The organism is Sporofaciens sp. SGI.106 (assembly GCF_050314255.1).
Lineage (GTDB): Bacteria > Bacillota > Clostridia > Lachnospirales > Lachnospiraceae > Claveliimonas.
The window spans coordinates 57672-272525 of record NZ_JBNPMZ010000002.1 but is presented as its reverse complement, the minus strand read 5'-3'; the positions used below and the strand labels follow the sequence as shown (position 1 = coordinate 272525).

At 42.0% G+C, this 214854-nt stretch carries 206 protein-coding genes, 10 tRNA genes, 1 other RNA gene, 5 pseudogenes and 1 CRISPR repeat array (1 of these 223 cut by a window edge); of the genes and pseudogenes, 185 read left to right on the top strand and 37 right to left on the bottom strand.

Annotated features, from left to right (window positions below):
- Positions 1-43 precede the first annotated feature (43 nt).
- The 26 genes and pseudogenes from ACQRCC_RS03095 (at position 44) to ACQRCC_RS02970 (ending at position 22450) form a co-directional block, all read left to right on the top strand.
- A tRNA-Asp gene (locus tag ACQRCC_RS03095) sits at positions 44-117 on the top strand.
- A gap of 6 nt (positions 118-123) precedes the next feature.
- Positions 124-196: transfer RNA gene (locus ACQRCC_RS03090), tRNA-Val, on the top strand.
- Between the two features lie 14 nt (positions 197-210).
- Positions 211-292, top strand: a tRNA-Tyr gene (locus tag ACQRCC_RS03085).
- Positions 293-309: 17 nt separating this feature from the next.
- Positions 310-382, top strand: a tRNA-Thr gene (locus ACQRCC_RS03080).
- 20 nt (positions 383-402) lie between these two features.
- Positions 403-476 (top strand) — tRNA-Met (locus ACQRCC_RS03075).
- Positions 477-480: 4 nt separating this feature from the next.
- Positions 481-553, top strand: a tRNA-Phe gene (locus tag ACQRCC_RS03070).
- A gap of 44 nt (positions 554-597) precedes the next feature.
- A tRNA-Lys gene (locus ACQRCC_RS03065) sits at positions 598-670 on the top strand.
- Positions 671-1034: 364 nt separating this feature from the next.
- Positions 1035-3608 (top strand): cation-translocating P-type ATPase, encoded by a 2574-nt coding sequence (locus ACQRCC_RS03060; protein WP_427849333.1) that lies wholly within the window; start codon positions 1035-1037, stop codon positions 3606-3608.
- Positions 3609-3630: 22 nt separating this feature from the next.
- On the top strand, positions 3631-4791 hold the full coding sequence (locus ACQRCC_RS03055) for an AI-2E family transporter (RefSeq protein ID WP_427849332.1): 1161 nt from the start codon (positions 3631-3633) through the stop codon (positions 4789-4791).
- A 22-nt stretch (positions 4792-4813) separates the two neighbouring features.
- The gene (bcp, locus tag ACQRCC_RS03050; protein ID WP_427849331.1) at positions 4814-5266 is read left to right on the top strand and encodes a thioredoxin-dependent thiol peroxidase; all 453 of its coding nucleotides are present in this window, start codon (positions 4814-4816) and stop codon (positions 5264-5266) included.
- Positions 5266-6018, top strand: coding sequence for a peroxide stress protein YaaA (gene yaaA / locus ACQRCC_RS03045; RefSeq protein WP_427849330.1), 753 nt, complete (start codon positions 5266-5268; stop codon positions 6016-6018). Before bcp ends, yaaA begins: the two co-directional genes overlap by 1 nt.
- 57 nt (positions 6019-6075) lie before the next feature.
- Complete coding sequence (locus ACQRCC_RS03040) at positions 6076-6696, top strand: nucleoside recognition protein (RefSeq protein ID WP_427849329.1); 621 nt, start codon at positions 6076-6078, stop codon at positions 6694-6696.
- Between the two features lie 157 nt (positions 6697-6853).
- On the top strand, positions 6854-8107 hold the full coding sequence (locus tag ACQRCC_RS03035) for an ATP-binding protein (protein ID WP_427849328.1): 1254 nt from the start codon (positions 6854-6856) through the stop codon (positions 8105-8107).
- 52 nt (positions 8108-8159) lie between these two features.
- Positions 8160-8489, top strand: a pseudogene (locus ACQRCC_RS03030) (nucleoside recognition protein); the annotation flags it as partial.
- 147 nt (positions 8490-8636) lie between these two features.
- On the top strand, positions 8637-9656 hold the full coding sequence (locus ACQRCC_RS03025; protein WP_427849327.1) for a virulence RhuM family protein: 1020 nt from the start codon (positions 8637-8639) through the stop codon (positions 9654-9656).
- A gap of 31 nt (positions 9657-9687) precedes the next feature.
- Positions 9688-10017, top strand: a pseudogene (locus ACQRCC_RS03020) (nucleoside recognition protein); the annotation flags it as partial.
- 99 nt (positions 10018-10116) lie between these two features.
- Positions 10117-12255: a CRISPR-associated helicase Cas3' gene (cas3, locus tag ACQRCC_RS03015; protein WP_427849326.1), complete on the top strand. Its 2139-nt coding sequence runs from the start codon at positions 10117-10119 to the stop codon at positions 12253-12255.
- A gap of 238 nt (positions 12256-12493) precedes the next feature.
- A complete protein-coding gene (locus tag ACQRCC_RS03010; protein ID WP_427849325.1) occupies positions 12494-12961 on the top strand; it encodes a DUF3990 domain-containing protein in 468 nt (155 codons plus the stop codon).
- Positions 12945-13385, top strand: a complete 441-nt coding sequence (locus ACQRCC_RS03005; protein ID WP_427849324.1) for a hypothetical protein — start codon at positions 12945-12947, stop codon at positions 13383-13385. Before ACQRCC_RS03010 ends, ACQRCC_RS03005 begins: the two co-directional genes overlap by 17 nt.
- Positions 13386-13404: 19 nt before the next feature.
- Complete coding sequence (gene cas5c / locus ACQRCC_RS03000) at positions 13405-14067, top strand: type I-C CRISPR-associated protein Cas5c (protein ID WP_427849323.1); 663 nt, start codon at positions 13405-13407, stop codon at positions 14065-14067.
- On the top strand, positions 14064-15794 hold the full coding sequence (gene cas8c / locus ACQRCC_RS02995; RefSeq protein WP_427849322.1) for a type I-C CRISPR-associated protein Cas8c/Csd1: 1731 nt from the start codon (positions 14064-14066) through the stop codon (positions 15792-15794). The genes cas5c and cas8c overlap by 4 nt, the downstream gene beginning before the upstream one ends.
- Entirely contained in the window at positions 15795-16685 is an 891-nt protein-coding gene (cas7c, locus tag ACQRCC_RS02990; RefSeq protein ID WP_427849321.1) for a type I-C CRISPR-associated protein Cas7/Csd2, read from the top strand. It abuts the gene before it with no gap.
- Entirely contained in the window at positions 16685-17347 is a 663-nt protein-coding gene (cas4, locus tag ACQRCC_RS02985) for a CRISPR-associated protein Cas4 (protein WP_427849320.1), read from the top strand. Before cas7c ends, cas4 begins: the two co-directional genes overlap by 1 nt.
- Positions 17344-18375, top strand: coding sequence for a type I-C CRISPR-associated endonuclease Cas1c (gene cas1c, locus ACQRCC_RS02980; RefSeq protein WP_427849319.1), 1032 nt, complete (start codon positions 17344-17346; stop codon positions 18373-18375). The genes cas4 and cas1c overlap by 4 nt, the downstream gene beginning before the upstream one ends.
- Positions 18376-18386: 11 nt before the next feature.
- Positions 18387-18677: a CRISPR-associated endonuclease Cas2 gene (gene cas2 / locus ACQRCC_RS02975; RefSeq protein WP_427849318.1), complete on the top strand. Its 291-nt coding sequence runs from the start codon at positions 18387-18389 to the stop codon at positions 18675-18677.
- Between the two features lie 180 nt (positions 18678-18857).
- Positions 18858-22134: a CRISPR direct-repeat array (repeat unit 32 nt; unit sequence GTCGCTCCCCTCGCGGGAGCGTGGATTGAAAT).
- Positions 22135-22204: 70 nt separating this feature from the next.
- Positions 22205-22450, top strand: coding sequence for a hypothetical protein (locus ACQRCC_RS02970; protein ID WP_427849317.1), 246 nt, complete (start codon positions 22205-22207; stop codon positions 22448-22450).
- Between the two features lie 236 nt (positions 22451-22686).
- Here the strand turns inward: ACQRCC_RS02970 and ACQRCC_RS02965 are convergent, their stop codons facing one another.
- Together ACQRCC_RS02965 and ACQRCC_RS02960 are read right to left on the bottom strand one after the other, a co-directional pair.
- The gene (locus ACQRCC_RS02965) at positions 22687-24078 is read right to left on the bottom strand and encodes an amidohydrolase (protein ID WP_427849316.1); all 1392 of its coding nucleotides are present in this window, start codon (positions 24076-24078) and stop codon (positions 22687-22689) included.
- Between the two features lie 41 nt (positions 24079-24119).
- Complete coding sequence (locus ACQRCC_RS02960) at positions 24120-25466, bottom strand: hypothetical protein (RefSeq protein WP_427849315.1); 1347 nt, start codon at positions 25464-25466, stop codon at positions 24120-24122.
- 387 nt (positions 25467-25853) lie between these two features.
- On the opposite strand from ACQRCC_RS02960, the gene ACQRCC_RS02955 reads away from it, so the two are divergent.
- From ACQRCC_RS02955 to ACQRCC_RS02925, 7 genes and pseudogenes are all read left to right on the top strand, one after another.
- Entirely contained in the window at positions 25854-26279 is a 426-nt protein-coding gene (locus ACQRCC_RS02955) for a MarR family winged helix-turn-helix transcriptional regulator (RefSeq protein WP_427849314.1), read from the top strand.
- A gap of 70 nt (positions 26280-26349) precedes the next feature.
- Positions 26350-27705, top strand: a complete 1356-nt coding sequence (locus ACQRCC_RS02950) for an MATE family efflux transporter (RefSeq protein WP_427849313.1) — start codon at positions 26350-26352, stop codon at positions 27703-27705.
- A 40-nt stretch (positions 27706-27745) separates the two neighbouring features.
- Positions 27746-28507, top strand: a complete 762-nt coding sequence (locus ACQRCC_RS02945; protein ID WP_427849342.1) for an HD domain-containing protein — start codon at positions 27746-27748, stop codon at positions 28505-28507.
- Between the two features lie 167 nt (positions 28508-28674).
- Entirely contained in the window at positions 28675-29208 is a 534-nt protein-coding gene (locus ACQRCC_RS02940; protein WP_427849312.1) for a helix-turn-helix domain-containing protein, read from the top strand.
- Between the two features lie 15 nt (positions 29209-29223).
- Positions 29224-30297: pseudogene (locus ACQRCC_RS02935) on the top strand (ABC transporter ATP-binding protein); the annotation flags it as partial.
- Between the two features lie 505 nt (positions 30298-30802).
- Positions 30803-31639 (top strand): ABC transporter permease, encoded by an 837-nt coding sequence (locus tag ACQRCC_RS02930; RefSeq protein ID WP_427849311.1) that lies wholly within the window; start codon positions 30803-30805, stop codon positions 31637-31639.
- 5 nt (positions 31640-31644) lie between these two features.
- Positions 31645-33537 (top strand): extracellular solute-binding protein, encoded by a 1893-nt coding sequence (locus ACQRCC_RS02925; RefSeq protein ID WP_427849310.1) that lies wholly within the window; start codon positions 31645-31647, stop codon positions 33535-33537.
- 73 nt (positions 33538-33610) lie between these two features.
- Here ACQRCC_RS02925 and brnQ read toward each other — a convergent pair whose 3' ends face one another.
- Positions 33611-34927, bottom strand: coding sequence for a branched-chain amino acid transport system II carrier protein (brnQ, locus tag ACQRCC_RS02920; RefSeq protein WP_427849309.1), 1317 nt, complete (start codon positions 34925-34927; stop codon positions 33611-33613).
- Between the two features lie 250 nt (positions 34928-35177).
- Between brnQ and ACQRCC_RS02915 the strand changes: the two genes are divergently transcribed.
- The gene (locus ACQRCC_RS02915) at positions 35178-35879 is read left to right on the top strand and encodes a helix-turn-helix domain-containing protein (RefSeq protein ID WP_427849308.1); all 702 of its coding nucleotides are present in this window, start codon (positions 35178-35180) and stop codon (positions 35877-35879) included.
- A gap of 54 nt (positions 35880-35933) precedes the next feature.
- Entirely contained in the window at positions 35934-36449 is a 516-nt protein-coding gene (locus ACQRCC_RS02910; protein ID WP_427849307.1) for a spore maturation protein, read from the top strand.
- A gap of 73 nt (positions 36450-36522) precedes the next feature.
- Here ACQRCC_RS02910 and ACQRCC_RS02905 read toward each other — a convergent pair whose 3' ends face one another.
- Entirely contained in the window at positions 36523-38241 is a 1719-nt protein-coding gene (locus ACQRCC_RS02905; protein ID WP_427849306.1) for a DUF885 domain-containing protein, read from the bottom strand.
- Positions 38242-38305: 64 nt separating this feature from the next.
- On the opposite strand from ACQRCC_RS02905, the gene ACQRCC_RS02900 reads away from it, so the two are divergent.
- From ACQRCC_RS02900 to ACQRCC_RS02840, 13 genes and pseudogenes are all read left to right on the top strand, one after another.
- Complete coding sequence (locus ACQRCC_RS02900; protein ID WP_427849305.1) at positions 38306-38539, top strand: hypothetical protein; 234 nt, start codon at positions 38306-38308, stop codon at positions 38537-38539.
- 52 nt (positions 38540-38591) lie between these two features.
- The gene (locus ACQRCC_RS02895) at positions 38592-38879 is read left to right on the top strand and encodes a hypothetical protein (RefSeq protein WP_427849304.1); all 288 of its coding nucleotides are present in this window, start codon (positions 38592-38594) and stop codon (positions 38877-38879) included.
- A 155-nt stretch (positions 38880-39034) separates the two neighbouring features.
- Positions 39035-40957: a methionine--tRNA ligase gene (metG, locus tag ACQRCC_RS02890; protein WP_427849303.1), complete on the top strand. Its 1923-nt coding sequence runs from the start codon at positions 39035-39037 to the stop codon at positions 40955-40957.
- A gap of 269 nt (positions 40958-41226) precedes the next feature.
- Positions 41227-41991 (top strand): TatD family hydrolase, encoded by a 765-nt coding sequence (locus ACQRCC_RS02885; protein WP_427849302.1) that lies wholly within the window; start codon positions 41227-41229, stop codon positions 41989-41991.
- A 57-nt stretch (positions 41992-42048) separates the two neighbouring features.
- Positions 42049-42924 (top strand): 16S rRNA (adenine(1518)-N(6)/adenine(1519)-N(6))-dimethyltransferase RsmA, encoded by an 876-nt coding sequence (gene rsmA, locus ACQRCC_RS02880; RefSeq protein WP_427849301.1) that lies wholly within the window; start codon positions 42049-42051, stop codon positions 42922-42924.
- Between the two features lie 70 nt (positions 42925-42994).
- Complete coding sequence (locus tag ACQRCC_RS02875) at positions 42995-44368, top strand: citrate/2-methylcitrate synthase (protein ID WP_427849300.1); 1374 nt, start codon at positions 42995-42997, stop codon at positions 44366-44368.
- A gap of 51 nt (positions 44369-44419) precedes the next feature.
- On the top strand, positions 44420-45361 hold the full coding sequence (locus ACQRCC_RS02870; protein ID WP_427849299.1) for an alpha/beta fold hydrolase: 942 nt from the start codon (positions 44420-44422) through the stop codon (positions 45359-45361).
- A gap of 120 nt (positions 45362-45481) precedes the next feature.
- The gene (locus tag ACQRCC_RS02865; protein WP_427849298.1) at positions 45482-45670 is read left to right on the top strand and encodes a hypothetical protein; all 189 of its coding nucleotides are present in this window, start codon (positions 45482-45484) and stop codon (positions 45668-45670) included.
- 126 nt (positions 45671-45796) lie between these two features.
- Positions 45797-46402 carry a transposase gene (locus ACQRCC_RS02860; RefSeq protein ID WP_427849341.1) on the top strand — a complete coding sequence of 202 codons (606 nt, stop codon included), beginning with the start codon at positions 45797-45799 and terminating at the stop codon, positions 46400-46402.
- On the top strand, positions 46387-46623 hold the full coding sequence (locus ACQRCC_RS02855; RefSeq protein ID WP_427849297.1) for a magnesium chelatase domain-containing protein: 237 nt from the start codon (positions 46387-46389) through the stop codon (positions 46621-46623). Before ACQRCC_RS02860 ends, ACQRCC_RS02855 begins: the two co-directional genes overlap by 16 nt.
- Positions 46583-46711 (top strand): annotated as a pseudogene (locus tag ACQRCC_RS02850) (capsular polysaccharide biosynthesis protein CapF); the annotation flags it as partial. The gene ACQRCC_RS02855 and the pseudogene ACQRCC_RS02850, both read left to right, overlap by 41 nt.
- A gap of 270 nt (positions 46712-46981) precedes the next feature.
- Positions 46982-47143 carry a type II toxin-antitoxin system HicA family toxin gene (locus ACQRCC_RS02845; RefSeq protein WP_427849296.1) on the top strand — a complete coding sequence of 54 codons (162 nt, stop codon included), beginning with the start codon at positions 46982-46984 and terminating at the stop codon, positions 47141-47143.
- An 89-nt stretch (positions 47144-47232) separates the two neighbouring features.
- Positions 47233-47667 (top strand): type II toxin-antitoxin system HicB family antitoxin, encoded by a 435-nt coding sequence (locus tag ACQRCC_RS02840; protein ID WP_427849295.1) that lies wholly within the window; start codon positions 47233-47235, stop codon positions 47665-47667.
- A gap of 94 nt (positions 47668-47761) precedes the next feature.
- On the opposite strand, the gene ACQRCC_RS02835 is transcribed toward ACQRCC_RS02840, so the two are convergent.
- Positions 47762-48463 (bottom strand): hypothetical protein, encoded by a 702-nt coding sequence (locus ACQRCC_RS02835; RefSeq protein ID WP_427849294.1) that lies wholly within the window; start codon positions 48461-48463, stop codon positions 47762-47764.
- 104 nt (positions 48464-48567) lie between these two features.
- Positions 48568-48912: a helix-turn-helix domain-containing protein gene (locus ACQRCC_RS02830; RefSeq protein WP_427849293.1), complete on the bottom strand. Its 345-nt coding sequence runs from the start codon at positions 48910-48912 to the stop codon at positions 48568-48570.
- A 364-nt stretch (positions 48913-49276) separates the two neighbouring features.
- Between ACQRCC_RS02830 and ACQRCC_RS02825 the strand changes: the two genes are divergently transcribed.
- Both ACQRCC_RS02825 and ACQRCC_RS02820 read left to right on the top strand, forming a co-directional pair.
- Complete coding sequence (locus ACQRCC_RS02825; protein WP_427849292.1) at positions 49277-49996, top strand: hypothetical protein; 720 nt, start codon at positions 49277-49279, stop codon at positions 49994-49996.
- 143 nt (positions 49997-50139) lie between these two features.
- Positions 50140-51435, top strand: a complete 1296-nt coding sequence (locus tag ACQRCC_RS02820) for a cupin domain-containing protein (RefSeq protein WP_427849291.1) — start codon at positions 50140-50142, stop codon at positions 51433-51435.
- A gap of 149 nt (positions 51436-51584) precedes the next feature.
- Here ACQRCC_RS02820 and ACQRCC_RS02815 read toward each other — a convergent pair whose 3' ends face one another.
- Complete coding sequence (locus ACQRCC_RS02815) at positions 51585-51956, bottom strand: hypothetical protein (RefSeq protein ID WP_427849290.1); 372 nt, start codon at positions 51954-51956, stop codon at positions 51585-51587.
- Positions 51957-52192: 236 nt separating this feature from the next.
- Between ACQRCC_RS02815 and ACQRCC_RS02810 the strand changes: the two genes are divergently transcribed.
- The 13 genes from ACQRCC_RS02810 to ACQRCC_RS02750 all read left to right on the top strand — a co-directional run bounded on the left by ACQRCC_RS02810 (position 52193) and on the right by ACQRCC_RS02750 (position 70184).
- Complete coding sequence (locus ACQRCC_RS02810; RefSeq protein WP_427849289.1) at positions 52193-52711, top strand: cysteine hydrolase family protein; 519 nt, start codon at positions 52193-52195, stop codon at positions 52709-52711.
- 23 nt (positions 52712-52734) lie between these two features.
- A complete protein-coding gene (gene rsmI / locus ACQRCC_RS02805) occupies positions 52735-53571 on the top strand; it encodes a 16S rRNA (cytidine(1402)-2'-O)-methyltransferase (protein ID WP_427849288.1) in 837 nt (278 codons plus the stop codon).
- Between the two features lie 141 nt (positions 53572-53712).
- Complete coding sequence (locus tag ACQRCC_RS02800) at positions 53713-54825, top strand: ABC transporter ATP-binding protein (protein WP_427849287.1); 1113 nt, start codon at positions 53713-53715, stop codon at positions 54823-54825.
- Positions 54826-54900: 75 nt separating this feature from the next.
- Positions 54901-55371, top strand: coding sequence for a sigma-70 family RNA polymerase sigma factor (locus ACQRCC_RS02795; RefSeq protein ID WP_427849286.1), 471 nt, complete (start codon positions 54901-54903; stop codon positions 55369-55371).
- Between the two features lie 51 nt (positions 55372-55422).
- Positions 55423-55620: a hypothetical protein gene (locus ACQRCC_RS02790; RefSeq protein ID WP_427849285.1), complete on the top strand. Its 198-nt coding sequence runs from the start codon at positions 55423-55425 to the stop codon at positions 55618-55620.
- A 16-nt stretch (positions 55621-55636) separates the two neighbouring features.
- Positions 55637-56731 carry a PucR family transcriptional regulator gene (locus ACQRCC_RS02785; RefSeq protein WP_427849284.1) on the top strand — a complete coding sequence of 365 codons (1095 nt, stop codon included), beginning with the start codon at positions 55637-55639 and terminating at the stop codon, positions 56729-56731.
- A 70-nt stretch (positions 56732-56801) separates the two neighbouring features.
- Positions 56802-59081: a hydratase gene (locus tag ACQRCC_RS02780; protein ID WP_427849283.1), complete on the top strand. Its 2280-nt coding sequence runs from the start codon at positions 56802-56804 to the stop codon at positions 59079-59081.
- A 141-nt stretch (positions 59082-59222) separates the two neighbouring features.
- On the top strand, positions 59223-61061 hold the full coding sequence (locus ACQRCC_RS02775; protein WP_427849282.1) for a beta-propeller domain-containing protein: 1839 nt from the start codon (positions 59223-59225) through the stop codon (positions 61059-61061).
- 778 nt (positions 61062-61839) lie between these two features.
- Complete coding sequence (locus ACQRCC_RS02770; RefSeq protein ID WP_427849340.1) at positions 61840-64902, top strand: hypothetical protein; 3063 nt, start codon at positions 61840-61842, stop codon at positions 64900-64902.
- Between the two features lie 140 nt (positions 64903-65042).
- The gene (gene glgB, locus ACQRCC_RS02765; protein ID WP_427849281.1) at positions 65043-66968 is read left to right on the top strand and encodes a 1,4-alpha-glucan branching protein GlgB; all 1926 of its coding nucleotides are present in this window, start codon (positions 65043-65045) and stop codon (positions 66966-66968) included.
- A gap of 77 nt (positions 66969-67045) precedes the next feature.
- Positions 67046-67612, top strand: coding sequence for an HD domain-containing protein (locus ACQRCC_RS02760; RefSeq protein WP_427849280.1), 567 nt, complete (start codon positions 67046-67048; stop codon positions 67610-67612).
- 14 nt (positions 67613-67626) lie between these two features.
- Positions 67627-68808: an anti-sigma factor antagonist gene (locus ACQRCC_RS02755; RefSeq protein WP_427849279.1), complete on the top strand. Its 1182-nt coding sequence runs from the start codon at positions 67627-67629 to the stop codon at positions 68806-68808.
- An 11-nt stretch (positions 68809-68819) separates the two neighbouring features.
- Positions 68820-70184, top strand: a complete 1365-nt coding sequence (locus tag ACQRCC_RS02750) for a GGDEF domain-containing protein (RefSeq protein WP_427849278.1) — start codon at positions 68820-68822, stop codon at positions 70182-70184.
- 72 nt (positions 70185-70256) lie between these two features.
- On the opposite strand, the gene ptsP is transcribed toward ACQRCC_RS02750, so the two are convergent.
- The 4 genes from ptsP to ACQRCC_RS02730 are packed head-to-tail and all read right to left on the bottom strand — an operon-like array spanning position 70257 to position 75227.
- Positions 70257-71864 (bottom strand): phosphoenolpyruvate--protein phosphotransferase, encoded by a 1608-nt coding sequence (gene ptsP, locus ACQRCC_RS02745; RefSeq protein WP_427849277.1) that lies wholly within the window; start codon positions 71862-71864, stop codon positions 70257-70259.
- 15 nt (positions 71865-71879) lie between these two features.
- Entirely contained in the window at positions 71880-72137 is a 258-nt protein-coding gene (locus tag ACQRCC_RS02740) for an HPr family phosphocarrier protein (protein WP_427849276.1), read from the bottom strand.
- 43 nt (positions 72138-72180) lie between these two features.
- Positions 72181-73029 (bottom strand): PRD domain-containing protein, encoded by an 849-nt coding sequence (locus ACQRCC_RS02735; protein ID WP_427849275.1) that lies wholly within the window; start codon positions 73027-73029, stop codon positions 72181-72183.
- A 29-nt stretch (positions 73030-73058) separates the two neighbouring features.
- Positions 73059-75227 carry a glucose PTS transporter subunit IIA gene (locus tag ACQRCC_RS02730; protein WP_427849274.1) on the bottom strand — a complete coding sequence of 723 codons (2169 nt, stop codon included), beginning with the start codon at positions 75225-75227 and terminating at the stop codon, positions 73059-73061.
- A 284-nt stretch (positions 75228-75511) separates the two neighbouring features.
- Between ACQRCC_RS02730 and ACQRCC_RS02725 the strand changes: the two genes are divergently transcribed.
- The 3 genes from ACQRCC_RS02725 to ACQRCC_RS02715 all read left to right on the top strand — a co-directional run bounded on the left by ACQRCC_RS02725 (position 75512) and on the right by ACQRCC_RS02715 (position 76868).
- Positions 75512-76588 (top strand): DUF3810 domain-containing protein, encoded by a 1077-nt coding sequence (locus tag ACQRCC_RS02725; protein WP_427849273.1) that lies wholly within the window; start codon positions 75512-75514, stop codon positions 76586-76588.
- Between the two features lie 85 nt (positions 76589-76673).
- Positions 76674-76745 (top strand) — tRNA-Glu (locus ACQRCC_RS02720).
- A 52-nt stretch (positions 76746-76797) separates the two neighbouring features.
- A tRNA-Cys gene (locus ACQRCC_RS02715) sits at positions 76798-76868 on the top strand.
- Between the two features lie 430 nt (positions 76869-77298).
- Here ACQRCC_RS02715 and moaC read toward each other — a convergent pair.
- From moaC to ACQRCC_RS02700, 3 genes are all read right to left on the bottom strand, one after another.
- On the bottom strand, positions 77299-77778 hold the full coding sequence (moaC, locus tag ACQRCC_RS02710; protein ID WP_427849272.1) for a cyclic pyranopterin monophosphate synthase MoaC: 480 nt from the start codon (positions 77776-77778) through the stop codon (positions 77299-77301).
- Between the two features lie 37 nt (positions 77779-77815).
- Positions 77816-78355, bottom strand: a complete 540-nt coding sequence (locus tag ACQRCC_RS02705; protein WP_427849271.1) for a flavodoxin family protein — start codon at positions 78353-78355, stop codon at positions 77816-77818.
- Positions 78356-78505: 150 nt separating this feature from the next.
- Positions 78506-79129 (bottom strand): ECF transporter S component, encoded by a 624-nt coding sequence (locus ACQRCC_RS02700; protein ID WP_427849270.1) that lies wholly within the window; start codon positions 79127-79129, stop codon positions 78506-78508.
- Positions 79130-79324: 195 nt separating this feature from the next.
- On the opposite strand from ACQRCC_RS02700, the gene coaBC reads away from it, so the two are divergent.
- From coaBC to ACQRCC_RS02670, 6 genes are all read left to right on the top strand, one after another.
- Positions 79325-80521, top strand: a complete 1197-nt coding sequence (gene coaBC / locus ACQRCC_RS02695) for a bifunctional phosphopantothenoylcysteine decarboxylase/phosphopantothenate--cysteine ligase CoaBC (RefSeq protein ID WP_427849339.1) — start codon at positions 79325-79327, stop codon at positions 80519-80521.
- Positions 80522-80748: 227 nt separating this feature from the next.
- Positions 80749-81882 carry a PucR family transcriptional regulator gene (locus tag ACQRCC_RS02690; protein WP_427849269.1) on the top strand — a complete coding sequence of 378 codons (1134 nt, stop codon included), beginning with the start codon at positions 80749-80751 and terminating at the stop codon, positions 81880-81882.
- A gap of 94 nt (positions 81883-81976) precedes the next feature.
- Positions 81977-82615, top strand: a complete 639-nt coding sequence (locus ACQRCC_RS02685; RefSeq protein ID WP_427849268.1) for a lactate utilization protein — start codon at positions 81977-81979, stop codon at positions 82613-82615.
- Positions 82616-82644: 29 nt separating this feature from the next.
- Positions 82645-83610 (top strand): carbohydrate kinase family protein, encoded by a 966-nt coding sequence (locus ACQRCC_RS02680; protein WP_427849267.1) that lies wholly within the window; start codon positions 82645-82647, stop codon positions 83608-83610.
- 40 nt (positions 83611-83650) lie between these two features.
- Positions 83651-83721, top strand: a tRNA-Cys gene (locus tag ACQRCC_RS02675).
- 309 nt (positions 83722-84030) lie between these two features.
- Complete coding sequence (locus ACQRCC_RS02670) at positions 84031-85959, top strand: DUF5107 domain-containing protein (RefSeq protein WP_427849266.1); 1929 nt, start codon at positions 84031-84033, stop codon at positions 85957-85959.
- Between the two features lie 79 nt (positions 85960-86038).
- Here the strand turns inward: ACQRCC_RS02670 and ACQRCC_RS02665 are convergent, their stop codons facing one another.
- The 3 genes from ACQRCC_RS02665 to ACQRCC_RS02655 are packed head-to-tail and all read right to left on the bottom strand — an operon-like array spanning position 86039 to position 88028.
- Positions 86039-86785 (bottom strand): J domain-containing protein, encoded by a 747-nt coding sequence (locus tag ACQRCC_RS02665; RefSeq protein WP_427849265.1) that lies wholly within the window; start codon positions 86783-86785, stop codon positions 86039-86041.
- Between the two features lies 1 nt (position 86786).
- Positions 86787-87623, bottom strand: coding sequence for a DUF5685 family protein (locus tag ACQRCC_RS02660; RefSeq protein ID WP_427849264.1), 837 nt, complete (start codon positions 87621-87623; stop codon positions 86787-86789).
- 9 nt (positions 87624-87632) lie between these two features.
- Entirely contained in the window at positions 87633-88028 is a 396-nt protein-coding gene (locus ACQRCC_RS02655) for a hypothetical protein (protein ID WP_427849263.1), read from the bottom strand.
- 261 nt (positions 88029-88289) lie between these two features.
- Here ACQRCC_RS02655 and ACQRCC_RS02650 point away from each other — a divergent pair, with 261 nt between their 5' ends.
- The 7 genes from ACQRCC_RS02650 (at position 88290) to ACQRCC_RS02620 (ending at position 93174) form a co-directional block, all read left to right on the top strand.
- A complete protein-coding gene (locus ACQRCC_RS02650) occupies positions 88290-89588 on the top strand; it encodes a serine dehydratase subunit alpha family protein (protein ID WP_427849262.1) in 1299 nt (432 codons plus the stop codon).
- 23 nt (positions 89589-89611) lie between these two features.
- Positions 89612-90442, top strand: coding sequence for a class B sortase (srtB, locus tag ACQRCC_RS02645; protein WP_427849261.1), 831 nt, complete (start codon positions 89612-89614; stop codon positions 90440-90442).
- Between the two features lie 15 nt (positions 90443-90457).
- The gene (locus ACQRCC_RS02640; RefSeq protein WP_427849260.1) at positions 90458-90646 is read left to right on the top strand and encodes a DUF951 domain-containing protein; all 189 of its coding nucleotides are present in this window, start codon (positions 90458-90460) and stop codon (positions 90644-90646) included.
- Between the two features lie 139 nt (positions 90647-90785).
- The gene (gene rpsF, locus ACQRCC_RS02635; RefSeq protein WP_427849259.1) at positions 90786-91073 is read left to right on the top strand and encodes a 30S ribosomal protein S6; all 288 of its coding nucleotides are present in this window, start codon (positions 90786-90788) and stop codon (positions 91071-91073) included.
- A gap of 18 nt (positions 91074-91091) precedes the next feature.
- Positions 91092-91535 (top strand): single-stranded DNA-binding protein, encoded by a 444-nt coding sequence (locus tag ACQRCC_RS02630; RefSeq protein ID WP_427849258.1) that lies wholly within the window; start codon positions 91092-91094, stop codon positions 91533-91535.
- Positions 91536-91668: 133 nt separating this feature from the next.
- On the top strand, positions 91669-91935 hold the full coding sequence (rpsR, locus tag ACQRCC_RS02625; RefSeq protein WP_016221384.1) for a 30S ribosomal protein S18: 267 nt from the start codon (positions 91669-91671) through the stop codon (positions 91933-91935).
- Between the two features lie 66 nt (positions 91936-92001).
- A complete protein-coding gene (locus tag ACQRCC_RS02620) occupies positions 92002-93174 on the top strand; it encodes an aspartate aminotransferase family protein (RefSeq protein ID WP_427849257.1) in 1173 nt (390 codons plus the stop codon).
- Here the strand turns inward: ACQRCC_RS02620 and ACQRCC_RS02615 are convergent.
- Positions 93171-94082 (bottom strand): helix-turn-helix domain-containing protein, encoded by a 912-nt coding sequence (locus ACQRCC_RS02615; RefSeq protein WP_427849256.1) that lies wholly within the window; start codon positions 94080-94082, stop codon positions 93171-93173. The genes ACQRCC_RS02620 and ACQRCC_RS02615 overlap by 4 nt on opposite strands.
- Positions 94083-94288: 206 nt before the next feature.
- Between ACQRCC_RS02615 and ACQRCC_RS02610 the strand changes: the two genes are divergently transcribed.
- The 9 genes from ACQRCC_RS02610 to dnaB all read left to right on the top strand — a co-directional run bounded on the left by ACQRCC_RS02610 (position 94289) and on the right by dnaB (position 104725).
- On the top strand, positions 94289-95602 hold the full coding sequence (locus ACQRCC_RS02610) for an ABC transporter substrate-binding protein (RefSeq protein WP_427849255.1): 1314 nt from the start codon (positions 94289-94291) through the stop codon (positions 95600-95602).
- A 78-nt stretch (positions 95603-95680) separates the two neighbouring features.
- The gene (locus ACQRCC_RS02605; protein ID WP_427849254.1) at positions 95681-96586 is read left to right on the top strand and encodes a carbohydrate ABC transporter permease; all 906 of its coding nucleotides are present in this window, start codon (positions 95681-95683) and stop codon (positions 96584-96586) included.
- Between the two features lie 14 nt (positions 96587-96600).
- Complete coding sequence (locus tag ACQRCC_RS02600; RefSeq protein WP_427849253.1) at positions 96601-97479, top strand: carbohydrate ABC transporter permease; 879 nt, start codon at positions 96601-96603, stop codon at positions 97477-97479.
- Positions 97480-97526: 47 nt separating this feature from the next.
- Positions 97527-98453: a nucleotidyltransferase family protein gene (locus tag ACQRCC_RS02595; RefSeq protein WP_427849252.1), complete on the top strand. Its 927-nt coding sequence runs from the start codon at positions 97527-97529 to the stop codon at positions 98451-98453.
- Positions 98453-99568 (top strand): phosphotransferase enzyme family protein, encoded by a 1116-nt coding sequence (locus tag ACQRCC_RS02590; protein ID WP_427849251.1) that lies wholly within the window; start codon positions 98453-98455, stop codon positions 99566-99568. Before ACQRCC_RS02595 ends, ACQRCC_RS02590 begins: the two co-directional genes overlap by 1 nt.
- 20 nt (positions 99569-99588) lie before the next feature.
- The gene (galE, locus tag ACQRCC_RS02585; protein ID WP_427849250.1) at positions 99589-100605 is read left to right on the top strand and encodes a UDP-glucose 4-epimerase GalE; all 1017 of its coding nucleotides are present in this window, start codon (positions 99589-99591) and stop codon (positions 100603-100605) included.
- A 263-nt stretch (positions 100606-100868) separates the two neighbouring features.
- On the top strand, positions 100869-102923 hold the full coding sequence (locus ACQRCC_RS02580) for a DHH family phosphoesterase (protein ID WP_427849249.1): 2055 nt from the start codon (positions 100869-100871) through the stop codon (positions 102921-102923).
- 1 nt (position 102924) lies between these two features.
- Positions 102925-103374, top strand: coding sequence for a 50S ribosomal protein L9 (gene rplI / locus ACQRCC_RS02575; RefSeq protein WP_427849248.1), 450 nt, complete (start codon positions 102925-102927; stop codon positions 103372-103374).
- A gap of 13 nt (positions 103375-103387) precedes the next feature.
- The gene (gene dnaB / locus ACQRCC_RS02570) at positions 103388-104725 is read left to right on the top strand and encodes a replicative DNA helicase (RefSeq protein WP_427849247.1); all 1338 of its coding nucleotides are present in this window, start codon (positions 103388-103390) and stop codon (positions 104723-104725) included.
- 4 nt (positions 104726-104729) lie between these two features.
- On the opposite strand, the gene ACQRCC_RS02565 is transcribed toward dnaB, so the two are convergent.
- Positions 104730-105086 carry a hypothetical protein gene (locus ACQRCC_RS02565; RefSeq protein WP_427849246.1) on the bottom strand — a complete coding sequence of 119 codons (357 nt, stop codon included), beginning with the start codon at positions 105084-105086 and terminating at the stop codon, positions 104730-104732.
- 252 nt (positions 105087-105338) lie between these two features.
- On the bottom strand, positions 105339-105509 hold the full coding sequence (locus ACQRCC_RS02560) for a DUF362 domain-containing protein (RefSeq protein ID WP_427849245.1): 171 nt from the start codon (positions 105507-105509) through the stop codon (positions 105339-105341).
- Between the two features lie 231 nt (positions 105510-105740).
- Between ACQRCC_RS02560 and ACQRCC_RS02555 the strand changes: the two genes are divergently transcribed.
- The gene (locus ACQRCC_RS02555; protein WP_427849244.1) at positions 105741-107003 is read left to right on the top strand and encodes a substrate-binding domain-containing protein; all 1263 of its coding nucleotides are present in this window, start codon (positions 105741-105743) and stop codon (positions 107001-107003) included.
- Between the two features lie 365 nt (positions 107004-107368).
- Here the strand turns inward: ACQRCC_RS02555 and ACQRCC_RS02550 are convergent, their stop codons facing one another.
- The 3 genes from ACQRCC_RS02550 to ACQRCC_RS02540 form a co-directional block, all read right to left on the bottom strand.
- Positions 107369-108775 (bottom strand): HAMP domain-containing sensor histidine kinase, encoded by a 1407-nt coding sequence (locus ACQRCC_RS02550; protein ID WP_427849338.1) that lies wholly within the window; start codon positions 108773-108775, stop codon positions 107369-107371.
- A gap of 64 nt (positions 108776-108839) precedes the next feature.
- Positions 108840-109541 (bottom strand): response regulator, encoded by a 702-nt coding sequence (locus ACQRCC_RS02545; RefSeq protein WP_427849243.1) that lies wholly within the window; start codon positions 109539-109541, stop codon positions 108840-108842.
- Between the two features lie 17 nt (positions 109542-109558).
- On the bottom strand, positions 109559-111934 hold the full coding sequence (locus ACQRCC_RS02540) for an endonuclease MutS2 (protein ID WP_427849242.1): 2376 nt from the start codon (positions 111932-111934) through the stop codon (positions 109559-109561).
- 117 nt (positions 111935-112051) lie between these two features.
- On the opposite strand from ACQRCC_RS02540, the gene ACQRCC_RS02535 reads away from it, so the two are divergent.
- From ACQRCC_RS02535 to rlmD, 3 genes are all read left to right on the top strand, one after another.
- Positions 112052-113323 carry a S1C family serine protease gene (locus ACQRCC_RS02535; RefSeq protein ID WP_427849241.1) on the top strand — a complete coding sequence of 424 codons (1272 nt, stop codon included), beginning with the start codon at positions 112052-112054 and terminating at the stop codon, positions 113321-113323.
- 33 nt (positions 113324-113356) lie between these two features.
- On the top strand, positions 113357-114313 hold the full coding sequence (locus ACQRCC_RS02530; protein WP_427849240.1) for a 3'-5' exoribonuclease YhaM family protein: 957 nt from the start codon (positions 113357-113359) through the stop codon (positions 114311-114313).
- 82 nt (positions 114314-114395) lie between these two features.
- Positions 114396-115793 carry a 23S rRNA (uracil(1939)-C(5))-methyltransferase RlmD gene (gene rlmD / locus ACQRCC_RS02525; protein WP_427849239.1) on the top strand — a complete coding sequence of 466 codons (1398 nt, stop codon included), beginning with the start codon at positions 114396-114398 and terminating at the stop codon, positions 115791-115793.
- A gap of 138 nt (positions 115794-115931) precedes the next feature.
- On the opposite strand, the gene ACQRCC_RS02520 is transcribed toward rlmD, so the two are convergent.
- The 3 genes from ACQRCC_RS02520 to ACQRCC_RS02510 form a co-directional block, all read right to left on the bottom strand.
- Positions 115932-117206 (bottom strand): tyrosine-type recombinase/integrase, encoded by a 1275-nt coding sequence (locus ACQRCC_RS02520; RefSeq protein WP_427849238.1) that lies wholly within the window; start codon positions 117204-117206, stop codon positions 115932-115934.
- Between the two features lie 324 nt (positions 117207-117530).
- Positions 117531-118010: a hypothetical protein gene (locus tag ACQRCC_RS02515; RefSeq protein WP_427849237.1), complete on the bottom strand. Its 480-nt coding sequence runs from the start codon at positions 118008-118010 to the stop codon at positions 117531-117533.
- Positions 118011-118050: 40 nt separating this feature from the next.
- Entirely contained in the window at positions 118051-118440 is a 390-nt protein-coding gene (locus ACQRCC_RS02510) for a helix-turn-helix domain-containing protein (protein WP_279207955.1), read from the bottom strand.
- A gap of 541 nt (positions 118441-118981) precedes the next feature.
- Here ACQRCC_RS02510 and ACQRCC_RS02505 point away from each other — a divergent pair.
- From ACQRCC_RS02505 to ACQRCC_RS02240, 54 genes are all read left to right on the top strand, one after another.
- Positions 118982-119179 carry a hypothetical protein gene (locus ACQRCC_RS02505; protein WP_427849236.1) on the top strand — a complete coding sequence of 66 codons (198 nt, stop codon included), beginning with the start codon at positions 118982-118984 and terminating at the stop codon, positions 119177-119179.
- 162 nt (positions 119180-119341) lie between these two features.
- An RNA gene (locus ACQRCC_RS02500) (hammerhead ribozyme type II) lies at positions 119342-119411 on the top strand.
- Positions 119412-119678: 267 nt separating this feature from the next.
- A complete protein-coding gene (locus tag ACQRCC_RS02495) occupies positions 119679-119897 on the top strand; it encodes a hypothetical protein (protein WP_279207952.1) in 219 nt (72 codons plus the stop codon).
- Complete coding sequence (locus tag ACQRCC_RS02490) at positions 119890-120096, top strand: hypothetical protein (RefSeq protein ID WP_279207951.1); 207 nt, start codon at positions 119890-119892, stop codon at positions 120094-120096. The genes ACQRCC_RS02495 and ACQRCC_RS02490 overlap by 8 nt, the downstream gene beginning before the upstream one ends.
- A gap of 48 nt (positions 120097-120144) precedes the next feature.
- Positions 120145-120564, top strand: coding sequence for a helix-turn-helix domain-containing protein (locus ACQRCC_RS02485; protein WP_427849235.1), 420 nt, complete (start codon positions 120145-120147; stop codon positions 120562-120564).
- Positions 120561-120740 carry a hypothetical protein gene (locus ACQRCC_RS02480; protein ID WP_427849234.1) on the top strand — a complete coding sequence of 60 codons (180 nt, stop codon included), beginning with the start codon at positions 120561-120563 and terminating at the stop codon, positions 120738-120740. Before ACQRCC_RS02485 ends, ACQRCC_RS02480 begins: the two co-directional genes overlap by 4 nt.
- Before the next feature lie 2 nt (positions 120741-120742).
- Entirely contained in the window at positions 120743-121588 is an 846-nt protein-coding gene (locus tag ACQRCC_RS02475; RefSeq protein ID WP_427849233.1) for a pentapeptide repeat-containing protein, read from the top strand.
- A gap of 18 nt (positions 121589-121606) precedes the next feature.
- Positions 121607-121915 carry a hypothetical protein gene (locus ACQRCC_RS02470; protein WP_427849232.1) on the top strand — a complete coding sequence of 103 codons (309 nt, stop codon included), beginning with the start codon at positions 121607-121609 and terminating at the stop codon, positions 121913-121915.
- Positions 121916-121923: 8 nt separating this feature from the next.
- The gene (locus ACQRCC_RS02465; protein WP_427849231.1) at positions 121924-122343 is read left to right on the top strand and encodes an HNH endonuclease; all 420 of its coding nucleotides are present in this window, start codon (positions 121924-121926) and stop codon (positions 122341-122343) included.
- A gap of 35 nt (positions 122344-122378) precedes the next feature.
- Complete coding sequence (locus tag ACQRCC_RS02460) at positions 122379-123698, top strand: SNF2-related protein (protein ID WP_427849230.1); 1320 nt, start codon at positions 122379-122381, stop codon at positions 123696-123698.
- Between the two features lie 213 nt (positions 123699-123911).
- Positions 123912-124289 (top strand): VRR-NUC domain-containing protein, encoded by a 378-nt coding sequence (locus ACQRCC_RS02455; protein WP_427849229.1) that lies wholly within the window; start codon positions 123912-123914, stop codon positions 124287-124289.
- 4 nt (positions 124290-124293) lie between these two features.
- Positions 124294-124950, top strand: a complete 657-nt coding sequence (locus ACQRCC_RS02450; protein WP_427849228.1) for a hypothetical protein — start codon at positions 124294-124296, stop codon at positions 124948-124950.
- Position 124951: 1 nt separating this feature from the next.
- On the top strand, positions 124952-125128 hold the full coding sequence (locus ACQRCC_RS02445) for a hypothetical protein (protein ID WP_427849227.1): 177 nt from the start codon (positions 124952-124954) through the stop codon (positions 125126-125128).
- Positions 125129-125131: 3 nt separating this feature from the next.
- A complete protein-coding gene (locus tag ACQRCC_RS02440) occupies positions 125132-126319 on the top strand; it encodes a hypothetical protein (RefSeq protein WP_427849226.1) in 1188 nt (395 codons plus the stop codon).
- A complete protein-coding gene (locus ACQRCC_RS02435; RefSeq protein WP_427849225.1) occupies positions 126319-126456 on the top strand; it encodes a hypothetical protein in 138 nt (45 codons plus the stop codon). Before ACQRCC_RS02440 ends, ACQRCC_RS02435 begins: the two co-directional genes overlap by 1 nt.
- Before the next feature lie 25 nt (positions 126457-126481).
- A complete protein-coding gene (locus ACQRCC_RS02430; RefSeq protein ID WP_427849224.1) occupies positions 126482-126946 on the top strand; it encodes a DUF669 domain-containing protein in 465 nt (154 codons plus the stop codon).
- A gap of 25 nt (positions 126947-126971) precedes the next feature.
- Positions 126972-128906 carry a hypothetical protein gene (locus ACQRCC_RS02425; RefSeq protein ID WP_427849223.1) on the top strand — a complete coding sequence of 645 codons (1935 nt, stop codon included), beginning with the start codon at positions 126972-126974 and terminating at the stop codon, positions 128904-128906.
- 22 nt (positions 128907-128928) lie between these two features.
- Positions 128929-129453 (top strand): hypothetical protein, encoded by a 525-nt coding sequence (locus ACQRCC_RS02420; RefSeq protein WP_427849222.1) that lies wholly within the window; start codon positions 128929-128931, stop codon positions 129451-129453.
- A 14-nt stretch (positions 129454-129467) separates the two neighbouring features.
- Positions 129468-131366 carry a DNA primase family protein gene (locus ACQRCC_RS02415; RefSeq protein ID WP_427849221.1) on the top strand — a complete coding sequence of 633 codons (1899 nt, stop codon included), beginning with the start codon at positions 129468-129470 and terminating at the stop codon, positions 131364-131366.
- Positions 131367-131673: 307 nt separating this feature from the next.
- Positions 131674-131874 carry a hypothetical protein gene (locus ACQRCC_RS02410; protein ID WP_427849220.1) on the top strand — a complete coding sequence of 67 codons (201 nt, stop codon included), beginning with the start codon at positions 131674-131676 and terminating at the stop codon, positions 131872-131874.
- Complete coding sequence (locus tag ACQRCC_RS02405; protein ID WP_427849219.1) at positions 131871-132062, top strand: hypothetical protein; 192 nt, start codon at positions 131871-131873, stop codon at positions 132060-132062. Before ACQRCC_RS02410 ends, ACQRCC_RS02405 begins: the two co-directional genes overlap by 4 nt.
- Positions 132063-132354: 292 nt before the next feature.
- Complete coding sequence (locus ACQRCC_RS02400) at positions 132355-132807, top strand: hypothetical protein (protein WP_427849218.1); 453 nt, start codon at positions 132355-132357, stop codon at positions 132805-132807.
- 233 nt (positions 132808-133040) lie between these two features.
- Positions 133041-133544: a terminase small subunit gene (locus ACQRCC_RS02395; protein ID WP_279207924.1), complete on the top strand. Its 504-nt coding sequence runs from the start codon at positions 133041-133043 to the stop codon at positions 133542-133544.
- Positions 133545-133555: 11 nt separating this feature from the next.
- Positions 133556-134893 (top strand): PBSX family phage terminase large subunit, encoded by a 1338-nt coding sequence (locus ACQRCC_RS02390; protein ID WP_427849217.1) that lies wholly within the window; start codon positions 133556-133558, stop codon positions 134891-134893.
- Positions 134881-135246, top strand: coding sequence for a hypothetical protein (locus tag ACQRCC_RS02385; RefSeq protein WP_427849216.1), 366 nt, complete (start codon positions 134881-134883; stop codon positions 135244-135246). The genes ACQRCC_RS02390 and ACQRCC_RS02385 overlap by 13 nt, the downstream gene beginning before the upstream one ends.
- Positions 135215-136678 carry a phage portal protein gene (locus ACQRCC_RS02380; protein ID WP_427849215.1) on the top strand — a complete coding sequence of 488 codons (1464 nt, stop codon included), beginning with the start codon at positions 135215-135217 and terminating at the stop codon, positions 136676-136678. Before ACQRCC_RS02385 ends, ACQRCC_RS02380 begins: the two co-directional genes overlap by 32 nt.
- Entirely contained in the window at positions 136671-138365 is a 1695-nt protein-coding gene (locus ACQRCC_RS02375) for a phage minor head protein (RefSeq protein WP_427849214.1), read from the top strand. The genes ACQRCC_RS02380 and ACQRCC_RS02375 overlap by 8 nt, the downstream gene beginning before the upstream one ends.
- A gap of 15 nt (positions 138366-138380) precedes the next feature.
- Entirely contained in the window at positions 138381-138551 is a 171-nt protein-coding gene (locus ACQRCC_RS02370; protein WP_427849213.1) for a hypothetical protein, read from the top strand.
- Positions 138552-138775: 224 nt separating this feature from the next.
- Entirely contained in the window at positions 138776-139441 is a 666-nt protein-coding gene (locus ACQRCC_RS02365; protein WP_427849212.1) for a phage scaffolding protein, read from the top strand.
- A 29-nt stretch (positions 139442-139470) separates the two neighbouring features.
- Positions 139471-140478 carry a hypothetical protein gene (locus tag ACQRCC_RS02360; protein WP_427849211.1) on the top strand — a complete coding sequence of 336 codons (1008 nt, stop codon included), beginning with the start codon at positions 139471-139473 and terminating at the stop codon, positions 140476-140478.
- Positions 140479-140496: 18 nt separating this feature from the next.
- Complete coding sequence (locus ACQRCC_RS02355; protein ID WP_427849210.1) at positions 140497-141024, top strand: hypothetical protein; 528 nt, start codon at positions 140497-140499, stop codon at positions 141022-141024.
- 4 nt (positions 141025-141028) lie between these two features.
- Positions 141029-141445 (top strand): hypothetical protein, encoded by a 417-nt coding sequence (locus tag ACQRCC_RS02350; protein WP_427849209.1) that lies wholly within the window; start codon positions 141029-141031, stop codon positions 141443-141445.
- A gap of 1 nt (position 141446) precedes the next feature.
- Positions 141447-141872: a hypothetical protein gene (locus ACQRCC_RS02345; RefSeq protein ID WP_427849208.1), complete on the top strand. Its 426-nt coding sequence runs from the start codon at positions 141447-141449 to the stop codon at positions 141870-141872.
- 3 nt (positions 141873-141875) lie between these two features.
- The gene (locus tag ACQRCC_RS02340) at positions 141876-142259 is read left to right on the top strand and encodes a hypothetical protein (RefSeq protein WP_427849207.1); all 384 of its coding nucleotides are present in this window, start codon (positions 141876-141878) and stop codon (positions 142257-142259) included.
- A 2-nt stretch (positions 142260-142261) separates the two neighbouring features.
- Positions 142262-142864, top strand: coding sequence for a hypothetical protein (locus ACQRCC_RS02335; protein ID WP_427849206.1), 603 nt, complete (start codon positions 142262-142264; stop codon positions 142862-142864).
- Between the two features lie 16 nt (positions 142865-142880).
- Positions 142881-143144 carry a hypothetical protein gene (locus tag ACQRCC_RS02330; protein WP_427849205.1) on the top strand — a complete coding sequence of 88 codons (264 nt, stop codon included), beginning with the start codon at positions 142881-142883 and terminating at the stop codon, positions 143142-143144.
- A 21-nt stretch (positions 143145-143165) separates the two neighbouring features.
- A complete protein-coding gene (locus tag ACQRCC_RS02325; protein WP_427849204.1) occupies positions 143166-143681 on the top strand; it encodes a hypothetical protein in 516 nt (171 codons plus the stop codon).
- Between the two features lie 14 nt (positions 143682-143695).
- The gene (locus ACQRCC_RS02320) at positions 143696-143962 is read left to right on the top strand and encodes a hypothetical protein (protein WP_427849203.1); all 267 of its coding nucleotides are present in this window, start codon (positions 143696-143698) and stop codon (positions 143960-143962) included.
- 21 nt (positions 143963-143983) lie between these two features.
- Positions 143984-146470, top strand: a complete 2487-nt coding sequence (locus tag ACQRCC_RS02315; RefSeq protein WP_427849202.1) for a phage tail protein — start codon at positions 143984-143986, stop codon at positions 146468-146470.
- Between the two features lie 3 nt (positions 146471-146473).
- The gene (locus ACQRCC_RS02310; RefSeq protein ID WP_427849201.1) at positions 146474-147184 is read left to right on the top strand and encodes a mtfA protein; all 711 of its coding nucleotides are present in this window, start codon (positions 146474-146476) and stop codon (positions 147182-147184) included.
- The gene (locus tag ACQRCC_RS02305; protein WP_427849200.1) at positions 147184-148605 is read left to right on the top strand and encodes a phage tail spike protein; all 1422 of its coding nucleotides are present in this window, start codon (positions 147184-147186) and stop codon (positions 148603-148605) included. The genes ACQRCC_RS02310 and ACQRCC_RS02305 overlap by 1 nt, the downstream gene beginning before the upstream one ends.
- Before the next feature lie 15 nt (positions 148606-148620).
- On the top strand, positions 148621-149427 hold the full coding sequence (locus ACQRCC_RS02300; RefSeq protein ID WP_427849199.1) for a hypothetical protein: 807 nt from the start codon (positions 148621-148623) through the stop codon (positions 149425-149427).
- 17 nt (positions 149428-149444) lie between these two features.
- Positions 149445-149945 carry a hypothetical protein gene (locus ACQRCC_RS02295; RefSeq protein ID WP_427849198.1) on the top strand — a complete coding sequence of 167 codons (501 nt, stop codon included), beginning with the start codon at positions 149445-149447 and terminating at the stop codon, positions 149943-149945.
- A 15-nt stretch (positions 149946-149960) separates the two neighbouring features.
- Complete coding sequence (locus ACQRCC_RS02290; RefSeq protein ID WP_427849197.1) at positions 149961-150437, top strand: hypothetical protein; 477 nt, start codon at positions 149961-149963, stop codon at positions 150435-150437.
- A gap of 9 nt (positions 150438-150446) precedes the next feature.
- Positions 150447-152807, top strand: a complete 2361-nt coding sequence (locus ACQRCC_RS02285) for a hypothetical protein (protein ID WP_427849196.1) — start codon at positions 150447-150449, stop codon at positions 152805-152807.
- A 391-nt stretch (positions 152808-153198) separates the two neighbouring features.
- Positions 153199-154332, top strand: a complete 1134-nt coding sequence (locus ACQRCC_RS02280; RefSeq protein WP_427849195.1) for an RNA-directed DNA polymerase — start codon at positions 153199-153201, stop codon at positions 154330-154332.
- Positions 154329-154595 (top strand): hypothetical protein, encoded by a 267-nt coding sequence (locus tag ACQRCC_RS02275; protein ID WP_427849194.1) that lies wholly within the window; start codon positions 154329-154331, stop codon positions 154593-154595. Before ACQRCC_RS02280 ends, ACQRCC_RS02275 begins: the two co-directional genes overlap by 4 nt.
- Positions 154596-154613: 18 nt before the next feature.
- Positions 154614-154736: a CD1375 family protein gene (locus ACQRCC_RS02270; RefSeq protein WP_427849193.1), complete on the top strand. Its 123-nt coding sequence runs from the start codon at positions 154614-154616 to the stop codon at positions 154734-154736.
- 50 nt (positions 154737-154786) lie between these two features.
- Positions 154787-154912 carry a CD1375 family protein gene (locus ACQRCC_RS02265; protein WP_330686357.1) on the top strand — a complete coding sequence of 42 codons (126 nt, stop codon included), beginning with the start codon at positions 154787-154789 and terminating at the stop codon, positions 154910-154912.
- Between the two features lie 113 nt (positions 154913-155025).
- Positions 155026-155451 carry a phage holin family protein gene (locus ACQRCC_RS02260; RefSeq protein WP_427849192.1) on the top strand — a complete coding sequence of 142 codons (426 nt, stop codon included), beginning with the start codon at positions 155026-155028 and terminating at the stop codon, positions 155449-155451.
- Entirely contained in the window at positions 155452-156963 is a 1512-nt protein-coding gene (locus tag ACQRCC_RS02255) for a GH25 family lysozyme (RefSeq protein WP_427849191.1), read from the top strand.
- A 144-nt stretch (positions 156964-157107) separates the two neighbouring features.
- A complete protein-coding gene (locus ACQRCC_RS02250) occupies positions 157108-157449 on the top strand; it encodes a hypothetical protein (RefSeq protein WP_427849190.1) in 342 nt (113 codons plus the stop codon).
- Positions 157450-157649: 200 nt separating this feature from the next.
- Positions 157650-157859 (top strand): helix-turn-helix domain-containing protein, encoded by a 210-nt coding sequence (locus ACQRCC_RS02245; RefSeq protein WP_167513754.1) that lies wholly within the window; start codon positions 157650-157652, stop codon positions 157857-157859.
- A 200-nt stretch (positions 157860-158059) separates the two neighbouring features.
- Complete coding sequence (locus tag ACQRCC_RS02240; protein ID WP_427849189.1) at positions 158060-159670, top strand: DNA primase family protein; 1611 nt, start codon at positions 158060-158062, stop codon at positions 159668-159670.
- A gap of 1943 nt (positions 159671-161613) precedes the next feature.
- Here the strand turns inward: ACQRCC_RS02240 and ACQRCC_RS02235 are convergent.
- Positions 161614-161742 carry a hypothetical protein gene (locus ACQRCC_RS02235; protein WP_427849188.1) on the bottom strand — a complete coding sequence of 43 codons (129 nt, stop codon included), beginning with the start codon at positions 161740-161742 and terminating at the stop codon, positions 161614-161616.
- A gap of 325 nt (positions 161743-162067) precedes the next feature.
- Entirely contained in the window at positions 162068-162463 is a 396-nt protein-coding gene (locus ACQRCC_RS02230; protein ID WP_427849187.1) for a hypothetical protein, read from the bottom strand.
- Positions 162464-163353: 890 nt separating this feature from the next.
- On the opposite strand from ACQRCC_RS02230, the gene ACQRCC_RS02225 reads away from it, so the two are divergent.
- From ACQRCC_RS02225 to ACQRCC_RS02145, 17 genes are all read left to right on the top strand, one after another.
- On the top strand, positions 163354-163965 hold the full coding sequence (locus tag ACQRCC_RS02225; RefSeq protein WP_427849186.1) for a ParA family protein: 612 nt from the start codon (positions 163354-163356) through the stop codon (positions 163963-163965).
- 74 nt (positions 163966-164039) lie between these two features.
- Complete coding sequence (locus ACQRCC_RS02220) at positions 164040-164300, top strand: plasmid mobilization protein (protein ID WP_427849185.1); 261 nt, start codon at positions 164040-164042, stop codon at positions 164298-164300.
- A gap of 156 nt (positions 164301-164456) precedes the next feature.
- Positions 164457-166238, top strand: a complete 1782-nt coding sequence (locus ACQRCC_RS02215; RefSeq protein WP_427849184.1) for a type I restriction-modification system subunit M — start codon at positions 164457-164459, stop codon at positions 166236-166238.
- A gap of 2 nt (positions 166239-166240) precedes the next feature.
- A complete protein-coding gene (locus ACQRCC_RS02210; protein ID WP_427849183.1) occupies positions 166241-167542 on the top strand; it encodes a restriction endonuclease subunit S in 1302 nt (433 codons plus the stop codon).
- Positions 167543-167545: 3 nt separating this feature from the next.
- On the top strand, positions 167546-170569 hold the full coding sequence (locus tag ACQRCC_RS02205; protein ID WP_427849182.1) for a type I restriction endonuclease subunit R: 3024 nt from the start codon (positions 167546-167548) through the stop codon (positions 170567-170569).
- Positions 170570-170766: 197 nt separating this feature from the next.
- Entirely contained in the window at positions 170767-171177 is a 411-nt protein-coding gene (locus tag ACQRCC_RS02200) for a hypothetical protein (RefSeq protein WP_427849181.1), read from the top strand.
- A 388-nt stretch (positions 171178-171565) separates the two neighbouring features.
- Positions 171566-172333 (top strand): hypothetical protein, encoded by a 768-nt coding sequence (locus ACQRCC_RS02195; RefSeq protein ID WP_427849180.1) that lies wholly within the window; start codon positions 171566-171568, stop codon positions 172331-172333.
- Positions 172315-173655, top strand: coding sequence for a relaxase/mobilization nuclease domain-containing protein (locus ACQRCC_RS02190; protein WP_427849179.1), 1341 nt, complete (start codon positions 172315-172317; stop codon positions 173653-173655). The genes ACQRCC_RS02195 and ACQRCC_RS02190 overlap by 19 nt, the downstream gene beginning before the upstream one ends.
- A 71-nt stretch (positions 173656-173726) precedes the next feature.
- Complete coding sequence (locus ACQRCC_RS02185) at positions 173727-174206, top strand: DUF4190 domain-containing protein (protein ID WP_427849178.1); 480 nt, start codon at positions 173727-173729, stop codon at positions 174204-174206.
- A 191-nt stretch (positions 174207-174397) separates the two neighbouring features.
- Entirely contained in the window at positions 174398-175099 is a 702-nt protein-coding gene (locus tag ACQRCC_RS02180; RefSeq protein WP_427849177.1) for a recombinase family protein, read from the top strand.
- Between the two features lie 375 nt (positions 175100-175474).
- Positions 175475-177226, top strand: a complete 1752-nt coding sequence (locus ACQRCC_RS02175) for a recombinase family protein (RefSeq protein WP_427849176.1) — start codon at positions 175475-175477, stop codon at positions 177224-177226.
- A gap of 164 nt (positions 177227-177390) precedes the next feature.
- Positions 177391-177945, top strand: a complete 555-nt coding sequence (locus ACQRCC_RS02170; RefSeq protein WP_427849175.1) for a terminase gpP N-terminus-related DNA-binding protein — start codon at positions 177391-177393, stop codon at positions 177943-177945.
- A gap of 106 nt (positions 177946-178051) precedes the next feature.
- Positions 178052-178324, top strand: a complete 273-nt coding sequence (locus ACQRCC_RS02165) for a type II toxin-antitoxin system RelB/DinJ family antitoxin (RefSeq protein ID WP_427849174.1) — start codon at positions 178052-178054, stop codon at positions 178322-178324.
- Complete coding sequence (locus ACQRCC_RS02160; RefSeq protein WP_300839986.1) at positions 178321-178602, top strand: type II toxin-antitoxin system YafQ family toxin; 282 nt, start codon at positions 178321-178323, stop codon at positions 178600-178602. The genes ACQRCC_RS02165 and ACQRCC_RS02160 overlap by 4 nt, the downstream gene beginning before the upstream one ends.
- 28 nt (positions 178603-178630) lie before the next feature.
- Positions 178631-178909 (top strand): hypothetical protein, encoded by a 279-nt coding sequence (locus tag ACQRCC_RS02155; protein ID WP_427849173.1) that lies wholly within the window; start codon positions 178631-178633, stop codon positions 178907-178909.
- A 775-nt stretch (positions 178910-179684) separates the two neighbouring features.
- Positions 179685-180641, top strand: coding sequence for a phosphatase PAP2 family protein (locus ACQRCC_RS02150; protein ID WP_427849172.1), 957 nt, complete (start codon positions 179685-179687; stop codon positions 180639-180641).
- The gene (locus tag ACQRCC_RS02145; RefSeq protein WP_427849171.1) at positions 180631-181281 is read left to right on the top strand and encodes a lysoplasmalogenase family protein; all 651 of its coding nucleotides are present in this window, start codon (positions 180631-180633) and stop codon (positions 181279-181281) included. The genes ACQRCC_RS02150 and ACQRCC_RS02145 overlap by 11 nt, the downstream gene beginning before the upstream one ends.
- Before the next feature lie 54 nt (positions 181282-181335).
- Here ACQRCC_RS02145 and ACQRCC_RS02140 read toward each other — a convergent pair.
- A pseudogene (locus ACQRCC_RS02140) lies at positions 181336-182048 on the bottom strand (DegV family protein).
- 182 nt (positions 182049-182230) lie between these two features.
- On the opposite strand from ACQRCC_RS02140, the gene ACQRCC_RS02135 reads away from it, so the two are divergent.
- On the top strand, positions 182231-182581 hold the full coding sequence (locus tag ACQRCC_RS02135) for an arsenate reductase family protein (protein WP_427849170.1): 351 nt from the start codon (positions 182231-182233) through the stop codon (positions 182579-182581).
- Positions 182582-182645: 64 nt separating this feature from the next.
- Here ACQRCC_RS02135 and upp read toward each other — a convergent pair whose 3' ends face one another.
- Positions 182646-183284: a uracil phosphoribosyltransferase gene (gene upp, locus ACQRCC_RS02130; protein ID WP_427849169.1), complete on the bottom strand. Its 639-nt coding sequence runs from the start codon at positions 183282-183284 to the stop codon at positions 182646-182648.
- A gap of 156 nt (positions 183285-183440) precedes the next feature.
- Here upp and rbr point away from each other — a divergent pair, with 156 nt between their 5' ends.
- The 10 genes from rbr (at position 183441) to ACQRCC_RS02080 (ending at position 194361) form a co-directional block, all read left to right on the top strand.
- Entirely contained in the window at positions 183441-183992 is a 552-nt protein-coding gene (rbr, locus tag ACQRCC_RS02125; RefSeq protein ID WP_427849168.1) for a rubrerythrin, read from the top strand.
- 123 nt (positions 183993-184115) lie between these two features.
- On the top strand, positions 184116-185039 hold the full coding sequence (locus ACQRCC_RS02120; RefSeq protein WP_427849167.1) for a radical SAM protein: 924 nt from the start codon (positions 184116-184118) through the stop codon (positions 185037-185039).
- A 24-nt stretch (positions 185040-185063) separates the two neighbouring features.
- Positions 185064-185666: an HD domain-containing protein gene (locus ACQRCC_RS02115; RefSeq protein WP_427849166.1), complete on the top strand. Its 603-nt coding sequence runs from the start codon at positions 185064-185066 to the stop codon at positions 185664-185666.
- A gap of 65 nt (positions 185667-185731) precedes the next feature.
- The gene (locus ACQRCC_RS02110; protein ID WP_427849165.1) at positions 185732-186736 is read left to right on the top strand and encodes a tyrosine-type recombinase/integrase; all 1005 of its coding nucleotides are present in this window, start codon (positions 185732-185734) and stop codon (positions 186734-186736) included.
- A gap of 81 nt (positions 186737-186817) precedes the next feature.
- Positions 186818-188119 carry an FAD-dependent oxidoreductase gene (locus ACQRCC_RS02105; protein WP_427849164.1) on the top strand — a complete coding sequence of 434 codons (1302 nt, stop codon included), beginning with the start codon at positions 186818-186820 and terminating at the stop codon, positions 188117-188119.
- Between the two features lie 141 nt (positions 188120-188260).
- Complete coding sequence (locus tag ACQRCC_RS02100) at positions 188261-190237, top strand: hypothetical protein (RefSeq protein ID WP_427849163.1); 1977 nt, start codon at positions 188261-188263, stop codon at positions 190235-190237.
- A gap of 69 nt (positions 190238-190306) precedes the next feature.
- Positions 190307-190540: a hypothetical protein gene (locus tag ACQRCC_RS02095; protein WP_427849162.1), complete on the top strand. Its 234-nt coding sequence runs from the start codon at positions 190307-190309 to the stop codon at positions 190538-190540.
- Positions 190541-190625: 85 nt separating this feature from the next.
- Positions 190626-191516, top strand: coding sequence for a leucine-rich repeat protein (locus tag ACQRCC_RS02090; protein ID WP_427849161.1), 891 nt, complete (start codon positions 190626-190628; stop codon positions 191514-191516).
- Positions 191517-191534: 18 nt separating this feature from the next.
- Positions 191535-192839: a vWA domain-containing protein gene (locus ACQRCC_RS02085; RefSeq protein ID WP_427849160.1), complete on the top strand. Its 1305-nt coding sequence runs from the start codon at positions 191535-191537 to the stop codon at positions 192837-192839.
- A 25-nt stretch (positions 192840-192864) separates the two neighbouring features.
- The gene (locus ACQRCC_RS02080) at positions 192865-194361 is read left to right on the top strand and encodes an AAA family ATPase (protein ID WP_427849159.1); all 1497 of its coding nucleotides are present in this window, start codon (positions 192865-192867) and stop codon (positions 194359-194361) included.
- On the opposite strand, the gene ACQRCC_RS02075 is transcribed toward ACQRCC_RS02080, so the two are convergent.
- Positions 194351-195190: a putative manganese transporter gene (locus ACQRCC_RS02075; protein WP_427849158.1), complete on the bottom strand. Its 840-nt coding sequence runs from the start codon at positions 195188-195190 to the stop codon at positions 194351-194353. The two genes, ACQRCC_RS02080 and ACQRCC_RS02075, sit on opposite strands and share 11 nt — an antisense overlap.
- A 120-nt stretch (positions 195191-195310) precedes the next feature.
- On the opposite strand from ACQRCC_RS02075, the gene ACQRCC_RS02070 reads away from it, so the two are divergent.
- The 6 genes from ACQRCC_RS02070 (at position 195311) to ACQRCC_RS02045 (ending at position 203625) form a co-directional block, all read left to right on the top strand.
- Positions 195311-196741 carry an alanine/glycine:cation symporter family protein gene (locus ACQRCC_RS02070; protein WP_427849157.1) on the top strand — a complete coding sequence of 477 codons (1431 nt, stop codon included), beginning with the start codon at positions 195311-195313 and terminating at the stop codon, positions 196739-196741.
- Positions 196742-196758: 17 nt separating this feature from the next.
- On the top strand, positions 196759-197907 hold the full coding sequence (gene fliB, locus ACQRCC_RS02065) for a flagellin lysine-N-methylase (protein ID WP_427849156.1): 1149 nt from the start codon (positions 196759-196761) through the stop codon (positions 197905-197907).
- Between the two features lie 298 nt (positions 197908-198205).
- Positions 198206-199369: a CobW family GTP-binding protein gene (locus ACQRCC_RS02060; RefSeq protein WP_427849155.1), complete on the top strand. Its 1164-nt coding sequence runs from the start codon at positions 198206-198208 to the stop codon at positions 199367-199369.
- Between the two features lie 45 nt (positions 199370-199414).
- On the top strand, positions 199415-200374 hold the full coding sequence (locus ACQRCC_RS02055) for a GTP-binding protein (RefSeq protein ID WP_427849154.1): 960 nt from the start codon (positions 199415-199417) through the stop codon (positions 200372-200374).
- A 12-nt stretch (positions 200375-200386) separates the two neighbouring features.
- The gene (locus tag ACQRCC_RS02050; RefSeq protein ID WP_427849153.1) at positions 200387-201166 is read left to right on the top strand and encodes a ZIP family metal transporter; all 780 of its coding nucleotides are present in this window, start codon (positions 200387-200389) and stop codon (positions 201164-201166) included.
- Between the two features lie 23 nt (positions 201167-201189).
- Positions 201190-203625, top strand: a complete 2436-nt coding sequence (locus ACQRCC_RS02045) for a cation-translocating P-type ATPase (RefSeq protein ID WP_427849152.1) — start codon at positions 201190-201192, stop codon at positions 203623-203625.
- A gap of 63 nt (positions 203626-203688) precedes the next feature.
- Here ACQRCC_RS02045 and ACQRCC_RS02040 read toward each other — a convergent pair whose 3' ends face one another.
- The 6 genes from ACQRCC_RS02040 to malQ all read right to left on the bottom strand — a co-directional run bounded on the left by ACQRCC_RS02040 (position 203689) and on the right by malQ (position 210814).
- A complete protein-coding gene (locus ACQRCC_RS02040) occupies positions 203689-204507 on the bottom strand; it encodes a Cof-type HAD-IIB family hydrolase (RefSeq protein ID WP_427849151.1) in 819 nt (272 codons plus the stop codon).
- 3 nt (positions 204508-204510) lie between these two features.
- On the bottom strand, positions 204511-205884 hold the full coding sequence (locus ACQRCC_RS02035; protein WP_427849150.1) for a UDP-N-acetylmuramoyl-tripeptide--D-alanyl-D-alanine ligase: 1374 nt from the start codon (positions 205882-205884) through the stop codon (positions 204511-204513).
- 12 nt (positions 205885-205896) lie between these two features.
- Complete coding sequence (locus ACQRCC_RS02030) at positions 205897-206958, bottom strand: D-alanine--D-alanine ligase family protein (RefSeq protein ID WP_427849149.1); 1062 nt, start codon at positions 206956-206958, stop codon at positions 205897-205899.
- Positions 206959-206977: 19 nt separating this feature from the next.
- On the bottom strand, positions 206978-208432 hold the full coding sequence (locus ACQRCC_RS02025) for a nicotinate phosphoribosyltransferase (protein ID WP_427849148.1): 1455 nt from the start codon (positions 208430-208432) through the stop codon (positions 206978-206980).
- A gap of 140 nt (positions 208433-208572) precedes the next feature.
- Positions 208573-209307, bottom strand: coding sequence for a lysophospholipid acyltransferase family protein (locus tag ACQRCC_RS02020; RefSeq protein ID WP_427849147.1), 735 nt, complete (start codon positions 209305-209307; stop codon positions 208573-208575).
- Positions 209308-209323: 16 nt separating this feature from the next.
- Positions 209324-210814, bottom strand: coding sequence for a 4-alpha-glucanotransferase (malQ, locus tag ACQRCC_RS02015; RefSeq protein ID WP_427849146.1), 1491 nt, complete (start codon positions 210812-210814; stop codon positions 209324-209326).
- Between the two features lie 71 nt (positions 210815-210885).
- On the opposite strand from malQ, the gene ACQRCC_RS02010 reads away from it, so the two are divergent.
- The 5 genes from ACQRCC_RS02010 to spoIIR form a co-directional block, all read left to right on the top strand.
- Positions 210886-211332 carry a protease complex subunit PrcB family protein gene (locus ACQRCC_RS02010; protein ID WP_427849145.1) on the top strand — a complete coding sequence of 149 codons (447 nt, stop codon included), beginning with the start codon at positions 210886-210888 and terminating at the stop codon, positions 211330-211332.
- Positions 211333-211345: 13 nt separating this feature from the next.
- Positions 211346-212905 carry a DUF3794 and LysM peptidoglycan-binding domain-containing protein gene (locus ACQRCC_RS02005; RefSeq protein WP_427849144.1) on the top strand — a complete coding sequence of 520 codons (1560 nt, stop codon included), beginning with the start codon at positions 211346-211348 and terminating at the stop codon, positions 212903-212905.
- A 36-nt stretch (positions 212906-212941) separates the two neighbouring features.
- On the top strand, positions 212942-213829 hold the full coding sequence (ispE, locus tag ACQRCC_RS02000) for a 4-(cytidine 5'-diphospho)-2-C-methyl-D-erythritol kinase (RefSeq protein ID WP_427849337.1): 888 nt from the start codon (positions 212942-212944) through the stop codon (positions 213827-213829).
- On the top strand, positions 213829-214509 hold the full coding sequence (locus tag ACQRCC_RS01995) for a GntR family transcriptional regulator (protein ID WP_427849143.1): 681 nt from the start codon (positions 213829-213831) through the stop codon (positions 214507-214509). Before ispE ends, ACQRCC_RS01995 begins: the two co-directional genes overlap by 1 nt.
- Before the next feature lie 73 nt (positions 214510-214582).
- On the top strand, positions 214583-214854 hold the beginning of the coding sequence (gene spoIIR / locus ACQRCC_RS01990; RefSeq protein WP_427849142.1) for a stage II sporulation protein R. Its footprint extends 388 nt past the window's final position; 272 of the gene's 660 nt are visible here — the first part of the coding sequence; its start codon is at positions 214583-214585; the stop codon falls past the right edge of the window.

Here is a 214854-nt window from a genome sequence, read left to right as displayed (position 1 = left end):
ATATTTTATGTGTGCAGTTTTGAAGGTACATTGAAACAAATATGGCCCAGTGGCTCAGTTGGTTAGAGCGCCGCCCTGTCACGGCGGAGGTCGAGAGTTCGAGTCTCTTCTGGGTCGTTATATGGGATCTTAGCTCAGCTGGGAGAGCATCTGCCTTACAAGCAGAGGGTCACAGGTTCGAGCCCTGTAGGTCCCATATACCTTTAGTATGGATGGATTCCCGAGTGGCCAAAGGGGGCAGACTGTAAATCTGTTGGCGACGCCTTCGAAGGTTCGAATCCTTCTCCATCCATTAGCCAGTAGGCTTAGGCCGATGTGGCTCAATTGGCAGAGCAGCTGATTTGTAATCAGCAGGTTATCGGTTCGAGTCCGATCATCGGCTTCAAATTTTATAAATATTATCGCGGGGTGGAGCAGTCTGGAAGCTCGTCGGGCTCATAACCCGAAGGTCGTAGGTTCAAATCCTGCCCCCGCAATTTTGCCCAGATAGCTCAGTCGGTAGAGCAGAGGACTGAAAATCCTCGTGTCGCTGGTTCGATTCCGGCTCTGGGCATTTTCCATGTAATGAAGAATTTTATTATGGAATTAATTAAATAGGGGCGTGTAGCTCAGTCGGTAGAGCACTTGACTTTTAATCAAGTTGTCCGGGGTTCGAATCCCCGCACGCTCACTAGATAAAAGAAGCGGAAACCTGGGATATATAAGGGTTTCCGCTATTTTTTGGTTTTTTATTGACATATTGTAAAAAGTTGGATATATTATTTTTAAGGTAAAAGGGAGTAACTGGCGTCTGTAAACAGTAGAAATTGATATATGTCATGATACTGTGAAAGGCGTTTGCGATGTCGTCAGTACGATGAGTAATCATCCGTATCGTAATGAAATGGTGAGACTTTTATTGCATGATTAATAGAATTATGCAATGAAGGTCTCTTTTTTAGTAGTTTGAAATTTTCGGTATTGTCTGTGTGTACAGCTGAAATTGAGGGAATGCTAAAAGGAGAGACTTTTGTTGCAGGAAAGTGAGGAGTTGTATGCTAAGCAGTGAGCAGGCAAAAAAGAATCAGGAACAGTATGGATTGAATGAACTCGTAGAGGGAAAGAAGAAAAGTATTGCACAGATTTTTTTGGAGCAGTATAAGGATTTCCTGGTTATCATTCTGATTGCAGCGGCAATTATTTCAGGTTTTTTGGGAGATGTGGAAAGTGCGGCAGTAATTCTGATCGTTATTACGATTAATGCGATTCTGGGGACAGTACAGACGGTGAAAGCAGAACAATCGTTGAATAGTCTGAAGCAATTATCTGCGCCGGAAGCAAAGGTTATGCGTGATGGAGTTTTAATGCAGATTCCTTCCAGAGAGGTTACGATTGGCGATGAAGTAATTCTGGAGGCGGGTGACTGTGTTCCCGCTGATGGAAAATTGATAGAATGTGCCAGTCTGAAGGTGGATGAAAGTGCTCTGACGGGAGAAAGTCTGGCAGTGGAAAAATCATTGGATGAGGTGCCGGAAGGAGCAGCTCTGGGAGATCAGACGAATCGGGTCTTTTCCGGAAGTTTTGTTACTTATGGGCGTGCTTCATTTGAAGTAACTGAAATCGGAATGGGAACAGAGGTTGGAAAGATTGCAAGTCTTCTTAAAAATACTTCCGAAAAACGTACGCCTTTGCAGGTGAATCTGGATGACTTTGGAAAGAAGCTTTCGATTCTCATTTTGATCTTCTGTGGTATTTTATTTGGAATCAGTGTATTTAGAGGTGATTCTCCGGGAAATGCATTTCTTTTTGCAGTAGCATTGGCAGTGGCAGCTATACCGGAGGCATTGAGTTCTATTGTTACAATTGTTCTTTCTTTTGGAACCCAGAAGATGGCGAAGGAACATGCAATTATTCGGAAACTGCAGGCTGTTGAAGGTCTTGGAAGTGTATCTATTATTTGTTCAGACAAGACAGGAACACTTACGCAAAATAAGATGACGGTAGAGGATTATTACGTAGATGAAAGACGAATTCCTGCCAGTGAAATTTCGCTGGAGAGCATGGACGAAAAGGATAATCAGGGACGGCTTTTACTTTACAGTATCCTTTGCAATGATTCTACCAATACAGATGGAAAAGAAATCGGTGATCCGACGGAGACTGCGTTGATTAATCTGGGAACCAGACTTGGATATGAGGCGTTGGAGGTTCGAAATAAGTATGAGCGACAGGCTGAGATTCCATTTGACAGTGACAGAAAACTCATGTCTACAGCCCACTGGATTGATGGCGAATATACTTTGGTTGTTAAAGGAGCTGTAGATGTACTTCTGAAGCGCTTGACTCATATTCAGGTGGAAGATGAAATTCGGGAAATTACAGAGGAAGACAGAAAGAAGATTGAAACTCAGAATATGGAATTTTCCCGGGAGGGACTTCGTGTGCTTGGGTTTGCATATCGTACATTTTCAAAAGAGGAGTGTGCAGCAAATGGAGATGAAGCAAGAGAGATTACTCTGGATGATGAAAATAATCTGACATTCCTTGGATTGATTTCCATGATGGATCCGCCGCGGGAGGAATCCAGAGCAGCGGTTATGGAGTGTATTAAGGCTGGTATTAAGCCGATCATGATCACCGGAGATCACAAGATTACGGCTGCAGCCATTGCAAAAAGAATTGGGATTCTGAAGGATGAATCGGAGGCCTGTGAAGGCGCTGTTATTGAAAATATGTCGGATGAAGAGCTTCAGGATTTTGTAGAAGGAATATCTGTATATGCAAGGGTTTCACCGGAGCACAAGATCCGTATTGTCCGTGCATGGCAGGAGAAAGGCAATATTGTTGCGATGACAGGAGACGGCGTAAATGATGCACCGGCTCTGAAACAGGCAGATATCGGTGTGGCAATGGGAATTACGGGAACTGAAGTTTCAAAAGATGCATCATCAATGGTTTTGACAGATGATAATTTTGCGACTATTATAAAAGCAGTAGAAAACGGAAGAAACATTTACCGCAATATTAAAAATTCAATTCAGTTCCTGTTATCAGGAAATTTTGGTGCGATTTTGATGGTATTGTATGCATCAGTTGCAGGGCTTCCGGTTCCGTTTGCTCCGGTACATTTACTGTTTATCAATCTTCTGACAGACAGTCTTCCGGCTATTGCACTTGGACTGGAGCCACACAATAAACAGGTGATGGAAGAAAAGCCCCGTCCGATGAATGAGTCTATTTTAACAAAAGATTATCTGATTCGTATAGGAGCAGAAGGACTGTGTATTAGTATTATGACGCTTCTGGGATTCCTCTATGGGCTTAAAAATGGCGGAAGTGCTCTGGCAGCTACAATGGCTTTTGGAACGCTGTGCACCAGTCGTCTGGTACATGGTTATAATTGTAAATCTAACCGCCCTGTTTTATTTACGAAGAAATTTTTTAATAACATATATCTTACCGGAGCCTTCCTGCTGGGATTGGCGTTAATTACGGCTGTATTGACGATTCCGGGACTCCAGGGAGTATTTAAGGTGGTTACATTATCTTTTGGACAGTTAATGATGGTATATGGCCTGGCTTTATTGAATCTTCCGGTTATACAGCTTATGAAGAAGCTGAAAAAATAACAGGCAAGTGAGGAGAAATTAAATGGAATTAAGTAAAGAAAATGTCAGGAAAATCAGAGGGATTATTTTATTTGCTGCGCTGGTTGTAGCATGTCTCTGGAAATATGATTTAGTGATTTCTGTGTTGAGTTATGCGTTTGGAGTTATCTTTCCTTTTGTACTCGGAGGAGCAATGGCATTTGTATTAAATGTACCTATGAATTTTATCGAGCGCCATTTATTTCCGGAAGAGAAAAAAGAAAAAAATAAATCCATGAAGAAGATTGCAAGGCCGGTCAGCCTGATTATCGTATTAATTCTGGTTGTGAGTGTCATTTCACTGGTAATGTTTGTCTTGATTCCTCAGCTGGGAAGAACATTTTCCAGCCTGGGAGAGAGTATTCAGGCATTTATTCCTAAGGTGCAGATGTGGGCAACAGATTTATTTCATAATAATAAAGAAATTGTGGCTATGGTCAATAATCTGGAATTTGACTGGAATAAAGTGATGCAGTTCGCTGTTAATTTCTTTAAGAAAGGTGCCGGAAGTGTACTGGATTCTACCATTCTCGTTGCAAGAAGCATTGTGAGCGGAATGGCGACCTTCTTTATCGCTTTCGTATTTGCATGTTATATATTGCTGCAGAAGAAAAAACTGAATCTGCAGGTGAAAAAAGTATTATTTGCATTCGTTCCAAAGGGAAAGGCAGAGGCGATACTGGAAGTATGTACGCTTACTTATAATACATTTTCAAGTTTTCTGACGGGACAGTGTGTGGAAGCCATTATTTTAGGAAGTATGTTTGTGGTTGTGATGGCGATTCTGAGACTGCCGTATGCGCTTCTGATAGGTATACTGATTGCATTCACTGCATTGATCCCTATATTTGGAGCATTTATCGGATGTGCGGTTGGAACGTTCCTTATTTTTATAGAATCACCTTTCCAGGCGTTGATATTTATCATTGTGTTCCTGGTGCTGCAGCAGATAGAGGGAAACCTGATTTATCCGCGTGTGGTTGGCGGTTCGGTGGGACTTCCGTCCATATGGGTACTGGCAGCAGTAAGTATCGGCGGTAATTTAATGGGTATTGTCGGAATGCTGGTATTCATACCTCTGGTATCCGTGCTTTATGCCCTGTTTCGTGAGGTAGTATATATCAAATTAATGCAGCAGAAAATTGATCCAAATGAAATCAAATAGTATTACAAAGGAGGAGTACACGATGTTAGAAGTTGGTACAAAAGCACCGGCATTTGAGCTGCCGGATCAAAATGGAGAGATGCATACATTAGAGGAATACAAAGGGAAGAAAGTAATCTTATATTTTTACCCGAAGGACAGTACACCGGGATGTACGAAGCAGGCCTGCGGTTTTGCCGAACGCTATCCGCAGTTTTTGGAAAAAGGTGCAGTGGTCATCGGAATCAGCAAAGATTCTGTAAAATCCCACAAAAATTTTGAGACAAAATATGAGCTGCCGTTTACGATTCTTTCCGATCCGGAACGCCAGGCAATCGAGGCATATGATGTCTGGAAGGAAAAGAAAAATTACGGAAAAGTATCAATGGGAGTTGTCCGCACGACCTATCTGATTGATGAAAATGGAATCATTATTAAGGCTATGGATAAAGTGAAGGCAGCAGACAATCCGCAGCAGATGCTGGAGGAATTATAATGAGAATTATTCTTTCACCTGCCAAGAAAATGAATGAAAACACCGACGATCTTGCACCACAGGGATTGCCGGTGTTTCTGGAAAGAACAGAAGAGATTATGCACTGGATACAGCGTCTGTCCTATGAAGATGCGAAAAAAATGTGGGCATGCAATGATAAGATTGCGCAGCAAAACTATGAGCGATTTGTAAAAATGGATCTGTATCATCGGCTGACCCCGGCAATTTTATCTTATGAGGGGATCGCATATCAGTATATGAGTCCTTCGGTTTTTGAAAACGGAGAGTTCTCCTATGTACAGGATCATTTGCGGATATTATCTGCATTTTACGGAGTCCTCAAACCTATGGATGGTGTGACGCCTTATCGCCTGGAGATGCAGGCGAAGGCAAAAATTGCCGGGAAGAAGGATCTTTATGCATACTGGGGAGACCTCCTGTATCGGGAAGTAATGGATGACAGCCGGGTGATTATTAATCTGGCTTCCAAAGAATATTCCAAATGCATTGAAAAATATTTGACTGCGGAAGATACTTTTATCACTTGCATTTTCGGAGAATTTGCAGGGGAAAAGGTCGTGCAGAAGGGTGTCTATGCCAAGATGGCAAGAGGAGAAATGGTTCGCTACATGGCAGAGCATAATATTGAGAACCCGGAAGAGATGAAAAATTTCGACAGGCTGGGATATCGGTTCCGGGAAGAAATCTCAAATGAGAAAGAGTACATATTTATCAAAGAAAAGCATACTTAAAAATGATTCCGTAAAATATACTGTTCCTAAGGAAAGTATTTTCAGGAAAAAATCGGTATGTTAAATTATTTGTGGGCAGGAATGATTATCATTGGCGTAATATATGCGGCATTTACAGGAAGACTCCCAGATGTTACCAATGCGGCACTGGACTCTTCGAAAGAGGCTATTACCCTTTGTATTACTATGATGGGGGTAATGTCCTTCTGGGTGGGGCTTATGGAGATCGCTACTGAGGCAGGAATCATCCGGTATTTGTCAAGGAAGCTGAGACCGGTGATTCGGTTCCTGTTTCCGGAGCTTCCGGCAAAACATCCGGCAGAAGAACATATTACCACTAACATAATTGCTAACATCCTTGGCCTTGGCTGGGCTGCGACCCCCGCGGGCTTAAGAGCCATGGAAGAGCTTGGCAAGCTTGAAGAAGACAGGCGGCGAGGGCGCCTTCCGGGGCCGGTAAGGGCAATAGGCGTGGCGAGCAATGAGATGTGTACATTTTTGATTATCAATATTTCATCTTTGCAGTTGATTCCGGTGAACGTGATCGCCTACCGGAGCCAGTACGGCAGCGTGAACCCTGCGGGAATTGTGGGAGCCGGGATCGTGGCCACAGCGGTGAGCACGGGAGTGGCGGTCTTGTTCTGTAAGATGATGGATAGAGGGAAGCGGAGAGCGTGAGGGCTCTCCGTTTTGTTGTATGCCGGCATTTTTAATCTTACTACATAAAAATGTGCAATACACATAAAATAGGAATGAATATTGAAACAAATAAGGAAAAATGGTAGAATATCATTACTAAAAAGTGTGCATATACAAGAAAAAAGGGAGTGGATTAATGGAGATTAAGAGAGATGCTTATTTGAAACAGCTGATCGAACGGAAAGATAACGGAATGATAAAAGTAATTACAGGTATCCGCAGATGTGGTAAGTCTTTCCTGTTGTTTACCATATTTAAGAGATACTTGCTCGAAAATGGCATTGATGCAGACCACATTATTGAGATTGCATTGGATGGCATTGAAAATGAAGAGTTAAGGAATCCCAAGGTGTGTTATCGATATATCAAGGATGTCATGAAGGATGACCATAGATATTATCTGCTTCTGGATGAAGTTCAGTTTATGCCGCGATTTGAAGAAGTATTGAACAGTTTGCAGCGTATGAACAATATTGATGTATATGTGACTGGAAGTAATTCCAAATTCCTTTCTAGCGATATTGTAACAGAGTTCCGAGGAAGGGGGGATGAAATCAGGATTTATCCCTTATCTTTTGCAGAATTCTATTCTGTCTATGATGGTGATTATGATGATGCGTGGAATGATTATATGATTTATGGAGGACTTCCGCAGATTGTAGGACTCAAGAGTGAGCGTCAGAAAGCAGATTATTTGAAAAATATCTTTACAAACGTATATCTTAAAGACGTTGTAGAAAGAAACAAGATTCAATGTGTGGATGAAATCGGTATTTTAGTGGATATTCTTGCTTCAGCCATTGGCGCACCGACTAATCCAACAAGGATTTCCAATACTTTTACCAGTGAACGCCAGATGACTTATACCAACAAGACAATCTCTAATCACATCGATTATCTGGCGGAGGCTTTTTTGATTTCTAAGGTATGTCGCTATGATATTAAGGGGAGAAAATATATTGGAGCTAACCTGAAATATTATTTTACTGATTTGGGACTGAGAAATGCACGATTAAATTTCAGACAGCAAGAACCTACGCACATTATGGAGAATATCGTATATAACGAGTTGCTCATCCGTGGTTATAACGTTGATGTGGGCATTGTTGATGTGTTTGCTAAAGATAATGAGGGAAAGCGTATCCGTAAACAATTTGAAGTTGATTTTGTGGTAAATCAGGGAAGTCAGAGATATTATATTCAGGTGGCCTATGATATGACTTCGGAAGAAAAACAGAAACAGGAGTTTAATTCCTTTCGAAATATCCCGGATTCCTTTAAAAAGATAGTCATTGTAAACGGAACAGGGAAACCATGGCGTAACGATGAAGGATATGTCATCATGGGAATGAAGTATTTCCTTTTAAATGCCTATAGTCTGGAATTCTGAAGGAAAATAAGTTGTATCGGAAAGAGAATTTTTTAGTCCTATCTTGACACCAGCTAACGTCCTCGGCCTGGGCTGGGCCACGACCCCCGCGGGCTTAAGAGCCATGGAAGAGCTTGGCAAGCTTGAAGAAGACAGGCGGCGCGGGCGCCTTCCGGGGCCGGTGAGGGAGAGAGGCGTGGCGAGCAATGAGATGTGTACATTTTTGATTATCAATATTTCATCTTTGCAGTTGATACCGGTCAATGTGATCGCTTACCGGAGCCAGTACGGCAGCGTGAACCCTGCGGGAATTGTGGGAGCCGGGATCGTGGCCACGGCGGTGAGCACGGGAGTGGCGGTAGTGTTTTGTAAGATAATGGATAGAGGGAAGCGGAGAGCGTGAGGGCTCTCCGTTTTGTTGCATATTCAGCAAGCATTCTATAATACTCTATAGTAGAAATTTAAGAAAAGCCCTCCAAATAATGAATAGAACACTTGTTCTAAAAGGGCGGAAATGGTACAATAGAATAAGTCGAAAGGAGATAAAGTAATGGACGAAAAAAAACTTATGATTCGCAGCAGTACAGCAGAATTTTTAATCTTTGAGAAACAGAATCATGCTAATGGTATTGAAGTTCGATACGAAGACGGAACATTATGGTTAACACAAAAAATGCTTTGTTTACTTTTTGATGTTGAAAAATCAACACTTAGTGAGCATTTGTCTAATATATATGCAAGTGGAGAGCTGGAAGAAGAGTCAACTGTTCGGAAATTCCGAACAGTTCAGCAGGAAGGAAAACGACAGGTAAATCGAGAATTAATTCATTATAATTTAGATGCAGTTATTTCTGTGGGATATAGAGTGAATTCTATTCGGGCAACACAGTTTCGTCGATGGGCAACACAGGTGTTAGCGCAATATGCGAAAACAGGGTATGTAATTGATAGAGAGCGAATGGAAAATGGAGCTTTTTTGGACGAAGACTATTTTGAGAGGCTCCTGGAAGAAATTAGAGAAATTAGGCTCAGTGAACGGAGGTTTTATCAGAAAATAACAGATATATATGCCACAAGTATTGATTATGATAAAGGGTCCCCAGTTACAAAGCAGTTTTTTGCAAAAGTGCAAAATAAAATGCACTATGCTGTAACGGGAAATACCGCAGCTGAAATTATTTTTACTAGAGCTAATAGTCAGAAAGAATATATGGGATTGACATCATGGGCAAAATCACCGGATGGAAAAATCATGAAATCCGATGTATCAATAGCAAAGAATTATCTTTCGAAAAATGAAATAGAAGATCTGGGAAGAATTGTGAATGCATTTTTGGATTTGGCAGAGAGTGCAGCAAAACGACGAATCCCGATGACTATGGAAGATTGGGCAAAACGTATAGACAGATTTCTTCTTGCAGATGACAGAAATATATTAGAAGATGCAGGAAAAATATCAATGGCAATTGCTAAGGATCATGCGGAAACAGAATTTGAAAAATATCGTATTATTCAGGATCAGATTTTTGAAAGTGATTTTGATAAGCTAATGTTGGAAAGAAATAAATAAAATAGAAATATTTAGTCCTATCTTGACACCAGCTAACGTCCTTGGCCTTGGCTGGGTTGCGACCCCCGCGGGCTTAAGAGCCATGGAAGAGCTTGGGAAGCTTGAGGAAGACAGGAGACGCGGGCGGCTTTCGGGGCCGGTGAGGGCAAGAGGCGTGGCAAGTAATGAGATGTGTACATTTTTGATTATTAATATTTCATCTTTGCAGTTGATTCCGGTAAACGTGATTGCTTACCGGAGCCAGTACGGCAGCGTGAATCCTGCGGGAATCGTGGGAGCCGGGATCGTTGCTACGGCGGTGAGCACGGGAGTGGCGGTAGTGTTTTGTAAGATGATGGATAGAGGGAAGCGGAGAGCGTGAGAGCTCTCCGTTTTTTGTCGATTATGTTTGGTTTGATAATGTATTATGGTATGATTAATTCATACGAATATAAAAAATAATTTTGAAATAGGAGAAGAAATGAAATATTTAGCACATACTAATGAAAATGGAGAAGAACAGACATTGTTGGAACATCTAAGAAATACGGCAGACCTTTCTGGAAAATTTGCTAATAGTTTTGGTGCGTACGAATGGGGATATAATTGCGGGCTTTTACATGATATTGGAAAGTATTCTTTAAAATTTCAGGAAAGACTCCATGGCAATAATGAAATGGTAGATCATTCTACAGCCGGGGCAAAATGGTGCTGGGATCAGAAAGGAGCACATCAGTTTTTGAGTTATTGTATTGCAGGTCATCACGCGGGTTTGCCTGATACGGGTGGTGCCAGTGATACGAGTGCACAAGGAACAATGATGGGGAGGCTTAAAAAGAGACTGGAAGATTATCAGAGGTTTTCGGAAGAAATAGAAATACCAGAATTAAAGACTTTGCCTTTCCAACCGGTTGAAGGAGAAAATCTGGATTTCTTTGCAAGTATGTTGATAAGAATGATCTATTCCTGTCTTGTTGATGCGGATTATCTTGATACAGAACGATTCATGGATGGGGAAAGTATCAGAAATAATGGAGAGCCAATAGAAAGATTATATGAAAAGCTGGAATCACATATTTCCGGATGGCTTGATAATGATGATTTAAATACAATAAACGGGAGAAGAACAGAAATTCTAAAGCATTGTATAGAGATGGGGAAAGAAAAAAAAGGGATTTTCCGATTTACAGTTCCTACCGGAGGTGGGAAAACGGTTTCTTCCCTTGCATTTGCTTTAAAACATGCGAAAGAACATCATATGGAGCGAATCATATATGTGATTCCATATACAAGTATTATTGAACAAAATGCAAAGATATTTGCCGATATACTGGGACAGGATAATGTATTGGAATGCCATAGTTCCGTTGAGTATGAATTGAACGAGGAATTGAAACCGGCGCAGCTTGCAGCAGAAAACTGGGATAAGCCGGTTATAGTAACTACGAGTGTGCAGTTTTTTGAGTCCTTATTTTCAAATAAGCCATCAAAGTGCAGAAAATTACATAACATGACTAACAGTGTTATTATTTTTGATGAAGCACAAATGATTCCTAATGATTATTTGAAACCATGTGTAAGTGCACTGGAACAATTATTGCGTTATTATGGCAGCAGTATTGTACTATGTACAGCAACACAGCCTGCATTAAAAAGGCTATTATCGCCGGACATAAAAATTACTGAATTGTGTGCGCGAATGGATGAACAATTTTCTTTTTTCAAACGCGTTTCTATCAAAAACCTTAACAAGATTACGCAAATCGAATTAATTCAAAGATTGCAGCAGGAGAATCAAGCGCTCTGTATACTAAATACAAAAAAGCGTGCCCAAAATATTTATCAGAGTATAAAGGGAGAAGGAGTCTATCATTTGTCAACATCTATGTATCCTGTCCATAGAAAGAGAGTGTTGAATGTAATCAGAGAAAGGTTGCAGAAGCAGGAAAAATGTATTGTAGTATCTACCAGTCTTGTGGAAGCTGGGGTGGATTTGGATTTCCAAACGGTATACAGACAGCTGGCAGGAGCCGATTCTATCATACAGGCAGCGGGCAGATGTAACCGGGAAGGAAAAAGAATCGGGACAGAATGTTTTACGTATATTTTTAAACTGGATTCGCAGGAATATGTGCAAGGGCAAAGACAGCAAATGGAAGTGACGGAAAGTCTGCTTGAAGAGAATAAAAATCTGGAAGAATTGAATACGATAGAACAGTATTTCGAAATGTTGTATCATTTCCGCGGAGATAGTCTGGACAAAAAAGAAATATTGAAAAAGTTTAGAAAAGGAAATTTTCAGTTTGCCAGTGTCGCCAGAGAATTCAAGCTGATTGAGGAAAATACAAAAACTATTCTTATTCCAAAGGAAGAGGCAGCTCAGAAATTATTAGCACAAGTAAGAATAAAAGGATTCACGAAACAGTTAGTGAGGCAAATGGGGCATTATTGTGTCAATGTCTATGAAAACGATTTTAAAAAGATGTATGCTGCAGGAATGTTGAGTGAAATAACAGGGGATTCCAAGACGGATTATTATGTGTTGAATTCTCTGGAAAAATATACAGATGAGATGGGACTTACTCTGGATATTGAATATGGCGAGGCGATTTTATTTTGAGAAAGAGGGAAGTACATTGTGCACTTCCCTTTTCCCTTAATACTTAATGATAATTTAAAATATTTCAATCCACAATTGGAGAATCCAAAAGACTATTTCAATATATCATATGATACTAAAAAATAAAAGAAGATAAAAGATATTAAATGGTACAAGAAGTATTGACAATATTATGAATATTGTTATATTATAATGATAATTAAAAATGAAAAAATAAAATTCAATGAAAGGAGATATTATGGTTTTATATCATGGAAGCAAAGAGGTAGTAGAATATCCGGAAATAAGGAAAGCTGTGTTTAATAAGGACTTCTATTTTGGATTTTATTGCACCGAATATAAAATTCAGGCAGAACGTTGGGCAACCAGATATGGGCATAAGGGGTATGTAAACAAGTATGAATATGTACCAAATGCGGAATTGAAATATTTAAAATTTGATATGATGACGGAAGAATGGTTGGATTTTATTGTCGCATGTAGATTGGGAAAACCACATACATTTGACATTGTAGAGGGACCGATGGCAGATGATGCAATTTTTAATTATGTGCAAAATTTTATTGATAAAAAAATCTCGCGGGCGGCATTTTGGGAATTGGCAAAATTTAATCATCCGACCCATCAGATTAGTTTTCATACGATTTCAGCTTTAAACACATTAACGTTTCTTGGAAGTGAGGAAGTATATGGGCACAAAGAATAATAGTAAATTGTTTTATACTTGCAGTTTGATTGAATATTTAGGAAGAATACAGAAAAAAAGGAGAGGAGAAATACTTGACGAACTGGGGTATAAAACTTTAGAGAGAATTTATGAGTATTCTGATGTCTTACACTGTGAACCAATAGAAAAAGTGGCGTCTGAATTTATAGATGAATGTAAAATGACATCAGGGTCTTTTGACAATGTCGGAGAATGCAGATATCGAATACCGGATTATTGGACGATAGGAGAAGTCTATGAAAGGCTGATTGAGGACAGCTATTCAGATGAAGATATAGTAGAAGGAATCTGGAACGTATATCATTCATGGATGGATGAGGAAATATCTGATTACAATACAGACTTTTACTTTCAGCCACGTGATTATATTGCAGCATGTTATAGAAAAGGGGAGATTTTGTAGTAAAAGGAGATGAATGTCTATGTCGAAAGGTGTAAAAGTGAAAGTATGGGGGGACTATGCGTTATTCAGCAGACCGGAAATGAAAGTGGAAAGATGTTCTTATGATGTTATGACACCATCGGCAGCCAGAGGAATTCTGGAAGCTGTCTACTGGCATCCCGGAATGAAATGGGTTATTGATAGAATTTATGTAAATAAACCAATACAATTTACAAGTGTCAGAAGAAATGAAGTAAAAAGCAAGATATCAGCTAATAATGTATTACCGGTATATAATGGAACCCCTAAAAGGCTTTATCTTAGCAGTAAAGCGGAAATTGTACAGAGATCTTCCATGTTGCTTCGAAATGTTGAATATGTTATAGAAGCCCATTTTGAGATGACGGAGAAGGCAAATATCAGTGATAATCCTGGAAAATTTAAGGACATTATTATGCGGAGATTAAGAAAAGGGGAGTGTTTCCATACGCCATATTTTGGATGCAGAGAATTTCCGGTAAGATTCTGTTTGTGCGAAGATGAGGAAATCCATACAGCTTATGCGGATGAAGATGAACGGGATTTAGGGTTTATGTTGTATGATCTGGATTATTCGGATCCGGAGAATATCCAGCCTATGTTTTTTAGGGCAATTATGAAAAAAGGAATTATCGATTTGAAAGACTGTGAGGTGGTTCGATGATTCTACAGGCATTGGTGGAGTATTATGAAACGCTACTGGAAAATAACAAAGTTGCAAATCAAGGCTGGTGTCAGGCGAAAGTCTCTTATGCTTTAAATCTGGATGTGAATGGTAGAATAAAAGGGGTGATAACCCTAAAGCAGGAAACGGAAAGAGGAAAATCGAAGATATGGGTACCGGCATACAGAACGGTTCCGCAAACAGTTTCTCGCTCGTCAGGTGTGTTGGCAAATTTCCTTTGTGATAATTCGAAATATATTTTGGGAGTCGACGAATCGGGAAATGGGAAAAGAGTACAGGAGTGTTTTGAGGCTTCCAAAGAGAAACATTTAAAAATATTGAACTCGGTGAGCGGAGAGATGGCTGAAGCGGTAAGAAATTTCTACTGCACATGGAATCCGGAGGAAGCAAAAGAGCATGAGAAGCTGAAAGAGATTTGGGAAGATATTACAGATGGAAGCAATCTGATTTTTGTAATGAATGAAAAAGAAGCGCAAGACGATGGGGCGATACATGCGGCATGGGAAAATTTTTTGAATCAGGAAGAAGGAAAAGCATCGGGGACATGCCTTGTTACAGGAAGAAAAGATGAAATTGCAAGAATCCATTCGACGATAAAAGGTGTACAAGGAGCACAATCCAGTGGCGCGGCATTAGTATCGTTTAATGCACCTGCATTTGAATCTTATGGAAAAGAGCAAAGTTATAATGCACCGGTAGGAAAATATGCCGCGTTTGCTTATACGACAGCGTTAAATTACCTTTTGGCACAAAGAGATTATGTTTTTCAGTTCGGTGATACGACGGTTGTCTTTTGGGCAGAAGACGGAGAGGAAATATATCAGGATCTTTTAAGTGGATTCTTGGAGCCTCGGGAGGATAATCAGGAAACCATAAAAAATATTTTCAAAAATTTTAAGGAACAAAGAGCGATTGATATTAATGGTATCAAAGTGAATGTCGATCAGAAATTCTATATTTTAGGTCTGGCGCCGAATGCAGCCAGACTGGCAGTTCGATTTTTTTATGAGGACAGTTTCGGAAAGATTCTGGATAACCTTCAATTGCATTATGAAAGAATGGAATTGGTGAAACCATCCTGGGAAAAACGGGAATATTTGGGCGTGGGAAGTATGCTAAATGAGACTGTTAATCAGAAATCCAAAGACAAGAAGCCGATGCCAAATCTTCCGGGGGCGGTTTTAAGAGCAATTTTAGAAAATGGAAGATATCCGGAAATCCTTTATAACAATATATTGATAAGGATACGAGCAGAACAAGGGCGGATAACATGGGGACGAGCTGCAATTATAAAGGCTTATTTAATTCAGAATAAGTCATTAGAAAGGGAGGAGAATTTTGTGGGATTAAATCAGGAAACAAATGATACGGCATATGTTTTGGGGCGAATTTTTTCAATACTCGAATACATACAGAAGGATGCCAACCCGGAAATTAATGCAACGATAAAGGACAGATATTTCAATTCAGCTTGCGCAAATCCAGCTTCAGTCTTTCCGATTTTGATGAAGTTAAAGAACAGCCATCTTCGGAAAATAGGAAGACAAAAAGAATGGAGAAGGGCATATTTTGAAGGAGTACTGGCAGAGTTGTTGGGAAAAGTTACAGAGTTTCCTAAGAGCTTTACATTAGAAGAACAGGGGCGTTTTATTTTAGGATATTATCACCAAGTACAGAAACTATATGAGAAGAAGGAGGAAGAATAAATGAGTGAGGTAATTAAAAACAGATATGAATTTGTGATTTTATTTGATGTAGAAAATGGAAATCCAAACGGAGATCCCGATGCGGGAAATATGCCGAGAATTGACCCAGAGACAGGATACGGGCTGGTTACGGATGTGTGTCTGAAACGTAAAATAAGAAACTATATTGAGACAGTGAAAGAGGACGAACAGGGGTATGATATATATATTAAGGAAGATGTTCCGCTTAACAGAAGCGATAACAGAGCAATTGAATATATTGGGTTAAAAGAAGTAAATTCAAAAGATTTGAAGAAAAAAGATCTAGGTGCAGATTTAAAAATCAGGGATTTTATGTGTCGAAATTTTTATGATATCCGAACATTTGGGGCGGTCATGACTACATTTGTGACAGCGCATTTAAATTGTGGACAGGTAAGAGGGCCGGTACAGATTGGATTTGCCAGAAGTATTGATCCGATTGTAAGTCAGGAAGTAACAATAACCAGAGTGGCGATTACTACTGAAAAAGATGCTGGGAATAAAAGTACAGAAATGGGACGCAAAAATATTGTTCCATATGCTTTGTATCGGGCAGAAGGATATATTTCGGCAAATCTGGCCAGAAAAGTGACAGGATTTTCTGAAGATGATCTGGAACTTTTGTGGGACGCTATTATAAATATGTTTGAGAACGACCATTCTGCAGCGAGAGGAAAAATGGCTGTACGTGAATTAATTGTGTTTAAGCATAGTAAGGAACTGGGAGATTGTCCGGCATATAAATTGTTTGACGCTGTCGACGTAAAAAAGAGAGAAGAAGTTGTATATCCGAGAAAATATCAGGATTATACGATTAATATATGTGAAGATATGATACCAGATACAGTGGAATTAATAAGGAAAATATAATGGAATATAGAGAAGATGAATATTTGATGATTTCAGGGATTCAACATTTCAGCTTTTGCAGAAGACAATGGGCATTGATTCATATTGAACAACAATGGGCGGAAAATGAACATACAGTGATTGGAGAATTAATGCATAAAAAAGCGCATGATCCATATTTGACGGAAAAGAGAAAGGATGTGCTTATTACAAGAGCACTTCCGGTTTCTTCACGTTTACTTGGAATAAGTGGAGAATGTGATGTGGTAGAATTTCACAAAAAAGAACAAGGGGTAAAGCTGTATGGGCATAGAGGCTTTTTTGAACTATATCCGATAGAATATAAAAAGGGGAAGCCCAAAGAGTCTGAAGAAGACATTCTACAATTAACAGCACAAGCCTTGTGTTTGGAGGAAATGTTTTCTACGGATATTTCAGAAGGTGCGCTTTTTTATGGAGAAACAAGAAGAAGAGAGATTATTCAATTTACTAATGAATTAAGGGAACATGTGAAAGATATGGTGAAAGAAATGCATCAATATTATGCAGATCAGTACACTCCAAAAGTGAAATATAGTAAACGATGTCATTCTTGTTCATTAAAGGATATATGTATGCCTAAAATGGGAAAAGCTACTTCGGTTAATGAGTATATTGAGCAGACATTGGGGGATTTGCAGTGAAAAAATTGTTGAATACATTGTATATTACATCAGAAGATAGTTATTTGTCTCTTGACGGGGAAAATATAGTTGTTTCAGAGAACGGGTGCGAGAAAGGAAGAATTCCACTTCATAATCTGGAAGGAATTGTTACGTTCGGATATAGAGGGACAAGTCCGGCACTGATGGGAGCATGTGCAGACAGAAATATTTCTTTATGTTATTTGTCGCCTCAGGGGAAATTTTTAGCAAGGGTAAGTGGAAAAGTCAAAGGAAATGTGATTTTAAGAGAACAGCAATATAGGAGTTTTCTGAATGATGAAACCAGCTTGAATGTTGCAAAGAATTGTATTATTGGAAAAATCTATAATGCAAGATGGGTGTTGGAGAGAGCAACACGGGACCATAGTCTGCAGGTAGATGTTGAGAAAATGAAAGAGGCATCAGAAAATCTGAAGAATTCATTAAATTATGTGAAGGATTGTCAGTCTAAGGAACAGTTACGGGGATTTGAAGGTCAGGCGGCTCAAATATATTTTGGAGTTTTTGACGAATTGATTCTTCAACAGAAAAAAGACTTTTTCTTTCAAGGAAGAACAAAGCGCCCGCCAACGGATAATGTTAATGCATTACTTTCGTTTGTGTATACGTTATTGACTAACACCATTACTTCTGCATTGGAAACAGTTGGTCTGGATCCATATGTGGGATGTTTTCATACTGAGCGCCCAGGACGAGTTTCATTGTCATTGGATTTAATTGAGGAATTGCGCCCGGTTCTTGCAGACCGGTTTGTAGTGTCTTTGATTAATAAGAAAATGATTTCAGGAAAAGGATTTAAGAAAAAAGAAAATGGTGCAGTTTTGATGAATGATGAAACCAGAAAAACTGTGTTAGTGGAATGGCAGAATAAAAAACGTGAAATTCTTACACATCCTTTTTTGAAGGAAAAGGTTGAGTGGGGAATGATTCCTTATGTCCAGTCTATGCTGTTGGCCAGATATTTAAGAGGAGACTTAGATGCTTATCCGCCTTTTTTATGGAAGTGAGGCTATATTTTATGTTAGTACTAATTACATATGATGTAAATACAGAAACATCCGCGGGAAAAGCCCGGTTAAGAAAAGTTGCAAAACAATGTGTAAATTATGGAAGACGTGTACAGAATTCTGTATTTGAGTGTGTGCTTGATAATGCGCAATGCGTAAAGTTAAAATCAGTACTGTCGGATATTATTGACACAGAAGTAGATAGTTTGAGGTTTTATTATTTGGGGAACAAATATAAAACAAAAGTTGAAAGTATAGGTGTAGAACGTGGAATTGCGGTAGAGGATGTATTGGTTTTGTAGCTTATAGTTAGTGCGGATCATAAGTAAACAAGAAAATGCTGGTCGATTCGCACTTGAAAATTGATGTAAAAAAATATTGAGTAAGTATGAAAATCTGTAATTGGAAAAAAATAATTACAGATTATGGCAAAATTGACAAGATTTTTTCAAAAGATTATTCAGAATATATTCAATTTTGCTGTCGCTCCCCTCGCGGGAGCGTGGATTGAAATATCTTGGCTACCAGGCTTGGATCCAGCTGAGCTTGTCGCTCCCCTCGCGGGAGCGTGGATTGAAATTGCATCCGTGATAGTCAGAGACGTATCCTCATTGTCGCTCCCCTCGCGGGAGCGTGGATTGAAATTGCCTCTGCGCTGAATACATTGCAAAGAGAAAACGTCGCTCCCCTCGCGGGAGCGTGGATTGAAATAGATCAATCCGATTGAGAGAATAATTGTCGTTGAGGTCGCTCCCCTCGCGGGAGCGTGGATTGAAATCCTTAATAAGCTGCAGATCTGTATCATATAAATCGTCGCTCCCCTCGCGGGAGCGTGGATTGAAATTCTCCAACATATGAACCCCATCCAGAGCCTTGTAGTCGCTCCCCTCGCGGGAGCGTGGATTGAAATTGCTTGACCTACTGTACCAATCACAGTGTCTTTTGGTCGCTCCCCTCGCGGGAGCGTGGATTGAAATAATAATCTGGTCTGGAACATAACTAAACGCATTGGTCGCTCCCCTCGCGGGAGCGTGGATTGAAATATCCTCTGCAAGTGCATAATTTTCCATGACTTCAGTCGCTCCCCTCGCGGGAGCGTGGATTGAAATGCGCAGAAATTGTTTACGGAATCGGAATCATGGGTCGCTCCCCTCGCGGGAGCGTGGATTGAAATCGTAATTACTATTCAATCATATTCTGGGTCACTGTCGCTCCCCTCGCGGGAGCGTGGATTGAAATATTAACAATACTAGTCCCATTAATCTGCACGTCGGGTCGCTCCCCTCGCGGGAGCGTGGATTGAAATAATGTTTCCCTGGTTGAGCTGTCCGTATACTGGATTGTCGCTCCCCTCGCGGGAGCGTGGATTGAAATTTTAATGGCTATCAATTTCCTCTGTGTGCCCGTTGGTCGCTCCCCTCGCGGGAGCGTGGATTGAAATAGCTAACTCTCCTAAAAGATATTTCGCACCTGCTGTCGCTCCCCTCGCGGGAGCGTGGATTGAAATCTCGATACATCCGGGATAACTCCCTCTGCAAGGTCGTCGCTCCCCTCGCGGGAGCGTGGATTGAAATTCAGGGACATCATAACAATGCCCCCAATCCATAAGAGTCGCTCCCCTCGCGGGAGCGTGGATTGAAATATTTTGCATTTTCTTTTCCTTTGTCCTCTCTGCAGTCGCTCCCCTCGCGGGAGCGTGGATTGAAATGTTACTGATGCGGAATTTGGTTCGTACTGCACCCTGTCGCTCCCCTCGCGGGAGCGTGGATTGAAATCCCCACTTTGGCTTTAACACGCTGTATCTCACCAGTCGCTCCCCTCGCGGGAGCGTGGATTGAAATGCTGTATCTGCCTGTCACCCTCGTCTGAGACGTCCGTCGCTCCCCTCGCGGGAGCGTGGATTGAAATTTCAAAATCCGGATTTGGTGCCGCCGGAACGTCTGTCGCTCCCCTCGCGGGAGCGTGGATTGAAATATCGGAAAGCTGTCGTTGCTGGCCAGAATTCCCTGTCGCTCCCCTCGCGGGAGCGTGGATTGAAATGACCTCAATCTTGTATTCATCCTGCCTGGCACTCAGTCGCTCCCCTCGCGGGAGCGTGGATTGAAATACAGGGGATTTTTGAAAAAGCTCAGAAAGGATCCAGTCGCTCCCCTCGCGGGAGCGTGGATTGAAATTTATATTTCCACATTAAAAAAAGTCCAACTGGCCGTCGCTCCCCTCGCGGGAGCGTGGATTGAAATTGGCTAGATGTTTCTGGCGAATTTGCGTTTATCGTCGCTCCCCTCGCGGGAGCGTGGATTGAAATCCCTTCCAGTCGGCTGCAGTTCAATGAGTGATATCGTCGCTCCCCTCGCGGGAGCGTGGATTGAAATTCCTATCATAGTACATATCTTTTCCTGCCGGAATGTCGCTCCCCTCGCGGGAGCGTGGATTGAAATAATGGAATAGCGCTCTTGCAAGCCCTATGGATGGTCGCTCCCCTCGCGGGAGCGTGGATTGAAATCTCCCCAGTCTGTGCTTAACAGGGCCGTTCCGAACGTCGCTCCCCTCGCGGGAGCGTGGATTGAAATTACTACTATTCCACAATTACTTAAAACAGTAGAGTCGCTCCCCTCGCGGGAGCGTGGATTGAAATTCTCTGTCTTGGATTTTCATTGTATCCATATACGTCGCTCCCCTCGCGGGAGCGTGGATTGAAATTCGTCAGTGTAAGCGATCCGGCGCTTCGGAAACAGTCGCTCCCCTCGCGGGAGCGTGGATTGAAATTCAAGCAGATGATAATAGTGTTCATCCGCAAATTCGTCGCTCCCCTCGCGGGAGCGTGGATTGAAATTTCTGAGTTTCTTCCGCTCGTGCTTTACGTTTTCGTCGCTCCCCTCGCGGGAGCGTGGATTGAAATAGTATCTGGCAGAAATGACGGATGTGTATATCCGTCGCTCCCCTCGCGGGAGCGTGGATTGAAATTGAGTCGCAAATAAAAGTATATTATTCCGGAGAAGGTCGCTCCCCTCGCGGGAGCGTGGATTGAAATTTTAATCTCATCAGAAATAATATCAACAACAATAGTCGCTCCCCTCGCGGGAGCGTGGATTGAAATCTGCTGCATATCTCGGATTTTATCTGCTCCAAGCCGTCGCTCCCCTCGCGGGAGCGTGGATTGAAATTCTCCGTACCCGTCCGCAAATGTTCCGCGACACGGTCGCTCCCCTCGCGGGAGCGTGGATTGAAATCGGATTCTACCAAGGATGCGATTGACCAGGCAGTGTCGCTCCCCTCGCGGGAGCGTGGATTGAAATATTAGACATTCCTAAGGATTGTCAGATTTTGGAGTCGCTCCCCTCGCGGGAGCGTGGATTGAAATTTACCTTTTCCAAAAGGGCGGCAGACGAATCGACGTCGCTCCCCTCGCGGGAGCGTGGATTGAAATCCTACATATAGATAATGCCATCTGCTCTGTAAGAGAGTCGCTCCCCTCGCGGGAGCGTGGATTGAAATCATATAATCACCTCCTGTAAGATGAATATATCACGTCGCTCCCCTCGCGGGAGCGTGGATTGAAATGATCTACCGCATATTATATCGAAAAAGGAGAAACGTCGCTCCCCTCGCGGGAGCGTGGATTGAAATGATCTACCGCATATTATATCGAAAAAGGAGAAACGTCGCTCCCCTCGCGGGAGCGTGGATTGAAATTCAGATCTGCAGCCAGATCCGCGTAATACTTTGCGTCGCTCCCCTCGCGGGAGCGTGGATTGAAATAGATGTTGGATTGACGCCTTATCATGCAAGACAAATTAAGTTTTCTGCTCAGGTTCGGACGGAATTAGAGATGTTGCTTATTATTGCTGAGAAGCTGACGGGTGCTTATGAAAAAGTAAAATCAAATATGAAACTGAAAGATTTTGCAAAGGCAAATATCAAATGTGGGAAGAAAAAATACGATAATAGTACATCTTTCTATACAGATTATTTTGGAGGCAATCCAGAGTTGTTGGTACGGTGTATTAAAGAGTATAAGAAATATAATGGATCACATGGGAAGGATGAACATTATCTGGCAGAATTATTAAAATGACAGTATTACCCTGATTATAGATACAATCATCCGTTATTCACGGATAACATGAAAATTTGCAGTGATTCCAAGTTTATCCGGAGGATGTGGAAGAATAATAACGAAAAACTCCTACTCAAACCATTGCAATGAATTGGTTGAGTAGGAGTTTTTTAGGAAGTTCAGAGAGCTATTCCAAAACGTCAGGTGAGAATTAGACAAGCTTCAGAGCGTCTCTCCTGCAGTGAAAACGAAAGTTATGTTGTCTCAGCCTCGAGAAGATCCGGTGTGATCTCCGGTGGAATCGGACAATGGTAAGGCTGGTTTCCCGTCTTATCCCTCAACTGCTTCCATGCCGTCTCGATAATCTCAGGGTTGTCACAGATATCAATGGCTGTTGCCGCAATAATCTGGCCAGCATACAGCATACCCCTGTGGGCGAAATCGCTCTTACCACATGCGACAGCCTGCCAGCTGTGTGCTGCGGTTCCAATTGGCCAAGTGCTTGTGCCACACTGCGAGACTGGACATACCCAGCTCACATCACCTACATCAGATGACCCCGCAAGAGGCATGTTCCCCGCTTTGTTCCAAGGCATGGGTTTTATATTGAATGCATTTTCGATGATGGTGTCCGCAGCTTTCTGCGTTTTTACGATTTCAAGGGCAAAAGCCATATCCTCTGCACCTTCAACAGGGTTAGGAATTTCGCACATATTATTGTACATAACCTCATCCAGAGCCGGAATCAACACAGTATTGCTGGTTCCTTTCAGGAATTTAATCGTCACCTTTGTATCGGTCATCAAGGCAGCGCCTCTTGCAATATTATTGACCCGTTCATATAGATCAGCAAGCTCCGGAGCAAAAGGTGCTCTGATCTGATAAAGTGCAGATGCTTGAGCCTGGACAATATTTGGTGAGATTCCACCTGTATCAGTGATGGCGTAATGGATTCTTGCAGTGGATGGTATATGTTCTCTAAGGAACTGTACTCCAATATTCATCAGTTCAAGCGCATCAAGAGCGCTTCTTCCTGCTTCTGGTGCCGCAGCTGCATGAGATGCCTTGCCTGTAAAGCTGTAACGGATGGAATCATTTGCAAGAACTGGTCCGGGAGGCATCATATTAAGGTCGTTGGGATGCCAGCTTAATGCCACATCCAGCTGATTGAAACAGCCCTCTCTAGCCATAAAGGTTTTTCCGCTGCCACCCTCTTCTGCAGGACAGCCGAAATACACTACAGTTCCGCTCTTACCTTCTGTTTCAAGATAATGCTTGAAACCTACAGCGCCCATGAGTGCGCCAACACCAAGGAGGTTATGGCCACAACCATGTCCATTTCCGTTTCCTTCAGCAGATTCCTTTTCTGCAACTCCAGCTTTTTGACTTAGTCCTGGAAGCGCGTCATATTCTCCAAGAAAACCAATCACAGGTTTACCGCTTCCCCACTGGGCACAAAACGCTGTTTTGAGCCCCGCCAGACCTACGGTCACTGAAAAACCTTCATTCTCTAAAAAAGCTACATAATCCTGTACGGACTGCTTTTCCTGAAATCGAATCTCAGCATTTTCCCAAATCTTGTCGCTAAGAGAATAGAAGTCTGATGCTCTTTCCTCCAGGTAATGAACTACTCTGCTCTTATCCATTTGTATTGCTCCTTTTAATAATTATAATACTTTGTTAAAGTTTATGTTCCGTTTTTTCTTCGTTTTCCTGCAAAACATACTATGAGTACAGCGCCAAGCAGGAGAAGTGTGCAGCAGATCAATCCGGTAGTGCGAAGTAACAGGGAGACGCCCGGATTGGGGATACCGGCTGCATATGGCTCAAGAAGATTCTGATGAATCCTCATTTCTCCTAGCATATAGATTGTGAAAAACAATATAAGTTGCTCTATTATGCTGCCCGTAGTCTGTAATCTGATTCTCACAAGTGCTCGTTCCTCTCTTACATAGCGTTCATCTTTCATGTATCTTGCACTTACTTCTGATACAACAATATTGGCGAAAATCCCGCAAAGCACAATTCCGGTCAAGTTGACAACCTGTGACGGAAGTGTCAACAAGAAAGAGAGCACAGCTGAAAGAAGGATGCACACATTGTTTAATCTTGAACCTGAGAGATGCTTTGCCATCATCTTACGCACCATGTCTGACACTATACCGCTCACAGCGATGGCAAGATATACCAGCATTGCCATAGTAGTGTTGCTTACTGATGTATGGTAGACCAGACTGTAAAGCAACACAAAGCTTTTCATTGCACCCACCCAGTACGTCTGAAAGGAATAATCCATATAGTGGCGACGTCTATACATTTCCACGTCTATAAAAAAAATCACCGCAATCGGTGTCAGCCACATCAGTACTGATACACCTGACTGCTGATATTGACGAAGGATTAGAAGACTAAGGAGTGCCAGAATACCGAAAATGAAAAATGCAGGGCTCTTCTTGCTGGTATCGAAGGCTTTTCGTCCGTCAAAAAGCGCATCTCCATCTAAGCGGAGGACGATCCAAAGTGCACTGGATATATAAAGCAGAAACAGAAGTGGAACTATAGGCAGGTTGCTTTTCCCAAGGCCAAGAGCCAAAATCATGATTAGCAGATAGAGGATCATTCCTATACTCTTTCCCTTTTTTAAGGAAGCATCACGTTCCGCGAGGATAGAAAAGACTGGAATAAACATGGCACGTACAGGAGAAAGTCCTACACCAATGAGCAACGAGCTCACAATAAGAAGAGGCCGGTATAGATATGACAATACCATTAACAACGCTCCTGAAAGGGCCATAACCATTCCGCTTTTCATGATTCTGTAAGGGTTAGATATCTTGCCGAACCCGCGTAATGCAATCAGGCAGGCTCGCTCTATGGAATAGAGGATTACAACAGGAACGAAGAAGTTCACTGTTGCTATTTTCCCACTCAGCAAAGAGGAAAAAATCGTAAATGGCAGTAGCATATAGCTTTCTGATAAACTGGATAATACACCCAGACCCAGCTTGGAGATAGGTTTCTTTCTGATTTGCATGTTATCGTACCTCCTCTTTGAAAGCTCTGAATACGGTCGACAGGACACATTTCGGCTATCATTATCTCTTGTGGAACCGCCATAAATAAATCCTCTTTTAATATAGTCATAATATCATTATGCGGACTTCAAATGCAAGTATTTATTACAATTTGTTGCACCAGCACATATATAAAAACCGCCGTTCTTGGCGGTTTGGTAAATAGCAAGGCGAGAGGGGTGTTTTTAACACAAGCCGTTGCAAATAACGGCTTTCCAGGTGAAATAAAGCTGGTAAAAATAATAGTATGCGATTGACATTAATATAATAGCATGCTATTATATGGGATAAGATGTGAATCCTGATTTTTAGGGGAAATAAGAAATATGCACCAGGGGGTGAAATTTGTGAATGTAAATAATACTGCAGGAGGAATGATTAAGATGATCAATGAAGCATTGGAGAGAGATGCCAACAACAACCTCCGGTCATCTGGAACTACGATGTCTCAGATAACGGTTTTACTCATGTTAAATGAAAATGCGGATGGTACCCTTACACTCAAGGAAATTGAGCATTCTCTTCATTGTGCTCAATCAACGGCTCATGGGTTGATAACGAGGCTTGAAGAAAAGGGATTTGTTATCAGTAACGGAGATCCGGATGACAAACGGATTCGCGTAGTCAATATTACAGAAAAGGGAATCGGATGCTGCAGGGATGCCGAGGAGCAGATGATGCAGACAGAGAAGAGAATCCTGCAGTCCCTGAGTAAAGAAGAACAAAAGCAATTTCTGACCTATTTATCTAAAGTAAAAAACACACTCATTTGATTACATCCTCACAGTAATGTGGGGAAATCAATTGAGTAAAATAATCGCATGCTATTAAAAGGAGATAATCATGAATAAAAATGTAAATGAAAATAAAACAGATGGCTCCGAGGTATTCCGTTTGGCGCCCGTTCCCAGGGCCGTTTTACAAAATGCTATTCCGGCAATGCTTGCTATGTTAATGGTACTTGTCTATAATCTTGCAGATACGTTTTTTATCGGGCAAACCCATGATGCATTACAGGTCTCGGCAGTATCACTTGCAACTCCGGTATTTTTATTTTTTATGGCGGTGGGAACAATTTTTGGTATTGGCGGCACATCCGTCATTTCCCGCGCTCTTGGGGAAGGGCGCAGGGATTATGCAAAGAAAGTCTGTGCTTTCTGTATGTGGGCATGTGTTGTGATCGGGATCCTGATGTCTATTGGGTTTCTTGTGTTTATGGAACCACTTTTGAAGCTTATTGGTGCAAGCGCGGATACATGGGAGATGACGAAATCATATCTGACAATCGTATCATTTTGCGGTCCGTTTGTGTTAATAGCCAATTGCTTTAACAATGTTATTCGGGCAGAAGGGCAGTCAACGAAAGCGATGATGGGGCAGTTGATTGGTAATGCTTTCAACGTAATTCTTGATCCGGTTTTTATTCTGTTCTTACATTGGAATATCGTGGGTGCTGCTGTTGCAACAGTAATCGGAAATGTAATCGGAGCGGGGTATTATATTGGCTATTTCCTGAAAGGAAATTCTGCCCTTAGCATAAATATCAGGGATGTGACACCGAAGGAGAAGGTAATGACCAGCGTTCTTGCCATTGGTGTTCCGGCTTCTCTTGGATCCATTTTTATGAGTGTTTCTCAAATTGTGGTGAATGCAAGGCTGGCGTCCTATGATGACATGGCTCTTGCCGGTTATGGAGTTGCGGCGAAGGTTACTATGATAACCGGAATGATTTGTATAGGGCTTGGGCAGGGGGTGCAGCCCCTCCTCGGATACTGTGTTGGGGCAAAACTCACGGACCGTTTTCATAAAGTGATGCGCTTTTCCGCCATTCTTGGTCTGCTGCTCAGTACGATAATGACGGGATTATGCTATTTATTTACAAATCAGATTGTTGGCGTATTTGTGACTAATCCGGATGCATTTTCTTATGGAATAAGGTTTGTGCGGATTCTGCTGACTACGAGCTTTTTATTTGGAATATATTATGTGCTTTTGAATGCCATACAGGCAATGGGAGCCGGAACAGAGGCGCTGATCATGAACCTCAGCAGGCAGGGGCTCATATTCATCCCTGCGCTGTTTATTCTTGAGGCTATCATCGGGATCCATGGAATTGTGTGGGCACAACCTGTAGCAGATGTGCTTTCTATGTTATTGGTGATTGTTTTGTATAGACAATGTATGAAAAAAATGCTATAACTGAATAAATATAACTGGAGAATAACGGGTAAAAATAATGATGAACATAGAATTTGCACGGAAGGAATTTCAGGACTATCTGGCTTCCTTTGATCGAGAAAATGAAAAGATTAAATTGAAAATAATCCACACAGAAGGAGTGGTTCACTGTGCCGCAGAGATTGCCAGGCGTATGAATTTATCGGAGGAAGATAAATGTCTGGCGGAGTTGATTGCGCTGCTTCACGATATTGGACGGTTTGAGCAGATCAAGCAGTTTGACAGCTTCGAGCCAACAACTATGGATCATGCGTCCTACGGGGTGGAAATTCTCTTTGGTGAGAGGAAGATGATTCGAAGATTTGTGAAGGAGGATACTTGGGATGAGGTGATCCGCACAGCGATTGCTCACCACAGTGACTATGAATTGCCGGATATCCGGGATGAACAGACTCTTCTTCATGCAAAGCTGATCCGGGATGCAGACAAGCTGGATAATTGCCGTGTGAAGCTGGAGGAGTCCATAGAGGTATTGCTTGGCATGGATGCACAATCTGTTGGAAGTCAGGAAATCACGGAGAAGGTGTGGGAATATTGCCTGAACCATAAGTGTATTAAATCAGCGGATAGAAGAAACAAAATTGATTACTGGGTATCTTATATTGTTTACTTTTTCGACATTAATTTCCCGGAGACATTTTCGATTATCCGGGAAGAGAATTACCTGGACAGGATTATTGATCGGATTCCTTACACGAATCCGGATACGGTTCAGAAGATGGAAAAACTTCGGAAGATGATAAATGAATATATGAGGAGTTAACGGACAGTGATAACGGGGACAGGTTCCTCGGCTCAATGAGTCGAGGAACCTGTCCCCAAATTATTTTGTTTGTCGAACTATTGCAATATATGTAGTTTTATGTATAATAGAAAATGTTAGGTAATTTTTAAAAAAAAGTATAGTATTACAAAACGGGAGGTGAAATTTTGGACATCGGAAAGAAGCTTAAGGAGCTCAGGCTTCAGAACGATCTGACGCTTGGAGACCTGGCTTCAAGAAGTGAACTAACAAAAGGATTTCTTTCACAGGTGGAAAGAAATCTTACTGCCCCGAGCATTGCTACTCTGGAGGATATTCTGGAGGCACTGGGAACCAATTTATCTGAGTTTTTCCGTGAAGAGGAGGAGAAGCAGATCGTATTTTCCACACAGGATTTCTTCGAGGATAAACAGGATGATTATACGATTGAGTGGGTGATTCCCAATGCGCAGAAGAATGAAATGGAGCCGATTCTGCTTACACTTGCGCCCCATAAGAAGAGTCAGGAGATGCTGGCCCATCACGGAGAGGAGTTCGGGTATGTTTTGAAGGGGACTGTGACGCTGGTACTGGGAAATAAAAAGTACAAATTAAAGGCACAGGAAACCTTTTATTTAGATGGAACGAAAAGCCACTACTTATATAACCATGGAAGTAGTGAGGCTAAGGTGTTGTGGGTTACAACACCGCCGATGTTCTAGGAAGGAGAAGGTGAGATGGAGGAAAAGAAACTGATAGAGTTTCGCAATATTGTAAAAAGTTTTGATGGACAGATTGTCTTAAAGGGTGTGAACCTGGACATTTATGAAAATGAGTTCGTGACCCTGCTTGGACCAAGTGGATGCGGAAAAACAACACTGCTTCGGATTCTGGGCGGATTCCTGGATGCAGATGAGGGAAAGGTGATTTTTGACGGTGAAGAAATCAGTCAGAAGCCGCCTTATGAGAGAGAATTGAATACGGTATTTCAGAAATATGCATTATTTCCTCATTTGAGTGTATATGAAAATATTGCTTTTGGATTGAAAATTAAGAAGATGAGTAAAGACATCATTGACCAGAAGGTTATGAAGATGCTGAAGCTGATCGGTCTGGAAGGTTATGAGGATAAGAATACAACCCTGCTTTCCGGTGGACAGCAGCAGCGTGTGGCCATTGCAAGAGCGCTTGTAAATGAGCCTAAGGTTCTGCTTCTGGATGAGCCGCTTGCGGCACTGGATCTGAAGCTCCGTAAGGAGATGCAGTATGAGTTGAAGAGAATTCAGCAGGAGGTCGGAATCACCTTTATTTTTGTAACTCATGATCAGGAAGAGGCTCTGACGATGTCGGACAAGATCGTGGTTATGAAAAATGGAGAGATTCAGCAGATCGGTACACCACAGGAGATTTATAATGAGCCGTCAAATCGCTTTGTTGCCAACTTTATCGGGGAAAGTAATATTCTTCCCGGAACGATGCTGGAGGATTACAAGGTTCGTTTCGATGACATCACCTTTGATTGTGTAGATTATGGTTTCAAAGAAAACGAAAAAGTTGACGTTGTTATCAGACCTGAGGATATAGACATCGTAGATGTAAAAGATGGTAAGATGACGGGCGAGGTCTTAAGCGTTCTGTTTAAGGGCGTTCACTATGAGATTATTGTTGAGACAGTACCCGGAACCAGTGTTACGGTTAATATGCGCGTGATCCATAATCATGATGTGACCAGCGAGGATGGCAGGGAGAAGATCAGCGCAAATAACTTCTATGTGGATCTGGAGGATGTGAAGGACCTGGATGATAAGGAAATCATTGCCCGTTCCAATGCTCAGGCCTGGGATCCGGAGAATGATGAATATATCTCTATTGCCAAGATTGAATATGATCTTCAGGAAGAAGAGGGACAGTATCCGGTAAAATTCTCTACTTCTAATGGCACCAGTATTGAGAGAACCATTTTCGTGGTAAATCAGCCATTTGTTAAGAATGAGAAGGCAAATGAAGCGATTATGGCGTTTAACTTTATTAAAACGGTAGACGAGATCGTTGAATCTCAGGCACTGGATACAGATATTAAGACCTGGGCAAATGCACAGGGCTGGAAGTTGAGCAATGAGGATGAAAGTATCGATATCAGTGTAGATTATGATTTTGAGCCGTCAGAGGTGAAGGAGGGAATTTACAAGATTACCTTCTCCACAACCGGACGGGAATTTAAGATTCATACCACTGATTATACGGAGGAAGGCCAGGAGGTCGGACTGACATTCTTCCCGGAAGATATTCATGTAATGTCAAGGTTAGATTACTAGCATGAAAAGATTTTCACAATTAGCAGTCCCGTACATTGTCTGGGCAACCTTGATGCTGATTCTTCCCATGGCTCTGATTGCGCTGTATTCTGTGGCAGAGCCGGGAAACAGTATTATTTCTTTTACCCTTACAATGGACCATTACGTCAAATTTTTTACCGACCCTGACTTTTTGATTATACTTTGGCGTTCTCTTTTGATTGCAATTAAAACAACGATTATCTGCCTGCTTCTGGGATATCCGGTGGCGTATTTTATCGCAAGAAGCAGTGAAAAAATGCAGAACATCCTGGTTCTGTGTATTACACTGCCTACATGGATCAACATGCTGGTAAGAACCTATGCATGGATCGGTCTTCTCAGCGAAGGTGGATTATTTCAGAGAATTCTGAGTTTTATCGGACTTGGAAATACAGAACTGCTCTATACGGAAGGGGCAGTGCTTCTTGGAATGGTATATAACTTTGTGCCATTCATGATTTTACAGATTAATACGTCCCTGTGTAAGATGGATCACTCCCTTCTTGAGGCGAGTGCGGATCTGGGAGCAAATCCGGTGCAGACCTTTATGCGGGTTACACTGCCTCTGTCTCTGCCGGGCGTTATTAACGGAATTACACTGGTATTCCTGCCGGCGGTCAGTTCCTTCTTTATCCCGAAGCTTCTGGGCGGCGGACAGTACTTCCTGATCGGTAACCTGATTGAGAATCAGTTCATTACGGTGGGAGAATGGAACTTCGGAAGTGCCATCTCCATGATTATGGCAGTGATCATGATGCTGCTTATGATGCTGGTTCGTAAGGTGGAAATCAGAAATCAGGGCGGAAAGGAGGAATAATCATTATGAAGAAAAGCAAACGTACCTTTGGAAAGATTTTAATGGCTTTGATGATTATTTTCTTCTATCTGCCGATTATTTACATGATTATATTTTCCTTTAACAGTGGAAAATCGCTGACAGCGTTTACAGGATTTTCACTGCGCTGGTATCAGCATATGATGGAATCCGGTGATATGATGGAGGCCCTGTATACTACGTTCAGTGTTGCCATTCTTGCGACAGCTATTTCTACGGTAGTGGGAACGATTACAGCGATTGGTCTCAGTAAATCCAAAAAGATTGTCCGCAATCTGATGGACCAGGTGAATAATCTTCCGTTGATGAATCCGGAGATTGTGACGGCAATCGGCTTTATGCTTTTGTTTATCACATTCAAGGTTGAAAAAGGATATGTGACCATGCTCCTGGCCCATATCGCATTCTGTATTCCTTATGTGATATTGTCGGTTATGCCGAAGATCCGTTCGCTGGATCCCAATCTTGCGGATGCGGCTATGGACTTGGGAGCAACACCCTGGCAGGCTCTGATCAAGGTCATTGTTCCGCAGATCACACCGGGAATTATTTCCGGAGCACTGATTGCATTTACCATGTCCGTGGATGATTTTATTATTTCCTATTTTGTAACGGGACGTGGTGTAAAGAACTTAAGTATCGTGGTATACACCATGAGTAAGCGTGTAAATCCGAGTATTAATGCGGTTTCCACTCTGGTGGTAGTCATTATTACCATCGCACTGATTCTTGTAAATGTCGTTCCGATGCTTCGAACGAATAAGTTAATGAAAACCGAGGCCGGAAAGAAGCGAATCCTGATTCCGGCAGCAGGGGCTCTGGCTCTGATTCTTGTTGCAGTGAGTGTGTTCCGTTTCGGAGGAATCAGTTCTTCCCGTCCGTTTGAGGGTGAGACTCTTCATATTTATAACTGGGGAGAATATACGGGTGAAAATATTATTAAAGACTTTGAAGAAGAAACGGGAGCTACCGTTGTTATGGAGAACTTCGATTCCAACGAGCAGATGTATATCAAGGTGGCAAATGGAGAATCCTACGATCTTCTTGTCCCGAGTGATTATATGATCCAGCGTCTGATCGAAGAAGATTATCTGCAGAAGTTGGATAAATCCAAGCTGGATTGTATGGACAAACTTGTTGATGAAGTGAAAGGCCTTCCGTATGATCCGAATAATGACTATTCTGTTCCGTATTTCTGGGGAACCGTTGGAATTGTATATGATAAGAATAAGGTAGATATCGAAGATCTGGAAATGGAAGGATTTAACATTTTCCTGGATGAAAAATACAAAGGTGACATTTACCTGTATGATTCTGAAAGAGATTCATTCATGATGGCGTTAAAGGCTTTGGGATACTCCATGAATACGGAAAGTGAAGCGGAGATTAATGAGGCTTATGAGTGGCTGGTGAAATGTGTACAGACCATGAAAACGGAGATTGTGACGGATGAGATCATTGACAACATGGCACAGGGAAGAAAGGCGTTGGGACTGATTTATTCCGGTGATGCAGCCTATGTCATGGCTGAAAATGAAGATATGGGATTCTATCTTCCAAACGAAGGAACCAATCTGTGGTCCGATGCGATGGTAATTCCGAAGAATGCGAAGAATCCGGAGCTTGCACATGCATTTATCAACTATGCAACCGATTACGACGGGGCATATGATAACTCCAGTTATGTTGGATATACTTCGGCAAACCGGGAGGTTATGGAAGAACTTTATGGTGAAGGCGGAGATTACGAGGGAATTGAGGCCTATATGCCGAGAATGGGTTATGATAAAGATGAGGTATTTGTTTACAACGAAGATACCAGAAAGATCATCAGTAATCTGTGGAGTAAAGTAAAGATTGCCGCAAGTAATGCGGAATAAAATAGGGGACGGTTCTCCGTCCGGTTAATCCCGGACAGAGAACCGTCCCCTATTTTGAAAAATATGAGAAAAGTTAAGCGCGTATCCCCACGTTTCCAAGGAAAACGGGTGATAGCAGATGTTTGCGTTCTGCAATCATAAGTCCCAGAAGTCCGCACAGCAGTGCCGGAGTAATCCACTGGAATCCATACTGATATAATGGAAGGCTGGCGATGTCAAATGGAATATGAATGTACTCTGATAAAGTAGTCAGAGTGCTGACCGCAATCACGCTCAGGGCGGAGAGCCGGTAAATGATGCGGTGAGAAATCCATTTGTTCATCATTCCAAGGACGACCAGGAGAATCAGTACCGGATAGATCATATTTAATATCGGGGCGGCGAGTTTCAGGATACGGCTGATTCCAAAGTTGGAAATCAGGAAGCTGACTCCCGCGAATAAAAATACGAAGGTCCGGTAGCTGATTCTGTTTCCGGTCTGCTTTTCAAAGAAGGAGGCGGAGGAGGACAATAATCCAATAGCTGGTGTCATGCATGCAGCACAGACCAGGATGCCAAGGAGGATCATTCCCTTCTCGCCGAGTAATGCTTTGGTAATTGCAATCAGAAGCGCCACACGGTCTGTCTCCGGTCCGTAGATTCCGGATACGGTAGCACCCAGATAGGCAAGCCCGCCATATACAATGAACAGTATTGCGGCGGCAATGATACCGGAGCGGGAAATCATATGGAACTGCTGTTCCTTTGTGGTGTAGCTCTTCTGAGCCAGAGTTATCAGGATGGAGGATGAAAGAATCATGGCTGCCATCACATCCATGGTCTGATAACCGGCACCAATGCCTGCCTCTGCGGCAGACTGGACAGATGCCGCAATGTCAATTGTTCCAAGCGGCATAAAGATTCCTTTAATAATTAAAATAATCAGTGCTCCGAGAATCAGAGGAGCGAATACGGTTCCAATAATGTCGATTACTTTGGACTGCTTCAGGCAGAACAGGATGACAACTGCAAAAAAGATCACGGAAAAAACCGGCGCATTTATTTTCGGAAAAAATGGTGCAACGGAAAATTCATATGCAGTTGCTGCGGTTCTCGGAATAGCAATCAAAGGTCCGAGACAGATTGCATTCAGGGAAAGGATCAGCATGGACGGAAGCTTTCCAAGCTTTTCTGTGACACCTGCCGCGCCCTTTCCGATTTTAGCTACAACGAGCAGGGCCAGGAGGCTGAGTCCGATATCCACTGCCATGAAGCACAGAAATGCCAGGAACCAGTTCCTTCCTGCAATCAATCCGAGATAAGGCGGAAAAATCAGGTTGCCGGCACCGAAGAACATGGCAAAAATAGCAAATCCAATTACAAATGTATCTTTAAAAGATTTATGATTCATCTCAAAGCTCCTCTAAACATATAATGATACCTGCGGATTGTTTTGCGCTTTGCACTCACGCAATCCTGGCATTATTATATTGTTAAAAAAAGAACAAAGCAAATAGAGAAAAGTGTCTTGACAGGAAACTTTTTTCGTGTTTATGTATTTAAAGTAGACTTTTTCCTGAAATAATCGAAAAAAACAGGGGAAGAGCTGAATTTAAAATATTTTTCATGGAAAAAGTGATTTTTACGAAACGGAGAAGACTATGAGAATCGAAGAATGTGTGGGGAAAAATATTAAAAAATACCGTCTTGCTTACAAGATGACGCTGGAGGAGCTGGCAAATGAAATCCACAAGAGCAAATCGACGGTTTCCAAGTATGAGAAGGGACTAATTTCCCTCGATATTGCTACTCTGGATGAAATCGCAGGTGTGCTTAAGGTGTCGGCAGCTCAGCTTCTTGCAGTGACAGACGAGAAGGAAGAGGCGGGATATCGGCGGGGAGAATTCCTGGACCGGCAGTATATGTATTCCTATGATGGCCGGAGCAGACGCGTCTTAAAGAGCGTGATTGAACGTTATCGGATCGAGGATTCCGAACAGACGGGAATACAGATGTTCTACGATGTAAGGGACGAAGAAAATCCCGGGGACTGCAAGACACTCTATGCCGGGCTGGGAAGAAAATATGATTTTATAGAAAGCTATACCATGCAGAATCAGAACAACCCGACGGAGCAGATATTGATCTGCTGCATTAACAGCCTGAACCGAACCAGCCGGAAAATGGGAATGTTAACAGGTCTGTCCTATAAAACCATGCTCCCGGTAGCGATAAAAATCATGATATCCTCCGGACCGGTCAAAGAAAATGAAGAGCTGGTGAAAGCACTTCTGCTTACGAAGGAGGATATGAAGACTTCAAAGAAATATAACCTTTTTACCATCGATCAGTTTATGGAATAAGATAGGGGACGGGTTCATATAATCTCTGTGAATGGAGAATCGGGAAGTGCCGGTATGAACCTGTTTTTATTCATCTCAGATATGATTATACCCATGACAATATTCGGAATCGTGTGTTACGGCGTGATGGCAAAGGTAGAAGTGTATGATGTATTTATCAAGGGAGCAAAGAGCGGATTTTTCACGGTGATTAAGATCATGCCCACCCTGGTCGCATTGATGATTGCGGTCGGGATTCTCAGGGCGTCCGGTTTTTTGGAAATGCTGTCGGAACTTCTGGGAAAAGTGACGCAGTACATAGGTTTCCCTGGGGAGCTGGTGCCGCTTACAGTTGTAAAGATGTTTTCCTCATCGGCAGCGACAGGGCTTCTTCTGGATCTATATAAAGAATTCGGGACAGATTCCTATATTGGCAGGATTGCATCAATCAGCATGGCGTGCACGGAGACGATATTCTACACTATGAGTGTGTATTTTATGACGGCGAAGGTGTCGAAGACCAGGTATACTTTGGCGGGGGCGCTGCTTGCAACAATGGGAGGACTTGTGGCAAGTGTATTGGGGACGTAGCAAAATGCATTTTGCTACGTCCCCAATTAACACTTGCCCTGTACCCAATCGCATTTTGCCCTGTACCCATCTGTCATTTCCCCAGGACATGTTTTCTCAACACATCGAAGGAGGCGGGCCCGGTATCCAGCACTGCCTTATGAAATCGCTTCTGTGTGAACTTATCTCCCCATTCTTTCATGGCTTCTTTTTTCAAATCCAGAATCTCCACATACCCGATATAGTATTTTAAATAATTTGCCGGATCTGCGATGATCAGATCGTAGATGCTTTCGATGGTATATTGATCGGTGATTCCGTATTCCCGGAAGAAGGCGACGGTATCGACAAGGGTCCACCCGTCATAGTGTATCCCGATGTCTGCAAGTGCGTATAGTCCGAGGATGACGGAGGAGTTACGCTGGGTTAGAAGTGCCTGAGCCCTGGGAAGGGTGGTGTAGTAGTGGCTTAACATTTCACTGTAGGTGGCCCACCCTTCCGTGTAGCCCCCGAAGTTCAGGATACTTCTTATGGGGTCGGGCTCGGTGGAGGCATAGTAGACGGTCTGATAGAGGTGCCCCGGATAGCCCTCGTGGGCGAGGGTTGTATAGAGTTCGAGGTCGTCGGGCAGATGACTCTGGTTGATATAGATGATATTATTTTTGATATTGTCTATTGGCGGAATCATGTAAAACGCAGGGCTGAGAAAGTTTTCCATTTCCTGTGATACGTATTTTATTTCTACATTTACGTCTGGCGGGGTGGGAAAGTCGTCGGACATTTTCTGTTTTAATTTGCTTAAAATGGCCGTGGGGTTGGAGTCTTCCAGAGTGAACGGGACTGTTTCGACGGAATCCTGCAGGATTTCCTGCATGGCGGTCAGATCCTCAGACATCTGCTGTTTTATCAGTTCCTGAAGTTCCGTAATATTCCTGGAGGATCCGGTCTCTGAACGGACCAGGTATTCATAGTAGGAAGAGCCGTCCGGGTAATGACAAAGCCCGTGTGTGTTATTTCCGCTGGTGCGCAGTGAATAAAGTGTGTTGGCAAGTTTTTGATATGCAGGGTAAATAAAATTGTTTACAGAAGAAGCGTTTTTGGAAATATAGTTTTCTTTTGTGGTTTGATTCAGACCGGGGATCTGATCCAGGCGGCTTGCAAATGTAGTGAGGAGATAATTGGAATCTCCCATGTTCAGGAAGGTGTTGCATTCTTTGATAATACTGTCAGCTGTGTAGGAAGACATGAATAGTCCTGCTGAGGATTTGGACTGTTCGAATTCTATGAGGGAATCGAAGTATTCGGGGACACAGGCCAGCAATTCCAGATATGTATCGATATCTTCTGTGGTATAAAATGTATATTCCGAGAGCAGAACCGGTAGCTGGGCCTGAATACCGGTAAGAGGGCTTAAGGGTTCTTCATAGAGAGCGTAGGGAGCACCCATGAGAGCGGTTTTAAGATAGTCTTCCAGGACATCATAGGTGAGCTGATTTTTTTCTGAGAGATTATCATAATTAAAACGATGCAGTGCGGCGAGGCAATTTTCCAGTGCGGCGCAGGAGGAAGCGGTGTCGGCAGTATAGGAACCCAGAGAGACGGACATGGAGCGGATGCCATATTGATCCGGGTCTTTTAAGGTATAGTGAAGAGTAAGAGCATTTCCGGAAATCTCCTGGCAGAAAAGCTCCTGAGTGAATTTGTTGAATTTTCTGTTTGCCTGACTGGCGAAGATACGGTCGGAACAGCCGCACATGGCCAAAAGGACGAGTAGAAAAGAGAGAATACACAGGATGGATATTTTTTTGCGCATATTGCCTTCCTAAAGAATTTCATCTATATTATTTATGAAATGAATAAAGGAGGTATGCAGGAAAATGAATTGGCAGAAGAATCCAATGGCACTGATGCAGATAAAAAATATGCTGGACCGATTTAAGGCAAACCATCCCAAGTTTCCTAAATTTTTGAAAGCGGCAGCAGAAAAAACGGGCACGGACAGCGTGATCGAGATTACGGTGACCACTGCCGCCGGGGAGACAATAAGCGGAAATATCCGGGTCACGGAAGAAGACATGGAGCTGATTCGTCAGATCAAAGAGATGGCTTGACAATAAGCGTATTATTGTGCTACCATTTTCCATATGAAATATGAAAAACGCAGTGACGAAAAGAGTAGGTCGGCGGAAGTTTTACAGAGAAATCCCGTTGCACAGGGTGCAGATGCTGAGAGGGATGAACGGAAACAGACTGAAGATGGCTTCTGAGCAGCGTGGGGGAACCGGATTCTTGCAGATTAATGGCAACCCTGCGATGGGTACCGCCCATTACAGCGGAGAGGTGTCGGGAGCACCTTATGAGGTTCTGTCTGTGAAGGCAGGGCGAAGAGAAGTGGTAACACGGGATAACTCGTCTTCTTTGATTCTTAGGAATTGGAGAAGACTTTTTTAATGTGACGAGGAATTCCTCGTTACATTAAAAACGCACTTCGTGCGATGGTGCGCAGCTCGCGGAAATGAAGTTGCTGCATTGCAGCCCGCTCGCGCGCGAAGATTGCGCAGACGCGCAATCTTATGTCTAAATAAGAATAAAAAGGAGCAGATATTATGTGTGAAAAATGCAGTAAACCAAAATATTATATTACAACGGCGATCGCTTACACATCCGGCAAACCGCATATCGGAAATACTTATGAGATTGTGCTGGCAGATGCGATTGCGCGTTACAAGAGAAGTCAGGGATATGACGTTTTCTTCCAGACAGGAACGGATGAGCATGGTCAGAAGATCGAGCTGAAGGCAGCGGAAGCAGGCGTTACACCGAAGGAATTCGTAGACGGTGTGGCAGGCGAGATCAAGAACATCTGGGATCTGATGAACACTTCCTATGACAAATTCATCCGTACCACTGACGATTACCATGAGAAGCAGGTACAGAAGATTTTCAAGAAATTATACGATCAGGGAGACATTTACAAAGGATCTTATGAAGGCCTTTACTGTACTCCGTGTGAGTCATTCTGGACAGAGTCACAGCTGGTTGACGGCAAATGTCCGGACTGTGGACGCGAGGTAAAACCGGCGAAGGAAGAGGCATATTTCTTTAAAATGAGTAAATATGCAGATCGCCTGATTGAGCATATCAACACCCATCCGGAGTTCATTCAGCCGGTATCCAGAAAAAATGAGATGATGAACAATTTCCTGCTTCCGGGACTGCAGGATCTGTGTGTGTCCAGAACCTCTTTTAAATGGGGAATCCCGGTTGATTTTGATGACAAACATGTGGTATATGTGTGGCTGGATGCGCTGACCAACTATATTACCGGAATTGGTTATGATGCGGACGGAGAGAGCACCGAGCAGTACAAGAAAAACTGGCCTGCTGACCTGCATTTAATAGGTAAGGATATCATTCGTTTCCATACGATCTACTGGCCGATTTTCCTGATGGCACTGGGCGAGCCTCTGCCGAAGCAGGTATTTGGTCATCCGTGGCTCCTGCAGGGAGACGGCAAGATGAGTAAGTCAAAAGGAAATGTGCTGTATGCGGATGAGCTGGTAGATTTCTTCGGTGTGGATGCGGTTCGTTATTTTGTACTTCATGAAATGCCGTTTGACAACGACGGAGTGATTTCCTGGGAGCTGATGGTAGAGCGTCTGAATTCCGACCTTGCAAATACACTGGGCAATCTGGTAAACAGAACGATTTCCATGACAAATAAATACTTTGGCGGTGCAGTAACCGACAAGGGCGTGGCTGAAGACGTGGATGCTGATCTGAAGGCGGTAGTGGAAAATACCCCGAAGGCCGTAGATGCCAAGATGGATGACCTGCGTGTGGCAGATGCAATCACAGAGATCTTCGCACTGTTCAAACGCTGCAACAAATATATTGATGAGACCATGCCGTGGGCTCTTGCAAAAGACGAGGCAAAGAAAGACCGTCTGGAGACCGTGCTTTATAATCTGATTGAGAGCATCAAGGCCGGCGCAAGACTTCTGGAATCCTTCATGCCGGAGACGTCCGAAAAGATTCTGGCACAGCTTGGCGATGGAAAGGTAACAGAGACACCGGAGATCCTGTTCCAGAGACTGGATATCAATGAGGTCATGAAGAAGGTAGAAGAGCTTCATCCGCCGGTAGCAGAGGAGCCTGAGGCACCGGCAGAAGAGGAAAATGTAATCGACATCGAAGCAAAGCCGGAGATTACATTCGAAGATTTTGGCAAAATGCAGTTCCAGGTAGGCGAGATCATTGCCTGCGAGCCGGTAAAGAAATCCAACAAGCTTCTGTGTTCACAGGTGAAGATCGGAAGCCAGGTGAAGCAGATCGTTTCCGGAATTAAGAAACATTACAGTGCAGAAGAGATGGTAGGCAAGAAGGTTATGGTTCTGGTGAATCTGAAACCGGCCAAGCTTGCAGGCGTACTGTCCGAGGGAATGCTGCTGTGTGCAGAGGATGCGGAAGGCAATCTGGCACTGATGACATCGGAAAAAGAGATGCCGGCGGGAGCAGAGATCTGCTAGCAAAGAGCAGAGAACTGCTAACCAGAGGCAGAGTACTGTTAACTAATGAGGACAGAGCGCTGTCAGTAATATGTTGTGACATGCTTCCTTTCGGGGAGACAAGGGGAAAACTTGTTTGCCCGGGAGGGGGCATTTTTTTGAAATTTTTCACAGCCTTCACAGAAATTTAATTTTCATCAGGTAGGATTCTTAATAAAAGTGTGTTATAATTGGTCTAATTTACACATTTAGGAAAGTAAAGAATTGAAGAAACAGGAGCTGTACGAGTTATGATATTTGAGACACATGCTCATTATGATGACAAACAATTTGATCCGGACCGGCGGGAGCTTCTTTCGTCCATGGCAGAGGGCGGAGTCGGTACCATCGTGAACGTCAGTGCCACTTATGAATCCTGTGAGAGGGTCGTGAACATGGTGCAGGACTATCCATTCATGTACGCCGCGGTGGGAGTTCATCCCGATGAAGTGGGAGCGCTGAATGAGGATACATTTGCAAAGATGAAAGAGCTCTTTAGGCAGCCGAAGGTTGTGGCGGTCGGAGAGATCGGGCTTGATTATTACTGGGACAATGAGTCCCATGATTTACAGAAGAAATGGTTCGCAAAGCAGCTTGATCTGGCGAGGGAGCTGGATCTTCCGGTACTGATCCACAGCAGGGATGCGGCAGCGGATACCATGGAGATGATGAAGCAGTACGGTCAGGGACTGGAAGGTGTGATCCACTGCTACTCTTATTCAAAAGAGATGGCAAGAGAATATGTGGATATGGGATATTACATCGGAGTCGGCGGTGTGGTGACATTTAAAAATGGACGGAAGCTCAAGGAAACGGTGGAGGAAATTCCGCTTACTTCCATCCTGTTGGAAACTGATTGCCCTTATCTGTCACCGGAGCCCAACCGGGGCAAGCGGAATTCTTCCCTGAATCTGATCTATGTGGCGGAAGAGATCGCGCGGATCAAGGGTGTGACCTGTGAAGAGGTGATTGCACAGACGGAGGCAAATGCCCGGAAGATGTACCGCATTCCGTAAATGGACAGATAAATATAAGAAATATTTAAGTTTACAAAACAAGAAGGAGACTTGGATATGGCAGAGCCAACGCTGGGGAATCCCCAGAATACCATTGAGATTTTAAAAAAATATAATTTTTCATTTCAGAAGAAATTCGGGCAGAATTTCCTGATCGATACCCATGTGCTGGACAAGATCATCCGGGCGGCGGAAATAACGAAAGATGATTTTGTGCTGGAGATTGGGCCGGGAATCGGAACCATGACCCAGTACCTGGCGCAGGCAGCAGGCAAGGTGGCAGCAGTGGAGATCGATAAGGCATTGATACCGATTCTCTCCGAGACGCTGGCGACTTATGATAATGTAACGATCATTAATGAAGATGTGCTGAAGCTGGACATTCCAAAGCTTGTCCGGGAAGAAAATGGCGGAAAGCCTATTAAAGTAGTGGCAAATCTTCCATACTATATAACGACGCCCATCATTATGGGATTATTTGAAAATCATGTGCCTATGGAAAGTATCACCGTAATGGTGCAGAAAGAAGTAGCGGACCGGATGCAGGTGGGACCGGGCACGAAGGACTACGGCGCACTGTCCCTGGCAGTTCAGTATTATGCCAGCCCTTATATCGTGGCAAATGTGCCGCCCAACTGCTTCATGCCAAGGCCGAAGGTGGGGTCTGCGGTCATCCGTCTGACCACCCATGAGAAACCGCCGGTAGAGGTGGAAGATGAGAAACTGATGTTCCGGATCATCCGGGCCTCATTTAATCAGAGAAGAAAGACGCTTGCAAATGGACTGAATAACTCGGTGGAGCTTGATATTCCGAAGGATGTTATCATAAAAAGCATTGATGAGCTGGGAAAAGGCCCAAGTATCCGCGGAGAGGCTCTGACGCTGGAAGAATTTGCAGCATTAACAAATATGATCTGCCGGAATCTGAAATAAAGCGGCAGACAAATGATAAAAGAAACAGTAGTGAAAATTTAGCAAAATGAAAATGGAAAGGGGAATGTCTATGGCAAGAACATCTGTACAGAAAGCATTATTTGAAATCACACCGGAGATTCAGGAGCTGGCGGCTCTCTGCGAAAAAAACAATGCAATTGACAAAGAATTGTATACCCAGTATGAGGTTATGCGGGGGCTGCGAGACGTTAATGGAAAAGGAGTGCTGGCCGGCCTTACAAATATTTCCGACGTATGCGCGAAGAAGATCGTAAACGGCGAAGAGGTACCGTGTGAAGGAAATCTTTACTACAGAGGTTACAATATCAAAGACCTGGTGGGTGGATTCCTGAAAGAGGATCATTTTGGATTTGAGGAAATCACGTATCTCCTGTTATTTGGCGAGCTGCCGACTGCGAAGCAGTTAGAGGATTTTCACGAAATGCTGGTGGAGAGAAGAACACTGCCGCCGAATTTCGTGCGTGATGTCATTATGAAAGCGCCAAGCCGTGATATGATGAACAGCCTGTCGCGCTCGATCCTGAATCTGTATTCCTATGATGCCAAGGCAGATGATACCTCCATTCCAAACGTACTCAGACAGTGTCTGAACCTGATCAGTCAGTTCCCGATGCTGATGGTGTACGGATACCATGCATATAATTACCGCCGGGGAGATGATTTATTTATCTATGCACCGGATCCGGAATTATCTACCGCAGAAAATATCCTGATGATGCTGAGAGAAGACCGGAAGTACAGCAAGCTGGAGGCAAAAATTCTGGATATGGCGCTGGTACTTCACATGGACCACGGCGGTGGAAATAACTCCACATTTACTACCCACGTAGTTACATCATCCGGAACGGATACTTATTCTACGATTGCGGCAGCCATGGCTTCCTTAAAGGGACCGAAGCATGGCGGTGCAAATATTAAGGTAACCCAGATGTTCGAAGACATGAAAATGAATGTAGAAAACTGGGAGGACGAAGAAGAGGTTCGTCAGTATCTGTGCGACCTGCTGGATAAGAAAGCATTTGACCAGAAAGGACTGATCTACGGAATGGGTCATGCCATCTACTCGGTATCCGACCCGCGTGCGGATATTTTCAAAGGATTTGTAAAGCAGCTTGCAAAAGAAAAAGGCTGTGAGAAGGAGTATGGACTTTATGAAACGGTCGAGCGGCTGGCTCCGGAAGTCATCGCGGAGAAGCGGCGCATTTACAAAGGAGTAAATGCAAACGTAGACTTCTACAGCGGATTGGTATACAGCATGCTGGATCTTCCGCCTGCATTGTACACTCCGATTTTCGCTACGGCACGAATTGTTGGATGGAGCGCACACCGTCTGGAAGAGCTTAAAAATGTAGATAAAATCATCCGTCCGGCATATAAGCCGCTGGCTCCATACCGGGAGTATGTGCGGATGGAAGACAGATAAGACAGAGTTCATCTTGAAAGATAGAACCCGGGAAACAAAGGGGAAATACGAATGAAGAAAGAATTTAATTATCCGTCCAGAGACGGAGTGACGCAGATTCACGGAATCATGTGGATGCCGGAAGGTGAAGTAAAAGCGGTGCTCCAGATTTGTCACGGAATGGTAGAATACATTGATCGCTATGATGAATTTGCAAGATTTCTTGCAGAACAGGGCTATTGCGTGGTAGGACACGACCATCTGGGCCATGGAAAATCCATTCAGAGTGAAGAATACTATGGATATTTCCATGAGACGAAGGGAAATCAATACGTCATCGGAGATATTCACAGATTGCGGCAAATGGCCATGAAAAAATATCCGGAAGTGCCCTATTTCATGCTGGGACACAGCATGGGATCCTACCTTCTGCGCCAGTACCTAACCATGTATGGAAATGGACTTGCCGGAGCCATCATCATGGGAACCGGATATATGGGTCCGGTCATCCTTGGTGCCGGAAAATGCGTGTGCCGGGCAATTGCGGCGGTGAAGGGCTGGAAATACCGCAGCGCCCTGATTAATAACATCGGATTCGGAGGATTCAACCGGAAATTCGAACCCTGTGACAGCCCCAACACATGGGTGACATCCGACGAAGCAATCCGGAGCAAATATGAAAATGACCCGTTGTGCGGCTTTACCTTCACGGTAAATGGCTATTACCAGATGTTTACCGGAATGCAGGTTCTGACAAAGCGAAAAAATATGGAAAAAGTGCCAAAAGACCTGCCTGTATTTTTCGTATCCGGAGAGGATGATCCGGTGGGCAACTTCGGAAAAAGCGTCCGTAAAATATGCCGGAAATACATAGACAGCGGGATGAAAGATGTGTCCATCAAACTGTATCCGGGAGACCGGCATGAGATATTGAATGAGACCGACCGGCAGCAGGTGTATGAAGATCTGTACCGGTGGATGGAGAAAAAGAGGAAAGAGAGCTTGTTGTCATAAGGCAACAGGCTCTCTTTCTGTCTTTTCCGATTATAAGGTAAAGCTGAGTTTTCGTAGAGCATCTTACTCTGAGAATAGACGCTCCTCATAGGGTTATACTATGAATAGGAGGTTCAGAATATGAGAGCGGTTGGAAACAAAACATGTTTAAGTGATTCTTTTGAGTCACAAAAGAAAGCTGCACGTGCAGTTGCTAATGGACTTCTTACTAACGAGGTCAGAGGTGGACGGAAGATGGAAGTAAAAAAAAGTGATGTTCATAAGGCTAGGTGTCGAGGAAGTGCATTTGCTAAAAAATATGGAATTTAAGAATAAGTGATGGAGATTGATTGAAGCTTCTCAAAAAAGAAGCTTCGTTTTGAATAAAATCATTGATGATAGTGTTATAAAAGCAAAAATCATGAGAAGGAGTAAGCGTGATAGGAGGGGTGGAAAATAGCTAGAAAACAAAGAATATGGTATCCGGGGGCAATTTACCACTTGATGGAAAGAGGAATCAGAAGGCAGGAAATTTTTCGAGAAGATATGGATTATCAGGTATTCATTGCCATAATGAAAAGTGCACTTGAAAAGAATGGATGTATGGTACATGCCTATTGTATGATGACAAATCACTTTCATATACTGCTTGAGACTAGTGAGAGAGAAATAGGGAAATTTATGAAACAACTTGCAAGCAGTTATGCAATTTATTTTAATCGTAAATATTTATATACAGGGCATTTGTTTGAAGGCAGATATAAGGCATGTCTTGTGGAAGATGATGCGTATTTTTTACAGACGAGCCGCTATATTCATTTGAATCCGGTGAAGGCAAAGATGGTGGAACATCCCGAGGATTACCCCTGGAGTTCGTATCGGACATTGTTAGGGTTTAGTGATGATAGGATCACACAGATAAGTCGTACACATGCGTATTTTGGGCAGAATCCGATCATGCGTTATCGGCAGTTTGTAGAAGATATAGGACACAAATATGTAGTACAGGAAAACGAAATAAAGAAAAGCATGGGGGAGGATGATTTATGGCTACCGTGGTAAAAAGTTTTGCGATACAGGGGATAGACGGATATCCGGTTGATATTGAGATCAAAACGCTGGAAGGACAGCCGATGATAACCATCATAGGGCTTGGCGATCTTTCCGTAAAGGAAGCGGCAGAAAGGATTCAGGCATCTATTGATGAGAGTGGGTATGTGAAGTACCGAGGGTCAGGCACTAGAAACTTTGCACACAGTAGATTGCGGTCAGGTCAGCACTAATATCTCAAAACCGGGCATCACCAAAGGCCAGCACTGGCACAACAGCAAGTGGGAGCACTTTATTGTTGTGCATGGTCATGGCTTGATGGATACATTTTTTGAAAAAGTTTGAAATTCAGGGCTTCCATCAATGCATACCTGCCGTATTCCAAAGTCCCCTATAAAGAATCCGAAGTCTCAGCCAATGCAGATCGGTGTGAGCTGATTAAACTTGAAATAGCAAAAAATAGCGAGTTCAGATAAATTGTTAATGGTAGTATTATAAAATGAAAAAAGATAAATACGCCCTTAACACGCATAATACATTGACTTATACGCATTGAAGGCGTATAATAGAAAAATGCACGGAGGTGAGCACGTGAAGCGTCGCGAACTGATAAAAAAACTTGAAAGTGTTGGATTTGTTTTTAAGGAACATGGTGGAAATCATGATACATATAAACGTGGAAGTGATATTGAGCAAGTTGCGAGACATACAGAAATCAATGAGATTACGGCAAAACGAATTCTGAAAAAATGAGGATTGAAATAATCCCCGGATTTCAAGAATTATTTATCAGTGTTTTGATATTATATATTATTAAATGGCAAGAAAGGGGGAAAACAATTATGAAAGGAGCGTATCCAATACTGATAAAAAAGTGTGGCGATGATTATCTTGTGTATATTCCAGATATGGACATTTATACAGAGGGAAAAAGTGTGGCTGATGCTATGGAAATGGCGAGAGATGCTATAGGGTTAAAGGGAATGGATTATATTGATCAAGCCGTAGAAATTCCAATTCCTTCACTTAGCGAAGAAGCATTACGGAAAGCCCAGGCGGATGCAGATGAAGATTTTGATTATTCAGATGGACTTTTTACTCTTGTAGATGTTGATTTTGATGAATATATAAAGAAAATAAGAAATAAAGCTGTGAAAAAAAATTGTACTATTCCGTATTGGATGAGCGTTGAGGCTGACAAAGCCGGAATTAACTATTCAAGGGTATTGCAAGATGCAATAATGAATTTAATTGGAAAAGGCGCAAAGAGAGTATAATCCACAATCATAAAGGCACCCTTCGGAAGGGACAGGACGTATCTCCCTACTCCGTTTTTGAAAACTGAGTGGGGAGATACGTCCTGCGTGTTCATTACCACATGCAAGTTTCTACATGAACATCTTCTTTCTTTTGCATTACTATCTCTGTAATATCTGTATAATCATCGTTAGTTCTTACCAGAATCCAATTATCAAAGTATTCATATATTTTTCTATACTTATCATACAAACTATAAAGTGAAGGGATACCATCTTCGCTTATCGCATCGAGGATTATTTCTGAATCATAGTCATTTTCATTCATAAAGGTCTTAAAATCCAGATTGGATTCCCGATATTCTTTAAAAATGAAACTGGCAACATCACCATTGAGTTTCTTCAAATAATCAAATTCATAACACCTGTCATCAACATTATTATTAATTAGTTCCAATGGTATCTTAATTCTAAATGGACCAGGCACAACATAATACCATTTATGGTCTAAATCGTAAAAATATCCATAATCAACAAAAGCAATTTTGCTAAAAATCATTCGTTCTGTGGTATCTACCCAAAACGCTCTTCCTATAGGTGCATGTGATTCGAACCAGTTGAATCCACCATTCTCGCTTCCTACTCTTCCAATTAATTGAGTCTGACCAAGTCCAAATAGATATTCAACATCTTTCGGATTCTGATACCACTCAAGCAATCTTGCCCCAACCATACAATAATATCCACCATTTCCACTCCATCCGTACTGAACCTGACCATCCGGAAGTCTTCTTGCAATAATACTTATATCTCCCATTTATATTTCTCCCTTCACAAATATCCGTATATATGATACGTATATACGTATATTATCATAAAAAAAAGTATACATCAAGTTAATTTGACATATACTATGTAGTTTTAATCACATTTATCTTTTAAAGCTTCCAGATAACCAAATAATCTATTTTTTTGTCGTACATCCAATCCACGAAACGATTTTAATAAAAAAACTTCCTCATTATTCAGTGCAATCCTATAATCAATCGTATTTTCCAACTTACTGATTTCATTCTCTGACAATAGCTCATACGGAGTAATTTGCAAAACTTCGCATATTTTTAATATTTTATCTGCAGAAGGATTTGTTTTTTTTCTTTTCCAATCACTTATTGTACTTTGAGAAATATCCGTTCTTTCGGCAAACTCTTTTTGACTCATACCTCTTTCGTTTAAAAGAGTAAATATTTTTTGACTGACTAACATAATCACACCACCTTTACAACATAGGTTTTGTTACTGTTAAAAAACAACTTTTCTTTTAATATATTATATCTTTTTTTGATATTTCGTAAATATACTTTAGGATAAAAAAGCGGGAATCCTCGGTAATTCAATTGCCGAGATGAAAGCTCTATAGTGCCAGAGGGACGTCGTGAAAGGCGAAAGATTCAATTTTGTAAAATTGCAGACGGTCTCTCTGGCATGTTTTGTATAAAAATCTGGGCTATAAAAATCTGGTTTCTTTTTTAAGAATAACTATGGCGGGCATAGGTGTTTTGTGATATAATGTATAAATTATTAATGAAGGTGATAAGTAGCTATTAGTTTAGAAAGGGGGAAATGGAACATGAAGATTTTGATTGATGATGTAAAATTGAACCTCCTTTTGGAACAGAAAAAGCAGTTTATTGGGAAAACGATTGTTTGGGATAGCGTTCTGTCTTCGGCTTCATTGCTGATTTCGGTAATAATGTCCTCCTATAAGGACATTTTGGGAATACCTGGGGTAGTATTTAAGACTCTGTTTGTTATCCTGGGTCTATTCTTTACAGGGAAAAGCATTGTCGATATTGTGAAAACTTCAAAAAATCGGTATAACTTTGAAGACTTATTGAGGGATATTAATAAATTGAATGAGATTGCTCACAATCATTCGATTGTGGTTATTAAAGACTCATTCCAAAAGTTTCCGAACAGATTCCTTGTTTATGAGGATAATAGGTGGGATTGCGAGTTCTTCTTGAACTATAAGGAAAACCCAAATAACGAAGAGTTTATCAGAAGTCATATTTCGAATGAACTTAAGATTGATCCAGGTGATATACAATTGAAGTATGTTGGTCAAAAGATACATGAAAAGTATTCGGAAAGCGCAAAAGAAGCCAAGATATATAGCCACAAGTTTTATTTGGCAACTATCAAAGAATTTCCGGATTTTATGAAGCAAGAGTCATTCGAAAGTGATGGAAGAGAATATCATTGGAGAAGTATGCCAGAGTTAGAGCAGAATCCAGATGTTCAGAAGAAAAATATCGATGTAGTGAACTTTGTGAAAGAATTGTTTTAGGGAAAAATTTTTATGAAGGCATAAGGACAGTGTCCTTATGCCTTTTTTCATTCTTATTTCCGCAATAGGAAATCCATTCTGTTAAAGTATATTTTTGTGTGTTTGCGCAAAAAATACATGCAAACAGAAAGGAGTATAACAGTATGAATAGAGAGTTCTCAAAGAGAATGCAAGAAAAATTAGATGAATTAAAAAATTCAAATGAGCCCCAGCCGATTCGAAGTGATGGCGCCGGTGCATTGGATTTAGGTCCCAGAAATCCGGAACGCGCAAGGCAGCTTCCGGATACTTTGGTACCCCCTGCTACTGATTTTGGATTAATCCCCAATTTAAAATTTTCATTTGCAGATGCACATATGACTTTAAAGTCCGGCGGATGGTCTCGCGAAATAACAAGCAGAGAATTACCGGTTGATGAAACTTTAGCCATTGTAAATATGAATCTTTCCCCCGGTGTCAGAGAAATGCACAGTCATCTTCAATCCGAATGGGGCTATGTTTTGCAAGGTGGTGCAAGGGTTACTGCTGTTGATGAAAAAGGTAGAACATTTATTGCCGATTGTAAACCTGGGGAAGGATGGATTTTTCCGGCTAATATACCTCATTCTATACAAGGTTTACATGAAGGCTGTGAATTTTTAATGTTATTCGATAAAGGAAGCTATTCCGAGGATAATACTTTTTCAATCTCAGAACTGTTTTCACACATTCCACGAGATGTGCTGTCTGCGAATTTTGGATGTGATGAATCAGAGTTTGATGTAATTCCTGAAAAAGAAGTTTATATTGTTGATGGTGGTGATCCGGGTACCATTGAGTCGCAAAGAGTTGTCTCTCCCTATGGAGATGTTCCTAATACCTATAAACATGAACTTATCAATGTAAAACCAATTATTTCCGATGGCGGAAGTATCAGAATCTTAGATCATAAAAACTTTCCTGCCTGCTCAACTACTTCTGCAGCTTTAGTTGAAATTGAACCTGGCGGCATGAGAGAAATTCACTGGCATTCAAATGCAGATGAACTTCAATACTATATTCAGGGAAAAGCCAGAATGACTGTTTTTAAGCCTGGACCAAAAGCCAGAACATTTAATTATCAGGCCGGTGATGTTGGATATGTTCCTGTTGGTAATTTTCATTATGTACAAAACATTGGTAATGAAAAAGATATCTTTTTAGAGATTTTTAAAAGTAACCACTTTGCTGATATTTCATTAGCTCAATGGATTGCAATGACTCCAAAAGAAGTCGTTAAGTCTGTTCTTAATCTTTCTGATGAATTTTTAGACCATGTGAAGAAAGAAAGTAATCCGGTTGTAAAATATCCCGGATTTGAAATGCCACCTGCAAAAGGAACCCCACAAAATGTACAATATTTTAAAAATTTTGATTATAAAGTAAATGATATGCCTTGTAAGGCTGCAAAAGAACATTAGAAGCGACGTGTTTCATGACAAAAAACAGTACACAAATGGATTCATCACAGTGAAATTAACGGGACAGGTTCCTCAACTCATTGAGTCGAGGAACCTGTCCCTGTTGACTCGTTATCTGATTTTTCTTTTGTTATATATTGCAGCACCGGTTATTCCACAGATGCTTCTATGCATAAAACGGACTCATCCGGAAGAGTGATTGCCGGAGCGTCCAGTGATACTATCTGAAAACCGTCATGCAGTGTGAGTGTTTGGGTTTCGTTGTCCCAATTCCACAGATCGCCCTCAGCAGGTTCAGGTAAGATTTCAGACGTAAAGTCGAGGCTTTGGTAGTTCGGGGTATTTGGTTGAATATCAGCTTCTACGATACAGGTTCCGGCATCGTCATATGAGCCCAGGATAATATAATAGGTTCCCGTTTCCGGCACCAGATATTTGAACTTTTCGCCATATGATGAGCCGTAATTATCTTCATCAAAAGTTTTGAGATGTTGGAATGTACCATCTATTTCTTTGTACATGTCCAAAAAGGTATCAATATTATCTCCAGCATTTTTGCCGTAATAATTAAAGCATAAAATATTGTTTTCAGAGGCAGCCAGCTCTGAAATATATGATAATAAAATTATACCATGTGGGTGAGAGACTGTCGATGAAAAATAGTGGGTATCAAAATAAATCAGAAATTAATAAGGTCATGCTTGAGCGGACTCGTGTCAGAGGGTATAATAATGTTATTTGAAGGAGATGGAAGGCTATGAAAGTTTTAATTGTTGTTGATATGCAGAAGGATTTTATTGATGGTGCTCTTGGAACGGGAGAGGCCGTTGAAATCGTCGGAGCAGTGAAGGAAAAAATTGAAGATTATAAAACGGAAGGTAATACGGTTATTTTTACAAGGGATACGCATAACTCAGAGTATCTGAATACTCAGGAAGGCAGGAATCTGCCGGTAGAACACTGTATTCAGGGAACGGATGGCTGGGAGATTTCTGCGGAGCTTCCGGTAGGAGACTCAAAAGTTATTAATAAACCTGCTTTTGGATCCATTGAGCTGGCTCACTATATCAGGAGTCTTAAGAATGTTGAGGAAATTGAACTGGCAGGGCTTTGTACGGATATTTGTGTAATTTCAAATGCGATGATATTAAAGGCTGCTTATCCGGAAATTCCAATTACTGTGGATGCCTCATGCTGCGCGGGAGTGACGCCTGACAGTCATAAAAATGCGTTAAATGCAATGAAAATGTGTCAGATAAGGATTGTAAATGAATAGAAGAATGACATGGAGGAGTTAACATGGCGGGGACACTGTTTTTGTGTGCAACACCAATTGGAAATCTGGAGGATATGACGTTTCGGGCGGTCAGAATTTTAAAAGAGGTGGATATGATTGCAGCGGAGGATACCCGAAACAGCATTAAGCTTCTGAACCATTTTGAGATTCGGACGCCCATGACCAGTTACCATGAATATAATAAGATCGAAAAGGGTCATAAGCTTGTGGATATGCTGCTCGACGGTAAGGATATCGCATTGATTACGGATGCGGGAACGCCCGGAATATCTGATCCGGGTGAGGAACTGGTCAGAATGTGCTATGAGGCAGGGGTAACGGTAACTTCGGTTCCGGGAGCGGCCGCCTGCATTACAGCTCTTATTCTCTCGGGACTTTCTACGAGAAGATTTGCTTTTGAAGCATTTCTGCCTTCGGATAAGAAGGAGAGAAGGGAAGTGCTGGACCAGCTGGCAGGGGAGACACGGACGATGGTTATATATGAAGCTCCCCATCGGCTTCTAAAAACGCTGAGGGAACTTTTGGAGAATCTGGGAAACCGAAAAGTCACTGTCTGCCGGGAGCTTACGAAGAAGCACGAGACTGCATTTGCAACGACACTGGAAGATGCCTGCATATATTATGATGAAAATGAACCGAAGGGTGAATGCGTGCTTGTGATAGAAGGAAAAAGCCGACAGGAGATCCGGGAGGAGGCTCGCGCCCAGTGGGAGGAGATGACGGTTGAGGAGCATATGGAGTATTACAAGAAGCAGGGAATCAGCCGGAAAGAGGCTATGAAAATGGTAGCAAAGGACCGGGGTGTAGGGAAGCGGGATATCTATAAAGCACTGCTTTAGTCAACTTGTACAGGAAAACAAAAAAAGATTGTTCAACTTTGGCATAGCCGAAGTTGGACTTTTTTTATATACTTACACCATAGCAATTAGACAAAAGGAAATATGCCGGTATGGCAAAGTTGATTTGGGAGGATTTTTCAAATGGCAAGTTTATCTTTAAAACACATTAACAAAACATATCCAAATGGATTCGAAGCAGTTAAAGATTTCAACCTGGAAATCGAAGACAAAGAATTTATCATTTTCGTAGGACCTTCAGGATGTGGTAAATCTACAACACTTCGTATGGTTGCAGGTCTGGAAGATATTACTTCAGGAGAACTGAAGATTGGTGATAAGGTAGTAAACGATGTTGAGCCTAAGGACAGAGATATCGCGATGGTATTCCAGAACTACGCTCTGTATCCGCATATGACAGTATATGATAACATGGCTTTCGGTCTTAAATTAAGAAAAGTTCCGAAGGATGAGATTGATAAAATGGTTCGTGAAGCAGCAAGAATCCTTGACCTGGAAGCTCTGCTTGATCGTAAACCGAAGGCTCTTTCCGGTGGACAGAGACAGCGTGTTGCTATGGGACGTGCTATCGTTCGTAATCCTAAGGTATTCCTTATGGATGAGCCTCTTTCCAACTTGGATGCTAAACTTCGTGGACAGATGCGTATTGAGATCTCCAAGTTACATCAGAGACTTGGTACAACAATCATCTACGTAACACATGACCAGACAGAGGCTATGACTCTTGGTACAAGAATCGTTGTTATGAGCGCTGGTGTTGTTCAGCAGGTAGATACTCCTCAGACACTGTATGATCGTCCGTGCAACCTGTTCGTAGCAGGATTTATCGGATCTCCTCAGATGAACTTTGTTGATGCTACATGTAAAGTAGTAGGAGACAAAGTATACCTGGTAGCAGGACCTTCAGAGATTGAGCTTCCGGCAGCTAAGGCTAAGAAGCTTATCGATGGCGGATATGCAGGAAAGACTGTTGTACTTGGAATTCGTCCGGAAGATGTACATGATGAGCCTGAGTTCATCGCTAAATCTCCTAACACAGTTATCGAAGCTACTATCCGTGTATACGAGATGTTAGGTGCAGAAGTATTCCTGTACTTCGATTATGAAGGAGCTAACATGACTGCAAGAGTTGAGCCTAGCACAAAAGCTAGAACAGGCGATACTGTTAAATTTGCACTGGATGCTGAGAAGATTCATGTATTTGATAAAGAAACAGAACTTACAATTACAAACTAGTGTATAATTGAGACAAAAGGCGGTGCAGCATATGCTGTAGCGCCTTTTTTGGTAAAAGGAATTGATGAAGGTTATATGAGTTACATCAAATTATTTGAGGAATGGCTTTGGAAAAGGTGGAAAATGGCGGAAGAGAGTATACTGCGTGATTTCGGAATGGAAGAAACAAAGATACAGGATCTCAGAGAATACGATTGGGGAATCTTTAAAACAGAACGATGCTATAGAGAGCGGGAAATATTGACCAATTTATTATTACATCTGGAAATGGCAAAGTCTGAACTTCTGCATGTTCCCAGATATATAGAAGTAGATATGCTGGAAAGATTGAGGATTAGGGAGTTATTTGAATTATTGGTCAAAACAGGCATAGACCGGAAAACAATCGGTATTATCTGGTTGAGGATACAGGGGTATACGACAACGGAAATTGCGGAACGTCTGACGCTCACTGCCAAAGCTGTTTATCGTAGAGAAGAACGATTAAGAGAAAAAATAAAAAAATTTTTAAAAAACGAGGGGAAAATATCGGATTTCGTCGGCTAGTATGTAGAGACGGCGGATTTTAATGTGAGGAGGGCAAGAAAGGAATAAAGAATGAAGGGAAAAAGGAAACGAACGGTAAAAAAATGGACGATGGCTGGATCAGTAGTACTTACAGCAGGAATTATATGGGAAATTCGAAGAAGAAAAATTGAACGGGAAATTGAGGAGTTTGACCGCGCAATGCGGGAATTTAAATCGGCACAAAAAAACAACACACCCAGCGAAAAATATGATATACTGGGTGCCTAGGGAAGGATGTGATTATTTGCTGTCTAATCAGGTGATTCAAAAGGTAATACAGGATATGAAAGCTATTTCCGGTCTGGATTGTTCCATCTGGAATGCGAAGGCTGAGTGTCTTGCCATGACCAGTATTATGCCAAAGGGAGTGGGCAAGAAAATAGCTTCATTTATGGAAAGGGCTGTCCGCCAGGATATATCGGAGCATATAGGGAAGGACGAGGGTCTTTTCCTGGTTGCGGAGGACGAAACTCCGGTGTATGCGATTTTTTTGCAGGGGAACAGTGCGGATATCGGAATGGCAGGCAGATTCGGAGTCAGCCAGATTAAAGGTCTTATGCAGGCATATAGGGAACGGATGGATAAGAATCGATTTATGCAGAATCTGATTTTGGATAATATGCTGCTGGTAGATATTTATAATCAGGCAAAGAAAATGCGGATTCCGGTAGAGCAGAGGAGAGTCGTATTTCTGGTGGAGCCTAAGGGTGAAGAAGATAATCTGGTGCTGGAGATGATGAGAGGGCTGTATGCGAATGGAACCAAAGACTTCGTTACGGCAGTAGATGAGACTCATGTAATTCTGGTAAAAGCACTGGAAAGTACGGAAGGATATGCAGAGGTGGATCGGATGGCGAAGACCATGATCGATACGCTGAGTATGGAAGCTATGGTGGCTGTGAGAGTATCCTACGGAACGATTGTGGAGGAACTGAAAGAAGTGTCCCGGTCTTATAAAGAGGCTTCTATGGCATTGGAAGTGGGCAGGGTATTTTACGTGGAGCGCAAACTTCTGGCATATAATGAACTTGGTATCGGAAGATTGATTCATCAACTTCCGGGATCCCTGTGTGAGATGTTCCTTCATGAAGTATTTACAGGGGAGGATGCGACCAGATTTGACGATGAAGAACTGGCAACGGTATATACATTTTTTGAAAACAATCTGAATATTTCTGAAACGGCAAGACAGCTTTTTGTGCACCGCAATACACTGGTATACAGACTTGAGAAGATTCAGAAGAAGACAGGGCTGGATGTCCGGAAATTTGATGATGCTCTGACGTTCAAGATTGCAATGATGGTGGAGGATCATTTGCGGCATATTCGTGGAAAATAAGAAAAATAATCAACTATTGTAGAATGACGGGTTTTTTGGTAAAATAACAGAATCAAAGGAGGAGATGACAATGGTGAAATTGTATAACAATGGTGTTTATCTTTTGAATGGCACAGAGATTGTAGAAGACGTAAGAGAAGTAGAAAGTAAAACAGGAAAAGCAGTTTCCAAAGAAGAGGCAGCCAGAGAAACAATGGCATATAACATTCTGGCAGACCATAATACCTCCGGTAATATGGAACGTCTTCAGATTAAGTTTGATAAATTGACTTCCCACGATATTACTTTCGTTGGAATTATCCAGACAGCACGTGCGTCAGGACTTGAGAAATTTCCGGTACCTTACGTGCTGACCAACTGCCACAATTCCCTGTGTGCGGTAGGTGGAACGATTAATGAGGATGACCATATGTTTGGTCTTACCTGCGCGAAAAAATATGGCGGTGTTTATGTTCCGCCTCATCAGGCAGTTATTCATCAGTATGCCCGTGAGATGCTGGCAGGCGGCGGTAAGATGATTCTGGGATCCGACAGTCATACCCGTTATGGTGCACTTGGAACTATGGCAATGGGTGAGGGCGGACCGGAGCTGGTTAAGCAGCTTCTGAATAAGACCTATGATATTAAGATGCCGGGTGTTGTAGGTATCTATCTTGACGGAGAGCCGATGAAGGGTGTTGGTCCTCAGGACGTAGCGCTGGCAATTATCGGTGCGACATTTTCTAATGGCTATGTAAATAATAAAGTGATGGAGTTTGTGGGACCGGGTGTGGCTAAGCTGAGTGCAGACTTCCGTATCGGAATTGATGTTATGACGACAGAGACAACCTGTCTGTCCTCTATCTGGAAGACGGATGAAAAGATTAAAGAGTTCTATGAGATTCACGGAAGAGTCGAAGACTATAAAGAGCTGAATCCGGGATCTGTTGCTTACTATGATGGCATGGTTTACGTGAACTTAAGTGAGATTAAGCCGATGATCGCAATGCCGTTCCACCCGTCTAATGTATACACGATTGATGAAGTAAATGCGAATCTGAAGGACGTGCTTCATGATGTAGAGCAGAAGGCTCTGGTAAGTCTGGACGGAGCAGTAGATTATTCATTGCAGAATAAGATTGTAAACGGAAAACTTTATGTAGATCAGGGAATTATTGCAGGATGTGCCGGTGGTGGATTTGAGAATATCTGTGCGGCAGCAGACATTATCAAAGGTCATTACATAGGTGCTGATGAATTTACGTTCAGCGTATATCCGGCAAGTACTCCGGTATATATGGAACTGGTGAAGAACGGAGCAGTGGCAGATCTGATGGAAGCAGGTACGATCGTGAAGACAGCATTCTGCGGTCCGTGCTTTGGTGCGGGGGATACACCGGCGAACAATGCATTCTCCATTCGTCACTCTACCAGAAACTTCCCGAACCGTGAAGGTTCCAAGCTCCAGAGCGGACAGATTGCTTCTGTTGCATTGATGGATGCGCGTTCCATTGCAGCAACTGCAGCAAACAAGGGCTTCCTGACCCCGGCGACAGCAATGGATGTAGAGTACAAGGGTCAGAAATATCATTTTGATAAAAATATTTACGCAAACCGTGTATTTGACAGTCATGGAGTGGCAGATCCGTCTGTGGAAATTAAATTTGGTCCGAACATTAAGGACTGGCCGGCTATGTCTGCATTGCCGGAAAATCTGGTTCTGAAAGTAGTTTCTGAGATTCATGATCCGGTAACGACTACAGATGAATTGATCCCGTCCGGTGAGACATCTTCTTATCGTTCTAATCCGCTGGGACTGGCAGAATTCGCTCTGTCAAGAAAGGATCCGGCATATGTGGGACGTGCAAAAGAGGTGCAGGCAGCGCAGAAAGCAATTGAGGCCGGAAAGTGTCCGCTGGATGCACTGGAGGAACTGAAGCCGGTTATGGCGAAGATTCAGGAGTCTTATCCGGAAGCCGGAAGGGGCAATATTGGAGTAGGAAGCACTATTTTTGCAGTGAAACCGGGTGATGGATCTGCGAGAGAGCAGGCAGCATCCTGCCAGAAGGTTCTTGGAGGATGGGCAAATATTGCCAACGAATATGCTACCAAGAGATATCGTTCTAATCTGATCAACTGGGGTATGCTTCCGTTTATTACAAAGGAAGATCACGAGCATCTGAGCTTTAAGAACGGTGATTATATTTTTGTTCCGGATGTGCGAAAAGCAGTAGAGGAGAAGCAGGAGGTAATCCGTGCTTATGTTGTAGGGGAAGACCTCAAAGAGGTGGAATTTACTTTGGGCGATCTGACCGACGTAGAACGCGAGATTATCCTGAAAGGATGCCTGATTAATTACTATAGAGGATAAAACATCTTTGATGAAATATAGATAAAGTTGACAACGGGATACAGCAGGAAAATGGCAGCTGTATCCCGTTTTTTCTACAGGAGAATCCGGGCGCTGGAGAAAATGAGCGTGATCCTGGAAGGATAGAAAGGGGAGTGTTGTATGGATAAAAGAGAACATGAGATGCTGGAAGAAAACAAAAAGAAACGATTTTGGAATCATAGAAATATTGCAGTTGCTGCTGTGGCCTGCTGTCTTCTGGTATGCGGTGCAGTTTATGGGGTAAATAAGGCAGGACGGGACAGGGAAGCTTCCAGTGATACGGCAGCCCGGACGCAGAATGCAAAGTCGGGAAATACTGCCGGTGCAGGAACACAGGCTTCGACCGGCAAAGAAACATGGAAGACAGCAGAGGATTATGAAGATATTTATGAGTATGCCCGGGCGTACCTGAATCAGATGGAAAATGCCGGCGCATATGCCAGAGGAGAAATTGCTCTGTATGATGCAGGCGCGGAGAGCACTGCGGTAATGGAGGACAGTGCTTCCGGTGAAAGTAAAAACTATTCTGAGACAAATGTGCGCCAGGAAGGCGTTGATGAAGCAGATGTTGTGAAGACGGATGGACGATACCTTTATGTGCTTCAGGATGGAGGAGAGGCCGTAGCGATTGTGGATACCAAAGGCGGGCAGATGAAAGAGGTGTCCGCTGTTGAAGCCGGAGATGGCGGGCGGATCTGCGAACTGTATGTAACTGACAGCAAGATGATAATGATTCTCCGTTCGGGAGCGAATGAAAATTCTGTGAAGGCACGGACATATGATGTGAGTGACGCCGGCAATCCGCAGGAATTGGGTGAGGTTTCCCAGAGTGGAAATTATCAGTCTTCCAGAGTGTCTGATGGATATCTGTACATATTCAGCCAATATTATATGGGGACAGATATTAATGTAAAAGAAGCTGATACATTTGTTCCGATGGTAAATGGGGATCTTCTTCCGGCTCCGAGTATTTATCTTCCAATTACGGATTTTGCAAATATTTATGAAGTGGTAATATCCGTGGATCTGGCGGATCCGGATAGTATTTGCGATAGCAAGGCAATATTTACCAAAGGAGGAGAACTCTATGTAAGCAACAAAAATATTTACTGGTACGAGACGGAGTGGACCGGAAATAACTGGTATACGGGAGATGTAGTCAATAATGTGGAGACGGTTATCCGAAGACTTTCCTATCACAAGGGTGAGATTGCAGGGGCGGCTTCGGGAAGAGTAGATGGAAGTATTAACGATTCCTTTTCTATCGATGAATACCAGGATTACCTCCGCCTGGTGGTGACAACAAACGATGAGAATGCTGTCTATGTGCTGAATGACAGTCTGGAAATGGTGGGTTCCATCAAAGGACTGGCGGAAGATGAGAGGGTGTATTCGGCACGGCTTCTCGGTGATACCGGATATTTTGTGACCTACAGAGAGACGGATCCGCTGTTTACCGTGGATTTCTCTGATCCGGAGAAGCCGGAAATCATTGGAAAGCTTAAGATACCGGGATTTTCCGAATATCTGCATTTCTTCGGAGAAGATAAATTGCTGGGAATTGGTATGGATGTGGACGAAGAGACGCAGGTTACCGGGGGAGTGAAGCTCAGTATGTTTGACATCAGTGATCCGGCTAACGTGAAGGAAGAAGCCGTATGTGTGCTGGACAATGTATACTATACCGCGGTGTTCTATGACTACAAGGCAGTGCTGGTGGATAAGGAAAAGAATATCATCGGATTTCCGGCGGAAGAGAACAGCACAGAGAATTACTATGTTTATTCTTATGATGAGAAAAAAGGCTTCGACTGCCGTATGAAAGAGCAGATTAATGGCAGCGGATACCAGGCGGCCAGAGGAGTCTACATCGGTGAATTGTTGTATGTTGTGAAGGGAAATATTATCGAGGTATACCAGATTGGAGATTATCAAAAAGTGGATGACATTATTTTGTAGAATTCTAAAAAGACAGAATATTTTCACAAAATAATACAATTATAAAATAAATAGAAAATAAATGCAAAATAGTATTGACAAATAAAGACTTGGGTGTTATTATTAAATCAATCCAAAGGAAAACCAAAAAAAGTCCTGACGAGAAAGGGATTTTGAAAAAACGGATTTCAGATATATTTCATATGTCGGTGAGATATATCAAAGCTGGAAATGAAAAGAGAGGAAGGAGGCTTAAACCGTTGGACAACGCAATATGTACAATTCAATACGTAAGTGGTATGGCAGATAATAGTTCCTACAGAATAAGCCTTAACCATAGATAATAAATCCGGTAAGAGAATAAAATTAAGAGAAATTCGGAGTGGATGGATAACCGGTATCATGATTCAGAATCTGCAATACGTATTGGATTAGTAAAAGAAAAAAGATACCACAGTAGTTCAGAGATATTAGATGATGCGTGAAGAAGCATTGGATTATGGATTGAGCGAAAAACTGGCAAAGGAACAGGAATCGAAATTATATCCTCCGATTAAAAAATATAAAAAATATTATAAAATTTAATATAAGGCGGCCATTATAATCAAAGTAGTTATAATGGTCGTTTTTCAAGTGTAAAAACATGAATCTATTTCACCAGATTGATGCTATTATTTTGACAATGGCTACAGCATATGTTAAACTTAATAAGAATCAGACTTGCATGCTTATAAAGTATGAATAAGATATTGAGGTGAGAATATTGGATAAATATGAATATCGGGTTAAAACAGAACAAATGCTTGAGTATATGGAGAAAAAGCAGTACAAAAAGGCAATGGAAATTGCGGATACTATTGACTGGCGCAGAGTAAAGAATGCGTCCATGCTTAATAGCGTCAGCGAAATATATGAATATAATGGGGAGAATCAGAAGAGCAGGGATGTGTTATTCCTGGCGTATGACCGTGCGCCGGAGAGCAGAAAGATCGTGTATCGTCTGGGAACGCTTGCTTTGAAGATTAATGATACGGAAGAAGCTACAGATTGCTATGAGGAATTTATCAAGCTGGCACCGAAGGATCCGAATCAGTATATTTTGAAATACAAGATTCTGCGTGCACGCCGTGCACCGATTGCAGAGCAGATCCATGCTCTGGAGGAGTTTAAGAAAGCTGAATATGTGGAGAAATGGGCATACGAGCTTGCGAGTCTTTATCATGAGGCCGGTATGAGTGCCGAGTGCCTGGAAGAGTGTGATGATCTTATTCTGTGGTTTAGTGAGGGTCAGTATGTATATAAGGCAATGGAGCTTAAGATGCAGTACAAGCCGCTGACACCGCTGCAGCAGGAGAAATATAACAATCGGTTTAAAGATGAGGAGTTCATGAGGAAACAGGAGGCTTTGGAAGAATCCGTGGAAGAGGAAACGAATGATTCCGAAGAGACAGAGGAGGTTTCTGTAGAGCAGCAGGAAGCAGAAGAGGCTGCTGAGGCTGAAGAAAAGCCGGTAAAGAAAAACTCTGCAAAAGAGGCACTTGAGAAGGTGCTTCGGCGAAGTGATGCACAGACAAATAAGCTGGATGTACAGGCTATTATTGAGGAAGCCCTTCCGGTTGAGAAGGAAGAGAGCGAAGACGAGGCGGAGACAGAAGAGGCAGAAGAGACAGAAACAGATGTGGAGAAACCGGAGACAGAAGAGGCAGAAGCTGAACCGGAAGAGGAAAAGAAGGTAAGAGAAGAATCCCCGATTCGAAAGACAGTGAAGGGAGCAACCCTGGCAGAGGCATTAAAGAATGGAGTTGCACTTGCAAATGGACTGGATATTGAAGAAAAGGCAAGCAGGAAACGGGATGAAGAACTTCGGATTACCGGACAGATGAAGATAGATGAGATTCTGCAGGAATGGGAAGCAAAGCAGAGGGAGAATGCTGAGGCAATTAAAACCCAGAAGCAGAAGGACGAGGAACGTCTTGCGCAGAAGAGACGTGAGGCAGAGAAGAGACGTGAAGAGGAAGCCCGCCGTATTGAAGAGCAGCAAAGAGCAGCGGAAGAAGCCCGCCGTATTGCTGAGCAGAAGGCGGCAGAGGAAGCCCGCCGTATTGCGATCAGAAAGGCAGAAGAGGAACGGCTTCTGGCAGAGCAGAGGGCAGAAGAAGAGCGCAGACTTGCGGCAGAAAAGGCTGAAGAAGAAGAAAGACTGCTGGAGAGGATGGCTGCCGGAAAAATTACGAAAGAACTGGAAGAAGCAATTCGCAGGAAGCCGGAAGCAGAGGAAGAGCCTGATGATGAAGACGACTATGAAGTAGTGGAAGAAGTCGAAGAGATTGAAAAAGAGACCGAGGAAGATTTCGATGACGAGGATGACTACGAGGTAGTGGAGGAAGTCGAAGAGGTCGAAGAAGAGACCGAGGAAGACTTCGATGATGAAGATGACTACGAGGTAGTGGAAGAAGTCAAAAAGGACGAAAAAATCGAAAAGGTCGAGAAAAAGATTGAAGACGACGATGAAGATGACTATGAATTAGTGGAAGAGATCGAAGAGGTTGAAAAAGAACCGGACGATGAAGATGACTATGAATTAGTGGAAGAAATTGAGAAAGTCGAAAAGAAAGATAAAAGCGACGATGTCCTTGGTATGACGGCAGATTTACTGCAGTTAATGAAAGAGATGGAACAGAGTGATTCCGGTCGTAAGAATGAGGCGCCTGTGGATATTCATCTGGATGAGGATGATTTTGATCTGGATGATGACGATGATTTCGATGATTATGACGAGGACGACTACGATGAAGGCGATTTTGACGACGAGGATGATGAGGACGACTACGACGAAGACGATTTTGAAGACTACGACGATGATGATGACGAGGATGACGACGACGAGGATGACGACGACGAGGATGACGACGATGACTATGACGAAATAGAGTTTGAGGAAGAGGAAGTCGAGGAAAAAGAAGAACTTGTTATCGAAGAGCCTACAGAAGAAGAAATTCAAAAGAGAATTAAAAAGGGCAAAGCAGGTGTGCCTTTTGATACAGGATTTGTAGTTACCGGACGTTATGATTTGAGTGCGACCAGTGAGATTGGACTGAAAGCAGGTCTTACAGAAGAACAGAAGAAACTATTTTCTTACTTTGTACCGGTCAGAGGTATGAGTGAGCAGATTGTAGAGGTTCTGGATAACGACAGAAGAGAGAAGAGGGAAGGCACATCCCGTACTGGAAATATTCTGGTTATCGGACAGAAAGGTTCCGGAAAGACGGTTCTTGCAGTTGATATTGTCAAGGCAATCCAGCGGCAGAGAAATTTAAGACAGGGTAAGGTGGCGATTGTTACCGGCGAGTCTCTGAATAAGAAAGAGCTTACGAATATTATCAAGAAGCTTCGCGGAGGAGCGATTATTATTGAGAAGGCAGGAAAGCTGAATTCCAGAACCGTGAAGGAACTGAATTATCTGATGGAAAAGAAGACAGGAGAGCTTCTGTTTGTACTTGAGGATCAGAGAAAGCCATTGGAAAAATTATTTATCGCCAATCCGGAATTTAAAAAGAAATTTACCTCCAGGCTGGAACTTCCGGTATTTATCAATGATGAGCTGGTTACATTTGGTCAGACCTATGCAAAAGAGAATGGATATAAGCTGGATGAGATGGGAATTCTTGCTCTGTACAGCAGAATTGATATTATGCAGAGAGAGGATCATGCAGTGACGGTTGCTGAGGTTAAAGAGATCATGGATGCTGCAATTCAACATTCTCAGAAAGCAAATGTGAAGCATCTTGCAAGACGTATGTTCGGAAAGAGCACCGACAGTTCAGATCGTATTATTCTGAAAGAAGAAGATTTTAGAATTTAAGCAAAATAGGAATTCCTGAGGGATTTCCTGTTACGTAAAAAGAAGAGTTTTGACAAAATTTGATTGTCAAAACTCTTTCTTTTTATACTTTATTACAGTATAATTAAAGTATCATATTTTTAAGCCGAGAGGGTGAGGTTATGGAAGAGAAAAAAGAGTTGAAAGCGTATGAAATCGGGGAACTGGATCATTATCTTTTTGGACAGGGAAATCACTATGAAATTTATAAAAAGCTGGGTGCCCATCGAGTAAATGATGGAGAACAGGAAGGAATTTATTTTGCAGTCTGGGCTCCACATGCGAAGTCTGTGTCTGTAGTAGGTGACTTTAATAACTGGGATCAGAATGCAAATTATATGGATAGAGGAGAGCCTCTTGGAATTTATACATGCTTTATTCCCGGACTGCCGGATGGAACAATTTATAAATACTGTATTGAGACTCACTGGGGAGAACGGAGGTTAAAGGCAGATCCGTTTGCAAACTATGCAGAACTCCGGCCGGGTACAGCTTCCAGAGTCTTTGATATTTCAGAAATCAAATGGACAGATGAAGAGTGGATGACTAAGAGAAAGGCATGGAAGTACACAGAGGAGCCGATGTCTGTATACGAGGCACATATCGGTTCCTGGAGACGTCATCCGGTGGAAGAAGGAGAGGACAGTGCGAAAGGATTCTATAACTATCGGGAATTTGCAAAAGAAGCAGCAAAATATATAAAGAAGATGGGTTATACCCATGTTGAGCTGATTGGTATTGCAGAGCATCCGTATGACGGTTCCTGGGGGTATCAGGTAACCGGATATTTTGCACCGACATCCCGGTATGGTACTCCGGAAGATTTTGCATGGATGATTAATCATTTCCATAAGAATAAAATTGGTGTTATCCTTGACTGGGTTCCGGCACATTTTCCGAGAGATGCGCACGGTCTTGCTGATTTTGACGGTACTCCTACATATGAGTATGCGGATCCGAGAAAGGGAGAGCATCCGGATTGGGGAACAAAGATATTTGATTATGGCAAGAATGAAGTGCAGAATTTCCTGATTTCCAATGCCCTGTACTGGGTAGAGAAGTTCCATGTGGATGGACTGCGTGTGGATGCGGTGGCTTCCATGCTTTATCTGGATTATGGAAAACAGGCAGGACAGTGGGTAGCAAATCAGTACGGCGGTCATGAGAATCTGGAAGCGATTGCGTTCTTTAAACATTTGAATTCTGTGGTTCTGGGAAGAAATCCGGGAGCACTTATGATTGCAGAGGAATCTACGGCATGGCCGAAGGTTACCGGTGATCCGGAAGATGGCGGTCTTGGATTCAGCCTGAAATGGAATATGGGATGGATGCATGATTTTACAGAGTATATGAAGAAGGATCCGTATTTCAGACAGTGGTCTCACTACAATATGACTTTTGCCATGAGTTATGCATACAGTGAGAAATATATTCTGGTGCTGTCACATGATGAGGTAGTGCACCTGAAATGTTCCATGCTGAATAAGATGCCTGGTCTGGGATGGGACAAGTTTGCGAATCTGAAAGTAGGATATGCATTTATGATGGGACATTCCGGCAAGAAGCTGCTCTTTATGGGACAGGAATTTGCTCAGCTCAGAGAGTGGAGTGAGGAAAGAGAGCTTGACTGGGATCTGTTAGAGAAGGACGAGCATAAGCAGATGCAGACCTGGGTAAAAGATTTGCTGCATCTTTATAAGCGCAATAAAGCCATGTATCAGGTTGATAATTCATGGGATGGTTTTGAGTGGGTGAATGCTGACGATAAGGAAAGAAGTATTTACAGCTTCATAAGACACTCTAAAGATGGTAAGAAGAATCTGCTGTTTGTGTGCAACTTTACACCGGTGGCAAGAGATGATTACAGAGTAGGTGTTCCGCGAAGGAAACAGTACAAATTAGTTATGAACAGCGACGATCCAAAGTATGGTGGAAACGGCGAGAAACGGCCGCTTGTTTATAAAGCCGTTAAGAAAGAATGTGATGGAAGGAAATTCTCATTTGAATATAAACTGCCGCCATACGGAGTTGCGATATTTGAATTTTAAATAATCTGACTGACGGATTAGAAAAAACGGGGGCGGGATATCCTGTCTCCGTTTTCAAATAAGAGGAGATGCGAGTAATGGATGTATTGGAGCAGGCGATTGTTTTTGCGGTAGAAGTTCATAAAGGAATGGTGAGGAAGGGGGAGCGAAGCCCTTATATTCTTCATCCGATGGAGGTTGCTTCTATTGCGAGTACCATGACAAAGGATAAGGAAATAATGGCGGCAGCAGCTCTGCATGATGTTGTGGAAGATGCAGGTGTGCTTTTAGATGTCTTGAAAGAGCGTTTTGGAGACAGAGTGGCAGAACTGGTTGAATCTGAATCGGAGGATAAGCGCAATGACCGGCCGCCGGAGGATACATGGCAGCTTAGAAAACAGGAATCTCTGAATGTTCTGAAGGAGTCGAAGGATATGGGAGTGAAGATTCTCTGGCTTTCGGATAAGCTGGCTAATATGCGTTCTTTTTATCGGAATTATTTAAAGAATGGAAATGCACTTTGGAAGGATTTTAATCAGAAGGATCCCCGGAAGCAGGAATGGTATTATCGTTCTGTTTCGGAAGCGGTATCGGAATTGAAGGAGTTTCCGGCATGGGAAGAATTTAATTACCTGATAGATAAGGTGTTTGAAGATAATCAGTAAGGAGGAATGATCATATGGAAATGATCAAAGGTATGTATGAAAATGACTGTTTGAAAATTGCTATGGCAGGGCATATTGATTCCGGTAATGCACAGGAAGCGGAGATGGAGATTAAGAAGCTCTGTGAGGAGTATCCGACAAATCAGATTGTGTTGGACGCCGAGGAACTGAAATATATTTCCAGCGCCGGCCTCAGAGTGGTATTGCGTCTCAGGAAAAAAGCCCCGGATCTGAAGATTATTAATGTTGTGCCGGAAGTGTATGAGGTGCTGGATATGACCGGATTTACGGAGATGATTACTGTTGAAAAGGCTTACCGCCGCCTGTCTGTAGATGGCTGTGAGGTGATTGGACAGGGAGCAAATGGAAAGGTTTACCGTCTGGATCCGGATACGATTATAAAAGTATATTATAACCCGGACAGTTTGCCGGACATTCATCGTGAGCGTGAATTGGCAAGAAAGGCTTTTGTGCTGGGAATTCCTACTGCAATCCCATATGACGTGGTGCGTGTCGGGGAAGGTTATGGCTCTGTATTTGAATTGCTGAATGCCACATCATTTTCCAAACTGATTGCGGCACATCCGGAGGATCTGGATCACTACATTGAATTGTATGTTGAGCTTCTTAAGCAGATACACGGAACAGAGGTTAAGCCTGAAGATATGCCGGATATGCGGGAGGTTGCACTTGGATGGGCCCGCTTTACGCAGGAATATCTGCCGGAGGAACAGGGAAAGAAGCTGGTAGATCTGGTTGAGGCAGTGCCAAAAAGAATGACGATGATTCATGGTGATTATCATACGAAAAATATTATGATGCAGAATGGGGAGACTCTGCTGATCGATATGGATACTCTGGCGTTCGGACATCCGGTATTTGAACTGGCATCCATGTATCTTGCATATGTGGGATTTGCGGAGCAGGATCATAGTGTTATTCCGTCTTTCCTTGGAATTCCTTATGAAGCTGCAGGTGAGATATGGAAGAAATCTCTGCGGTTATATCTTGAAACGGACGATGAAGCGGTCATCCGGGAAGTGGAAGAGAAGAGTATGATCGTTGGATATACGAGACTTATGCGCAGAACTATCCGCAGAAATGGGTTTGAAACAGAAGAGGGACGAAGCCGTATTGAATTATGTAAGCAGCATCTTATGGAACTGCTTGATAGGGTAGATTCCCTTGATTTCTAAAGGAGTGACGGATGGGAAAAGAGAACCAGAGTAAGGGAAGTGTAACCGGATTCCGAATCCGGACACTGAATTATCTGATGATCCTGGTTGCGCTTGTGCTTTACATTTTTATCATTTATGGCATTTTTCAGATATCAGAAAAGTATAAAGTGCTTGTATCGACTACAGAGGATTATATTGAATGCCAGCAGAATGCGGCTATGGTTAAGGAAGGCTCTGATATACTGACGGAAGAAGTATGGCTCTACGTGGCTACGGGAGATCTGAGCCATGCAGAGGCATATTTTAAAGAGGCAAATGAAGACAGGCGCAGAGAAAAGGCGTTGGAAGCATTGGAGGAGAAGCATTCCGATGATGAGACCCATGATTATCTGAAAAAGGCTCTTGAAGATTCCAATAACCTGATGGAGAGGGAAATCTATGCGATGCGGCTGGTTTCTGAAGCGAATGATTATCCTGAGAGTGAACTTCCTAAAGAGGTTCAGGAGATGAAGCTGTTGCAGGAAGACCAGTCTCTGGATGCGGAGGAAAAACAGAAGAAGGCGTCGGAGATCGTCTTTGGTGCCGGGTATCAGGATGCCAAAGAGCTGATTATGACGAATATCGAGTTTAGTGTATCCAGCATCCTTAAGTCAACCAGAGCAGCTCAGGAGAGCAGTCTGAAAAAAATGGAGCAGGAACTTCAGATTCAGCGTGTACAGATAACGATTTTATTTATTATGAACGTCATCATTTTCATCATTATTGCAATCCTGATTATTAAGCCTCTTCAGGTTTATATCAGATGCATCAGGGACAATAAGACCCTGGAAATAGTCGGCTCATATGAATTTAAATATCTGGCTCTGACTTATAATAATATCTATGAGATTAATGCGGCAAATGAGGCCATGCTTCGACAGAAGGCAGAGCATGACGCATTGACAGGTGTTATGAATCGTGGTTCTTTTGATCAGGCCTGTTCAGCGCTGAAGTCTGCAGCTGTACCGATTGTGCTCTTGTTAATTGATGTGGATAAATTTAAGCAGATAAATGATGGATATGGACATGAGCAGGGAGATCAGGTGTTGAAGAAAGTGGCGGAGATTCTGAATCATACCTTCCGGACCAGTGATTTCGTGGCAAGAATCGGTGGAGATGAATTTGCAGTTATTATGCCTGACACGGATGAGAGTGTGAAGTCTGTTATCCGGCGAAAGGTAGAAAATATGAATTATGAGCTCAGGCATCTGGAGAGACTTCCGAAGGTGTCCTTGAGCGTCGGAGTCGCATTTTCTGCAAGAGGCTTTGATGATAATCTTTATAAAAAAGCAGATGAGGCTTTGTATACCGTAAAGGAAAACGGACGTTGCGGATGTGCGTTTTACGGAGAATAGTGTAGGGTAGGGGACGGTTCTCTGTCCTGGTTCCGTTTACCGAGCCAGGACAGAGAACCGTCCCCTACCCTATTATCCAATTATGATTTTACGGATCGGAAGTATAAATGAAGGTGATACGGAAAGTTCATCGATACCCATGTCGATGAAGGTCTGTGTCAGAGTCATATCTGCTCCCAGTTCACCGCAAATACCAACCCAGCAGCCGTGTTTGTGTCCGTTGTCGATGGTCATCTGGATCATCTGCAGGACTGCCGGATGATGGGAATCATAGATGTTGTCCAGCTTCATATTCTGCCTGTCGATCGCCAGTGTGTACTGGGTCAGGTCGTTGGTTCCAATGCTGAAGAAATCTACTTCTTTCGCAAGGGATTCGCTGATCATAACAGCAGCCGGTGTCTCGATCATCACACCCTGTTCTACATTGCCGTATGCAATGCCTTTTTCGTCCAGTTCCTGTTTGATCTCCTCTACAAGTGCTTTTGCCTGTAAAACCTCATTGACCGAAATGATCATGGGATACATGATGGAAATATCACCATATGCGCTGGCGCGAAGGAGAGCGCGAAGCTGGGTGCGGAAGATATCCTTGCGGTCCAGGCATATGCGGATGGCGCGGTAGCCCATTGCCGGATTCTCTTCGTGATCAAGGTTAAAATAATCCGCCTGTTTGTCGGCTCCGATGTCCAGTGTGCGGACGATGACTTTCTTTCCTGCCATATTTTCGGCAACAGTCTTGTATGCCTGGAACTGAGTTTCTTCGTCCGGATAATCTTCGGATTCCAGATAAAGGAATTCGCTTCGGAATAATCCGATGCCCGCTGCATCATTGGCAAGAACAGCAGCTACATCCTTTACGCTTCCGATATTGGCGTACAGTTTGATCTTACGTCCGTCAGGAGTGATGTCCTCTTTACCTTTTAATTCCTGAAGAAGTTCTTTTGCCTTTTTGTCCTCTTCCTGTTTTGCGGTCATGGCCAGAAGTGTTTCTTCATCAGGTTCAATATAAAGTGTTCCGCTGTATCCGTCTACAATGGCCATTTTGTGATTCCAGTCTTCCTGAATTTCCACACCGATCAGTGCCGGGATATTCATGGTTCTTGCCAGAATTGCAGTATGTGAGTTTGAGGAACCATATCGGGTAACGAAAGCCAGGAGTTTCTCTTTGTCCATCTGAACTGTTTCACTTGGTGCCAGATCATCGGCAACAATGATGACAGGTTCTTCACCGATGGTACTTCCGTTTTCACGACCGCTTAAGATGTTGACAAGTCGTTCGGAAATGTCCTTTACATCTGCAGCTCTTGCGCTGAAATAGTCATCATTCATGTCTGCAAACATTTTTGCAAAATTATCTCCGGTAGTTGCAACAGCAAATTCTGCATTTACCTGCTGGGTTTCAATGATATTTTTAATGGAATCTACGTAATCATCATCCTCCAGCATCATCGCATGAACTTCGAATACGGCAGCATTCATTTCGCCTACTTCCTGTACAGCTTTTTCGTACAGTACATTCAGCTGTTCGATAGCAGTTTTTGTAGCTGTTTCATAGCGCCGGATTTCTGCGTCTGTATCCTGTATTTTAGTGCGGGTAACCGCCTGCTCGGCCTTCTGATAGAACAGAATGCGGCCGATGGCGATACCTTTGAAAATAGATTTCCCGGTATATGTATTCATATTTACACCTCGAAATTACAGATTTTCTTTGAAGAAAGTTTCCAGGGAAGCTGCAGCAGTCTCTTCGTCAGCACCTTCAACCTCTACGGTAACAGTCTCTCCGCATTTTACACCCAGACTCATCAGAATCATCAGTTTTCTGGCATCAGCCTTTTTATCACCTTTTACGATAGTAACAGAAGATGCGTAATTTTTAACTTCTTTTACAAGCATTCCTGCCGGTCTTGCGTGGATACCTACTGGGTCTGTGATTGTGTATTCAAATGATTTCATAGTAATAATCTCCTTTTTATATATTTTTTTATTATGATTTTTGTTATTCTTCGGTCTGTGAATCCAGCTCATCATTTGCAACACGTTCAATGTGCATGGCCAGATAGCCGATTTCAACTTCGTTCAGCTGACATTTCAGACTGCGGCCCACCTGATCGCAGATATCTTTTGCAGTCTGAAATGCCTGTGGGAATTTGACTCCCATATAATCATTCATATTCAGTTTTAGTTTTTCGCCTGACAATGCACGTGCCACCATATTTCGCACATGATTCATAAGACGGTTATAGGACAGCGTCATAACATCAATGGGCCTGCCGATTTCCTTCTCTACCAGAGAGATGCATTCCCGGACTGCCTGAGCTATCTGCATAGCCTGTGATACCTTTTCATCCCGGATTGCAGAATGAATATGAAGGGCAATATAGCCGATTTCATCATCATCTATTTCAATTCCGAAATGTTCTTTGAGGATAGGCCGGATGCACTGTGCTGTTTTAAATTCCATGTGGAACAGAATCCGGATATCATCCGTAAGCGGATTGCTGATCGGCTCGTGATTCCGGATTCGCTTAACAGCAAATTCAATGTGGTCTGCCATGGGGAAAAGCACGTTTCGGTCGATATCATTAAATACCCTTTCCGCTTCGCTTAGAACTTCATTTGCTATTTCCAGATACAGCGGATCAATGGAAGCGGCAAGCTCCTTTGCATCTCCGCGTTCTGTCGATTCCTGCAGGGAATAGATGGAATCACCTTCCCGGCATTCTGTAATTTCACCGGTTTTCCTTCCAAAACCGATACCTTTTCCCAAAATCAGATATTCCTGATCCGTTTCTTCATGAATTCCGATAATGGAATTATGATTGAGTACTTTTTTAATCCTATACATAATTTTCCCCACAAATTTCGAAAGTATTCTTATTCGTAAAAATCTACTGCAAACAGCGCTTCTCCAGCATGGATTGCACCGTCATTCAAAAGGCGGATCTTCTGATTGTCTTCCAGTTCTGTACACAGAATTGGTGATACAAGAGAAGGAGCGTTGGCTTTGAGGAATTCAAGATCCAATTCCATAAGCGGCTCACCTTTCTTTACTTTCTGTCCGTTCTCTACAAATACTTTGAAACCTTCTCCGTTTAATTTTACCGTATCAATTCCCATGTGAAGCAGAAGGCTGATTCCGGAGTCTGTCAGGAAACCGATGGCGTGTTTTGTCTCGAATACAAAGCATACTTCTCCATCTTCCGGTGCTCTTACAATCGCATCTTCCGGTGTTACTGCCGCACCGTCACCCATCATTCTTCCTGCAAATGCTTCATCCGGAGCGGTGGACAGATCGGCTGCAAGACCGGTCACAGGGCTGGAGATAACGACTGTTTTTACCACGGATGTTTCTGTGCTGTCTGAAGTTTCCCCATTTCCTGCAGTGTCAGCAGCTTTAGCGGAGGTATTGCCTTTGTCTGCTGCGTTATTGGAAACGATCTCATCCGGAGCAGTTTCCAGATAGTCTTCCAGGTTGGATTTGATTACGGTTACCCGTGGTCCGTAAATAATCTGTACACCGTTTCCTTTGTGTACAACACCGGATGCTCCTGTGGATTTCAGCAGTGCATCGTCTACCAGAGAGGCATCGTATACAGTACAGCGAAGTCTGGTTGCGCAGCAATCTACATCGGAGATGTTTTTCTTACCGCCAAGTCCGCGGCATATGGAAGAGGAAAGTTCGTCCTCTTCTGAAACTGCGTTACCTGCGGCAGCTCCTTTTTTCCGGGCTTCTACATCACTTCTTCTATATAATTTTACCTCTTCACTGTCGTCACGTCCAGGGGTTTTCAGATCCAGTTTCTTGATTAAGAAGCTAAACAGGAAGTAATATACAAAGAAGTAACCAATACCTACAATAACGATCCAGATCCAGCTTGTCTTTGCATTGCCCTGAAGGATTCCAAAGAGGAACAGGTCAATGAGTCCGCCGGAGAAGGTCATGCCGACACCTACGTTACATATATGCATCAGCATGTATGCAAGGCCGGCGAATACACAGTGGATTCCGTAAAGCAGCGGTGCCACGAACAGGAAGGTAAATTCAAGAGGTTCTGTGATACCGGTCAGCATGGAGGTCAGTGCTGCGGAGAACAGAAGACCTTCTACTGCTTTTTTCTTTTCAGGTTTTGCTGTTTTGTACATGGCAAGTGCAGCGCCCGGAAGACCGAAGATCATCAGCGGGAATTTACCGGACATGAATCTGGTTGCTGATACTGCAAAATGCTCTACTGTCGGGTCAGAAAGCTGTGCAAAGAAGATGTTCTGAGCACCTTCTACCAGTACGCCGTTTACTTCCATTGTTCCGCCCAGAGCTGTCTGCCAGAACGGAAGATAGAATACGTGGTGAAGTCCGAACGGAATCAGCAGACGCTCCATCAGACCGTATACCCATGTTCCTGCATAACCGGATTCCAGAACTACGTTTCCTACTGCATAAATTCCGGTCTGGATTACAGGCCAGATAAAGTACATCAGAATACCGACTCCTGTGTAAACCAGTGCGGAGACGATTGGAACAAATCGGGTACCTCCGAAGAAAGAAAGCACCTGTGGCAGTTCGATCTTATAGAATCGATTGTGCAGTGCCGCAACACCCAGACCTACGATAATACCGCCGAATACACCCATCTGAAGGGAGGTGATACCACAAACGGAAGTGGTAGCACCGCTCAGCATCTGTTCGGTACCGCCGTTAATCGTGATCAGTGCACTGATGGATGCATGCATGATGAAGAATGCGATGGCAGCAGAAAGGGCTGCAACCTCTTTTTCCTTCTTTGCCATTCCGATAGCTACGCCCATTGCAAAGATTATGGGCAGGTTGGCAAATACGATATTACCCGCTTCTTTCATTACATAGAAAATATCATAAACAATCGTTCCCGGTCCGATTGCATCGATGAGACCATAGGTTTCGAGCATGGTCTCGTTTGTGAAAGAGCCACCGAATCCCAGCAGCAGTCCGGCTACCGGAAGGATGGCGATTGGAAGCATAAACGATCTTCCTACGCGCTGGAGCACGCCAAAAATTTTGTCTTTCATTGTTCTTTTTCCTTTCCTCTCTTTTCTTTTTTTAGATGCGGATATTTATAAGGCTATTTTAACCAAAAAAAGAGACACTAACCCACATAAATATCCAAAATACTTATGCATAGTTAATGCCTCGTTCGTTCACAACAAGTAACATACTACATCATATTTCAAATATTAGAATGAAAAAAGAAATTTGTCAAGAGAAAAAAATATTTTCGGTTGTTCCCGAATCGGGGGCACGCTATAATGAGGATGACAATGATAAAGTGAGTCTTGAATTTAAAGGAGTCCGGATGAAGATAGAATCTAAAAAATGGATGTATGCAGGCGGTATTATGCTAAGTGTGTCGTTTGCAGTGTTATTCGTGTCGCGCAGGCTTGAGGGAACGGCACAGTGGTATTCCGTACATATTTACCCGGTAATTGTTTCCTTAATAGGAAGAATGGCTGGATATGTGCCGGTTTCTGTATCGGAGCTGGGATTGTATGCGCTGATTTTGATTATCACAGTGCTGTTGATCCATTTGATAGCAGGTTTGATAAAGGGGAAAAAGGGAAAAAAAGAAATTTTACATTTTCTGGCAGGTCTCTTCTTTACGGTGTCGTTGTTGTTTTTGATATATACACTGAACTGTGGAATCAATTATCACAGAGAATCATTTTCGGAGAGTGCAGGACTTGTGACAGAGTCTTATACAGTGGAAGATCTGAAGCGGGTCTGCATCATCCTGACGGAGGATGTGAATGACTATGCAGATAAGGTTGACAGAGATGAGTCCGGTGTTATGAAACTGGACGGCAGTGAGAGAGAATCGGCGGTGGAGGCAATGCTGCTTCTGGGGGAGACTTACCCGGAGCTTCAGGGATATTATCCGAAGCCGAAGGGATTGATCAATCCATGGATACTGTCAGTTCAGAATTTGAGCGGTGTGTATTCTCCATTTACTGTGGAGGCGAATTATAATAGTGGGATGACGGATTACAATATTCCGTTCACAGCCTGCCATGAACTGTCTCACCTTCGGGGATTTATGCAGGAGCAGGAGGCGAATTTTATTGGATATCTGGCATGTATGGAATCCGGGAAGGCGGAATTCAATTACAGCGGGAGTTTGCTGGGATGGATATATTGTATGAATGTACTTCGGAAGGTGGATCTGGAGGCATGGAAAGAGGTGCGACAGATGCTGGCACCGGAAGCAGAAGTGGATCTTCGGGCGAACAGTGAATACTGGGCGAGGTATGACGGCAAGGTGGCGGAAGTTGCAGATATGGTAAATGACAGTTATCTTAAGGTAAATGGGCAGTCGGACGGCGTGAAAAGTTATGATCGAATGGTGGATTTAATGGTAACGTATTATAAAGAATAATTATTAAAAAAGTGCTTGCAAAATGAAGTGGATTATGATATTATAAATCTCGGTCACTGCGGAGGTTGTGACTGGGATTTCATATGGCTCCATGGTCAAGCGGTCAAGACATCGCCCTTTCACGGCGGTAACCCGGGTTCGATTCCCGGTGGAGTCATTTGCACGTAAGTGATTATAAGACGGTCACTAAGTGCTCATTACTATAGTGAGGCGCCATAGCCAAGTGGTAAGGCAAAGGTCTGCAACACCTCTATCACCAGTTCAAATCTGGTTGGCGCCTTAAAAAATCGCAATTCCTGGAATACAGGGATTGCGATTTTTTGTTGCCATGCATACGCTAAAAGGTTCAGTGAACCTTATTTGTGTGTTTTGCAGCATGTGTTTCTAAAGCCTGGGTGGAGGGGTATAGAAACTGAAATGTAATTTTCTATGTGGAAATATTTTGAATTGCGTGAGAAATTCATTATCATTGATTTTCACACGTAGTATTTCGTCTGCACTACGTGGGAGAAGTTTCATAATTAATTTAAACACGTAATATTTCACGTATTCTACGTGGGGAATTTGCAATATTATAATTTTCACACGTAGGGTCATTGTTTTTTTACGTGGTAAAATGAGAAAACTTGATTTTGCCATGTAGTCACGACTTAAAAATACGTGTCAAATATTCGTTTTTCTTCTTAACACGGTAATATGGATTTAGAAAGCTATCTTTTTTTGTTGTATATCTCTCCGCTTTTGCCGCCGGTTTTGTGGCACAGATATATTTCGCCGATTTCCATGGATTTGTCGAGTGCCTTGCACATATCATATACAGTAAGGAGAGCGACACTGACACCTGTCAGAGCTTCCATTTCCACTCCGGTTTTTCCGGTGACTTTTACGGTACAGTAACAGTAGATGGCGCTTTCCTCCGGATTCATCTCAAATTGCACCCGGCAGTTTGTGATCGGAAGAATGTGGCACATGGGAATTAACTCAGAAGTCCGCTTTGCTCCCATGATTCCCGCGGTGGTTGCCACGCCGAGCACATCCCCTTTTCCTACGGTTCCCGATTCGATTGCATGATATACTGCCTGATTAACGGTGATTTTACCGGCAGCAGTGGCTTCTCTTTCAGTGTCGCTTTTTTCGGATACATCGACCATCAATGCCTTTCCATTTTCATCAAAATGTGTCAGATTCATAAATTTCGTCCTTTTCATTTTTATTGGGCAACTTCTGTTACCCTATGCTTTTTCCTAATTCCATTGCCCTTTCCGGATAATCTGTGTCGGCCAGCATTTCTTTGGAAGAGCAGCCATAGGCATAGATTTCACCGACGGAAGTCCAGTGAAGATATCGGAGCATTGTTTCATAATGTGCCTTGATTCCGTCCATTGCCCACTCATCAGTATCACTGCCGGCTGTCAGAAGAATGGCTTTCTTTTTCTGCTCTCTTAATGTATTATTGACTGCAAAAAAACGATCAATGATGATTTTTAACTGCGATGTCATTGCAAAATAATATAGTGGAGATACGAACACGATAAGATCAGCTTCATATACGTCCTTAAGGATGTCTGCCGCATCATCCTGTAAAACACATTTATTTCCATGATTTTTGCAATACATACATCCCATACAGGGGGAAAGCTTTTTGTCCTGCAGCCAGATTTTTTTAATAACATGTCTGTCCTGGTGTATTCCTTTAATAAAAGATTCGGTTAAAGCGTTTGTGGTTCCGTTTTTGTGCGGACTTCCGCATAATATTAATATTTTCATAATGGTTACGCTCCCTTGTAAATCATTGGTAGTTGTTAATATTTCTTTTTATTATATGAAAAAGTTTATGTGTTTTCAAGTTGTTGTGAAGCATATAAAAACAGCCGCATCCCGATATTGTCAGGAATACGACTGCAAATCATTCATATTTTAAACCCGTTTCATGAATTTCAATAATACCTTGCCGAGTGCAAGAACCAGAACTGCTGCTGCAACTGCTTCCGGAATTCCGGATGCGGTAACAGTTCCCATGATCAGTCCCCATACTGCAGTGATTGCAACTTCTTTTGCCTGAGCATACTGCTGTGCAAATAATATGTAGATGCTTCCCATTACGAAAATGGTGTTCGTCATGGAGCCTGCAAATCCTGTGACTACCAGAGCAATGGTCTGGTTGACGTTGAATTTCTTAAGCAGAATCCAGAGCCATCCGGCAACTACGCCGATCATAATACGGCATCCGATTGAGATCCACAATGCCTTTACAACACCTGTGAGACCGGTAGTGCTCATAAATGGTGAGAAAGCAAAGGATAACAATGTTGGTGCCATTGTGTTACTTACAAGAGAGCAGATTCCAAATACGCATCCTAAGATTGCGCCGGCCGCAGGGCCAAGCAGAACTGCACCGATGATTACCGGGATGTGAACTGTTGTCGCCTTAATGATCGGGAGCTGAATCATGCCAAGCGGTGTGTTCGCCAGAACAATGATAATAGCTGCCATAAGTGCAACACTGACCATCCATCTTGTGTCTTTCTTTGTTTTTTCCATATTCAATTTCCTCCTTGTTATCATTCCCGCCCTGTGCGGGATATAATACAATTACCGCGTAAGTATAACACTTTTTTTTTGAAAGAACAATTGTGGCGGATGCTTTTTTTTAAAAACAATGCATGTTATAATGTCCCTAAAAGGCGGAGCCGGGTCATGAGACACCCGGTGCATGGAAAGAATGAGGTAAAAATGATGTTAAAGGGAAAAACCATTATTCTTGGTGTAACGGGAGGAATTGCGGCATATAAAAGTGCAGCACTTACCAGCCTTCTGGTGAAGGCGGGAGCAACGGTTCAGGTGATTATGACGGAGAATGCACAGCAGTTTATTGCACCCCTGACATTTGAAGCGTTGACGAATCAGAGGTGCCTTACGGATACATTTGACAGGAATCATGAATACAGTACGGAACATGTGGCTCTTGCAAAACGGGCGGATGCTGTGATCGTAGCACCGGCCACAGCTAATGTGATTGCAAAGCTGGCGCACGGCCTGGCGGATGATATGCTGACAACGACCATACTTGCGTGCAATTGTCCGAAGATGATCGCACCGGCAATGAATACCAGAATGTATGAGAATCTGATTACTCAGGACAATATAGAGATTATAAAAAAATATGGTATGGAAATCATAGAGCCGGTGAGCGGCAGGCTGGCCTGCGGTGACACCGGAGCAGGAAAAATGGCAGAGCCGGAAGTGATTTTCCAGTATGCGCTGAAAGCCTGTGCGTATGAGAAGGATATGGAGGGACTTAAGGTTCTGGTGACGGCCGGGCCTACACAGGAAAATATTGATCCGGTCCGCTATATTACGAATCATTCTACCGGAAAGATGGGATACAGTATTGCAAAAATCTGTGCGCTTCGGGGAGCAGATGTAACTCTGGTCAGCGGAAGAACGGCACTGGAGCCGCCTCTCTTTGTAAATGTGGTTCCGATTGTGACGGCGAAGGATATGTATGAGGCGGTTACAGAAAAAAGTGAAGAGATGGACATTATCATCAAGGCGGCAGCAGTTGCGGATTACCGGCCACGGACGGTGAGTGATGAGAAGATTAAGAAAAAAGATGACGATATGTCGATTGAAATGGAGCGGACAGACGACATTCTCGGTTATCTTGGGGCTCATAAAAGGGAAGGGCAGTTCCTCTGCGGTTTTTCTATGGAAACACAGAATATGCTGGAGAATTCTAAGGCGAAGCTAAAGAAAAAGAATGTGGATATGATCGTGGCCAACAATCTGAAAGTGAAGGGAGCCGGATTTGGAACAGATACGAATATCGTCACCTTGATTACAGAAGAGGAAATAAAAGAGCTGGACATCCTGTCTAAAGATAAAGTGGCCGAGAAGCTGTTAGATGAAATCTTAATAAGGAAAAATAAATAGAAACAAAAAAATGTCTGTTGAAAGATTCAACGGACATTTTTTGTCTTTTATCTAGAGGTTAATTGAACACATAAATCGGGGTGTTTTTATCTTTTGTTGTGTTCCTAATACAATATAACACTTAGAAGTGATGTTGAAAATAGTCGATAAAGCCATTTTTTTAGAAGAAAAATGTGCGGTAAGCACAAATTGTGGTATGATAGTAAGAAAAAAGAGCGGAGGATAACATGGCTGTTGCACTGGAAGAGTTGTATCGGGAAATTGAACCGAAGTTTTATGTGAGGCTAAGAACGAAAAGTTGTTTTCATAAAATTATTGAATGGACTCATATTGTTGAAGATTTTGAATTTATTGAGCTTTTGCATGGAAATGAACTGATATTTAATACAGGAATTAACTATCATTCTGATGAGTGGCTAATGGAGTATATTACGCTGCTAAATAATGCCGGAGCCGGAGGACTTGTGATTGCACTTCATAACGGAGTGAAAATGCCTCAGGAAATCATAGATTATTGTGATCAGATTAAATTTCCGTTATTTGAGGCGGCCTGGGAAACGCCATATATGATTATTATGCGTCTGTTTGCGGAGATTCTTTTGAAAAATGAGCAGAGAGAGACGAATCTGATTACAGCTTTTCGAAATGCAATTTCCCATCCGGATAATCCTGCGTTATATCAGGATGTGCTGGAGAAAGAAGGATTTGGAAAGAATGGAACCTATACGATAATTGTTTTAAGCTGTAATTCTTATTGGGACGGGCAGGAAAACTGGAAATTAAAGGAGATTGAGCAGAAGCTTCATTACGCCAGAAGGCAGTATGCGGTGTATGAAGAGAAAGGAAGGCTGGTGATTCTGGCGGCGGGGCAGAAAATGGATTTTCTCCGCCATAAATTCGGCATGCTTTGTGAGGAAGACCCAAATGTCTATGTGGGAATCGGAACAAAAATCCGTCAGCTTAAGGATATCCACAGGTCGTATGAATCTGCCATGACAGCATACCGGCTTACCCGAACGGCGATTGCGTCCAATATTTTATTTTACGATGAACTGGGAGTATATAAAGTGATTTCCAACCTGAAGCGTCCCGAGACCGGTGATGAATTTGTGACGGAAGTTTTGGGAAATCTCATGGCATATGACCGCAAAAATAATACGGACTACATGAGCATTTTACAGGCATTTTTTGAAAATGAATGCAGCGTTATTCATACGGCACAGGCCATTTATTGTCATAAGAATACGCTTACCTATAAGATAAATAAGATACGGGAACTGTTAAATTGCGATATTATGAGCAATGAGAACCGAACCCGTATTATGCTGGCACTTTATTTTATTAAAATGAGAAAGCAATAATTGTGGTGGAAATTCTTTTGTGATAAAATGTTTGTAAAAATGACGGGCAGCGTGAAAGATTAGTCTGGATGCATGCCCTGTTGGAGGGATGAAGATGGATGTAAATAGAAATAAGCGGAATCAGATGCTCGCAGAGAAGCTGATTAAAGCGCTGGAATCCAGAAATATGGAAGGTTATTATGCACAGACAAAGGAGGAGGCGCTTGAGAAAGCGCTTGAGCTGATTCAGGAGGGCAGTAAAATCGGATGGGGCGGTTCCATGTCTATTCAGGAAATCGGATTGAAGGATGCGGTATGTTCCGGCAATTATGAAGTGTTTAACCGGGATATCTGTGCGAATCCGGAAGAGAAACGAAAAACAGAACTGGCAATTTTTGATTCGGATTATTTTCTGTGCAGCTGTAATGCCATTACGGAGGATGGTGTAATCGTCAATATTGATGGCATGGGCAATCGGGTGGCAGCAATCACCTGGGGACCTAAGAATGTTTTAATGATCGTGGGTATGAATAAGGTGGTAAGAGAGACGCGGGATGCAGTATCCCGGGCACGTGGTGAGGCAGCAACTATCAATGCCCAGAGATTTAACCTGGATACCCCATGCAGTAAGACAGGAGCATGCTTTGACTGTAAATCACCGGATACGATCTGCTGTCAGTTTCTTCTGACCCGTTTTTCCAAGGTGAAGGGACGCATCAAAGTGATTCTGGTAAATGATGAACTTGGATTTTAGAATAACAATCAGACTGTGAGGAATGAAAGATGGATAAATGTTATGATGTAGTTGCAATGGGAGAGCTGCTGATTGATTTTGCGATGGCAGGCGAGAGTGGTCAGGGCAATCAGATGTTTGAGGCATGTCCGGGCGGCGCTCCGTGTAACGTTCTGGCTATGCTGAATAAATTGGGGAAAAAGACGGCTTTCATCGGAAAGGTGGGAGATGACCAGTTTGGAAAGGAATTAAAGGCAACCATTGAAGAAATCGGAATCGATGCGAAAGGACTCTGTATGGATGACAGGATTCATACAACGCTTGCTTTTGTACATACCTTTCCGGATGGCGATCGTGATTTTTCATTCTACAGACAGCCGGGAGCCGACATGATGCTGAACGAGGACGAGGTTGATTATGATATGATCCGCCAGGCGAAACTATTTCATTTCGGAACATTGTCCATGACAGATGAACCGGTGAGAAGTGCGACGAAGAAAGCGCTTCAGGCAGCAAAGGAAGCAGGATGTTTGATTTCCTTTGATCCGAACTTAAGACCACCGCTCTGGAGTTCCATGGAGCTTGCAAAAGAGATGATGGAATATGGGTTTGAATACTGTGACATTCTGAAGATTTCTGATAACGAGATTCAGTTTGTTTCCGGAAAAGAAGATTACGATGAGGGAATTCGTTATCTTCAGGAAAAATACCAGATTCCGCTTATTTTCCTGACTATGGGAAAAGAAGGAAGCCGGGCATATTACAAAGATATGCGAGTAGAAAGAGGCGGATACAAGGTAAATGCGATTGAAACTACCGGTGCGGGAGATACCTTCTGCGGAAGTGTGCTGAATGGAATCCTGGAACGAGATTTCGATAATCTTGCGGAAGAAGATCTGGGTGAGATTTTATCCTTTGCCAATGCGGCAGCAGCTCTGATTACAACAAAGAAGGGCGCAATCCGTTCCATGCCGGAGAAAAAAGAAGTAGAAGAGCTATTGACGAAATGGAAATAATTTGATATACTGAACAAGTGCTTGAGATACAAGCACTTATGGCGCCATAGCCAAGTGGTAAGGCAAAGGTCTGCAACACCTCTATCACCAGTTCGAATCTGGTTGGCGCCTCTTGAAAAGCTCGGGAAGAAGATTCCCGAGCTTTTTGCGTAACAGGAGATTCTTTTGGAATAGAAATTGTATTCTATGATTCCATATGCTAGAATACAAACAAAGCATTTAGTTCTATTTTCTGCGTGAAAAGCGTCTGATTTCATCTCATATATCAGAATTTATTAGAAATCTCAATGCTTGATTACCCGATAACAGCAGAGGATTTCTAGAAAGATACGATATGGAGGATATCATAAAGGCGGCAAATGATCCGGAATATCAGAAAAAATTGTTAGAAGAGTTTTCAATATAAGAGAGGTAATTAAAATGTCTACAGAACTAAGAATGGAAAAAAGAAGGATGAAGCTCGCTGATCTGGGGGAAGAGTCATGCGTGCCTGATTTATCCGGAGAAGTAATCCTGCAGAATCAACTCAAATTCCGTCTGGGGGAAACGGATGAAATTTATGAGGGATACGGCAGGGTGAAGAATGCCTATCCTTATAGGCAGAGAAATGGCTATACAAGACAACTCCGGGAAAAAGAAGTCCAGACAGCCGTACTGGAAAACAGGTATCTGAAAGCGGTTTTTCTGCCAGAGTATGGCGGAAGACTGTGGGAACTGTGGGATAAAGAGCAGGGTGAAAATCTGCTTTACACCAATGATGTGCTCCGGTTTAGCAACCTTGCTGTGAGAAATGCATGGTTCAGCGGCGGCGTGGAATGGAATGTGGGTGTAATCGGACATACACCGTTTACTACGGAACAGATGTATGTTGCCCGTACCAGTGATGAGAACGGGAATCCGGTTCTTCGTATGTATGAATATGAAAGAATTCGTGACATTACTTATCAGATGGATTTCTGGCTGGAAGAGGATTCAAGATTTCTGAATTGCCGGATGCGTATTGTGAATGAGAACACAGAAGTAGTTCCTATGTACTGGTGGAGTAATATGGCTGTTCCGGAACACGAAGGAGGCAGAATCATTGTTCCTGCTGAATCTGCGTATACAAATACATGCGGAGAAGTTTACAAGGTTGATATTCCTATAGTTGGAGGAACGGATGTTACGGATTATAAGAAAATACCGAAATCTGTGGATTATTTCTTTGAGCTGGATAGGAATGCGCCTAAATACATTGCCAATGTGAACCGGGAGGGATATGGTCTGATACAGATATCGACTGACCGCCTGAAAAGCCGCAAGCTTTTTTCATGGGGAAATCAGAAAGCTTCGGATCACTGGCAGGAATTTCTGACTGAGGATGCGGGAAGATATGTTGAAATACAGGCAGGACTTGCAAAGACCCAATATGGATGTATTCCGATGGCGCCGAACACAGCATGGGAGTGGATGGAACAGTACGGGGCAATTCAGATTAGCGGGGATGATCTGGAACTGTCTCATAAGGAAAGATATCAAAATGTAACGAATGAGATAGAGAAAGCGCAATTATCGGAACACCTTGAAGAACAATTAATTTCTTCCAAAGCAATGGCACTTCAGAAAGCAGAGCTTCTTATACCGGGAAGTGGTTATGGAATCCTGGGTGTACATGGAAAACTGACATCTCATTTAGAGTTCGTGGATGAGAGTGGATATTACGGCCGATGGAAATCTTTTATAGATGGCGGAAATCTTCCGTGCCCGGAGCCGCAAAAATGGCCGGATGTATTTCTGGATGATCCGGACAGTTTTTCAAGGCTGAAGGATGCAGTGAAAAATGAAGAAAAAAAGAACTGGTATGCTCATTACCATTTAGGTATCCGCTATTATACTCTGGGAAAATATAAAAAGGCAGAAAAAGAATGGAAAGAGTCTCTGGAGCTGGAGGAAAATGCGTGGGCATATCATGGACTTGCCTGTCTTCGTTTATTACAGGGAAAAAGAAAAAAAGCTGCACGTTATATTTTAAAAGGAATGCGGCTTCAAAAAGAGGAACTCTCCTATGTTAAAGAAGGATTCAAGCTTTTGACTATGAGTGAAAGCTATGAAGACCTGTGTGAATTTTATGGGCAGATGAGCGAAGAGCATCAGAATAACAGCAGGATAAAATTCTATTACATTAAAGCCCTTGGGGAAATAGGGGAAGAGAAGAAAGCATATGAATTACTGGAAGAAAATGGTGGTCTGATACTGGATGATCTGCGGGAGGGAGAAGATTCTCTCGCAGAACTGTGGACGGAACTGCACGAGAAGGTATATGGTGAAAAAGGAGAGATTCCTTACAGATATCAGTTTCATGCAACTTAATAAGAAATAAAGGGAGGGTCACCTCCCTTTCTTCCGTTTTGCGGTTGATAAACAACTTTTTTAATATATAGCTGTTGAATTACATATATCCCCCATAATATCCCGGTCCGCCGCAACACAGGGAACCACCGCCGCAGCATAAGTTGCAGACAATGTTGGCGATACACAGCTTCATACAGAAGTTGCCGCTTCCCATGGAATAGGTCTGGTAAGGGTTCTGGCGGGTCTGATACCAGTTGCCGCCGCTTTCCAGACGTTGTACCAGCACCTGATACTGCATGTTGTCCGGTTCCATCTGGTAGGCCGTTTTTGCGTGTTCCAGAGCAATCACATTATTGCCGACACCGGAGTTGGCAATGGCACTGTAGTAATACCACTGGGCGGAACGGGACTGAATGCCCTGAAGTACGTTGAGAGCCTCTTTATAATGGCGGCTGTTGATGTAGTTGGCAGCTGCCCGAAGATAGATGTCTTCCTCGCTTTCGGAAGATTTGGATGAGGTATGACCACTGTTTCCGTAACCGCCGAAGCCTCCGAAATCGCCCCAGTAACCGCCGAATCCACCAAATGGATCTGAACCGGAACCTGGCCCCGCATTCCCATTTCCATAGGAACCGGAGCCGCCGCTGTAGCCGTATTCTTTTTCTTTCATAATCTGCTGATAGGCCTGTTGGACTTCTTTAAATTTAGCTTCTGCCTGATCTTTGTTTGGGTTGTTAATATTGGCATCCGGATGATACTTGCGGCTAAGGGCACGATAAGCTTTCTTAATCTCTTCGTCGGAAGCATCCCTGGACACTCCTAATATCTGATAAGGATCTGTCATCTTAGTTCTCCTGTTGATTTTTGCGTTTCTGTACGACTGCCTCGAACCGGCACCATACGCCGGAATAAAGGATATTTCTCAGTATATCCACATGGGTGATGATGGGGAGTGTCTCGAATTCTCTGGAGCATTCTGCAATCATCATAGTGAGAAGCTGCCTGCAGTATTCGTCGAAATCTTCCCTTTTGAAAGCATCCTTTAATGGATTATAACTGCCATTTTCAATATCCTTTTCTACATCTTCATATGCATCCATAAGATAAATGAATTTTCCGAGGAAAAAGCCGAATTTCCGAAGGGAGGCCTCCCATTCGTCTTTGCGGCAGGCGAAAATCTCTGCCATAATATCACCGAACAGTCCTGCCATGGTGTCAAGATTGGTTTCTCCTGCTTCTTCCAGCATACTGATCTGCTTCAGCCGGGAGGCAATCAGGACAGTTTTATCGGGGTATACCTGTTTTACTGATTCCATGGAACTGCGGAGGAGCCGTGCGGAGACATAGCCCTTCTTTTTGTGTTCATCAGCCCAGTCATCTTCGCATTTATAATATGATAATACCACATTCATGGCTGCTGCGTAATCGGTAAATTCATTGGTGCGGGCTGCATGCTTCTGAAATGGGTGAGCGACACAGTTCACATGCGTCAGTTCCTCATCCGGTTCGTAGAGACCGCTGAGTAATACAATCAAAAAGGTCATGTCATAGGAGAGGGTTGTCTGTCCCCTACGTCCATACATTTCCTTCAGCCTCTTGCACAGTCCGCAGTAGTAGGAGTGATAAACATCGAAATCTTTGAATTTCATTTCTGCCTTATTTATTGCAATATAACCGAACATAAGGTGCTCCTAACTCTTCTTTATAAATGTCGTGTTGCATTTGGGGCATCGGATTTCAATTTTTCCCTTGCCACGGGGAACACGGATTTTCTGACTGCAGGTTGGACAGCGATAGATATGGTGTGTCTTACGCTGTGCCATCAGATTCTTCTGTTTGCCGAACCAGCAGCGAATCTTGTAGGTCTTTGCCAGATATTTCTGGTTTTCCGCTGCACGTTTATATACATTCCTGGAAAACATGCGGAAATAAGTATAGATAATCAGAGCCCAGGAGAGAATCGTCAGAATCCCACTCTGAAAAAAAGTAGACAGAACCATTACAACCAGTGCGGCGATCAGAGTAAATCGCCCGAATGTGTCAAAACCGTAGCGCCCTGCCATAAAACGTATTAGTTTCTCTTTCAAAATAATCACCTTCCTACATGGAATCATACCCCTTTTCCATTCAAAGTCAATAAACTCTCTATTAAAAATCTATAAAATAAAATAGAGATATGTTATACTGAACGCATAGCGACGAACGCGTCTCCCGGAAGGAGGCCATTGGCTGCTTGCAGCCAATTGGATTCCGGGCGGGAGGCATGTGAGTGCAACGAACACTGAGAGAACGAAGTTCTCGAAGTGAGCGTTCGGAGTTCGTAGGTCAAATAGATTGGGGGAAATCATATGCATAGATTGACAGAATTAATCAGAGAGGATATGAAACCGGCACTTGGAGTTACAGAGCCCGGAGCCATTGCTTTTGCAGTGGCATCTGCAAGAGCGGCGTTGGGAAAGCCGGCAGAACGTGTGGAGGTTGCACTGAATTCCGGTATGTATAAGAATGCTTTTACCTGTGGAATTCCAAATTCAGATTCTTACGGTAATCTGTATGCGGCGGCTCTGGGGGCTGTGGCGGCGGATGAGAAACTGGGGCTGGAATCCCTTGCGAATATTACCGAAGAGGATAACCGTCGGGCCGGGGAAATGGTGGAAGAAGGCCGGGTGAAGGTAGTATTGGATCATATCGGTTCAGAGATTACTATTGATGCAGAGGTCTTTGCAGGAAAGGAATCCTGCAGTGTGCATATACGCGGCAGTCATACGGATATCCGCTGGATTGAGAAAAACGGTCAGGTGATTGAAGGGGAAAAAGAAGACAAACTGGAAGATAACGGGCAGACGAAGAGTTCTGCCGAAGCGGAAACAGCAGTCATTCACAGATATAGTCTGGAAGATATTCTTGCTTATATCAGGAGCGTTCCGGAGGAAGAAATTCTGTTTATCAGGGATGCATTTTCTATGAACCTGGAACTTCTGGAGGAAGGGCTTCAGTCAGACAGAACGACGATAGGACCTATGCTGTTTGCACAGAATGGGAACCGGATGATTTCGGCAGACGAGAGGACAACTGCCCAGCTGCTCTGTAACGGAGCAATCGAAGCGCGCGTCCTGGGACTTTCCAGACCGGCCATGAGTATAACGGGAAGCGGAGCTCATGGTATTATAGCAACGATGCCGCTTTTTGCCTGCTACAAGGTTCACCGGGAGGAGGTTAGCGAAGAGATGCTCCTTCGAGCGGCGGCTTTCAGTTATCTGATTACCATGTACATCAAAGAGTATTCCGGGCGTTTGTCTGCATTCTGTGGTTGTGGAATTGCGGCAGGAACGGGAATGGCCTGCGGCCTGGCGTTTATGAAAGGTGCGGACGACGAGCAGATTGCTATGGTAATTCAGAATATGGCATCCGGACTTACGGGCATGATCTGTGATGGCGGTAATCAGGGATGTGCCATGAAGGGCGTTGTGGCTGTGGATGCAGCCTGGCGATCGGTTGATATGGCATTAAATGGGGTCTGTATTGATAAGATCCATGGCATTAACGGTCAAACACCGGAAGATACTATGCGTAATATGGGAAAAATAGCTTCTCCCGGTATGATAAAGACGGAAGAAGTTATTGTGGAAATTATGGAGAATAAATAATGAAATAGAGGAAAGGACAGAATATGGACGAGAGACAGAAAAAAAGAGCTAGAAAAAGAAGACAGAAGAGGAAAAGAAAGGAAGAAAGGCGGCAGAAAAAGGGCGGAATCATCAGTACGATCGTGCTGGTTGTTGCCATTGCTGTATTTTGTGTATCCGGATTCCAACTGTATAAGATCATGTCCGGATACCATAAAGGAAAAGCAGAATATGACAAGATTCTGGAAATCGCTGTGGAGGAGAAGGAACCGGAAGAAGAGGGACAGGAAGACAGTTTCCGCGTGAATTTTGATGAACTTCTGGCTATTAATCCGGATACGGTAGGCTGGATTCGATTCAGTCCTGAACCATCTCAGATCAACTATCCGGTAGTGCAGGGAGACGATAACGACCTTTATCTTCACAAGACATTTTCGGCAAATGATAATACAGTAGGGGCAATATTTGTAAATGTTTATAATAATCCGGATTTCAATGACAGAAATACAATCATATATGGACACAGAATGAATGACAATTCCATGTTCCATGATCTGGCCAAATATGAGGATAAATCATTCTGGGAGGCTAATCCTTACTTCTATATTTATACACCGGATGGACGGGAGATTACGTATCACATTTACTCAACAGGAGTTGTAAAAGATACTTCTGATACATATCTTACGGAATTTGCATCAGATGAAGACTATCAGGCATTTCTGAACATGACCAAAGAGGTGGCTGCCTATGATACCGGTATAGAGGTGGGAACCGATGATGTGATCGTAACTCTGTCTACCTGTACTAAGGCCAGCAATGATGACCGGTTTGTGGTAAGAGGTGTGAAGGAGTCTGAAAGAATAATTGAGTAAGGAGGGAGTGGCGAAATGGCACTTGTATATGAAGTGGGAGATATTGTAAAGTTGAAAAAGAAACATCCCTGTGGCAGTTATGAGTGGGAGATCCTCCGTGTGGGAGCAGATTTTCGATTAAAATGTGTGGGATGCGGTCATCAGATCATGATTGCGCGAAAGCTGGTGGAAAAGAATACAAAAAGTCTGAGAAAATCTTTGTGAAAAGTGCTTGATTCTTTTGGGAAAATGTGATAGCATATCAAATTGTGATATATTAATGTTCGTCCGGCAAAACGGATGAATATCCTTGCTCCCGCAATTAGGGACGGGGGCCAAAAGACCAGAAGGAGGTGCAAACTACATGAACAAGTATGAATTAGCTGTTGTAGTCAATGCAAAAATCGAAGACGACGAAAGGGCACAGGTAATCGAAAAGGTAAAGGCATTAGTTACCCGTTTCGGTGGAAATGTGACAGACGTTGATGAATGGGGTAAGAAGAGATTAGCTTACGAAATTCAGAAGATGAAAGAAGCATATTACTATTTCATCCACTTCGAGTCTGATGCTACAGTTCCAGGCGAAGTTGAGAAGAGAATTCGTATCATGGACAACGTACTCAGATATTTATGCGTGAAACAGGAAGCATAGTAGAAGAGAGGGAAAAGAATGAATAAAGTAATTTTGATGGGACGCCTTACAAGGGATCCTGAAGTGAGATATTCACAGGGAGAGAACCCGTTGGCCATTGCCAGATACACGCTGGCTGTTGACCGCCGTTTCAGAAGAGATGGAGAAGCAACGGCAGATTTTATTCCGTGTGTGGCATTTGGAAGACAGGCAGAGCATGCTGAGAGATATTACCGTCAGGGACTGCGGGTTACGGTCTGCGGACGTATCCAGACGGGAAGCTATACTAACAAGGATGGCGTGAAGGTATACACGACAGAAGTGGTAGTAGAAGAACAGGAATTTGCAGAGAGCAAAGCAGCAAGTGATGCTAATGCAGGAGGTTTCCACCAGGCGGCTCCGGCACCGGCACCGAGTGCTCCGGCAGGAGACGGCTTCATGAACATTCCGGACGGAATAGATGAAGAATTACCGTTTAACTAAACCTAGAGCACTTAATGAGCACGAGCGGAACGCGAAGTGCGAATCTGGTGCGAAGGTTGTTCTTTTTCTTTAGCAAGGTCTTTTCGAGCTTAGGAAAAAGAACTTCATTAATTAATGTAAGGAGGAAGCAAAGATGGCTTACGATAAAGGAAATCGTCCGGAAGGCGGCTTCAAGAGAAGAGGCGGCGGACGCAGAAGAAAAAAAGTTTGTGTATTCTGTGGTAAAGAGAATAACGAAATCGATTACAAGGATGTAGCTAAATTAAGAAAATACATCTCTGAGAGAGGAAAAATCCTTCCAAGAAGAATCACAGGAAACTGTGCAAAACATCAGAGAGCTCTTACTGTAGCTATCAAGAGAGCACGTCACATCGCTCTTATGCCATACGTACAGGAGTAATAAATAATGACCGCCGTTGGAAATTCCAGCGGCGTATTTAATTTATGATAAAGGAGAGATGTTCAGATGGATAAGATTCAGGAAAAAGATCAGCAGTATATTTGCCATACGTATAAAAGATTTCCGGTCTCTCTCGTGCGAGGAAAGGGTGCAACGGGATATGACGAGGAAGGAAAGGAATATATTGATTTTACCAGCGGTATTGGTGTGAATTGCCTGGGATACGCGGATGAAGGATGGGCAGAAGCAGTATCTGCGCAGGCTCATACTCTTCAGCATGTGTCCAATCTGTATTATTCACAGCCGGATGGAGATGTGGCAGAGCTGTTGTGTGAATATACAGGATTTTCGAAAGTATTCTTTGGAAATTCCGGTGCGGAGGCTAATGAGGGCGCACTGAAGGTTGCTAGAAAATATGGTGCGGAAAAGCATGGAGAGCATTGCAATAAGGTGATTACTCTGAATAATTCCTTCCATGGAAGAACGATTACCACACTTGCTGCGACCGGACAGGAAGTGTTCCACAAATATTTCCTTCCGCTGACTGATGGATTCAAATATGTGGATGCGGGAGATCTGGCAGGGCTTGAGGCTGCTGTGGACGACAGTGTTTGCGCGATTATGATAGAGCTGATTCAGGGGGAAGGCGGAGTTGTTCCGGTTTCTCAGGAGTTTGTGAAACGTATCGAAGAAATCTGCAGGGAGAGAGATCTGGTATTTGTGATCGATGAAGTACAGACAGGAATTGCACGTACCGGAACCCTGCTCTGTTACGAGCAGTACGGCGTGAAACCGGATGTGGTTTCCCTTGCAAAAGGACTGGGCGGAGGTCTGCCGATCGGTGCGGTGCTTATGGGCGAGAAGGTATCGGAAGTTCTGGGGTACGGAATGCATGGCTCCACATTTGGAGGCAATCCGGTAGCCTGTGCAGGTGCACGTTATATTCTGAATAAAGTAACAAAACCGGAATTTCTGGAAGAAGTGAAGGCGAAATCTGCATATATGAAAGAAAAGCTGGAAGCGATCCCACAGATTACGGGAGTTACAGGATTGGGTCTGATGCTGGGAGCAGAACTTGCAGAAGGATACACGGCTGCCGAGACAGCGGGGAAATGTGCAGCAGAAGGTGCACTGGTACTGACGGCAAAGACGAAGCTTCGCTTTTTGCCGCCGCTTACCATTACATATGAAGAAATTGACAAAGGAATGGAGATTTTGAAAAAGGTATTGAGTGCTTAAAAGCTTCCCTCAGATATGGCTTTAATCGAGGAGGCGTATTCTGAAGGAGTCATACCTGTCATTTTTTTGAACTGCCGTGAAAAATAATGGATGGAGGTATACCCCAGCTGCTCGGAAATCTGCGTGAAGTTCAGGCGGTTGGTCCGTATCATCTGTTTTGCGGCAGATATTTTCATGGTTGAAAAGTATTCAATTACACCAAGGCCGCTGCGTTCCCGGAATATTTTCTGGAGATGAGAGCGGCCGATCAGATTATCCTTGCAGATCTGCTCAATAGTAACATGAGAGCCAAGGTGGGCTTCCAGATAATCTACTACCCGGTTAAATATGTCGGTATCGCTTTTGGTCTTGGTTGCTTTTGGAATCTCCAGACGTGGTTTTCGACCAAGAACGAAGGGGTTGGAATATCTTCGAATCAGATGAATGAGAAAGTGTTCCAGACACAGGCGTATCATCTGTTCGGAACCGAACTGATCCGGTTCTTTTTTGGGCATATTCTGAAGATAAGGGTCATCCAGGCGACAGTCAAAGCAGCGTCTGGCCTCGATTATAATGTCGGCGAGAAGATTACGTTCTGTCTCGTCTACATGAAGCACCCGGTCGTTGAAGAAACGCATGGCATCACTGTCACATTTGAAAGAAATAACTACCAGGTTAGGAGCGGTTTCTCCATCGGCAGTTACGTTGTGGAATTCGTTTGGTTTGTGAAAGGCTACATCACCTTTTTTTAAAGTCATGTTTTTCTTGCCGGCGGTTATCACTACTTCCCCTTTGTCTACACAGACAAATTCCCAAAAATTATGGACTTCTCCTTCAAAGGAAAAGTTGCTCATGTATTCAAAATAATGGATGCTGTATATTTTTTCTATAGTTATGGAATTTGTAAGTTTTGTACCTATATAAGCCATGAAATACCTCCGTTTAGCAGGATAAGGAAAATTCTGTAAATTTTAATTTGTGAAATCTCACTAAGATTATACACTTTATTTGCAGATAAGGCAAATGAAAAAAAGCGGATAGTGCAAATTATCTGCCATATTGGATAAAGATTTTTGTGCATTTTTATACTACAATGAATTTAACAACAAACAGACTTTATAGGAGGTAAAGTATTATGAAAAAGAAACTTGTAAGCGCATTACTGTGCGTGGCAATGGCAGCAACGATGCTTGCAGGCTGTGGCGGAAGCTCTTCTGAGAGTTCCGACGGCGGAGACAGCGGTAGCGAAAGCAAGGGTGGAGACAAGCTTGTTTACTGGTCCATGTGGGAAGCAACAGAGCCACAGGGACAGGCAATCAAGGCAGCCATCGATGCTTACACAGAGGAGACAGGCGTAGAGGTTGATGTTCAGTTCAAGGGACGTACCGGTATCCGCGAAGGTCTTCAGGCAGCACTCGATGCAGGAACAGAGATTGATATGTTCGACGAGGATATCGACCGTGTTAATGATGCATGGGGCAAATATCTGTTAGACCTGGAAGATATGGCAAAAGCCGGAGATTATGAGGCAACAGCTAATGCGGGTCTGATCGCAGCCTGCAGAGAAAAAGGCGGCGGCACATTAAAGAGTATTCCTTATCAGCCGAACGTATTTGCATTCTTCTACAATCAGGATCTGTTTGATCAGGCAGGAATTAAAGAAGCACCGGCAACATGGGAAGAGTTCCTTGCAGCTTGCCAGAAATTAAAAGATGCAGGAATTACACCTCTTACAATGGATGATGCTTATGCAACATGTGTAATCGGATATCACCTTGGAAGATACGTTGGTGAGGCTGGTGTAAGAGAAGTTGTTACAGAAGGCAAATGGGATGATCCGGCAGTTGTTCAGATGGCAAAAGATATCGAAGAACTTGCTTCTAAGGGATATTTCTCAGCTAACGTTGGAACAAACGTATGGCCGGCAGGTCAGAATCAGGAGCTTGCAACTGGACAGGTTGCTATGTACTTAAATGGATCCTGGCTTCCGAACGAAGTTAAAGAAATCGCTGGTGAGAACTTTAACTGGGGATGTTTCGCATATCCGGCACTTCCGGAAGTTAAGACAAATCTGGAAGCTGAAGGTGTTGGAGCTACAGGTGTAGAGAGCAACAACTTTGGTGCTCAGGTATTCGCAATCAACAAAGATTCCAAGAAAGCTCAGGAAGCATTTGATCTGATTACTAAGATTACAAAGGGCGAATATGACCAGAAACTTGCAGAAGATTCTATCGGAATCCCGGCTGATACAACTAACACAGAGTGGCCGGCATTAGTATCCTGTGCAAAACCTGTTATGGAAGGATCTACAACAAGATTTACATGGGCAGTTGGTTCTGAAGCAAATGAGAACATTACACCTATCATGAAAGAGAACTTCATCAAACTGATGGCTGGAACTCTTTCAGCTGATGATTTCGTAAAAGAGATGACAGCAGCTGGCAAATAAGAAACACTAACTGGAATATGGTGGCATCGCTTAAACGCTGCCACCATATTTTTATCACGAACGGAAGGAGTCGTGCGTATGAAAAAAAATAAAGGAATGATAGTAACATTTCTGACTCCAGCGGTATTATTTTTCGCAGTAATATTTATTTATCCAATCCTCAGAACATTGCTTATGAGCTTCTTTAATATTGAAGGCGTAACGGACAGTATGAGCGAATGGTCTTTTGCAGGAGTTAGCAATTATGTTTCGCTGATGCAGACTGCGCTTTTTAGAACAGCGATGATGAACCTGCTGAAGATCTGGCTGATCGGTGGCATTATTGTTATGAGTATTTCACTTCTGTTGTCAGTAATACTGACCAGCGGAATTCGTTTTAAGAAGTTTTTCAGAGCAATCATTTATCTGCCGAATATTATCAGTGCGGTAGCACTTGCAACCATGTGGCTGCAGTATGTATACAGCAGTCAGTTTGGTCTGTTGAAAACATTTTTTACAAAATTACATCTGACAAAACTGGCAGCTATTCCGTGGACGGATGGCGACCATAAATTTATGGCTCTTTTGATTGCTTACTGTTTTGGTATGATTGGATACCATATGCTGATCTGGACCAGTGGTATTGAGCGAATCAGTCCGGATCTTTATGAAGCGGCAACAATTGATGGGGCAAATAAACCTCAGCAATTCAGATATATGACCATGCCTCTTCTGAAAGGCGTGTTCAAGACTAACATTACCATGTGGAGTGTTACTTCCGTTGGTTTCTTTGTCTGGTCACAGCTGTTCTCAACAGTAACGGCAGAGCAGTCAACCATCGTTCCGGTGCAGTACATGTATCTGAAGATGTTTGGTGCAGGAAATACGGTAACAGCACGAGATGCTGGTCTGTCTGCGGCTATCGGTGTTATGCTGTGTATCTGTGTGGTTATTGTGTTTACTGTTTGTAATAAAGTGTTAAAAGATGACGATCTGGAATTTTAAAGGAGGGAGCAGTTATGGCAAAAGAAAAGAAAGTCCGCGATAAAGTGAACTGGAAAAAAGAAGCGAAGCTGCTTCCGGGATATATTATCCTGATTCTCTGGGTAGTATTTACATTTGTTCTGCTGGGCTGGGTATTTGCAGCAGGATTATCTACTACACCGGATATTTTCCAGGGAAATACACTGAAGTTCCCGACGGGGCTTCATTTTGAAAACTATGTGAAGGCATGGACAACATCCAATGTATCCATGTTCTTTGGAAACTCACTGTTATATTCTGTAGTATCCTGTGTTGCATTGGTTCTTATCTGTGCACCGGCAGCGTATGTGTTGTCCAGATTTACATTTGTTGGAAATAAGATTATCCAGACAAGTTTCGTATCTGCCATGGGTACACCGATTATTATGGTAATCCTTCCGTTGTTTGGAATTGTGGCATCTACCGGTATCCTGAATAACCTGGTGCTGAATAAGGTGGTGCTGATTCTTCTTTACATCGGAATTAACGTGCCATATACGACTATTTTCCTGCTGACATTCTTCTCGAACCTGTCACGTACATACGAGGAGGCAGCAGCTATTGACGGATGTCCTCCGATGAAGACATTCTGGAAAATTATGTTCCCGATGGCACAGTCCGGTTTGGTAACGGTAACAATTTTTAACTTTATTAATATCTGGAATGAGTATTTCCTGTCATTGATTTTTGCAAATTCCGATCAGATGAAGCCTGTAGCAGTAGGCCTGTTCGGTATGATTAACTCTATGAAATACACGGGTGACTGGGCTGGTATGTTCGCAGCAGTTACAATTGTATTCCTGCCGACATTCATTCTGTATATCTTCCTGTCTGAGAAGATTATCGGTGGTGTAACCGGAGGTATTAAGGGTTAAGAATTTCGTTGTTACAGCAAAATAAGTTTAAACTTGGAGGTAAAACAATGAATAAACCAGTATTAGTAATTATGGCAGCCGGAATGGGAAGTCGTTACGGCGGGCTGAAACAGATCGATCCGGTAGATAATGAGGGACACATCATCATGGATTTCTCTATGTTTGATGCTAAGAGAGCTGGATTTGAGAAGGTTATTTTTATTATTAAGAAAGAAAATGAAGCTGATTTCAAAGAGGCAGTTGGGGATCGTATGGCTAAGATTATGGATGTCTCTTATGCTTTTCAGGAGCTTTCTGATATTCCGGAAGGGTTCGAAGTTCCGGAAGGCCGTGTGAAGCCATGGGGAACGGCTCATGCGGTATTAAGCTGTTATGATCAGATAGACGGACCATTTGCGGTTATTAACGCAGATGATTATTATGGACGCGAGGCGTTCCAGCTGATCTATGATTATCTTGCATCAAATGGGGATGATGACAAGTATCGTTATACGATGGTGGGATATCAGCTTGGAAATACAGTGACAGATAACGGCCATGTTGCGAGAGGCATCTGTGACATGAATGAAAATGGTGAGCTGGTTGCTATTCATGAACGTACCAGAATTGAAAAGAGAGAGGGCGGCATTGCGTTCACTGAGGATGATGGTGCTACATGGACTTTTGTTCCGGCAGAAACGACAGTGTCTATGAATATGTGGGGATTTACACAGAGTATCATGCGGGAGATTAAGGATGGCTTTCCGGCATTCCTGGAGAAGGGACTTCAGGAAAATCCGATGAAATGTGAGTATTTCCTTCCGTCAGTGGTCAGCCGTCTGGTGGAGGCAGATCAGGCGACTGTTGCGGTACTGAAATCAGCAGATAAGTGGTATGGCGTTACATATAAAGAGGATAAACCTGTTGTTATGGCAGCAATTCAGAAGATGAAAGAGGATGGTCTGTATCCGATGCATCTGTGGGAGGAAGCATAATGGAACCGGTATTAAAGGCACAGCGTGATGAAGCGATTGCGAATTTTCAGTATGAGGGCGTTCTGGTGGAAGAACGTCCTTATGGAAGCGGTCATATTAATGATACATTTCTGCTTACATTTGCTATTGCAGAGATGGGGCAGATTAAAGTGATTCTGCAGAGAATGAATACAGAGGTATTTACCCAGCCGGTGGAACTGATGGAAAATATTCTGGGAGTGACATCTTATCTTCGCAAGAAAATTATTGAAAATGGCGGAGATCCGGAGCGGGAGACGCTGAATGTAATTAATACAGTTGATGGATTGCCGTATTTTATTGATTCTAAGGGAGATTACTGGCGTTCCTACAAATTTATTACGGATGCGACCAGCTATGATGCGGTTGAGTCAGCTGATGATTTCTATCAGAGCGCAGTATCCTTTGGTAATTTCCAGAGACTCCTGGCAGATTACCCGGCAGAGACCCTGCATGAGACGATAAAGGGATTTCACGATACGAAAGCAAGATTCCAGGTGTTTAAAAAAGCTGTGGAAGATGATGTCATGCATCGTGCGGACTGCGTAAGAAAAGAAATTCAGTTTGTGCTGGATCATGAGGATGTTGCAAATTATTTCTGGGAACTGCAGCAAAAGGGAGAGATTCCGCTTCGTGTAACACACAATGATACAAAGCTGAACAATATTATGATTGACAACAAGACCGGTAAGGGAATCTGCGTCATTGACCTGGATACGGTTATGCCGGGACTTGCCATGAATGATTTTGGAGATTCCATTCGTTTTGGCGCCAGCACTGCGGCAGAGGATGAGCAGGACCTTGATAAGGTATGGTGTGATATGGATCTGTTTGATATCTATGCAAAAGGTTATATCGAAGGCTGCGGAGGCAAGCTGACAGAGCGTGAGATCGAACTTCTTCCAATGGGAGCCAAAGTAATGACATTTGAGTGTGGTATGCGGTTCCTGACCGATTATCTGCAGGGGGATACCTATTTTAAGATTCACAGAGAACACCAGAATCTGGATCGCTGCAGAACCCAGTTCAAGCTGGTTGAAGATATGGAGAAAAAGTGGTATACTATGCAGGAGATCGTTAGGAAATACGCGAAGTAAATAATCAGGAGGTAATAACAATGGCAATTTTAATTACAGGCGGTGCCGGCTATATCGGAAGCCATACTGCATTAGAGCTTTTAAATGAGGGATATGAGGTTGTTGTATATGATAATCTGTGCAACTCTTCTAAGGAATCCATTAAAAGAGTAGAGGAGCTAACCGGAAAATCAATCAGCTTCTACGAAGGAGATATTCTGGATGCCGGAAAACTGGAGGAAATGTTTAACGCAGAAAAAATCGAGGCTGTAATCCATTGCGCGGCATTAAAGGCAGTAGGAGAATCTGTTCAGAAGCCATTGGAATATTACCAGAATAATATAACAGGAACCCTTACACTTTTGGGGGTAATGAAGAAAGTCGGAGTTAAGAATATTGTGTTCAGCTCTTCTGCAACAGTGTATGGAAGTCCTGAAATCATTCCGATCACAGAAGAATGTCCGAAGGGACAGTGTACCAACCCTTATGGCTGGACCAAATCCATGATGGAGCAGATCATGTCTGACCTTCAGAAAGCAAATCCGGACTGGAATGTTATCCTGCTTCGTTACTTCAATCCGGTAGGTGCACATGAGAGCGGATGTATCGGAGAAGATCCGAAGGGCATTCCGAACAATCTGATGCCTTATATCTCTCAGGTAGCAGTTGGCAAGCTTGAGAAACTGGGCGTATTCGGAGATGATTATGATACACCGGACGGAACCGGAGTTCGGGATTACATCCATGTGGTAGACCTTGCTGTTGGACATGTAAAGGCAATCAATTACATATTCACCAATCCGGGACTGGATGTTATCAACCTGGGAACAGGAGTTGGATACTCCGTACTGGATATGGTAAAAGCATTCTCAAAAGCCTGCGGCAAAGAAATCCCATACGAGATCAAGCCGAGAAGAGCGGGAGACATTGCAATGTGCTATGCTGATCCGGCAAAAGCTTTGAAAGTCCTTGGATGGAAAGCGGAGCGCGGCTTAGACGAGATGTGTGCGGACACCTGGAGATGGCAGTCACAGAATCCGAACGGATATAGAGAATAAAACGAACCTGAAACAAAAGACAGATTTTTATCCAGACAAAGCAGTCATATGCCGTGGTAAGAATCTGTCTTTTCTTTCTGCCCGAATAGTGGTATAATGTTCGGAAAGGGCAGAGCCAGGCATCAGGAAATCAAGCTGCCATGCTTGCATGAGCAGGTTGATTTCCTGATATCTGGCGAGCGAAGCGACCGAGAAAAACCGAAAGGTTTTCGAGGTATTCTCCCCTTTTTAGCAGCAATGCGGGAATTATGAGGAAGTTTATTATGAAAGAAAAACAGGATATACGATTAAAGGGTCAGCTTAAATTTTATCTGCAGTGGCCTGCAATTATGGCGGTAATTCTGGTCGCCATGAATATTTGGATTTATCGGACAGATCATCGTGCAGGTGCAATTATGTTCTTTTTTGTATTCGTGTACGCCATCTTTGTCAGTGTGATGTATTTTTACAGCAAATCTCTGGTGATGCAGGATCTGGTGGATTTTGCAGCCCAGTATGGAACTGTACAGAATGTGCTTTTAAAAGAGCTGGCAGTTCCCTATGCGGTACTTCTGGAGAATGGCAAGCTTGTCTGGATGAATGATGAGTTTGAGAAGGTTATCGGAAACAGGCAGAAGGGGGATATTTACCTGAGTAAATATATTCCGGAGCTGAACCGCAGCGTATTTCCAAGGGAAGAGAATCAGACGGTTGAGATGGAGATTTCCTATAAAGATATGGAATACCGTGCAGAATTGCGGCGTGTATCGGTGGAGGGATTTAACGATACGGAGCAGCTTTTGGAGTTGCCGCCTGAAAAGGAATATTTTATTGCCATTCATCTGCAGGACATTACGGAGCTGAATCGCTACATTCATGAAAATGAAGAGCAGCGTCTGGTTGCAGGCCTGATCTATATTGATAATTATGACGAATTTATCGACAGTGTTGAGGAAGTTCGTCAGAGTCTTCTGGTGGCGCTGATCGACCGTAAGATCAATCAGTACATTGCCAAAGTGGATGGTATTGTTAAGAAGATGGAGACGGATAAATATTTCATCGTAATTAAGAAGCAATATTTCAAGCAGCTGGAAGCAGATAAATTCTCGCTTTTGGAGGATGTAAAATCTGTAAATGTGGGAAATACCATACCGGCTACTCTGAGTATTGGTCTTGGACTGAGCAAGGATGCATATGCCCAAAGTTACAATTATGCCCGCGTAGCGATTGATCTGGCACTGGCCAGAGGCGGTGATCAGGCAGTTATTAAGGATTGTCATGGTATCACATATTATGGAGGTAAGCGGGAACAGACTTCAAGAAATACCCGTGTAAAGGCACGTGTGAAGGCAGAGGCGCTGCGTGAATTCATTACGGTAAAAGACCATATTCTGATTATGGGACATAAGATGACGGATGTGGATTCTTTTGGAGCAGCAGTCGGAATTTACAGGGCAGCAGCAGTCCTTCAGAAGAAGGCTCATATTGTGCTGAATGATATATCAGCATCTGTGCGTGCCCTGTATGAGGATTTTTCCAGAAACAGTGCATATCCGGATGATATGTTTGTATCTTCTGCTATGGCAAAGGAGTTTGTGGGAGATAATACCATGCTGATCGTGGTGGATACCAATCGGCCGAAGATGACAGAATGCGAAGACCTGCTTCGTATGGTGAAGACCATTGTAGTTCTTGACCATCATCGACAGAGCAGTGATAACATTGACAATGCAATTTTATCGTATATTGAACCATACGCATCTTCTACCTGTGAGATGGTAGCGGAGATTCTTCAGTATATCGGTGACAGTGTGAAGGTTCCGTCGATAGAGGCCAGCAGCCTTTATGCAGGCATTATGCTGGATACAAACAACTTCATGAACCGGACCGGAGTGCGTACTTTTGAGGCGGCAGCATTTTTAAGAAGAAGCGGTGCGGATATTCCTTATGTGCGCAAGATATTCCGTGATGACATGGAATCATATCGCGCAAAGGCCGCAATTATCAGTAAGGCGGAGGTGTACCGGAAGCGTTTTGCCATTGCAAAGGGAGAGAACCTGCAGATTGAAAGTCCGACGATCATCGGAGCACAGGCGGCAAATGAACTTTTGGATATAGATGGAATTATGGCGTCATTTGTTCTGACTATATATAATGGCAAAATCTATGTCAGTGCAAGATCCATTGATGAAGTAAATGTTCAGATTATTATGGAACGTCTGGGCGGAGGCGGTCATATGAATGCTTCCGGAACCCAGTTTGCCCACACGGATTTGAACAGGGCAATCAGGGATCTGAAAGATGTACTGGACAAAATGATTGAAGGAGGAGAAATTTAAAATGAAAGTAATATTATTAGAGGATGTAAAATCACTTGGAAAAAAAGGAGAAATCGTAGAAGTTAATGACGGATATGCGAGAAATTTTCTTCTGAAAACAAAGAAAGGCGTGGAAGCAAACAGTAAAAATCTGAATGATCTGAAACTTCAGAAGGCAAATGCGGATAAGGTTGCCCAGGAGAATCTGGAGGCGGCTCAGGAACTCGGAAAGAAAATCGAAGCGGGTAAGGTAGAAGTGAGCATTAAGACCGGAGAAGGCGGTAAGGTGTTCGGCTCTGTATCTTCCAAGGAAATTGCTGCAGCTGTGGAAGAACAGATGGGACTTAAGCTGGATAAGAAGAAAATTCAGCTGAAAGAGCAGATTAAATCTCTTGGCACCCACAATGTTCCGGTAAAGCTTCATGCAAAGGTTACGGCGGAGCTGAAAGTGGTTGTAAAGGAAGAAGCATAGGAGGAAGCTTAAGATGGAGGAAGCACTCATTAAGAGGGTACTGCCTCACAGCATAGAAGCTGAACAGTCTGTAGTCGGTGCCATGCTGATGGATAAGGATGCGATTATGACAGCGTCTGAGATCATCAGCGGAAAGGATTTTTATCAGACATCTTACGGAGTTATATTTGAATCCATGGTGGAGCTTTTTAATGAAGGGAAACCGGTAGATCTGATCACTCTGCAGGAACGACTGAGGGAAAAGGATGTGCCGGAGGAGATTGCAAGTCTGGAGTTTGCACGTGATCTTCTGGCGGCGGTTCCAACTTCCGCAAATGTAAAGTATTATGCGGAAATTGTTTTTGAAAAATCCATGCTGCGCAGATTGATTAAGATGAATGAGGAAATTGCCAATACCTGTTATGTGGGAAATGAATCTCTGGAATCCATTCTGGAGAGCACGGAAAAAAAGGTGTTTGAGATTACCCAGAGCAGGAGCAGCGGAGACTACGTACCGATTAAGGAAGTAGTCCTGAATGCATTGGAGAAGATAGAAAAAGCGTCCAAAAGCAAGGGGACTGTGACAGGTATTCCCACGGGATTTCTGGATCTGGATTATAAATTGTCGGGTCTGCAGCCTTCAGACCTGATTCTGGTGGCAGCGCGACCTTCTATGGGTAAAACGGCGTTTGTACTGAATATTGCTCAGCATGTGGCATTTAAGAGTCATCGGACGGTAGCCATCTTCAGTCTGGAGATGTCCAAGGAACAGCTGGTAAATCGATTGTTTTCCCTGGAATCACAGGTGGATTCGCAGGCTCTGCGTACCGGTAACCTGAAGGATGCCGACTGGGAGAAGCTGATCGAGAGTGCGGGAATCATAGGAAAATCCAATTTGATTATCGATGATACCCCCGGTATCTCCGTGTCGGAGCTCCGGTCGAAATGCAGAAAATTCAAGCTGGAGCATAATCTGGATCTGATCATTATCGACTACCTGCAGCTGATGAGTGGAAGTGTAGGAAAGCGTTCGGATTCCAGACAGCAGGAGATTTCAGAGATTTCCCGTTCTCTGAAGGGAATTGCCAGAGAGCTGAATGTGCCGGTAATTGCCCTTTCCCAGCTCAGCCGTGCGGTAGAGCAGCGTCCGGAACACAGACCGATGCTTTCTGACCTGCGTGAGTCCGGTGCCATTGAGCAGGATGCGGACGTGGTAATGTTTATTTACAGAGATGATTATTATAATAAAGATACGGAGACGCCGAACCAGGCGGAGATTATTATCGCCAAGCAAAGAAACGGCCCCATAGGGACCGTTCATCTGGCATGGCTTCCGGATTATACAAAGTTTGCCAACCTGAAATGGAACTGATCTATCAGGTCGGGAGCAGCAGACGTTTGAGACGTGTAGCTGGACTTGTCTTAGCAGACTCTTTCCGAAAGGATTGCTGTTGTCTGATAAGCTGGTCCAGCTTTTTAAATTGCTCTTCCTGCTGGCGTTCCTTGGCATCCAGGAGAAAAGACATTTCCTTACTCAACATGGAAACCAGCAACTCATTGTTATTTTCCAGCATCCGTTTGATGCGAAGCTGTTCTCTGGTACGTTTCATGTCCGGAATCAGTGCTTTGAGTTCGTCGAAGGGAACTCCCTGCTCGTACAGTTCTTTGATGCAGTTATAGAGTTTGGTATCTTCTTTTGTGGCGCTGCTTAGAGTATTTAAAGCGTTTCCCATATTCTATACCCCCTTGTCCTCGTAATAGTAGCATAATCTGCGTAAGGAACTTGTAAAAAAAGGTCGGGAGTATAAAAATACGTATGACAGGATTCGGTACAGAAAAACGGAAAATACACAAAAAAGACAGCCTCTGCAAGAGATACTGCCTTTTTGCTGCCATACATACACAAAAAAGGTCCGGCGGACCTTTTTTTAGTTAAGATGGATTCTCATCCTGATTTTAAAAATCAATGGAAAAGCGGATCCTTATTAGCCCTGGGAGATAGCTCCTGTAGGACACTGAGCTGCACAAGCGCCACAATCTACACAAGCGTCAGCATCGATCTCATAATGATCTGCACCCTGAGAGATAGCTCCAACTGGACATTCAGCTTCGCAAGCTCCACAGCTTACACATGAATCGCTAATTACGTGTGCCATAGTATGTACCCTCCTTTTAATAATCATAGACATAGTTTTGTCTACTCCTATCATAATACAAACAGGGGGAAGATACAAGTGAAATCATGCTTAAAATTTAGAACAACATTTTCAACATTTCCAAAGCTTCATTTCTAAATCTTAAGAAAAATTTCAACATTTTTTCACAGATATGGTGTATAGTAACAATGTTAAAAGCGAGTCTTGAACCTGGAAGGGAGAAATATTCTTATGAAAATAAAATGGAAAGCTGCTGCGCTGGTGATGAGCGTTGCACTTGGCGTATGTGCATGTGCACACAATACTGCGCCTGAGGCAGGGCAGACTACTGATAAAAAGAGTAAAAATGAAAAATCATATCAGGGAAATCTTGACGAATTGAATCCTTCTGCCTATGGTAATGTGGAAGGACTTAATCTGGAACCCGGAACTTATATTTCCATTATCGGAAAGGATGCCGGAGGTGAATACTGGAAAGCAGTGGAAAAAGGAGCACAGCAGGCGGTCAAGGATATTAATACAATGCTGGGCTATGAAGGCGATGAAAAAGTAAAGATGGTTTACAGTGGTCCTGCAAAATCTAACGATGTGGATGAGCAGGTGAATATTCTGGACGAAGAGCTGGCCAGATATCCGGATGCAGTGGGAATTTCTATCATTGATTCTCAATCCTGTGATGTGCAGTTCGATCTGGCTACGGAAAATAATATTCCGATTGTAGCGTTTGATTCAGCCAGTGGTTACCAGGGGATTATGGCAAAGGTCAGCACGAATAATGCGGCGGCGGCAGCAACGGCAGCGTCCAGGCTTGCGGAAGCTATGGATGAGAGCGGAGAAGTGATGATTTTTATGCATGATTCCAGATCTGAAACTTCCCAGGAGAGAGAAAAAGGATTTGTGCAGGAGATGCAGGCTAATCATCCGGGAATTACGATAGGAAATACTTATTATATGGATGGTATGGAAGAGCTGAAGAAGACCATCGCAGGAGAGATTGATGCCGGGGCATATGTAAAAGAGACCGGTGAGGTTATCGAGACAGCTGCTATGGAAGAAGCGGGTGAAAGTGCAGAGAGTGACGCAACAGCGACGGACGATGCAGCAGCAGATGAGAATGCAGAGAAAACAGATCCGGAAAGTATAACCGATGAAGAGGTTTATCAATACATCTTTGCCAAGAACCCGAATATCCGTGGTATATATGCAACTAACGGAGATGCAGTGCTGACGATGCTCAAGGCCTGTGAGAATCAGGAGAAAGAAGATGTCCAGATTGTGGGATTTGACGCTGACGAGGAAGAGATTGAGGCACTTATGGATGGAAAGCTTGTGGGTCTTGCAGTGCAGAATCCATATGGCATGGGCTATGCAACCGTAGTTGCGGCAGCACGCTCTATTCTCAATATGGGGAATGAGGCGATTGTGGATTCAGGGTTTACCTGGGTAAACCAAAAGAATATTGAAGATGAGGCAGTACAGAGGCTGTTGTATTAAGCGGGGAGTCAAAGGAATCTCGCGAAATGACTGTGCAGGTCGAATTAAATTAAAAAGCCCGTCTCAGCAAGCGCAGCGCTTGCTGAAGCGGGCTTTTCACAATGATTACGTGTTCAAATTTTATTTTTAATTATTTACATGTAGAAAATTCAAAGTTCTACGTGTCAGAACTAAAAATTCGAAAATTCCCACGTAAAAAATTCAAAATCCTACGTGTCAGAACTAAAAAATCAAAAATCCCCACGTAGAGAATGACGAAAACTACGTGTCGGATAGAAGAAAATGGGATTTTTCACGTAAGGAACTCCTAAATATACGTGTTGAATGTAAGAAAAGTAATTATCCCACGTAAAAGGGGTGTTAACTTATGCCTTGGGCAGTGAGAAGATAAATTCCGTCCCCACACCCTCGGTACTGATGACGTTAATATTTTCGTTATGTGCCTGAAGAGCTTCTTTTACAATGGCAAGACCGAGACCGGTCCCCTTCTTGTCCTTTCCGCGGGAAGAGTCTGTTTTATAGAAACGTTCCCAGATCTTATTCAGGGAGTCTCGCGGAATTCCGATGCCATAATCTTTTACAGATATATAGACCTTGTCACTGCGTTCTGTAGTTTCTACAGTGACGGAAGAATCCGGATCACTGAATTTGATGGCGTTATCAATCAGGTTGTAGAGTACCTGCTGGATTTTCCGCTGGTCGGCCAGCACATTCAGGTGCTTGGTCTGCAGAATCAGTTCGATAGAAATTTTCTTCTGTGTGCAGGTTCCTTCAAAGGATTCTGCAGTTTGCTTAATTACTTCATGAATATCAAATACCCGCTTGTCAAGCAAGAGATGCTTGGTGTCATACTCATTCAGGGTCAGAAGGTCGTGGGTAAGATCCGTCAGTCGCTCTGTTTCAAATAAAATGATTTTCAGGTATTTCTCCTGCATTTCCGGAGGAATTGTTCCGTCTGCCATCGCTTCCACATAGCCCTTGATGGAAGTGAGGGGAGAGCGGAAATCATGGGAGACATTTGCTACAAATTTCTTCTGATAATCTTCCATGTCCCGAAGTTTTGAGGACATGAAATTCAGAGAAGCGGACAGGTATCCAATTTCGTCCTGTGTGTTGACCGGTATTTCATAATCCAGATTGCCGGATGCGTACTGAGCCGCGGCTTCTGTAATCTTGCGAAGAGGTCGGTAAACGAAAAAATGGAACACGACCAGAATCATAAGTGACAGAAGGTATATAAGAAGTAAGGTCCCGTAGACCGGAAGCATCACAGTGTTCCGGGAGGATTCGATGCTTGCGATTGTTTTGTGAACAAGCAGATAGCCCTTGGGAGAAAATCCCTGAACTACAGGCGTAATAAGAGTGAGGACATCTTCTTCAAAATAGCCGTGATAGTTGCCCTCCTGATAAGTTTTGCTGCCATTCTCGGCAGGATTAAAGTCTTCGATTACCGCGGGCGGATAGGGATAATTTTCCGGTGAAGAGGACGCCAGCATGGTTCCCTCTTTATCGACAAACCAGACGGCAGCGTCCGTGTAGGAGCGCATACCGTCTAATTGTGTTTTGATTTCGGATGTAGTCAGGATGTTGGAAAAATAGCCGGGCAGATAATCGGTTGCCATAGAAGTGGCATTTTTGTATAACGTCGAGGTAATAGAATCCTTAAGTCCTCCGTAAATCAGCCCGGATGTCAGTGTGGCTGTGATAAATACACACAAAAATCCGAAAATCGCGTATGTTATCGTGAATTTCAGATATAGTGTACTTCTCAGATGAGAAGTTTTTTTCTGGTTTTTCTGGTTCTTTTTTTTAAACATTGTCTGTCAGTCTCCGAAATTATTTCGCTTCAAATTTATATCCGATTCCCCATACCGTTCCAAGGCTCCAGGAAGGATGATCTTTGATCTTTTCGCGGAGTCTCTTAATATGAACATCTACTGTACGGGTGTCTCCGATGTACTCATATCCCCAGATCTGATCCAGAAGCTGCTCTCTGGTAAATACCTGGTTGGGTGAAGAAGCTAGGAAATACAGAAGCTCCAGCTCTTTCGGAGGCATATCCACATTTTTGCCGTCTACCATAACGGAATAATTTGTCAGATTAATGACGATGCCGGGATATTCGACGCATTTACCTTTATCTTCCCGGGGTTCTTCCTGTTTGGAAGGCTGATATCTTCGCAGGACAGCTTTTACTCTTGCCACCATTTCTTTAGAATCGAAAGGCTTGATAATATAGTCGTCAGCACCCAGCTCCAGTCCCAGGACTTTATCAAATACTTCGCCTTTGGCAGAAAGCATGATGATCGGAGTCTGGGAACGGGCCCGTATTTCCCGGCAGACCTGATAGCCGTCGATTCCCGGCAGCATCAGATCCAGAAGCATCAGGTTGGGCCGATAGGTGTCAAATGCCACCAGAGCTTCTTCTCCATCGTGCACCATCATGGTGTCGAAGCATTCTTTTGTCAGATACAGAGAAATAAGCTCTGCAATATTTTCATCGTCGTCCACGATAAGAATTTTCTGTTTGTTTACCATGGTATCCTCCTGATTATTTATTTGAATTCAACAATTGTGACACCGGCATCGCCTTCTCCGAAAGCTGCCAGGTGGTAGTCCTTAATATGTTTTTGTCGTTTCAGGTAGTTGTGAATTCCTTTCCTTAGGGCTCCGGTTCCCTTGCCGTGTACGATGCGCACCGGGCTTAAATGTGCCAGATATGCGTCGTCCAGGTATTTGTCAAGCTCTGCAATAGCCTCATCTACTGTTTTGCCGAGGAGGTTGATCTCCGGACTTACGGAGAAGGCTTTGCCCATCTTCATTTTACCCTGAGAGGTACGGTGAAGATTCTTGGCAGAATAGGAAACCTTTTCCTCGATAATCTCAAGGTCAGAGATATTGACCTGAGAATTGAGGATACCCATCTGAACCGTCACATTTCCTCTGGAGTCCGGAAGAGAGGTGATGGTTCCGTTCAGGTTCATGCTGAGAACCCGGACAGATTCTCCCAGCTTAAAGTCGGAAGGCTTGTGCTGTTTGGATGGTTTCTTTGCTTCCAGTGTAACTCTGGAACCGGTAGATTCCAGTTTTTTGCGCAGACGTTCCCGCTCCCGCTCCATATCGGCGGCGGAAATATTTTCTTTGCCGAATTTGCGGAAATTCTTCATCGTCTCGTCAGCCATCTCTTTTGCTTCCAGAAGAATGGCGTGAGCTTTTTCATTTGCTTCTTTTATAATACGTTCTTTTTGCTCGTTTAGTTTTTCCTGCTTTTGTTTCGTCTCGGATTTCAGTCGTTCCAGTTCCCTCTTGTATGCATTGATTTCTTCCTGTTCTTTTGCAATGGTACGGCGGCTGGTCTCCAGATCCGTCAGCAGATCTTCGAAGGATTCATCCTGCTCGGACAGGTGTGTTTTCGCTTCTTCGATAATGTAATCCGGCAGGCCCAGCTTGCTGGAAATGGCAAATGCGTTACTCTTGCCCGGAATGCCGATCAGAAGATGATAGGTTGGGCGAAGGGTTTCAACGTCAAATTCGCAGCAGGCATTTTCCACACCCGGCGTGGAGAGGGCAAATACCTTCAGCTCGCTGTAATGAGTGGTGGCCATGGTGCGGATCCCTCTGGTGTGAAGATGATTTAAAATAGCAATGGCAAGAGCCGCGCCCTCTGTGGGATCGGTTCCGGCGCCAAGTTCATCGAACAGTACCAGAGAATCCTGATTTACCTTCTTTAAAAATGAAACAATATTGGTCATATGGGAAGAGAAGGTACTCAGACTCTGCTCAATACTCTGCTCGTCTCCAATATCAGCATACACATCTTCGAAAATACCAAGCTCCGACCGGTCCAGTGCCGGAATATGAAGCCCTGCCTGGCCCATCAGGGTAAATAGTCCCACAGTCTTTAAAGAAACGGTCTTACCACCTGTGTTGGGGCCGGTAATGATCAATAAATCGAACTCATCGCCAAGCGTTACGCTGATCGGAACGACTTTCTTCTTGTCAAGAAGAGGGTGGCGTCCCTCACGGATGCGGATGCGATGCTCCTGATTGAAAACAGGTTTGCTGGCATTCATGGAAAGTGCCAGAGAACCTTTGGCGAAAATAAAATCCAGTTCTGTCATTGTCCGGTAATTAGTGCGGATAGACTCTGTATATTCAGCGGTATCCGCGCTGAGGCGGGCAAGAATAACCTGGATCTCTTCTTGTTCTTTTCCATAGAGCTCTTTCAGATCATTGTTCAGCTTCACTACAGCCATAGGCTCGATAAATAAAGTGGAGCCTGTGGAAGACTGGTCGTGGATCATGCCGGGAACCTGACTGCGGTATTCTGCCTTGACAGGAATACAGTAACGGTCGCCTCTCATGGTAATAATAGCATCCTGCAGGTAACTGCGCAGAGAACCATTTACCAGACCGGTCAAAGTAGAGTGCACCCGGTCGTTAATCTGATCGATGGAGCGGCGAATATGCTTCAGCGTGCTGCTGGCATCATCACTGATCTCCTCCTCACTCAGGATACAGCGTCGGATCTCTGTGGAAATCAGAGTCAGAGGCTCCAGCTGTTCAAAATAAATATCCAGACAGTCATTCTGGTCATCTGCATTTTCATGGCGCCCATAGGATTTGACGCGGGCGGCGGTCTCCAGAAGCTTGCAGATGCGAAGAAGCTCTCCGGCACCCAGATTGCCGCCGATTTCCAGTCGTTTCAGGGAATCCTCGACAGGATAGCATCCACTGAAGGAAATACGTCCTTTCTTTACAATTCGGGTAAATGCGGCAGCGGTCTGCTCCTGTGCGGTCTCGATCTGAGCGAGATCTGTAGAGGGTTTTAAGTTACGGCACTTGCGTTCTCCTCCGGGAGAAGATGCGGCTTCCACAAGCAAATCAATTATTTTGTTGTATTCTAATTTTGTTAATGTTTTCTTATTCATATTATTCACCTGGCTTTATTCTACCTCATTTGAAGGATAAAGGAAAGGATAAATATTGAACATTATCCGACGATATTGTATACTAAAAGAAGGATTGTTAAAGGAGTCGGATGCGTTATGGAGTATCACGAAGACCGTCAGGGAAAAGACGAACAGCCGGTAGAGAGCGAGGAGCGGTATTCCTTTATGCAGGAGACGATTAAAGACGAGCATGGGGGAAGAAAGACCAGGAATCTGATTCTTAAATATGCAGGCCTGGGGCTGGTATTTGGATTTGCAGCCAGTCTGGGCTTTTGTGCGCTTAAACCATGGGCAGAGACAAAGTTTTCCGGCAATCCTGAGCAGGTTACGATTCCTGAGGAGGAAGAGGAGGAAGTGCCACAGGATGATACCGAAGAAGTACAGACTCCCGTATTCACCATAAACAGCTATCGGGAACTGAACCGGCAGATGGTGGATGTGGCGACGGATGCAGAGCGCTGTGTCGTGGAGATTGACGGAATCGGTGAAGGCGGCGAACAGCTGACAGAAGCTTATGACAGCGGCAACAGTGTGTCAGGTCTTATTGTGGCGGATAATGGGCAGGAGCTTCTGATATTTGCCAAAAGTTCTGTTGCAAAGGATGCGCAGGGATTCCGGGCTGTCTTTACAGATGGAAAATCATATGAAGCACAGCTGAAAGCCAGGGATGAGAATCTGGGATTTGGCATATTCGGAGTAAAGCGCAGTGATATACAGGATTCCACCTGGAATCAGGTTAAGGTGGCCGCGTTAGGAAGCTCTTCTTCTATGAGCAAAGGTGAAATGGTAATTGCGCTCGGAAATCCATTTGCATATCCGGATGGAATGGGATTTGGCATTGTGGCTTCATCCAGAAACACGGTGTTGAAGACAGATGGAGAATATAAAATCCTGTGTACCGATATTGGAGCCAGTCACAGAGGAACCGGTGTGCTGGTGAATGCCAACGGAGAAGTGGTAGGTATGATTGACCAGACCATCTCTGACAGTGACAGTATGAATCTGGTAACAGCCTACGGTATTTCTGATCTGAAACGGATGATCGAATTGTTATCTAACGGAAAAGATGTTCCATATCTTGGAATTACTGGCATCACCGTAACAGAGTCAATTGCCGAAGAGCAGGGAATCCCTCAGGGCATATATGTACAGGATGTACGGGCCGATTCACCGGCCATGGCAGCAGGTATTCAGCGCGGCGATATCATCACCAGCTTTGACAGGGAAGCAGTGACAGTCCTGTCCGGCTATCATTCGCAGCTGATGAAGAGCAAGGTGGGGGATGAAGTCAAAATCGGCGGACAGCGTCAGGGAAATGGCGGTTATGTGGATATAGAATTTACCGTAACAATAGGAAGTAAGAAATAAAATTGAAATAAAAGAATAGAAAGAGGCAGCAATATGAGATTTATCAACACGCTCCATTCGGGAGAAATTATTCGTAACATTTATTTATGTAAGGGCAAACGTTCTGCGGAGACCAGAAACGGAAAGCCTTACGATAACCTGATTCTTCAGGATAAGACCGGCACTTTGGATGGCAAGGTGTGGGATCCGAATTCCGGCGGAATTGCAGATTATGACGAAATGGATTTTATCGAAGTCTATGGAGAGGTTACAAGCTATAATAATACACTTCAGTTAAACATCAAACAGATACGAAAGGCATACGAGGACGAATATAATCCGGCAGATTATATGCCTACCAGTGAGAAAAGTACGGATGGAATGTACCAGGAACTTCTGGCCTATGGAAGACAGGTGAAAAATCCGTATCTTCGTCAGGTGATAGAATATTACTTTGAAAAAGATGAAGCATTTATCAAGACATTCAAAGGGCATTCGGCAGCAAAGAGCGTACATCACGGATTTGCCGGAGGACTTCTGGAGCACACATTAAGTGTAGTGAAGTTCTGCGAGTACATGGTAAATGCATATCCGATTTTAAATAAAGACCTGCTGTATACGGCAGCAATGTGCCACGATATGGGAAAAACAAAAGAACTGTCCGCATTTCCGCAAAATGACTATACCGATGACGGTCAGCTTCTGGGACATATTGTCATAGGTGTGGAAATGATCGGTGATGCAGTGCGGGAAATACCGGGATTCCCGGAGAAACTGGCCAGTGAATTAAAACACTGTATCGTTTCTCACCATGGAGAGTTTGAGTATGGCTCCCCGAAAAAACCGGCGATTCCGGAAGCATTTGCCCTGAGTTTTGCCGACTGTACAGATGCAAAGATGCAGACGTTGACGGAAATATTCAAAGAAAAAGATGGCAAGGACTGGCTGGGGTACAACCGGTTGTTTGAGACAAACCTGAGACGGTCATCAGTTGGGGACGTAGTAAAATGACTTTTACTACGTCCCCAACTGACAAATACCCTGTCTTTTTTTGACAGGAGTCCTGTACCCTTTTGAAAATTGGAGAGAATATATGCAGAAAAATGACGTTGTTACAATCAGAATTGAAGATATGGGAATTGATGGAGAAGGTATAGGCAAGGTTGATGGCTATACCTTATTTGTTAAAGATGCCATTATTGGCGACGTGGCGGAAGTCAAGGTGATGAAAGCGAAAAAAAATTACGGCTACGCAAGACTGATGAAAATTCTTGAGCCATCACCATACCGTGTGGAGCCGGTCTGCCCGGTTGCCCGTCAGTGCGGCGGCTGCCAGATTCAGGTCATGAGCTATGAGCAGCAGCTGGTATTTAAAAATAACAAGGTGCGCAATAATCTGATCCGTCTGGGCAGTGTACCGGAGGAATTGCTTGACCGGGTGATGGAGCCTGTATGCGGAATGGAAGAGCCATATCGCTATCGGAATAAAGCCCAGTTCCCTATTGGACGGGACAAAAATGGAAATCTGATAGCCGGTTTTTATGCAGGCAGGACCCATCAGATTATTCCGAATACAGACTGTGTGCTGGGAGTAGAAGAAAATGCCCGGATTCTGCAGATAATAATTGATTTCATGAATGAGTTCCATATCAGCGCTTATGATGAAATTCGGCATAAGGGACTGGTGAGACATGTCCTCATAAGATATGGATTTCGGACAAAAGAAATTATGGTGTGTCTTGTGATAAATGGAAATAAGCTCCCTCATGCAGACGTACTGGCAGAGCGTCTGGAGGAAATTCCGGGAATGACCAGCATTACCTTGAGTGTAAACAGGGAGAAGACCAACGTAATCATGGGACAGACCATTCAGCCTCTGTGGGGACAGACCTACATCACAGATTATATTGGAAATGTGAAATATCAGATATCGCCGTTGTCTTTCTATCAGGTAAATCCGGTACAGACGGAAAAATTATACGGAACAGCACTGGAATATGCGGGGCTTGGAGAAAATGGAAGAGAAGAGACCGTCTGGGATGTGTATTGCGGAATCGGAACGATATCCCTTTTCCTTGCCCAGAAGGCCAGGAAGGTATATGGTGTGGAAATCGTGCCTCAGGCAATTGAAGATGCCAGACATAACGCCGAGATTAATAATATAGATAATGCCGAGTTCTTTGTAGGCAAAGCAGAAGAGGTGCTGCCCCGGTATTATGCAGAATACGCGAAGAATCATCCAGGTGAACAGGCCAGGGCAGACGTAATCGTTGTGGATCCGCCGCGCAAAGGCTGCGAAGAAAGCGTGCTTAAGACCATGGTGGATATGGGGCCGGATCGGATCGTGTATGTGAGTTGTGATTCTGCGACCCTGGCGCGGGATGTGAAGTATCTGCGGGGGACCGGATATGAGGTGGAGAAGGTAAAGGCTGTGGACATGTTCCCGCATACAGGGCATGTGGAAACAGTTTGTTTATTATCACGGAAATAAGCGGTTTTTCAAGGCTTTTCGTAATATGTTCAGTCTATTTGCCACCGATTTGCCACCGTAATTCTGAAAATTGATACTGAACGAAAGAAAAGGGTTGAACCACTGAACAATCAGCGGATTTCAACCCTTTTTTTTAATTTATGACAATTTTCTGGTGGCTGCCTGTTCAAACAAGGCAACGGACTGTTCACCCATCTTTTCAGTATCATGCACATAAGTCTGCAATGTGGTTTCAATGTTGGTGTGTCCAAGTCTTGCCTGAACGTTCTTTACATGTGCCCCTGCTTCAATCAACATGGTTGCATGGGTATGTCTCAAAGAGTGATAATCAAAAGCAAGCTGCATTTCACTGTGAATCACCCGGCTGCAATACTTGAAAGAATCGGTTGATGTATACTGACCGTTTTCAGCAACGCAGATCAGCCGGACACGCTGCAACTGACTTTCCACACATTTCTGAACAGGTACAATTCTGAACATATCATTGCCTTTTTCATCAATTTCTTTTTTGAGAACGTGAATGGTATAAAATTCACCATACTTCATTTCATTCTTCATCTGTTCGGTTTTTTCCTGCTTCAATGCCTGATAGAGAGTATCACCGAAAGGAATTGTTCTGGCAGATGCTTCTGTTTTTGGTGTGGTGAAGTACCATGATGAACGCTGTTCTTTTTTTCCCTTCTTTTCAACAACCTTACGCACATCAGCACCAAAGTTACGCTTTACAACCTGCTTATTTACGGACAAGGTTCTTTTTTCAAAATCAATATCATCCCAAGTCAGGGCAAAGGCTTCTGAAATACGCAACCCGGTATAGAAACCAATCATCAAAGGAATGAAGTATCTGGTTCCAGTGAAGCGGTCAATGATCTGTTGCCATTCATCCAACGTCAATATAATGCGTTCCCGTGGCTTGCGTTCTACCTTCGGAAACTTCACTGACTTCATAGGGTTCTGGCTGATATAATGCAGCGGTTCAATAGCATAGTCCAGTGCAGATTGAAATACAGTCAGTATGCCAACAATATGACTTTTGGAATAACCGTTTAATTTCAGACTGTTTGCATATTCCTGTAATACCGCTGAATTGATTGCTTTCAGCTTATATGACCCAAATTTTGGTTTAAGGTGACCTTCAATAATGCGTAAATAACCAACTTGGGTATTATATTTCAGGTTCAGTTTGCATGACAGTTCATACCACTGATCAAGATAGTCAGAAACTGTTATTTCAGACGGTTCAAACACCTGACCTGCATTATTGTATTCGTTCATAGCTGCTGCAAGTGCAGCTTCTGCTTCTTTCTTTGTACGGAAACCGCCCTTTTCTTTCTTCTTACGTTTTCCGTCAACTTTGCCAAGGTCAAAATAATATGACCATGTAGCACCTCTTTTTCTTACCCCACCTTGCATAAAATTCATTCCTTTCTTAATTGTATTTAAAGGAATGAAATGATATAATTGAGTTTGCATAGTCCAAATCATTTCATTCCTTTGGTTTGGTTATCATCTGACCCTGAACTGCTGCAACAGTTTGGGGTCAACTTTTATACAGTTGTTACACATGGTTACGGTACAGGTTACGGTTTAAAATTTGTTTATAATGCTGTTGTTACGGTTGTCTACAGTTCATGTGATGTTCTTATATATTTCATTGATGATAAAAAAATAATAAGCTGTAAAAAAGTAAAAATATAAGAATATAGAATTTAAGTGTAACCGTAACCAACTGTAACTCTACAGTTGAATGTCACCTGTAGATTTTGATTCAATGTGTACAAGTTCTTTCAGTTTTTTGGATAGCTTAAGACCTTTGTACATTCTTGTATCTTCAAACTGAATATACTTATCTTCACCGTCCGAACTGGTGTAGCTTATAATGAAATATAGGTGTGTTTTCTTTTCTGTTTTCATTCCTGTACCGGACACAGCACCTATTACTGCACCTGTACCACCAAAGATCATACCACCAACCAAAGCCCTGCCAATCACAGACTTTGGTTTTTGAATCAGTTCGGTTTTCCCACCATAGAACACATCAGTAATTTGATTATAATTCAGTAGAAGTTTATTCTGTTTTGACAGAGGTATAATTTCTAAGTGATCATCATATAATGTAACTTCATACATATACCCCTTTGAATATCCGGCAATATCTTCCTGTAATTGGAAGTAATCGCTGATAACAGAGCCTTTCTTACTTTTGAAAAATCCCATGATCAACCATCCTTTCTAAAGTCTACAACAATAATATTTCCTATGCGTTCTTTAACCCTTCTTGAATAGAATATTTTTCCTGATCAAGCAAAGTTTCCATTCTTTCAATGATTCTTAGTTGGTCAACATTATCCAGTTTCAAAAATAAAGAAAGCATATCAGAAGCATTCTTTCCATATGACTGTTCAATAAGTTCATCTATGTTCAACTTCTTTTCAGTTTCTTTTGGTTCATCCCATTTCATGAGATCACATGGAGAAACACCAAAGACAGATGATAGTGCTTTGATTGTAGAACGTTTGATATTTTCAACGGTTCCCTGTTCCCACTTGTTTACTGCTGCACGATTGACACCAACTTTTTTACCAAGTTCTTCCTGTGACCATCCGTGTTCAAGTCGAAGCTGTTTAATGTATTCACCCATTGTCATTCATATCCACCCCTTTCTTATTTATAATGTATCTTAATTTTAACATATTTTTGATTAAATATCAATTATTTTTGATTTTGTATCTAAAAAAGTTTCAAAAACCTATTGACAACTGAACAAATGTGAATTATACTTTGCTTGTATCTTAAAAAGATACATCGAAACAAGGAAAGCAGGAATAAACAGGGTAAACCGAGAGGGCTACACGTAAGTAACATGGCAGTTATGCTGACGGATATATCAGACGGAACGTGTGAAGAATTAGGCAACCCTGTAAAGCAGTTGAAGAAAGCATGAACAGCAGGACAAGAAAGCACAGTTTGGGAAGTAGTTCACGAAAACCATAGGTTGAGCCAATCAGCACTTTACTCCTACATAAGAAGCTGTTAAGCGGAAGAATCAACGAGCGAGAGGACACAGTACCTTGTTTCAAACAGCATTTTTTTTCAAAGTCAGGTCAGTCCCATCCACTGACCTGACCACTCCAAAGAACCTGTTGCAGCAGGTAACCAAACCAAAGGAATGAAAGGAAGTAAGGACTATGACGTTAAATGACATTTTAATGACTATTGATCAAAACACTATGATCAGGCTAATAATTTGTATGTACGGTATGAAATTTAGTACAGAACATTATGCAGAATACTATCTTGATCATGAAGAAACCGATGAACTCACTCAACGCAAGGTTATGGATATAAGGGTTGTTGATAATTTATTAGAGGTGATGTTGAAATGACAGTAAAATTCACAAAAGGTTATGTTGATGCTGTTGTAAGGATGATGGTTGAAAAAAGTAAAGCTAGGGTGTTTTTGCATAGGCAACTTTACGAAGTCCAAAATCAGATAACGAGAGAACATTATTACGAGATGTACGAGTATATCAACAAAGTGACAGATTAGCCGAAACGGTCAGAAATGACCGTCATGCCGTGGGGTGACTGCCCGGTGTCTGATGATGGCAGGTTATCAGAAAAGTCAAATAATGATAACAGTTCTTTTTTAAGTGCTGTCTGTTATGTGATGGTTGACAGGTTTCGTTCACTTTTAAGGTGAGAGTGTTCAGCGGTTCATGGAAAGCAACGCTTTAAAAATTCCATAGTTGGAAAGCAAGTTTGCAGATTTTAGTGTGAAATCTGATAAGGGTTTACTGGTATTGTTCCCGAATTTAAAAAACCATCCCATAACAGGCAGCATTTACAAAAGGGCTGTTGTCCAGAAAGGAAGGTAAAAAGCTGATGAAAAAAGTGATTGCAGGGTGTATTGATCTGACGCTTGAATTTGATACCGTTGATGAATGTAATCGGTATGCAGAAAGCATTACTGCAAAGAAACAGGTGTTTAATGTGCTGAAATATGAAGAATTGCCCGGTGGAAGAATCAGAGTAAGGATTCAGAGACAGTATAACAACAGTCCGTTCCCGGCAGCTATGGAAGGTGGTGGAAAGAATGAATAAAAAATTGCTTAGAAGTGAAATGGTTTTACATGATGATACGAATGCAACGCTTGCAGAAGCACTTGGTATTTCACAGCAGTCTTTATCTGCAAAAATGAACGAAACAAACGGTGCAGAGTTCAATCAGGGTGAAATCAGTAAAATCAGATCAAGGTATAATTTATCTGATACGAAAGTGATTGCAATTTTTTTTGCATAAAATGTATCTTTTTAAGATACAAAACTTTTAAGAAAGGAATGGTGATTTATGAATTTCAGTGAAAAGCTGAAAACAGCTATGCAGGAATTGCACCTGAATCAACGTCAGGTGTGCGGTATGACTGGAAAAAGCAAAGGTTCTGTCAGTCAGTACCTGTCAGGTAAGCAGATACCGTCAGAAGATGTTCAGCGTGATATTGCAGTATCACTTGGACTTGATCAGGACTATTTCACAAAAGACAATAGTCAGACGGTTGTGCTTCCGACAAAAGAAGTAAGAAACGGTGTAATACCAAGATTGGATGTGGAAAAGGCTGCCAAGTTATTGCAGATGAATCACAACACAGTCAGGAAAGGGTTACAGCAGGGGGTTTTCCCTTGGGGTTATGCAATCAAGACTTCTGAAAACCGTTGGTGTTATTTCATCAACGCAAAACGATTTGCAGAGATTGAAGGTGTTGCAATATGAATAGATCAGACGAATTAGAACATTGGGCGAAAGCACAAAAGCGTGTAACTAATAAACACATTCGTGATCGTTTTGATGTAGATGAAGAACAGGCTGATGAATATTACCAGTATTTGAAGCAGATCGGTATTGTCGGTCGTCTGGGGATGGTAATAAAAGAAAGTGAGGGTTATTAAAAATGAGTGAAGTAAAAGGATATAAAGTGTTCAACCATGACTGGACTTGTAGAGGTTTTCAGTATGAAGTTGGTAAGACGTTTGAAGAAGATGTTAAGCCAGAAACATGTAATAGAGGTTTTCACTTTTGTGAAAAAGCATCGGACTGTTTTAGTTATTATCCGTTCAATCCTGAAAATAAAGTTGCGGAAGTTATTGCACTTGGTGACGTGGATTCTGATGGTACAAAATCATGCACCAATAAAATACATATTGTGCGTGAAATTCCATGGGATGAAGTGTTGCGTATTGTGAATACAGGAAAAGATTGCACGGGTCTCTGCAACACCGGGGACTGCAACACCGGGAACCGCAACACCGGGGACTGGAACACCGGGGACTGGAACACCGGGAACCGCAACACCGGGGACTGCAACACCGGGAACCGCAACACCGGGGACTGGAACACCGGGGACTGGAACACCGGGAACCGCAACACCGGGGACTGGAACAAATCATCTTTTAATACTGGCTGTTTCAATACTGTTGAACAGAAAATCATGCTGTTCAATGAACCTTCTGATTGGACTTATAACGACTGGATGCGTTCAGATGCAAGGTATTTGTTGAATCGTATTCCAAAGGATGTTGTTGAATGGGTTTATTCATATGATATGACGGATGAAGAAAAGGCGGCAAATCCAACCTACAAGACAACAGGTGGTTATTTGAAGATTCTTGATGAATCTGAACGTGGTCAGCTGTGGTGGAATGGATTATCAGAACATCATAAGAACATTATTAAGGATATACCAAACTTTGATGCTGAAATCTTTGAACAGTGTACTGGTATCAAGGTGGAAAAATAAGAAAGAGGGGATGAAATTATGAATAGAGTTATAAGCATTATCAAGGAAAAATGCATTGATAAAAAAATTCAATACAGTCTAAATATAGCAGTTCGTTTTTGTGGTGAAGAGTTACCTCAGGAAGTGGTTGATGAATCAACAAAAAGTCTTTTGAAATTTGAAATGCTTAGAAATCCTGATCTTAATGATGCGTTTGCTAAATATGCCTATGATTTGGCAATGGACAACCTTGTGAAAGAACTTGGGATTAAATATGAACCTGATTCTGAATGTGATAGATTTGAAAAACATCTTGCCGCAGTGCTTGCAAAAATCATATGCAGGTAGTTCATTTTATGCCACACCAACAGAAGGTTCTTGACCAAACAGAAGATTGTAACCGGGTGGCAGTTAAAGGCTTTGAGGGGTTGTATGAAGTAGATACAAACGGTAACGTGTATTCCTTGATTCAGAATAATTCACGAAGGAAAGGAATTTTAAAAAGCTATTCAATGAATGGTTATCGAAAGGTAAATTTATACGATTTATCGGGAAAATGTAAAAAGAAATACATTCATAGATTAGTTGCAGAAGCATTTATACCTAATCCTGAAAATAAACCTATAGTCAATCATATTGATGCAGACCGTTCCAACAATCATGCGTCTAATCTTGAATGGTGTACTCAGTCTGAAAACATACGACATTGCGTGAAGATGGGGAGATATGTGTCAAATCTTCCAAATGTCAGAAAGAAGGTGATTGATCATGGATAATATTCACTTTATGGAACATCAGGTAAAAGCACTTGATGAAACCGAAAAATATAATAAATGTGCATATTATCTTGACCTACATGGGGTTAGGTAAAACTTTTGTTGGTGCTGAAAAGGTGTATTTGCTGAACAATGACGTGAATTTGGTGATCTGTCAAAAATCTAAAATTGATGATTGGGTGGAACACTTCAATACATATTATCCTGACTATGCCGTATTTGATCTGACAAAGAAAACACAGGCGGTCAGGTTCAGAGAACTGATTGACACCAAAGATATTTATAACAGTGATTTGCAGATTGTCGGTGTAATTAACTATGATTTGGTATTCAGAAGGTCATATATCAGTCATATAACCAACTTTACACTGTTGCTTGATGAAAGTTCCCTTATCAGCAACGAAACTGCTAAAAGGTCAAAATTTATACTGAAACTGAAACCAGAAAGTGTTGTCCTGTTGTCAGGAACACCAACGGCAGGAAAGTATGAACGATTGTGGTCGCAGCTTCACCTTTTGGGTTGGGATATTTCAAAAAAAGCGTTTTGGAAGTCATATGTTGAAACTGAATGGGTTGAAAACGGTGACGGTTATAAAACAGAAGTGATCACTGGTTATAAGAACGTGAATCATCTGAAAAAACGGTTATCACAATTTGGAGCGGTATTCATGAAAACAGAAGAAGTGATTGAACTGCCTGGACAGATTGAACAAAAGATTTTTCTGAATCCTACAAAAGAATACCGTTACTTTATCAAGAACAGTTACTTGCTGCTTGATACATTGAATCTTTGTCAGTTCATAGATGATTCTGATTATTACGGTGAAGATGTGACACCAAGGGTTGAACTGGTTGGTGATAATTCACTGACCAAAATGCTTTATGCGAGACAACTTTGTGGTCAATATCACAAGGAAAAACTGGAAGCATTTAAAGACCTTCTTGAATCAACAGAGGATAGATTGATTGTTTTCTATAACTTCAATGAAGAACTGACAAGACTTAGAAAGGTATGTGAAAGCCTTGGCAGAGAAGTCAGTTTTGTAAATGGTTCAGGACGTTCAATGTACGCATATGAGGAAATACCAAACAGTGTGACGTTTATACAGTACCAAGCCGGGGCAATGGGTGGTAATTACCAGAAAGCAAACAAAATCATATACTTCACCCTTCCACTCGGTAAAGGTTCGTGTGATCTTTGGGAACAGTCCAAAAAGAGAATACACCGCATTGGTCAAACCAAAACCTGCTTTTATTATTACCTGATTGTAAAGGGTAGTTTTGAAGAAAAAAATTTTGCAGCATTAAAGGAAGGAAAGGAACTAACAGATGAATTGTTCAAAGATTGTACGTAGATGGCTGAAAAATTTCATAATCAAGGCATTGGTGATGATTAATCTTTTCAGTTTGCTACATTGGATATGCGTTTTGGATTACATCATCTCGTGGCAACCTGTAGTGATTATGTCAGTTAATTGCTCATTCTTGTGGGTGGTAGCTTATGCAAATGGTTATGTGTATGACAGTAAACAATATTATGAAAGATTGGAGAAAGAAGGTGAATAATCATGGCAGCAGAAAAAAACTTTGAAAACAGGGTGAAAAAATTCCTGAAGGAAAAGGAGTGTTGGATTCTGAAATATTGGGGTGGAGCAGCGTTCACAAAATCAGGTGTACCTGATTTACTGGTGTGTTGCAAAGGTCATTTCATTGGAATAGAACTGAAAGCACCAAAAGGTAAACCGTCTGATTTACAGATTTACAATCTTAGAGAAATTGACAGATCTGGTGGTTATGCGGTGTTGCTTTACCCAGACGAATGGGAGTTATTCCAAAACTTCATTCTTTGCATTGTAGAGAATGACCCAGTAAACACTGGATATAATTATGACACATTAAAATCAAGGTGGAAATACTTTGAAAATAAAATTTTAAAAGGAGAATAAAAACATGAAGATGACTAAAGAAGAACAGATTAACTATTTCCGTGAAAGTATGATGTCAACAAAGCGTGAGGGCATGGAAGATCTACTTGATTTTGCAGAAGAACTTGGCTTTTTTGAAGCCCCTGCATCTGGTGGAAATCACCTTTGTAAAGATGGTGGACTTTTAGAGCATACCGTAAATGTAATGCAGTTAGCTGAAAAGATTGGTGTAGCAATGCTTGGTGGTGCAGCATACAACAAAATTCATAACAGCGTGGTCATTGCTGCCGGACTGCATGACCTTGGTAAATGTGGTCGGTTTGGAAGTCCATACTATGTTGAAAATATGATTCAGGACGGCAGACCTACAAAGAAGGAACCTGAACAGAAATATAAGCGTTCTGAATCCAAACCGTTCAAGATCAGTTCTGAACTTTGCCACATTGACCACCCGTTGAGATCAGTGGAACTGGCTGCACGGTACATTGATCTGACGGAAGAAGAGGAACACGCTATTTTCTATCATGATGGTGCTTATGGCAGTCTTGCCTATGATCTGAAAGGGCATGAGGAACCGTTGCAGGTTATCATTCATTTTGCTGACTTTTGGGCTGCACAGTTCTTAGAAGTTGGGAAACTGGATGTGTTCAAAGATAAAACAGATGAAAGCGAGGATGAATAAAATGAGCAGTGCAAAAAATCACAGAATCAGAAGTCACCGCAGTTACAGAAACAAGGTTTCAACGGCTGAACATTTTCAGAAAAAGCAGTTAGTAAAAAAATCACAGCAGAAAGTGCTGAAAGAACAAAGTAATTTATTCACAAAAATGATGGGATTATTTAAGAAAGGGGATAAGTAAATTATGGCACAGAAAGTATTAATTATGGGTGAATCCGGCACAGGAAAAAGTACAAGTATGCGTAACTGTGATGCAGCCATTACAGCAGTAGTGAACCCGGTTGGTAAACCGTTACCGTTCAAAAATCATTTTGATATGCTGAACAATGAAACGGATGCCCGGAAGATTATCAAATACATGAAAGATCAGGCAGCAGCCGGAAAGAAAATCATTGTGGTTGATGATTTTCAGTATATCCTTGCTGTACCATATATGAATCGAATTAAAGAAACGGGATGGGATAAATACAATGATTTTGGGGCTAATTACTTTGAAATCATTGATGTGTGCAAAGACCTTCCTGATGATGTTGTGGTTGTTTATATGACCCATTTAGAAACATTGGACAACGGTTTGACCACTGTTAAGCTGATCGGTAAATTGTTGCGTGAAAAGATCACCATTGAAGGACTGTTTACCGTTGTTCTTAGAACTGGTGTAAATGAAGCCAAGTATTATTTCTACACACAGAACAGCGGTAAGGACACTGTGAAATCACCGCTTGGAATGTTCCCGGCATATGCAATTGAAAATGATCTGAATTATGTGGTGGACAAGATCAGAAATTATTATGAAATTGGTGAATATAAATCTGATGCTGAGATGACTCAGGCTGATCAGGCGGCTGCTACAGAGCTTGAAAAACCGGATGCCAACGGCAGACGGTCAAGATCAAGAAAAACAGCCAAGGAAGAACCTGAAAAAGCATCTGGAACCAGAAAGACCCGTTCAGAAGTTCAGGCAGAAAATGAACAAAAGCAAAATGAATATATGGAACAGGTTAATGAAGCTATTGATAAGGCAACCGGTGGTGCAGAAGAAGTGCCGTTTGAAGAAGCTGCTGCAATAGCAGATACTGTTCCAAAGCCGGATTTGCAAAAACCGCCGAGAAGAACACGCAAAGAAAGACAGACTGAACAGTCTGTTGAACCAACTGTCTGTGATGAGGACACATATTTCTATATCCCTGATGATGATAATTATGTACTGAAACATAAAGGTGATGAATCACCAAAGGGTGGAAAAGTTATCACAGAAGATGAATTTAATGCAGGTATCAAGCGGATTTCACAGGAAAACAGTCCAGCAGAGGGTGTGATGGATCCACATGAAACACCTGCAAGGGGTCAGAGACGCAGGAGAACAAGATAATGGAAATATTGATTTTCCTGATTGCAGTTGCATTTGGTTTCGGTGCAATTGGAGATAAGGAACAGGAAAACAGAGACAACTATACGATGATTTGCATAGCTTGTATTTTGGCTATTGCAGTAATAAGAATTTTCTAAAGAAAGGTTAAAATGGTGAAAAATTATGGCTATTGATTTCAGTGCTTTTGATCAGAAGGTGGATTTACAGGCATTACAGAAAGAGGTTGCAGAATCTGATGCATCAGCGTTTGAAGATGTGCAGGATGGAACTTATATCGTTGGTTTTGAAAAAATGGAAATCAAACTGACAAATGCAAAGGACAAGCTAATGTTTGCGGTTCAGTGCAAGATTAAAGAGGGTGAATATAAAGGAAGAATGTTGTTCTTTAACCGTGTGATCAGTGGTAACACTTCACCAAAGTGGACAGATGGTATGGCAATCAAATCTGTTTGCACATGGCTTGACAAACTGGAAACAGAAACAATCCCTGAATTTGTAAATTATGCAGACTTTGCTGATTGTGTTCTTGATATTTTTCAGGAAGTTCAGGGGAAAGTGGAAGCAGAAGTTGAATGGGCTGCAAAGAAATTCAATCCTATGACAATCAAAGAGGTATTCGATTGCTAAATTGCTTACATAATGATACAGCGGTGTGATCGGTTTATCCGTCACACCGCCTTTTTTGAAAAGTGGGGTGATTGAAATAATATTTTATGATTTTGAGGTTTTCAAAGAAGATTGGCTTGCCGTTTTCATTGATGTGACCTGTAGAAAAGAATATGTCATAGTAAATGACCCTGACAAATTAAAAGCCTTATATGAAGCAAATATAAAAGATATATGGGTTGGTTTTAATAACAGACATTATGACCAGTATATCATGAAGGGCATTTTATTAGGCATGAACCCCAAAAGAATAAATGATTGGATTATTTTGGAAGAAAGGGAAGGTTGGCAGTTTTCAAGAGCATTTAACAGGGTTCCGATGATCAACTATGATGTTATGCCAAACCCCCCTATTGGTTTGAAAACAATGGAAGGTTTTCTTGGTAGCAACATCAAGGAAACGGGCGTTCCTTTTGATATAAATAGAAAACTGACCAAGGCAGAAATTGAAGAAACCATTAAATACTGCCGTCACGATGTTGAACAGACAATCAAGATTTTCCTTGAAAAAATAGACGAGTTCAATGCAATGCACGGAATTGTTCAGGCATTCCCCAAAATGGTCAGCTTATCCAATATAGGTGACAGTGAAGCAAGAATAACTGCAAAAGTCCTTGGATGTGTAAAACAGGACTTCAATGATGAATTTGATTATTTCTTTTTACCTTGCTTGCGGCTGAACAAATACAAATATGTTCAGGATTGGTTTGAACAGAAAAGGCAAGAAGCCTTGGAGATGGACCTGGTACACATGGATAAATACGATAAAAAACTATGGTACAAGTCCCAGAACCTTGAAACCATTGTTGCAGGTATACCTCATTCTTTTGGTTTCGGTGGTCTGCACGGTGCAGAATCAAAACCAATACATAAGACCGGTCAGATTCTTCATGTAGACGTAAATAACTATTACCCGTCAATGCTGATTGCATGGGGATTGGTCACAAGGACTGCCACCAATGACAACTATACCTTGATGTATAAAACAAGAAAATCAATGAAAGCAAAACAAATTGCCGCTGCAAAATCCGGTAATAAGGAAGAAGCAAAGAATTGGAAGAAAGCACAGTTACCGTACAAGAAAATGCTGAATGCTTTGTCAGGTGGTATGAAAGATGAAACAAATCCTGCATATGACCCAAGGAATAATAACTGTATGTGCATCAATGGTCAGCTCATGTTACTTGACCTGATTGAACACTTGGAAGCAGTGCCGGGGTTTGAACTGATTCAGTCAAATACGGATGGTTTGATTATTTGGATTCCTGACACTGATGAAGCCTTTGAAATGGTTGATGATATTTGTTGGGAATGGGAACAGCGTTGTTCCACTGAATGTTGTTCAATCCTTCTTGAACTTGATAACATTTCTGAAATCTATCAGAAGGACGTTAACAATTATCTTTGGGTTGGTTCTGATGGAAGTGTTGAAAGAATCGGTGCTTATGTAAAAGAACTGTCTGCAACCGACAATGACCTGCCAATTTTGAATAAAGCATTGGTTGAATATATGGTTCACAAGACACCAGTGGAACAGACCATAAATCAGTGTGATGATCTGATCATGTTCCAGAAAATAGTTAAGCTATCTGACAAATATGATTGGGTGGAACATGAGCATTGCACACCAGTTATTACAAATACAGGGAAAAGAGTGATTAAGAAGGTGTATGAATATCCTGAAAAGGTTAGATACAGTTATAAGTCATACCGGGTATTTGCTTCAAATTGTCAGGATGATGGCAGACTTCTGAAAAGAAAAAAAGTAAAACCAAAGGGTGAAAAATTTGGCAACACACCTGACCATTGTTTCATCTGTAATGATGATGTGTGTGGGGTAAAAGCACCGCAAACCCTTGACAAAAGTTGGTATATAGATTTGGCAAAGAAGCGGTTGAAACAATTTGGTATTACCGCATGATACCTGGAAAGGAAGGTATGAAATGGATTTAGAAATCAAATATGAAAACGGTTCAATGATAGTCCACATTGAAGAACTTCTGAATTGCCGTAACATTTCAAAAGTCAAAAAGCTGCTAAAAGTAATAAGATGCAGTTATACACCTGAATGTGAACAACAGATTAAAGAATTTGTTCAGGAGCAGACGGAACGGTTTGAACAGGTTCAGAAGGAACATAGTATTTACATTGAAAGCTGTATGCAGAAAGTCAGATACGCAGAACGGCAGATCATACAGACAAAGCACATTATTTCACAGATTCAGTCTGATGTTTCTAAGTTGCAGTTCATTCGGGATTCACACAGAAAAAACACAAAGGTATGGAAGAACTGCAACGCTGATGTAAAGAAACAGAGGAAGTTCCTGAAAGAACCAAGGGAAAGATTAAAGGATCAGAATAAAGAACTGAAAGAGTTGAAAACCCTAATGAAATCAAGACAACATGCTTTTGACAGTAATATCAGAAATAACGAATTTTACAAAAAAGTGTTGCAAATTATCACATAAGGCAGGTGATCAGGATGCTTTACAAAGGTTATATCAAATCGAAAGGAAAAGCGGCGATTGAACCATTTAAAGACAGAACAAAATACAGAACATATGAAGAAGTGAAGGATTTACCGGGGTTTGCCGGGGTTCTTGCTGATGATACCATCCTGATTGATATTGATGATGCTGAACAGTCTGAAATTCTGATGAACATTGTGGAGGATTATCAGCTTGATTGCAGAGTATACCAAACATCAAGGGGTAGACACTTTCTGTTCAAAAATCACAGCGTATCAAGAAACCGCACACACGTACCGCTTGCAATAGGTCTGACCGCTGATATTAAACTTGGTTCCCGTTCTTCATATGAGGTCATAAAAATAGATGGTGAAGAACGGTTCATTGAGTGGGATATTGAAGATGATTGCACTTATCAGGAAATTCCCAAATGGCTGTTTCCTGTGCGTGCAACCGCTGACTTCCTTGATATGGATGCAGGTGATGGAAGGAATCAGGCATTGTTTAATTACATACTGACATTGACTTCAAATGATTTCACAGTTGATGAAACACGGGAAGCAATCAGAATTTTGAATAAATACGTTCTGAAAGAACCGCTTCCTGATGAAGAACTGGAAGTTGTTCTTAGGGATGAAGCATTTCAGAAACCTGTTTTCTTCAATGACAAAACGTTCATGTTTGACCGTTTTGCAAATTACCTGAAAAACAACAATTATGTGATAAAGATCAATGGTCAGTTGCACATTTATCATGGTGGTATCTATGTGAACGGATATAAAACCATCGAAGCAGCAATGATTCAGCAGATACCAAATTTGAGAAAAACACAAAGACGTGAAGTTCTTGACTATATGGAATTGATTGTTGATGAAAAACCTGCTGCTGATGCAAGGTATATTGCTTTTCTGAACGGGGTGTTGGATATAGTCACAGGTAGCCTATTACCTTTCACCCCTGATCTGGTTGTTACAAATCAGATACCTTGGAACTATATGCCGGATGCATACAATGAACTTGCTGATAAAACACTGAACAAACTTTCATGCGGTGATCAGGTTATCAGGTCACTGTTGGAAGAATGCATTGGTTACTGTTTTTACAGAAGAAATGAACTAGGAAAAGCATTCATTCTGACTGGTGACAAATCAAACGGAAAAAGTACATTCCTTGATTGTGTCAAAGCAATCCTTGGTGAACAGAATGTTTCTGCACTTGATTTGAAAGAACTTGGTGACAGGTTCAGCACTTCAATGATGTTCGGAAAACTTGCGAATATCGGTGATGATATTGGTGATGATTTCCTGCAAGGTTCGCAGGTGTCAATATTTAAAAAGGTTGTCACAGGTAACCGTATAAAAGCAGAAAGAAAGGGTCAAGACCCGTTTGAGTTCAACCCATACATTAAACTTTTGTTCAGTGCAAATGACATACCAAGAATGAAGGATAAAACAGGGGCTGTACTTAGAAGATTGGTCATAATTCCGTTCAATGCAAGATTTTCAAAGACATTACCAAATGGTGAACCTGACCCTGATTATAACCCGTTCATAAAGTATGAACTGGTTGAACAAAGTTCACTTGAATATCTGATCAGATTGGGTGTGGAAGGTTTGAAGCGTATTCTTGAAAATGACGAGTTCAGCAAGTCAGAAAAAGTTCAGCAACAGTTGGATGAATATGAAGAAGAAAATAACCCAATCATTGCATTCATTTCAGATTGTGGTGTTGAAATGATTGAAAATGAACCAACTGCTGATGTGTACAAGCGTTATCAAGTATTTTGTGCAGAAAACTGTATGCAGCCAATGTCAAAGATTGTATTTAGCAAGCAGATCAATAAACGGTTAGGATTTACCACAACGGTGACAAAAATAGACAGAAAATCAATAAGAATTTTTGTGAAGGGGTGAAAAATATGAAGTTTGTAATTCTGGTAATTGTTCTGTTTTGGCTTCTATTTTGTTTTGCAATTGCAAGATCAGCAAAAGACGGTGACTCATTACCGAAACCGAAAAGTAGAAATATTGATGAGAGGTATAAGATAAATGATGACGAAATGTGACGCATGTAAAAAAGATTGTGCTTGTAAAGGATGTACCAAAAACGATAAATGTAAGCACGCAACGTCTGATAAATGCAGACTGGTAAGTAGTTGCGGGATGCGTAAAAGCTGGGCTGATGGTATTATGAAAAAGTTCATGGAAAGGGTGTAATGAAGTGGCATACAAAAATTGTGAAGGATATGTTGACCCAACTGCCGGGGCTGCAATGGCAGCAACAACCAAAGAAGAACAGGATGTTGAAAAACTGAATCATAAGGTTATCCAATCATTCAGGCTGTTGGTTGACCTTGCCGGATTTGAAATAATTGGAAGGGTAACATTGAAACATAAGAAATCAGGAAGGGTGTTTAAATGATGAAAGCATATCAATGCAGCAGATGCACAGAGTTATATGATAATGATGAATACTGTATGTGCATGGCAGGTATTGACCCAAGACCAAATCACAGGCAAAAGGGTGACGCTAAAGTATGTAAACAAAATTTTAAACCGATTGCTGAAAATCAAATATGGCACGAAAGGTTTTCTTGGGAATCTAAATAGTAGTGGTTGGTGGTTATAGTTGGTTACACTTGGTTACAGTTTGCGTCTACGGTTAAAAGCCTTATAAAATAAGGCGGTTACGGTTGTCTACGGTTAAATGTAATTTTCTTAATAAATTATTTATTCATATATATCATACATATCATAAAAAAGTAAAAATATAAGAATATAGAATTTAAGTGTAACCGTAGACAACCGTAACATCTAGTAAAATCGAGGGTTTCAGGGTATTTTTATATGATTTTTAACCGTAACCAAGTGTAACCAAAGTGTAGAAAGTGAGGTTGTAAACGTGAGTAAAGAGAAAAAATCATTATCTGCAAAACAATATCTTAGTCAGTTAGAATTTATTGATGAGCAGATTAATCAGGATTTAGAACGGCTTGAACAAATGAAAGCCGATGCATACAGTACAGGCGGTATTGATTACAGTAGGGAACGTGTGCAGACTTCACCAGTAGGTGACAAATTATGTTCTGATGTTTCCAGGTATATTGCCTTTAATGAACAGATAAACGCAGAAATTGACCGTTTTGTTGATGCGAAAGAACAGATCATTAGAGAAATCAGGGAATTACATAACATTTATTATGTACAGATATTATTCAAAGTATATGTGCAGTTCAAAAGTTTGAAAGCTGCTTCACAGGAAATGAAACGTTCTTATAATTTTGTACTTGATGTACATAAAAAAGCACTTGCAGCATTTGAAGAAACGCATGAAAATCTTACTTACTTGTGTTAAATGTAGTTTGTTGTATAGTTTTGTATATGAAGATATATTGTACTTATCATATTTTCAATGTATATTGTATGATGTGTAAATCTTGCAGAAGAAAATAATTTTCTTCTGCATTTTTAATTTGCTTATTGTCTATCTGCTGCAAGGGTGCTTTATAGCCGGACGTGGTTGACCCGGTGAACCTCCTACCTTGCAGCAGTTTTTGTTATAAAAAACGATGAAAGGCGGTGTATCTGATGGCAAAAAGGCAGTTAAGCGAACAAAGACAGCGTTTTGTTGATGAATACCTGATTGATCTGAATGGTACACAGGCAGCCATTAGGGCAGGTTATTCAGTAAAGACAGCACAAGAACAGGCATCACGTTTGTTATCAAATGTTATGGTTCAACAGGCTATTGCTAAACGTATGGCTGAACGGTCAAAACGAACTGGAATTAACCAAGACAGGGTTGTTTTAGAACTTGCAAAGATTGCTTTTGTGAAAATGACAGACATTGTTGACGATCATGGAAGAATCAAAGGAACCGCAACTGATGATGATTTGGCTTGCATTGAATCCATCAAGTACAAAGAAAGTGATAATGAATTTGGTGGAAGTGTTGAACGTGAAGTGAAAATTGGTTCAAAGCTGAAAGCACTGGAATTGTTAGGTAAGCATTTGGGTATGTGGAATGACAAGGTTGACCTGAACATTACAACCCCCATTGTCATATCTGGTGAAGATGCCCTTGAAGATTAAGGTGGTGCTGCATGAGAAAACAGCAGCATATTTCTTCACAGCACGTTTTTGGGTACATGAAATACATTCTGTACCCGGAAGATTATAAACCGAAAAAATCAAACGGTAAAAAAATCGTAAGTCTGCCGGAAGTAGTTGGAAAAGGTTACGGCACTTTCTGGAAATGGAAAGGAAGATACAGAGCCGTAAAGGGTTCTCGTGCTTCCAAGAAATCAAAGACAACCGCATTGTGGTACATCACAAACATGATGAAATACCCCGATGCAAATACACTTGTTGTCAGAAAGACTTACAGAACCCTGAAAGATTCCTGTTTCACTGAATTGAAATGGGCTATTCACCGTTTGGGTGTTGATGCTTTTTGGGATATAAAGGAAAGCCCCCTTGAAATGACCTATAAACCAACTGGTCAGAAAATCTATTTTCGTGGGCTTGACGATCCGCTGAAAGTAACATCAATCACCGTTGATCAGGGTGTATTGTGTTGGATGTGGATTGAAGAAGCATATGAAATCAGCAGTGAAGATGATTTTAATATGCTTGATGAATCTATCCGTGGTGCTATCCCGGAAGGTTCAGACCTGTTCAAACAGATCACCCTTACTTTCAACCCTTGGAATGAACACCATTGGTTGAAAAAACGATTCTTTGATAACCCGGATGATGAAACACTGGCAATGACCACCAACTATAAATGCAATGAATGGTTGGACAAGGCTGACTTGAAAGTGTTTGAAACAATGCGGAAACAGAACCCAAGGCGGTACAATGTTGCAGGTCTTGGTGATTGGGGTATTGTTGACGGGCTTGTTTATGAGAACTGGAAAGAAGAAGCGTTTACACTGGAACAGATCAGGCAGCAATACAAAATTGAATCTGCCTTTGGTCTGGACTTTGGCTATACAAATGACCCTTCTGCATTGTTTTGTGGGTTCATTGATGTTCAGAATAAGAAAATCTTTGTTTGGGATGAAATGTATTCAGCAGGTCTTTCCAATGAAAAGATTTATCAGAATATCACTGAAATGGGGTATGCAAAAGAGAAAATTGTTGCTGATTCAGCAGAACCAAAATCTATTGACCAGTTGAAAGGGCTTGGTCTTAGGGTCAAGGGTGCTGAAAAGGGAAAAGACAGTGTGAACACTGGTATTCAGTTCATTCAGGATTTTGAAATTATTATTCATCCAAGATGTGTGAACTTCCTGACAGAGATTAGCAACTATACTTGGGATAAGGACAAGTTTGGAAACAAACTGAACCGCCCTATTGATGATTTTAACCACTTGATGGATGCAATGCGGTATGCACTTGAAAAGTATATTGCAAAAGGTGGCAAGTGGATGGTTTAGAAAGGTGGAGCATGAAAGTAAAAATATACAATGATATTTGGAAGGTGAAATTGGTAAATGCCGATGCAAAAAAAATGAACCCTGACAAAAATCATATAAACTTTGGATTAACTGAATATGCAAAGGGTAAAATCAGTATTCGTGCCGGACTTTCTGAATCTGTTGCAAGGTCAACAGTAATTCATGAACTGGTTCACGCTTTTTTGTTTTCTTATGGTCATACGGTAGAAGGTGAAGAAGCCATGTGCGATTTTTTTGGAACCCATGCAGATGAAATTATTGACCTTGCTGATCAGATAATGAAAGGGGTGGTATTGAGTGTTGACAACAGAAGAAATCAAAATGTTCATTGATGAAGATAATGCATCAGCAAAAAAGCATTTTGCCCGTATCGGTGAACGATATTTTGACGGTGATCATGATATTAAAAATTTAAGATTGTTTTATTACAATTCTGACGGTCAGCTTGTAGAAGATCATTCAAGGGCAAATGTACGAATACCACACCCATTCTTTAAAGAACTGACAGAGCAGGGAACACAATACACACTTTCAGGTGAAGCATTTGTTTTTTCAAATGTTCCTGAATTACAGGATGAACTTGATAACAGGTTCAATTACAACGATGATTTTATTGATGAATTGTCAGGTGTTGTGACGGACTGTCAGACAAAAGGTTTTGCATATATGTATGCAATGAAAGACAGCAACGATTGCATGAAATTCACCTGTGCAGATAGCATTGGTGTTGTAGAAGTAGAAGCCCGGTTTGCTGATGATAAAAAAGACCATGTGATTTACTGGTATATTGACCGAATTGATAAGGAAGGTCACAGAATCAAGAAAATCATGGATTGGGACGATGAACAGGTTTATTACTATGTTCAGGATGAAGAAGGGGAAATTGTAAAAGACCCAAATGAGAAAATCAACCCAAGACCGCACACCTTATATCAGGTGGAAGGTGATGAACACACCTATTATGAAAGCCTTGGTTTTGTTCCTTTCTTCCGTTTGGACAACAACAAAAAGCAGACTTCCAACCTGAAAGCTGTCAAGGATTTGATTGATGATTATGACCTGATGGCAAGCAGTCTTTCAAATAACCTGATTGACTTTGACCACCCGTTGTATGCCGTGAAGGGGTTTGAAGGTGACAATCTGGATGAATTGCAGCAGAACCTGAAAACAAAAAAGATTGTTGGTGTTGGTTCAGAAGGTGGTATTGAAGTACATACCGTTGATGTTCCATATGAAGCCAGGAAGGTGAAATTGGAACTGGATGAAAAGAACATTTATCGTTTTGGTATGGGTCTGAATCTGTCAGGTCTGAAAGATACGTCTGCAACAACCAATATTGCAATAAAGGCAGCATATTCCCTTTTGGATTTACGTTGTAAGCATTTGGAACGTAACATCAAGCGGTTTTTGCGTAAAATTGTGAAGGTTGTCATTGATGAAATCAATCAGCAGAATGGAACAGATTATCAGATTGAGGATGTTTATTTTAAGTTCACTCATGAGGTTATGAGTAATGAACAGGAAAATGAACAGAATGAACTTACAGAAGCACAGCGAAAACAGGTAGAAATCAATATTCTTCTTGGTTTGGCAAATGTTCTTGATCAGGAAACCATCATCAGGGCAATCTGTGAAATCCTTGATATTGACTATGATGAAATTGCCGATAAGCTGCCGGAAAATGAAGCCGTTAAGACGGAACAGGATGAACAGCTTTTGAATAGCGTAGTTCCTGATGATACTGGTGGTGATTCTGGTGAATAAGGAACAGAAAGAAGTGATGCAGGCACAGATAAACGATGAAAAGAAAATCATTAGGCAACTAAAACTGGTTTATGGTCAAGCCCAAGATGATTGCATCAACAAAATCATTGACCTATCAAGAAGAACAGACATGGAAAACCTGCAATCCATCATATACCAGAAACAGCATCAGGAAGCATTAAAAAAGCAGCTTGATGGGGTTCTTGATAATTTGCAGTCAGAAGAGTTTACTTCTATTGCTGATTATCTTCAAAAGTCTTATCACAACGGTTACGTTGGTGTAATGTATGACCTGCATCAGCAGGGGATACCGATTATCATGCCAATCAATCAGGAGCAGGTTGTGAAAGCATTGCAGACTGATAGTAAACTTTCCAAAGGGCTATATGACAGATTAGGTGAAGATGTTGGTTATTTAAAGCGTTCAATAAGGGCTGAACTTTCAAGAGGAATCGCAAATGGTTCAACATGGAATCAGATGGCAGTACATATTGCAAAGGGTATGAATAGTCCATTTAAGAAAGCAATCAATAATGCGATTAGAATTTCCCGAACAGAAGGTCACCGTATACAACAGCGGTCAGCTCTTGATGCACAATTTTCCGCAAAAGCAAAGGGTGCCGATGTTTTGAAACAGTGGGATTCAACCCTTGATAACCGGACAAGACCCCATCACAGACGGTTAGATGGACAGATCAGGGAACTTGAAGAAGATTTTGAGGTTGACGGTATAACCGCATCTGCGCCGGGGCATTTTGGTAGAGCTTCAGAAGATTGTAATTGTAGATGTTGTCTGCTACAACGCGCAAGATGGGCTTTAGACGAAGATGAACTAAATGAACTGAAAGAACGCGCCGCATATTTTGGACTTGACAAAAGTTCTGATTTTGCAGACTTCAAGCAGAAATATTTACATATTCCTGATAATGCTGATACAATAGATGTGAAGAGTGGAAATTGGCAGGGTATAAATTTTTCACAGAACTACAAAACAAAAAAGGAAGCCGTCAATGCACTGTCCAATAAATACGGAATATCTTTTTCAGATTCAAGGAAATATCCGATTGATCAAGATATTCTTTGTGATGCAGTTAGTTGGATAGATGCGTTTGAAAAGGAATATCCGGTATTTGTGAAGATGAACCCTCAAAAACTTCCCAAATTGGTTGTAAAAGCACCGTCCGGTATGAAGAACGCTGTTGGGTATTTTCAGTATTATGTGAATGGAACACCTGTTGAATTGGCTTTGAACGGTCAATATCACACAAACAAATCATTTTTTGAACAATATGAAAAATCTGCAAAAAAGAGTAAATGGACAGTAGCAAATGCTACTACCCGTAAAACGTTTGTTCATGAATACGGTCATTATGTGTCGAATAGTGTTTGCGCTGTTCGTGGAAGAAGATGGGAGCATGACTTTATTCAGGAATGCGTGGATGAATATAAGAAATCACATCCAGAATACCTTAAAACAACATATGCGGGTTTGCAAAAAGACTGTGATGAAGTTAGTCGGTATGGAATGACTTCTGAATCAGAATGTTTTGCAGAAACTTTTGCAGAGTATTATGGTGGTGAGGATCCGCGTGAATTTGCTCAGATTTTTGGTAAAAAATTAGACGCATTATTGAAAAATACTCAAATGAGTACAGACGGTAAAAGAGTGTTGATACCGAATCCATAGCAAGAGGTGAATAATATGATTGGTGAACCAAAGTGTATTGCAGAAGGATATGCATACATTGACGATGAAACAGAGAAATGGTGTGTAAAAAAAGATGCACCGGATTGGGCGAAAAAAGAATTTGAAGAATTTTTTGGACTGGTTAAATCTGAACCAGATGATAATGACATTGTTACTAAGTATTAAAGCACTTGTGATGAAATATTCACATGTGCTTTTTTCGTGCTTATATGACAGTTATATGAGGTCTGACAGTACAATCTAATGTAAATTAAGGCTGTAACACATACGGTCTTTTTTTTATTGTCCGAAAGGCTTATGACGTTTAAACTGCTGCTGAAATACCCCTTGTCATGGGAGAAAAACTGACATGATGGAACACGCAGTTCCAGAAAGAAAGGATGAAAAGCATGAAATTGGAAGAACTGTTAAAAGATTCACCTGATGTATTGAAAGCGGTTATGGGCGCAATCGCAAAGGTTAATGAAGGGGAGACTGACAAACTGAAACATGTCCGTTTTGCTGATCTGTCAGAAGGTGGGTATGTGTCAAAGGACAAATACACCGCTCTTGAAACTGATCTGTCTGGGAAAACTTCTGAACTGGAAAAGGCAAACGGTTTGATTGAAGAATTGAAGAAGTCAACCGGGAAAGATGAAGGTTTGCAGCAGAAAATCACCGACTATGAAGCAGAGATTGAAAAGCTGAAAAAAGAAAATGAAACCCTTAAAACTGATAACGCACTGAAATTTGCACTTGCAGCAGCAGGTGCAGTTGATGTTGATTATCTGGTTTTCAAAGCAAAGGAAAAGGGTGAAATCAAACTTGGTGATGATGGAAAGATCAAGGGTGAAGCTGATCTTATTTCAGGTCTGAAAACACAGCTTCCTTCCATGTTTGGAGCATCCAACAATCAGCAGCAGAACAACAACCGAAAGGTGTTTGAAAACAACCTTCCGGGCGGCGACAACAATAAGACGGTCACCAAAGAACAGTTCCTTGCAATGGGTTATGCTGAACGTTTGAAAATCAAACAGGAAAACCCTGAACTGTTTAAACAGTTGAATACACACTAATTTTTATGAAAGGTAAAGGTGAATAAATAATGCCGAGAACAGGTAATTTTGGTGGATTTGAATTTGATGAAGAAGTTTTTGCCGGGATGATGCAGGAAGCAGACTATTGGTCAACCCCTGTTATTGCATCCGGCATTGTGCAGAACGATCAGTCTATCATGGATTTGATTGGTGAAAAGGGCAACGTGGCAACTATCCCTATCTATAAGCCACTGGACGCAAATGAGGACGGTATGGCACCGCTGAACAACGATGGTCTTACTGACAATACTCCGGCAGAGATCAGCGGTGATAAGCAGACCTGTATGCTGATTCAGAGAATGAAAGCATTCAAGGCAAAAGATTTTACAAAGGAACTGACAGGGGCTGACCCTATGACCCATATCAGAAATAAGATTGCCGGATATTACAATCAGGTATGGGAAAATGAAATGATGAACATTGCAAACGCTGTTCTTTCCGTTTCTACACTTTCCAGTCATGTTCTTGATCTGGCAAAAGACAGTAAAGCCATTGATGAGGGCTCAATTTATGACGTTGAACAGGCTGCCCTTGGTGATATGGCGGGTGGTCTTGGTCTGCTTGTAATGCATTCCATGATCTTCAAAGAATACAAAAAGTTAGAAATGGTTGATTATGATAAGTATGTTATAAACGGTGTTATTCAGAAAGAAATCACACTGCCGACAATCGCAGGTAAGCACGTACTTGTTACCGATCGTTTCACCCTGTCTGACGGAACATACAGCACGTATCTGTTTGGTGAAGGTGCTTTTCTTTCTTGCGAAAAGAAAAACTACAAAAACCAGTATACAACCAACTATGACCCGGAATCTTCTGCAGGTGTTGAAAAATTCTACACTAAGCAGGGTAAGGTTCTGCATCCGAATGGTCTTTCCCTTGCAGTTGATAATATTGCAAAGGAATCCCCGACCTTTGCGGAACTTGGTAATAAGGCAAACTACAGCCTGAAATTCAATCCAAAAAATGTAAAAATGGGTCTGATTAAGTCCAAGGTTGGTGTTCCGACAGCGTAAGAAAGAGGGGTGTATCTGATGATTGTTTCAGTAGATAAGGTGATGAAATTACCTGAATTTGTCGGTCAGACAGAATCAGTGATTGCTGAAAAACTGGATGCTGTTGAACTTCTGATCAGAGCATACACCAACAACAATTTTCAAAACCGCTATGTAAGATTTACAGCCGAAAGTCTTGGGAACCGCTTACTTGGTACATCCGATTTTCTGAAAGTTGGTGATACAGTCCAGATTTCACAGTCACAAGTGAATGATGGACTGTATTCCATTACAGAGATAGGTGATGATTTCATCAGAGTAAATAAGGATTTATACCGATATTCTGACAACCTTGTGACAAAGGTTGAATACCCGTCTGACGTGAAATCTGGTGTGGTTGATATGCTGAAATGGGAAATCAAAAATAGACAGAAGGTGGGTATTAAATCTGAAACATTGTCAAGACACAGCGTAAGTTACTTTGATCAGGATGCGAATAACCAAGTGATGGGTTATCCTGTTGCCCTACTTGGATTCTTAAAACCTTATATAAAGGCGAGATTTTAGTTATATGAGTATTGGCGGTAACATTTATGCATTATTACAGGTGAAAGGAAACGGGGTTAAAAATGGCATAGGTGCATTTGAATATGATTGGGTTGATTGCACATCACTTCACGGTTGGTTAGACCTGTCGGCAGGTGATTCAAAACATAATATATTCAATGCAAAAATTCAGGAAAGTACACATATTTTTTTGTGTGATTTCGTCAGCCTGAAAGCCCTATCTACTAAATGGGTGTGGGATCCATTTAGTTTCCTGACAGGCGTCATCAATAAAGAAGAACAGGACACTGTTGTTGATGCTACAAGTGAAAATGCAAGGATGGTAATTAAAGGTTTGGTGTATGAAATTCTATTGATTGATAACCCAATGAACATGAATGAACACCTTGAAATCTATCTTAGGTTTATAGGAGGTCAGTAGTATGTCGTTGGAATTTGAAGATAACAGGGTTAAGGTCAAAGAAGCGTTGTATGAAGCAGGGGAAGCATTTTTACATGAAGCGTGTGGTGAAATTCAAGCAAGGACAAGAAGAAATTCAAGAGTTGATACTGGACAGACAAAAGGGTCTTATGATTATAAGATCAGTGGCAGCTTCATGGCGGGTGAACAGTATGGACAGATAGGTAGTAATTTTGAAAACGCTATCTGGGAAGAGTTTGGAACTGGTGAATATGCGCTGCATGGTGACGGTAGAAAAGGCGGTTGGGTATATCAAGCACCGAAAGGGGAGTTTTATTATACAAAAGGAAAAACCCCAAACAGACCGTTACACAATGCTTTTACTGCATTGAAAAATAAGCTAATAAAGCGTTACGGCGAAATACTAAAAAGTAAGATTGGAGGGTAGGAAATGGAAGAAGTCTTAAATTTTATGAACTCTGAATTGGAAACAATGGGGGTTCCTTACGAATTTTTAGAATGGACACAACCTGTTTCCTACCCTTATTTTATTGGGGAATACAATGAGTTTGAACCCATATTAGAAAACAATGAAGAAGAAAAAACTTTTATTCTGACTGGATTTGGTCGTGGAAAAGATGCTCGAATGCAACTGGAAAGAATGAGAGGTTTAATTGAAAAAGAGTTTGACCCGGTAAATGGAAAGATCGCAACATTGAACAGCGGTTCAGTGGTTGCGATTTTTTATAGTAGTTCATTCTATGTACCTACCGGGGAAGAAGAACTTTATAAGATACAGATTAACTTATCAGTAAAATTGTGGAAGGTGGTATAAACATGTCTGAGATTTTAGGTTCTGAATTTAAGTCAAGCGGTGTTACAGAAAACACGCCAGGAAATATTCCTTTTGGTGCAGGTACAATACACAAAGGGTTAAAGTTTAATACACAGACAAAGAAATGGAATTTTGCTGAATCCCTTGCCGGCGCTACTTCCGGGGGAAGTAAATTTGAGATTGTACCGCAGGTAGAACAGGTAGAGGTAGACGGTGCGTTAGTAGCGGTTGCTGAACTCAATGTGAAACAAGGGGAAACGGCTTCAATGGAAATCAATTTTGCGGAGCTGACACCTGATATTATCAAGGCTTCTGTTATTGGTCAGGCTACAGATAGTGATATTGAAGGCTATAGTCTGATCATATCAAAAAGTCAGATTGAAAAAGGTGATTACTGGGATAACATTGCCTTTGTTGGTAAAACCCTGACAGGTAGACCAATTATTGTCATTATGGAAAACGCCCTTTGTACATCAGGTCTGTCAATTGAAGGTAAAAACAAAACAGCGGGTGTTGGTAAGTATACGTTTAGATGCAGTCAGAAGATTGGCGGTGATCTGACAACATTACCGTATAAAATTTACTATCCGACACCATCAGTATAGGAAGGAGTAGGTGTATATGAAAGTAAGAGTTACACAACAGTTCAATGATAAACATTCAAAAATTCTTCATCGTATTGGTGATGAATTGGATTTATCTGTTGATAGAATCAATGAGATTTTGAGAGTAGGTAACTTTATTGAAATCGTTGAAGAAGAAACTGAACAGACTAAACCAACTGAACAAAATGAACTTGTAAATTCGGAAACGAATGAAGAATCGGTTGAGGAAGAGCAGCCGGAAACAGTAAAAACAACAGGCAGAAGAAAAAGAAGTAAATAAAGAAAGTGAGGATTTTGTAGTATGAGCATGAATGAAGTAATGAATGGAATGATGAATCAGTCAAACACTGTACAGGCGGCAGCCATGTTTGGTACAGGTGTGACAGTAAATGATGTGACAGAGGAAAATGTTACAGAAACCATATCAGAAAAAATGTATACACTTCGGGGATTGTGTGCAAAAGATATTTTTCAGATGACAAAAATCATCAGAAAGATTGGATTGAAGGATTTTGCTAAATGCTTTGAACCTAATGACATTAAGGCAATCACAGATTCTTTTTCCGAAAATGAAAACATTGAAGATATGGCAGAAACAGTTGGATTCAGCGTAGTATTAAAAATAGTTGATATGATTCTGGAACGTTTACCGGATGTTGGGGAAGAACTTTTTGTTTTTCTTGCAGATTTGATTGGAAAGACACAAGAAGAAGTTTCAAATCTTCCTATGGATGTGTTCTTTGAACTGGTTGTTGATGTATTTAACAGAAAAGAATTTATGGGTTTTATGAAGGCTGCTTTAAAGTTGCTCAAATAGGAGAATTAGAGTTTATGGACTTGGTATTTCACAGATACACAAGTCCTTTTTTATTGCTTGATCAGGTAATTAGTGCCGGGAGTTTTTCTGAATTTGTAACAATGATTTGGAATGTGACCGAAGAGGAAAAACAGTGGCAGTATTTCCTTGCCAAGGTATTTGATAAATCTTTTGCTGATTTCAAAGAATCAATAAAACCGCAACAACCTATTTCCAAAAAGGAACTTGAAACAACCGTCAAAGAATCAATGGAATTAATGAATTCATTCATTCCTGAATAATGAAAGGGGTAGATAGTTTGAATGGAATTATTTAAGTTATTCGGTACAATAGCAATCCAAAACGCAGATGCTAATGATTCTATTGACGATACAACTGACAAGGCAAAAGATTCAGAAAATAAGATCAGCAGTGCCTTTAAGAAAATAGGTACTGCTGTGGCAACATATTTTGCAGTAGATAAACTGAAAGATTTTGGTCTGAACTGTATTAACGCAGCAGCCGATGCAGAAGCGGCATCTTCACAGTTTACGCAAGTTTTTGGTGATATGGAGAGTCAAGCCAGTAAATCACTAAAGGGTATTGCTGATAATACTGGTATTCAGGTTAACCGAATGAAAGGCAGTTATACACAGATAGCCGCCTTTGCAAAAACAACCGGAATGGATACAGAATCAGCCCTTAGTCTCGCTGATCGTGCCTTGGTTGCTGTTGCTGATAGTGCCGCATTCTATGACAGATCACTGGAAGAAACAACTGAATCTTTGCAGTCTTTCTTAAAAGGTAACTATGAAAATGATGCGGCACTTGGTTTATCGTGTACAGAAACAACCAGAAATGCTGCAGCCAATAAACTGTATGGAAAATCTTTCAACGATTTGTCAGAATCACAGAAACAGCTTACACTTCTTCAAATGGTTGAAGATGCAAATGCTGCATCTGGTGCTTTAGGACAAGCTGCAAGGGAATCTGATACATGGACTAACCAAACAGGGAATTTGAAACAGGCATGGACGGATTTTCAGGCGGTTCTTGGAAAAAATGTATTACCTACAGCAGTTGAAGTTGTTAAAAAGGCGGCAGAAGCGGTGCAAGGGTTATCTGCTAAGATGCCTGCCATTATACAAACGTTTGAAAAGTGGTCACCATTAATTGCAGGGGTGGTGACTGGGCTTGTAACACTAAAGGCTGCAATGGCTATATCTAACCTAATTGACGCAGCAACAAAAGCATGGAAAGCGTATAAAGCAGCAAATGAAGGTGCAACAATAGCCCAGTGGTTATTAACTGCAGCTATGAATGCAAATCCTATCATGTTGGTTGTAAGTCTGATAGCGGGTTTAGTTGCGGCAATCATTGTTTTGTGGAATACAAACGAAGATTTCAGAAATGCAGTAATAACCGCATGGGAAGCTATCAAGAATACATTCCTCACGGTGATTGAAGCAATTAAAGGGTTCTTCACTGAACTATGGAATAAAATTTCTACTGTTTGGGAAGCAATCAAAGAAACCATATCAACTACAGTAGAATCCATTAAGGAAATTATCACTGAAAAGTTCAATTTGGTGAAAGAAAAGGTAATCAGTATATTTACGGCGGTACATAATACTTTGTCAACGATATGGGAAACCATTAAAAATGTTGTACAAGTTGCAATCATGCTTATTGTGGAGATTATTACAGCAGCGTTTGAATTAATTACAGTACCGTGGCGGTTTGTATGGGAAAACTGCAAGGAATACATCGTTGCGGCGTGGGAAGCAATCAAGTCTGTGATTTCAACTACCTTAGATGTAATTAAGACCACAATTTCAAATGTATGGAATGCTATTGTTTCAGTTTTACGTCCAATATTGGAGAACATCAAAAATATGTTCTCTACCGTTTGGGAAGCTATCAAGAATACTGTGACAACGGTAGTCAATGCAGTCAAAACTGTGATTAACACTGTTTTCAATGCGATAAAATCAACGATTACAAATATACTGAACACTATAAAAAGCACAATCAGTAATGTATGGAATGCAATTAAGACTACCGTTTCAAATGTGATAAATGCAATCAAATCATTGATTAGCAGTGTGTTCAATGCAATTAGTTCAGTGATTTCAAGTATCCTGAACAGCATTAAAAGCACATTCAGCAGTGTTTGGAATGGAATAAAAAGCACTGTAAGCACTGTGATCAATGGGGTTAAGTCCACTATATCAAGTGGGCTAAATGGTGCATTATCGACCGTTGGGAATATCCTGAACAGCATTAAAAATAAGTTCAGCAGTATATGGGAAAGCTGCAAATCTGTTGTGTCGAATGCAATCAGTAAGATTAAGTCGGTCATGAATTTTTCATGGTCATTACCAAAGTTAAAACTTCCGCACATTAGTATATCTGGAAAGTTTTCCATTAACCCACCGTCAGTACCATCTTTTGGTATTTCTTGGTATAAAAAGGCTATGGAAGAACCGTATATGTTCACCAAACCTACAATCTTTGATGTAAACCCTGTAACGGGTCAGGCAAGGGGTGCAGGTGATGCAGGTGACGAAGTAATGATTGGTAAGGAAACCATGCTGAACATGATCAGACAGGCTGTGGCTGTTGAAAACAGGGAAATTGTCGAAAGACTGGAAATGCTGATTGATTTGCTTACCAGATTCTTCCCACAGATACTTGCAATGACGGACAGAAACATTGTTTTAGATGATGGCACACTGGTAGGAAAAATAGCACCGAAGATAGACGATGAACTTGGTAAAATTTTAAATCTTAAAGGAAGGGGGAACTGATAAGTGAATGGTGTTAGCTTTAATGAGAAGCATTCATATAATGACTGGGGGTTGATTCTAAAGTCAAGGCCTATAATCAGTCCTCCAACACCAAAAACAATTTATATTGATGTACCTGCATCTGATGGAGTCATTGATTTGACAGAATCCATGACTGGTGAAGTCAAATATGAAAACAGACAAATCACTTGTGAATTTAATGTGATTGATGCAAGGGAAAGATGGTCAAACATCTATTCGGAAATTCTTGACTTCTTACACGGAAGAGAAATGCACGTGATTTTAGATGAAGACCCTACTTATCAATATATTGGTAGATTTGCTGTAAATGAGTGGAAGTCAAATAAAGTGACTTCCACTATTACAATTGAGGGTAGCGTTGAACCGTATAAAATGGAATTGTTCGGTAGCTTGGAAGATTGGGAATGGGATTCTTTCAATTTTGAAACTGGAATTATACGTGATTACAAAGATATTAAAGTTGATGGTGAATTAACGTTCGAAATTGAGGGTAGACGAAAATCAGTTGTACCTGAGTTTATTGTAAAATCGGATGATGGCACTGGGCTGAAAGTAAAATTTGAGGATATGACATATGATCTTGCTGATGGAACAAACAGGGTACTAAACATCATCATTAAAGAAGGAATGAACACACTGAACTTTACAGGAAACGGTTATGTTTCAATTGACTATATGGGGGGAAGATTATAGTGTATACAGTTTATATTGATGATAAAGTGGTATATTCCCCACTGCTGTCGAATGAAGGATATTCAATGATATCCGGCAAGGTGGTATCTGAATTAAATAAGTCAGGGTCTTTTGAATTTACTCTTCCACCAAATAATGTAATGTATAACAGTATTAATAAATTGAAGTCCACATGTAAGGTGGTATCGAGTGAAAGTGCGTATGAATTGATAAACACTAAAAAAACTTACAAATCAACACAATCTTCTATACCAAAGACTGTGATATATAAAACCGCAGCAATTGATAAATATACAGGTAAAATTATTTTAAAACAGCCGTTAGATATAGAAGGTGCTGACTCATACAAAATATATAGTAACTATAAAACACATAGCTATTTTTATGGTGATCTTTCGGATGGTTCTAGTGATGATAAGGTATACAAGTTTACAAGCATAAATAGGAGAATTTCATCAGGTACCATTACAATTGCGTTTTATGACTATACATATTATTTACAAGAATTAAAAAAAGAAGTTAATGAAAAAGAAATCTTTTTTGGACGCGTCCTTTATAGTAAGAATGATTTTTATAAAAGAAAAGACATTTATTGTGAAGGGCAGCTTGCGTTTCTTCTCGATTCGATTCAAAGGCCGTATCAATTTCAAGGGGATATACCAGAATTGTTTTCACAGTTCATTAACAATCACAACAGTCAGGTGGACGATTGGAAACAGTTTCAGATTGGAAACGTTACAGTTACAGATCCAAACAATTATATTAACCGTGAATCCTCACAATACCCAAATACATTTGACGAGTTGAATGAGAAGTTTATAGATACTCACGGTGGATATCTAATTCCAAGATTACAGGAAGGTGTCAGATACCTGGATTATCTTAATGAATCTGGGAAAACTAATTCTCAGGTAATCGAATTTGGTAAAAATCTGTTAGACATTACAGAGTATATAACAGCAGAAGATGTATTTACCGTATTAATTCCGTTGGGTGTTGAACAGCAAGATGAAGATGGGAACAACATTGGAAGGTTAACAATTGAGTCTGTCAATGACGGTAAAGATTACATTGAAAGCGAACTTGGAATTTCATTATTTGGAAGAATTACAAAAATTCATGAGTGGGATGACGTAACAATTGCGGATAACCTTTTAAAAAAAGGAAAAACATTGTTGGAATCAGGTATAGAAATGTCTGTAAATCTTACATTAAAAGCGGTTGATTTGCATTTAACAGATATTAATACAGAGTCTATTTCTGTAGGTGATTATGTCAGGGTTATATCACCACCGCATGAAATTGATACGTTATTTCAATGTTTAAAGATTGAATTAAATATCATGGAACCAGATAAATCAGTTTATACGTTTGGAGTGCTGTTTACAACACTTACGGACAAGCTGCATAAAATGATTTAAGAAAGGATGATAGAAATGGCTGATATAAATGATTACTTAAAGAAAATTTTAAGTGCAGTATATGGTAAAGATGTTCGTCAGGCAATACGTGATGCAATTTATCAGTGTTATGAAGATGGAAAATCGGGAGCTATTGATCTTATTGCAAGAGAAAGAATTGATAATCTTGTATCACAAAGCGGGTCAACGGAAGGTAACAGCGAACTTACTGATATCCGTGTCGGTGCTGACGGTAAGACATATGCAACAGCAGGTACTGCAGTTCGTGAACAGATTGGGAAAATTACAGATGAACTTGCGTCCATGCCTGATGATATATTAAATGTACATGTGTGGGAAAAATTCAGTAGTTCAAAGACTACGTCGTATGAACAATCCTCAGAATTGATTGTTTTTAAAGTGATTTCTGTACAGGGTGCAGTTGCAGAAACTACGATTGACTACAGTGATTCTGTTGGTAATCTCAACGGAAGTGTAACAGTAGCAGAACCATTATCTACAATAAACTTTAACTCAAAAAATAATACACCATCAGACTTAAATATTATTTCCGGTAAGTTTGCTATGGTGGATGGTGTTTGTTACAAGATAAGAAATAACACAGAATTCACTTACACTACAATGAAAATAGATGGTCAGGATTATAATGTATTGAAGTGTAGTGCACAGAAAGTGAAATACGTGGAATACGATAAAAGTTATGGGTATATATCATCAAGTGAAAAAGACGCTTACCCAACTGTTGGTTATTCTAATGGGTATAACTATGAGTATAAAGGAACTTTAGGTCAAGCAATATCAAAAATTGAAGCAATGAAATAAGAAAGGAATGTTATATTATGAAGAAACTTTTATGTTTATTATGCACTTTAATATTAGCACTGTCATGTACAACAACAGCTTTTGCTTGTACACCAATTTATAAGGCACCAGATATTCCCAAGGTACCTGATATTGAAGTGGAACTTTCTGATGATATGAAAGATGCTGTAAACAAAGCAGTTCAGAAGCAGCTTGAAAAAATGATTCTTGATAGACCAGATGTTGCGGTTGCAAGTTATTGGCAGAAGGAAACAATTCGAGGTGCATATTCCGTGTTAACCGTTGGGTGGAATGAAATCGAAGGTGCCACGTCATATAAAGTCAGAGTCACAAAAGAAGATGGAACTTCAAAAACATATGAATCAAAGTATAATATACTGACAAAGTATGGAACAATTGATGAATTTATTGCAGAAGGTATGGACGGAGCTACAGTGGAAGTGAGAGCTTATGGGGAGAATGAAACATACAGTATGTGGTCAGAAAAGAAAACTGTCAGTAAGGGTAATGTTTATTAAGTGTGGTGAATAACAATGGCAGACATTAGTACATACATCCAGTGGATCCAAAACGCACAGTATGGGGAAGATGTCAGAGCGGCAATAATCAATGCTATCACAAAGATTAACGAAGATAATGAATCTTATGAAAATGTTAAAAAGAAAATCCTTGAAACAGAAGCTATTTATGATGAATATGCAAAGCTGTCAGAGCGTTATGCAGTAGGTAGAGATGAGGTACCAGAGTCATTAACAGATAATGCAAAATATTATGCAGGTAAATCGAAAGATTATGCGGAATCTGTGTTGGGTAAGGCAGTCATTGCAAAAAAAGAGATAGATCAATATGTAGAATCCAAAGAAAGTGAACTGAAAGGTGAGACTGGAAATGTATTTTTTGCGGCATTCAAGGTAATTAATGGGAGACTTATAATGTATAGTGACCCGGAAGTTGACAAAGTTCATTTTTTTAGATCAGGAAGCAGATTGAAATACAGAATAAATTTATAGGGGGTAAGTATGAGTACAACAAATAATTATTCTGAAACAGATTTAGGTAATGTTTCCCCAAATCCATGCGGGGAATATTCAGATGAGAAAGAATATGAATACTTGGATTTGATATCACTGAACGGTGGTTCATACTTATGTATCATTGAACTTGGAAAAACTGTTAGTAATGTACCACCGAATGAAGGTAAAAATTCAGATACATGGCAGTGTGTTGCACTTCCGGGTGATCTGACACCAGAATATGTTTCCATGCATGATCATGTTGTTAATTTAGCTGAACAAGTAGAAGCTGATGCTGAGGAAGTTCGCAAAGCAAATGTAAATGTATCAAATATAAAAATTAACGTTGAGCAGATGCAAGAACAGACAAGGCAGTCTGCTGAATCTGCTGAACAGAGTAAAGAAAATGCGGCAGGTTATGCAGAAAGTGCAGAATTATCAAGACAAGCTGCGAAAATAGCAGAACAGAATGTGAATGCGCAGGTATCTGGATTTGATAATCATGTCTTACAAAAAACTACAGAATCAGAGGAAGATATTGAAGCTGTACGCATTGCAGCGAATAAAGCAATATTGGCACAGCAGAAAGAATCTATACAACATGTAAAAGACCAGACAAGTCAATACATATCAGATCAGGAAGCACAGGCTAAAACCAATATCGAAAACTATACTGGTGAACAGATAAATAATGTTAATCAGGCAGTCAATGTTGTAAAAGGACAATTACAGGGAGTAATCAATGAAGCATTAACAGAAAAAAGTGATTTGTCTGTAGTTGTTAATGATGCAAATACTGCAAAAGAAAAGTTACAGGGTGTTGTTGACAATGCAGATAATTTAAAGAATGAATTAAACGATTCTATATCATCAGGTGTAACCACAAAACAAAATTTGGATGAATCTACAAATAAAGCGAATACTGCAAAACAATCCTTGAATGCAGAAAATGCATCAGCCACTTCTAATCTGGAAGAGTTAAGAAATGAGAACTTTAACAGTCAGGAAATTCTTGCAGGTGTTGCTGATTTAAGAGCTTACCTTGGTTTGTCTGATGAAGATATTCTTGGTGTGCAGGTGGACTATAAAAATAAAACATTTACAAGGCTTGCAGGTGCGGTCAATCTGACAAATGGTTCAGATTTTGACCGTTTTTCTATGTTTGGTGGACGTAGACGATGCAATGTTGCTGACGATGGAACTATTGTTGCATGGTATGGTGATGCTGATTATGCAGAAGATGGTTCTATGGGTCAGGTCATGGTATATCAGCCAAAGTTTTATTACTTGGTTTGTCCTGTTGTGTATGACCCTATTGATACGGGTGTTGGTTACCATTTGCGTAAGGCAAACTATTATGTTTCAGAAAAACCCCGTGCAGGTTTCCGGCTGCATCCGGCATTTTATGATGCAAATGGAAATGAAATTGATTACTTCCTGACTTCTGCATATGAAGGTAGTATTTTTGATGTTTCTGCTGATGCATTCTTGATGAATGATGAACAGGTCATGACCGTTTCAGAAGATAAGTTTTGCAGTATTGCAGGTGTAAAACCTGCATCCGGATTAACCCAAAATCTGACAAGACCAAATATTGAACAGATGGCAAAGAACAGGGGTGACGGTTGGCATGGTGATCTGATCAAACAGGTTTCTGCTGAACAGATGCTTATGATCATTGAAATGGGTATGATGAACTTGCAGACAGCTATTGCACAAGGTATTGTTTCCATTTCTGATAACAGTGCATACAACTGTTCTTCACTTACTGGAAGTACAGCAAGTATTGGAAACGGTACAGGCAGGGCAACGGAAACCATCAATGAAAAAGGCGGTGCAACCACTACTGAAACAGCAGATGGAAAAACAGCCGTTTGTTGGAGAGGAAAAGAAAATTTCTGGGGTAACATCTGGAAATTTGTCTATGGTATCAATATTTGGGGTAATGGTTCGATGGGTGGCGGTCAGCCATACATTTGCAATGATTTCAATTTTGCTGAATCAAGAAACAGTGAAAACTATGAAGCTGCCGGGTTTACCGTGACAAATGCAAATGGCTATGTTTCAGCAATGGGATATTCAACAACCTGTGACTGGTTATTCATTGCATCTGAATGTTTGGGGAACAGTTCACTTCCTGTTGGTGACTATACTTATATTACCGTAAACCTGAATGGTTACCGTATCACTCTATTGGGCGGTTGCTGGAATGATGGCGGTAATGCGGGTGCTTTCTATTGGGATCTTAGTAACGGTGTTGGTCTTCGTTATCGGTATTTCGGGGGTCGCTTGGTATATATCCCAACAAAAGACAGTGCTGTTTACAATGCTGCTATTGCTTCGTGGAAAGAACAGATGGCAGCATAATTAGTTTAATATTTAGGTTGAAAGGTTTTCTGATATTTGTTATAGCCTGTAACGAAAAACCATTAAAACAATCACTCAATTAGGCAGTAACTGGAATAATGGCAGTAATGCAGGTACTTTCTATTGGAATCTTAATAACAGTGTTGGTAATCGTAATCGGAATATCAGGGGTCACTTAGTAAATTGCAAGGTTCAGCCGGGGTTCAATTCCCCGGCTGATTCTATAAATTGTGGTAACCTTTCAACCGTGCCACTTGGCAAAAAAGAAAAATAGACGGTGCATGACAACCGAAAGGAATACCGTCTTACTCGAAGAAAAGAGGAAATGTCAACCGTATTTACCGGGTACATTGTACTGACTGAAATTCGGTTTTGCAAATACCAAAAATGGATGAAACGATATGATCACTTATTTGAAAAGATTTATGACATTGAAAATTTAAGAAAAGCACATCAACACGCAAAGAAGGGAAAGGGTTGGTATAAGGAAATCATTGAGATTGATAAAGACCCTGACAAGTACCTGAAACAGATTCAGGAAATGCTTATCAATCACACATACCATACTTCTGAATATGAAATCTTTTATAAGAAAGAAGGTAAGAAAAACAGGAAGATTTATAAACTTCCTTATTTTCCTGACCGTATATGTCAATGGGCTATTTTGCAGGTAATTGAACCGTGCATCATAAACAACCTGACGGCAGACACATATTCAGCTATTCCCGGCAGGGGAATCCATAAAGCACTGTTTAAATTACAAGATGCAATGTGGAACCACACAGAAGATTGCAGGTTCTGTTTGAAACTGGATGCAAGACACTATTATCAGTCAGTGAATCATGAATTGTTAAAACAGAAGTATGCAAGAATGTTCAATGACAATGATCTGCTTTGGTTGTTGAATGAAATCATAGACAGCACCACAACAGCGGATATTGAAGATTTAACAGCAATCTATTTGTTAGAAGAAGATATTGACCCTGAAACTGGTATTCCTATTGGAAATTATCTTTCACAGTATTCAGGCAATTATTACTTTTCCAGTTTTGACCACTGGATAAAAGAGGTAAAACACGTCAAGTATTACTTCCGTTATATGGATGATATTGTCATATTCGGAAAAACCAAAGAAGAACTTATTGAATTGAAGAAAGATATTGATGTTTATTTCAAGAATGAACTTAAATTGAACATCAAAGACAACTGGCAGGTATTCCCATCATATGTAAGGGGTGTTGACTTCTTAGGGTATAGAACTTTTCTCAATCATACCTTGTTGAGAAAATCAACCTGTTTGGATATGGAAAGAAAACTTACCGCAATCAGGAAGAAAGTGGAATCAGGGAACATGATGAACTATTCTGAATGGTGCTGCATTAACAGCTACAGAGGATGGTTAAAACATTGTGATTCTTTCAGATTACAACAAAAGTATGTTGTACCGCTGTTACCTTATGCGGATGAATACTATATATGCAACATAAAACCAGAAAAGAAGAAAGAAGGTAAAAAGGCAGCATGATTGATTATGGTAAACAGAGAAGTACAGTTGAACCGTTGGAACTGGAACTTACAGAAACAAGGGTTTTTGTTTCTTCCAACATCATCCCGGTAAATGAGCCGGGAACAGAAGAACAGCCGGGGTTCGTTGGTTGGGAATTTGATCTGATTGAATACACCAAGGACGAATACATCAAAATTCAGGCTGAAAAGAATGCAGCACTGGAACAGCAGGTCACTGACACACAGCTTGCATTGTGTGAAGTGTATGAATTGATGGGCTAATGAAGGGGGTGAACAGTCATGGCAAAAGTTTATGCTGATCTGATCAGAAAGGGTTTGAAAACTATTGATGATGTGCCGGATAAGTTAAAAGCGACAGTTCAGGCAATTTTGGACAAGACCGAAAACGGTGGTGATAACTGATGTTATGTCAGCTAATCATAAAAATATTATTCAGAAAGGATGTGGCAGAAATGGCAGTTGTTTATGCAACCCTGATCATCAAGGGAAAGAAAACCTTTGCTGATGTTCCTGACAGAATTAAGGACAAAGTGAAGGAAGTTCTGATTGACTTAGATTGTGGCGAATTAGCCGAGTAAGTCAACACATAAGGAAATTATCACAAGCACGATTATAACCGCTATATGACCATTATATGAGGTCACAGCGGTTATTTTTGTGCAATCAAACAGACAGAAAGGAACTAACAAAAATGAAAGAAGGACTTTGTACAGGTATCGGTGTGGTTGGTGGTTTTATTGCTTCTTTATTCGGTGGATGGGATGCAGCTTTGATCACCTTATTGATGTTTATGGCTATTGATTATATTTCAGGTCTGATTGTTGCAGGTGTTTTTCACAACAGCAACAAAACAGAAACTGGAACACTTGAAAGCAAGGCAGGTTGGAAAGGTCTTTGCAGGAAATGCATGACATTACTTTTTGTACTGATTGCATACCGTCTTGATTTGGCTTTGGGTGTGGCTTATATCCGGGATGCGGTAATTATTGGATTCATGGCAAATGAATTGATTTCTATTGTGGAAAATGCCGGGTTGATGGGTCTGCCACTTCCGGCAGTGATCACCAAGGCTATTGACGTGCTGACCAAAAAGGCAACGGAGAGTGAGGTAAAATAAATGTCAAAAAAGAAAGGTATTGACATTTCTTATTGGCAGGGTGATGTAAACTTTGCGAAAGTCAAAGCTGACGGTGTTCAGTTTGCTATCGTTCGTGAAGGTTACAGACAGACCGTTGATAAGAAATTTCATGAATATGTACAGGGGTGCAAAAACAACGGCATCCCTGTTGTTGGTGTTTATCATTTCAGCTATGCCCTGAACGTTGATCAGGCAAGAAATGAAGCAGCATTTTGTATTGAACAGGTAAAGAAAGCAGGTCTTGGTAAAGATACTGTTATTTTCTTTGATTTTGAGTATGACACAATCACAAAAGCGAAAAATCAGGGTGTGACGCTTGGTTCCAAGGAATGCAATGCACACACCAAAGCATTTTGTGAGTATGTCACAAGTCAGGGATATAAAGCAGGTATCTATGCAAACCTTGATTATTACAAAAATATGTATGACAAGGAACTGCTGAAAAAATATATTTTCTGGCTTGCTGATTATTCTGGTGAAGCTGACTTTGCTTGTGCTTTCCACCAGTACACAAACAAAGAAAAAGTAAACGGAATCAACGGAAACGTTGACATGAATTATTCTTATGAAACCACAGAGGAAGTGAAAAATATGAGTAAAGCAGAAAAAGCAATTCAACAGATGGAAGCATGGGCTGCTGATGATTCACACGGTTATGATCAGATTTACCGTTGGGGTGAAAAGGGTGACTATGATTGTTCTGCTGCCGTTATTCAGGCTTGGGAAAATGCAGGTGTTCCTGTAAAATCCAACGGGGCAACATATACTGGAAATATGCTGTCAGTGTTCAAAAAGTGCGGATTCAAAGACGTAACCGCTTCTGTAAACCGTACCACTGGTGCAGGTCTGATCAGGGGTGACGTGCTTCTGAATACTTCACATCATACAGCAATGTATTGTGGCAATGGTAAAGAGGTTGAAGCAAGCATAAATGAAAAAGGAACCGCAACGGGTGGCACACCGGGAGATCAGACCGGGAAAGAATTTCTTATCAGATCATACCGCAATTATCCGTGGACGAACGTTTTACGTTATGCTGAATCTGGTTCTAATGATCAGGGTGCAAAGAAATCTGTTGCAGAAGTTGCAAAAGAAGTGATCAACGGTGTTTGGGGTAACGGGGATGCAAGAAAGACAGCCTTGACCAATGCCGGGTACGATTATTCAGAAGTTCAGGCAGCAGTAAACAAGCTGCTGAAAGGTGAGACTGTAACACCTTCAAAATCTGTTGCTGAAATTGCACAGGAAGTCGTTGACGGTAAATGGGGAAACGGTGAAGATCGGAAAAAGAAACTGGAAGCAGTAGGTTACAATTATTCTGATGTTCAGGCAAAGGTGAATGCTTTGCTGAAAAAGTCCGTTGACCTGACAGCCATTGCAAAAGAGGTAATCAACGGTAAGTGGGGGAATGGTGAAGAACGTAAGAAAAAACTGACTGATGCCGGGTATGACTACGAAGCAGTACAGGCAAAAGTAAACGAATTGCTGTAATGTGGTGGCAATGCCACCCATTTGCCACCGAATGAAACATATCTTGAAAAGCCTTTAAAAGCGTTAAAATCTGAACCATTGAAAAAACCGCTATTTTACGGTATTATTAAGGCTGTAAAAAGCCGTACAATAATGAACTTTTTCGTGTTTAGATATACAGGGCATGTGGAAACGGTTTGCTGTCTGGTGAGGGAAACGGTCAACGACAATGAGATAGAATATATGCACGTAGATTATGAGCCGGAAGATGCTGAATATCTTAAAGGTATCAAGGGTTCTGCGACCTATGCAGAGATTAAAGCATGGATTAAGAAGCAGTACAATGTTTCTGTATCATCGTTATACATTGCTCAGTGTAAGAGTATGTGTGGTTTTGAGAAGCGTGATAATTATAATACAGGTGCCGAAGGTCATAAGGTGCCGAATTGTCCGGCTGAGAAGCGAGAGCTGATTATGAAGGCGTTTAAGCATTTCAAAATGATATAAGGTGAGATATGAAAAGACCGTCCGTGTGGCGGTCTTTTTTCTATGCTGTGAAAAAAAATTTTTGAGCTGGATACGTTGATAGATAACACGTTTAAAGAAAATAGTGAAAAGTTGGGTAGGAAAGTCTTGAAATTAAGATTGAGGGCTGTTAAAATAAGATAAAACAAGGTAAATACAGGTAAAAAATGGAGGTTATAGAGATGGCAGGTACAGCAGGAATTCCTTTTGGAGAACGTAAATATTTAACGATAAATGATACATCAGCATACATGGGACTAGGTGTCACAAAGCTGAAAAATATCATCAAGGGTGGGGAATTTAAGGAGTATATCACCGTTGGTAAATCAAACAAAGTTATGATTGACCGTGCAGCTTTTGAAAAATGGGTTGTTGAAAAAGGTCACATTTAAGAATACATAAAAAAATAGCAACTGTGATTGACGGTCACTGTTGCTATCAAGGAAGTCAGTGTCATTTGAAAGGACGTGCCAAGACTTCATACATTTCGTATTTATGCTCATATATTAGCATATTTTGGCACTGACTTCAATAGTAAAACGTAGATTTTATACAGAAAATTAAACTCATTGAAGAAAGGACGTGTTAATATATGGCACATACGCAGTTAGATACAATTAGACAAGCTACAAGAGATTATCTTGTATCAATTAAAGGCACTACACCGGCTCCGGCTGATGTTGAAGAAGGCATTTTGGCTCTTACAAAAAATTATTTTGATTTATATAATGCAGCCGCTGAAAAAGGCGCAAGATGGAGAATTCCAACGAAATTAATGCCTATTCAGGTTGCTGAAATCATTGAGAGTTTATATCAGGTCGCATTGATTGAACTGGTCGATAAAGGCGGTTCTGAGCTGAGAACACAGTCTGCTGTTCTTGGTATTTATCAGGAATCTGGAGAATATGAAGGCTTGTATGATTGTACAGAAGCAACATTTGAAAAGCTGGCTGGCAGATATTGCTATGGAATGTCTGCAAAAGACAGAACTGAGATGATTAAGCATCTCAGACTGATTGCACCGCATGTAAAACTTTGCAGAAAGCCGAATCTGATTGCAGTTAATAATGGCATTTTTGATTATAATACAAAGGTGTTGATGCCTTTTACGCCGGATTTTGTGTTTGTCACAAAGTCAAGAGTTGATTATAATCCGAATGCAAGGAATGTTGTGATTCACAATCCTGTAGATAATACAGACTGGGATGTTGAGAATTGGGTGTGTTCATTGTCGGATGACCCTGAGATTGTCAATACGCTTTGGGAAGTGATGGGTGCAATTATTAGACCAAATGTACGCTGGAATAAATCAGCATGGTTTTATGCTGAATCAGGTAACAATGGTAAGGGAACGCTTTGTGAGCTTATGAGAAATCTTTGTGGTGATGGTACGGCTGTGTCATTGCCATTGGCTGATATGAGCAAAGATTTCTTGCTTGAGCCGCTTGTAAATGCATCAGCTATCATCGTTGATGAGAATGATGTCGGTACATACATCGACAAGGCTGCGAATTTGAAAGCAATCATTACCAACGATGTGATTCAGATTAACCGTAAGTTCAAGACGCCGATTACATATCAGTTCCATGGATTCATGGTACAGTGTCTGAATGAGCTTCCAAGAGTGAAAGACAAGTCTGATTCGTTTTTCAGAAGACAGCTTTTCATTCCGTTTACAAAGTGTTTTACAGGAGCAGAACGACGTTATATCAAAGACGATTATTTGAGTAGAAAAGAAGTATTGGAATATGTATTGTATAAAGTTCTGAATATGAACTACTATGAACTGTCTGTACCGGAAGCATGTAAAGATGCATTGCAGGAATATAAAGAGTTCAATGACCCAGTACGTCAGTTCATGGCAGAAATCATGCCACAGTTACAGTGGGATTTTGTGCCATTCACATTCCTGAGGGATTTATACACAGCATGGTATAAGAAGAATGTGGGTGATAAGGATTGTTCAAAATCTATGAAGACACTGGTAAAAGATATTTTGAATATTCTGCCGGAATACCCTGATTGGAAATGTGATGACAAAGACAAAAGTATTAGACCTGGTAATAAGATGGACAAGCCGGAATGGATGATTGATGAGTACAAGTTGGAAGACTGGTACAGTCAGACATACAAAGGTAATGATAGGGATAAAAAATGCCGTCCGTCTTTGAAGGCATATTACAGAGGTATTCACAGAGTATGATATTGATTGAGATGATACAGAGAATGTATCATCTCTTTTTTTTTGTGGCACTAACTTTTGATATACAGAAAAAAATGTGGCACTTGTGGCACCAACTACGTGATACAGAAGTGAAATGTGGCAGTAAAATATGGATGTGGCACCTTTTGTGGCAGTTACTGCCACAAATGTGGCACCAACTGGTGCCACATCAAATCCGTTGACTGGTACTTGATTTAAGCGATTTGGCACTTTTTTTGTGGCAGTAAAAAAAAGTTACTGCAACATCAAATCCGTTGATACGTAAGGAAATTATCCATTTGTGGCAGTTGTGGCAGTAAAAATATAGGTTAATTTTAGAAAATATATATAAAATACAAATCTATTGTGTATCAACGTATTTGATTGTATCATTTTGATGTTAAGTAAAAACGGTATTTTACTTTGTATCACTATGATATTATGTGTATGATTGGATAAAGTGTAATACTATCAATGGATTTATCGAATTTGGGTGTAAAAATATGTGTTAAAAATTATTTATAAAAAAGCTACATGCGATTTGGTGCCACAAGTGCCACAAATCGACAAATCCGTTACTGGGTAAGGGATTTGATGTTGCAGTATCATTTTTCGTACTGCCACATATTTTTTCTAAATCGGCTGAATGTGTTGCTGGGTACTGGATTTAGCGTTGCAGTAGTTGGTGCCACAAATGTGGCAGTAACTGACACATGTATGATTTTTTTTATTTTTTTCTATTTTTCGAGTTTCGGTATAAAAAACGGTATAAAAACTTTTTATACTCTGAATCTATTATCAGCCAACGGATTTATCATTTTTGGTTATATCCGGTATAAAAACTGAAAATCGTTTTTATACCGTGAATCTGTTGCCCAGTAAAGTATTTGTCTTAAAGTATAAGAAGTATAAGAAAAATTTAAGTCAATTATACGAGAGAAAATAAAAAATGCTTAAAAACCTTGATTTATAAGCATTTTACTTTGTATCATGTTGATGTTATCTATAAATATGTTTTACTTTGTATCATATTGATATTATGTGTATGATTGGATAAATGTGTTGATACATAAGGATTTTAAGTATATTTATGGGGTATTCTATGTATGATATTTTTTATATAAAAAAGATTTTGAAATTTTATTATACTTTTTATACGGAACCCATAAATACCTTATGTATCAACGGTTTTAACGGGATAAGTTGAAAAAATCATTTTTATACCGAGAGTGTGAAAAACGATAAATCCAGTACCCAGTAACGGATTCACGGTATACAAAGTTTTTATACCGAAAAACAGTTTTTTCACTGTATGATGAAAATATTAGCAATTTCTTTGTATCATAATGATACTATGTGCTGGTTTTTTAGCATTTTACGGTGAATACATGACATGTAGAACACATGATTTACACATACTATCATTATGATATTATGTGTAATTTGGATAAATCCGTTGATACGTAATGGATTTGTATTTAGTGTAGACTAAAATAAAAATGTTATATATATGTTCCCAAAAAACGTGCTACACGTGCTACAAAACACATAAATCCCTTACCCAGTACTGGATTTATGCGTAGCACGTTGTTTTTTTTGTCTGCTACACTGTCTGCTACAAAAACGCTGAATGTGCTGCTGGGCACTGGATTTATGCGTAGCACGAAACGTGCTACATTTTTTTGGCTTCTGTATTTTCAAATGCTGATAATATCTATCATCACATTTTTCCTGTATGCAGTTAGCAGAACAATTCAAAACCCATCGTTTAACATGCCGTATGACGTCACCACGCGTATAAAATCATTAATCTGTAAAATTCCTCGATTTTATATGAAAATCTTCACCACGCGGTCATACGGCACCTTAAAACGCTATATCTATGATTTTCTGTGTATTACACGAAAAAATAATCCCTACTCGTTTCCGGGTAGGGATTTTGTTTACTTACTGAGCTGACCTTTTGTAGCCATGTACACTTTAGCATTGCTCCAATCTGGATGAGCTGCTCTCATGTTTCTGTAAACCTTCTTAAAAGTGTTCTTTGCTTTGTTCCATTCTTTTGCTGTCATAATCGTAATCTCCTTTTCTTTTTGTGTATGATTAATCTTTGATTATTTTCACAATGAAACCCGTTAGACTGCGTAAGCAGTATTGTTAAAAGACCATCTTTGATGGATTAAATGGAGACCGAAGGTCACAGAAAGTTCTGTTGTATTCTGCTGGAATAACATAAACATGCCATCTGATGCACCGTATGACGTCACCACGAGCATAAAATGTAAATTCTGTAAAATTATACGTTTTTCGTTAAAATCATCGTTACACATGATTTTCAGGCGTTATACGACTATATACAAAAAATAACCCACAGAGCCTGCTAAGCTCCGTGAGTTCTTAAATCTTTCTCCATGGTGATGGATTTTTTCCCCATGCGGCTAACGTCGGATGGTCTAATTTTGACCATGGTGTTGAATAATTGCCATCGTCTTTGATGATTAAGTCAGCGAATGTAATATCATAAATGATATCATGACATGCGTCCACTATTTCTCTTTGTCTTTTGACACCTGTCAGTGTTGGATAGTTCTTATCTACACGTTTTGCAGCATCACGCATTAATCGTTCGTATCCTGGACGATTGATTTTGGCAACGCGGAAATTTCGATATAGCTGAACGCGTACTACGCTTTCTGTATCATCTTCTGGAATGATATCTTTAAAAAGCTTTATCACATCGCCTGCATGTGTTACATCATAAGATTTTTTTTCTTCGTCATAATAAAATACCATAGTTTCCAAGCTCCTTTGTATATAAACGTTTCACGATGATTTTCAATCATTACAGAATGACGCCCGTCGATGTGACGATAGTCACATCTTTTACAATCCTGTTTACAGGATTGATTTTTTGTTGGAGATTTTATAAGAAACACATTGAAAAACGCACGTTTATGTGCTAAAATGCGTTTATAGGGTAGGAAAACAAAAACAAGTTGCGTAGCAGATATCTTGATTTTGTGTGAATACTCTTGTCACTCCTTGTATGGGAGTGTGAATTGAAATATGTTTGGAGATGTGGAGAAATGTTTTAAATGTCACTCCTGTATAGGAGTGTGAATTGAAATAATTTCATACAGCATAACATCGCATCGTGTGTCACTCCTGTATTGGAGTGTGAATTGAAATTGAGTGTAAAAAACACCATGGGCAAAATATGGCACATAAATTGGTCAAATTTTGGTCCTATTTTGCCCATAATTTGCACCATATTTTTCCCATCAAAATTTTTTTGAACAATCTGCTGAAAATGCAGTTTTTATATATTTTATATTTATCATGTAGATATCTAATGACTATAAAATATCTACTTAATATATATATTTATATTCCCTTTTAAAACCCATGGATTTTTCCATGGGCATTTTTTGTGCCATAAATTGGTCCTATTTTGACCAAAATATGGCACATGTTTTGCCCAAAATTTTCCCATCATTTAAAATCATGATTTTGTGACACACGATGAAATTGACATACACTGTATTTTGGGTAGGAAATTTCATGTATCCTATTGCAATTCATATCTGTATCTATTATAATGTTTATAGATATTAAATAGATATTCAATAGATATAAAATATATATAAAATAGATACAACGTATATATAAAAGGAGTGATTTACATGAAAACAGTAGTATTCGTATCCGAGAAGGGCGGGGTAGGAAAGACACGTTTATCAGATGAATTGTATTATTACTATACAAGACAGAATGTTCCAACGTCTTTATACAGTTTCGATGGACAGTACAAAAATCGTAATAATGACAAGAAAGTAGATAATCCAACCGTGGCGGTTGTCGATACACCGGGACGCATCATGGATGATAAGACTGTACAGACCATCCAAGGTGCTGATGTGGTTGTGATTCCGGTACGACCAACAGGTGGTAACATCGAAGCATTTACGCGTACAGTGTCTCTTGTAAAGAAGAATACAAACTGTCCGATTGTCATTGCTGTCAATGGTGTCAACAGATTTACAGCATCCGTGTCATTTATGGAATGGCTGCAGAAATACAGACAGAAAGAGCATCTGGATACTGTATTGACCATTCCACAGTCAGAAGTTCTCGTTCAGGCTGAGAACTGTCGCTGTTCTGTCAACGAAATCAATAAGCATTCTCCAGCAGCACAGGCTGTAAACAACTTGTGTTCCGAAATCAGCTATCTTGCCAAGGTGCCTGTACAGCAGCAGCCGAAGGCAAAGAAGAGCAAGAAACTGGTTGCAAAATAAATATTCAGTATCTATAATATAGATATGTAATATTTATTTTTAGACGAACATGCAGAAGTAAGGAGATGATTGAGATGCCAAGAGCAAAAAAGAATATGACAAGTCTTTTAGACAGTTTTGAGAGTGATACAGAAAAAGAACATGATGCAGCAGTGACAGCAGCATCGAAGACACCGAAGAAAACAGTCGGCGGTGATACAAGAGCAACAGCACTTGTATCAATGACGGTTGATGAAAAAGAACGGCTGACAACAAAAGCAAAGGCACACGGCTTGAGCTTGTCTGCATTTTTCAGATTGGCTGCTGATGAATACATGAACAATCACAATTGGTAATATATGGGTATATGGATGTGGAGTGGAATGCGCAGTAGCAGTAGCCGATTTTGTGGTTATGTGGGTAACTCGGAGAGTTATCCATATATCCATCAAAATAGATATAGAATATATATCGTATAGATATTAAATATATACAAAAAGGAGAAAAACATAATGGCGAATAGTGATGAGTTAATTACAAGCGTTGGTAAAAATTCCAACGATACAGCAGCTCTTGTATGGTCTGTTGCTGATGACCTTGTAGGAGCATATAAACCTCATGAATATGGTCTTGTTATTCTGCCGATGACAGTAATCAAGCGTTTCCATGATTGTTTGCTGCCAACACATCAGGCAGTTCTTGATACATACAAGAAAGTAGAAAAGCTGGCTGTAAAAGATGGTTTCCTGCGTAAAGCGTCAGGCTATCAGTTTTACAATACAAGTCCATTTACGTTCAAGACATTGATTGCTGACCCTGAAAATATCGTAGATAATTTCAAGGCGTATCTGAATGGATTCTCTGATAACATTCAGGACATTCTTGCCCGTATGGACTTTGATGCCCAGATTAAGCATATGGAAGAAGCAGGTCTTCTGTATCAGGTAATTTCTGATTTCTGTACAGATAAGGGTGATTTCTCACCTGAGAAAATCAGTGCGGTTGACATGGGATATGTGTTTGAAAATCTTGTTCGTAGATTCTCTGAATCGTATAACGAAGAAGCAGGAGCACATTTCACAAGCCGTGACATCATCTATCTGATGAGTGACCTTCTTGTGGCTGGTGATGAATCAGCATTTACAGGAGACGGTATTTCAAAGACTGTTTATGATATGACCATGGGAACATCTCAGATGCTTACCTGTATGGAAGAAAGATTGAAGCAGATGGATGCAGATGCAGACGTTACTGTATTCGGTCAGGAGTTCAATCCATTTACATTCGGTATTGCAAAGGCTGATATGCTTATCCGTGGCGGTGACCCTAACAATATGCAGTTCGGTGATACCTTGTCTGATGACAAGTTCAGCGGATATAAGTTTGATTATATTATCAGCAATCCACCATTCGGTATTCCGTGGAAACGTGAGGAAAAAGAGGTCACAGCGGAATTTAAGAAAGGTACTGCCGGAAGATTTGCACCGGGACTGCCAGCAAAGGGTGACGGACAGCTTCTGTTCATGCTGAACGGTCTTGCAAAGCTGAAAGATGATGGTCAGATGGCAATTATCCAGAACGGTTCATCTTTGTTCAATGGTGATGCTGGTTCCGGTCCTTCTGAGATTCGTAGATATTTAATCGAGAATGATTGGCTGGATGCGATTGTACAGTTGCCAAACAATGCTTTTTACAATACAGGCATTGCAACATATATCTGGATTGTAATGAAGAATAAGCCTGTGGCACATCAGGGCAAAGTACAGCTGATTGATGCATCTGCTTGTTGTTCAGCAAGACGTAAGAATATCGGTTCAAAGAACGTAGATATTACAAAGGCTTGCCGTGATTTGATTATTGAAGCGTATGGCGCATATGTAGACGGCACATATAATGGTGTAGATGAAAATGATAATGCAATCATTGTAAAGAGTAAGGTTATGGATGCCATTGACCTTGGATATAACAAGATTGTAGTCGAAACACCTCAGCTGGATGAAGATGGAAATATCATCATGAAGAAAAAGAAACCAGTAGCCGATACATCAAAACGTGATACAGAGAATGTGCCGCTTGCAGAAGATATTGATGCTTATTTTGAACGTGAGGTCATTCCGTACAATCCGCAGGCTTGGATTGATAAAGCCAAAACAAAAGTAGGATATGAGATTCCGTTCACCAGAACATTCTATGAATACAAGCAGATTGAGCCATCAGATGTGATTGCAGCACGTATTGAAGAACATGAAAAGAGCTTGATGGCGAAATTGCATGATTTGTTCGGGGGTGAATGATTATGGCAATGATTAGACCTGAAACGGAAATGAAAGATAGTGGTGTACAGTGGTTAGGAAATATTCCAAAAGAGTGGAGTGTTGGTAAGGTTAAGCATGAATTTTATGCTACAAAAACGATTGTTGGAGATAAGGTCAATGATTATGAACGTTTGGCACTTACTCTTAATGGTGTAATTAAGCGTTCTAAAGATGCAGGTGATGGTCTTCAGCCTGAGAAGTTTGATGGGTATCAAATTCTGAAAGAACACGAACTTGTTTTCAAACTTATTGACCTTGCAAATGTATCTACAAGTAGAGTTGGTTTATCACCATACACAGGCATTGTTTCGCCTGCATATATTGTATTGCATCATCGTAAAGATATGAATCCTCGTTATGGTGAATATTATTTTTTATCAATGTGGATGAATGAAGTATTCAATCATATTGGTGGTGACGGTGTTCGTAGTGCGCTTAATGCAAAAGACTTGTTAAATATTCCATATTTGAAAGTTTCGCCAGATGAACAGCAAGCTATTGCCGATTATTTGGACGAAACTTGTTCCAAAATTGATGAAATTATTGCAGAAGCAAAAGCAAGTATTGATGAATATAAGGAATTGAAACAGTCTGTAATTTTTGAAGCGGTGACAAAAGGTCTTGATAAGAATGTTGAGATGAAAGATTCTGGCGTTGAGTGGATTGGAAAAATTCCAGCAAGTTGGGATGTTTTGCGAATTAAGGACATTGGTGCAGCAAGAAATGGATTGACATATTCTCCAAATGACCAAGTTGATTCAGGAAAAGGAACCTTGGTCCTTAGGTCATCAAATGTCCAAAATGGACAAATTGTATTTGATGATAATGTGTATGTGAATAAGGATATTCCTGATAATTTGATGTTAGATGAGGGTGATATTCTTATTTGTTCTAGGAATGGTAGTAGAAGGTTAATTGGTAAGAATGCGATTGTTCCAGAAAGTGGAAAATATACATTTGGAGCATTCATGATGGTGTTGAAGCCATTTAATGATAATAAGAAATATATTCATTGGATTTTGAATTCAGGTGTGTTTGGTTATTATTTGCCAATGTTTTTTACATCAACAATTAATCAATTAACAAGAGAGAATTTTCGTAATATGCAAATCCCGTATTGTATGGATGTAAATGTGCAAAAAGATATTGTAGAATATCTTGATAAAAAATGTGAGTTGTTTGATTCTCTCATTGCTGAAAAAGAATCTCTTATCAATGACCTTGAAACATACAAGAAATCACTGATTTACGAAGTGGTAACAGGAAAAAGAAGGGTGGTATAACCTATGGATGAAAATGAAAAACAGTTTGAATCCAATATCGAAGCCTTTCTTATCTCACCTGATGGTGGATATGAAAAGGCAACAGATGCTGGATATACTTCATCTTATGGTATGGCGTTGGATATTCATACACTGGTTGGGTTTGTGAAAGCAACCCAGCCTACCCAGTGGCAGCGTTTTGAAAAACAGTGTAATTCTGACCCGTACAAGAAGTTTTATAAATGTTTTGAAGATGCCGTACAGATGGATGGCTTGCTGTCTGTCATGCGACATGGATTTAAACATCGTGGAATGGATTTTAAGGTTTGTTATTTTAAGCCTGAATCCACTCTGAATGATGTTGCTGTAAAAAGATATGAGCAGAATGTGTGTCAGTGTATCAGACAGTGGCACTATTCAGAGCAGAACAACAATTCAGTTGATATGATGCTTGCAATCAACGGTATTCCAGTGGTTGCGATTGAATTAAAGAATCAGCTGACAGGTCAGACGGTAGACAATGCAAAATTGCAGTGGCAGTATGACCGTGACCAGAGGGAACCTGCATTTTGGCTGAATCATCGTATTCTGGCATATTTTGCAGTAGACCTGTATGAAGCATGGATGACTACAGAGTTGAAAGGTACAGATACATATTTTTTGCCATTCAATCAGGGTTCCAACGGTGCTGGAAATGATGGTGGTGCAGGTAATCCGCAGGCAGAAGATGATAATTATGTGACATCTTATATCTGGGAAAACGTATTACAGAAAGACAGCTTGCTGGATATTATTCAGAAGTTCATCAGCTTTGAGGTGAAGACCGAAAAGAAAGATGGAAAGAATGTTACAAAGAAACGTCTGATTTTCCCTAGATTTCATCAGCTGGATGTAGTACGTAAGCTGATTGCTGATGTGCGTGAGAATGGTTCAGGGAACAATTATCTGATTCAGCACTCAGCTGGTTCAGGAAAGTCAAACTCTATTGCATGGACGGCGTATCGTCTGGCATCCTTGCATAATGATGATAATGAGCCTGTATTTACATCGGTTGTTATCGTAACTGACAGACGTAATCTGGATGCACAGTTGCAGGAGACAATTACAGGATTCGACCATACACTTGGCAGTGTGTGTGCGATTGATGAAAAGAAATCCTCTAAGGATTTAAAGGATGCATTGAACGCCGGAAAGAGAATCATTGTAACAACATTACAGAAATTCCCAGTCATTTATGAAGAAGTGGATGATACAACAGATAAGCGATTTGCGATTATCGTGGATGAAGCACATTCTTCACAGACTGGTTCCTCTGCAATGAAATTGAAGGCTGCACTTGCGGATGTATCGGATGCTCTGAAAGAGTATGCGGAACTGGAAGGAAAAGCCGAAGATGAATTGTTGGATGACAATGACCGTCTGGTGCGTGAGATGATTGCTCATGGAAGACATAAGAATCTTTCATTCTTTGCGTTTACAGCAACACCAAAGGGTGCAACATTGGAGATGTTCGGTACAGAATGGAATGATGGTTCTTATCATCCATTCCATGTATATTCGATGCGTCAGGCAATCGAAGAAGGATTCATTCTGGATGTTCTTCAGAACTATACAACGTATAGAACGTGCTATCAGATTGCGAAGAACACAAAGGATAATCCTGATGTTCCGCAGTCAAAGGCATTGAAGACAATCAAGAAATACGAAGAGCTGCATCCGTATAACATTCAGCAGAAATCAGCGATTATTGTTGAAACATTCCGTAATGTAACGAAGCAGAAAATCAAGGGAAAAGGAAAGATGATGGTTGTAACATCATCGAGACTTGCTGCTGTTCGTTATTATCATGAGATTAAGAACTATTTGGAATCAAATGGTTATCATGATGTGGAAATCTTGGCTGCGTTCTCTGGTTCTATCAAAGACCCGGATGACCAGAAGGATGTTGAATGGACAGAAAGCAAGCTGAATGGTGTGAATGAATCACAGACAAAACAGGTATTTCATGATGAAGGAAATATTCTGATTGTGGCTGAGAAATATCAGACTGGATTTGATGAACCATTACTTCATACAATGATTGTCGATAAGAAATTGCGTGGTGTAAAAGCTGTTCAGACACTGAGCAGATTGAACCGTACACATCCTGATAAACAGGATACGTTCATCATTGATTTTGTGAATACAAAAGAAGATATTTTGAAAGCGTTCCAGCCGTTTTATCAGGAAACATCATTGGCTCAGGAAATCAATACTGACTTGATTTACAAGACACAAAAGATGTTGCGTGCTTTTAAAATCTATGATGATACAGACATCGAAAAGGTGAATAAAATCTATTTCGATGAGGATAAACGTAAGGCAAATAAGATTCAGGCAGCGGTGACAAATGCATTGTTACCGATTCAGCAGAAGTACAACGCATTGAATCAGGAACAGAGATACCAGTTCCGTAAACTTTGCAGAACATTTGTAAAATGGTATGGATATATTACACAGATTGTACGTATGTTTGATAAGCAGATGCATGATGAATATATCTTCTGTTCTTACTTGGCAAAGGTTGTACCAGCTGACCCTAAGATTCCGTTTGACCTTGGTGACAGAGTGAAACTTGAGTATTACAATCTTGAGAAAACTTACGAAGGTTCCATTGGTCTTGTGAAAGAAGAGAAGGGTGTTTATGAATCGGCGAAGTTGAAAAAGCCTGTGAAAATGACTGAGACACTCAGTCCATTGGAACAGGTCATTGATAAAATCAATCAGCAGTATGTAGGAAATTTTACTGATGGTGACAAGGTTGTAATTACAGCGTTGCATCAGAAATTGAAGAACAATAAAAAGCTGATGAAAGCTGCGAAGACAGATGGTCGTCAGATTTTTGAAAAGAATATTTTCCCACAGATGTTCGATGATGCAGCACAGGAAGCGTATGTTGAAAGTACGGAAACATACACGAAATTGTTTGAGGACGCTGGAAAGTATCGTGCTATCATGAGTGCGTTAGCTCAGGTAATGTTTGATGAAATGAAGAATGAAAAAGAATAAATATTGTTGATGTAATGTATAGTCCCGTGACGAGATTTAGTTCTCATCACGGGATATTTTTTTGTTTGTAATACAGAAACACGATATAAAAATAAAGTTTACACTATGGGTAGGAAAACACATCAAAATGTGTTATATTTCAAGTATCAGGGAAAGTAAGTTAACAGAATTTATATAGAAAATGGAGGTTACAGTATATGAGTAATTTAAAAAACGTTCGTGCAGAACTTGAAAAAATGAAGAAGGAAATGGCTGCGAAAGAAGCCGAACTTAAGCGTGAAGAAGCACGCCCGGTCATTGAAATTGTTAATGATGCATTGCTGAACAGTGAGACCGTACAGGAAAAAATGTCAGCGTACAGCAAGGACGAAGCACGTGTGATTGCGAAGCACATTGTGAAGAACATTGATGCCATCATCAGTGAATCACAGGGTGAAATCAATGAGCTGAGAGCAAAGAAAAAGGAACGTGCTGAAAAGAGAAAAGCTGCAAAGCTTGATAGAGAACTGGAAAAGATGGCAGCGGAAGATGACTATGAAGATGACGGCATGTACGGAGTAAACCAGTTCGAGGAACCAGACCCATACGAAACAGGACAGTTGCAGTAATGCATGTGAACAGTTGTGAAAACTGTTTGTTGTTTTGTTCGTGTTGGGGCTGAAAATAAGAGTGAGCAGGATGCGAACGAAGCATGAAGGGGTCAAGGGGAAACGAAGTTTCCCTTGCAAGTAAGTGAGCGTAAGCGAACGGTAGGGTTTTTCGGCTCCGCCGACAAACCCTATACTTGCATTTTTAAAGAAAATGGGTAGGAAACCATGTACACAAGTGTTAGGGGACAAACCCTATATGGATGTGAACATGGGGCGAAAATACACCGTTGGGGACAAACCCTATGGGTAAAACAGCAGGTATTTGAGCAAGCAGGTGAACATTGGTGCAGAAAAGCCGGATTCGGCTTTGCAAGACAATGTGAACGAAGAAAGGAGATGACTGTGAATGTCGAGTGTGAATAATACGAACGGTCCAGTTGATTTTTGGGCGGAGTTAAAGAAAAAGAAAGAGGAAGAAGCACGACAAAAGGAACAGGAAGCTCGTGAATTAGAAATGCAGTCTGCCATGCAGCAGGATGAGATTGATAATTTACCGGAGCCTGAACCAGATGATGACTTTACTGCATCCGAAGTGGTACAGGAACCGACAGGAGATGATGAAAAAGAAATCATCTCAGGCAGTAATACAGAAGAAAGCGAAGATGAAATCGGTGAAGAGGAGTTAATCAAGCTTGTAAAAATTTCAGCACGAATCAATGAGAAAGTTGATGAAGTGATGAAGGACATGGCAAAAGAATTTGATGTGCCATTCTCTCAGGTGGTAAGACTTGCGATTGATGGACATCTTGAAAAATATCTTGGAACCGTGAGATACATCGACGGTGACCAGGGCGAGTACATGAAGCGTGCAACAGCTCTGATTGCGAATGAGTTACAAGGTATCAAGACAGCGTTGAACAAGCTGGGAGTGAATGTGAACCAGATTGCAAAATGGAATAACATTGACAGACGTATCAGTCTGTTAGAGAAGCAGTTACAGACTGCGAATCCATCGGAACAGAGATACATCAATATGAGATTGCAGGAATTGCACAGAGCACAGGCGGCATGTAACTGGAGTTATTTCACACTGTTCAGTGTTGAGAAATACATGGAACAATTAGACAATGCATCAGAAAGGATTGGTAAGGAATTATGGCATACACAAGAGTAACAAGGACTGCGAACGGACATGGTGCTCTTATGTATGCATACGGAAAAGGTAAGGGACATAACGGCAGTGACTTCCGTAATGATTTGATTGCAAATGTGAATATCTTACCGGGTGTACCAGCAGAAATTCAGATGCAAAAGTATTGGAACAGAGCAAGAGCAAATCATAAAACACAGGTGATTCGTGTTGTGCAATCGTTCAGTGTACGTGAACTGAATCCAGATGAACCGGCAGACATTCTGACTGCGAACATCATCGGTCAGGAGTTTGTACAGAAATATTATCCAGACCGACAGGCGGTCGTGTTTACACAGACCGATGGTAAATCAGGATTGATACATAACCATGTCATTATCAGTGATACAGACATGACATCGAGTAGAGGTTGTGATAAACAGCAGTATTATCAGCCGACACTTGCAAAGTGGACAGATGAGATTGCAGGTCAGTATTTCGAGTTGGATTTTGGTGATACAACAGTTCCAGACAAGACAACACAGACTGAGAGAGCGAAGCGTGCACTTGGTGAATACGTATGGAAAGATGATTTGAAATCACGTATTACAGAAGCATTGAACGAGAGTGAAAGCGAAGAAGATTGGATTAAAAATCTGCCAGCTCACGGCGTGAACATCGAAGTACACGACAGCAAGAAGCGTGGAAAATATTACACGTATGAATTGATGGATACAGATGGATTCGGTGATAAAAAGATTCCTCAGAATTTAAAATCACGTTCATACAAGCTGGGAACATTGTATGATGCAGAGCATGTACAGGAGTATTTTTCTGAGAAGGAATTGGAACACAAGCATCATGGAAATCGTAATGAAGATAATGAACATGTGACGGTACAGGAAGATGAAACGAATGTGACTTTGCCAGCACAGGAAGATGTGACACCAGTGCAGCGTGCAGCGATGCTGCCGGATGCAGATGACTGGGACGAAGATGAACACGAGAGTAAATCGGATGTGAAAAGACCCGTCACCGGACGTGTAGAGATTGTTGTTCCGGATGATGTAACAAGTGTTCCTCACTATAGACCAAGTAAGAATGTGAAGGTGCGTGAGTCATATCTCAACGTGGATGAACAGGATGATATTGATGATTTGGTTCTGGACAAGTCTGAAGATAAGAGAAGTGATATTTTGGCAATGCGATTACAGCAGAAAGCAGAACGAGACAGAAAACGTAAGAAAGCAAATTCTGGTGTAGTAGAGATTCGTAAAGATATGAAATCTGTACGTGGATTGTCAACAGAGTCTGTCATGGAACGTATCAGAGGTGTACAGGATGAAAAAGATGATAGAAGTTTGTAAGGAAAGGGGTGAGCGTGATGCTAATTATTTTTTCATAAAATAATTAAATCTAACGAAAGGAGATATTCATTATGACTGATGAAGAAAGAGCAAGATTTAGAGAAAAAGCGAAGCAGAGAGCAGAAGCGGAAGCACAGAACAAAGGGATTGCACCACAGGCTCCTGTTCAGATGAATGTGCAGCAGCAGCCAGTACAGGATGAAAATGGACAGACATTTGCATATGTAGCATTTGGATGTGGTATTGCTGCGATTGTACTTATCTTTATTATGTGGTTGCTTGGTATTGCATGTGCTATTGTCGGCATTATTATGTCGCATATGGCTATTACGCATGGTTATAAAGATAACAGTATGCGAAAAATCGGATTTGTTCTGTCATGGGTAGCAATCGGTCTTTCGATTGCACTGTTCGTGTTCTCTATTGTAATGGTTTTTATAGGCGTTGGTCTTTATGGTCATGCCATAAACAGCATGTTGGATTTTTCAAATGATGCTGTAAAATCATGGGGCGGTTCAGGCGTATCCAATATGATTATGTTTTTGAGATAGTAAAACATAATACATAAGAAAAAGGACATCTGAGAAATCAGGTGTCTTTTTTACAGCCTGTTTTATATGAATTTATACGATACATCTAAATTCTATTTTTTTATCTTGAAATGAGATATAAAATCTGATAGCATAGTATATATGAATATAGACGGACGTTTATATTAGTATATAAAAAGAGGTGATACATAGTGATTTATGGATATGTGAGAGTATCTACAGATAAACAGAATATTGACAGACAGATTCGTAATATCTTAGCTGTGGATGCATCTGCGAAGATTTATCAGGAAATCTTCACTGGTACAAAGACCACCGGGAGACATGAATTTCAGAAGTTGCTGAACAAAGTACAGAGTGGAGATACAATCATCTTTGATTCTGTATCTCGTATGAGCAGAAATGCAGCAGAAGGATTTGAGTTATACAAGAAGCTGTTTGATGATGGTGTAAATCTTGTATTTATCAATGAACCATATATCAATACAGATGTGTATAAAGCTACAAGAGATGCATTGGTTCCAATGACCAATACGGATGTAGATTTGATTTTGGCTGGTGTGAATCAGTATCTGATGAAACTGGCTGAAAAGCAGGTAGAGCTTGCATTTGAGCAGGCACAGAAAGAGCGTGATGATTTATCAGAACGCACAAAGCAAGGTTTACAGACAGCAAAGCTGAATGGAAAGCAACTGGGACGTGCAAAAGGTACTGTTGTAGTTACAAAGAAATCTGATGAAAGTAAAAAGAAGATGTTACAACATGCTAAAACATTTGGTGGTACATTGACGGATGTAGAAATGATTAAATTGCTGGGAATTGATAAGAACACTTATTACAAGTACAAAAAGGAATTGAAAAACGCACGTTTATGTGATAATATGCGTTTATAGGGTAGGAAATAAAACAAGTTATGTAACAGATATCTTGATTTTTGTGTGGATTACCCTTTGTCACTCCTGTATAGGAGTGTGAATTGAAATGCCATTGTCTGCTCATTGATATTACTTCTTTCTGTCACTCCTGTATTGGAGTGTGAATTGAAATTGTATTGCAGACTGTTTAATGTATCAGCTGTGTCGCTCTCTGTATGAGAGCGTGAATTGAAACGTGCTATTGCCAGAGGGTCTGCCTTCGGCGTTGTCACTCCCATTTTGGGAGTGATTTTTTTTGCGTTCAATCATGTAGATAAATGTTGAAAGAAGTGTATCAACGATATATAATAGAAGCACGATATAGACGATATAGTAAAGAAAGTGGGTAGGAAAATGGCAAGGAAGAGGCAGAATTGTTATATATACACGAGAGTGTCCACAGAAATGCAGGTAGATGGATACAGTCTGGAGGCTCAGAAAGAGCGACTACGAAGCGAAGCAAAACATCGTGGCATGAAGGTGGTTGGCGAATACAGTGATGAAGGTAAAAGTGGTAAGAATATCACTGGAAGACCGGAATTCAAACGTATGTTGAGCGATATTAAGACTGGTAAGGATGATGTACAAGTGGTCTTGGTGTTCAAGCTTAGTCGTTTTGGGAGAAATACGTCTGATACACTCAATGCGTTGCAATATCTTGAGGATTACGGAGTAAGTCTTATATGCGTCGAAGACGGCATTGATTCATCGGGTCCAGCAGGTAAATTGATGATTTCCGTGCTGGCTGCGGTTGCTGAGATTGAACGTGATAACATACATGTTCAGACAATGGAAGGTCGCAAGCAGAAAGCCAGGGATGGCAAATGGAACGGTGGTTTTGCACCTTATGGCTATAAACTTGTAGACAAAGAGGGTGAAAAAGCGAAAGTTCTGGTCATCAATGAAGAGGAAGCGGAGCTTGTGCGACTGATTTACAAACTGTATTTACAGGGTATGGGATTAAGCAGAGTTGCAAAATGGCTTAATGACAACGGATATACAAAGAAAATCAGGCAAAATGGGTCTGTATCGCTCATATCATCCGCTTTTGTAAAAGGTGTTCTGGATAATCCGGTCTACGGCGGATTTATTGCATACGGCAGACGTAAGAACGAGAAGATAGATGGTACACGTGACGAGTATCATGTTGTAAAACAGGACAAGGATAGTTATAAGTTGTATGAAGGTCAGCACGAAGCAATCATTGACAGAGAGACATGGTTCAGGGTACAGGCGAAACGTGAGCTGAACGCTTTTAAGCGTGAGAAGACGCACAGCAAGGAACATGAACATATGGTGTCTGCATTGCTGAAATGCCCGGTCTGCGGTGCGAGCATGTATGGCGTGGTAAACAGAAAGAAGAAAAAGGGGTCTGAGGAGTTCTATACAGATATGTGGTACTATATCTGTAAAAATCGAAAAATGGTGTCTGGTCATCCTTGCGATTATAAAAAGCATATTCGGCAAGAGGAAATCAATGCAGAGGTAATCGCTCTGGTCAAATACGTGTTCGGTGGCGAAAACGATATGAAAGACCAGATTTTGAAAAGGCTGGATTCTGATGATTCTGTTAAGGAACTGCAGGAAGAGAAGACACGTCTTGAGAAAGAGAAAAATTCTCTGGTTTCTAAGAAAAAAAAGCAGCTGCGACGTATCAATGATTTGGATATAGACGATGAGTTCTATGATGATTTGATGAAGACATACAAAGATGGATTGTATGAAATCAATGAGCAGATTGCAGTGATTGACAGTAATCTGTATCAGAATGAGCTTGCAATACAGAATGCACAGGGTGAAAACTTGTCTGTAGAAGTGTACAAGCGAATTATCGACGAGATGATTGATAACATTGATGATATGACGGATGCTGACAAGAAGATGCTGATGAATCTGCTTATAGAGAAGATTGAGATATATACAGAGAAGCAGAAAGACGGTCGTTGGATTAAGTCTGTACAGTTCAAGATACCATTGAACATCGACGGAAAGGCTGTAGATACGCTGTATTTCGATGATGATGAAGATGATACAGAAGGTGATGAAAATTCCCTACCATTATCGAAAAATGTGGAGACAGTGGTCTTGATGTCAAAAGTGAAATAGCAGGGATACCATAAAAGGCTTGAAATCAAGGGATTCCGAGGATATTGCCCTAAGACGGGTGGTGTCCGGGAATCCTTTTTTATTTGCTTTCAAATCAAGCCGACTACCCTAAAAAGACAGGTGGAGGCTACAGAAACACTTTTTGCCTTATTGAGACTGTAGGTTTGTTGGAAAATGGCAGCTGTGGAGAGGGCGAGTGGTCAGGATTGTTGGATTTTATTTTACTGGCAATTTGCTTGACTTATATCCGGTACAGAGTGATGTATATAGCACCCATCAAGAATCTGGGAAAATCAGAAGGGAGCATGTACATGAAAGAATCGGATAAAAAGAAAATCGAAGAACTGTGGCTTCAAGGATATGGAAGTACAAAGATAGCAGAAAAACTTGGGATAAATGTCAATACAGTGAAATCGTTTTGCAGACGTCACGGGCTTTCCGGTGATAGGCAGCAGGAAAGGTTTAATAATACGGATATAGTAGTAAAGGAGCCACGGTGTAAATGCTGTGGTTCTTCTATTGCCTGGAGGAGTGGGACAAAGAAAAAAATCTTCTGTTCCGACAGTTGCAGAATGAAATGGTGGAACAGCCATCAAGAACTTGTAAACAGAAAAGCTGAGTATGTTTTTGTCTGCCGCAATTGTGGGAGACTGTTTACAGCTTACGGAAATAAGGAAAGAAAGTATTGTTCCCATAGCTGCTACATTGAGCATCGATAGGCATCGATACGGCAAAAAAGACAAATATTTCATATAAATTATAATGACATTGTGTTGACATTAGCCGAAAATTTGCATATACTATGCTTGAATGGAGGTGTTCAGAATGGCAACAACAAATTTGAATATCAGGATCGAAAAGACCATCAAAGACCAGGCAGAGGAGATCTTCAATGAACTCGGTCTGAATATGACAACTGCTGTCAATATGTTCCTGAGAACCGCTATCCGCGAACATGGTATTCCTTTTGAGCTGAAATTGGATGTACCGAATGAAATAACAGCAGCAGCCATTGCAGAAGGCAGAAAGTTGCTGGAAGATCCTTCTGCTCCGAGATACACCAGTATGGATGCACTGAAGGCGGCTCTTGAAGTATGAAATATGATGTGCAGTTTACCACTCAGTTTAAGAAGGATCTAAAGCTTGCAAAAAAGCAAAACAAAAACCTTGATAAACTGTTTGAGGTAATCGATATTCTGGCGAATGGCGGTACGCTGGATGCAAAATACAGAGATCACGATCTGACAGGCAACTACAAAGGAACTCGGGAGTGTCATGTAGAGCCAGACTGGCTGCTTATTTATGAGATTCGCGGGGATGTACTGGTTTTGATGCTGTATCGGCTTGGAACGCATTCTGAGTTGTTTAAGAAGTGAGAGCAACTGGGGATTTGTGGGGAAGAAAATGCAACTTCGAAAATATATAGCTTCTGACTGTGAACCGTTAGCAAAATTGTTTTTTCAAACTATTCACAGTATAAATGCGAAAGATTATACAAAAGAGCAGTTAGATGTGTGGGCAACTGGCACCGTTGATTTGAAAGAATGGGATAAATCATTTTTGAAACATCATACGATTGTTGCTATAGAGAATAATGAAATTCATCTATTACTGCACGACCGTTCTTTGAGTATCGAGGCTACTGTGTTATTCAAGAACAAGCAGTCGTTAGAAATGGAATAGCGTTAACGAATTATATTATGGAGAAATAGTCAGGTTCCAGTTTATTCAACTGAATAGAATAAGAATCATTTAGCATCGCTCGGAGTAATTCGGACGGTGCTTTTCTTATGCTCGGCAGAAATGCCGGGCAATTTTTATGCCCATTTTCAACAGAGGAGGGATGTGTTATGGCCGCAAGCCGGATTAAGGGTATCACCGTTGAGGTCAATTGATGTAACAAAAAATTGGACTGATTATTTATATATCATAAATGAATCTTCTGACGAGTGGAGCATTAAAACAAAGAAGAATAGATTTTTGTAAAGAATACCCGGATTTGAGTATTCAATTGTTTCATTCGGGTGGGATATTTCATGACAGATATATTATTCTGGATTATGGAACAGATGATGAAAAAGTATTTTTATGCGGAGCTTCTTCGAAAGATGCTGGTGGCAGAATTACATCTATTTTGGAGGATCCCGATAGAATGAAATATGATTCAATGATAAAGGATTTACTTAAAAATAATCAGCTGGTATTGAAGTGAACATGTAATTCGCGTTAATAGTTTATATTTAAAGTGTATTGTGAATGATGCAATTTGGTTGTCCTATGAAAGTACAGTCGAGACGGTAGTTTTTCTGTCAAGAGCAAAGTAAGAAAGCCCAGTGTCAAAGGGTGTTAGAATTTTAAACAACATAAAAAGCGAAAATCCAGATTGTATAGAGGGAATAAATCAAATATAATATTCATAGAAACAAAACGATTCTTTACAATGCTGAGGAGATTGATTATGGATTATTTTTTGGAACAGCTTTATCAGATTCAGATGTTGAGGAACTCTATAGGTCCGGCGGGGGTCACGTTTATGAACGCGGTTTCCCAGGGGCTTCTGCCGTTGTTGGGGGTAATTCCGCTCTATATTTACTGGTGTTGTGATAAAAAAGCCGGATATACCATGGCTTTTTCCATCTGTGTGGGCAATCTCACCAACCATATCCTGAAACTGACATGTTGTGTGGAGCGACCCTGGCTGCTGGACAAACGGATTACACCGCCGGAAATCGCCATCAAAAATCAGGGAGGTTATTCCTTCCCCAGCGGGCATGCTCAGCTGGCGGCAGGGTATCTGGTGGGCACCGCCGTCTGGATTCGCAAAAAGAAGGTGCTTTCTGTAATGTGTATGCTGGCGTTGGCATTGATTGCCTTTTCGAGAGTGTATCTGGGTGTACATACGATGTTGGATGTTCTGGTTGGCATTGCTGAAGCGGTTCTTCTTCTGGCGGTCTTTCATAAGCTGGTCAACTGGTTCTGGGAGGACAAAAAGAGGACAGCACTCCTGTCTGTCGGGTTGATTGTACTGGCTATTCTCAGTGCAGTATATTTTCTGCTGAAGCCCTATCCTCTCCACTATGACGAATCCGGAAAGCTTCTCACTGACCCTCAGACTATGATTACGCTGAGCGGTGTGGGCGCCACTATCGGATTTGCCATTGGAATGTTTCTGGAAAGACGGTTTATCAGGTTCACGACCGATGTCCCGAAAAAGAACAAGCTGTTTCGGCTGGTGGTGGGGATTATCGTTTATATTCCAATCTATTGTGCCGGAAATATTCTGATGCCGAAAATTATTGGAGGACTTTGGGGAGGTTTTCTGTTTAATATCGTGCTGTGGACTTTTTCGCTGGCGGGATATCCGTACTTCTTTAACAAGATATCTGTTCTGGGAGGAGAATCTTATGGTAAATAGTAAAGATAATAAAAGAGCGATAATACTGTTTTTGCTGGGGATTATTCTCTGCATTCCGTATTTGCTGATGTGCCATCGGTTCGGCAGGACGCCAGAGATGAAGCCTTTTCGTTGTCTGTTCAAGATTCCCATCAATCTGTGTTGGATGGGGGTTGCCTGTATCGGCAGCAAACGCATGCAGGGAGATTTGAAGAAAAAAATACTGATGGCTCTGACATTTTATATGATTGGAGATATTTTAGCGCCCGCTCATTATCTGGTCGGAGGTGTTGCCTTTGGTATCGGACACCTGTTTATTATAAGCGGATACATCAGGCAGTACGGAATGTCCCGCAGGCAGCTCGGCTGTCTGGCGGCAATCAGTGCGGTACTCATCACCATTCTGATTGCTTCGTTAGGGTTTGACTGGAAAATACCGTTTATCTCGATTTACATCATCATTCTGGCCACGCTCTATGTGTCCTCATTTGGAGACAAATATTACTTTTTGACGGTGAATATCTTCCTTTTGTCGGATGTCATTGCGTATGTCCGGAAGATGTTCTTCAATTACAACTGGTTGTATGATATCACACTGTCTGTCTACTACCTGGCCATTTTCCTGTACTGCTTCTCCTTTTGGAAATCGGAGGAAAAGTAATTATTCCACGCAAAATGGGGCGGTGAAAAAAGATTGCGCATTCGCGCAACCTTTTTATTTCTCTGAAAATCCGGCCACACCGAAAGCGGCAGGACCGCCGTGGGTAGTTATGACTCCGCCTGCCTGGATCCAATTCACCTGGCGGAATCCGCAGGATTTTGCAGTTTCCTCTGCAACGGCGCGGATTTCATCCTGTAAACCGATTGTATACACCATCCACAGGGTATCACGATCTAAATGGTAGCTGTCCGCATAGTCTCTGATAAGCTGTGCAGCTACTTTTTTCATTTTTCCACGATATTTCTTTGTTGCCACCAATTTGCCGTCCAGAATCTCAATGCAGGGATGGATGTTCAGGATGCGGCTTCCCAGACACACTGCATTGCTGACACGGCCGCCTGTCCGACAGAGACCTGCTTGGTGTCGATTGCAGTCACATAGTCCCTCTCTTCTGCTGCGATGATCGCACTTTGATAGGAGCAGGTTGTTACTGCGGAGTATGCGAGATAAAGAATCTGTGCTGTCGGATTGCTGTTGTGGATCTCATCAAATATCTGGATAAAATCTTCCGGAGAACATCCACTGGTTCTTGGAAGTTTTTTTGTTTCATGGTAGTAATCACAGATTTTCTGAACCGGAAATGAGCCATCATCCAGTGTTTCCGAGTCGAAAGAAACATGCATGGGAACAAGCTGTATGTTATACTGTGCAGCAAGTTCCGGGGTAAGATCAGAGCCGGTTTCGGCAACAATAATAATTGGATTCATTGGGAATCTCCTTTCGGGTGTAATGTCTTAATCTTTTGAATTAGACTCTAACAACATGATACATAGTTTCCAAAACTGCGTCAAGAAAATTGTGGAGTTTTGGTTCATAAATCAGAAAAATGTGATATAGTGTTGATATCATTATTATGGAAATCAGAAAGAGTAAATGAAGGAGGCACAATATGTTATTTGTTGAATATCCAAAATGTTCCACCTGTCAGAAGGCGAAGAAATGGCTGGAGACAAATGGAGTAGCTTTTGAAGACAGACATATTAAAGAAAATAATCCTACTATTGAGGAGTTGAAAGCATGGCACGAGAAGAGCGGCCTGCCGCTGAAAAGATTTTTCAATACCAGCGGTATGCTGTACAGAGAACTGCAGTTAAAGGATAAGCTTCCGACGATGAGCGAAGAAGAGCAGTTTGAACTTCTGGCATCCGATGGCATGATTGTAAAGCGTCCGATTCTCGTGGGAGATGACTTTGTGCTGATCGGATTCAAAGAAGCAGAGTGGAAAGAGACCTTGGGATAGGGGACGGTTCTTTGTCCTGGGCTCCCATGGGAGCTCAGGACAAAGAACCGTCCCCTATCCCCACCTATTTTGTTCCGAAGATTCTGTCCCCGGCATCACCCAGTCCAGGGCAGATATAAGCCCGTTCATTAAGGCAGCGATCCAGATGGCCTACATATATCTGAACATCCGGATGTGCCTCATGCAATCGTTTTACACCTTCCGGTGCGGCAATGATACACATGAATTTGATATTCTTTCCGCCATGTTTTTTGATCATGGTGATGGCATCTACGGCAGAACCTCCGGTGGCAAGCATCGGATCACAGACAACGATGGTTCTCTCCTCGATCGGGCTTGGAAGTTTGCAGTAATATTCGTGTGGTTCGAAGGTCGTTTCATCACGATAAAGGCCAATGTGGCCGATTTTTGCAGATGGTACGAGGGCGAGGATACCTTCCACCATGCCGAGCCCGGCGCGTAGGATAGGAACGATGGCAAGTTTGCGTCCGGCAATCATCGGTGTCATACATTTTTCGATTGGTGTCTCTACTTCTACATCTTCCAGAGGAAGATCCTTTAATGCTTCGAAGCCTTCCAGCATGGCAATTTCTTCTATGAGTTTTCTAAATTCATTTGTTCCGGTTTCTTTGTTTCTCAGAATAGAAATCTTGTGCTGGATCAGGGGATGATTGAGACAAGTAACATTTTCCAAATTTTCCATGATAAATTCTCCTTTATTTTATTAGTAAGATTTTCGGATATTTTCTTTTAATATTAATGTACAGTAAGAGAAGTTTTTTGAAAATAATAATTTCGTATATTGCAGAAAAAAATTTGTAATGATAAAATCGGTAGTAGAAAAGAGGAGGTACTAACAATGGAGAAAAATACAAAAAACCCATATGCAGGAACAAAAACAGAGAAGAATCTCTGGGAGGCATTTGCAGGAGAGTCTCAGGCGCGCAATAAATATACATATTTTGCATCCGTAGCGAAAAAAGCAGGATATGAGCAGATTGCAGCAATGTTCCTTAAGACAGCAGAGAACGAAAAGGAGCATGCAAAATTATGGTTCAAGGCTTTGGGTGAATTGGGAGATACCGCAGAAAATCTCCTCCACGCAGCAGAGGGCGAGAATGCAGAGTGGACAGACATGTATGCACGCATGGCAGAGGAAGCTGATGAGGAAGGATTCCATGATCTTGCAGAGCAGTTCCGCGGGGTTGCTGCTATTGAAAAATCTCATGAGGAGAGATATCGTGCACTGCTTCACAACGTAGAGAGCAAGCAGGTATTTGAAAAAGCCGGTATCGTTATGTGGGAATGCCGCAACTGTGGACATCTGGTAACAGGCGTAAAAGCTCCGGAGGTATGTCCGGTATGTAATCATCCGCAGAGCTATTTTGAAGTGAGAGCAGAGAATTACTAAAAGACAGAATTGACAGGAAAAGCGTTGTAGAAGATTTCTGCAGCGCTTTTTATCTTGGAAGGAGTCCAATCTTCTTCCAAGTATTTGAACTATTAAGATTTTGTTCGGGAGAGAGGAGAAAAGATGGCTGGATGCAGACTTTGCCCCAGAAATTGTGGTGTTGACAGAAGAGCGGGACAGTCCGGAATCTGCGGAGTATCGGGAACGGGAATTTCAGCCGCGCGAGCGGCACTTCACATGTGGGAGGAACCATGTATTTCCGGAGAATCCGGTTCCGGAGCAGTATTTTTCAGCGGCTGTCCTCTGAGGTGCGTATACTGTCAGAATTATCATATTGCCAGAGCCGAAACAGGAAAAGAAATTACGCGGGAAAGGCTTACTGATATTTTCCTGGAGCTTCAGGATCAGGGAGCGGCAAATATCAATCTGGTGACGCCCACACATTATACGCCGGAAATCATATGGGCAGTCCGTGAGGCGAAAAACCGCGGGCTTGAGGTTCCAATTGTTTATAATTGCAGCGGTTATGAAAAGGTGGAAACACTTCGACTGCTGGAAGGTATTGTGGACATTTATCTGACGGATTTCAAATATATGGAAGAGGATATAGCGGCACGCTATTCCCATGCACCTGACTACCCCCAGGTGGCGAAGGCGGCACTGGCGGAGATGGCCCGTCAGATAGAAGTGAGGGCAGCAGGTGATGGAAATCAGGAAACCTGGGCGGGATTTGATGAGAAGGGTATGATGCAGTATGGCATCATAGTGCGGCATTTACTTTTGCCGAATCACCTGGAAAATGCAAAAAAAGTCGTCCGCTATATCCACGAGACGTATGGAGATAAGGTTTACTTAAGTCTGATGAATCAGTATACGCCGCTTCCGCAGGTGAAGGACATACCGGAATTGAACCGGTGTGTGACGGAAGAAGAATACGAGGAACTTGTGGATTATGCGCTTGAAACAGGCGTGGAAGAGGGATTTGTTCAGGAGGGAGAAACAGCGAAGGAGAGCTTCATCCCCTCGTTTGATTGCGAAGGAATTTAGTCGAAGAAAAAAGATAATCAGGAGATGGAAATGAAAAATGAACGACTTGAACGGCAGTTTGATTTCTGCCGGGAGATTGACAAAGAGAAATTTATTGGACGGCAGACCTATCTGTCTGACGGACAACGGAAGGAAAATGACGCGGAACATGCCTGGCATATGGCAATTATGGCAATCTTGCTGAGTGAATATGCTGATGAAAAAATCGATGTTCTGAAGACAGTTACGATGCTGCTGATCCATGATCTGGTGGAAATTGACGCGGGAGATACCTATGCTTATGATGAGGAAGCCGCGAAGAGCAAGCGGAAGAGGGAAGAGGCAGGAGCCGATAGAATATACGGATTACTTCCGGAAGATCAGAAGCAGAAGCTTCGTGCCCTGTGGGAGGAATTTGAGGAGTGGGAGACACCGGAGGCGAAGTTTGCCCACACCATGGATAACATCCAGCCGCTGATGTTGAACGCGGCGACCGAAGGAAAAAGCTGGGTGGAACATGGGGTACATATTGACCAGATATTAATGAGGAACAGGAAAACGGCACAAGGTTCTGAACAGTTGTGGGAATATGCATTCCATAACTTTATAAAGCCGAGCCTGGATGCCGGGAAAATACGGACGGAATAGGGGACGGAACTGACCCCTCCCCGTCCCTTTCGATATAATCAGAGAAAAAAGAGAGGAATGATTATATGGAAAGAATGGGAAAAACAAAGGGTTATTCGTACTTCATGCGCAAGAGCATCAGAATGGAACCGATTATGCTGCAGTGGCTTGAAAATACGAGATTTCGAGTGAGAGAATCTACGTATGTGAAATACCGGAATCTGGTACAGGGACATATTCTGCCGGAGTTGGGAGAAGTCCGGGTAAACCGGCTGACGACAGAGCGGGTGGAACAATTTGTCCGGCAGCAGCTGGTATCAGGGAAACTGGATGGTCAGGGAGGCCTGTCGGAAAAGACGGTGAGAGATATGCTCACTGTTCTTAAGGAAATCTGCCGATATGCCGCTCAGTGCGACATCGAGATTCCCTGCCATTTTGAGGTGATCCGTATTCGGAAAAATGATTCGGAGATCCGGGTGCTGAATCGTTTTGAGCAGATGAAGCTGGAACAATTTCTGACCAGTGATGAAAGCCTGATTAAAACGGGAATTCTGCTCAGTCTGTATATGGGACTTCGGATCGGGGAGGTCTGTGCTCTGAAAAGACAGCATATTCTGTACGATGAAGAAATACTTCAGGTGCGCTCCACCATGCAGCGCATCCAGGATGTGGATGGAGGAAAGCGGAAGACGAAAATTATAGAGACAGAACCTAAGAGCAGTTGTTCTGTCAGGGATATTCCGATTCCGGAGTTTCTTCTTCCAAGATTGGATGTGGTAAGAAATGTGCCGGAAGAGGCTTATCTTCTGACCGGAAGCCCGGATTCTTTTATCGAACCCAGAACAATGGAAAATATATTCAAACGATGTTTGACAGAGTGCCGGATGGAGACAATTAATTATCATGCACTTCGCCATACATTTGCGACGCGGTGCGTTGAAAATGGATTTGATATAAAGACATTGAGCGAGATATTGGGACACGCAAGCGTCAATATAACATTAAACAGATATGTTCATTCTTCTATGGATCAAAAAAGAAGGAGTATGCGTATGCTGCAGGGAATGGCTGTAAAAGAAAATGTTCACTGACTAAATGATTTGTGTATATTTCTCTGCCCTCTGTGCATCCTATATCTGATATAAGATACAGGTTTGTGCGGAGGGTTTTGTATGGATTCAATTTGGACGAAAAGTGTGGAGATGCCGGAATTTCCTGTTATTGAGGGGGATGTGCGGACGGATGTGCTGATCATTGGCGGCGGAATTGCCGGGATTTTGTGTGCGTATTTCCTTCAGGAAAATGGCGTGGATTATATTCTGGCAGAAGGCAGATCAATCTGCTCGGGAATTACGAAGAATACGACGGCCAAGATAACGGCGCAGCATGGTCTGATCTATCATAGTCTTTTGAAAAGTAAAGGGGTAGAGTATGCGGCACGTTATCTGGGGGCAAATCTGAAAGCAGTGGAAATGTATGCGAAACTTTGCAGAGAGATAGACTGTGATTTTCGACGCCAGACATCCTATGTGTATTCTATGAATGACAGAGGCAAGCTGGAGAAGGAGGCGGAGGCACTTGGCAGGCTGGGGTATCACGTGGAAGTGCAGGATACCACGGAACTTCCTTTTTCTGTTGTTGGAGCCATAGGTTTTGCGAATCAGGCCCAGTTCCATCCTTTAAAATTCCTCTCTCAGATAGCGCGGAATTTGAAGATATATGAGCATACTTTTGTGAAGGAACTGAAGGAAAATGTGGCTGTAACAGAAAATGGGAACATTTCATTTAAGAAAGCTATGTTTGCCACACATTTTCCGATGATAAATAAGCACGGGATGTATTTTTTGAAATTGTATCAGCATCGTTCTTATGTCATTGCTCTTGAAAATGCAGCAAATGTAAAAGGGATGTACGTGGATGAGGCGAAATGCGGGATGTCATTTCGCAATTATAAGGATTATCTGCTGATTGGAGGCGGAGATCACAGGACTGGCAAGAAGGGTGGAAATTGGCAGGAGCTGAGAAATTTTGTCAGGGAATATTATCCGTCAGCTCGTGAAGCTGCCTGCTGGGCTACGCAGGACTGTATGAGTCTGGATGGCGTCCCTTATATCGGAACGTATTCAAAAGGGCTGCCCAATTGTCTGGTGGCCACCGGATTTAACAAGTGGGGTATGACTTCGGCGATGGCAGCGGCATTGATTTTAACGGATATGATTCTGGAGCGCAGGAATCCGTATGAGAAAGTTTTTGACCCATCCAGGAATATGCTAAAGCCTCAGCTCCTATTTAATGTCTGCGAGGCAACAAAAAATCTTCTTACAATTACAAAAAAACGTTGCCCCCACATGGGATGTGCGTTAAAGTGGAATGAGTTGGAACATTCCTGGGACTGTCCCTGCCATGGATCGAGGTTTAATGAGGATGGCGGGGTGATTGATAATCCGGCCGCCGGGGATATGAAGGAAAATTGAAATAAATGTCGAAAAATTACAAAGAATATGTTAGTATATATATGACGGCAAATGTAAGGAAAAGGGAGAGCAAAAACTCTTCCTATTTCCTTATTTTTTTGTATTAAGCTTATTTATGAAGAAGTGAGGGGGAGGATGCATGTGGGTACTGCTGTAATAAAAGATAGGAGCTCATTAATTGCAGATTCATTACATGGATCAATCATGCTTAGTCAATTTGAAAAAGATGTCATGGTTACTACATTGTTCAACAGACTGCATGGGATTTATCAGAATTCAACAGCCTATCTGACATTTCCTGCGAATCGGACAAGGCGAATTGAACATTCTATAGGGTGTATGTATCTTTGTGGAAGTATTTTTTACTCGGGGATATGCAATGCACAGGAAGAAATATTGAAACCATTTTTTGAACAGGCGAAAGTCGAGCTACAACAAATTATTAATGAAGTGTGTAAAAGTGATTATGGTCGTAAGTATAGCTGTAAATTAGGAGGGATTTTTAAAAAGGTTTCAAGGGAGTATGATGAACTGGAAATATCAGGAGGAATATATAATTTTAATTTGCCGGCAAATATCGGAGAAGAAAATAGAAAAATATATATAATATTATTTGAAAGCATTAGAATTGCGGCTATGTTGCATGACATCGGCCATCCGCCGTTTAGTCATATAAGTGAAAATGCTTTGAATATTTTATATAAAAGAATATCAGAGAAGGAGAATAAAAATAAAGAAGAAAAAGAGTTTTTGGATATTCTGCATGACTTAGTGGGGAGCGGACATCAATTACATGAAGAATTGGGGAATGAGATTGCAGAGATGCTTTTAATGACAGCAATTCCAGATTTTTCAGAGGATGATGTAAAGGATAAGGTTAGCTACCAGAAACAAATATTTAAGATTTTGGTCAAAGAAGTGGCTATGCGTATTTTACAGGAAAAATCACAATTTCTAAAGGATTTACATTCAATTATTGACGGCACATTGGATGGAGACAGATTAGATTATGTATCCAGGGATCCTGCGAACTCAGGATTTAAATTAGGCATTACGGAATATGACCGCTTAATATCAAAAATGAAGTTGTGTGAGAAGGAAAATAGGTTTCTAATTTGCCCGAGTGTTAGTGTAGTGAAAACGGTAGAAGATTTTTTAATGAGACGCTGGAATCTGTATAAGAATATTATTTTTCATCATCGGGTTATAAAAACGGACTGTATGCTTCAAAATACTATTGTTGAAATTGCGGAGGAGTATTTTGTGGATGAAGCCAATGAAAAGACAGGAGAGACAGATTCTTATATTTTGCCTTATGATATTTCAGGTTTGTGGAAGGCAAATAGAAAGTTACCGTCTGATAAAGAAGCAGCTTATGCAATAAGTCAGTGGGATGATACGTGGCTTCTTACAATTCTAAAAAAATCATATTTTGAAACATACATTGATCAGGATAGTTATTTACATGATCAATTGGAAGAGTTTTTAACGAACAAGAAGAATTATTATTCTCTGATAAAAAGAAAAGAAGAATTTGAAGAAATTGATACATGCGTTTCCCAGATTTTGATTGAGAGAAAAGAAGAACTGGAAAATCAAATTGAAAAATTAAGGGAACTGGAAAAAGAGCAGGAAGAGAGTAAAATGTTAGTTGATATTGAAGGATATCTAAAAGGAATAAAAGATATTCTGATAATAGCAAATGAGAATCAGGCGAAATCTTTTGTGAAAAGAGGAGGATTTATACTCTGCGCCATTAAGCAAAAGCTTTTTGGTGTGGATTCATTTTCTGATGTTCTTGAACAAATGAGAATCAATCTTGAATTTGAGGAAGGAGAGCTGTTTTATGCTGAAAAACAACCTAAAACAGGAACGGAAAAGGATTTGTTTTTCTATCAGAAAACAGATGAGTTGATTTCGCTTGATAATATATCAAATATTTCCAATGTTTTAAAAGACGATTTGAAATATTCTCCGTTCTTTTTCATATATATTGATAGTAAAAGTAAACGTGTATCAGATAAAAACACTATGCGAAAAAAAGTGGGAAAAAGCCTTGGGAATGCAATCGTTGATTTTGTCTTAAATAAATTGGGAAGTTTCACAAATGAATCGTAAGAGCGTTTTGATATTGACGAAAAAGGAAAGAATGGTTATAATATTGAATTACCTAAGGGAGGAATAATTATGTGCAAGGTTAGTATGGATTTAAATAATGAAAAGAATTTAGATTTTGCAATATACAGTCTGGTTTTAGCAAAAACAGAAGAGTTTTCGGCAGAGGATCTTGTGCAGGATGTAAGAAGATTTCAGGATGTGGACACTGTAAAAGTACAATCAAGGGTCTCTGTGTTAATGAAGCGTTGGGTTGATTCAGGGGTTGTGCAGGAACATTGGAATACATTTTCAGTTGCTATGTAACTATGATGATTATAATATTAGGAGCAGGTAGTTCTGTGAGAACCGCCTGCCTTTTTATGTTTTGACAAAAGAAAGAGGATAAACCATGGTGGAGAGAGACGGCGTTTTTTACAGAATAGAGGAAAATAATGCGGTGCTGGAGTCCTGTGAGGACATAGAAGGAGAGCTTGTGATTCCGGATGAGGTATCCGGGAAGGCGGTGACGGAGGCGGCACCTTATGCATTTTCCCGTAAGAGGATTACGGAGCTTACACTTCCGCGTTATCTGAAATCTGCAGGAAAATATCTGCTCTACCGGTGTTTTTCTCTTAAGAAGCTGTGCTTTTCAGATGCGTGGCAGGATATCGGAGCCGGGGCATTTACCGGGTGCAGGCCGGAGGAGATTGAGATTGATTTTTATGATGGGGAGAAGTCCTGTCTGAAGTTTCTGGTGGATGAGATCCGGTTTGAACTGAGGGTGATGATGCGCTATCATCAGCCGGATGGAACGGTGCGGACGGCGAAGGTAATCTTTCCGGAGCATTATGAGGAGGCAGTGGAGAATACACCGGCGCGGATTGTGGAGACCCATTATCATGGTTCGGGCGGTTATTATCGTCAGTGCTTTTATAATAAAGAATTGAATTACGGAGAATATGATTCCCTTCTTCCATGGGCGATTGCCGAGGAAGAGGAGGAAGTAGTGGTGGATATTGCGGCCTGCCGCCTGCGTTTTCCGTATAAGCTTACGGAAGAGGCGAAGAAGCGCTATGAAGAGTATCTGAGGGAGCATATGAACTGCGCTGGAGGGTTGTATGTGCTGCGGGAGGACACGGACATGTTTCGGTTCTTTGGCCAGGCGGGTTACTGGACGGAGGAGGCGCTTGACGAGGCGATTGAGAGGGCTTCCGAAGAAAAATCTGCGGTGGTATTAAGCCTTTTGATGGATGAGAAACACAGATGTTTCCCGAAGAAAAAGAAAGTATTTGAATTGTAAAATGATGAGGAAATCGACATGGACGAGCAGACTATCGAAAACCGAATAGAAGAAGTGAGCGGCAGGATTCTTGCATCGGCGAGAAATGAACTGTACCTGAAGATGCGCTTTCTGGATGTGGCTCTCTCTTCTTTTGTATATGTGATGGATGCAGGGGTGGATCCGCTGGCGACGGATGGATTCTGCATCTATTATCATCCGCAGTATCTGGGCGGTATGTACCGGTGTGACCGGGTGCTAGTAAACCGGGCGTATCTACATATGGTGATTCACTGCATTTTCCGGCATCTGATCCGGAGAAACGGAAGAGATGTGAGATGCTGGAATCTGGCCTGCGATATTGTGACAGAATCCATGATAGACAGTATGCAGCATCGCTGTATCCGCAGATCGCGTACCTGGCTTCGGAGGGAGACCTACCGGAGGCTTAAGGAGCGAATGCGGGTGCTGACGGCGGAGAAGGTCTGTGGTGTACTGTCCGAAGGGAATTTGAGTGAGCAGGAATGGGAGAAGCTTGAGAAGGAATTCCGGGTAGATGATCATATCTACTGGCCGGAGGACGAGGATCAGAAGAAAAAAAGCGAGATTGAGAACCGCTGGAAGGATCAGAGTGAGCAGATGGAGACGGATATGGAGACATTTTCCAGGGAATCGTCGTCCCAGTCCGGAGACCTTCTGGAGCAGATTCGGGTAGAGAATAAGGAGCGTTTTGATTATCAGCAGTTCCTGCGCAAATTCTCGGTGCTGAAGGAAGAGATGACGGTGGATGAGGATTCCTTTGACTATGTATTTTACAGCTATGGTCTGAGTCTTTATGGAAATATGCCGCTGATTGAACCTCAGGAGTGGAAGGAAGTACAGAAGGTGGAGGAATTTGCCATTGTGATCGATGTGTCCATGTCCTGTTCCGGAGAACTGGTAAAGAAGTTCCTGGAAGAAACTTATACAGTTCTCAGTGAAAATAATAGTTTCTTCCGAAGGGTAAATATACACATTATTCAGTGTGATGACGAGGTGAAGGCAGATCAGAAAATAACTTCACAGGAAGAACTGAAGGAGTATATGGAGAATTTTACGCTTCACGGAGAGGGAGGAACGGATTTCCGCCCGGCATTTGCTTATGTGGAGCAGCTGATGGAGGAGCATGCCTTTGGACAGCTTAAAGGATTGATTTATTTTACGGATGGGTATGGCGTGTATCCGGCGAAGCGTCCTTCCTTTGAGACGGCATTTGTTTTTATGAAGGAAAATTATGAGGATGTGAATGTGCCGCCCTGGGCCATGAAACTGATCTTGGAAAGAGATGAGCTGGAAGGCAGATAAGAGGAGAGAAAGAAGGATAAATATAATGAATATAAAACGGGCAAAGAAAGAAATTAAAGATTCTATAGAGGCGTATTTGAAGAAGGATGCTTACGGGGAGTATATGATTCCATCAATCCGGCAGCGTCCGATTCTTCTGATGGGTCCTCCGGGAATCGGAAAGACGCAGATTATGGAGCAGATTGCGAAGGAGTGCGGGATTGGTCTGGTGGCTTATACGATTACCCATCATACCCGGCAGAGTGCCATCGGTCTGCCGTTTATCCGTGAAAAATCTTACGGAGGCAGAACCTGTTCTGTGACGGAATATACCATGAGTGAGATTATCGCATCGGTGTACGATAAGATGGAACAGACCGGACTTAAGGAGGGAATCCTGTTCATCGATGAGATCAACTGTGTATCCGAAACGCTGGCACCTACTATGCTGCAGTTCCTGCAGTGCAAGATGTTCGGCAATCAGAAGGTGCCGGAAGGGTGGATTATCGTAGCGGCAGGCAATCCGCCGGAGTATAATAAGTCGGTACGGGATTTTGATATTGTAACACTGGATAGAATTAAGCGGATTGATGTGGAGGAGAATTATGAGGTATGGAAGGAGTATGCCTATCAGGCAGAGATTCATCCGGCCATTCTCTCTTATCTGGAAATCCGAAGGGAGTATTTCTACCGCATTGAGACTACCGTAGACGGGAAGATGTTTGCGACGGCCAGAGGGTGGGAAGATTTATCTCAGTTTCTTAAGACATACGAAGCTATCGGAAAGAAGGCTGACAGGGAAGTTATCCATCAGTATATCCAGCATTGGAAGATTGCAAAAGATTTTGCAAACTATCTGGAATTATTTGAAAAATACAGGAAAGATTATGGATTGGAGAGGATTCTGGAAGGGCATTATGGGGAAGATACATTGGAGAGGCTTCGATTTGCATCCTTTGATGAGAGACTCAGTGTAGTGGGGATGCTGATTGGCAGGCTGTCCCAGTTTTTCAAAAGCTATTGTGAGGCAGACCGTTATGTGACAGGCCTCTTTGATTATCTGAAGCAGTATAAAGCCTGTGGCAATCTGGAAGAAGTGGTTGCCCGTGCTCAGGAGGAGTATGAGGATTTACGCAGGGCAGAACAGCTGACGAAATTTACGGACCGAATTTATCGTCGGGTACTGATGACGATGGAGAAATATCTGCAGATGATCCGTACAGAGCATCTGGAAGGTGAGGAAGCGTTTGAACGTGTAAGGGAGGCATTCGCGCAGGAGGCCGGGATGCGGGAGCAGGAGACAGAGGCAGCAGCGAAGGCTCTGGATCATGCCTTTGATTTTATGGAGGAAGCGTTCGGAGACAGTCAGGAAATGGTGTCATTTGTAACAGAATTGAATACGAACTATTACAGTATTTATTTCCTGAAGGAAAACGACTGTGACAAATATTATAAATACAACAAGGGTCTTCTTCTGGAAGAGCAGCATGAAAAGATCATGAAAGATCTGGATGCTGTAGAAGAAGACCTGATCAGAGGCTAAACAGGATGCCGGATATGGCGGCGGCTATATAAAGAAGCGCGGTGAGTTTTAAATTCTCGCTGCGATTCTTATTTACCTTGTAAAGCACGATGAGTCCCAGACCGGCGTTGGTGCAAAGTCCGGCAATAACGGATGCGAAGCTCAGTGCTCCGGTCAGGTACAGCTCTGTCAGAATGACAGAGGCGGCACAGTTGGGAATGAAACCAATCAGTGCTGCAAGGAAAGGCTGCAGCAGGCTTCCGTTTAGCAGGAAGGAACTGACGGTGGTCAGACCAAAGATTTCCAACAGTGCATTCAGGATGCCGGAAAAAAGGAAAATGTAACCAAAGAGCCGAACCGTATGGTTGAGGGCGGGCTTTATGATACCGTGGTTTCCATGGCATCCGCAGTGGGAGCATAGGTCCCCGATGTGTTTGGACGACGTGATCTTGTCTGCAAGGAACAGGTCGGTAAGGTATCCGGCAATGATTGCGATTCCTATTTTTGCAACCAGGAGCTGACAGATTTCGGCACCATTTCCGGGATGTCCCATGAGAATCAGGACAGCCTCATCGGAGGTAGCGAGGAATACGGACAGTAGTGTGCCCGGGGATACGACACCGCCGGCATACAGGTTGGCTGCAAGTACAGAAAATCCGCACTGCGGAATGCAGCCCAGCAGTGCTCCGAAGAGAGGACCGCCTTTGGAAAAACGGGTCAGTATTTTTTCGGGTATGGAACCTGAGTGGTGTTCCAGGGATTCTAATAGTAAAAATGCCGCAAAGAGAAACGGAAACATCCGGAGACTGTCTGCGGCAGTATCAAGCAGAATGTCTGTTATTATTTCCATAGAAAGAGTACTCCTTTTTTTATTCTCCCTATTTTAACACAGTTTTCCCAAAAAGAAAGTCAGAAAATCAGATGTTTCGAAATTCTTTGACCGTAAGAACGGGATTATGTTACACTAATTATGTTAGAAAGCGAGGTAGAAGAAGTGGGAATTAATGCAGTTTTATCGAAGTTAAATGATGTTATGTATACGTATGTGCTGATTATTCTTCTGGTTGCTGTGGGTGTTTATTTTACGATCCGTACCAGAGGAGTTCAGCTTCGTCTGTTAAAAGATGGTATTCGTTCTCTTTTGGAGAAATCTACGGAGACAAAGGAAGGGGAAAAGTCGGTATCATCCTTTCAGGCGCTGATGATTTCTACAGCGTCCAGAGTCGGAACGGGTAATATTGCAGGTATTGCAACCGCTATAGCTGCAGGTGGACCGGGAGCCGTGTTCTGGATGTGGCTGATGGCGGTGATCGGAGGAGCTTCCGCGTTTGTGGAGAGTACGCTGGCACAGATATATAAGGTACGCCAGGACGGGCAGTTCCGCGGCGGTCCGTCTTATTATATGGAGAAGGCGCTTGGAAAGAGATGGCTTGGTATTTTGTTTTCCATCCTTTTGATCATTTGCTTTGCGTATGGATTTAATGGATTGCAGGCATTTAACATGTCCTCTGCGCTGGAATATTATATTCCGAATTATTCTGAGACCAGGATTCCCATGATTCTGGGAATCGTTCTGGCGGCGGCAACGGCTCTTGTTATCTGGGGCGGTGTGCACAGGATTGGATTTATTACATCCGTTATTGTTCCGATCATGGCAATGATTTATATTTTAATAGGCATTTTTACAATGATTACACATATCACAGAGCTGCCTCATGTATTTGCTGTGATTATGGAAAATGCATTTGATTTTAAAGCCATGGCCGGCGGATTTGCCGGAAGCGCTGTGGTGATTGGTATTAAGCGCGGTCTTTTTTCTAATGAGGCAGGAATGGGTAGTGCGCCGAATGCATCTGCCTCTGCGGATGTGGAGCACCCGGTAAAACAGGGGCTGGTACAGGTCATTTCTGTATTTATCGATACGTTGCTCATTTGTTCCAGTACAGCTATGATGCTGTTGGTGTCCGGTGTGCAGGGAGTCAGCGGTGAGCTTGACGGAATTCCGTTTGTACAGGCGGCAATCAGTGCAAATGTGGGAACATGGGGAATCCACTTTATCACATTTTCCATCTTTGCATTTGCATTCAGCAGTCTGGTGGGAAATTACTATTATGCAGAGTCCAATATTCTGTTTATTAAAAACAGTAAAAAGCTGTTGTTTGTTTTCCGCCTGACCTGTATTGTGGCTATTTTCCTGGGAGCTCAGGCAGATTTTTCTCTGATATGGAATATTGCGGATATTACGATGGGATTTATGGCTATTGTAAATATTGTTTCCATCTTTCTTCTGGGTAAGATTGCTTTTCGGGCGCTTGAGAATTATGAGGAGCAGAAAAAGCAGGGAAAGAGTCCGACATTCAGGGGAGAAGATATCGGTGTTTCCGATACGGTGTGGAAATAAGAATGGGGGATTGACAGATGTTATACAGTGTTTCGGATTATTATGCGGATTTCTGTTGTACGGCAGATAAGTGTGAGGATACCTGCTGTGCAGGGTGGCAGATTGCGATAGATTATCAATCATTAAAAAAATACAGAAACGTAGAGGGAGAATTTGGAAAGAGGCTGATGAAATCCATTCGATGGTCGAAGGGGATTTTTCGGCAGACCGGCGATAAGAGATGTGCCTTTTTAAATGAAAATAATCTCTGTGATATGTATACGGAGCTTGGCAGGGAGAGCCTTTGCAGGACATGCCGCCTTTATCCGCGCCATGTAGAGGAATTCGAGGGAGTGCGGGAGATTACGTTATCGGTATCATGCCCGGAGGTAGCCAGGCTTTTGCTTACTCATGAGGAACCGGTGAGATTTCTGACATTTGAGAAAGACAGGGAGGAGACTTATGAAGATTTCGATCCCTTCCTGTATTCCTGGCTGGTGGATGCAAGAGAAGTGATGCTTCAGATTCTGCAGAACAGGGCGATGGATATCCGGGTTCGTGCGGGGTTAATCCTTGATCTTGCACATGATCTTCAGGTACGTATCAACAGGGAAGAGCTATTTTCCTGTGGGGATGTGCTGGAGCGTTATCAGACACCGGAGGCAGAGCAGTTTGTGAGACGAAAAAGCGAGGAGAACAGGCAGAGACTGGTGAAACAGTATGGTCGGGCCCGAAGGACATTTCTCAGGTTATACCAGCTGGAAGTGCTGCGGGAGGAATGGCACCAGCATTTACTGGAGACAGAGGAGATTCTTTTTGGTCTGGAAGGCGACCTACGGGATCGTGTGAAGAGATATGGAAGGATTCACAGAGAGTTTGAAAAGTGGCTGGAAACGGTATGGACGAACGGAGTGGCGCATAAAGAGAAACATCCATGCTGGCAGGTTATAATGGAACAGCTTCTTGTATATTTTGTCTATACCTATTTCTGTGGCGCTGTCTATGACGGAAATGCCTATGGAAAGGTCAGAATGTCCGTGATCAGCGTGTTCCTCATAAGCGAAATGCTTGTTGCGAGATGGGTGAAGAATGAGCAGATTCTGGATATGGATGATGTGGTGGAGATTGTTTACCGCTACTCCAGGGAGATAGAGCATTCAGACCGGAATCTGGAGCTTCTGGATTGATATGAAGTCAAGAGATTTTCTTGATTCAATGGTAAAATTCGATACACCGGTAACTGTTCAGAGCCAACCTCCAAAATGCTTCGCATTTCGTCGGTGTGGCGTATCCGCCAAATAAAATTTCAAAAACAATCTTAAAAATGCAAGCATTTTACGTCTGTTTTATGAAATTTTGCTTGGCTCTGAACAGTTACATATACCGGCCGGGGCTTTCAGAAGATACATGCCCCGGCTTGAATTTTATTTCCATTTGTGTTAAAACAAACCATAGGAAAATATGGAGAACAAGGAGTGGATGAAAATGACAAAGATAGATATTATATCCGGTTTTCTTGGTGCCGGAAAAACCACATTAATCAAAAAGCTTTTAAAAGAAGCATTTGCCGATGAGAAGGTGGTGCTGATTGAAAATGAATTTGGAGAGATCGGTATTGACGGTGGATTTTTGAAAGAAGCCGGTATTGAGATCCGGGAAATGAATTCCGGATGCATCTGCTGTTCGCTGGTTGGCGATTTCGGTACTTCTCTTCAGGAAGTGATTTCTACCTATGCTCCGGACCGGATCCTGATTGAACCATCCGGCGTTGGAAAGCTTTCAGATGTTATGAAAGCAGTAGAAAATGTGAAGGATAAGGTTGATATCTGCCTGAACAGTTATACAACGGTAGTGGATGTGAATAAATGTAAAATGTATCTGCGCAATTTTGGCGAGTTCTACAGCAATCAGGTAGAATCAGCAGGAGCTATTATCCTGAGCCGTACAGATGTGGCAAAGGAAGGAAAGGTAGAGGAAGCGGTACATTTACTTCGTGAAATGAACGATAAGGCGGCAATTATTACCACGCCAATCGATCAGCTGGATGGAAAGAAACTTTTGCAGACCATGGAACATGTGGATTCTCTTGAAGAGAAAATGCTGGAAGAAGCAGAGCATGAACATCACCATGAGCATGAACATCATCACGAGCATGATGAGCACTGTGACTGTGGTTGCCATGACCACGACCATGAGCACCATCACGAACATCATCATCATGAGCATGATGAGCACTGCGACTGTGGCTGCCATGACCACGACCATGAGCACCATCACGAGCACCACCATGAGCATGATGAGCACTGCGACTGTGGCTGCCATGACCACGACCATCATCATGACCATGAGCACCATCATGGACATCACCATGCGGATGAGGTGTTCACAAGCTGGGGTCGTGAGACGGTGAAGAAGTATAATGAGGAAGAACTGAAGGTGAAGCTTGAAGCGCTGAATACCGAGGAGTTTTACGGAACAGTACTGCGTGCCAAAGGAATGGTGGCATCTGATAAAGGAACATGGATTTACTTCGATATGGTTCCGGGAGAATGCGAGATTCGCGAGGGTGCAGCAGATTATACCGGAAGAATCTGTGTCATCGGTTCGAAGCTTAAGGAAGACGCCCTGGCAGAGCTGTTTGGGGTATAGATGAGAAGGATACAGGAAATGATGCAGATGGAGGTGCGAAGATAGATGCAAATGGTAGAAAATGCGAGAGTGGTGGTTTATCTGGTGAACGGATTTCTGGAAAGCGGAAAGACCCGGTTTCTGACCCAGACTCTTGTGCAGGATTACTTTGCAATAGAAGGAAAGACGGTTCTGATTCTCTGCGAGGAAGGCGAGGAGGAGTACGATAAAGAGCTTTTACGCCGGACGAATACCATTTTACTTACGGTGGATGGACCGGAGGAAGTGACAAAAGACTGGCTTGCAGGCGTTGATCTGCTCTACAATCCGGAACGCGTGATCTTTGAATGCAATGGTATGTATCCGGTCAGTAAAATGGAAGAAATGGATGTCCCAAAAGGATGGGGACTGGTGCAGGAGATTACGATTGTTGATGCCAGCACCTTTGATATGTACATTGCAAATATGAAGCCACTGTTTGTTGAAATGGTGCGTAATGCGGAGCTGGTAATCTTTAACCGTTGTACGAAGGAGATGCCCCTTGCAGCCTACAGAAGAAATGTAAAGGTTGTCAATCAGAATGCGGAGATCGTGTTCGAGGGAGCGGATGGAGAGATTGATAATATTTTTGATGAGCATATGCCATACGACCTGGAAGCGCCGGTGGTGAAGATTGAGGATATGGACTATGGAATCTGGTATGTAGATATGATCGACCATCCCAAACGCTATGCCGGAAAAACGGTAGAATTCTGTGGAAAGGTTTTAAGGTCACGGGGAGCGCAGCCTGATGAATGTATTGTGGGAAGAAAAGCAATGACCTGCTGTGCGGATGACCTGACGTTTCTTGGATATGTGTGCAGGAATAAAAATGCCGGTGAGATAAAATCCGGTAAATGGGTTCGGGTCCGCGGTAAGGTGGGATTTGAGTATAATCGTGCTTATCGGGGTAAAGGTCCGGTGATTAAGGCGGAACAGATAGAGGAAATTCCTGCACTTTCACAGGAACTGGTATATTTCAATTAAAGGGGACGTTATATGAATGTATTTTTAGGTATCATGATACCGTTTGTGGGAACGGCTCTTGGAGCTTCCTGCGTATTTTTACTGAAAAATGAGATTCGTCCGCTGATTCAGAAGATTCTGCTGGGGTTTGCCTCCGGGGTGATGGTGGCAGCTTCCGTGTGGTCTCTTCTGATGCCGGCCATGAATATGTCAGAGCACATGGGAAAAATGGCATTTGTTCCGGCTGCGGCAGGACTCCTTGCCGGGGTAGCATTTTTGTTGCTTCTGGATGTAGTGGTACCCCATTTACATCTGGATCACGAAGCACCGGAAGGACCGAAGAAAGGATGGAGCAGGTCTACCATGCTGGTACTTGCGGTGACACTTCATAATATCCCGGAGGGAATGGCTGTGGGTGTTGTGTTTGCCGGGATGATGGCTGAGAATGCCCAGATTACCATGGCGGGAGCGTTTGCTCTGTCTATCGGAATCGCCATTCAGAATTTCCCTGAGGGAGCAATCATTTCTCTTCCGCTGAAAAGTGAAAATGGAATGAACCGGGGAAAGGCATTTCTTTATGGAGCATCTTCCGGAATTGTGGAGCCTGCAGCGGCTGCAATTACCATTCTTCTGAGTGAGTTTTTGACACCGGTACTGCCGTATTTGCTTGCATTTGCGGCGGGAGCCATGCTGTATGTGGTGGTTGAGGAACTGATTCCGGAGGCAAGTGAGGGGGAGCATAGTAATATCGGAACCATTGGGTTCACCGTCGGGTTTGTCCTGATGATGATATTGGATGTGGCACTTGGATAAGGAGACAGAGGAGATAAATTAATATGGGAAAACGAAAGAAAAAAGCTGAAATCGCACAATTAGAACGACGCAGAGAGCGGTTGGAAACGACGCGATATGAACCGAATTATCAGGAGGGGCTTACTTCTGATCAGGTACAGGAGCACAGACTTCACGGGTGGATCAATCTGCCTGTGGATTCTCCGTCTAAGACGGTGTCAGAGATTGTGCATGAGAATGTATTTACCTATTTTAACCTGATTTTTGCTGTACTGGCAGTACTGCTTTGCCTGGTAGGATCCTTCCGCAATCTGACATTTCTTCCGGTTATTATTGCAAATACTCTGGTGGGAATTGTGCAGGAAGTGCGTGCAAAGAAGGTGTTGGATAAGATGTCCATGCTGCATGCACCCCATGCAAGGGTAGTGCGGGACGGTACGGCTCAGCGGGTGAATGCAGAAGAACTGGTTCTGGACGATATTGTAATCTTTGATGCAGGAAGTCAGATCTGTGCAGATGCTGTGGTTGTGGAAGGAGAGGTTCAGGTAAATGAATCTCTTTTAACGGGAGAATCGGATGAGATTACAAAGAAAAAGGGAGATTCCCTGATGTCCGGAAGTTTTGTGATATCGGGGCAATGCTATGCCCGATTGACTCAGGTGGGAGAGGATTCGTACATTTCCAAATTAACGCTTGAGGCAAAGGCTATGGAGAGCAGTGAGCAGTCGGAAATGATTCGTTCTCTTAATAAATTAGTTAAAGGCGTGGGTATTGCTATTATACCGATTGGGCTGATTCTGTTCGGTGAAAGCTTTTTCGTAAATCATGACACCTTCCGTCAGAGCATTACATCTATGGTGGCGGCTGTTATTGGAATGATTCCGGAGGGTCTGTACCTGCTGGCAACTGTTGCGCTGGTCGTGAGTGCCATGCGCCTTGCGAAGCAAAAAGTCCTGCTTCATGATATGAAGAGTATTGAGACGCTTGCGAGGGTGAATGTACTCTGTGTGGATAAGACGGGAACGATCACGGAGAACCTGATGACGGTAAATCAGGCGGTAGAAACTCTGGATTATAAGAAAAATCAGGAAAAATATCCGACCCTTGCACAGATGATCGGTGATTTTGCGGCAGCCATGTCGGATGACAATGCTACCATGGATGCGGTGAAAGATTTTTTCACGGAAATCAGCGGGCGAAAACCGGTCAGTAAAACCTCTTTTTCTTCTGCGGTAAAATACAGCAGTGTGACTTTTGAGGACGGTGCTTATGTTATGGGAGCACCGGAAATGATTCTTCGGGAGGACTACATTTTATATTCGGCAGAAATAGAGGAATATACCAGAAAGGGTTACCGTCTGCTGGTATTTGGCTCGTATGAGGGCACGATTGACGGAAAGCCGCTGACAGAGAAGGTGACGCCTCTGGGATATATTATTCTTTCCAATCCAATCAGGGAAAATGCGAAAGAAACCTTTGGGTATTTTGCAGACCAGGGAGTGGCTGTTAAAGTAATTTCCGGGGATAATCCGCTGACGGTGTCTGAGGTTGCCGGACAGGCGGGAATCGAGAATGCAGACCGGTATGTGGATGCGAGAGACCTGAATACGGAGGAAGATATAAGTAATGCCGTTCAGAAATATACTGTTTTTGGTCGAGTGACACCGGAGCAGAAACGACAGCTGATACAGGCACTTCAAAAGCAGGGAAATACGGTAGCCATGACAGGAGATGGAGTGAATGATGTACTGGCACTTAAGGATGCGGACTGCAGTGTAGCTATGGCATCCGGAAGTGATGCTGCTGCTCAGGCGGCGCAGGTGGTACTTCTGGAGTCAGACTTTTCCTGTATGCCATCGGTTGTACTGGAAGGACGCAGAGTAGTCAATAACATTCAGCGCTCGGCAAGTCTGTTCCTGGTGAAGAATATATTTTCCTTTTTGCTGTCCATTTTCTCAGCGGTATTCATGATTACGTATCCGCTGGAACCTTCACAGGTATCACTGATCAGTATGTGTACCATCGGAATACCGGCCTTTTTCCTGGCACTGGAACCGAATAAGAGCCGGATTGAAGGCCATTTCCTGACCAATGTATTATTAAAAGCACTTCCGGCGGGAATTACGGATATGCTTGCGGTGGGAGCCCTGGTCATCTGTGGAAAGGTATTTGGATTGCCTGAGAGCGATATTGCTACAGCTGCTACCATGTTGCTTGCGATTGTAGGGTTCATGATTCTTTATAAGATCAGTCTTCCAATGAACAAGCTTCGTACAGCTGTACTGGCGGGCTGTATTGGAATTCTGCTGTTTTGCGGATTATATCTGCACCAGCTATTTGCACTGTCCGGAATGTCCAAAGTGTGCATCCTGTTGTTTGTAGTATTTTCTTTTGCATCGGAATCTATGTTCCGATACCTGACGATACTGGTAGATATGATTCGGAAAGGATATTGTAAAATACGCGGAAAAGTAAAGTAGTAATTATAAAAATGGGAGCATATCAACTGATATGCTCCCATTTTTCTTTCTATAGGTTAGATTCTAACGCATAAACTGATTGATGACGTGAAGGATTCCGTCTTCATCGTTAGATTTAGTAATATAGTCTGCTTTTTCCAGAACCAGAGGCTGGGCATTTGCCATGGCAACGCCCAGTCCGGCGCTTTCTATCATTGTGATGTCATTGTATCCGTCTCCGCAGCAGATCATTTCATTGGAGGTGAGACCGATACTGTTCAGAAGCTTCTGAAGAGAGTGAGCCTTATCGATACTCTGAGGCATAATCTCCAAAAAGAACGGATCTGAGCAGTAGAGGTTCAGATAAGATCGGAAATGTGCGGATAATTCGTCTTTCAACTTCGTTATTATCTCGGGAGAGCCTGTTCCAAGGAATTTATTTACCGGGAAATTAATATAATCCGGGAAATTTTCGACCCGCTTTATCTTCATGTGATTGATACGGGATTCCAGCTCAGAATACTGGTTGGGACAGATTCCGGAAATAATGTTTTCATCATCGTAGGTCAGAATATCCACCCCCTGATCTGCATATTTTTTTGCCAGTTCGAAGGTGGGATGATAGACATCTGCGGGCAAAATACGGTTATAAATAATCTGCCCGGAACGGCAGTCGGTGATTCTTCCGCCATTAAAGGACAAAATATATCCGCCATAATCGCTCAGGTGCAGTTCCTTTGCGAGAGGAAATACTCCCTGAGTGGGGCGACCGCTTGCGAGAACAACTTTCTTTCCCTGCTGCTGAATATCCAGCAGCGCTTCAAGTGTTGGTTTTGTAATTTCCTTTTTAGAGTTTGTCAATGTGCCGTCAAGGTCCAATACCAGTATCTGATAGCTACCCATAGGTTACAGCTCCTTTAATGCATCCACGATTTCAGGGAATTCCATGCCGTGAGATGCTTTTACTAAAACATTGTCTCCGGGCTTCAGAATTTCTTTTGCCTGTGTCAGGAAATCCGATTTTGTCTGGAACCAGAGCGCCCTGGTGGAAGAACCGGGAAGGGAAGCGCCCTCCACAATTTCCTTCGATAATTCACCTATTGCGCAGACCAGGTCAATTCCCAGATCAGCAGCGTGTTCTCCTACACTTCGGTGCAGTGCTTTTTCATCGGTTCCCAGTTCGCCCATATCACCAAGAACGGCAACTTTTCGTCCGATAGCCATGTTAAGAACTCCAAGAGAAGCCTTCATGGATACCGGATTTGCGTTGTAGCAGTCATCCAGGATAATCAGATTATCTGTCTGGATAATATTGTTGCGCCCGGCAATAAAGGGCAGGTGTTCAATTCCGGCTTTCATCTCCTCCGGTGTCAGACCGAGAGTGTATCCCACGGCAGCTCCTGCCAGTGCATTAGATACCATGTGGATACCCGGAGTAGGAACCGTGCATGTAAATGCGGCATCCGGCAGATGAATCGTACAGGAGGTTCCTCGTAAACCAAGGGGACAGATATCTGTTGCATATATCTGACAGTTTTCCTGTGACATGCCGTAAAACAGAGGTTTGACTCCCTTTACAGGACCAATCTGAGACAGAAGCGGGTCATCTCCATTTAAAATAATGGAACCGCCCGGTTTCATATCACGGAACATCTGAGTTTTTTCCTGCATGATTCCTTCCTGGGTCTTCAAAAATTCCAGATGTGCCACACCGATATTGGTAATCACACAGATGTCAGGGCTTGCGGCGGTGGAGAGCTTGCGCATTTCTCCAAAGTGATTGATGCCCATTTCAAGAACGGACACCTGATGCGTCTCATTCATCTCAAAGATCGTGAGAGGCAGACCGCATTCGTTGTTAAAATTTCCCTGCGTTTTATGTACCTTATATTTTTCGGCAAGAACGGAGGCAATCATTTCCTTCGTGCTGGTCTTTCCGACACTTCCGGTAATTCCCACAACTTTTACATCGAAGGAATCACGGTATAATTTTGCAATGTCAAGCAGTGCCTGACCGGTGGCTTCCACCAGAATATAGGGATAAGGTGTCTCACCCAGGTCTTCGTGGGAAACAACACACAATGCTCCCTTTTCGATGGTGTCAGGGATGAACTTATGTGCATTAAAACGTTCACCGTTAATTGCGACGAACAAAAAGTCCTTTTCCACCTTACGGCTGTCAATAGTAACACCTGCAACTTCTCTGGTTAAAAGGGATGTGTCGCCGTGGTAGGTGCCCTGACAGGCCTTGGTAATATTCTCTAAAGTCAGATTTTTCATCTTTTAAACTCCTTACTGGTAGCGTGCTTCGATGGATTTCTGAATAATCAGTTCGCAGAATTCTCCATATTCATATCCGGCAGCCTTTGCAGCTTTCGGAAGAAGGCTTGCAGAAGTCATACCCGGAAGGGAATTTACCTCCAGACAATAGAACTCTCCGGTCTGGTTATCTACAATAAAGTCTGCTCTGGAATACACATCCAGGCGAAGTGCGTTATAAGCCATTTCACCGGCTTTCTGGATCTGTTCAGTCTGTTCGGCAGTCAGGGACTGTGCAGGACAGATCTCGGAAGCACCACCCAGCTGGTACTTATTCACATAGTCGAAGAAACCGTCCTTTGGTACGATCTCGACAAGCGGAAGAGCCTTGCCCTCAAAGATACCGCACGCATATTCACGGCCGTCAATGAATGGCTCAATAACAACTTCATCTTCTTTGCGGAAGGATGCTTCTATTGCAGCTTTATATTCTTCCTCTGTGTGTACGATATGAACACCGATACTGGAACCGCCGGAGCATGGTTTTACGACAACAGGAAGGCGGAAGCCAAGTGACTCAAGTGTTCGGCCCTTATCTTTACGGAATAAATGGGTTCCGTCAGGAGTCGGAACTCCCTGCATTTTGAAAATTTCCTTTGTTACGCCTTTATCCATGGACAGTGCGCATCCAAGAGAATTCGGACCTGTATAGCGGATGCCCAGAACATCGAAGGTGGCCTGAAGCTTTCCGTTCTCGCCGAGACTGCCGTGCAATGCCATGAAGGTGATATCGGCCATGGAACACAGCGCCAGAACATTCGGTCCCAGATAGCTTTTGGAATCTCCGGGACGGGAAGCCCACAATGCATCCAGATCCGGTTCTGTCACCTGAATTCCGGCAGCAATCTCCAGACCGCCGCCCGGAAGGTCGAATACCTCTTCCAGTTTATCCGGGTCATATTCCAGTCCCATGAATGCATCCAGGAGATATGCCTGATGACCCCTCTCACGAAGGGCTTTGCATACGCTGGCACCGGAACATAAGGATACATCTCTTTCGTTACTGTAACCGCCTGCTAATACAATAATTTTCATATAAATCTTACTCCTTTAATTATGACTTACTCATCTGGTCGAGCAGTGATTTTTTAACCTCATATAATTTGTCGGACAGATCCACATAAACCTGATGTGGATAGAAGAGACGCTTGGTTTCTTCCCAAAGTGTTTTCTTCTCCTGTTTGCAGTATTCAGCAATTTCCATAACGCTCGGAGACTGATATACACATTCGCCATTTTTGAAGACGGGAACCAGAATCTCGCGCATGGTATAAGAGCCGCCCGGAAGCCGTGTTTTCTTCCAGGTCTCGATCGGGTCGAAGATCAGAAGGTCTTCATTTGTGTCAAATACTTCATCCACGAAACAGATCAGATCGGCTTTTACTTTACCGGTAGTCTTATCATAAATACGATAAATGGTCTTGTTTCCCGGGTTAGTAATCTTTTCTGTGTTTTCGGAAATCTTGATCTTCGGTACAAATTCACCCTTCTCATTTCTAATGGCAGCAAGTTTGTATACACCGCCAAAGGAAGGACAGTCTTTGGATGTGATCAGGTGGGTTCCGACACCCCAGGATGTAATGGCAGCCTGCTGCATCTTCAGATCGTGAAGCAGGTACTCATCCAGGTCATTGGAAGCAGCAATGACAGCCGTTTCAAAGCCTGCTGCGTCTAACATCTTACGCGCTTCCTTAGACAGATATGCAAGGTCGCCGCTGTCCAGTCTGATTCCGTACTTCTTAAGCGGAATACCGGAATCTCTCATTTCCTGGAATACACGGATCGCATTCGGCACACCGGATTTCAACGTGTCGTATGTATCCACCAGAAGTGTACAGTTGTCCGGATAAAGATCAGCATAAGCTTTAAAAGCTGTATATTCGTCCGGGAAACTCATAATCCAGCTGTGTGCATGGGTTCCCAGAACCGGTACGTTAAATTTCTGGCCTGCAAGTACATTGGAGGTACCTACACATCCGCCGATCATGGCAGCTCTTGCACCATATAAACCGGCATCCGGTCCCTGAGCACGCCGCAGACCAAATTCCATAATACCGTCGCCGTTTGCGGCAAATACCACTCGTGAGGTTTTTGTGGCGATCAGCGACTGGTGGTTAATAATATTCAGAATTGCGGTCTCTACAAGCTGTGCTTCCATAATCGGTGCAATGACCTTTAAAATAGGCTCTTTCGGGAAGATAACGGTTCCTTCCGGAATAGCATAAATATCTCCGCTGAAATGGAAACCGCTCAGATAGTGAAGAAAATCTTCACTGAAAATACCCAGGCTTCTCAGATAATCTACATCCTCATAAGTAAAGTTCAGGTTTTTCACATATTCAATAACCTGTTCCAGTCCGGCACAGATGGAATACCCGCCATTGCATGGGTTCTGACGGAAAAATACATCAAATATTACGGTTTCATTCTTTTCCTTTTCTTTAAAGTAACCCTGCATCATCGTCAACTCATAAAAATCAGTCAACAGGGTCAAGTCTCTTCTGCTCATTTTCTACTCCTTTTTGTTTTTGCGAATAATCATCATGTTATGAATTTTGGATAAAATTCTGTTACATTATAGCACCTGTAATAGGAAATGTAAAAGAAAACTATCTACAACTGACAATACACCTGTAATTACAGGCGTGTTTATACCAGAGCCTGATTCTTTTTTATAGTATCCATAATAATATTCTTACAATAGGTTCCGAGATGTTTTTTTGTTTCTTTATCCAGCTCACCCGGATAAATTGGTTTTCCATATTCAATAATTACGTGCGTCTTTTTGATGCGCGGTACCTGTGCCTCGAAAATGGAATGGGTATTATTCATGGAAATAGGAATAATCGCACATCCGGTTTTCTCGGCAATTTTCAGTGCGCCGTCTTTAAAAGGAAGCATAGTAAGTTCTTCTCCGTCGTTGCGGGTTCCTTCAGGGAAGATGCAGATAGAGATACCATTTTTTATATATTCAATTGCCTGCAAAATGGTCTTCAGACCCTCGCGGGGAGAGCTTCTGTCCAGAAACAGGCAATATAAGCGCCGCATCCAGTCCCGGAGAAGCGGATAGCGCTCCATTTCTTTCTTTGCTACATATCCGGTCAGCCGTTTGCATCGTGAATAAGTCAGAAGAATGTCGAAATAACTCCGGTGGTTGCCAATGTAGAGAACCGGTTCATCCGGTATGTTCTCTTCGCCGATTACGGTAATTTCTACTCCGGAAATACGCAGGATCACCCGGAATGCCCACTGAACAATGCGCAGCGACTGATAATCCTGACGTTCTTTATTGAAGCGTCCAATAATCCATTCAATTCCCAGTACTGGTATGCCCAGCAGCAGAAATAGAAATAAAAATAAAGCAACTAATATAAATCTAATCAAAAAATCATCTCCGTTTCTAATCTCTTCCGTACAGATGGGTCAGCTCTTTGAGTTCCTGAGCCAGAGTGTCATTCAGTACACCTTTGCGGAAACGCCAGCTCCAGTTACCGGAAGCCTTGCCCGGAGTATTCATGCGTCCGTTCTTGCCGATGCCCAGTACATCCTGAAGCGGGAAGATGGCATAGGCAGCGATGGAGCCGAGTGCGGCACGGATGAATGCAAGGTTGACCGGATAGTCCATACGAAGATTCATGTAGCGCTGTACTTTTTCCCGGGATGGGATTGCCAGTGTCTCGTACCATCCGACGGTGGTATCGTTATCATGAGTTCCGGTATAGCATACACAGTTGGCGGTGGTGAACTGATGAGGCAGGAATGCATTCTCATTCAGATCTTCAAATGCAAACTGCAGCACCTTCATTCCCGGGAACCGGCATGCATCCCGGAGAGCTTCTACCTCCGGAGTAATCACACCCAGGTCTTCGGCAATAATCGGAAGCTGTTCCCCCAGAGCATTTTCAATGGCAGCAAACAGTTTGCGATCCGGTCCTTTGACCCACTCGCCGTTAATAGCGGTTTCTTCACCGTAAGGGATGGACCAGTAGGCTTCAAAACCGCGGAAGTGATCGATGCGCAGGATATCCAGTACTTCCAGCTGGTTGCGGATACGGGAAATCCACCACTGAAATCCCTCGGACTCATGAACGTCCCAGTCATAGAGCGGATTGCCCCACAGCTGACCGGTGGCTGAGAAATAATCCGGCGGTACACCGGCTACTTTCAAAGGAAATCCTTTCGTATCAAGCTGGAACAGATGCTGGTTTGCCCAGACATCCGCACTGTCCATAGATACGAAAATCGGAATATCTCCGATGATTCGGATATCCTTTTCGTTGGCGTAAGCTTTCAGAGCCATCCATTCTGTAAAATACATGAATTGTACAAAACGGTAAAAACCTGCTTCATGGTGCAGATTCTGCGAGAGTTCTCTTTTCTTTTCTTCGGTAGGCTGACGGTATTCGTCCTCCCAGGACAGCCAGCTGGCACCTCCATGGGAATCCTTACATGCCATGAAAAGTGCGTAGTCGTCAAGCCAGTATCCCTGTTTCTGACAGAAGCTGTCATATTCTGCAGATCCGGAAAAGTTATCATAAGCTTTTCTGAGAAGCGCCATCTTCCACGGGATAATAGTGCCGTAATCTACCTGTTCTTCATTGCCTCTGGGACAGTTCTCAAGATCGGCCTGGGTAATCAGATTCATCTCCAGAAGATGCTCCGGGCTGATCAGAAGAGGCTGACCGGCAAAGGCAGAGAAACTCTGGTAGGGGGAATCTCCGTATCCGGTGTGGGTAAGAGGCAGAATCTGCCACAGATGCTGACCGGATTTGGCAAGAAAATCTACAAATGCATAAGCTTCAGGCCCCAGATCTCCGATTCCATAAGGGGAAGGCAGAGAAGTAGGGTGTAATAAAATGCCGGAAATGCGCGGCAGGTTATAATGTTCCATATTTTTTCTCCTTTGTCGTCAATTCAATAGAAGTATTGTACCATAAAACAGTCATTTTTCAAAGGGGTGGTGTGTATGATAATAGAGAGAATATTTGCGTGGGGCAGGGTATGGGAAGACGATTGTGCATTCTCATCCTGACAGGCATTTTGCTGGGTCTGACAGGGTGTTCAGTGGAAAAACTGGATACAGAAAAAAAGAAGAATCTGGAGTTCACGGTGGTGGACCCGGATGAGATACCAAAGGAGCTGGCAGGGGAGATCGAAGCAGAAAAAAAGGATCCCATGAAGATTACTTATGCGGATAAAGGGTATCTTTACATTGTGGAGGGATATGGAAGTCAGGAATCCAGCGGATACAGTGTGAAAGTGTCTCAGGTATATGAGACGGAAAATGCACTGTATCTGGAGACAGAGCTGATAGGACCGGCCCACGGGGAGGAAGTTGTGAATAAAGAAACCTGTCCCTATGTGGCAGTGAAAGTGGAATATAATGAGAAGCCGGTAGTATTTGAGTAGGAGGTTGCAGAAAATGGAATTAGTAAAAAAAGGAATACGATATCATAAAATAGGGAGACAGGTATCTGATCAGTTTTATGTGGATGATGATATTAATGTGCCGGACAGCAAAGCGGATGTGGCAAGAGTTGTATTAAGTGAGGGACGTATCCGCACGGAAGAGGTAAAAGTTAGTGAAAATTATGCCCGGGTAACCGGAAAACTTCAGTACCAGATTTTGTATGTGACGGATGAGGCAGAGCCCCGTCTGGCATCACTGCAGGGCAAGATACCATTTGAAGAAATGGTTTATCTGGAGGAAGAACCGGCCGGGCAGGTCATTATAAAATCCTGCAGCGCAGAGCTTACCGTATCATTTATTCACTCCAGAAAACTGAATGTAAAGGCTGTGACCGACATGGAACTGAGTGTGGAAGGGGAAAGGGAAGAGATTCTCTGTATGGATGCGGATGGAAATGGAGAGCTGTACAAGAAATTTGATCATAAAGAAGTGCTTGCGCTCAGGTCGGTCAGAAAGGATACATACCGTATTCGGGAAGAAATGAAGATTGCCGGAACGAAGGAAAATATCGGAACTCTCCTCTGGACGGAAGTTTCACTTCGGAAGCTGGATACCAGACTGGGAAGAGATGAGCTGAAGCTCCGGGGAGAGCTTCTGGTGTTCTGTGTCTATGAATCTCAGGAGGGAAAAACGGACTGGGTGGAGCAAACGGTGCCGTATGAAGGCAGGATCGAGTGCTTTGGGGCGGATGATACCATGTACCACCACTTCTACGCGGAGCTTGCGGATGAAAATGTGGATGTTCGTATGGATGAAGATGGGGAGATGCGGATATTCGGTATAGAGGCTACGCTGGAGATCAGAGTCAGCGTGTACGAGGAAGAGCATCTTCAGCTTCTAAAAGATCTGTATTCTCTGAGAGAAAAATGTGTACCTTCTGCGGAAGAGATTACACTGGAAAGTCTGGTCATGCAGAATCATTCCAAATACAAATTATCAGAGCAGCTTTCTCTTCCGGAGCTTAAGGATGACATCCTGCAGATCTGCCACAGCACCGGATTTATACAGTTGGACCACACCGAAATAACGGCTGAGGGGATTCTGGTGGAAGGAGTTCTGAATGTCAGCTTCCTTTATGTAAAAGCAGATGATACAGCGCCGTTCGATGTGTGGCAGGGAATGGTTCCATTTACTCATATCATAGAAACCAATGAGACAGCTCCCGATATGCGCTGTGATATTACCAGTGGACTGGAGCAGATTTCCGTAGGTCTTCTGGGAAATCAGGAAACGGAGGTTAAGGCAGTGCTGGCTTTTCATATTTTCCTACGCAGACCGGAAAAAATCCGGAATATTCAAAATGTTGCGGAAGAGCCGATTGATATGGAGGAGGCGGCAAAGGCTCCGGGAATTGTCGGATATATCGTGCGGGAAGGAGAGGGACTCTGGGATCTGGCAAAGCGTTTCAGCACTACGGTAGAGGGAATATGTGAGGTTAATAATGTTACGGAAGAAAACGTCAAACCGGGGGATAAGATATTGATTTTTAAAGAAAATATGAGTATACTGTAAGAACACTGTATACAAGATACAAAACAGGAGGAAATGATGGAGAAACTGGAATTAAAAGCACTTGGAAAAATTAATCTGGGACTTGATATCCTTGGCAGACGTGAGAATGGTTACCATGATGTGCGCATGGTAATGCAGACTGTATATCTATACGATCGGGTGATTCTGGAGAAGAAGCAGGAACCGGGCATTGAAATTGAGACGAATCTGTCCTTTCTTCCGGTAAATGAAAATAATATTGCCTATAAGGCAGCAAAGCTTCTGATGGATGAATTTGGTCTGCCGGGAGGCATTAAGATTACACTGGAGAAGCATATTCCGGTGGCAGCAGGTATGGCAGGAGGAAGTTCGAATGCGGCGGCAGTCCTTTTCGGTATGAACCGGATGTATGAACTTGCTCTTTCCATGGAAGAATTAAAAGAAAGAGGAGTAACACTGGGGGCAGATGTGCCGTATTGTATTATGAGAGGTACGGTACTGGCAGAGGGAATCGGAGAGATCCTGACGCCTCTTTCTCCTATGCCCCGGTGTTATATCCTGATCGCAAAACCGCCGCTCAGTGCATCCACGAAGGTGGTATATGAGAAATATGATGCCATGACGGATATTCGTCATCCGGATATTGACGGGATCATCGCCGGTCTGGAAGCGGGTGATGTGCGCAGAGTGGCTTCCAATATGGGAAATGTACTGGAACAGGTGATGATTCCGGAATATCCGGTGTTGGGAGAAATCAAGGAAATGATGAGAAAGAACGGTGCGCTGGGAGCTATGATGAGCGGCAGCGGACCTACGGTATTTGGAATCTTTGACAGCAGGGCTAAAGCGAAGGCGGCAGCGTCCAGGATTAAGAAGGCGGAGCTGGCGAAACAGGTATATGTGACGAATGTTCATCGTGAACGGGTACAAAAAGGAGAAAAGTGATGAAGGAACCGAATTTTGAAGTGACAATGAATGAATACCTTCCGCTCAGAGATGTAGTTTTTAATACGCTGAGACAGGCTATCCTGCGCGGAGAACTTAAACCCGGAGAGAGGCTGATGGAGATTCAGCTTGCGAATAAGCTGGGGGTCAGCAGGACGCCGATCCGTGAGGCGATCCGGAAACTGGAGCTCGAGGGACTGGTTCTGATGATTCCGAGAAAAGGTGCAGAGGTTGCGGAGATTACAGAAAAGAATCTGAGAGATGTTCTGGAGGTAAGAGGTGCGCTGGAGGAATTGTCCGTACAGCTTGCCTGTGATAAAATTACGGAAGAGCAGATCGGGCAGCTCAAAGTGGCAGCAAAGGAATTCGAGGCCGTGCTAAAGACCGGTGATATTACGCAGATTGCGGAAGCAGACGTGAAATTTCATGATGTTATTTACGAGGCGACGGACAATCGTCGTCTGATTCAGCTTCTGAATAATCTTCGGGAGCAGATGTACCGATACCGTGTGGAATATCTGAAGGAGAAGAATGTTTATCCACAGCTGATTGCAGAACATGAGGAAATCATTGAGAAGATTGAGAACAGGGAAAAGGAAGAGGCGGTGAGGATTGTGTGCCGCCATATCGGCAATCAGGTTACAGCCGTTACCGGAACGATCCGGATGAAACAAAATTAGTGAATATTTTCCGGAAAAATGTGAACACTCCTGATATAGAATCCGCGAGGATGGAATAAGGAGGTTCTTACATATGGAAAATGAAAGAGGATATCAGAAATATAGAAAAAAACGGAGTATGTGCTGTCTGGTCACAGCACTCATTCTGGCGGCACTCCTGACAGGCTGGCAGGTGAGAGAGCGGTCTCTTTTGGTGGAGGCAAGAGCAGAAAGCGCCCAGAGGGAACTGGCGGGAGAGGTGCTCCGATTCCATGTACTTGCCAATAGTGACAGTCAGGAAGATCAGCAGCTGAAAATGCGGGTGAAGGAAGCGGTGCTGGATTATATGGAGCGCGAACTGCCTTC

Bases quoted from the DNA above. Each gene is read 5' to 3' on its own strand.
- ACQRCC_RS02870 (WP_427849299.1), top strand. From the start codon at position 44,420: ATGAAGAAAGAATTTAATTATCCGTCCAGAGACGGAGTGACGCAGATT.
- ACQRCC_RS02670 (WP_427849266.1), top strand. From the start codon at position 84,031: ATGTCTACAGAACTAAGAATGGAAAAAAGAAGGATGAAGCTCGCTGAT.
- glgB (WP_427849281.1), top strand. From the start codon at position 65,043: ATGGAAGAGAAAAAAGAGTTGAAAGCGTATGAAATCGGGGAACTGGAT.
- ACQRCC_RS02145 (WP_427849171.1), top strand. From the start codon at position 180,631: ATGGTAAATAGTAAAGATAATAAAAGAGCGATAATACTGTTTTTGCTG.
- ACQRCC_RS02350 (WP_427849209.1), top strand. From the start codon at position 141,029: ATGAGTATTGGCGGTAACATTTATGCATTATTACAGGTGAAAGGAAAC.
- cas4 (WP_427849320.1), top strand. From the start codon at position 16,685: ATGGAATATAGAGAAGATGAATATTTGATGATTTCAGGGATTCAACAT.
- ACQRCC_RS02200 (WP_427849181.1), top strand. From the start codon at position 170,767: ATGAGTAATTTAAAAAACGTTCGTGCAGAACTTGAAAAAATGAAGAAG.
- ACQRCC_RS02580 (WP_427849249.1), top strand. From the start codon at position 100,869: ATGAAAGAAAAACAGGATATACGATTAAAGGGTCAGCTTAAATTTTAT.
- ACQRCC_RS02605 (WP_427849254.1), top strand. From the start codon at position 95,681: ATGAAAAAAAATAAAGGAATGATAGTAACATTTCTGACTCCAGCGGTA.
- ACQRCC_RS02885 (WP_427849302.1), top strand. From the start codon at position 41,227: ATGATATTTGAGACACATGCTCATTATGATGACAAACAATTTGATCCG.
- ACQRCC_RS02445 (WP_427849227.1), top strand. From the start codon at position 124,952: ATGAGCAGTGCAAAAAATCACAGAATCAGAAGTCACCGCAGTTACAGA.
- ACQRCC_RS02045 (WP_427849152.1), top strand. From the start codon at position 201,190: ATGGGAAAACGAAAGAAAAAAGCTGAAATCGCACAATTAGAACGACGC.
- ACQRCC_RS02755 (WP_427849279.1), top strand. From the start codon at position 67,627: ATGGAAATGATCAAAGGTATGTATGAAAATGACTGTTTGAAAATTGCT.
- upp (WP_427849169.1), bottom strand. From the start codon at position 183,284: ATGGAAAATTTGGAAAATGTTACTTGTCTCAATCATCCCCTGATCCAG.
- ACQRCC_RS01995 (WP_427849143.1), top strand. From the start codon at position 213,829: ATGAAGGAACCGAATTTTGAAGTGACAATGAATGAATACCTTCCGCTC.
- ACQRCC_RS02685 (WP_427849268.1), top strand. From the start codon at position 81,977: ATGGATGTAAATAGAAATAAGCGGAATCAGATGCTCGCAGAGAAGCTG.
- ACQRCC_RS02285 (WP_427849196.1), top strand. From the start codon at position 150,447: ATGAGTACAACAAATAATTATTCTGAAACAGATTTAGGTAATGTTTCC.
- ACQRCC_RS02405 (WP_427849219.1), top strand. From the start codon at position 131,871: ATGATGAAAGCATATCAATGCAGCAGATGCACAGAGTTATATGATAAT.
- ACQRCC_RS02945 (WP_427849342.1), top strand. From the start codon at position 27,746: ATGAACATAGAATTTGCACGGAAGGAATTTCAGGACTATCTGGCTTCC.
- galE (WP_427849250.1), top strand. From the start codon at position 99,589: ATGGCAATTTTAATTACAGGCGGTGCCGGCTATATCGGAAGCCATACT.
- ACQRCC_RS02440 (WP_427849226.1), top strand. From the start codon at position 125,132: ATGGCACAGAAAGTATTAATTATGGGTGAATCCGGCACAGGAAAAAGT.
- ACQRCC_RS02640 (WP_427849260.1), top strand. From the start codon at position 90,458: ATGGCACTTGTATATGAAGTGGGAGATATTGTAAAGTTGAAAAAGAAA.
- ACQRCC_RS02520 (WP_427849238.1), bottom strand. From the start codon at position 117,206: ATGCAAGGTGGGGTAAGAAAAAGAGGTGCTACATGGTCATATTATTTT.
- ACQRCC_RS02810 (WP_427849289.1), top strand. From the start codon at position 52,193: ATGAAAGTTTTAATTGTTGTTGATATGCAGAAGGATTTTATTGATGGT.
- ACQRCC_RS02390 (WP_427849217.1), top strand. From the start codon at position 133,556: ATGAGAAAACAGCAGCATATTTCTTCACAGCACGTTTTTGGGTACATG.
- ACQRCC_RS02215 (WP_427849184.1), top strand. From the start codon at position 164,457: ATGGCGAATAGTGATGAGTTAATTACAAGCGTTGGTAAAAATTCCAAC.
- ACQRCC_RS03025 (WP_427849327.1), top strand. From the start codon at position 8,637: ATGGACGAAAAAAAACTTATGATTCGCAGCAGTACAGCAGAATTTTTA.
- rbr (WP_427849168.1), top strand. From the start codon at position 183,441: ATGGAGAAAAATACAAAAAACCCATATGCAGGAACAAAAACAGAGAAG.
- ACQRCC_RS03055 (WP_427849332.1), top strand. From the start codon at position 3,631: ATGGAATTAAGTAAAGAAAATGTCAGGAAAATCAGAGGGATTATTTTA.
- ACQRCC_RS02825 (WP_427849292.1), top strand. From the start codon at position 49,277: ATGAAGATTTTGATTGATGATGTAAAATTGAACCTCCTTTTGGAACAG.
- ACQRCC_RS02260 (WP_427849192.1), top strand. From the start codon at position 155,026: ATGAAAGAAGGACTTTGTACAGGTATCGGTGTGGTTGGTGGTTTTATT.
- ACQRCC_RS02630 (WP_427849258.1), top strand. From the start codon at position 91,092: ATGAATAAAGTAATTTTGATGGGACGCCTTACAAGGGATCCTGAAGTG.
- ACQRCC_RS02835 (WP_427849294.1), bottom strand. From the start codon at position 48,463: ATGGGAGATATAAGTATTATTGCAAGAAGACTTCCGGATGGTCAGGTT.
- cas7c (WP_427849321.1), top strand. From the start codon at position 15,795: ATGAGTGAGGTAATTAAAAACAGATATGAATTTGTGATTTTATTTGAT.
- ACQRCC_RS02690 (WP_427849269.1), top strand. From the start codon at position 80,749: ATGGCTGTTGCACTGGAAGAGTTGTATCGGGAAATTGAACCGAAGTTT.
- ACQRCC_RS02460 (WP_427849230.1), top strand. From the start codon at position 122,379: ATGAAACCGAAAAATATAATAAATGTGCATATTATCTTGACCTACATG.
- ACQRCC_RS02365 (WP_427849212.1), top strand. From the start codon at position 138,776: ATGAAATTGGAAGAACTGTTAAAAGATTCACCTGATGTATTGAAAGCG.
- ispE (WP_427849337.1), top strand. From the start codon at position 212,942: ATGGAGAAACTGGAATTAAAAGCACTTGGAAAAATTAATCTGGGACTT.
- ACQRCC_RS02190 (WP_427849179.1), top strand. From the start codon at position 172,315: ATGGCATACACAAGAGTAACAAGGACTGCGAACGGACATGGTGCTCTT.
- cas3 (WP_427849326.1), top strand. From the start codon at position 10,117: ATGAAATATTTAGCACATACTAATGAAAATGGAGAAGAACAGACATTG.
- ACQRCC_RS02345 (WP_427849208.1), top strand. From the start codon at position 141,447: ATGTCGTTGGAATTTGAAGATAACAGGGTTAAGGTCAAAGAAGCGTTG.
- ACQRCC_RS03035 (WP_427849328.1), top strand. From the start codon at position 6,854: ATGGAGATTAAGAGAGATGCTTATTTGAAACAGCTGATCGAACGGAAA.
- ACQRCC_RS02740 (WP_427849276.1), bottom strand. From the start codon at position 72,137: ATGAAATCATTTGAATACACAATCACAGACCCAGTAGGTATCCACGCA.
- ACQRCC_RS02965 (WP_427849316.1), bottom strand. From the start codon at position 24,078: ATGGATAAGAGCAGAGTAGTTCATTACCTGGAGGAAAGAGCATCAGAC.
- ACQRCC_RS02545 (WP_427849243.1), bottom strand. From the start codon at position 109,541: ATGGTAAACAAACAGAAAATTCTTATCGTGGACGACGATGAAAATATT.
- ACQRCC_RS02175 (WP_427849176.1), top strand. From the start codon at position 175,475: ATGGCAAGGAAGAGGCAGAATTGTTATATATACACGAGAGTGTCCACA.
- malQ (WP_427849146.1), bottom strand. From the start codon at position 210,814: ATGGAACATTATAACCTGCCGCGCATTTCCGGCATTTTATTACACCCT.
- bcp (WP_427849331.1), top strand. From the start codon at position 4,814: ATGTTAGAAGTTGGTACAAAAGCACCGGCATTTGAGCTGCCGGATCAA.
- ACQRCC_RS02700 (WP_427849270.1), bottom strand. From the start codon at position 79,129: ATGGAAAAAACAAAGAAAGACACAAGATGGATGGTCAGTGTTGCACTT.
- metG (WP_427849303.1), top strand. From the start codon at position 39,035: ATGTGTGAAAAATGCAGTAAACCAAAATATTATATTACAACGGCGATC.
- rlmD (WP_427849239.1), top strand. From the start codon at position 114,396: ATGCAGAAAAATGACGTTGTTACAATCAGAATTGAAGATATGGGAATT.
- ACQRCC_RS03005 (WP_427849324.1), top strand. From the start codon at position 12,945: ATGGGCACAAAGAATAATAGTAAATTGTTTTATACTTGCAGTTTGATT.
- ACQRCC_RS02075 (WP_427849158.1), bottom strand. From the start codon at position 195,190: ATGGAAATAATAACAGACATTCTGCTTGATACTGCCGCAGACAGTCTC.
- ACQRCC_RS02780 (WP_427849283.1), top strand. From the start codon at position 56,802: ATGGTGAAATTGTATAACAATGGTGTTTATCTTTTGAATGGCACAGAG.
- ACQRCC_RS02450 (WP_427849228.1), top strand. From the start codon at position 124,294: ATGAAGATGACTAAAGAAGAACAGATTAACTATTTCCGTGAAAGTATG.
- ACQRCC_RS02665 (WP_427849265.1), bottom strand. From the start codon at position 86,785: ATGACAGATCCTTATCAGATATTAGGAGTGTCCAGGGATGCTTCCGAC.
- ACQRCC_RS02195 (WP_427849180.1), top strand. From the start codon at position 171,566: ATGTCGAGTGTGAATAATACGAACGGTCCAGTTGATTTTTGGGCGGAG.
- ACQRCC_RS02240 (WP_427849189.1), top strand. From the start codon at position 158,060: ATGGCACATACGCAGTTAGATACAATTAGACAAGCTACAAGAGATTAT.
- ACQRCC_RS02165 (WP_427849174.1), top strand. From the start codon at position 178,052: ATGGCAACAACAAATTTGAATATCAGGATCGAAAAGACCATCAAAGAC.
- cas5c (WP_427849323.1), top strand. From the start codon at position 13,405: ATGTCGAAAGGTGTAAAAGTGAAAGTATGGGGGGACTATGCGTTATTC.
- ACQRCC_RS02035 (WP_427849150.1), bottom strand. From the start codon at position 205,884: ATGAAAAATCTGACTTTAGAGAATATTACCAAGGCCTGTCAGGGCACC.
- ACQRCC_RS02495 (WP_279207952.1), top strand. From the start codon at position 119,679: ATGAAAAAAGTGATTGCAGGGTGTATTGATCTGACGCTTGAATTTGAT.
- ACQRCC_RS02725 (WP_427849273.1), top strand. From the start codon at position 75,512: ATGAAGATAGAATCTAAAAAATGGATGTATGCAGGCGGTATTATGCTA.
- ACQRCC_RS02490 (WP_279207951.1), top strand. From the start codon at position 119,890: ATGAATAAAAAATTGCTTAGAAGTGAAATGGTTTTACATGATGATACG.
- ACQRCC_RS02110 (WP_427849165.1), top strand. From the start codon at position 185,732: ATGGAAAGAATGGGAAAAACAAAGGGTTATTCGTACTTCATGCGCAAG.
- ACQRCC_RS03010 (WP_427849325.1), top strand. From the start codon at position 12,494: ATGGTTTTATATCATGGAAGCAAAGAGGTAGTAGAATATCCGGAAATA.
- ACQRCC_RS02970 (WP_427849317.1), top strand. From the start codon at position 22,205: ATGTTGCTTATTATTGCTGAGAAGCTGACGGGTGCTTATGAAAAAGTA.
- ACQRCC_RS02660 (WP_427849264.1), bottom strand. From the start codon at position 87,623: ATGTTCGGTTATATTGCAATAAATAAGGCAGAAATGAAATTCAAAGAT.
- ACQRCC_RS02590 (WP_427849251.1), top strand. From the start codon at position 98,453: ATGGAACCGGTATTAAAGGCACAGCGTGATGAAGCGATTGCGAATTTT.
- ACQRCC_RS02565 (WP_427849246.1), bottom strand. From the start codon at position 105,086: ATGGGAAACGCTTTAAATACTCTAAGCAGCGCCACAAAAGAAGATACC.
- ACQRCC_RS02820 (WP_427849291.1), top strand. From the start codon at position 50,140: ATGAATAGAGAGTTCTCAAAGAGAATGCAAGAAAAATTAGATGAATTA.
- rpsR (WP_016221384.1), top strand. From the start codon at position 91,669: ATGGCTTACGATAAAGGAAATCGTCCGGAAGGCGGCTTCAAGAGAAGA.
- ACQRCC_RS02510 (WP_279207955.1), bottom strand. From the start codon at position 118,440: ATGACAATGGGTGAATACATTAAACAGCTTCGACTTGAACACGGATGG.
- ACQRCC_RS02770 (WP_427849340.1), top strand. From the start codon at position 61,840: ATGCTTGAGTATATGGAGAAAAAGCAGTACAAAAAGGCAATGGAAATT.
- ACQRCC_RS02830 (WP_427849293.1), bottom strand. From the start codon at position 48,912: ATGTTAGTCAGTCAAAAAATATTTACTCTTTTAAACGAAAGAGGTATG.
- ACQRCC_RS02790 (WP_427849285.1), top strand. From the start codon at position 55,423: ATGAAGGGAAAAAGGAAACGAACGGTAAAAAAATGGACGATGGCTGGA.
- ACQRCC_RS02875 (WP_427849300.1), top strand. From the start codon at position 42,995: ATGGCAAGAACATCTGTACAGAAAGCATTATTTGAAATCACACCGGAG.
- ACQRCC_RS02760 (WP_427849280.1), top strand. From the start codon at position 67,046: ATGGATGTATTGGAGCAGGCGATTGTTTTTGCGGTAGAAGTTCATAAA.
- ACQRCC_RS02085 (WP_427849160.1), top strand. From the start codon at position 191,535: ATGGACGAGCAGACTATCGAAAACCGAATAGAAGAAGTGAGCGGCAGG.
- ACQRCC_RS02475 (WP_427849233.1), top strand. From the start codon at position 120,743: ATGAGTGAAGTAAAAGGATATAAAGTGTTCAACCATGACTGGACTTGT.
- ACQRCC_RS02395 (WP_279207924.1), top strand. From the start codon at position 133,041: ATGGCAAAAAGGCAGTTAAGCGAACAAAGACAGCGTTTTGTTGATGAA.
- ACQRCC_RS02355 (WP_427849210.1), top strand. From the start codon at position 140,497: ATGATTGTTTCAGTAGATAAGGTGATGAAATTACCTGAATTTGTCGGT.
- ACQRCC_RS02505 (WP_427849236.1), top strand. From the start codon at position 118,982: ATGACGTTAAATGACATTTTAATGACTATTGATCAAAACACTATGATC.
- ACQRCC_RS02430 (WP_427849224.1), top strand. From the start codon at position 126,482: ATGGCTATTGATTTCAGTGCTTTTGATCAGAAGGTGGATTTACAGGCA.
- moaC (WP_427849272.1), bottom strand. From the start codon at position 77,778: ATGAATCTGACACATTTTGATGAAAATGGAAAGGCATTGATGGTCGAT.
- ACQRCC_RS02320 (WP_427849203.1), top strand. From the start codon at position 143,696: ATGGACTTGGTATTTCACAGATACACAAGTCCTTTTTTATTGCTTGAT.
- ACQRCC_RS02515 (WP_427849237.1), bottom strand. From the start codon at position 118,010: ATGGGATTTTTCAAAAGTAAGAAAGGCTCTGTTATCAGCGATTACTTC.
- ACQRCC_RS02210 (WP_427849183.1), top strand. From the start codon at position 166,241: ATGGCAATGATTAGACCTGAAACGGAAATGAAAGATAGTGGTGTACAG.
- ACQRCC_RS02795 (WP_427849286.1), top strand. From the start codon at position 54,901: ATGAGTTACATCAAATTATTTGAGGAATGGCTTTGGAAAAGGTGGAAA.
- ACQRCC_RS02205 (WP_427849182.1), top strand. From the start codon at position 167,546: ATGGATGAAAATGAAAAACAGTTTGAATCCAATATCGAAGCCTTTCTT.
- ACQRCC_RS02275 (WP_427849194.1), top strand. From the start codon at position 154,329: ATGATTGATTATGGTAAACAGAGAAGTACAGTTGAACCGTTGGAACTG.
- ACQRCC_RS02265 (WP_330686357.1), top strand. From the start codon at position 154,787: ATGGCAGTTGTTTATGCAACCCTGATCATCAAGGGAAAGAAAACCTTT.
- srtB (WP_427849261.1), top strand. From the start codon at position 89,612: ATGGACGAGAGACAGAAAAAAAGAGCTAGAAAAAGAAGACAGAAGAGG.
- ACQRCC_RS02160 (WP_300839986.1), top strand. From the start codon at position 178,321: ATGAAATATGATGTGCAGTTTACCACTCAGTTTAAGAAGGATCTAAAG.
- ACQRCC_RS02900 (WP_427849305.1), top strand. From the start codon at position 38,306: ATGAATTGGCAGAAGAATCCAATGGCACTGATGCAGATAAAAAATATG.
- ACQRCC_RS02650 (WP_427849262.1), top strand. From the start codon at position 88,290: ATGCATAGATTGACAGAATTAATCAGAGAGGATATGAAACCGGCACTT.
- ACQRCC_RS02030 (WP_427849149.1), bottom strand. From the start codon at position 206,958: ATGAAAATTATTGTATTAGCAGGCGGTTACAGTAACGAAAGAGATGTA.
- ACQRCC_RS02230 (WP_427849187.1), bottom strand. From the start codon at position 162,463: ATGGTATTTTATTATGACGAAGAAAAAAAATCTTATGATGTAACACAT.
- cas8c (WP_427849322.1), top strand. From the start codon at position 14,064: ATGATTCTACAGGCATTGGTGGAGTATTATGAAACGCTACTGGAAAAT.
- ACQRCC_RS02735 (WP_427849275.1), bottom strand. From the start codon at position 73,029: ATGTATAGGATTAAAAAAGTACTCAATCATAATTCCATTATCGGAATT.
- rsmI (WP_427849288.1), top strand. From the start codon at position 52,735: ATGGCGGGGACACTGTTTTTGTGTGCAACACCAATTGGAAATCTGGAG.
- brnQ (WP_427849309.1), bottom strand. From the start codon at position 34,927: ATGAATCATAAATCTTTTAAAGATACATTTGTAATTGGATTTGCTATT.
- ACQRCC_RS02465 (WP_427849231.1), top strand. From the start codon at position 121,924: ATGCCACACCAACAGAAGGTTCTTGACCAAACAGAAGATTGTAACCGG.
- rplI (WP_427849248.1), top strand. From the start codon at position 102,925: ATGAAAGTAATATTATTAGAGGATGTAAAATCACTTGGAAAAAAAGGA.
- ACQRCC_RS02025 (WP_427849148.1), bottom strand. From the start codon at position 208,432: ATGAGCAGAAGAGACTTGACCCTGTTGACTGATTTTTATGAGTTGACG.
- ACQRCC_RS02115 (WP_427849166.1), top strand. From the start codon at position 185,064: ATGGAAATGAAAAATGAACGACTTGAACGGCAGTTTGATTTCTGCCGG.
- ACQRCC_RS02930 (WP_427849311.1), top strand. From the start codon at position 30,803: ATGAAAAGATTTTCACAATTAGCAGTCCCGTACATTGTCTGGGCAACC.
- ACQRCC_RS02925 (WP_427849310.1), top strand. From the start codon at position 31,645: ATGAAGAAAAGCAAACGTACCTTTGGAAAGATTTTAATGGCTTTGATG.
- ACQRCC_RS02245 (WP_167513754.1), top strand. From the start codon at position 157,650: ATGGCAGGTACAGCAGGAATTCCTTTTGGAGAACGTAAATATTTAACG.
- ACQRCC_RS03060 (WP_427849333.1), top strand. From the start codon at position 1,035: ATGCTAAGCAGTGAGCAGGCAAAAAAGAATCAGGAACAGTATGGATTG.
- ACQRCC_RS02905 (WP_427849306.1), bottom strand. From the start codon at position 38,241: ATGCGCAAAAAAATATCCATCCTGTGTATTCTCTCTTTTCTACTCGTC.
- ACQRCC_RS02910 (WP_427849307.1), top strand. From the start codon at position 35,934: ATGAACCTGTTTTTATTCATCTCAGATATGATTATACCCATGACAATA.
- ACQRCC_RS02155 (WP_427849173.1), top strand. From the start codon at position 178,631: ATGCAACTTCGAAAATATATAGCTTCTGACTGTGAACCGTTAGCAAAA.
- ACQRCC_RS02680 (WP_427849267.1), top strand. From the start codon at position 82,645: ATGGATAAATGTTATGATGTAGTTGCAATGGGAGAGCTGCTGATTGAT.
- ACQRCC_RS02775 (WP_427849282.1), top strand. From the start codon at position 59,223: ATGGATAAAAGAGAACATGAGATGCTGGAAGAAAACAAAAAGAAACGA.
- ACQRCC_RS02325 (WP_427849204.1), top strand. From the start codon at position 143,166: ATGAGCATGAATGAAGTAATGAATGGAATGATGAATCAGTCAAACACT.
- ACQRCC_RS02295 (WP_427849198.1), top strand. From the start codon at position 149,445: ATGAAGAAACTTTTATGTTTATTATGCACTTTAATATTAGCACTGTCA.
- ACQRCC_RS02840 (WP_427849295.1), top strand. From the start codon at position 47,233: ATGAAAGGAGCGTATCCAATACTGATAAAAAAGTGTGGCGATGATTAT.
- ACQRCC_RS02915 (WP_427849308.1), top strand. From the start codon at position 35,178: ATGAGAATCGAAGAATGTGTGGGGAAAAATATTAAAAAATACCGTCTT.
- ACQRCC_RS02535 (WP_427849241.1), top strand. From the start codon at position 112,052: ATGGAGTATCACGAAGACCGTCAGGGAAAAGACGAACAGCCGGTAGAG.
- ACQRCC_RS02235 (WP_427849188.1), bottom strand. From the start codon at position 161,742: ATGACAGCAAAAGAATGGAACAAAGCAAAGAACACTTTTAAGAAGGTT.
- ACQRCC_RS02480 (WP_427849234.1), top strand. From the start codon at position 120,561: ATGAATAGATCAGACGAATTAGAACATTGGGCGAAAGCACAAAAGCGT.
- ACQRCC_RS02370 (WP_427849213.1), top strand. From the start codon at position 138,381: ATGATTGGTGAACCAAAGTGTATTGCAGAAGGATATGCATACATTGAC.
- ACQRCC_RS02335 (WP_427849206.1), top strand. From the start codon at position 142,262: ATGTCTGAGATTTTAGGTTCTGAATTTAAGTCAAGCGGTGTTACAGAA.
- ACQRCC_RS02455 (WP_427849229.1), top strand. From the start codon at position 123,912: ATGGCAGCAGAAAAAAACTTTGAAAACAGGGTGAAAAAATTCCTGAAG.
- yaaA (WP_427849330.1), top strand. From the start codon at position 5,266: ATGAGAATTATTCTTTCACCTGCCAAGAAAATGAATGAAAACACCGAC.
- ACQRCC_RS02095 (WP_427849162.1), top strand. From the start codon at position 190,307: ATGTGCAAGGTTAGTATGGATTTAAATAATGAAAAGAATTTAGATTTT.
- cas2 (WP_427849318.1), top strand. From the start codon at position 18,387: ATGTTAGTACTAATTACATATGATGTAAATACAGAAACATCCGCGGGA.
- ACQRCC_RS02800 (WP_427849287.1), top strand. From the start codon at position 53,713: ATGGCAAGTTTATCTTTAAAACACATTAACAAAACATATCCAAATGGA.
- ACQRCC_RS02255 (WP_427849191.1), top strand. From the start codon at position 155,452: ATGTCAAAAAAGAAAGGTATTGACATTTCTTATTGGCAGGGTGATGTA.
- ACQRCC_RS02560 (WP_427849245.1), bottom strand. From the start codon at position 105,509: ATGGCACACGTAATTAGCGATTCATGTGTAAGCTGTGGAGCTTGCGAA.
- ACQRCC_RS02330 (WP_427849205.1), top strand. From the start codon at position 142,881: ATGAAAGTAAGAGTTACACAACAGTTCAATGATAAACATTCAAAAATT.
- ACQRCC_RS02185 (WP_427849178.1), top strand. From the start codon at position 173,727: ATGACTGATGAAGAAAGAGCAAGATTTAGAGAAAAAGCGAAGCAGAGA.
- ACQRCC_RS02055 (WP_427849154.1), top strand. From the start codon at position 199,415: ATGCAAATGGTAGAAAATGCGAGAGTGGTGGTTTATCTGGTGAACGGA.
- ACQRCC_RS02600 (WP_427849253.1), top strand. From the start codon at position 96,601: ATGGCAAAAGAAAAGAAAGTCCGCGATAAAGTGAACTGGAAAAAAGAA.
- ACQRCC_RS02060 (WP_427849155.1), top strand. From the start codon at position 198,206: ATGACAAAGATAGATATTATATCCGGTTTTCTTGGTGCCGGAAAAACC.
- ACQRCC_RS02415 (WP_427849221.1), top strand. From the start codon at position 129,468: ATGCTTTACAAAGGTTATATCAAATCGAAAGGAAAAGCGGCGATTGAA.
- ACQRCC_RS02080 (WP_427849159.1), top strand. From the start codon at position 192,865: ATGAATATAAAACGGGCAAAGAAAGAAATTAAAGATTCTATAGAGGCG.
- ACQRCC_RS02225 (WP_427849186.1), top strand. From the start codon at position 163,354: ATGAAAACAGTAGTATTCGTATCCGAGAAGGGCGGGGTAGGAAAGACA.
- ACQRCC_RS02050 (WP_427849153.1), top strand. From the start codon at position 200,387: ATGAATGTATTTTTAGGTATCATGATACCGTTTGTGGGAACGGCTCTT.
- ACQRCC_RS02730 (WP_427849274.1), bottom strand. From the start codon at position 75,227: ATGAAAGACAAAATTTTTGGCGTGCTCCAGCGCGTAGGAAGATCGTTT.
- ACQRCC_RS02470 (WP_427849232.1), top strand. From the start codon at position 121,607: ATGAATAGAGTTATAAGCATTATCAAGGAAAAATGCATTGATAAAAAA.
- coaBC (WP_427849339.1), top strand. From the start codon at position 79,325: ATGTTAAAGGGAAAAACCATTATTCTTGGTGTAACGGGAGGAATTGCG.
- ACQRCC_RS02610 (WP_427849255.1), top strand. From the start codon at position 94,289: ATGAAAAAGAAACTTGTAAGCGCATTACTGTGCGTGGCAATGGCAGCA.
- ACQRCC_RS02290 (WP_427849197.1), top strand. From the start codon at position 149,961: ATGGCAGACATTAGTACATACATCCAGTGGATCCAAAACGCACAGTAT.
- ACQRCC_RS03040 (WP_427849329.1), top strand. From the start codon at position 6,076: ATGTTAAATTATTTGTGGGCAGGAATGATTATCATTGGCGTAATATAT.
- ACQRCC_RS02540 (WP_427849242.1), bottom strand. From the start codon at position 111,934: ATGAATAAGAAAACATTAACAAAATTAGAATACAACAAAATAATTGAT.
- ptsP (WP_427849277.1), bottom strand. From the start codon at position 71,864: ATGAATACATATACCGGGAAATCTATTTTCAAAGGTATCGCCATCGGC.
- ACQRCC_RS02420 (WP_427849222.1), top strand. From the start codon at position 128,929: ATGGATTTAGAAATCAAATATGAAAACGGTTCAATGATAGTCCACATT.
- fliB (WP_427849156.1), top strand. From the start codon at position 196,759: ATGTTATACAGTGTTTCGGATTATTATGCGGATTTCTGTTGTACGGCA.
- ACQRCC_RS02705 (WP_427849271.1), bottom strand. From the start codon at position 78,355: ATGAAAATATTAATATTATGCGGAAGTCCGCACAAAAACGGAACCACA.
- ACQRCC_RS02750 (WP_427849278.1), top strand. From the start codon at position 68,820: ATGGGAAAAGAGAACCAGAGTAAGGGAAGTGTAACCGGATTCCGAATC.
- ACQRCC_RS02070 (WP_427849157.1), top strand. From the start codon at position 195,311: ATGTTAGAAAGCGAGGTAGAAGAAGTGGGAATTAATGCAGTTTTATCG.
- ACQRCC_RS02090 (WP_427849161.1), top strand. From the start codon at position 190,626: ATGGTGGAGAGAGACGGCGTTTTTTACAGAATAGAGGAAAATAATGCG.
- dnaB (WP_427849247.1), top strand. From the start codon at position 103,388: ATGGAGGAAGCACTCATTAAGAGGGTACTGCCTCACAGCATAGAAGCT.
- ACQRCC_RS02435 (WP_427849225.1), top strand. From the start codon at position 126,319: ATGGAAATATTGATTTTCCTGATTGCAGTTGCATTTGGTTTCGGTGCA.
- ACQRCC_RS02315 (WP_427849202.1), top strand. From the start codon at position 143,984: ATGGAATTATTTAAGTTATTCGGTACAATAGCAATCCAAAACGCAGAT.
- ACQRCC_RS02485 (WP_427849235.1), top strand. From the start codon at position 120,145: ATGAATTTCAGTGAAAAGCTGAAAACAGCTATGCAGGAATTGCACCTG.
- ACQRCC_RS02135 (WP_427849170.1), top strand. From the start codon at position 182,231: ATGTTATTTGTTGAATATCCAAAATGTTCCACCTGTCAGAAGGCGAAG.
- ACQRCC_RS02530 (WP_427849240.1), top strand. From the start codon at position 113,357: ATGAGATTTATCAACACGCTCCATTCGGGAGAAATTATTCGTAACATT.
- ACQRCC_RS02340 (WP_427849207.1), top strand. From the start codon at position 141,876: ATGGAAGAAGTCTTAAATTTTATGAACTCTGAATTGGAAACAATGGGG.
- ACQRCC_RS02280 (WP_427849195.1), top strand. From the start codon at position 153,199: ATGAAACGATATGATCACTTATTTGAAAAGATTTATGACATTGAAAAT.
- ACQRCC_RS02595 (WP_427849252.1), top strand. From the start codon at position 97,527: ATGAATAAACCAGTATTAGTAATTATGGCAGCCGGAATGGGAAGTCGT.
- ACQRCC_RS02620 (WP_427849257.1), top strand. From the start codon at position 92,002: ATGGATAAGATTCAGGAAAAAGATCAGCAGTATATTTGCCATACGTAT.
- ACQRCC_RS02555 (WP_427849244.1), top strand. From the start codon at position 105,741: ATGAAAATAAAATGGAAAGCTGCTGCGCTGGTGATGAGCGTTGCACTT.
- ACQRCC_RS02040 (WP_427849151.1), bottom strand. From the start codon at position 204,507: ATGGGTAGCTATCAGATACTGGTATTGGACCTTGACGGCACATTGACA.
- ACQRCC_RS02120 (WP_427849167.1), top strand. From the start codon at position 184,116: ATGGCTGGATGCAGACTTTGCCCCAGAAATTGTGGTGTTGACAGAAGA.
- ACQRCC_RS02615 (WP_427849256.1), bottom strand. From the start codon at position 94,082: ATGGCTTATATAGGTACAAAACTTACAAATTCCATAACTATAGAAAAA.
- ACQRCC_RS02360 (WP_427849211.1), top strand. From the start codon at position 139,471: ATGCCGAGAACAGGTAATTTTGGTGGATTTGAATTTGATGAAGAAGTT.
- rpsF (WP_427849259.1), top strand. From the start codon at position 90,786: ATGAACAAGTATGAATTAGCTGTTGTAGTCAATGCAAAAATCGAAGAC.
- ACQRCC_RS02300 (WP_427849199.1), top strand. From the start codon at position 148,621: ATGGCTGATATAAATGATTACTTAAAGAAAATTTTAAGTGCAGTATAT.
- ACQRCC_RS02865 (WP_427849298.1), top strand. From the start codon at position 45,482: ATGAGAGCGGTTGGAAACAAAACATGTTTAAGTGATTCTTTTGAGTCA.
- ACQRCC_RS02855 (WP_427849297.1), top strand. From the start codon at position 46,387: ATGGCTACCGTGGTAAAAAGTTTTGCGATACAGGGGATAGACGGATAT.
- ACQRCC_RS02220 (WP_427849185.1), top strand. From the start codon at position 164,040: ATGCCAAGAGCAAAAAAGAATATGACAAGTCTTTTAGACAGTTTTGAG.
- ACQRCC_RS02105 (WP_427849164.1), top strand. From the start codon at position 186,818: ATGGATTCAATTTGGACGAAAAGTGTGGAGATGCCGGAATTTCCTGTT.
- ACQRCC_RS02960 (WP_427849315.1), bottom strand. From the start codon at position 25,466: ATGCAAATCAGAAAGAAACCTATCTCCAAGCTGGGTCTGGGTGTATTA.
- ACQRCC_RS02270 (WP_427849193.1), top strand. From the start codon at position 154,614: ATGGCAAAAGTTTATGCTGATCTGATCAGAAAGGGTTTGAAAACTATT.
- ACQRCC_RS02005 (WP_427849144.1), top strand. From the start codon at position 211,346: ATGGAATTAGTAAAAAAAGGAATACGATATCATAAAATAGGGAGACAG.
- ACQRCC_RS02815 (WP_427849290.1), bottom strand. From the start codon at position 51,956: ATGTACAAAGAAATAGATGGTACATTCCAACATCTCAAAACTTTTGAT.
- ACQRCC_RS02950 (WP_427849313.1), top strand. From the start codon at position 26,350: ATGAATAAAAATGTAAATGAAAATAAAACAGATGGCTCCGAGGTATTC.
- ACQRCC_RS02150 (WP_427849172.1), top strand. From the start codon at position 179,685: ATGGATTATTTTTTGGAACAGCTTTATCAGATTCAGATGTTGAGGAAC.
- rsmA (WP_427849301.1), top strand. From the start codon at position 42,049: ATGGCAGAGCCAACGCTGGGGAATCCCCAGAATACCATTGAGATTTTA.